General features: G+C 28.9%; 192 protein-coding genes and 3 tRNA genes (2 of these 195 only partly in view). 100 read left to right on the top strand and 95 right to left on the bottom strand.

Annotated elements, in window-relative coordinates; translation table 11 throughout:
• Nucleotides 1-256 carry the end of a LysE family translocator gene (locus tag GOY08_RS07985; protein WP_158998372.1) on the top strand. Its footprint begins 347 nt before the window's first position, so the window shows 256 of its 603 coding nt (coding positions 348-603); its start codon lies beyond the left edge, outside the window; it ends in the stop codon at nucleotides 254-256.
• 203 nt (nucleotides 257-459) lie between these two features.
• Here GOY08_RS07985 and GOY08_RS07990 read toward each other — a convergent pair whose 3' ends face one another.
• The gene (locus GOY08_RS07990) at nucleotides 460-4,122 is read right to left on the bottom strand and encodes a TcdA/TcdB pore-forming domain-containing protein (protein ID WP_158998373.1); all 3,663 of its coding nucleotides are present in this window, start codon (nucleotides 4,120-4,122) and stop codon (nucleotides 460-462) included.
• 36 nt (nucleotides 4,123-4,158) lie between these two features.
• Nucleotides 4,159-5,400: a hypothetical protein gene (locus GOY08_RS07995; protein WP_158998374.1), complete on the bottom strand. Its 1,242-nt coding sequence runs from the start codon at nucleotides 5,398-5,400 to the stop codon at nucleotides 4,159-4,161.
• 391 nt (nucleotides 5,401-5,791) lie between these two features.
• Here GOY08_RS07995 and GOY08_RS08000 point away from each other — a divergent pair, with 391 nt between their 5' ends.
• Nucleotides 5,792-6,430 carry a lipocalin family protein gene (locus GOY08_RS08000; protein WP_158998375.1) on the top strand — a complete coding sequence of 213 codons (639 nt, stop codon included), beginning with the start codon at nucleotides 5,792-5,794 and terminating at the stop codon, nucleotides 6,428-6,430.
• 190 nt (nucleotides 6,431-6,620) lie between these two features.
• Complete coding sequence (locus GOY08_RS08005; protein ID WP_158998376.1) at nucleotides 6,621-7,547, top strand: class I SAM-dependent methyltransferase; 927 nt, start codon at nucleotides 6,621-6,623, stop codon at nucleotides 7,545-7,547.
• A gap of 47 nt (nucleotides 7,548-7,594) precedes the next feature.
• On the opposite strand, the gene GOY08_RS08010 is transcribed toward GOY08_RS08005, so the two are convergent.
• From GOY08_RS08010 to GOY08_RS08045, 8 genes are all read right to left on the bottom strand, one after another.
• Nucleotides 7,595-8,323, bottom strand: coding sequence for an alpha/beta fold hydrolase (locus tag GOY08_RS08010; protein ID WP_158998377.1), 729 nt, complete (start codon nucleotides 8,321-8,323; stop codon nucleotides 7,595-7,597).
• A gap of 145 nt (nucleotides 8,324-8,468) precedes the next feature.
• Complete coding sequence (locus tag GOY08_RS08015) at nucleotides 8,469-8,819, bottom strand: hypothetical protein (RefSeq protein ID WP_158998378.1); 351 nt, start codon at nucleotides 8,817-8,819, stop codon at nucleotides 8,469-8,471.
• 169 nt (nucleotides 8,820-8,988) lie between these two features.
• A complete protein-coding gene (locus GOY08_RS08020; protein WP_158998379.1) occupies nucleotides 8,989-9,831 on the bottom strand; it encodes an F-box protein in 843 nt (280 codons plus the stop codon).
• A 531-nt stretch (nucleotides 9,832-10,362) separates the two neighbouring features.
• A complete protein-coding gene (locus GOY08_RS08025) occupies nucleotides 10,363-11,139 on the bottom strand; it encodes a GNAT family N-acetyltransferase (RefSeq protein WP_158998380.1) in 777 nt (258 codons plus the stop codon).
• A 254-nt stretch (nucleotides 11,140-11,393) separates the two neighbouring features.
• The gene (locus tag GOY08_RS08030; protein ID WP_158998381.1) at nucleotides 11,394-11,531 is read right to left on the bottom strand and encodes a hypothetical protein; all 138 of its coding nucleotides are present in this window, start codon (nucleotides 11,529-11,531) and stop codon (nucleotides 11,394-11,396) included.
• 255 nt (nucleotides 11,532-11,786) lie between these two features.
• Entirely contained in the window at nucleotides 11,787-12,089 is a 303-nt protein-coding gene (locus GOY08_RS08035; RefSeq protein ID WP_158998382.1) for a hypothetical protein, read from the bottom strand.
• A gap of 128 nt (nucleotides 12,090-12,217) precedes the next feature.
• A complete protein-coding gene (locus GOY08_RS08040; protein ID WP_158998383.1) occupies nucleotides 12,218-14,431 on the bottom strand; it encodes a hypothetical protein in 2,214 nt (737 codons plus the stop codon).
• A gap of 119 nt (nucleotides 14,432-14,550) precedes the next feature.
• On the bottom strand, nucleotides 14,551-15,816 hold the full coding sequence (locus GOY08_RS08045) for an OmpP1/FadL family transporter (protein WP_158998384.1): 1,266 nt from the start codon (nucleotides 15,814-15,816) through the stop codon (nucleotides 14,551-14,553).
• 500 nt (nucleotides 15,817-16,316) lie between these two features.
• Here GOY08_RS08045 and GOY08_RS08050 point away from each other — a divergent pair, with 500 nt between their 5' ends.
• Together GOY08_RS08050 and GOY08_RS08055 are read left to right on the top strand one after the other, a co-directional pair.
• A complete protein-coding gene (locus GOY08_RS08050; RefSeq protein WP_158998385.1) occupies nucleotides 16,317-16,604 on the top strand; it encodes a metallophosphoesterase family protein in 288 nt (95 codons plus the stop codon).
• 564 nt (nucleotides 16,605-17,168) lie between these two features.
• Nucleotides 17,169-17,636: a hypothetical protein gene (locus GOY08_RS08055; protein ID WP_158998386.1), complete on the top strand. Its 468-nt coding sequence runs from the start codon at nucleotides 17,169-17,171 to the stop codon at nucleotides 17,634-17,636.
• Nucleotides 17,637-17,676: 40 nt separating this feature from the next.
• Here GOY08_RS08055 and GOY08_RS08060 read toward each other — a convergent pair whose 3' ends face one another.
• The 3 genes from GOY08_RS08060 to torT all read right to left on the bottom strand — a co-directional run bounded on the left by GOY08_RS08060 (nucleotide 17,677) and on the right by torT (nucleotide 21,865).
• Complete coding sequence (locus GOY08_RS08060) at nucleotides 17,677-19,761, bottom strand: phosphocholine-specific phospholipase C (RefSeq protein WP_158998387.1); 2,085 nt, start codon at nucleotides 19,759-19,761, stop codon at nucleotides 17,677-17,679.
• A gap of 233 nt (nucleotides 19,762-19,994) precedes the next feature.
• Nucleotides 19,995-20,615, bottom strand: a complete 621-nt coding sequence (locus GOY08_RS08065) for a YceI family protein (protein ID WP_158998388.1) — start codon at nucleotides 20,613-20,615, stop codon at nucleotides 19,995-19,997.
• Between the two features lie 197 nt (nucleotides 20,616-20,812).
• Nucleotides 20,813-21,865, bottom strand: a complete 1,053-nt coding sequence (gene torT / locus GOY08_RS08070; RefSeq protein ID WP_158998389.1) for a TMAO reductase system periplasmic protein TorT — start codon at nucleotides 21,863-21,865, stop codon at nucleotides 20,813-20,815.
• Between the two features lie 242 nt (nucleotides 21,866-22,107).
• Here torT and GOY08_RS08075 point away from each other — a divergent pair, with 242 nt between their 5' ends.
• Nucleotides 22,108-23,352 carry a neprosin family prolyl endopeptidase gene (locus GOY08_RS08075; RefSeq protein WP_158998390.1) on the top strand — a complete coding sequence of 415 codons (1,245 nt, stop codon included), beginning with the start codon at nucleotides 22,108-22,110 and terminating at the stop codon, nucleotides 23,350-23,352.
• A 289-nt stretch (nucleotides 23,353-23,641) separates the two neighbouring features.
• The gene (locus GOY08_RS08080) at nucleotides 23,642-29,317 is read left to right on the top strand and encodes a TcdA/TcdB catalytic glycosyltransferase domain-containing protein (protein ID WP_158998391.1); all 5,676 of its coding nucleotides are present in this window, start codon (nucleotides 23,642-23,644) and stop codon (nucleotides 29,315-29,317) included.
• On the opposite strand, the gene GOY08_RS08085 is transcribed toward GOY08_RS08080, so the two are convergent.
• Nucleotides 29,310-30,215 carry a DMT family transporter gene (locus tag GOY08_RS08085; RefSeq protein WP_158998392.1) on the bottom strand — a complete coding sequence of 302 codons (906 nt, stop codon included), beginning with the start codon at nucleotides 30,213-30,215 and terminating at the stop codon, nucleotides 29,310-29,312. The genes GOY08_RS08080 and GOY08_RS08085 overlap by 8 nt on opposite strands.
• Nucleotides 30,216-30,353: 138 nt before the next feature.
• Entirely contained in the window at nucleotides 30,354-32,297 is a 1,944-nt protein-coding gene (locus tag GOY08_RS08090) for a DUF6311 domain-containing protein (protein WP_158998393.1), read from the bottom strand.
• 914 nt (nucleotides 32,298-33,211) lie between these two features.
• Here GOY08_RS08090 and GOY08_RS08095 point away from each other — a divergent pair.
• Together GOY08_RS08095 and GOY08_RS08100 are read left to right on the top strand one after the other, a co-directional pair.
• Nucleotides 33,212-37,465 (top strand): calcium-binding protein, encoded by a 4,254-nt coding sequence (locus GOY08_RS08095; RefSeq protein ID WP_158998394.1) that lies wholly within the window; start codon nucleotides 33,212-33,214, stop codon nucleotides 37,463-37,465.
• 27 nt (nucleotides 37,466-37,492) lie between these two features.
• Entirely contained in the window at nucleotides 37,493-39,040 is a 1,548-nt protein-coding gene (locus GOY08_RS08100; RefSeq protein ID WP_158998395.1) for a deaminase domain-containing protein, read from the top strand.
• A 7-nt stretch (nucleotides 39,041-39,047) separates the two neighbouring features.
• Here GOY08_RS08100 and GOY08_RS08105 read toward each other — a convergent pair whose 3' ends face one another.
• The gene (locus GOY08_RS08105) at nucleotides 39,048-40,280 is read right to left on the bottom strand and encodes an MFS transporter (RefSeq protein WP_158998396.1); all 1,233 of its coding nucleotides are present in this window, start codon (nucleotides 40,278-40,280) and stop codon (nucleotides 39,048-39,050) included.
• Nucleotides 40,281-40,750: 470 nt separating this feature from the next.
• On the opposite strand from GOY08_RS08105, the gene GOY08_RS08110 reads away from it, so the two are divergent.
• Complete coding sequence (locus tag GOY08_RS08110) at nucleotides 40,751-42,556, top strand: pentapeptide repeat-containing protein (protein WP_158998397.1); 1,806 nt, start codon at nucleotides 40,751-40,753, stop codon at nucleotides 42,554-42,556.
• A gap of 10 nt (nucleotides 42,557-42,566) precedes the next feature.
• On the opposite strand, the gene GOY08_RS08115 is transcribed toward GOY08_RS08110, so the two are convergent.
• Nucleotides 42,567-43,448: a DMT family transporter gene (locus GOY08_RS08115; protein ID WP_158998398.1), complete on the bottom strand. Its 882-nt coding sequence runs from the start codon at nucleotides 43,446-43,448 to the stop codon at nucleotides 42,567-42,569.
• 139 nt (nucleotides 43,449-43,587) lie between these two features.
• On the opposite strand from GOY08_RS08115, the gene GOY08_RS08120 reads away from it, so the two are divergent.
• Complete coding sequence (locus GOY08_RS08120; RefSeq protein WP_158998399.1) at nucleotides 43,588-43,941, top strand: hypothetical protein; 354 nt, start codon at nucleotides 43,588-43,590, stop codon at nucleotides 43,939-43,941.
• A 16-nt stretch (nucleotides 43,942-43,957) separates the two neighbouring features.
• Here the strand turns inward: GOY08_RS08120 and GOY08_RS08125 are convergent, their stop codons facing one another.
• A complete protein-coding gene (locus GOY08_RS08125) occupies nucleotides 43,958-45,250 on the bottom strand; it encodes an MFS transporter (RefSeq protein ID WP_158998400.1) in 1,293 nt (430 codons plus the stop codon).
• A 418-nt stretch (nucleotides 45,251-45,668) separates the two neighbouring features.
• Between GOY08_RS08125 and GOY08_RS08130 the strand changes: the two genes are divergently transcribed.
• Nucleotides 45,669-46,898, top strand: a complete 1,230-nt coding sequence (locus GOY08_RS08130; RefSeq protein WP_158998401.1) for a hypothetical protein — start codon at nucleotides 45,669-45,671, stop codon at nucleotides 46,896-46,898.
• A 6-nt stretch (nucleotides 46,899-46,904) separates the two neighbouring features.
• Here GOY08_RS08130 and GOY08_RS08135 read toward each other — a convergent pair whose 3' ends face one another.
• Together GOY08_RS08135 and GOY08_RS08140 are read right to left on the bottom strand one after the other, a co-directional pair.
• Nucleotides 46,905-47,312, bottom strand: coding sequence for a VOC family protein (locus tag GOY08_RS08135; protein ID WP_158998402.1), 408 nt, complete (start codon nucleotides 47,310-47,312; stop codon nucleotides 46,905-46,907).
• 14 nt (nucleotides 47,313-47,326) lie between these two features.
• Nucleotides 47,327-48,364, bottom strand: coding sequence for a tetratricopeptide repeat protein (locus GOY08_RS08140; RefSeq protein ID WP_158998403.1), 1,038 nt, complete (start codon nucleotides 48,362-48,364; stop codon nucleotides 47,327-47,329).
• A 265-nt stretch (nucleotides 48,365-48,629) separates the two neighbouring features.
• Between GOY08_RS08140 and GOY08_RS08145 the strand changes: the two genes are divergently transcribed.
• Entirely contained in the window at nucleotides 48,630-51,179 is a 2,550-nt protein-coding gene (locus GOY08_RS08145) for a penicillin-binding protein 1A (protein ID WP_158998404.1), read from the top strand.
• On the opposite strand, the gene GOY08_RS08150 is transcribed toward GOY08_RS08145, so the two are convergent.
• Nucleotides 51,176-51,997, bottom strand: coding sequence for an inositol monophosphatase family protein (locus tag GOY08_RS08150; RefSeq protein ID WP_158998405.1), 822 nt, complete (start codon nucleotides 51,995-51,997; stop codon nucleotides 51,176-51,178). The two genes, GOY08_RS08145 and GOY08_RS08150, sit on opposite strands and share 4 nt — an antisense overlap.
• Before the next feature lie 143 nt (nucleotides 51,998-52,140).
• Here GOY08_RS08150 and GOY08_RS08155 point away from each other — a divergent pair, with 143 nt between their 5' ends.
• Nucleotides 52,141-53,730, top strand: a complete 1,590-nt coding sequence (locus GOY08_RS08155) for an HD domain-containing protein (RefSeq protein WP_158998406.1) — start codon at nucleotides 52,141-52,143, stop codon at nucleotides 53,728-53,730.
• On the opposite strand, the gene GOY08_RS08160 is transcribed toward GOY08_RS08155, so the two are convergent.
• Together GOY08_RS08160 and fba are read right to left on the bottom strand one after the other, a co-directional pair.
• On the bottom strand, nucleotides 53,714-54,313 hold the full coding sequence (locus GOY08_RS08160) for an NUDIX hydrolase (RefSeq protein WP_158998407.1): 600 nt from the start codon (nucleotides 54,311-54,313) through the stop codon (nucleotides 53,714-53,716). The genes GOY08_RS08155 and GOY08_RS08160 overlap by 17 nt on opposite strands.
• Complete coding sequence (gene fba, locus GOY08_RS08165; protein ID WP_158998408.1) at nucleotides 54,306-55,343, bottom strand: class II fructose-bisphosphate aldolase; 1,038 nt, start codon at nucleotides 55,341-55,343, stop codon at nucleotides 54,306-54,308. Before fba ends, GOY08_RS08160 begins: the two co-directional genes overlap by 8 nt.
• 252 nt (nucleotides 55,344-55,595) lie before the next feature.
• Here fba and GOY08_RS08170 point away from each other — a divergent pair, with 252 nt between their 5' ends.
• On the top strand, nucleotides 55,596-56,714 hold the full coding sequence (locus tag GOY08_RS08170; RefSeq protein WP_158998409.1) for a glycosyltransferase family 9 protein: 1,119 nt from the start codon (nucleotides 55,596-55,598) through the stop codon (nucleotides 56,712-56,714).
• Nucleotides 56,715-56,726: 12 nt separating this feature from the next.
• On the opposite strand, the gene GOY08_RS08175 is transcribed toward GOY08_RS08170, so the two are convergent.
• The 4 genes from GOY08_RS08175 to groES all read right to left on the bottom strand — a co-directional run bounded on the left by GOY08_RS08175 (nucleotide 56,727) and on the right by groES (nucleotide 62,089).
• A complete protein-coding gene (locus GOY08_RS08175) occupies nucleotides 56,727-58,370 on the bottom strand; it encodes a hypothetical protein (RefSeq protein WP_158998410.1) in 1,644 nt (547 codons plus the stop codon).
• Nucleotides 58,371-58,690: 320 nt separating this feature from the next.
• On the bottom strand, nucleotides 58,691-59,980 hold the full coding sequence (locus tag GOY08_RS08180) for an NCS2 family permease (RefSeq protein WP_158998411.1): 1,290 nt from the start codon (nucleotides 59,978-59,980) through the stop codon (nucleotides 58,691-58,693).
• 95 nt (nucleotides 59,981-60,075) lie between these two features.
• The gene (gene groL, locus GOY08_RS08185; protein WP_158998412.1) at nucleotides 60,076-61,749 is read right to left on the bottom strand and encodes a chaperonin GroEL; all 1,674 of its coding nucleotides are present in this window, start codon (nucleotides 61,747-61,749) and stop codon (nucleotides 60,076-60,078) included.
• 43 nt (nucleotides 61,750-61,792) lie between these two features.
• Entirely contained in the window at nucleotides 61,793-62,089 is a 297-nt protein-coding gene (gene groES, locus GOY08_RS08190) for a co-chaperone GroES (protein ID WP_158998413.1), read from the bottom strand.
• A gap of 140 nt (nucleotides 62,090-62,229) precedes the next feature.
• On the opposite strand from groES, the gene rfbA reads away from it, so the two are divergent.
• The 5 genes from rfbA to rfbB all read left to right on the top strand — a co-directional run bounded on the left by rfbA (nucleotide 62,230) and on the right by rfbB (nucleotide 65,855).
• Entirely contained in the window at nucleotides 62,230-63,111 is an 882-nt protein-coding gene (rfbA, locus tag GOY08_RS08195) for a glucose-1-phosphate thymidylyltransferase RfbA (RefSeq protein ID WP_158998414.1), read from the top strand.
• A gap of 79 nt (nucleotides 63,112-63,190) precedes the next feature.
• Entirely contained in the window at nucleotides 63,191-63,394 is a 204-nt protein-coding gene (locus tag GOY08_RS08200; protein WP_158998415.1) for a hypothetical protein, read from the top strand.
• Nucleotides 63,395-63,541: 147 nt separating this feature from the next.
• Nucleotides 63,542-63,955, top strand: coding sequence for a hypothetical protein (locus GOY08_RS08205; protein ID WP_407947662.1), 414 nt, complete (start codon nucleotides 63,542-63,544; stop codon nucleotides 63,953-63,955).
• A 24-nt stretch (nucleotides 63,956-63,979) separates the two neighbouring features.
• Nucleotides 63,980-64,747, top strand: coding sequence for a substrate-binding periplasmic protein (locus GOY08_RS08210; RefSeq protein WP_158998416.1), 768 nt, complete (start codon nucleotides 63,980-63,982; stop codon nucleotides 64,745-64,747).
• Nucleotides 64,748-64,844: 97 nt separating this feature from the next.
• Complete coding sequence (gene rfbB, locus GOY08_RS08215) at nucleotides 64,845-65,855, top strand: dTDP-glucose 4,6-dehydratase (RefSeq protein WP_202914042.1); 1,011 nt, start codon at nucleotides 64,845-64,847, stop codon at nucleotides 65,853-65,855.
• Here rfbB and GOY08_RS08220 read toward each other — a convergent pair.
• Complete coding sequence (locus GOY08_RS08220) at nucleotides 65,834-66,556, bottom strand: ubiquinone/menaquinone biosynthesis methyltransferase (RefSeq protein ID WP_158998417.1); 723 nt, start codon at nucleotides 66,554-66,556, stop codon at nucleotides 65,834-65,836. The genes rfbB and GOY08_RS08220 overlap by 22 nt on opposite strands.
• An 18-nt stretch (nucleotides 66,557-66,574) precedes the next feature.
• Nucleotides 66,575-66,651, bottom strand: a tRNA-Val gene (locus GOY08_RS08225).
• 148 nt (nucleotides 66,652-66,799) lie between these two features.
• Here GOY08_RS08225 and GOY08_RS08230 point away from each other — a divergent pair.
• A complete protein-coding gene (locus GOY08_RS08230; RefSeq protein ID WP_158998418.1) occupies nucleotides 66,800-67,288 on the top strand; it encodes a glutathione peroxidase in 489 nt (162 codons plus the stop codon).
• A gap of 3 nt (nucleotides 67,289-67,291) precedes the next feature.
• Here the strand turns inward: GOY08_RS08230 and GOY08_RS08235 are convergent.
• A tRNA-Ile gene (locus tag GOY08_RS08235) sits at nucleotides 67,292-67,368 on the bottom strand.
• Nucleotides 67,369-67,502: 134 nt separating this feature from the next.
• Between GOY08_RS08235 and dapA the strand changes: the two genes are divergently transcribed.
• The 5 genes from dapA to GOY08_RS08260 all read left to right on the top strand — a co-directional run bounded on the left by dapA (nucleotide 67,503) and on the right by GOY08_RS08260 (nucleotide 72,064).
• Nucleotides 67,503-68,450 carry a 4-hydroxy-tetrahydrodipicolinate synthase gene (dapA, locus tag GOY08_RS08240; RefSeq protein ID WP_158998419.1) on the top strand — a complete coding sequence of 316 codons (948 nt, stop codon included), beginning with the start codon at nucleotides 67,503-67,505 and terminating at the stop codon, nucleotides 68,448-68,450.
• Nucleotides 68,451-68,458: 8 nt separating this feature from the next.
• Nucleotides 68,459-69,370: an adenylate kinase family protein gene (locus GOY08_RS08245; protein WP_158998420.1), complete on the top strand. Its 912-nt coding sequence runs from the start codon at nucleotides 68,459-68,461 to the stop codon at nucleotides 69,368-69,370.
• Between the two features lie 271 nt (nucleotides 69,371-69,641).
• Complete coding sequence (locus GOY08_RS08250; RefSeq protein WP_158998421.1) at nucleotides 69,642-71,045, top strand: methyltransferase domain-containing protein; 1,404 nt, start codon at nucleotides 69,642-69,644, stop codon at nucleotides 71,043-71,045.
• 1 nt (nucleotide 71,046) lies between these two features.
• The gene (locus GOY08_RS08255; RefSeq protein WP_158998422.1) at nucleotides 71,047-71,748 is read left to right on the top strand and encodes an AzlC family ABC transporter permease; all 702 of its coding nucleotides are present in this window, start codon (nucleotides 71,047-71,049) and stop codon (nucleotides 71,746-71,748) included.
• Nucleotides 71,735-72,064 (top strand): AzlD domain-containing protein, encoded by a 330-nt coding sequence (locus GOY08_RS08260; RefSeq protein WP_158998423.1) that lies wholly within the window; start codon nucleotides 71,735-71,737, stop codon nucleotides 72,062-72,064. The genes GOY08_RS08255 and GOY08_RS08260 overlap by 14 nt, the downstream gene beginning before the upstream one ends.
• On the opposite strand, the gene GOY08_RS08265 is transcribed toward GOY08_RS08260, so the two are convergent.
• From GOY08_RS08265 to GOY08_RS08285, 5 genes are all read right to left on the bottom strand, one after another.
• A complete protein-coding gene (locus tag GOY08_RS08265) occupies nucleotides 72,065-73,480 on the bottom strand; it encodes an efflux transporter outer membrane subunit (protein WP_158998424.1) in 1,416 nt (471 codons plus the stop codon).
• On the bottom strand, nucleotides 73,458-76,532 hold the full coding sequence (locus GOY08_RS08270; RefSeq protein WP_158998425.1) for an efflux RND transporter permease subunit: 3,075 nt from the start codon (nucleotides 76,530-76,532) through the stop codon (nucleotides 73,458-73,460). Before GOY08_RS08270 ends, GOY08_RS08265 begins: the two co-directional genes overlap by 23 nt.
• Nucleotides 76,529-79,651: an efflux RND transporter permease subunit gene (locus GOY08_RS08275; RefSeq protein ID WP_158998426.1), complete on the bottom strand. Its 3,123-nt coding sequence runs from the start codon at nucleotides 79,649-79,651 to the stop codon at nucleotides 76,529-76,531. Before GOY08_RS08275 ends, GOY08_RS08270 begins: the two co-directional genes overlap by 4 nt.
• Nucleotides 79,648-80,832 (bottom strand): efflux RND transporter periplasmic adaptor subunit, encoded by a 1,185-nt coding sequence (locus tag GOY08_RS08280; protein WP_158998427.1) that lies wholly within the window; start codon nucleotides 80,830-80,832, stop codon nucleotides 79,648-79,650. The genes GOY08_RS08275 and GOY08_RS08280 overlap by 4 nt, the downstream gene beginning before the upstream one ends.
• Nucleotides 80,833-80,934: 102 nt before the next feature.
• The gene (locus GOY08_RS08285; protein ID WP_158998428.1) at nucleotides 80,935-81,291 is read right to left on the bottom strand and encodes a hypothetical protein; all 357 of its coding nucleotides are present in this window, start codon (nucleotides 81,289-81,291) and stop codon (nucleotides 80,935-80,937) included.
• On the opposite strand from GOY08_RS08285, the gene GOY08_RS08290 reads away from it, so the two are divergent.
• The 4 genes from GOY08_RS08290 to GOY08_RS08305 all read left to right on the top strand — a co-directional run bounded on the left by GOY08_RS08290 (nucleotide 81,292) and on the right by GOY08_RS08305 (nucleotide 84,463).
• Complete coding sequence (locus tag GOY08_RS08290) at nucleotides 81,292-82,515, top strand: hypothetical protein (RefSeq protein ID WP_158998429.1); 1,224 nt, start codon at nucleotides 81,292-81,294, stop codon at nucleotides 82,513-82,515.
• Nucleotides 82,516-82,598: 83 nt separating this feature from the next.
• Nucleotides 82,599-83,120: a flagellar assembly protein FliW gene (fliW, locus tag GOY08_RS08295; protein ID WP_158998430.1), complete on the top strand. Its 522-nt coding sequence runs from the start codon at nucleotides 82,599-82,601 to the stop codon at nucleotides 83,118-83,120.
• Between the two features lie 294 nt (nucleotides 83,121-83,414).
• Entirely contained in the window at nucleotides 83,415-83,903 is a 489-nt protein-coding gene (gene msrA / locus GOY08_RS08300; RefSeq protein WP_158998431.1) for a peptide-methionine (S)-S-oxide reductase MsrA, read from the top strand.
• A 185-nt stretch (nucleotides 83,904-84,088) separates the two neighbouring features.
• A complete protein-coding gene (locus GOY08_RS08305) occupies nucleotides 84,089-84,463 on the top strand; it encodes a hypothetical protein (protein WP_158998432.1) in 375 nt (124 codons plus the stop codon).
• A gap of 47 nt (nucleotides 84,464-84,510) precedes the next feature.
• Here the strand turns inward: GOY08_RS08305 and GOY08_RS08310 are convergent, their stop codons facing one another.
• The 5 genes from GOY08_RS08310 to recD2 form a co-directional block, all read right to left on the bottom strand.
• Nucleotides 84,511-85,920: a TolC family protein gene (locus tag GOY08_RS08310; RefSeq protein ID WP_158998433.1), complete on the bottom strand. Its 1,410-nt coding sequence runs from the start codon at nucleotides 85,918-85,920 to the stop codon at nucleotides 84,511-84,513.
• Nucleotides 85,921-85,933: 13 nt separating this feature from the next.
• Complete coding sequence (locus tag GOY08_RS08315) at nucleotides 85,934-87,037, bottom strand: efflux RND transporter periplasmic adaptor subunit (protein ID WP_158998434.1); 1,104 nt, start codon at nucleotides 87,035-87,037, stop codon at nucleotides 85,934-85,936.
• A complete protein-coding gene (locus GOY08_RS08320; protein ID WP_158998435.1) occupies nucleotides 87,034-90,249 on the bottom strand; it encodes an efflux RND transporter permease subunit in 3,216 nt (1,071 codons plus the stop codon). Before GOY08_RS08320 ends, GOY08_RS08315 begins: the two co-directional genes overlap by 4 nt.
• 95 nt (nucleotides 90,250-90,344) lie before the next feature.
• Nucleotides 90,345-90,911, bottom strand: coding sequence for a flavodoxin family protein (locus GOY08_RS08325; RefSeq protein ID WP_158998436.1), 567 nt, complete (start codon nucleotides 90,909-90,911; stop codon nucleotides 90,345-90,347).
• A gap of 91 nt (nucleotides 90,912-91,002) precedes the next feature.
• Complete coding sequence (gene recD2 / locus GOY08_RS08330) at nucleotides 91,003-93,312, bottom strand: SF1B family DNA helicase RecD2 (RefSeq protein ID WP_158998437.1); 2,310 nt, start codon at nucleotides 93,310-93,312, stop codon at nucleotides 91,003-91,005.
• 112 nt (nucleotides 93,313-93,424) lie between these two features.
• Here recD2 and GOY08_RS08335 point away from each other — a divergent pair.
• A tRNA-Pro gene (locus GOY08_RS08335) sits at nucleotides 93,425-93,499 on the top strand.
• A 9-nt stretch (nucleotides 93,500-93,508) separates the two neighbouring features.
• Here the strand turns inward: GOY08_RS08335 and GOY08_RS08340 are convergent.
• From GOY08_RS08340 to GOY08_RS08350, 3 genes are all read right to left on the bottom strand, one after another.
• The gene (locus tag GOY08_RS08340; protein ID WP_158998438.1) at nucleotides 93,509-96,520 is read right to left on the bottom strand and encodes an amino acid adenylation domain-containing protein; all 3,012 of its coding nucleotides are present in this window, start codon (nucleotides 96,518-96,520) and stop codon (nucleotides 93,509-93,511) included.
• Between the two features lie 352 nt (nucleotides 96,521-96,872).
• Nucleotides 96,873-98,315, bottom strand: coding sequence for a neutral/alkaline non-lysosomal ceramidase N-terminal domain-containing protein (locus tag GOY08_RS08345; RefSeq protein WP_158998439.1), 1,443 nt, complete (start codon nucleotides 98,313-98,315; stop codon nucleotides 96,873-96,875).
• Between the two features lie 20 nt (nucleotides 98,316-98,335).
• Nucleotides 98,336-99,181, bottom strand: a complete 846-nt coding sequence (locus GOY08_RS08350; protein ID WP_158998440.1) for a hypothetical protein — start codon at nucleotides 99,179-99,181, stop codon at nucleotides 98,336-98,338.
• Nucleotides 99,182-99,242: 61 nt separating this feature from the next.
• Here GOY08_RS08350 and rpsF point away from each other — a divergent pair, with 61 nt between their 5' ends.
• The 4 genes from rpsF (at nucleotide 99,243) to GOY08_RS08370 (ending at nucleotide 102,485) form a co-directional block, all read left to right on the top strand.
• Nucleotides 99,243-99,659: a 30S ribosomal protein S6 gene (gene rpsF, locus GOY08_RS08355; RefSeq protein WP_158998441.1), complete on the top strand. Its 417-nt coding sequence runs from the start codon at nucleotides 99,243-99,245 to the stop codon at nucleotides 99,657-99,659.
• Nucleotides 99,660-99,708: 49 nt separating this feature from the next.
• A complete protein-coding gene (locus GOY08_RS08360; protein ID WP_158998442.1) occupies nucleotides 99,709-101,067 on the top strand; it encodes a hypothetical protein in 1,359 nt (452 codons plus the stop codon).
• A 54-nt stretch (nucleotides 101,068-101,121) separates the two neighbouring features.
• Nucleotides 101,122-101,568, top strand: coding sequence for a 50S ribosomal protein L9 (gene rplI, locus GOY08_RS08365; RefSeq protein WP_158998443.1), 447 nt, complete (start codon nucleotides 101,122-101,124; stop codon nucleotides 101,566-101,568).
• Nucleotides 101,569-101,666: 98 nt separating this feature from the next.
• A complete protein-coding gene (locus GOY08_RS08370) occupies nucleotides 101,667-102,485 on the top strand; it encodes a tetratricopeptide repeat protein (protein ID WP_158998444.1) in 819 nt (272 codons plus the stop codon).
• Here GOY08_RS08370 and GOY08_RS08375 read toward each other — a convergent pair whose 3' ends face one another.
• Together GOY08_RS08375 and lnt are read right to left on the bottom strand one after the other, a co-directional pair.
• A complete protein-coding gene (locus tag GOY08_RS08375) occupies nucleotides 102,486-103,769 on the bottom strand; it encodes an AAA family ATPase (protein WP_158998445.1) in 1,284 nt (427 codons plus the stop codon).
• Nucleotides 103,753-105,459: an apolipoprotein N-acyltransferase gene (lnt, locus tag GOY08_RS08380; RefSeq protein ID WP_158998446.1), complete on the bottom strand. Its 1,707-nt coding sequence runs from the start codon at nucleotides 105,457-105,459 to the stop codon at nucleotides 103,753-103,755. Before lnt ends, GOY08_RS08375 begins: the two co-directional genes overlap by 17 nt.
• A gap of 95 nt (nucleotides 105,460-105,554) precedes the next feature.
• Here lnt and GOY08_RS08385 point away from each other — a divergent pair, with 95 nt between their 5' ends.
• From GOY08_RS08385 to ftsY, 5 genes are read left to right on the top strand one after another with little or no spacing between them, the layout of a single operon-like run.
• On the top strand, nucleotides 105,555-106,805 hold the full coding sequence (locus tag GOY08_RS08385; RefSeq protein ID WP_158998447.1) for a DUF1573 domain-containing protein: 1,251 nt from the start codon (nucleotides 105,555-105,557) through the stop codon (nucleotides 106,803-106,805).
• Nucleotides 106,802-106,939, top strand: a complete 138-nt coding sequence (locus tag GOY08_RS08390) for a hypothetical protein (protein WP_158998448.1) — start codon at nucleotides 106,802-106,804, stop codon at nucleotides 106,937-106,939. The genes GOY08_RS08385 and GOY08_RS08390 overlap by 4 nt, the downstream gene beginning before the upstream one ends.
• Nucleotides 106,940-106,951: 12 nt before the next feature.
• Entirely contained in the window at nucleotides 106,952-107,617 is a 666-nt protein-coding gene (locus GOY08_RS08395; protein ID WP_158998449.1) for a hypothetical protein, read from the top strand.
• Nucleotides 107,614-108,009, top strand: coding sequence for a VOC family protein (locus GOY08_RS08400; protein ID WP_158998450.1), 396 nt, complete (start codon nucleotides 107,614-107,616; stop codon nucleotides 108,007-108,009). The genes GOY08_RS08395 and GOY08_RS08400 overlap by 4 nt, the downstream gene beginning before the upstream one ends.
• Nucleotides 108,010-108,014: 5 nt before the next feature.
• Nucleotides 108,015-109,250 (top strand): signal recognition particle-docking protein FtsY, encoded by a 1,236-nt coding sequence (gene ftsY / locus GOY08_RS08405; RefSeq protein WP_158998451.1) that lies wholly within the window; start codon nucleotides 108,015-108,017, stop codon nucleotides 109,248-109,250.
• Nucleotides 109,251-109,411: 161 nt separating this feature from the next.
• On the opposite strand, the gene GOY08_RS08410 is transcribed toward ftsY, so the two are convergent.
• Both GOY08_RS08410 and GOY08_RS08415 read right to left on the bottom strand, forming a co-directional pair.
• Nucleotides 109,412-109,927, bottom strand: a complete 516-nt coding sequence (locus GOY08_RS08410; protein ID WP_158998452.1) for a ribonuclease domain-containing protein — start codon at nucleotides 109,925-109,927, stop codon at nucleotides 109,412-109,414.
• Nucleotides 109,917-113,522: a TcdA/TcdB pore-forming domain-containing protein gene (locus GOY08_RS08415; protein ID WP_158998453.1), complete on the bottom strand. Its 3,606-nt coding sequence runs from the start codon at nucleotides 113,520-113,522 to the stop codon at nucleotides 109,917-109,919. Before GOY08_RS08415 ends, GOY08_RS08410 begins: the two co-directional genes overlap by 11 nt.
• A gap of 810 nt (nucleotides 113,523-114,332) precedes the next feature.
• Here GOY08_RS08415 and GOY08_RS08420 point away from each other — a divergent pair.
• The 4 genes from GOY08_RS08420 (at nucleotide 114,333) to GOY08_RS08435 (ending at nucleotide 118,437) form a co-directional block, all read left to right on the top strand.
• On the top strand, nucleotides 114,333-114,587 hold the full coding sequence (locus GOY08_RS08420) for a hypothetical protein (protein ID WP_158998454.1): 255 nt from the start codon (nucleotides 114,333-114,335) through the stop codon (nucleotides 114,585-114,587).
• Between the two features lie 95 nt (nucleotides 114,588-114,682).
• Complete coding sequence (aroA, locus tag GOY08_RS08425) at nucleotides 114,683-116,065, top strand: 3-phosphoshikimate 1-carboxyvinyltransferase (protein ID WP_158998455.1); 1,383 nt, start codon at nucleotides 114,683-114,685, stop codon at nucleotides 116,063-116,065.
• A gap of 4 nt (nucleotides 116,066-116,069) precedes the next feature.
• Nucleotides 116,070-117,170, top strand: a complete 1,101-nt coding sequence (gene aroC, locus GOY08_RS08430; RefSeq protein WP_158998456.1) for a chorismate synthase — start codon at nucleotides 116,070-116,072, stop codon at nucleotides 117,168-117,170.
• A 13-nt stretch (nucleotides 117,171-117,183) separates the two neighbouring features.
• A complete protein-coding gene (locus GOY08_RS08435) occupies nucleotides 117,184-118,437 on the top strand; it encodes a 3-dehydroquinate synthase family protein (RefSeq protein ID WP_158998457.1) in 1,254 nt (417 codons plus the stop codon).
• 32 nt (nucleotides 118,438-118,469) lie between these two features.
• Here the strand turns inward: GOY08_RS08435 and GOY08_RS08440 are convergent, their stop codons facing one another.
• Entirely contained in the window at nucleotides 118,470-119,618 is a 1,149-nt protein-coding gene (locus tag GOY08_RS08440; protein WP_158998458.1) for a 3,4-dihydroxy-2-butanone-4-phosphate synthase, read from the bottom strand.
• 153 nt (nucleotides 119,619-119,771) lie between these two features.
• Here GOY08_RS08440 and GOY08_RS08445 point away from each other — a divergent pair, with 153 nt between their 5' ends.
• The 4 genes from GOY08_RS08445 (at nucleotide 119,772) to GOY08_RS08460 (ending at nucleotide 121,853) form a co-directional block, all read left to right on the top strand.
• Nucleotides 119,772-120,515: a TerC family protein gene (locus GOY08_RS08445; protein ID WP_158998459.1), complete on the top strand. Its 744-nt coding sequence runs from the start codon at nucleotides 119,772-119,774 to the stop codon at nucleotides 120,513-120,515.
• A 66-nt stretch (nucleotides 120,516-120,581) separates the two neighbouring features.
• Nucleotides 120,582-120,866: a SemiSWEET transporter gene (locus tag GOY08_RS08450; RefSeq protein WP_158998460.1), complete on the top strand. Its 285-nt coding sequence runs from the start codon at nucleotides 120,582-120,584 to the stop codon at nucleotides 120,864-120,866.
• A gap of 31 nt (nucleotides 120,867-120,897) precedes the next feature.
• The gene (locus tag GOY08_RS08455) at nucleotides 120,898-121,695 is read left to right on the top strand and encodes an SDR family NAD(P)-dependent oxidoreductase (RefSeq protein WP_158998461.1); all 798 of its coding nucleotides are present in this window, start codon (nucleotides 120,898-120,900) and stop codon (nucleotides 121,693-121,695) included.
• Between the two features lie 14 nt (nucleotides 121,696-121,709).
• A complete protein-coding gene (locus tag GOY08_RS08460; protein ID WP_158998462.1) occupies nucleotides 121,710-121,853 on the top strand; it encodes a hypothetical protein in 144 nt (47 codons plus the stop codon).
• A gap of 360 nt (nucleotides 121,854-122,213) precedes the next feature.
• On the opposite strand, the gene trmFO is transcribed toward GOY08_RS08460, so the two are convergent.
• Nucleotides 122,214-123,719 (bottom strand): methylenetetrahydrofolate--tRNA-(uracil(54)-C(5))-methyltransferase (FADH(2)-oxidizing) TrmFO, encoded by a 1,506-nt coding sequence (trmFO, locus tag GOY08_RS08465; RefSeq protein ID WP_158998463.1) that lies wholly within the window; start codon nucleotides 123,717-123,719, stop codon nucleotides 122,214-122,216.
• Between the two features lie 170 nt (nucleotides 123,720-123,889).
• On the opposite strand from trmFO, the gene rfaD reads away from it, so the two are divergent.
• The 8 genes from rfaD (at nucleotide 123,890) to GOY08_RS08505 (ending at nucleotide 132,689) form a co-directional block, all read left to right on the top strand.
• Entirely contained in the window at nucleotides 123,890-124,975 is a 1,086-nt protein-coding gene (gene rfaD / locus GOY08_RS08470) for an ADP-glyceromanno-heptose 6-epimerase (protein WP_158998464.1), read from the top strand.
• A gap of 82 nt (nucleotides 124,976-125,057) precedes the next feature.
• Nucleotides 125,058-127,142, top strand: a complete 2,085-nt coding sequence (locus tag GOY08_RS08475; RefSeq protein ID WP_158998465.1) for a heterodisulfide reductase-related iron-sulfur binding cluster — start codon at nucleotides 125,058-125,060, stop codon at nucleotides 127,140-127,142.
• Nucleotides 127,143-127,250: 108 nt separating this feature from the next.
• Complete coding sequence (locus GOY08_RS08480) at nucleotides 127,251-127,481, top strand: twin-arginine translocase TatA/TatE family subunit (RefSeq protein WP_158998466.1); 231 nt, start codon at nucleotides 127,251-127,253, stop codon at nucleotides 127,479-127,481.
• 3 nt (nucleotides 127,482-127,484) lie between these two features.
• On the top strand, nucleotides 127,485-128,450 hold the full coding sequence (locus GOY08_RS08485) for an ArsA family ATPase (RefSeq protein WP_158998467.1): 966 nt from the start codon (nucleotides 127,485-127,487) through the stop codon (nucleotides 128,448-128,450).
• A 25-nt stretch (nucleotides 128,451-128,475) separates the two neighbouring features.
• Nucleotides 128,476-129,579, top strand: a complete 1,104-nt coding sequence (locus GOY08_RS08490; RefSeq protein WP_158998468.1) for an ArsA family ATPase — start codon at nucleotides 128,476-128,478, stop codon at nucleotides 129,577-129,579.
• A 1-nt stretch (nucleotide 129,580) separates the two neighbouring features.
• The gene (locus GOY08_RS08495; protein WP_158998469.1) at nucleotides 129,581-130,363 is read left to right on the top strand and encodes an MlaE family ABC transporter permease; all 783 of its coding nucleotides are present in this window, start codon (nucleotides 129,581-129,583) and stop codon (nucleotides 130,361-130,363) included.
• A 12-nt stretch (nucleotides 130,364-130,375) separates the two neighbouring features.
• The gene (locus GOY08_RS08500) at nucleotides 130,376-131,146 is read left to right on the top strand and encodes an ABC transporter ATP-binding protein (protein ID WP_202914043.1); all 771 of its coding nucleotides are present in this window, start codon (nucleotides 130,376-130,378) and stop codon (nucleotides 131,144-131,146) included.
• A gap of 46 nt (nucleotides 131,147-131,192) precedes the next feature.
• Nucleotides 131,193-132,689, top strand: coding sequence for an MlaD family protein (locus GOY08_RS08505; protein WP_158998470.1), 1,497 nt, complete (start codon nucleotides 131,193-131,195; stop codon nucleotides 132,687-132,689).
• An 82-nt stretch (nucleotides 132,690-132,771) separates the two neighbouring features.
• On the opposite strand, the gene GOY08_RS08510 is transcribed toward GOY08_RS08505, so the two are convergent.
• From GOY08_RS08510 to GOY08_RS08540, 7 genes are all read right to left on the bottom strand, one after another.
• Complete coding sequence (locus GOY08_RS08510) at nucleotides 132,772-134,655, bottom strand: leukocidin family pore-forming toxin (protein ID WP_158998471.1); 1,884 nt, start codon at nucleotides 134,653-134,655, stop codon at nucleotides 132,772-132,774.
• A gap of 421 nt (nucleotides 134,656-135,076) precedes the next feature.
• Nucleotides 135,077-136,156: a DsbA family protein gene (locus tag GOY08_RS08515; RefSeq protein WP_158998472.1), complete on the bottom strand. Its 1,080-nt coding sequence runs from the start codon at nucleotides 136,154-136,156 to the stop codon at nucleotides 135,077-135,079.
• 124 nt (nucleotides 136,157-136,280) lie between these two features.
• Entirely contained in the window at nucleotides 136,281-136,898 is a 618-nt protein-coding gene (gene udk, locus GOY08_RS08520) for a uridine kinase (RefSeq protein WP_158998473.1), read from the bottom strand.
• Between the two features lie 19 nt (nucleotides 136,899-136,917).
• Nucleotides 136,918-137,571 (bottom strand): uracil phosphoribosyltransferase, encoded by a 654-nt coding sequence (upp, locus tag GOY08_RS08525; protein ID WP_158998474.1) that lies wholly within the window; start codon nucleotides 137,569-137,571, stop codon nucleotides 136,918-136,920.
• A gap of 90 nt (nucleotides 137,572-137,661) precedes the next feature.
• The gene (locus tag GOY08_RS08530) at nucleotides 137,662-138,213 is read right to left on the bottom strand and encodes a hypothetical protein (protein ID WP_158998475.1); all 552 of its coding nucleotides are present in this window, start codon (nucleotides 138,211-138,213) and stop codon (nucleotides 137,662-137,664) included.
• Nucleotides 138,214-138,329: 116 nt separating this feature from the next.
• Nucleotides 138,330-139,469: a dTDP-4-amino-4,6-dideoxygalactose transaminase gene (gene rffA / locus GOY08_RS08535; RefSeq protein WP_158998476.1), complete on the bottom strand. Its 1,140-nt coding sequence runs from the start codon at nucleotides 139,467-139,469 to the stop codon at nucleotides 138,330-138,332.
• Nucleotides 139,450-140,634, bottom strand: coding sequence for a glycosyltransferase family 4 protein (locus tag GOY08_RS08540; protein ID WP_158998477.1), 1,185 nt, complete (start codon nucleotides 140,632-140,634; stop codon nucleotides 139,450-139,452). Before GOY08_RS08540 ends, rffA begins: the two co-directional genes overlap by 20 nt.
• 188 nt (nucleotides 140,635-140,822) lie before the next feature.
• On the opposite strand from GOY08_RS08540, the gene fliD reads away from it, so the two are divergent.
• Together fliD and fliS are read left to right on the top strand one after the other, a co-directional pair.
• Complete coding sequence (gene fliD / locus GOY08_RS08545; RefSeq protein ID WP_158998478.1) at nucleotides 140,823-142,172, top strand: flagellar filament capping protein FliD; 1,350 nt, start codon at nucleotides 140,823-140,825, stop codon at nucleotides 142,170-142,172.
• 44 nt (nucleotides 142,173-142,216) lie between these two features.
• Nucleotides 142,217-142,783: a flagellar export chaperone FliS gene (gene fliS, locus GOY08_RS08550; RefSeq protein ID WP_158998479.1), complete on the top strand. Its 567-nt coding sequence runs from the start codon at nucleotides 142,217-142,219 to the stop codon at nucleotides 142,781-142,783.
• Nucleotides 142,784-142,867: 84 nt separating this feature from the next.
• Here the strand turns inward: fliS and GOY08_RS08555 are convergent, their stop codons facing one another.
• On the bottom strand, nucleotides 142,868-143,620 hold the full coding sequence (locus GOY08_RS08555) for a response regulator (protein WP_158998480.1): 753 nt from the start codon (nucleotides 143,618-143,620) through the stop codon (nucleotides 142,868-142,870).
• Nucleotides 143,621-143,705: 85 nt separating this feature from the next.
• On the opposite strand from GOY08_RS08555, the gene GOY08_RS08560 reads away from it, so the two are divergent.
• From GOY08_RS08560 to GOY08_RS08570, 3 genes are all read left to right on the top strand, one after another.
• Nucleotides 143,706-144,578 (top strand): HAD-IA family hydrolase, encoded by an 873-nt coding sequence (locus GOY08_RS08560; RefSeq protein WP_158998481.1) that lies wholly within the window; start codon nucleotides 143,706-143,708, stop codon nucleotides 144,576-144,578.
• Nucleotides 144,575-145,465, top strand: a complete 891-nt coding sequence (murI, locus tag GOY08_RS08565) for a glutamate racemase (protein WP_158998482.1) — start codon at nucleotides 144,575-144,577, stop codon at nucleotides 145,463-145,465. The genes GOY08_RS08560 and murI overlap by 4 nt, the downstream gene beginning before the upstream one ends.
• A gap of 167 nt (nucleotides 145,466-145,632) precedes the next feature.
• Nucleotides 145,633-147,237, top strand: a complete 1,605-nt coding sequence (locus GOY08_RS08570; protein WP_158998483.1) for an ABC-F family ATP-binding cassette domain-containing protein — start codon at nucleotides 145,633-145,635, stop codon at nucleotides 147,235-147,237.
• 8 nt (nucleotides 147,238-147,245) lie between these two features.
• On the opposite strand, the gene GOY08_RS08575 is transcribed toward GOY08_RS08570, so the two are convergent.
• Entirely contained in the window at nucleotides 147,246-148,181 is a 936-nt protein-coding gene (locus GOY08_RS08575; RefSeq protein ID WP_158998484.1) for a DUF1338 domain-containing protein, read from the bottom strand.
• A 120-nt stretch (nucleotides 148,182-148,301) separates the two neighbouring features.
• Here GOY08_RS08575 and GOY08_RS08580 point away from each other — a divergent pair, with 120 nt between their 5' ends.
• Nucleotides 148,302-149,291: a pyridoxal phosphate-dependent aminotransferase gene (locus GOY08_RS08580; RefSeq protein WP_158998485.1), complete on the top strand. Its 990-nt coding sequence runs from the start codon at nucleotides 148,302-148,304 to the stop codon at nucleotides 149,289-149,291.
• 212 nt (nucleotides 149,292-149,503) lie between these two features.
• Here GOY08_RS08580 and GOY08_RS08585 read toward each other — a convergent pair whose 3' ends face one another.
• The 3 genes from GOY08_RS08585 to GOY08_RS08595 all read right to left on the bottom strand — a co-directional run bounded on the left by GOY08_RS08585 (nucleotide 149,504) and on the right by GOY08_RS08595 (nucleotide 152,552).
• Nucleotides 149,504-150,856 (bottom strand): anaerobic C4-dicarboxylate transporter, encoded by a 1,353-nt coding sequence (locus tag GOY08_RS08585; RefSeq protein WP_158998486.1) that lies wholly within the window; start codon nucleotides 150,854-150,856, stop codon nucleotides 149,504-149,506.
• A 158-nt stretch (nucleotides 150,857-151,014) separates the two neighbouring features.
• Nucleotides 151,015-151,698: a hypothetical protein gene (locus GOY08_RS08590; protein ID WP_158998487.1), complete on the bottom strand. Its 684-nt coding sequence runs from the start codon at nucleotides 151,696-151,698 to the stop codon at nucleotides 151,015-151,017.
• An 8-nt stretch (nucleotides 151,699-151,706) separates the two neighbouring features.
• The gene (locus GOY08_RS08595; protein WP_158998488.1) at nucleotides 151,707-152,552 is read right to left on the bottom strand and encodes a flagellin N-terminal helical domain-containing protein; all 846 of its coding nucleotides are present in this window, start codon (nucleotides 152,550-152,552) and stop codon (nucleotides 151,707-151,709) included.
• A gap of 240 nt (nucleotides 152,553-152,792) precedes the next feature.
• Between GOY08_RS08595 and GOY08_RS08600 the strand changes: the two genes are divergently transcribed.
• The 5 genes from GOY08_RS08600 (at nucleotide 152,793) to GOY08_RS08620 (ending at nucleotide 157,491) form a co-directional block, all read left to right on the top strand.
• Nucleotides 152,793-153,581, top strand: a complete 789-nt coding sequence (locus tag GOY08_RS08600; protein ID WP_158998489.1) for a hypothetical protein — start codon at nucleotides 152,793-152,795, stop codon at nucleotides 153,579-153,581.
• Between the two features lie 58 nt (nucleotides 153,582-153,639).
• Nucleotides 153,640-154,614, top strand: a complete 975-nt coding sequence (locus GOY08_RS08605; protein ID WP_158998490.1) for a hypothetical protein — start codon at nucleotides 153,640-153,642, stop codon at nucleotides 154,612-154,614.
• A 64-nt stretch (nucleotides 154,615-154,678) separates the two neighbouring features.
• Complete coding sequence (locus GOY08_RS08610; RefSeq protein ID WP_158998491.1) at nucleotides 154,679-156,049, top strand: methyltransferase domain-containing protein; 1,371 nt, start codon at nucleotides 154,679-154,681, stop codon at nucleotides 156,047-156,049.
• 19 nt (nucleotides 156,050-156,068) lie between these two features.
• On the top strand, nucleotides 156,069-156,734 hold the full coding sequence (locus tag GOY08_RS08615; RefSeq protein ID WP_158998492.1) for a M24 family metallopeptidase: 666 nt from the start codon (nucleotides 156,069-156,071) through the stop codon (nucleotides 156,732-156,734).
• Nucleotides 156,735-156,777: 43 nt separating this feature from the next.
• Nucleotides 156,778-157,491, top strand: a complete 714-nt coding sequence (locus GOY08_RS08620; RefSeq protein WP_158998493.1) for an SIMPL domain-containing protein — start codon at nucleotides 156,778-156,780, stop codon at nucleotides 157,489-157,491.
• A 61-nt stretch (nucleotides 157,492-157,552) separates the two neighbouring features.
• On the opposite strand, the gene GOY08_RS08625 is transcribed toward GOY08_RS08620, so the two are convergent.
• Nucleotides 157,553-157,918: a hypothetical protein gene (locus GOY08_RS08625; RefSeq protein ID WP_158998494.1), complete on the bottom strand. Its 366-nt coding sequence runs from the start codon at nucleotides 157,916-157,918 to the stop codon at nucleotides 157,553-157,555.
• A gap of 114 nt (nucleotides 157,919-158,032) precedes the next feature.
• Here GOY08_RS08625 and GOY08_RS08630 point away from each other — a divergent pair, with 114 nt between their 5' ends.
• Nucleotides 158,033-160,585 carry a CHASE domain-containing protein gene (locus GOY08_RS08630; protein ID WP_158998495.1) on the top strand — a complete coding sequence of 851 codons (2,553 nt, stop codon included), beginning with the start codon at nucleotides 158,033-158,035 and terminating at the stop codon, nucleotides 160,583-160,585.
• A gap of 168 nt (nucleotides 160,586-160,753) precedes the next feature.
• Entirely contained in the window at nucleotides 160,754-161,428 is a 675-nt protein-coding gene (locus tag GOY08_RS08635) for a lipoprotein (protein WP_158998496.1), read from the top strand.
• A gap of 1 nt (nucleotide 161,429) precedes the next feature.
• Here the strand turns inward: GOY08_RS08635 and GOY08_RS08640 are convergent, their stop codons facing one another.
• Genes GOY08_RS08640 through GOY08_RS08650 form a run of 3 tightly spaced genes read right to left on the bottom strand, consistent with a single transcriptional unit; the run spans nucleotide 161,430 to nucleotide 164,447 of the window.
• On the bottom strand, nucleotides 161,430-162,251 hold the full coding sequence (locus tag GOY08_RS08640; protein ID WP_158998497.1) for a ParA family protein: 822 nt from the start codon (nucleotides 162,249-162,251) through the stop codon (nucleotides 161,430-161,432).
• A gap of 9 nt (nucleotides 162,252-162,260) precedes the next feature.
• A complete protein-coding gene (locus GOY08_RS08645) occupies nucleotides 162,261-163,385 on the bottom strand; it encodes a lysophospholipid acyltransferase family protein (protein ID WP_158998498.1) in 1,125 nt (374 codons plus the stop codon).
• A gap of 12 nt (nucleotides 163,386-163,397) precedes the next feature.
• Nucleotides 163,398-164,447, bottom strand: a complete 1,050-nt coding sequence (locus GOY08_RS08650) for an NAD-dependent epimerase/dehydratase family protein (RefSeq protein ID WP_158998499.1) — start codon at nucleotides 164,445-164,447, stop codon at nucleotides 163,398-163,400.
• Nucleotides 164,448-164,550: 103 nt separating this feature from the next.
• Here GOY08_RS08650 and GOY08_RS08655 point away from each other — a divergent pair, with 103 nt between their 5' ends.
• The 5 genes from GOY08_RS08655 (at nucleotide 164,551) to GOY08_RS08675 (ending at nucleotide 168,944) form a co-directional block, all read left to right on the top strand.
• Nucleotides 164,551-165,738 (top strand): tRNA-dihydrouridine synthase family protein, encoded by a 1,188-nt coding sequence (locus GOY08_RS08655; protein WP_158998500.1) that lies wholly within the window; start codon nucleotides 164,551-164,553, stop codon nucleotides 165,736-165,738.
• Nucleotides 165,728-165,958, top strand: coding sequence for a hypothetical protein (locus GOY08_RS08660; RefSeq protein WP_158998501.1), 231 nt, complete (start codon nucleotides 165,728-165,730; stop codon nucleotides 165,956-165,958). The genes GOY08_RS08655 and GOY08_RS08660 overlap by 11 nt, the downstream gene beginning before the upstream one ends.
• A 256-nt stretch (nucleotides 165,959-166,214) precedes the next feature.
• On the top strand, nucleotides 166,215-166,742 hold the full coding sequence (locus GOY08_RS08665; protein ID WP_158998502.1) for an HNH endonuclease: 528 nt from the start codon (nucleotides 166,215-166,217) through the stop codon (nucleotides 166,740-166,742).
• 66 nt (nucleotides 166,743-166,808) lie between these two features.
• Complete coding sequence (locus GOY08_RS08670; RefSeq protein WP_158998503.1) at nucleotides 166,809-167,648, top strand: alpha/beta fold hydrolase; 840 nt, start codon at nucleotides 166,809-166,811, stop codon at nucleotides 167,646-167,648.
• Between the two features lie 141 nt (nucleotides 167,649-167,789).
• A complete protein-coding gene (locus GOY08_RS08675; protein WP_158998504.1) occupies nucleotides 167,790-168,944 on the top strand; it encodes a branched-chain amino acid transport system II carrier protein in 1,155 nt (384 codons plus the stop codon).
• Nucleotides 168,945-168,978: 34 nt separating this feature from the next.
• Here GOY08_RS08675 and GOY08_RS08680 read toward each other — a convergent pair whose 3' ends face one another.
• The 3 genes from GOY08_RS08680 to rpsL all read right to left on the bottom strand — a co-directional run bounded on the left by GOY08_RS08680 (nucleotide 168,979) and on the right by rpsL (nucleotide 170,927).
• A complete protein-coding gene (locus tag GOY08_RS08680) occupies nucleotides 168,979-169,752 on the bottom strand; it encodes a substrate-binding periplasmic protein (RefSeq protein ID WP_158998505.1) in 774 nt (257 codons plus the stop codon).
• Between the two features lie 131 nt (nucleotides 169,753-169,883).
• The gene (gene rpsG / locus GOY08_RS08685; RefSeq protein ID WP_158998506.1) at nucleotides 169,884-170,357 is read right to left on the bottom strand and encodes a 30S ribosomal protein S7; all 474 of its coding nucleotides are present in this window, start codon (nucleotides 170,355-170,357) and stop codon (nucleotides 169,884-169,886) included.
• Nucleotides 170,358-170,513: 156 nt separating this feature from the next.
• Entirely contained in the window at nucleotides 170,514-170,927 is a 414-nt protein-coding gene (gene rpsL, locus GOY08_RS08690) for a 30S ribosomal protein S12 (protein ID WP_148698002.1), read from the bottom strand.
• 400 nt (nucleotides 170,928-171,327) lie between these two features.
• On the opposite strand from rpsL, the gene GOY08_RS08695 reads away from it, so the two are divergent.
• The 4 genes from GOY08_RS08695 (at nucleotide 171,328) to GOY08_RS08710 (ending at nucleotide 177,613) form a co-directional block, all read left to right on the top strand.
• Nucleotides 171,328-173,760, top strand: coding sequence for a flagellar hook-length control protein FliK (locus GOY08_RS08695; protein WP_158998507.1), 2,433 nt, complete (start codon nucleotides 171,328-171,330; stop codon nucleotides 173,758-173,760).
• 42 nt (nucleotides 173,761-173,802) lie between these two features.
• Nucleotides 173,803-175,197, top strand: coding sequence for a flagellar hook assembly protein FlgD (locus tag GOY08_RS08700; RefSeq protein ID WP_158998508.1), 1,395 nt, complete (start codon nucleotides 173,803-173,805; stop codon nucleotides 175,195-175,197).
• A 35-nt stretch (nucleotides 175,198-175,232) separates the two neighbouring features.
• Nucleotides 175,233-176,609 carry a flagellar hook protein FlgE gene (locus GOY08_RS08705; protein WP_158998509.1) on the top strand — a complete coding sequence of 459 codons (1,377 nt, stop codon included), beginning with the start codon at nucleotides 175,233-175,235 and terminating at the stop codon, nucleotides 176,607-176,609.
• Nucleotides 176,610-176,737: 128 nt separating this feature from the next.
• Nucleotides 176,738-177,613, top strand: a complete 876-nt coding sequence (locus GOY08_RS08710) for a fatty acid desaturase family protein (protein ID WP_158998510.1) — start codon at nucleotides 176,738-176,740, stop codon at nucleotides 177,611-177,613.
• Here the strand turns inward: GOY08_RS08710 and GOY08_RS08715 are convergent.
• Nucleotides 177,610-177,951 (bottom strand): hypothetical protein, encoded by a 342-nt coding sequence (locus GOY08_RS08715; protein ID WP_158998511.1) that lies wholly within the window; start codon nucleotides 177,949-177,951, stop codon nucleotides 177,610-177,612. The two genes, GOY08_RS08710 and GOY08_RS08715, sit on opposite strands and share 4 nt — an antisense overlap.
• Before the next feature lie 70 nt (nucleotides 177,952-178,021).
• Here GOY08_RS08715 and GOY08_RS08720 point away from each other — a divergent pair, with 70 nt between their 5' ends.
• On the top strand, nucleotides 178,022-179,005 hold the full coding sequence (locus GOY08_RS08720; RefSeq protein WP_158998512.1) for an LpxL/LpxP family acyltransferase: 984 nt from the start codon (nucleotides 178,022-178,024) through the stop codon (nucleotides 179,003-179,005).
• Nucleotides 179,006-179,065: 60 nt separating this feature from the next.
• On the opposite strand, the gene GOY08_RS08725 is transcribed toward GOY08_RS08720, so the two are convergent.
• Nucleotides 179,066-179,389, bottom strand: a complete 324-nt coding sequence (locus tag GOY08_RS08725) for a hypothetical protein (RefSeq protein ID WP_158998513.1) — start codon at nucleotides 179,387-179,389, stop codon at nucleotides 179,066-179,068.
• A 298-nt stretch (nucleotides 179,390-179,687) separates the two neighbouring features.
• On the opposite strand from GOY08_RS08725, the gene GOY08_RS08730 reads away from it, so the two are divergent.
• From GOY08_RS08730 to GOY08_RS08745, 4 genes are all read left to right on the top strand, one after another.
• Nucleotides 179,688-181,397 (top strand): hypothetical protein, encoded by a 1,710-nt coding sequence (locus tag GOY08_RS08730; RefSeq protein ID WP_158998514.1) that lies wholly within the window; start codon nucleotides 179,688-179,690, stop codon nucleotides 181,395-181,397.
• Nucleotides 181,379-182,155 carry a deoxyribose-phosphate aldolase gene (gene deoC / locus GOY08_RS08735; RefSeq protein ID WP_158998515.1) on the top strand — a complete coding sequence of 259 codons (777 nt, stop codon included), beginning with the start codon at nucleotides 181,379-181,381 and terminating at the stop codon, nucleotides 182,153-182,155. The genes GOY08_RS08730 and deoC overlap by 19 nt, the downstream gene beginning before the upstream one ends.
• 15 nt (nucleotides 182,156-182,170) lie before the next feature.
• Nucleotides 182,171-183,439: a vitamin K epoxide reductase family protein gene (locus GOY08_RS08740; protein WP_158998516.1), complete on the top strand. Its 1,269-nt coding sequence runs from the start codon at nucleotides 182,171-182,173 to the stop codon at nucleotides 183,437-183,439.
• Nucleotides 183,440-183,979: 540 nt separating this feature from the next.
• Nucleotides 183,980-185,323, top strand: coding sequence for a coiled-coil domain-containing protein (locus tag GOY08_RS08745; protein ID WP_158998517.1), 1,344 nt, complete (start codon nucleotides 183,980-183,982; stop codon nucleotides 185,321-185,323).
• A 145-nt stretch (nucleotides 185,324-185,468) separates the two neighbouring features.
• Here the strand turns inward: GOY08_RS08745 and GOY08_RS08750 are convergent, their stop codons facing one another.
• The 3 genes from GOY08_RS08750 to GOY08_RS08760 form a co-directional block, all read right to left on the bottom strand.
• On the bottom strand, nucleotides 185,469-185,816 hold the full coding sequence (locus GOY08_RS08750) for a histidine triad nucleotide-binding protein (RefSeq protein ID WP_158998518.1): 348 nt from the start codon (nucleotides 185,814-185,816) through the stop codon (nucleotides 185,469-185,471).
• 71 nt (nucleotides 185,817-185,887) lie between these two features.
• Nucleotides 185,888-186,313: a hypothetical protein gene (locus GOY08_RS08755; protein ID WP_158998519.1), complete on the bottom strand. Its 426-nt coding sequence runs from the start codon at nucleotides 186,311-186,313 to the stop codon at nucleotides 185,888-185,890.
• Complete coding sequence (locus tag GOY08_RS08760) at nucleotides 186,314-187,084, bottom strand: substrate-binding periplasmic protein (RefSeq protein WP_158998520.1); 771 nt, start codon at nucleotides 187,082-187,084, stop codon at nucleotides 186,314-186,316.
• Nucleotides 187,085-187,232: 148 nt separating this feature from the next.
• Between GOY08_RS08760 and GOY08_RS08765 the strand changes: the two genes are divergently transcribed.
• The 4 genes from GOY08_RS08765 to GOY08_RS08780 are packed head-to-tail and all read left to right on the top strand — an operon-like array spanning nucleotide 187,233 to nucleotide 193,523.
• A complete protein-coding gene (locus GOY08_RS08765; RefSeq protein ID WP_158998521.1) occupies nucleotides 187,233-188,000 on the top strand; it encodes a DotU family type IV/VI secretion system protein in 768 nt (255 codons plus the stop codon).
• Nucleotides 187,997-192,085, top strand: a complete 4,089-nt coding sequence (locus tag GOY08_RS08770) for a type VI secretion protein IcmF/TssM N-terminal domain-containing protein (RefSeq protein ID WP_158998522.1) — start codon at nucleotides 187,997-187,999, stop codon at nucleotides 192,083-192,085. The genes GOY08_RS08765 and GOY08_RS08770 overlap by 4 nt, the downstream gene beginning before the upstream one ends.
• Nucleotides 192,076-193,128 carry a type VI secretion system protein TssA gene (locus GOY08_RS08775; protein WP_158998523.1) on the top strand — a complete coding sequence of 351 codons (1,053 nt, stop codon included), beginning with the start codon at nucleotides 192,076-192,078 and terminating at the stop codon, nucleotides 193,126-193,128. Before GOY08_RS08770 ends, GOY08_RS08775 begins: the two co-directional genes overlap by 10 nt.
• 11 nt (nucleotides 193,129-193,139) lie before the next feature.
• The gene (locus GOY08_RS08780) at nucleotides 193,140-193,523 is read left to right on the top strand and encodes a DUF4280 domain-containing protein (protein ID WP_158998524.1); all 384 of its coding nucleotides are present in this window, start codon (nucleotides 193,140-193,142) and stop codon (nucleotides 193,521-193,523) included.
• On the opposite strand, the gene GOY08_RS08785 is transcribed toward GOY08_RS08780, so the two are convergent.
• The 7 genes from GOY08_RS08785 to tssB form a co-directional block, all read right to left on the bottom strand.
• Nucleotides 193,511-194,221 carry a toxin-antitoxin system YwqK family antitoxin gene (locus tag GOY08_RS08785; RefSeq protein ID WP_158998525.1) on the bottom strand — a complete coding sequence of 237 codons (711 nt, stop codon included), beginning with the start codon at nucleotides 194,219-194,221 and terminating at the stop codon, nucleotides 193,511-193,513. The two genes, GOY08_RS08780 and GOY08_RS08785, sit on opposite strands and share 13 nt — an antisense overlap.
• An 18-nt stretch (nucleotides 194,222-194,239) precedes the next feature.
• Nucleotides 194,240-196,294, bottom strand: coding sequence for a type VI secretion system Vgr family protein (locus tag GOY08_RS08790; RefSeq protein ID WP_158998526.1), 2,055 nt, complete (start codon nucleotides 196,292-196,294; stop codon nucleotides 194,240-194,242).
• Complete coding sequence (locus tag GOY08_RS08795) at nucleotides 196,284-197,198, bottom strand: type VI secretion system baseplate subunit TssG (RefSeq protein ID WP_158998527.1); 915 nt, start codon at nucleotides 197,196-197,198, stop codon at nucleotides 196,284-196,286. Before GOY08_RS08795 ends, GOY08_RS08790 begins: the two co-directional genes overlap by 11 nt.
• Nucleotides 197,195-198,928 carry a type VI secretion system baseplate subunit TssF gene (locus GOY08_RS08800; RefSeq protein ID WP_158998528.1) on the bottom strand — a complete coding sequence of 578 codons (1,734 nt, stop codon included), beginning with the start codon at nucleotides 198,926-198,928 and terminating at the stop codon, nucleotides 197,195-197,197. Before GOY08_RS08800 ends, GOY08_RS08795 begins: the two co-directional genes overlap by 4 nt.
• A 92-nt stretch (nucleotides 198,929-199,020) precedes the next feature.
• Nucleotides 199,021-199,542: a type VI secretion system tube protein Hcp gene (locus GOY08_RS08805; RefSeq protein ID WP_158998529.1), complete on the bottom strand. Its 522-nt coding sequence runs from the start codon at nucleotides 199,540-199,542 to the stop codon at nucleotides 199,021-199,023.
• 29 nt (nucleotides 199,543-199,571) lie between these two features.
• A complete protein-coding gene (gene tssC, locus GOY08_RS08810; protein WP_158998530.1) occupies nucleotides 199,572-201,017 on the bottom strand; it encodes a type VI secretion system contractile sheath large subunit in 1,446 nt (481 codons plus the stop codon).
• A 12-nt stretch (nucleotides 201,018-201,029) separates the two neighbouring features.
• Entirely contained in the window at nucleotides 201,030-201,545 is a 516-nt protein-coding gene (tssB, locus tag GOY08_RS08815; protein WP_158998531.1) for a type VI secretion system contractile sheath small subunit, read from the bottom strand.
• Between the two features lie 190 nt (nucleotides 201,546-201,735).
• On the opposite strand from tssB, the gene tssK reads away from it, so the two are divergent.
• Together tssK and GOY08_RS08825 are read left to right on the top strand one after the other, a co-directional pair.
• Complete coding sequence (gene tssK, locus GOY08_RS08820; RefSeq protein ID WP_158998532.1) at nucleotides 201,736-203,040, top strand: type VI secretion system baseplate subunit TssK; 1,305 nt, start codon at nucleotides 201,736-201,738, stop codon at nucleotides 203,038-203,040.
• A 7-nt stretch (nucleotides 203,041-203,047) separates the two neighbouring features.
• Entirely contained in the window at nucleotides 203,048-203,479 is a 432-nt protein-coding gene (locus GOY08_RS08825; protein ID WP_158998533.1) for a GPW/gp25 family protein, read from the top strand.
• Between the two features lie 9 nt (nucleotides 203,480-203,488).
• On the opposite strand, the gene GOY08_RS08830 is transcribed toward GOY08_RS08825, so the two are convergent.
• The 4 genes from GOY08_RS08830 to GOY08_RS08845 all read right to left on the bottom strand — a co-directional run bounded on the left by GOY08_RS08830 (nucleotide 203,489) and on the right by GOY08_RS08845 (nucleotide 208,284).
• Nucleotides 203,489-205,546 carry an ankyrin repeat domain-containing protein gene (locus GOY08_RS08830; protein WP_158998534.1) on the bottom strand — a complete coding sequence of 686 codons (2,058 nt, stop codon included), beginning with the start codon at nucleotides 205,544-205,546 and terminating at the stop codon, nucleotides 203,489-203,491.
• 18 nt (nucleotides 205,547-205,564) lie between these two features.
• Complete coding sequence (locus GOY08_RS08835; RefSeq protein WP_158998535.1) at nucleotides 205,565-206,071, bottom strand: hypothetical protein; 507 nt, start codon at nucleotides 206,069-206,071, stop codon at nucleotides 205,565-205,567.
• 125 nt (nucleotides 206,072-206,196) lie between these two features.
• Nucleotides 206,197-206,607 carry a hypothetical protein gene (locus GOY08_RS08840; protein WP_158998536.1) on the bottom strand — a complete coding sequence of 137 codons (411 nt, stop codon included), beginning with the start codon at nucleotides 206,605-206,607 and terminating at the stop codon, nucleotides 206,197-206,199.
• Nucleotides 206,608-208,284, bottom strand: coding sequence for an ABC1 kinase family protein (locus tag GOY08_RS08845; protein WP_158998537.1), 1,677 nt, complete (start codon nucleotides 208,282-208,284; stop codon nucleotides 206,608-206,610).
• Nucleotides 208,285-208,433: 149 nt separating this feature from the next.
• Between GOY08_RS08845 and GOY08_RS08850 the strand changes: the two genes are divergently transcribed.
• On the top strand, nucleotides 208,434-208,736 hold the full coding sequence (locus tag GOY08_RS08850) for a rhodanese-like domain-containing protein (protein ID WP_158998538.1): 303 nt from the start codon (nucleotides 208,434-208,436) through the stop codon (nucleotides 208,734-208,736).
• On the opposite strand, the gene GOY08_RS08855 is transcribed toward GOY08_RS08850, so the two are convergent.
• Entirely contained in the window at nucleotides 208,728-209,093 is a 366-nt protein-coding gene (locus tag GOY08_RS08855) for a response regulator (RefSeq protein ID WP_158998539.1), read from the bottom strand. The two genes, GOY08_RS08850 and GOY08_RS08855, sit on opposite strands and share 9 nt — an antisense overlap.
• Nucleotides 209,094-209,281: 188 nt before the next feature.
• Between GOY08_RS08855 and GOY08_RS08860 the strand changes: the two genes are divergently transcribed.
• Nucleotides 209,282-210,820 (top strand): ATP-binding protein, encoded by a 1,539-nt coding sequence (locus tag GOY08_RS08860; RefSeq protein WP_158998540.1) that lies wholly within the window; start codon nucleotides 209,282-209,284, stop codon nucleotides 210,818-210,820.
• A 570-nt stretch (nucleotides 210,821-211,390) separates the two neighbouring features.
• Complete coding sequence (locus GOY08_RS08865) at nucleotides 211,391-212,692, top strand: GAF domain-containing protein (RefSeq protein WP_158998541.1); 1,302 nt, start codon at nucleotides 211,391-211,393, stop codon at nucleotides 212,690-212,692.
• Nucleotides 212,693-212,738: 46 nt separating this feature from the next.
• Here the strand turns inward: GOY08_RS08865 and secA are convergent, their stop codons facing one another.
• Nucleotides 212,739-215,264 carry a preprotein translocase subunit SecA gene (gene secA, locus GOY08_RS08870; protein WP_158998542.1) on the bottom strand — a complete coding sequence of 842 codons (2,526 nt, stop codon included), beginning with the start codon at nucleotides 215,262-215,264 and terminating at the stop codon, nucleotides 212,739-212,741.
• A gap of 183 nt (nucleotides 215,265-215,447) precedes the next feature.
• On the opposite strand from secA, the gene GOY08_RS08875 reads away from it, so the two are divergent.
• Nucleotides 215,448-215,816: a hypothetical protein gene (locus tag GOY08_RS08875; protein ID WP_158998543.1), complete on the top strand. Its 369-nt coding sequence runs from the start codon at nucleotides 215,448-215,450 to the stop codon at nucleotides 215,814-215,816.
• Between the two features lie 2 nt (nucleotides 215,817-215,818).
• Here GOY08_RS08875 and GOY08_RS08880 read toward each other — a convergent pair whose 3' ends face one another.
• Together GOY08_RS08880 and GOY08_RS08885 are read right to left on the bottom strand one after the other, a co-directional pair.
• The gene (locus GOY08_RS08880) at nucleotides 215,819-216,547 is read right to left on the bottom strand and encodes an ABC transporter ATP-binding protein (RefSeq protein ID WP_158998544.1); all 729 of its coding nucleotides are present in this window, start codon (nucleotides 216,545-216,547) and stop codon (nucleotides 215,819-215,821) included.
• Nucleotides 216,548-216,562: 15 nt separating this feature from the next.
• Complete coding sequence (locus GOY08_RS08885; RefSeq protein WP_158998545.1) at nucleotides 216,563-217,318, bottom strand: ABC transporter permease; 756 nt, start codon at nucleotides 217,316-217,318, stop codon at nucleotides 216,563-216,565.
• A 63-nt stretch (nucleotides 217,319-217,381) separates the two neighbouring features.
• Here GOY08_RS08885 and GOY08_RS08890 point away from each other — a divergent pair, with 63 nt between their 5' ends.
• The 3 genes from GOY08_RS08890 to GOY08_RS08900 are packed head-to-tail and all read left to right on the top strand — an operon-like array spanning nucleotide 217,382 to nucleotide 220,654.
• Nucleotides 217,382-218,761 (top strand): lytic transglycosylase domain-containing protein, encoded by a 1,380-nt coding sequence (locus GOY08_RS08890; RefSeq protein WP_158998546.1) that lies wholly within the window; start codon nucleotides 217,382-217,384, stop codon nucleotides 218,759-218,761.
• Complete coding sequence (locus GOY08_RS08895) at nucleotides 218,758-220,308, top strand: leucyl aminopeptidase family protein (protein ID WP_158998547.1); 1,551 nt, start codon at nucleotides 218,758-218,760, stop codon at nucleotides 220,306-220,308. The genes GOY08_RS08890 and GOY08_RS08895 overlap by 4 nt, the downstream gene beginning before the upstream one ends.
• 55 nt (nucleotides 220,309-220,363) lie before the next feature.
• A complete protein-coding gene (locus GOY08_RS08900) occupies nucleotides 220,364-220,654 on the top strand; it encodes a hypothetical protein (protein ID WP_158998548.1) in 291 nt (96 codons plus the stop codon).
• Nucleotides 220,655-221,050: 396 nt separating this feature from the next.
• Here GOY08_RS08900 and GOY08_RS08905 read toward each other — a convergent pair whose 3' ends face one another.
• Together GOY08_RS08905 and GOY08_RS08910 are read right to left on the bottom strand one after the other, a co-directional pair.
• The gene (locus tag GOY08_RS08905; RefSeq protein WP_158998549.1) at nucleotides 221,051-221,971 is read right to left on the bottom strand and encodes a tetratricopeptide repeat protein; all 921 of its coding nucleotides are present in this window, start codon (nucleotides 221,969-221,971) and stop codon (nucleotides 221,051-221,053) included.
• A 106-nt stretch (nucleotides 221,972-222,077) separates the two neighbouring features.
• Complete coding sequence (locus GOY08_RS08910) at nucleotides 222,078-223,049, bottom strand: polyprenyl synthetase family protein (protein ID WP_158998550.1); 972 nt, start codon at nucleotides 223,047-223,049, stop codon at nucleotides 222,078-222,080.
• Between the two features lie 162 nt (nucleotides 223,050-223,211).
• Here GOY08_RS08910 and rpmG point away from each other — a divergent pair, with 162 nt between their 5' ends.
• The gene (gene rpmG, locus GOY08_RS08915) at nucleotides 223,212-223,379 is read left to right on the top strand and encodes a 50S ribosomal protein L33 (RefSeq protein WP_158998551.1); all 168 of its coding nucleotides are present in this window, start codon (nucleotides 223,212-223,214) and stop codon (nucleotides 223,377-223,379) included.
• A 45-nt stretch (nucleotides 223,380-223,424) separates the two neighbouring features.
• Here rpmG and GOY08_RS08920 read toward each other — a convergent pair whose 3' ends face one another.
• Both GOY08_RS08920 and GOY08_RS08925 read right to left on the bottom strand, forming a co-directional pair.
• Nucleotides 223,425-224,210 carry a substrate-binding periplasmic protein gene (locus GOY08_RS08920; protein ID WP_158998552.1) on the bottom strand — a complete coding sequence of 262 codons (786 nt, stop codon included), beginning with the start codon at nucleotides 224,208-224,210 and terminating at the stop codon, nucleotides 223,425-223,427.
• A gap of 90 nt (nucleotides 224,211-224,300) precedes the next feature.
• Nucleotides 224,301-224,912 carry a TetR/AcrR family transcriptional regulator gene (locus GOY08_RS08925; RefSeq protein ID WP_158998553.1) on the bottom strand — a complete coding sequence of 204 codons (612 nt, stop codon included), beginning with the start codon at nucleotides 224,910-224,912 and terminating at the stop codon, nucleotides 224,301-224,303.
• Between the two features lie 98 nt (nucleotides 224,913-225,010).
• Here GOY08_RS08925 and GOY08_RS08930 point away from each other — a divergent pair, with 98 nt between their 5' ends.
• From GOY08_RS08930 to GOY08_RS08940, 3 genes are all read left to right on the top strand, one after another.
• Nucleotides 225,011-225,376 carry a nuclear transport factor 2 family protein gene (locus GOY08_RS08930; RefSeq protein ID WP_158998554.1) on the top strand — a complete coding sequence of 122 codons (366 nt, stop codon included), beginning with the start codon at nucleotides 225,011-225,013 and terminating at the stop codon, nucleotides 225,374-225,376.
• Between the two features lie 365 nt (nucleotides 225,377-225,741).
• Nucleotides 225,742-225,984 carry a hypothetical protein gene (locus GOY08_RS08935; RefSeq protein WP_158998555.1) on the top strand — a complete coding sequence of 81 codons (243 nt, stop codon included), beginning with the start codon at nucleotides 225,742-225,744 and terminating at the stop codon, nucleotides 225,982-225,984.
• Between the two features lie 21 nt (nucleotides 225,985-226,005).
• Entirely contained in the window at nucleotides 226,006-226,674 is a 669-nt protein-coding gene (locus GOY08_RS08940) for a hypothetical protein (protein ID WP_158998556.1), read from the top strand.
• An 8-nt stretch (nucleotides 226,675-226,682) separates the two neighbouring features.
• Here GOY08_RS08940 and GOY08_RS08945 read toward each other — a convergent pair whose 3' ends face one another.
• The 3 genes from GOY08_RS08945 to GOY08_RS08955 form a co-directional block, all read right to left on the bottom strand.
• Entirely contained in the window at nucleotides 226,683-227,786 is a 1,104-nt protein-coding gene (locus tag GOY08_RS08945; RefSeq protein WP_158998557.1) for a sensor histidine kinase, read from the bottom strand.
• Between the two features lie 33 nt (nucleotides 227,787-227,819).
• Nucleotides 227,820-230,309: an endopeptidase La gene (gene lon / locus GOY08_RS08950; RefSeq protein WP_158998558.1), complete on the bottom strand. Its 2,490-nt coding sequence runs from the start codon at nucleotides 230,307-230,309 to the stop codon at nucleotides 227,820-227,822.
• Between the two features lie 113 nt (nucleotides 230,310-230,422).
• On the bottom strand, nucleotides 230,423-230,686 hold the final stretch of the coding sequence (locus tag GOY08_RS08955; protein ID WP_158998559.1) for a pyridoxal-dependent decarboxylase. 1,419 nt of this gene lie beyond the right edge of the window; 264 of the gene's 1,683 nt are visible here — the last part of the coding sequence; the start codon falls outside the window, past its right edge; the stop codon is at nucleotides 230,423-230,425.

Consider the following 230,686-nt stretch of genomic DNA (forward strand, 5'->3'; position numbering starts at 1 on the left):
TTGTTTAACAAATCCAAAAATTTTATTTTTGTATGTTGCTTTATTGCCAAATTATATCGTTAATGAAAAAAATATTTTAATTCAAATTTTCACTTTATCTTTTATTCAAATTTCAGTTGTAGTTTTCTCTATGGTTACTTATTTATTGATAGCAAATAGAGCCTCAAAAATTTTATTAGCTAAAATAAAATATATTCGCTATTTTTCTGGAAGTGTAATGATTTTATTAGCATTATCATTGTTAGTAACAATTTAGTCCAATATACTTAATTCTGCGAAGTGGAATCAAAATTGAAAAAGCCTACTATTTAATAAAAATTATTTTAAATTAAACTATTTATTTATATAAATTATTTTTGATATAATAATGAAAAGCTATATTATCACTATAAATATTACAGGATATTAATAAGAGTCGAAATTGATCTTGAGATGATGCTGTAAAAAAAAAATGAACTTCTACAGCTTAACATAATAAAAATGATGTGCTCCATCTTTTGCAAAAATTTCTTGCATTGGAATTATATAATATCCATCAAATTTTTTACCATTTGCTTTATATAAAGTTAAATACTTATCAGTTTTTAAGGTATATTTAATATTTTTTAATTCGTTAGATGGCAGCATGTAAAATAAGTCACCAATATTTCCTTTTGCTACAATGTTGTAACTGCTATTAAGTTTGTCATACGTTAAGTCCTTTTTTAAGAAATAAATAGCATTTTCTTGACTTTTATTAAAGACAAATGCACCAAGTAATGAAGTTACATAATTTTTATCAAGTTTCTTTTCAATTCCATAACTTTTAGCATTAGAATTTTGTGTTCCTGAAATTGCTTTTAAAATAAAACCTTCTGAATCAATAAAGCGTACATCGCTTAGAAACTCACTATTCCTAGTAGATGAAGAATTCAATTGATTAGGGAGTTCACCAAAAGCAAGAAGTTTTTGATTTAAAGTAAATGGAATATTTAAACCAATCCAATCTCTGACTCCCCAATTTTCATATTCTGTTCCTTCAAATAAGTATTTGCCAGTTAGGAGATCAATTTGTTTAAAGGATGATTGTGAGTCATCTAATATTAAAGTTTTTTTAGTTTGTGAACTATAAGTTGAAATATAGTTTATATTGTTCCTATTTATGTCATTGCCAATTTTACAAAGTGTAGTTTTCAAGTTTTCAAGTACTGAGTTTGAAGTTTCGCTCAAATTTTGGCAACGTTCTTCTTCCATCTTATTCCCTGAATAATGTATATCATTAATTAATAGGGCAATTTTTTTAGCATTACTTATGTTTTTAAGTGAATCTGCACTGTCAGGTTCAAGAACCCAATCGTATTTAATTTCGGATACTAATTTAACTTCCCCTGATTGCAAACTAACTTTAAAATTGCTTGGATTTAAGTAATTTTTATTAATGCTAAAGTACTTATTTTTTTCTCTATCAAAAAAGTAGAATATATTTGGATTTTTTTGAGATTCACCTATTGGAATTTTACCATCTGAATATAAATAAAATTTCTTACTAGTTTTATCATATTTAGCATAATCTTTTTCATTTATGATTAAGCTTAAAATGTTTTCATTTGTATTAATAGAATTTAATAAATCAGAAACTTTTGTACTTACATTAGCTAATAAAAACTCTTTTTTTAACGCTAAGATATTTAATTGATTTGGACTAATTGATTTGTATATGTAGTTTTTGGAATGGAATAGTAAATTTTCTTTTGAATGAATTCTGCCAATAATATTGAAATCTTCAGAGTCAATTCCGCTATTTATGTAAGAACTTTCTTTTAAGTCATAAAAAGCAATTTCTTTACTACTTGTTGGATATTCTTTATAATTCTTTATTTTTATATATCTTAAATCATTTGGAATATTTTTTCTTACTTGATTTATAAAATTGTTCAAGAGAATTTTTGAATTAAAATCATTATAATCAAGATTAATTTTGACAGCAGTTAAATTATTTTGTCCATTTCCATATGCTAAGTAAGTAATCCCAAATTTGTCATGAAGATAAATTTTTGCAGGTTTCTTTTCAGGAAAAGAAATCTGGAAAATTTTTTCTTCTTTATTTAAATAAGAAAATGAGAGTTTTTTCTCACTTTCAAGAAATTCAGAATTTATGATGAAATGATCTAGATGAAAATGCCAAGTATCTTTTTCTTGTGCCTTTATATTATATTTTGAATCTCCGTTTAAGTGCAAATGAAATTCATTTTCCTTTTGTTCATTTTCATCAAGTACTTCAAAATTATATTTTATTTTATTTGTTGCTTGATCATGTACATGCGGAGTAACAAAATGAATTCCAGAATTATTTGAATTTAATTTTATTTTTATTTCTGTATCTTGATAGTCAAACTTTAAATCAGAAATTGCTTTATCACCTGCACCACGCATAGAGGTATATTCAAATATAAATTTTGCATTTCTTTGAATTTTTCGAGCGGCATTCATTTCAGCATCATATCGATATGTTATCCATGGAGCGTAAAAGTCATGGCTATAGGTAATAAGTTTTTGTGCTTGATTAGGTAAGATAATTTTTTGAATGTGATCTAATTTAAATTCTTTTTCTTTCGGTAGTTCTAGTGCTTCTCTAAATTTAACATAGTCTTTAGATGTTCTAATAAGTTCTGGATTTGGGGCAAAAGGATGGTAATAAATAGCATCAGGTTCATGTCTTGATATTGGATAAGAGATATGATCACCAAATGTAATTTTGTATTTACCTTGCTGTGTCAAATCAATTTCCTGGAATACAACATCGAGTTGCTCTTTCCTAAAACTATTATCATCTTTTTTTATGTATTTATTAGCAAATGATATGGTTTTTTTGCTAGAATTTGGTATAAATATATCAGAGTTCAAGACTCTATGATGATCTTCTTCATAGTATCTAAAGTAATTAGCATTATTCAATGCAACATCAATATTTTCGCCTGCTACTTGAGCGTAAGAGCTAAATCCAACTGCGAGGCCACCAAAAATTTCTCCAATCCCACTTAGAAAGATACCTGCAGTTGTTTCACCAAGAGCCATGCCACCTAAAATAAATGCACTAGATGTCGAGTCAAATCCAAATTGTGTTCTATATCTAGTTAAATCTGCATTTGTTTTAGAATGTGTTAATTCATAGTAATCGTATACAAGATTTAAAAAATTTAACCCTGTGTTTATTTTAGTTGTATAGTTTGAAAAAGTTCTGAATATATTAAAATTATTCAACCCATTGCTTCTTATTGTTTCTAAAATATGTGCAGTCTTTAACCCACTATCTGCAACATCTAAACTTAATTGTAACAAATTTGTATATACTTGTGCTTTAATAACTTTATTTAGAGTAGGATTAGGATCATTTCCACCCTGTCCTAAATTATTATTATTGAAGTAGTCAACAATATTTTTTAATAAAAAGGCATGCGATAAGCCAATTGACGGCTGAGAAACGTTAAAATGGTCTGTATGGTTTACTTTTCTGTGAAATTGATTTGAGTGATTTTCAATAAATTCCTTAAAACTTTTTATATTTGCAATATCATTATTGTTAATTCCTTTTATGTACTTTGCATCATTGTTTGTATTATGAATTTCAATGCTTTTTTCATTCTCATTTAAAGAATCAAGTAAGAAAAACTCTTCTTTACTTTTAATTAATTTTTTATATGTTTTTTCAAATAAGGAAGCTTGAAACTTTGCCTCTATTTCTATTTCTATCTTATAGCTTTCAATTTCATCTTGTAGAGTTTTTCTAAGATCTAATAAATGTTTATTTCCAGATAAATTTTTATATTTTCTGTTTAATTCATCTAAATTTCCTAATATTTTTTTAGATAAGTCATATTTTACAAAAATTTCATCTTCACTTAATGAATATAAGTAATTTAATTCAAAATTTAGTTTATACATTTCAGCATCTGATAATTGATTAAAAAAATTCTCTTTTTCAGAAAATAATCCTCCACAACTTCCATTTGTAGCAAAGCTACGTATCACTTCTTTTTTATCAGTATTTTCAATATTTTTATTTCTTTTTTCACAGCTTGCAATAAAAATAAAAGATAAAGTTAGCATTAATTTGCTTTTATTAAAAAATTCTTTTTCTAGCATTATTTTCCTCAATAATTAGTATTTTTAAATACATTTTTAATTATTATTTTTATAAATTTCCATCTGTAATTCTTTGTTTAAAGTATAAATTTCTAGCTTAATATTAGGTCTTAAAGCATCAAATAGAACATAAGCATTATTGCACGAAGGGCATGTCTCTAATGAAGTATAAATTTTTAATGTACCTCTTATGTCCTGATTTAAATCATATAATTTGAGTGATTTAAATTTTGCTAAATAATTTCTATGCTGATTAAACAAGTCATTTGTTTTTCTAGTTTGTTGCGTAGGCGAAGTAAGATCTAATAATTTTTCTAGTATTTTAGCCTCGGCATCAGAAAATCTAGTTTGATTTCCATTTTCAGCCTTTCCTTCATGTATATTTTTTACTTTGTTACTATTATGATATGCAAATTTATATGGCTCTAAAGTTTTATTAAATAAATTTATTAAAAAACTTAAATAACCTTCCATTTTTTTCTTGCTATCAATTTTCGAATTTTGATTATTTTCAACATTGGACTCTTTATTATATTCATCTACTTTTTTTACAAAATCGTTAAATTTTTCTTCAACAATATCATATTTTTCTTCAAATTTCTGTATTTTTTCATTTGAACCAAAAATATCTTCCTTGACTAAATTCGCTTTATTTTGATCAACTGGGTTAAAATATGATAATTTTCTTTCTTCTATGGGTTTTACATTTGCAAAATAAATCTTTTCATTTTCATTTTCTCGATTTGCAATCTTAAACTCGCCACTAATAGAGTAAATCTCATACTTTATGCTATTACTATCTTCTTCTATAAATTTGGCATAAGAAAAAACTTTTGGATCTTCTTTCTTTATAAAATCATTAAAACGTTTTCCATAATAAGTTTCAATTTCAGGATTTTTGTATAGAAGATTATGTAGAATTAAAGCCTCTTTTTTTTCAATTTTCTCAATTTCCTTATTTTTTTCAACTTCACTAATTTCCATACTATCATCATTTTTTTTATTTTTAATTCTTAATAATCTTGCATCATCTATTTGATTTGAAACTTTACTTCTTATTTTTGAAATCGCATTTTTAAAAACACTAAATACTTCATCAGGATTTTGTGAAGAGTCTTTCAACTTTAGGATATTATTTTCCTTTGATAATTTATGCTCTTTTATTGTTACATTTGTAATTGGGCAGGTATAAGTTGCATGCCCCTTTGAAAGTATAAAAGTTTGCGAGAAAATAATCAGAACATATAATTTCATGTGCTTATAAGTCTTTTTCTTCATATTAGCCTTTCATATTTGTAGAAAAAGTAAATAATTACTTAAAATATAACTTCTTTATTTTTGCCGATATTGAAATTTTAGTAATTATTATAGTAATTTAATATTTTCTAAGGACGAAAATATTAAGAATTACAAAAAACATAAAAATGAAATTTATTCAATTTATATATAATTTAAAATTAAATAAAATATATTTTTTATAATAGTAAATTTAATTAGGTAATATTTTTTTGAGATAAAAATTTTTTTTACATTTATGTACTAATGCAATTTAAAAATTTAATATAAACTTATAAAATAATTTCTGGTATACTTATTATTGATAGTGGTTATGCCACTGTATTCAAAGTTAAGCATTTAATTTTACGTTATAATTTACAAAAAAATGTATTTGGGTTATAAATATTTTATAAACCCTAATTATAAATATTTTATGAAAGATATCAAAATGAAAAAAATTTTAGTCTTATTATCAGGCATAGTATTTGGTTGTACTGCATTTGCAAATGAAAGCAACTCAATATCTCAATTTCCTACATGCAAGGTAGATGCCAATGGCTTAATGAGTTCTGGATGTAACCTCGATTTACAACGTTACTTAGGAAAATGGTTTGAACAAGCTCGTTTACCAACTTTCTTCCAAAAAGACTGTAATTCTTCAACAGCAGAATATTCGAAGAATGAGGATGGAAGTATCAAAGTTCTGAATACTTGTATTAAGAGTGATGGCAGCATTAAAGATATTGTGGGCAAAGCGAAAGTAGATCATAAAGACCCTAGTGGTAGAAGTTTGCTTGTGAGTTTTAATTGGGTCACAGATATAGTTAACTTTTTTAAAGGTGTAAATTACTATGTATATTTTATTGATGATGCTTATAAATATGCTGTAGTAGGTACACCTAAAAAAGATATGTTATGGATCTTGACACGTGATGAAAGAATAGAGCCAGAAACCTTGAAAAAACTTCTAGAGATTGCGGAAAAAAATGGATTTAATTTAGATAATTTAATCTATGACATTAGAAATTAAATAATTAAGTAATTAAATATTTTTTTATTTTTTGTTTTATGGGAAAAGTAAATTATAAATTTTATGAAATAAAAATGCAATTATAGATATAATTGCATTTTTATTTTTTTTGTTCTATAAAATATTTGTTGTTATTGGGATATATCATTCCTATTCTTTGTATTGATTAATAAAATAATATGGATTAATTATGAAAAATTACGAAATAAATAATATAGTTTCACATAAAATTTATCAAGGTGAAAATTTTGAAAAAACAAAAATAAAAATCATGCAAAGAATAAAAGAGAAAAAATTAGATACTACAACTGAACAGGAGTTAATTTTATTATTAGAGAAAATGTATAGTACTGAAATGGGACGTTTTATGATTGAGCATAGCGGTTTTAATGGTTATTGGACTGAATATGTTTGCTCATATCCTGATTTAAAAAAGCAAGGTTTCAAATTAACTGAGAATGAATTTGAGAAATATTTATTAGAAAATCTTCCTTTTTATTTAGCAACTCAAAGTCGATTCCAAATTTTTAAAACAGAAATTAAAAAAAGATTGTGCGATAATATTTCTATTGCATCTCTTCCTTGTGGTTTAATGACAGATATTTTACTACAAGATTTTAAAGGGATAAATAATTTTCAGTTGCATGGTATAGATTTAGATCAGTCAGCTTTAGATCAGGCAAAGGCAATTGCTTTGTCAAAAGGTCTTATTCACCATTGTACCTTTACTAGAGAAGATGGTTGGAAAATAGAGCATAAAAATCAATTTGATTTAGTGACAAGTAATGGATTTAATATATATGTTGATGATGAGGATAAAAACATAGCATTTTATAAAAAAATATATCAAGCTTTGACTGATAAGGGTGAACTCATTACAAGTACTATTGTTCCACCCCCAACTGAAGATCCTTATTCTTCCTGGGAATTGAAAAAAATAAATTTAGACGCATTAAAAATCCAAGCAATAGTCATGAATTATTTTACAGAGTTCAATAAAAATAATTTTAAATCTGCTGAAAAACTATGTATTATATTAAAGAAAGCGGGATTTAATAAATTTCAAGTAATTCCAGATAATTTGGGAATTTTCCCTACTATAATTGCGAAAAAATAGTTTCTATTTTAATTAACAAACATTTTATAATTTTTCTAAAATTTTATTTATATATTATCCAAAAAAGAATTTAAAGCATTTATAAATTCTTTTGGATTGTCCCAAGGTACACGATGCCCTGCATTTGGTATAATTTTAGCTAAAATATTATTGCTTAATTCTTGCATTTCAATGGCAATTTCTACAAATTTAGAATCCAGCTCTCCTGCAATCCAAAGAATAGGAATATTTAATAATTTAATTTCTTTCCTAAGATTTTCTTGATTTCCTAAAGAAAAATTTATCAACATTTCTTTAATTGCATGCTTATTAATAGTGTATTCTTCTCTACACAATGAATTCTGGAAATTTGCAAAAACAGTTTGTGAATTCCAGTCTTTTAAGACTTCATACCAGTCCTCATTTTGAAATCTAAGAGCCCAGGTTGTATCATTCTTAATTCGAGCTTCTTTCTCAGATTTATCTTTTAGACCTGGATTTGCTGAAATAATAATTGCTGCATCCCACAAATTACTACTCACTAATGAATGTAGAGCAAGTCTTCCACCTAGAGAGTATCCAACTAAAATATTTTTATTAGAATAATTTTGACTTACTAAAGACGAATGAAAAGCATCCAACCATGCTCTAAAATAAGTTTTACCGGCTTTTGAGTTTGGAAACATGTAATTTTCTATAGAGTGAAATATAAATGAGTGATTTCTCAAATCACTGCAAAAAATATTCCAATCGCTAGGGGTGCCTAAAAAGCCATGTAGAAAGTGGATATTGCTCATAATGTTCCAAAAAATATGATTAAAAACTAATTTTTAGCATCACATATCATTTAGTTAAGATAGTAGTTTATGGCTAAAATTATGAATTCAGTCAAGTTATCTTCTAACAAAGTTTATTTTATGAGTAAATCTTAAAATAAACTAATTAATTCATACCTAGCTGGTTTGCAAATTCAGTATTATCATAAAAAAGAAATTCTTCGTTCATAACACAATCCTTATTCCAGTGCAAAATAGTAACCATCTGCATTTTTACTTTTTTGGTACGACTATCAGAAGCAAAGACAAAAGACTTTTTTAATTCAGTTATGCGATCATTTAGGCCTTTTGTAATATGTCCATCAGGATAGTGGACAATGATATTATTTGAATGTTTTTTTAATTGATCCCATTTTTGGTTTGTATAAATATTAAAATCAAGCTCATTAAAAATTTCAATATGTTTTGAAATTTTATTTTTACCAATACAAGCGATATATTTTAAGAATGATGTCATCTATATAAGCGACCATATAAAAGAGATTATACATGGCAAATACAGCATATTCAAAAGAGTTTAGAGACAGAGTAAGAAAAAATAAAAATCAATGAAGTTGTAAGCCATAAAATTTTTTATGCATAAATATCCTATTTGAAATTAATCATTAATATCATTAGTAAATTTTTCAAAAAATAAACTTCTCTTCTTTTCCATTTTTAATAATAGTCATTTCTTCAAGTAGAGGAAAATATAAATTACTGGCATTTGTTTGCTTTATTAATTCATAAAAGCTTATTTCATCAAAATAAGTTCCTCCTGAAAAATAAAAATCTTCCAGATCATTTAAGACAATTGATTTTAAGTGGTGAAAATTAGAACTTAAAGCAAGATATAATTGATAAGAACTTTTTATTTCGGCTGTATATGGAGTATTTTTAATTAAATCAAAATGTATAAACGATATTTTTTTATTGTCTTGGTAATTGTTGAAATTATTTAATAATCTAAATATATTAGAGATATTTCCTTTTATATAAAATTTAGTGTCAATTTTCTTTACTTCAATACTATCAATTAGTATAGAGTAATTATGTTGATATTCACTAAATTTTAAATATTCTAAGCTAGGGAATAAAGTATATACTTCTTTAATAAATTCATTTATTTCAGTTTTTTTATTGAAATAAAAATCAATTGTTTCATTTAATTCGATAGTCATCCTTTTTATATTATGATTACTTTTCATTTTACCCTTAGTAAGAATACTGATCAATTTTTTTAAATTATCAATATTTCCAGATATTTTAATATTTTCTTTTTGATTTAAAAAATTTAAATAATTTATAACACTATTATATGATTCTTTATTAGTTTGTTTTAAATTATTAAGAGATTCTGGGTCGAGAAATTTAAAAATATTTTCTGTTACTTCCTGCGGTAAGGTATTTAATGTATTCTCAAAATCATTTGCAAAAGAATTTGTAAATGTTGTAATAAATATAAGTGACGGTAAAAATTTTTTTTTCATTTCATTTCCTTTTTTAATTAACTATGAGCTCTATTTTTTATTTATAGTATTGTTTTAGTTATTTTTGCATTTCATATAAATAATGGGATACTATATATAAATTAATTCAACTTTATGAAAGTAGTTTAAATTGAATATTTGTCAATTCTTTCCTTTTAATGAAAAAATTTTTAGTATTTAATTTAGAATATTAATTCTTGTTTATTATAAATTTTTTTTATTTAGATATAATTTAATAAATAAAGTTATTTTATATTAGTAATAAAAATTATTTATTCTTTCTTTATACTTTATAAATGTGTGATCAATATTACTAATCAATATAGATTAAATATAAATAAAATTAATTTTTATAATTTAATATATAACTAATAAAAATTATAAAAATTCCTAATATGATTTGTTTATAGCTATAAATAGTTTTTCTAAGTTTATAATATAATATAAAAATTAATTTGTTGTATCAATTACAGTTCAGTAAAACGCTAGGGTAAATGTGAACATCTAATCAAGTTTCTATTTTCATTTTTTCTATGCGTTATTAAATTCATAGCATTCATAGTTCCCAAGATTTTTAAAACCTAATTTTGTGTAAAGAGATACTGCTGCTACTGATGATGCTGTTAAGCAGACGTGTGATGAACCAAAATTTTTTGCAAAAGCCAATAAATATTGCATTAAAGAAAAAGCATAACCATTTTTTTGAAATTTTATCTTAGTCAATACATCAAAAATACCACAGAAATTATTATAGAAAAATAGTGAAGCTATGCAAGCAGGTTCATCATTGATCATCAAGCAAAAATAGTGAAAGGGTTGTGAATTTATATCTAATTCATTCGTTATATTTAAATAATATTCTCTAACAAAAGGATCATATTCCTCCAATACACTAATAAATTTTTGCATATCGTTTCTATTTTTTACTTCTATAATACTTAATGAGTTAGAATAATATCTACTTTTTTTTAAGTTATTAAGGTCAAAATACATTCCTACTTCATTGGCTTCTTTTTGAAATCCTAAATTATAAAGAATTTGATCAGGAATATGTGGAATTGTGTTCGGCCCTGTCCATAGTGCAAAAGGAAGTGGCTTAAAAATATTTATAATTTTTGCAAGTTCTTGTTCAACATTTTCTAATTTAATTTCTTTCAGCCAATCAATATTAAACATAGAAGTATTAAATGGTGATTTACAAATAAAATATTGTTCACAGTCAAATGTATAACAATCTTTTAGTTTGCTTGGGATAAAAAATATTTTATTTTTAATTACATTTTCCATTTTAGCATTTAATTTATTCATTTTATTTATCTCAAATTTAATTTCTAAGTTCAACGATGAAAAATTATGTATTTTCCAATTTTATTTAAATATAAACGCATATCTATCTTTTGATTTTCAAAGAATGTAAGGACTTAAACTTTGAAACTATTTATGAATTACTATTTTTTGTATAAATTGTCAATAAAATAAAAAATTATTAATTTCTCTTAATTAATTAGGTCTTAAAGTTTAAAATTTTTTTGGCAAATACAGTTGTTTCTTATTACATAATTTTAAAATACTTTAAGAGAAAAAGATTTATCAATTTCTAAAGTCTTTTCTTCACATAATGTATAGTTATTAGGAAGAATATTATTATTTAGATAATTAAAAATATTTTCTTTTACACATGTTCTATAAAAAAGTTCCATGCCCTGGTTCTTTGCTTGTTAATAATCTTTCAAGCGGAATTTGATTGAGTAAGTTTACAGCATTTTCCTTTGGAGTTCGAGCATTATTTTCAGAATTTAAATCAATGCTTGCTGATTTGGATTTATATTGTATTTTTTAATTTCATGTGAGCCAGTGCTAGAGCAAAATTGAGAATAATATTTTAATATAATGGTATTGCAAACAAATTTAAAAAACATCCTTAATTTTTAAAATAAATTTAATAAAATTTTTATTTAATCACATTTAAAAGTGTACTGATAGCGAATGATAGGTACAGTTTTGGCACTTGTTGAATTATTAAATTTATCACTTTCAACTGTGGTCTTTGTTCCTTCAGCCACCCGATTCATTTTGATTAAACTGGCTTGCTTCTTACAATATAAATTAGCTTCTTTTTGATATTCTTCTTTGGTATTCCATTCTTCACCCATAAATGTAACTGTGTTTTTTTCTTTATCAAAGCCAATAACTTTTATTGTTTGTAAATGAATGCAGCTTGTTATAAAAAAAATGCAAATAACTAATAGATATTTCATATTACTCTCCATTAAAAGAATATAGTTGAAAATTTAAAGATAGTAAAAACTTTAAATAAAGCAATATTGTATTATTTAATTCTACAATAGATTGATTACTTTATAAAGAAGGGACATTTATTTTAATTTTATGAAATAATCAAAAGATTTGTCTTTTTACCGGCATAAAACTCATGCAGCATGTCATCTTTAAAAGCATCTATTATCTGGTTTTTAATAGTGATGTTTAATGGTGTATTTTTAGTTTTACTAAGAAATCCCACTCGAATATTTTTTGCAATAAGTTGAGGATCTTCTGTATCTAGCATAAAAACATAACTGAAGTAAATAGGATCTTTTAATCTATTAAGTTTACTAGTTTCTTCACCAATTCTTTCGTATTGATCAATATAAAAAAGAATCATAAAATCGTAGTTATTTTTTGCAATTTTTTGGATATAAATATATTTTTTACTTAATCCTATTAAAATATTATGATTGATATTAAAGTGAGCAACTAGTAAATGCCCCAATCCAAAGAAATGTGTCTGATTGCAAACGCCCAGACAAAATTCAATGAATTTTGTATCTTGGCATTGAGTAGAATTGGCAAAGTGATTCTTTAATTCCTCAATAGTTGGAACTTTAGTGCTTGGTGTTGGAGTTTTTCCAATGCAATCAATGGTGTAATTTTGAATATATTTACTATCAGCTCTTCCAGAAAGGTATCTTTCATTATAGATAACTGCTTGACGATTCCAATCTGTAAGAGTGGTTTTCATATCAATATCAAAACTTTCAAAAAGCTTAAGAAAAAGTTCTGATTGTTTTGTGCTTAATTTAATATTTTGAAAGTATTTAGAAAAAGGAATTCTATGGTCTACTTTACAAACATTTCTGTAAACTTCTAGAAAAATAGAAGTAATTGTTTTTTGACTTAAAGAATCTTTTCTTTCATTTTTACTATTAAAAAAGTCTAAAACATAGTCAGATAATTTATCTGTTCCTAACCCAATCTCTAAGGTATTAAGTTGTTTATTAGCCAAATTATTGAATCTTGTTAAATAATTAATCAAGAAAAAGATAAAAAAGGATTTATTTTGAACTTGAAGATTACTTGATTTTATTTTAAAGATAAAATCAGAAAACTTGGAATAGAATAATGTAACAACAAAAATAATTCCATCTTCATCTGCTGATTGTGTTAAAATTTCATTGCAGTAGTTTAGAATAGATTTTTGTTCACTTGATAAAAAAAATGATTTTTGAGTTTGTATGAACTCCTTATAAGAATATGCAGATTGTTTTACAACTGTAAATAATGTTGCTGATATGAGTTCTTCTTTACCTATTAGAGTATTTTTATCTTTTAGGGGTAAAAATATTCTAAATGAACAGTAATTGTCTCCATTTTTTTTAAATATTTTTTCAAGTATGGTTTTAAATTTTGGGAGTTCTGTACATGATAATTCAGTTATCCCTCGGTTGGGATGATAAAAACAAAGCTGCATTTTTTTGAATTTATAATAAACAAATAAGCCATAGTTTAATTTCAAGTTATTTACTTCATGGATAAAATAAAAATAACACCCTTTCTTATCTGAATTATATTGTCGTAAATCTTTTTCTAATTCATTATAGAAAGAAAATTCTTTTTGAAAGTGGCAATAACTTGTTTGAATAACTATATTTTGATCCTGAAGCGAGCCGTATAATGAATGTGTAAAACGAAGTAAGTAAGCAGAAGCCCTATCTACACCTTCAAGTTCTGTTCCGTCATCCGATGAAAAAAAAGTATCTAATAATTCAAAACCATTTTTACTTTTTATGATTGCATCTAAATTTGTTAAATCATTCGTTTGTCCTAAGGTATCATAGCTTGAAAGCAAAGATTTTAAATCTGGTGTATATTTTCCTACAGTATTTTCACTGAACATTTGAAATCTTCTTTGTTCAAAAGAAAATTCTTCTCTCATTTCATCACTAATTTCAAGTTCTTGCCTTTCTAAGTCCGAGATATTATTTTTCATTTGTAATAGTTTTTGATGCATTTCTTTTGCAGGACGCATTAAATCTGAAGATATATAACTATTTTTTACTATAGTCGTATTGATCTCTTGTAAATTAACTAAATAATTTTGAAATTCCTTACAGTTATCTTCAAAGTAGGTTTTGAAAAAAGAAAGATCCCCTGTTTGATAAAAGTCTTCCTTTATAAATTTGAAGAATAATATAACAAATGAATAGCTAGGTGATTCAATCCAATTCATGAATTTATCTTGATCTAATTGATTATTTTTGCACATTGAGTTATTTCTAAACTCAGAGTTATCTAAATTTTTAATTTTTAGGTAGTTTGGCATTTTTTATAATAATCCTAGCATAATATATTTTAAATAATAATTTACACAAATAATTTATGTAAATTATTATTTAAAATATAAAATAAAAAAATATAATTCAAGGATATTTTATTTTTTCTTTAAAGAGAACTTGAAACACCAGCAAGTATAGCTACTGAGTACCAAGAAACACTAGGATATCTTCCTTGTGCAGCTAAATTAGTATTATAATATTGCGCAGAAGATGTTCTTTGATATACTGAAGTTAAACTGTAAGTTGTTTTGTTTTCATTTGTATAAGCTAATCCAGTAGATAATCCAATAAAATCTGCGTTGATAATTTGTTCAGATGCAAAACTAGAACCAGCGTAATTATTTGTAAATAACCCTAGGCGAATTGAAAATTGATCTAATATTTTGAATTCACTTCCTAAAGCATAATTAAAAACAGGTTTTAAACTGAGTTTATCAATTCTTGAACTTGTACCCGTAATATAACTTGTATCAAAAGAAAATATTATATTTTTTGTTACATTATATGCTATTCCTAAAGAAAAGCGAATTGGCATTATTTTAACAACTGTATTATTTGTATCACTAGATAATCTATCTGAATAAAGACCATTAAAAGTATATGCTCCTCCCGTATAAGGAGTGCCATCTGGATTGAGGACATATAAACTATCTAATGTCTGCTCCGAAGAATTTTGGAAAATTGGGAATTTAAAGTTAGCTGCAAAACCAATAGATAAATATTCAGTTAATTTATATAAAAGACCAAGATTAAGGTTTATTCCTCTAATATAGTAACTGCTAACATTAATATTATCATCTTCATAATATAAATTTGAATTATCTGCATAATTATATAATAAATTATTTGTATTAATTTCATTATGTTGAATATTAAAGACCCCTAGAGCAATTCCTGCACCTAGGTCTTCGCGAATTAATTTAGAAAGGGAGATTTGATAATTAGATTCATTTCCTGTTTCTCTGCTATTAACTATATATCTTTTAATAGAAATATTATTAATATAACTCGGTGAATTAAAATTAAGGCTAGTAATAATATTAGTATGATCGGGGACATAGATGGCTACTCCCCAAAAAAATTCTTCGTCAAATAAAGTAAATTTGTTCGTAAAACCAAAAAATCCACTAATAATGTCAGAGTTTTTTATTTCATATTGGTAGTCGGAAAATCCATAAATAGAATCTACTTTAATATCTTCAATAAAATAACCTACTGTTGATAAGCTAATTTCAGTATTTTTTGTAAATGCGACACCTCCTGGATTATAGTAAATTCCAGAAGGATCATTTGAAATTGCTGTATAAGCACCACCCATTCCAGCGGCTCTTTCTCCTATTAAAAATGAATTATGATGTTGCCAATCTGCCATTGAATAATTAAATTTAAAAATTAAGTATATAATAAATAATATTTTTTTCTTATTGACATTGAATTTATTGTAAGGAAAGAATTTGTTAAAAGTCATTATATTATTTCATAGTTTAAATTAATCATTTATTTTTATGATAGAGTTTATTTACCTAGCCATTTAGGTAGATTTTTTAGTGCTATAATTTTGACATTACTGAGTAACATAGTTTTTTTTAAAAAATACATTAATTTTATTTCTATTTTTGAGACAAGAATGATTATTAAAAATAAAAGCAGAAGAAAATTTATTAATTTTGCAAGTAAAATAAGGCTTGTCTACGCATCGGGATTATTTGGCAAAGAATTAATTGGAAATGGTATGAATGCAAATGCCCTAGAAGCAGATTTTTTCTTTTTACAATTATCAGATATTCATTTGGGATTCAAAGATAATAAAATAAATCCTTTTTCTGATAAGACATTTAAAAAAAGCTATAGATCAGGATTAACTTTATCACAATGGATAATGTTTCAGATCCAACCTCTTCTAGTGGGAAGGTACAAATTAAATGGATCAAAAATGAACTTAGTAAATTAAATCCAAAAGAACCACTTGTCGTGTTCACGCATAGACCTTTATTCGATTTAATTCCTGCTTGGGATTGGGCGACTAAAGATGGAAGTAAAGTAATTTCTTTGTTAGAAAAATTTGAAAATGTTCATGTATTTTATGGGTATATTAATCAAATAAATTACAAAAATGATGGTAAAATTAAACATCATGCTTCAAATTCTTTAATATTTTAATTGCCAGCGCCAGGTTCACTCACGAAAAAAATAAAGATTCCTTGGAATAGTAACAAACCATTTGAAAATCTTGGCTATAAAATAGGTAATGTTGGAGGAAAAGTAAAGCGATAGTAATTTAATATATTAATTGAAATTGGAGTTATTTTTGAAAAATAAAAAAAGGTTATATTGAAATTAAATAACTTCAATAAAGATAAAATTCAGATTTTAAAAATGTAGAAAAAGTTTCTTGTACAGTTGATGTAAAAAAAATTATGGATTATTTTATTCAGTTTTTAAAAATTAAAATAATTCTAAAATATAATAATGTAGCTAAAAAAAATAATCGAAATTATAATTTTTACTTTTAACTCATTTTTTAACTTAATAAAAGCAAGTCTACATTTTATCATAAAAATAAAAGTTCAATATTTTCCCCATTTCAGTTTTAAAATTTTCATATTTTATCGAATAATAATGAATAAATTATAAATGAAAAATATAGAAAAATTGTTTACAATAAGTAAAAAATAAATTAATAAATTTAAACAATAAATTAACTATAAATATGAGGTTATGCACATGCTAAAACTATTATCTCTTTCAACACTATTAATTTCTTCTTATTCATTTGCCGCTTCTATTATTCCTTATATTGGGCCAGTGTTAATAAAAACAACAAATTCAGGATTTGTAGCGCCTTTTTATAGTACTTCGACAAAATGTGAAATTTATAAAAACTCCATGTTTAACAATAAAGTAGTTATTACTACAACAGCTGGTAACATTCAAAATGAATATACAAAAGAAGTAAAGATAACAGGTGACTTAGAAAAAACCATAGCTGATTCCCAACGTGGTCCTTTTTTGCGTGAAATGGCACCAGTCGATGGACCAGGAGTTGTTTACTCAGCAAGAAAAGCAAATCCAAATGGTAGTTACGAAGAAGTGATATTATTAAATGATAATGGTGGAGATGGGACAAAGGTTACAAATAAATCTAATGAAGCAATTACTTTAAAAAACTTTATTGATATGAACTGCAAATAAGTCTTTTAAGAATATAAATATATTTTCTAATTAAGACAAGTTAACTCATCGCAGGATCGCTAATGCTTGGTAAACCATTTTCGATGTGGCCAGAAAATTGTCTAAGAAAGTAGTTATCATTGTTTACAGTAACAGAAAAATCATACCAATTATAACTAAACAAAAGGTCAATTCTTTTTTTAATAATATTTTGCGCTGGTACTTTTATAATGATTGGGTTATTCCCATAGGAATTGTCAATTATATAAAAAGTGCATGCTTTATTACCTGTATTTCTTAAAATGAATAGCAATTCATTTCCTAAATAGTTTAGATAAACTTCAGGGACTGAGAAATCTTTTTCTTCAACTTGTTTAATCAATCCTTTAAACTTCCTAAAAAAACCATTTGGCCCATGGATATTAAAGTCATATATTGAATTTGAGAAGTCTTTTTCATCCCAAGTATCAATTATTGATTTTGCAACTCCAAGAGTATAATTCTTAGGACTACACTTCTTCAGCATATTATATACAAAAAAACCAGCCGAATTTTTTCCTAAATTTGAAAATATAATGTTAATATTCATTTTCTTATAATCAATTTTGGCATTGACGAGTAATTTATAAGGTAGCGATCTTGCTGGACGCACTCCTTTTTCCTGAATTGGCAATTGCTGTTTTTTAGGAATACTCGGAGAATTAAGCTTTTTCATTTCATCTATTTTTTCAATTAAATTATTAGTATTTGGAATATTTTTGGGCCATGAAATGTCAGGTGTTTTAAAATTAAACATTGAAGTTAAATCTCCACACAAAGCTCTCCGCCAAGGTGAAATATTAGGTTCAAAAACATCAAATCTTTTTTCTAGAAACCTAATAATAGAAGTATGATCGAATACTTCTGAACAAACCCATCCACCTTTAGTCCATGGTGAAATAATAAGCAAAGGAACACGAATACCCAAGCCTAAGGGCTCACCATTATAAATTTCTCCTTTGTTAGTAATAGTACTTATTCCTGATCTAGAATTTATTGGTAATGTATAAGGAGGCATATGATCAAAAAATCCATCATTTTCATCATAATTAATTATAAAAGCAGTGCGCTCCCATGTTTCTTTATGATTTGCAAGAACTTCTAGCAGCCTCGATGTTAATGATTCACCATATCCAGGAGGCCAAATTGGATGTTCACAAAATCGTGTTGGTGCAACTATCCAAGAAACTTGTGGCAAAGTTCCATTTGCAATATCTGCGGCAAATGCATCAACTAAATATTGCGCATTAGAATTAGAAGCATTTTCAGAATTTGAGCCTTTAACCCATGTTCTTGCTTTATTATATAGTTCTGAGTTTTTATCTAGATTTCTAAAATTTTTGAAATAAGCAAGGGCATTATCTCCATAATTATCGTATTCTTGATATACTTTCCAAGAAATTCCTGCAGCTTGTAACCTTTCTGCGTATGTTGTCCATGTGTAACTTGCATATGGTACTTTATCTAAATCCATATTTGCAGTTTCATTTCCATCATCTTTATTATGTACAACATGTTCTCCTTCTGCATTTACTGATAATCCACTTGTTCCAGTAAATAAAAAAAGTCGATTGGGGTCTGTGGGACCAAATATTGAGGAGTAATAAGCATCGCCAATTGTAAATGCATCTGCGAGAGCGTAATAAAATGGGATATCAGTTCTAGAAAAATACCCCATTGTATATGGGCTTTTTTTCTCAATCCAACAATCATGCTGTTGCCATATTTTTTGCGATTCTTTCCAAGAGTGATCTAAATTGTCTAACCATTGTGAGTTTGTTTCTTTAGAATTGAATGCAAAAGGGAGAGTATGTGTTTGCTGATCGGCATTTGGTTGGTACCAGACAGGACATCCTGTGGGAAGTGTTATAGCTCGGGGGTCTCCAAAACCTCTAACCCCTCTTAAGGTACCAAAATAATGATCAAATGATCTGTTTTCTTGCATGAAAATAACAATATGTTCAACATCTTTAATTGTTCCAGTACGCTTTGGTACTGGAGAAGCTAATGCATTAAGAATGCTGTTAGGTAACAGGGATAAACCTGCCATGCTTACTGATGTTTGAGTTGTTAATTTAAGAAATTCACGTCTAGATTTTAAATTCATTTAAACTCCAAATTTAATTTTTAATTGTAAAAAACAAGAATATTGGTGAAGTTAATAACTTTTATAAAAGTATTAACTGCTTACACTTTTTTCTAAAATAAAGCAAAGTTATTTCTAAATAATATTCTTTTTATGCAACTATTTTTTGGTAGGCAAAATAAATTAAAAGGCCTTATATATTGAAAATTAACATAAAAATATTAAAAGTCTTTAAAAATTACTTTTATATAAGACTATTTTGCAGATGGGACTTCGATTGAGTCAAGATCAATTTGAATTTTTACATCATTACCTACAGCAGCTTCACCAGCAATTCCAGTCATACCACCACCATTCCATTTTATATCATAGTCCTGACGAACTATTTTTACTGAAGCAGAACCGCCAAGATGTTGCTTTTTATCTAAAGGGCTTAAACCAGGTCCTGCAATATCTGTAACATCAAGAACAACAGATTTTGTTACTCCATGAATTGTGAGATCTCCAGTTACTTTTAAGCCATTTTTTCCATTTATTTTTGCACTTTTTGAAACAAAAGTAATTTTTCCAAATTTTGCCACATCTAAAAAGTCTGCAGATTTTACATGTTCATCTCTTTTTTCATTGCCAGTGTCTATAGAACTAGCATCAATTTCAGCCTTTACTTTTGTGTTTTGTGGATTTTTCGCATCATATTCAATAGTACCTGAAAATTTCTTAAATTCACCTTTAACAGTATTAATGCCTAGATGACGTACACCGAATTCTACTTTTGTATGTACAGGATCCAATTCATACTTTGCTGCTAATGCATAGGACGAAAAAGGAAACAAAATAGAAGTTGATAGAACAGATAAAGTTAGTTTTAGGCGCATGGTATCTCCCTGTAAATATCATAAATGGTAAAATTTATTGAATTATATTATCATTAAAAAACTATTGTCAATTTTTTTTTAAATTGACCTATTAATATTTTTTTTATAGAAATCTTTTTTTAAAATTCTTAAATTTGAATTTTCAAGCAATATCAATTTAAAGAAATTTAATTATAATTCGTAAAAATTAGTTATTTTTACTTCAAATCTTTAATTTTATAGTGATAATCATCTGGAGGTAATATCATACTTTTATCTATTTGCATGATATTTGCTTTATCTATCATATTAGGAAAGGGACTAATCTGCATAAATTTTGCTTTATTGTCAATAATTTCTTTAACCAAATTAATCGAGATTCTTGCTTGAACTGTTGGAAAATCAGAAGCAGCTGCGAGGATATCATTCGAAATAATATGTTCATAAATACTTTCTGTCATATAAAAAGAAAGAACTTTAGTTTTTTTCTTATTAATTTTAAAATATTTTGCAGCAATATCTGCAGCTACAGCATTTCCTACTAAATAATTTGTATCAGGATTTTTTAGCAGAAAATTTCTCACTAAATCGGCCTGTGCTTCTTTATCAGTGGCACCAAAACCGGCATTGATAATATTTTTATGATATTCTTTTAATGTTTCCATAAATCCTTTATCTGCTTCAATCACCCATGTCGCATCTTTAGGACCAGGAAACCAAGCTATTTTTAACTTTTTTCTCGGTTTTGTTTTTAATTCAGCGAGTAAATACTTGGCTGTTATTGCCCCCATCTCATAAAAGCTGAGAGAAGCTCTAGCTGCTATATCATTAGAATCAACGCCGTTAATTAGATCAATAACTGGGATCTCTTCATTTTTTGCAAGGGTAATATCGTCATTCAATTTGGTAGAATTTATTGCAGATAAAATAATAACATCATACTTTTGATTAATACAATATTTAAATTGTTCTTTTTGTTTAGCTAAATTATCATATCCTCCAGCGTCAAAAATATCAGCTTCAATATTTAAATGAGATGACTCATCGGAAATGCCGTAGTTTACAGCCCACCAGTATTTATCTAGAACGTTAGGCAAAAGAACACAGATTTTCGTTTTGTCCTCTAAAGGTTCTTGTCTTTTATAAAATATAGTAGATATTTGATTTTTGTCGTTTGTTAATTTTAATGGAAAGTTATTTAACTCTAATGCTGAACTTTGTAAGTAATAGATTATAAATATAATAGATATAACTATTTTAACAATTTTCATATTGCTTCTTTTATAAAAATTAAACTTAATCATGCTCTAATGTATAATAAATTAAAAAAGTTTAATTTTTGTTCATATTGTCAAAAAATCAACTTTAAGTTAAATTGATTTAATTTATATTTTTAATAAATTTTCTTAAAACAAATTTTTGACTATAAAATTTGAAAAATTTCTTGGATAAATTCTTTGTCTTTGCTAGAAAGTCAAGGTTAATCGAATTTAAACAATTTTTAGGAAAATATATGCAAAAAAATATTAGAATATTTATTATTGTGTGGAACATTTTTTCATTTACCCCAATATTTGCTGATTCAATAGATTTTGAAGTGCTTGATAATCAAAATTCTATAGCAACAAGTATTGCAAACTATACTAATCAATTAACAGCTCAAAATGGGAGATCAAGTAAAGTAATTGAAAGGCAACAAAAAATTGTTAGTTACTATAATAGAGTGCATATATTAAAAACGTTTAAAAATAAAGACTTTACTGTAGATTGTATACCTTTTATTGAACAACCTTCATTAATTGATAATCCTGAATTAGGTCAAAAACTCTTAATCGAATTTAATAATATTAATTCAAGAAATTCTTTGCAGAAATCTGGTCATTTATTTGCTTTCAATGCAGCAGAGCAATGTCCGGAAAATAGTGTAGGGATAATCCGTCCTACAGATGTAATAGTGAACTCTGAAAGTAGTTTGAAAATAGCATTAACTGAAAATAATTTGCTTGAATTGAATTCTAATTCTGACAGTACAGCAGGATACTCTTGGCAAGTAGGTGTTACTCCAGAAAATAAAATTATTTATTTAAATCAAGATCACGGTGAAGCTTATTTCAAAGGGCCTCAGTCACAAGCTGTAGCTTCAGATAATCAAGACGATCATTCTTTAGATCAATTTTGGTTACTCTATACTGGAGAAAATAAAACTAGATACAGTGTTGAATTTGGTATTTTAGCTAGTAAATATTTTACAACTTTACCGGCAACTAGTATCTTTATTTATGCTAGTGTTGATAATTATTCCGATAAATCTTGCTATAATTTAGGTTGCTCAGGTTTTATTCAGTTTCCTTCAACACCTGTCTTGGGTGTTCCTTTGACAAATAAAGGAGCCGATTACATATTTAAAGTGAAACATGTTAAAAATAAGCAAGAGCAATCAGGATTTTATTTAACTTTAGAAGCAAAAGAACCAACTGTTTCTTTATTCAATAAGCATAGTGTTACACTTGGATTCTATCCAGAAAGTATTTATCCCAAAGGTATGTTACCAAATACTTTTAGTGCTGGGGCAGAAGTATATGCCACAGCTCCAGAAAATGGGACAGTTCTATATGGAAACTATGTTTGGCCAGTTGATGGCTATTATAGAAAAAAACAAATAGGTATGTTTTCACAGAACAAAAATATTTTCCCATTCTATTCAAGGCATGAATTAATACCTTTAGGTCTTGTTTGGAAATTTGGACAAAAAGAGTAATTATTAAAAATTATTAATATAGCATGAAATGATGCAACAAAAATGATACAAAAAAAATATAATTTAAAATTTTCAATATATTAATTTTATTTAAATGAAAATATCTATTAGCTCCAATACAAATAGCTTTTTGTAAATATACTTTTTAACAGATAAATATTTAAAAAAATAAATAAAATAATATTTTAATAAAATGTATTGACAAATTTTTTAAAAAACATAAACAAAGAAAATTATAGTTATAGTCTTTAAATACTTTAATGGTATTTCTTATTGCAAGGAAAAAAAATTGAAAAAAAAATTTAAATTGATAAATAAATTTTCGTTATTGACATTAATAAGTATTAGTATGAATAGTTGTGGAGGTGGTAAAGATAGTAATAAAACAATTAATGAATCAAAAACATTAACTTCAAATTATGCTCTCTATGAAAAAAACCAAAATCTAACTGTAAATGTATTTTCTAGTCTTTATCTCAATGGCTTAGATAGAATACTAAATGAGATGAATATTTCAGATTTAGAAAAAATAAAGGAAGTATTGAGTAAATTTTCTGAACCTGAAAGTATAGATAATGATGAAAAAAAGTATTCATTAATTTTAGAATTACTTAAAAAAATTCCAGAACCAAGATACATTGGAGAAAATAAAGAGTATTTAAAAAAATATGATGCATTACTAGATAATCTTGAAAAATATTACTTAAAAACAGCAAAACCTGTACCAAAGATTTTACATTTTGTATGGTTAGGTGGACCATTAGGTGAAGTTCAAAAAGATTATGTCAAAATTTGGGCTAAAATGAATCCAGACTATCAAGTAAAAATATGGTATGATTCAGAAAATTTATTCACGTTTGAAACTAATAAAAAAATCAAAGAATATCTTGATTATTCTTTGGTAGAATATAAAAATGATGACAAATATCAAAATATTTTTGCAGATAAATATATTGCCCTCCAAAATGATCTTTTTGAAAAATTAGTAAAATTGAGACAAAAAAAGCAAACAGCTAACTATGATTTAGAAAGATTGAATTATATTGAAAAAACACTTTATAAAAAAAATAAAACAAATACTGATTTAATACATGAAAGAAAAAATCAATTTAACTTAGATAGTCTTAAATTAAAACAAGAATTTCCAAATATAGAATTTGAAGATTTAAAAAATGTAAAAAGTAAATTGGAATTATTGGATATTTATGATCAAGAGTTACTATTAAGAGGAAATTTTGCTGCAGCAGGTGACAGTGTAAGAGTTGAATTACTTAGACAGTTTGGTGGATTATATTCTGATATAGATGTTTTACCTGCTATAAAACCGTTGAATAATTTTATTGAACATAATGATAAATTAAATGGAGATGAAAGTTTTTCTAAACGTTTTAGAAGTCTTTCTCTGGCATACTGTGAACAAATTTTTAACCATTTTAAATTTTTATCTCCAACTAGAAAAGTAGATCATAAATATAAAAATGGAGCTTTAAAATCTTTTGACTATGATGGTAATTTAACAACAGTTACAAAATCTAAGTTTAAGAGTACTTTCAGAAGTAATCTAAATAATATAAAAAATTTAAACAATGTTGAAGATGTTTTTGTAAAATTAGGCGATGTGCTTATTAGACCTGGTGAGTTTAAAGCTGCTGAAGATTCTAATAGTTTTATTGCTGCGCATGCAAAAGTAAGTAATAATGATTGGATAGAAGATATAAAAAATAATATTATTCGTAACTATGCAAAATTAAATTCATTTGAAGTAAATAATCCTAAAGAATTTTTCTCGTTTGATAAGGAATATATTAAAGTTACAGAAAAGAAAAAATATAAGCTACCATTAAAATTTTCCGAATCTGATGTTGATTACTTTATTCAAGGATATAGAAAAGACTCATTATTACCTGATTATAGAATAACTGTAAAAACTTCGGGACCTGGAGTTTTTTCACAAACACAAGAAAACTTGTTTCCAGAATTTCTTTCTGAAAAAGGAAATTTTTATAAAAATAGAGTTGTTGAAACTGTCACTGAATTTTCATTAAAAAATAATAAATTTACAAATGCAACTGAAGAAGATGTTAATTCTTCCTGGGCTACTAGAAGTAAGTCAAGAGATTTTGATACTTTTGGTTTAAGAAAAGTTATTTTACCTGTTTCAAATGATGAAAATATTTTAAATGCAGCTGAGCTAATTCATAAAAAGAAACTTGGTGAATTCAAAAAAACTTCATTAGTCAAACTAGATACTTTAGAACTAAATGATATTGATAATAAAGAATATGAAAAAGTAAATTTTTATCTTGTAGGTCATGCTGAAAAAGATAATGAGTCAGTGAAAATTGGTAATTTATCTGCAAAAGATTTGGCAGATAAATTACTTGATTTTACCGAGAAAAATAAAAATCAAGTAATAGATTATATTGATATTATAAGCTGTAACCCTGCGAACGATGCAAGTGATACAAAAAATTTAGTTACTTACACACAAGAATTAATGGAGAGTTTGCAAAAGTTAGGAATATCTATTGACATCATAAGTATTAGAAAAAGTACCATTAAAATTGATGAGCAAGGTAATGAACTTTCAAAAAGTAAGTTAGGTTTATATGAATATGCAAATGACAGTGATAAAATTTATGTAATAAGAAAAGGAAGTAATGACTATTTAACTATTAATACATCAAATATAGTTGACTTAATCGAACCAAATAATTTAAAAAAACTCAATCATTTTAATGGCGTTTTTAAAAATTTATTAAGTAAAAAAACTCAAGAATTAGGTGAATTTAATGATGTTTTAAATAAGATTAAAGATTATTATAATAGGGTGAATATTGAGCGAAGAGATTCTTCTAGTAGTGTTAAATTTAGTTTAAATAGTTCAGAATCTTCATTAAACTTTAATAGCAGTGATTCTGATGAAGACGCAAAAAATAACAGTAGTAAATCTTCTATATTAATTGATCAAGAAGATAACAAGCCATTTAAAAAACTTGCTAAATATTCATTTAAAGGTATTGATACATTAACTAGTGTAACAAATAAATATAATATTTTTATGACTCTTTTGAATACTCCGAGTACCTTAAAAAATATAACCTCATCATTTCAGCACGGAATGATATTAGATGGAATAAGAGAAAGTTCAAATTTTACAGTTAATAATGCTGATCTCGTTTTGGATTTAATAAAATTTTCAAAAGGAAATTCTTTCTGGTTACAGCATTCAAAAGCATTCAACAATATAAGCCGCACTCAGGTAGGATTAAATTTAGCTTCTGCTGGATTAGATGTATGGCAAGCAGTTGATTTATATAAAGCAGCAGGAAGTTCAAAAGATTATAATCAAAAAATTGATTATATTATTAATGGAAGTTTTACTACTGCGAGGGCAGCTAGTTCAATTGGAACAGCAATTTTATTGCCATTATCAGCAAAATCTGGTCCAATTGGGGCAGCAATTGGATATACAATTATGTTTTCCCAAGGAACTTATAATGCTGTAAGAACTTCACAGGAACTAAGAAGGCTCGGATTCAAAGAAGAAGATATCACAGTCAAATCAATGTTAAGTTTTTTTGGCCAATATGATAAAACGGAGGATCCTGCATATATCACCAGAATAGAAACGATTAAACTTAAAACTGAAATAATACCAAATATTTTGAGAGAAAAAAATAAGGAGTTTTTCTCCTCACTTGGAACAAAAAATGAAAGCATAAATTTCTTTTTTAAAAAATTTATTTATCCTGACTTAGATCTATATATTCCTTACACTTTTGAAGAAATAATTACCGGTTGTGGATATGGAGCTTGTGCATCAAATAAAAAATCGGGAAAAAGGCTTGATAGCGAAAGTCATTTATGTTTGTCAAATAATATATATGTGAATGGAAATCATGCGAGTAAAAATAATTTATTAGAAGGACATTACAATGCTGTTTATTTAAACAGAGATATACTTGAGAAAAAATTTGCAGGAATACCTGCTGCACCAACTGGAAATTATTATTCACATGGAAGTGTTCAATACTCAAATAACACCGTGCCTTGTCCAAGCCCCTCTTCAAGTAAACATATGCTTGAGCAAATCGCTGAATTATCAAGTGAAGAAGAAGCTAAATTAGCTACTATACCATTAAATAAACAGGCTAATTTATATTTACTTGGCTATGGTGATCAGGGTAAACATGGAAATATGATCCATACTATTATTGCTGATCAAAATAACAATAATTTATTTAATATTCATCCATCGACATATATGCTTCATTTAATTGGTGGAGAAAAAGATGACATTGTTGAGTTTTATGATCTATTAAAATCAGAGAAGCAAGATAAAGGGTTTATTGATGGAGGTTTAGGCATTGATACTATTAGTTTAGAGGGAATAAAGAACAAAGATGTCACTGTTTCTTTAAATAGTAAAAAATCTTCTTTAGGACTTCCAATTTTTAAAAATATTGAAAATGTAATGGGTAGTCATGGAAATGATAAAATTTTTGGAAATGAATTAAATAATTTTCTTTTTGGTAATAATGGCAATGATGAAATTGAAGGAGGTTCTGGTGATGATATTCTATTACCCGGTGAAGGGTATGATATTTTAGTTGGAGGAGAGGGCTCTGATCAGTATATTATAAATAAAAAAGATCTTAGTGAAAATAATCCTACATTTAAAATTATAAATAATTTTGATGCATCTAATGAACAAAAACATGATGTTCTAGTCACTGATATTAAAAATCTGGTAACTATAAAAAATTCAAATAATTTGGATATAGGATATTTTGAAAATAATAAATTTATTAAAATTGCAGCTTTAAATGACTACTTTCTGTCTGAACAATATAAGCATTTAATTATTAGAGATAGTGCCGGTAATCAGTATTTTGGTCAGAATGGCAACTTATATTCAGATTATTCTGATTATCATAAATTAGATACAATTATGTTTAAAGAAATTAGTAATATTGATTTATCAAAAGAAAATAAAGAAGTAAAACTTATTGATAATGTGCAAAATGCAATAGGAACAACTTTAGATAATGAAATAATAGGAAATCAATATGATAACTTATTAATTGGGAATGGAGGATATGATAAAATTTGGGGAAATCAAGGAAATGACTCTATTTCAATTGATATGAACTCTAATAGAAAAAATGTAGATTCGGAAGATTATCTTAATGAATCATTCCTAAACTTTTTTGGCTATTATTCAAAAGCCGAATTAGATGGAGGTGAAGGAAATGATAGCTATATCTTAAATTTCACACAAACTGATTCTATAGATAAAGAATTTTATGTTTCTATTAATAATTATGATAAAAATAAAAGTATTGATAATTTAATAATTAACAATTTTAATTTAGAGATTAAAAAAGTTATATTTTCAAAATTCTATTCAACAGATTTAGATTTTAATAATTCTTTAAAAATTGAACTTGAAGATATAAATTTAAAAAAATACTATGTATATATTAAAAAATATTTTGATTCAGAAGAAAATCAACACTTGCAAGTACAATTTGGAGATAAAATTGTATTATCTGTTAATGATATTAACAGTATAATAAATACTTTATCTGATAATAAAAATGAGTATGTTATTCATTTTGATAATGAATTAAATTTTGATGAAATGAAAGAAAATAATTATTACTTCATTGATAGTGAAAAAATACAGAACAATATTTATTCTATAAATTATTTTCTTTCTTTTAAAAAGAATAAGGTTAAAATGGCTAAATTTCAAGAAAATTTAATATTAAATTTTATAAATATAGATGAAAAAAGTAATTATTCAATACTATATTTAAAAGACTATTTTAAAAACAAAAATAAATTCCAAAATTTATCCATTGAAACTAATTCCAAAATTCTTTTCTCTGAGGTTGATTTTCAAAAATATGTATCAGAGCTTTTAAATGGAGAGATCCAAGAATTTGAAATTAAATAAAATTTTCAAGCAATTTTTTTAATTTAATATTTTCTTGATTTGAGTATTTCTTAGTAATTAGCATTAAACCTAAAACAATTAGGAACATTCCAGCTATTGATGCAATTGAAAAAATTCCTTTAAAGAAAATATAATCGAAAATACTAGTTAAAATAGGTACACAATAAAGTAAACTAGTTGTTTTTACTAATTTACCAGAATTTAATAGATTATAGTATAAAATAACAGCGAATACTGAAACAACTATTGAAATCCAGAAGATTGAAAATACTAACATTAAGTTATAGATAAAATATATAGGTTCAATAAATAAAGTAAGAAATCCTATAACTAAAAAACTTCCCAAGTAATGGATAAATAATTTAACGTATAAAGAAACATTTGAACTATATTTATTCTGAAAAATACTCCCAAAAGTTATTCCAATAAGAGATATTAATGCATAAAATATACCTAGGTAGTTTGTGCTGCCAATTATTAAATTACTTGCAACTGTAAAAATTAAGCCAATTGTTGATAAAATTATACCAATTTTTTGAGGAAAATTTGTTTTTTCAGAACTTATAAATAAAGTGAGAAGAGGTTGCATACCTAAAATAATTGCAATAAATCCCGGTGATGTTTTTTGCCCGAATGATAAAAAAATAAATCCAAGATACATTGTTTGGAGAAAAAAACCTGTTCCTAAGATTTGGAAAAAATCTTTCACTGAAATTTTTGTCGATATTTTATTAATTGTGAGAAATAGGCCAATAAAAATACTAGCTATTAAAAGCCGAATTGTCAAAAGAAGAAAAGGGGAACAGTATTTTAGTCCTACATTTGCAAAAAGATATCCACTCGACCACAGAAGAACAAAAGTAGCTGGGATAATGATATAGGTTATTTTTTTTAGCATTTTAGACTCATTAATTATAAATAAAATTTTTTATATCTGGATAAAAAGCCCCAAAGAAAAGTTATAAAATCAAAAGTAATTTAAATTTTTATAAAAATCAATGAATTGAAGAAACATAATTTATGATAATTGGATTTGCTAATTAACTTTTTTTACACAAACATGGTAGAATTGAGTTTCTTTACAAAAATTTTCAGCTGAATTCAAAGAACTTTCAAAAGTCTTTGAGTAAATTTTATCAAAATAGTATATATAGTTTTCTTTCAATTGGCTTTTTTCTAACTCTTTATAAATAATTTCAGAAAATTTAGTTTCTGCCTTTAAATCATTTCTTGCTAAATAACCAACATTTGTTTGACATCTTTTTTGTGCGCATAAATATTCTATAGTATGATAATTTTTCTCACTACCTGTTGGATAACCAATAATTATATTTCTTTTTGCATTAAGAAATGAATTTAATACTGAATATAATTCATGGTCGTAATTTGGTTTTGAGTCAAAAGAATAACTATTTTTTATAAGATAGTTTATGTCATAAATTTGGATAATCAAAAGGAGTGATAAAATAAATAGTTTTTTGATTTTGGAAAAATCAAGTTTTAAAAAACTGTATAACGACAAAATTGCCAATAAATAAGTTACTGGCCATAAAAATCTTCCATTAGATCGAAAAATTGATAAAATATTATAAATATCATTTGTAAGTGGAAGGCTAAATAACTTTTTTTCCCCAAATGAAATATGTGGGGATAAAGAAATTAAAATAGCGACCAAAATACTTAAAAGAAATCCTATATTTTTTTTAGATTTAAGAAAATAAAAGCTAAATTTATTTGTTATCAATAAAGATGAAAATAAAATAATTAAGCCAAATCCAAGATAATTAAAAGATTCATACTTAGATGTATTTATTGGAATAACTTTTAGAATATTTGAGAACTCTTCTGATGTCGGATTAAAAAATGATAAAATATTAGCTGAAAACGATCCGTATGCATAGTCAGCGGTACCATCTATATGAAAATATCCAATAATAAAAAATGACAAAAACACACTAGATATGGTAATTATAAAATGTTTTAAAGTATTTTTTATTTTTAAATTTGAATTGATAAATTCTTGGAATAGAAAGAAAGAATAAAAAATTGTTAGCAAAAAGCTAATATATGGATGGATCCATGCAGATATTATCAAAATGAATGAAAATAATTTTAATTTAAAATTTAAATTTAATTTTGCTATATATAAATATAATGAAATTAAAATTAGCCAATGACATTCTAAATTCATATGCAAATATCTATGTAAAAAAACTGGAAATAAATATATAAAAAGGGAAGAAATGATTGTTAATAATAAATTTCGATTAAAAACTCTAATAATTAGTAGTGACATCCATGCTTGCAGGAAATTACAAATAATTAGCCAAAATCCAAAATATTGATAACCTGAAGGTAAAATATATTTAAATATAAAAGCAAATAGGGGTAAAGAATCTGTATATCCAACGGAGGTACCCATTGGAAAATTCATTGTATAGTGAACTCCGAGAGGGAAAGTTAGCTGACTAGTTTGATATGTATACCATCCTAAATAATTTTGGATTAAATCTCCTGAATTCATCCAATTTACATTGCTAGGATCTAATATTCTAAATGAAAATTTTGCATTGAATACTAGAAAAGAAATAACAGTAATTATTAAAAATGAGATATAAAAATTCCTTTTATCACTCATATTATCGATATAATTAAAGGTTTTTATAAAATTATTTTTAAATGAATTAAAAAATTGAATGCTTAAAAATGAAATAGAGGATAATAATTTTTTGATATACGCTCTATATTTTAATAAGAAAAATAAAAAAATGCATAGGATAAATATTAAGATTGGTATACCATACAAACGTATATTTATGTGCATACATGCTGAGTTTGATAATTCATTAAGACAATATTTTTTAACCCATCTAATTTGTGAGAAATAACCTATTATAGTTATAGTAATGGAAAATAAAAAGAATAAAATGTTTCCTTTTTTCTTTTTAACTAGATAATCAAGCCAATTGTTGAAATTCATGCATAAACCCTCAAGATAAATACTTAAGAAGTGATCATATATATAAAATTTTAATTCGTAAATAGCTTTTTTATAATTTTTTTCAATTAGGTATAACATAAAAAAACTTTTTTATAATTAAATAATTCAAATTTGAATCATTATAATTACAACTTCAAATATTTTAAATAATAGATATATTTAAATGATAAAAGATAATATAAAAACTACTTTTAATTTGGCAATAATAGTTTAAGATATTTATTAAATATGCTTATAAAATTCTTAACTTTTCAAAGTAATTATTTAGTTTAATTTTTTATATCTTATTTTAAGATTAAGTCAGCGAAGATATTTATTATAATTATAATAATTTTTCGTAGTAAATAGGATATGGATGTTTTTTATAAACATCCCAGATATTGAAAAATTTATAAGAGTTGGAGATAAAGCTGAAATAAGTGCTAATGATTAAATTTTATATACAAGAAAATGCAATTCTAATCTAAAAGCACAATGACTAAAATTGAGAGAAAGTAAATTTTATTTTTTATAGTAATCCAGTTAAATATAAAACATAACTATTTATTGATAAATTAATAATTGTTAAAAAATAAAATTTATAATTCATAAAATATTATAAAATTTTAAAAATATCAATATATTATATAAAATTAATTTTTACTTTTTGTTAAGTGATTTAAAGTTTTGTACTTTTTTGTTTTAATACAATAGTAATACAAGTAAAAAAAAAATTAATTTATTTAATTATTTATTAATAAAATAATATTACATATTTTTTGGAAATAAATTTGATAAATTTTTAAAAATAAGTAAATTAAAAAACTTGTTTTTGTTAACTTGTATAAAAGAATAGATTTTCTTTTGTTTATATAAAAAATTTTAATTTATTATTAATAGGAACGAAAAAAAAGATGAAATTAGTAAGTATTAAAAATACATCCAAATTTTCTTTGCTACTATTTGCTGCAACAGCTATGTATGGTTGCAAGAAAAATGAAAATTCAAACGAGCAGCATGAATATAAAAATATTGCCATGGAAGCTGCAGCATGTGGTGTGGAAGTAGTTGAAATAGAAGAAGTTAAAAAACATTTGAGCTTAAAAGAAGATCAACTTGAATATGCAAAAAAATTAGGAAAAATTAATAAAGTTGCTTTTTCTGAATTGTACATACAATATCAGAGAATTAATGATATGATAGAATTTTTAAACAAAACAAAATTAAAAAATGGAACAAATGAATTTATAGATTCTAAGTTAGAATATTTTAATGATGAGAAGAATATAATATTAAAAGTAATTTCAGAAATGAAACGAAATGATACTTTAGTATCTATAGATACTAATCATCCAAATAAAAAACCAATTTTAAATACTTTCGATGCAAACAAAAAAACTATTCAAGTTATTGATACAGTAACTAAAAAAGTAGACATACACAAATTAAACGAGAATGATCTACAAAAATTGATTAACTATGATGACATTATAAATAAAAGTTTGACTAGTAAATTCTCCACTGGAAAATTAACAAAAGTTAAAAAATTTGCTTTTAAGGGTGTAGAAAAGTTTGCAAGTGGAGCCAATAAGTATAATGTTCTTATGAACTTTGTTACAATGCCAAATGCTTTAAGTAATATTAATACTTCGTTTCAAAATGGTAATTATAGCACAGGAATCAGAGACTCCCTGCATTTTTCAGCCAATAATGCAGATCTTTTTTTAGATTTATATAAAGCTAGTAAAGGCGCTGCTTATTGGAATGGTCATCAGAATACTTTTAAAAATATTACTAAACTTCAAATAGCTCTAAATTTAGCTTCTGCGGGATTTGAAGTCTACAATGCAGTAGAATTATTTAAAGCTGCAAGTTTAGAAACTGATCCTTATAAAAAACAAGATTATCTTGTCAATGCAAGTTTGAATACCGCAAGTGCTGTAACTTCTGTTGGAACTGCGCTATTACTCCCTTTATCAGCAAAAGCAGGACCAATAGGTGCTGCAGTCGGTTTTTCGATTATGTTTTCGCAAGGCACATATAATGCCGTTCGAACTGCAGATGAATTACGCCGATTAGGTTTTGCTGAAAATTATGCTGTACCAAGAGCTGTAGAAACATTTTTTGGGCTTTACCAAATTGAAAAAGATTTAAAAGTAAAAACAAAGAAGACAGCTTTACATATTCAAGACAGCTATATTCCAGAAATCATGAAAAAGAATAATGACTTATTTTTTGCTGATATACTTAAAAATAGTTATTCTAACTTATATTTTATAAATAAAATAATATACCCAAAAATAGATCTTTATGTTCCTTATACAAATTATAAATATATATATGATCATGATGAAATAAGTTCTTATACAACAACTACTGAGACAAGATTAATAAAAAATGAGGATCATATTTGCTTAACAAATAATTCTTATTTTGCAGAAAAATCTGATAGTTTAGAAAATTTACATAATATTTCTATCCAAAAATATTCAAGTAATTTAGAACTTAAATCTGCTTCAAAAGAAGTACCTACACCAGAACCAATACATAAAAAGTATTATTCTATGTCAGAATCTCATTCCAGTATCAATGCTTCTGTAAGAAAAGACTTATCTTTTTCATATCCAAATCCCACAGAACCTTGTCCTATTGTAAATAAAAATACGAATATGCTTTCAAAACAAGCTCAACTTTCAGCTGAGCAGAATAATTTATTAGCTAATATTCAAGAAAATAAAAAGGCTAATCTTTACTTAGTAGGATATGGTGATCAAGGTCGTCATGGTAATATGATTCACACCATAGTAGCAGAAAGAAATTCAATAAACTTATTTAATATCCATCCTGCAACTTACTTAGCGCATATTGAAGGTGGAGAGAAAGATGATATTTTTGAATTTTATGATGAAATACAGAATAAAATACAAGATAAAGGATATATTGATGGTAATAAGGGAATCGATACTGTAAATTTGCAAGCTTTTATTGGAAAAAGTACTACAATTAGTCTAGATCAAAATATAAAAGTAACTTCAAATTTACCTGAATTTAGAAATATAGAAAATATAGTTGGTTCTAATCAAAGTGACACAATTCATGGAAATAACCAAAACAATGTTTTCTTTGGAAATAATGGAGACGATAAACTATTTGGTTATGATGGAAATGATGTTCTTTATTCTGGTAAAGGTAAAGATTTTCTTGCTGGTGGATCAAAAAGTGATACCTATGTCATATTAAAAACTGATCTATATAATTCAGGTATTAGTAATTTATCTGAAAATTTAGATAAAATAGAAACAGGTTTAACAAAAATAGATACTGAAATAAAAAGAATAAATATAGCTAAAAATGAAATAAAATCTAAAATAAATGAAATTAAAAATTATAGAGAGTCATATTTTAGAAGTGCAAATTATTCGCCTGATATATATCTTCCAAGTATTAAATATTTTGATTATGTACATCTTGATTTCAATGAGGTAGCTAAAAACTTTAAAATAAATATAGATGATTTTAGAAAAAGTATAATAAATATAGAAGATAATATAAAAGATGGGAGAGTTTTTGGTGATTTGAATGAAATAAAACAAAAATTGAATTCATTTAATACTATTAATGCGGAATATGAAGCATTAATAAAGAATCTTGAATCAATTGTAAGGCTAGAAAATGAAAATGGACATTTTTGGGTGAGTGATAGAATAAACTCTTATGAAGTTGAATTAGCTAAATTAATCCAACAAGATAATTTTTCAAGTATTTTAGTTGATATACAAAAAAAATATACTTCATTTAAATCAGAAATTCAATCAATTAATGAAAACTATAAGAAAAATTTAGATGGAATAAAAGTAATTGATAATTATGATTCTTCTTTTAATAGTCAAACAGATTCGTTTGACGCAATCATGACTGATATAGATAATTTAATTGCAAAAAGAATTGATAATAATCTTATTCTTGGAATATATATTGACAATAAATTTATACCAGCAATTAAAGTTTCTAATTATTTTTCAGGTGAAAAATATCAGCATTTATTAATATCAGATATGAAAGGAAATATTTTAACTTCAAAATCTGGTAACTTATTTGATCAAATTACACTTAATGAAAATGAAAGTGAAAATAAAGACGAAATAAAAACAAAAATTGATACTTATAAAGTGAAACCTGAGAATAACAACGTTATTATGGCAGATATTAATTCCACTAATAATATTAAGAATGTTATTGGTACTGATAAATCGGATATTATTAAAGGTGATAGTAAAGATAATATTCTATATGGAGAAGGTGGTTTAGATAAAATTTACGGCAATCAAGGAGATGATACCATTGTCATAAATTTTGATTCAGGAAGTGATATAAATCAAAAATATACATTAATGAATAAACTATTCTTAGATGGAAATGTTCCAGAAATAAATTCATTTGTAAATGGTGGTGAAGGTCATGATACATACATATTTAATTTAAATAATACTTCAAAAGAAAACAGTATTTTCTTTTCAATAATAGAAAATGAAGATATTCAGAAAAAAATCGATAATTTAGTCATTAATGATAAAGAAAATAGTATTAAGAAAATAAAATTTTATAAATTTACTGATTTAAAATATAAAAAGAAGCATTTAAAGATAGAATTAATAGATAATAGTCTGAATAATAGTTATGTTATATTAGTAAAAAACTGGTTTGAAGAACAAAAAAATCAACATTTGCAAATCCAACTTGGTGAAAATTTTTCTCTTTCTGATGGGATATTAAATCAAATTACCAATATACTTAATGGTAAAGAGAAAGTAGATTTTACAGTTGATTTAGATTCTGATAAATCTGAGATTTATGTCAATACATATAATGTTATTAATTATGCTAGAATCTCTGATACGATAAAGTTTAATAGATTAAATAAAGAGAAAAGTGAATCATCTAAAGTAACTCTTAAATTTGGTAGAATAAATAATGATTTATATATTCACTTTTTAGAAGGTCGTATTAATTATTCATACATTTCAATAAAAGACTTTTTCTATTGGCGTGAAGTAGTTAGAGAAGAATTTCAAGTAAAAATTGATGATGAAATTGTGATGTCAAATGAGAAGTTTGATTTATTGACTGATGAACTAATGGATGGTGAAGTAACTCAAATTTTTAACTAAGATTTTTATAAATAGAAGAGGTTTTTAATGAAATTAATAAAATTAAAACAATTTGTTATAATTAGTTCATTCTTTTTTCACAATTTATCATTTGCTTCTGTTGCGGAATGCAAAAATCAAACAAATAGCTATATTCTAAATTTTAAAAAACACAAAGAAATAATTGTCGATACTAAAGATCAAAATTACTTAGTTTTCAAAGATGCACATGAATTTTTAAATAAAGTTATTTTAAAATATGAGCTATTTTCGTCAAATGATTTTTACTTAAATAAATATAACAATTATATTTCCAGAGCAGTATCTGCAGCAAATAGTGTGGAAATGTTAAAGAAAAATTTATCTAATCAAACAATACAATTTCCTGCTGATGCCAAGTTTAATACTTCAGCTCATGTGCTTATGGGAAAAGTATACGATAAGATTAGTCACAATTTAATAGATAAAATTAATTATTTAAAGCTAAATAGCGAAAAGTTTAAGCTATTATATGATCTTAGTATAGAAAAAGAAAATAAGCGAGTTAGTAAAGAAAAATTTGATGCTGCTCGTGTTACAGAAGAAAAAGGAAGTCCAAAGTTAGAAGCAATTAAAAAAGAAATGTCTCTTAAAGATGAAGCAATTAAAAATATCTTGCAAAATTTAAATAAATTAGAGAATAAAAAAATTTCAGATACTGACGAAGTTATTGACAATAATTTTACTTATACAATAAATAATGAAGAAATTTCCTATACCGATCTTCCAAAAATGACAGATTCCTCAAAAATAAATATGCTTTTAAATTCAATTGACAATGATTTAAAATTAATTCTATTTAAAAATATTACTAATAGTAAAGATTTGGACATTACCGATCGCACTAACTTCTTAAATGGAACAAAAACATTTTCTTATGCTGAATTTATTCCAAGTAGAGGAGATATAAAAAAGTATTATTCAATTAGCGGCTTAAATCTAAAATTTAAGGCGCCTACTTTAGAGCTAAGACAAAAGATTCAAAGTAAAATTTATTCCGATGAATATTCTAATAAAGATACATTGCATGAAAGAATTAATCTGATTGACAAAATTTTAAATGAAAAATTGATTCTTGTTAATCAGACGGATAAATATTTAATTCCTGCGCTAAATACTGAAAGAAGACATATAGGCTTAAAGAAAAATGAATTACAGTCATCAAATGATTTTCAATTGTTTAAAGAATTACCAATTAATAAAGGAAAGAATATTGATGATATCTTAGATGAATTTTATGATTTAAAGACGTTTGAAAATTTGGGAGAAAGTAGTTTAAAACAATTTAAAGAAAAAAGATTTCAATTTGATAAAAATGCTAGGATTTCAGATGCAGAGTATAAAATATTAAATCAATTTTTAGCAGAAACTCAAACTAATCCTAATATAGAAGGAAATCTGACTGTCTATACTTCAAAACCAGCATGTCATTCCTGCATCACAGGGTATGAATCTTTTCAGGAACAAAGACCTAAAATTGAGTTGAAAATTATAACTCTTACCGCTGATTTAGAAAAGGAATTAAAACTAAATTACTTGAAAGGATTGCCTCAATAAAATTAATTTAACTTTGTATTTTAGCTTCAATTTGTGGATTTTGATCAAAAATTTTCTTAACTATAAAAATGGAGCTAATAATTGTTACAGCTAAAAATCCTATTGCAAATCCTTTAGTGGCATAGTGTTGCAATAGAAACCCACCAAATAATGGACCTATTGCAGATCCCAAGTTAGTTAAGTCTAGCAAACCAAATGCAATTCCTTTATTTTTATCATCGGTCATTTCAGCTGTTAGAACACCTGAAACAGGATAAATCAATACTTCTGCAACAGATAAAAAGATAAAAAATGCAATAATAGATATTTTTGAAATTGGGGATATAAATAAACTTGCTCCTGCAAATATATTAATTAAAAAACCTACAAAATAAATTATTTTCTGTCGCATTTTTTTTGTTATTAAATAAATTAATGGTTGAATTAATATAACTAAAATTGCATTTAAACTTAACATCCAGGAAAAAAATATTGTGCCTTGTGTAATATTTTTCTCAATTATTAATGCTAAATTAGTGTTCATTTGAACATATAACATGGAAAAAATACCTGTACTTAAAAGTAAGTAAAAGAAAGGTTTATTCGAAATATGCAGTTTGAATGCTGTAAAAAAATTTTTGAATTTATCTTCTTTTATGCTAGTATCCATTTTTAAAGTTAAATGTTTAACAGATATAAGTAGAATAAAGAAATATATTAAGTAAGCAATTGCTGTAATTAAAAATGCACTTGAATTGGCTGCAATTCCTGCATATGCCCCAAGAAGGGGACCAACTGTAGCGCTTAAATTTATTGCAATATAACGCATATGCATAAATTTTATATTTTCTTCAGAATTTGAAGCTAGTTCAGTTAATATTACTCTTGAAATTGGAGTAAAAAATGCAGAAGAAAAACCATTTAGCAAATTCAGAAACGCAAATAATAAAAATTGAAAAAAAGTGTTTTGAATGAAGCTAGTTAAATAAAAACAAATAAAAATAAAGCCTGATGATAATACTGAAATTAACATTATGTTTCTTTTTTTAAAAATATCAGATAAATAACCGCCAATTAATCCACCAAAACAAACCGCTAGAGGCTGGATTCCAACAATAAATCCTATAGCTGTAAGTGAGAGATTGACTTTATTGTGTAAAAATAATGTCAAAAATGGCATGCTTAATATTGCAGCAGCCTTTGTCCAGAAAACGCCAAATAGAATAATGTATAACTGAATGTTTTTATTATTTTTTGACATCACTCATCTCATTCTTTTTTAAAATTTTTGTCCTAAAATTTTAGTTATCCCTTAATTTAGCATTTTTGTTTCAAGATTGATACAAAGTTAAAATCTGGAAGGAATATAACTAATTATAAATGTATAAAATTAAAGGTATTTTCTTTAATTAATTTTATTTTATAAATAACTATTAAACTTTTTACAAATTTTGTACTAGAACGTAAAAAAATGTAATAAAAATTTATTACCACTAAAATTAATGTTATTTAAAATTAATTTTACAATTTTGTTACTTTCTATTTTAAAACTTTAATTTAATTCTTTGATTATTTGTTATTATATTTATTCGATATTTGAAAAATAATTATGTTACATAAAATTAAAATTTCATTAAAAAAAAATTAAATTAATTTGAAATTAAAAAAAACTGATGCTAGTAGGATGCTATATATATTTATAAAGTTTCTCTTCACAATATTGGAGTATTTATGAGAAAATTGTTAGCTTTTTCACTTATTTCTGTTTCTTTAAATTCTTATGCCGTAATTATTGAAGATGTAACTAATAAGTATCCTTATGAAAAATATGGAAGTACTCAAGATTTTAATTCTGAGTTTATGAATACAACTGAAAATAGTGAATATATTCAATTACAAGAAAATGAAAAAATAGAAGTTATGAATTCTTTGAGATATTTTTTTTCAAATTATGAATTTGATAAGGTTTTGAATAAAATTATGAATGTATATTCAAATGATTCTAGAAAAATTGATTTAAATTTTATTATTAATGATAAAATAATAAGTAATTATCATAAGAAAGATTTGATCCATTATATTACTGAATTTAAAAAAAATGCATTTGATTACTTACAAGTTTTAGAAAAATATCAAAGCAAATTTTTGATTAATTATATTACTGAAGATATTTATGGAAATACTCCTCTTTTTAATGTTTGTAAAAATAATGATGTTGAATCAGCAAAATTTTTATTAGAATATAGTGAAGTAAAAAATAAGTTAAATAACCCTCTTAATCATTTAAAACATCCTCTTTATGAAGCAGAAAAATTTCAAGATAGAGTATTAGCTAAATTATTAATTAAAAATGGTGCGGTAAATAATTATCAAAGATATGGAACAAGTAATTTCAAGACTACAAAACAAAATATTCCAGTTGATGAAGTAAAGACTAACAGTGATGATGATTGCAAAAAAATCTATCAAATAGATAATTCTGGGCAACTTTATTTTACCCAAGATGCTCAAGAAAAATTATTTACTTCTGCTGAAAAAGGCGATTTGACAAAATTTAAAAATTATTTGTCGACCTTTTATAAAGCAATGGATTTAGTTCACACATCTTTTAAAGTATTTCAATTTTTACCACCTAATTTAGCATTTAACTATAAAAATTCTTCGACTTTATTTCACGTAGCATTTAATAATAATGATAAAAGTTTATTAAAAATATTGTTAAGTTATAAGGGGTTGTTTAATTTTGATTTTAATATAAAAGATAAAAATAATCTAAGTGTATATGAAAAAGTAAATAATAGCAATAATACATTACTAAAAAATGACTTTATGCAAACTTTTTATAGTAATGATTATAATTACTATAATTCAAACGCTAGTTCTTTTAATAATGAAATTTATACAAATAATTCTTCAAGCTATGGAGTTTATTCTGATAGCAATCCAAATCCTACAAATACATCAGGATATTCTAAGAAAAATTTAGAGAATTCTAGTTTTTCATTCAAAATATTTTATAAAGAAAAATTTGTGAAAGCAAAATTAAAAGGTACTAATTTTAAATCAGCAACTTTAATAGATACAGATTTTACAGGTGCAGACCTTACTGATGTAGATTTTACAGGGGCAGATCTTACACGTGCAAATTTATCAGGTGCTAATTTGAGCGGTGCTAATTTTACAAATGCTTATGTAAACAATACAGATTTTACAAAAGTTATTATCAGTAATAAAACAATACTTCCAGCAAGTGAAGGAATTCTCTTACGTGAGAAGGATATTGTATTTAATGATAATAAAGTCCATAAATTTGCTCCAGCAAGCCAGTTTTTTAATCTATCAAGTAATATAAATTATTCATTTATTGCTTCTCAATCAGATTTTGAGAAAGATTTAGAGAAATCTTTGAGTTCACAAAAGAAAAAAAGAGAGCAAGAATATTCTGGAAATAGAAATGCCCCAAGCACTTACGATACACCGGATTTAGAACAACTTAGGAATAATAGATTAAAATTTTATAACAAAGTTAAAAACTAATTAGATTTAATTAATTAATCTCTTTTTGTGATTCCATTTTTTGTTTTTTCATTGGTAAGTAGATTGCTAGAAAGCAAGAAAAAACTATTAATGATAAGCCACAAAATTGAGAAAAGTTAATTTTTTCCTGAATAAATATATAGGAAAAGATAACAGCAAAAATTGGTTCAGATAATGAAAGAATAGAAGTATTAAATGGGCCAATTTTTTCAATAGATTTAATTAGAAAAAATAAACAAATAAAAGTTCCTATAAAAGATAAAAGGCTAATATTAATTATAAAATTTAAATTAAAATTTAATTTAGGTGTATTAAAAAAAGTTAATAAGAAAGAATAAAAACTAGCACCAATAAGTTGAAAATATAGAACATTTAATTTACTTGTTGCCGAATTTTTTTTATTAAAATAAATGTATGTAGCATATAAAACACCGCAAGAAAGCGCATATAAAAAACCAATCATGGAATCAAATGTATATATCTTATTACTGCTAAGTAATATAAGACCAATTAAACTCAGTATAATAATAGATAAATTTGAATAAGAAAATTTAATTTCTCTACGAATGATACTAAAAATAAAAATGTAAATAGGAAAAATAAAAGCTAAAATAGTGGCTAGCCCTACTCCTATATAAGGAACAGCACTGATATAAAATACTGTAGTCAAAAAATAGAACAAGCCGCCAAAAAAAACTTCATATAGATTTTGACGTTTAAGCATATGCTGATAATTAATAAAAGGTATTAATATTATTAGAGTTAATAGAAAGCGAGAGATTAAAATCATAGAAAGTGAGTTATTGTCAGCCAATAGAGGTTTGACAAATATACCAACAACAGAAAATGCCATAGATGATAGTATAATATAAAATACCCCTAAAATATTCATTGGTTATCCTTTGTTGTTTTTTTATTTATATTAGTAGACTGGAAAGAAAAAAGGATCTTAATTACTAATAATAAATAGGTAAAATAAAGTCAATGAAAAATAAACCGAAGCTTTAATAACAATCATAAAGGAGAATTTAATGGTTACATTAAGTAAAGATAAAAGATATGTTGTAATTGTAAATGAGAAAAAGAAAAAAGGAAAAACGAATCTAAATTATTATAGAAATAGATTTATAGATAAAAATCTTAAGGTTTCTAATTATAGAGCGGATTTTCCAGTGGAGCTTCGGGAAGTTAGTAAAAATCCAGTAGGTCAAGTTTATGAATTAAATGAAACACAAAAATATAACTTATTGAATAATACTTTACATATTTATCCTGAATTTTCATTAAATTCTAAACCAATTGGAAAAATTGATAATTGTCAAGGAATTCTCTGCAATGATCTTCCAAATCTTTGCAAATGTCAAAAAAATAGAAAAGTAGCTTAAGTTTTGATTTAAACTGCTAACATTCATCTTTTTTATTTGCACTAATTAAATTTAGTAATAGTGCTATTAATGCTACACCAGTAATGTAAAATGCAGGCGAATATTTTAGTTTTGTGTTCTCAATTAAAGTGGTACAAATTAATGGAGTAAAACCACCAAAGATTCCAAATGCGAGATTATATGCAAAAGAACTTCCAGTATAGCGAATATGGGTTGGAAAAGACTTTGCTAACAATAAAATTCCTGAAGCTGTTGCAGCTGCATTTGCTATAGCAATAAATAAATAACCAGTATATATTGGGAAAATTGAGCTAGAATTAAATGTCAAAAAAACAGGAATATTAAAAATAATTATAAAAATGCATGATATTAAAAGAATAATTTTTGGATTTATGTAATCAATTAAAATTCCAAAAATGATAATTAAGAATGAATAAAGTAAAACTGAAAATGTATTAACTTTCAAAACATCTTGAATATTAAAGTTGAAATATAATACAAAATAGTTTGGTAAATAAAGAAAATATAAAGTTACAGATATAGCAATAAGCCATATTGTCGCAGTTGTTTGGAATAATTGTAATTTATATTCTTTTAAAACAACCTTTATTGGAAAATGATTAGTTTCTAATAACATTTGTTTAAAGATGGGAGTCTCATTTAAATATTTTCTTAAATATACACCTATTAAACCTAATATACCACCTAGTATAAAAGGAATTCTCCAGCCCCATCCAAATAGATCTTTTTCTGCTAAAAGTTTTGAACTTAAGTATCCTGCACTAGAGCCTAAAAAGATCCCAAAAATAATTCCTGCAAATAATAACCCAATTGCTAATCCGCGTTGTGCTTTTCTAGCATGCTCATAGATGAAAGTGATTGAACAAGGTATTTCGCCACCGATTGCTAATCCTTGGGTAAAACGACAAAGAAAAAGAAGAAATGTAGCCGATATTCCAATTTGTGAGTATGTAGGTAAAATTCCTATGATAAAAGTAGGTGCCGCCATAAGAAATACAGTAAGAGAAAAGGATTTTTTTCTTCCAGTTAAATCACCAAAGTGGCTAAATAAAAGTCCACCAGCTATACGAGCTAAGTAACCAGTAGCAAAAACAGAGTAGGTGAGTAATAAACTGGCATATGTAGATGAAAGATTAAAAAAAAGTTTTGAAATTATGGAAGAAAAGTAAATGTATACAACAAAGTCATAAAATTCTAAGGCACCGCCAAGCGAAGATATTGCAAAAAGTTTCATTTCTTTTTTAGTTAGTTTTTTTTCAATAATATTGGGAATTGCTTCTGAAATCATAATTACCTCATTATTTAATTATATAAATTATATAATCACAGTATATTAAATGTATTATTTTAGCAAGTTATAGATATCTCTTTATAGATAACCACAAATATATCTTTCCATTAATTTAAACTTTTTATTGTACTTAAAAATAAATAAATTTATTTTTTGCTTCTTTTCATGAATTTTTTAGATTTTTCCTTATGTCTTTTAATAATTTTATCCAAAATTAAATTGCAATAGAATACCAATTTTTATTTTATAAATATATTATATTTTAAAATTTATTATATTGACAATGAATAAATAAAAAATGTATATAGAAGCTGATATGAATTATTTTTAAAAACAGAATATCAAAATTATAAAATATTTATTTAAATTTATTAATATATTAATTAAATTTTATATTTATTTTTAGGAGCAAGAAATGAATTGTTTTATTTTTATTGAAATATCAAATAATTTTATGAATATTGCTTCACTTAATTATTTAAAGTCAAAGAATACAAAAATTATCTTACTTTGCAAAAGTATTTTGTTTTATAGCAGTGAAATTACAAAATTTTGTGATGAGATAATGGAAATTAATACAAATCAAATTAGCTCGCTCATCAGTGCATGTAACTTCATTGAAAAGAAAGATAAAATAGTAGGAATAATGACTTTAGATGATGATTTTTTAGTACAAACTGCTGAGCTGAAAGAATATTTTGGTCATAAATCAACAAGTAAAAAGTGCTTAGAGGCAATTACTAATCGTTTTAAAATGAGAAGTATGCTAAAAAAAATAAATCAAAGTTTTAATCCTAAGTTTTTCTTTGCAAAAACTCTTAATGAAGCTCTTTTGGCTACATCTGAGATTTCTTTTCCCTTTATAGTAAGACCTATTCAGAGAAGTAAATATATTTATTCTAAAAAAATAACATGTGTTAAAGATTTAAAAGAATATTTTTTGAATAATTACTCTAAAAACATTTATCATTCTTGGGAAAATTACTACCCTGGGTTACTTATTGAAGAAGAAATAATCGGTAACGAATATTCTGTACATTTTGTAAAATCAGAGCAGGGTACTATTATTTTAGCTGGGGTTTTCAAGAGAGAAAATGTTTTATTAGATGATGGAAGATTTCTAAATATTACAACTCAATTTCCTGCTGAATATGAAGAAAGCGATTTTTTATTTCAAAAATTGATACATATTTTACCAAAAATAGGATTTGATTTAGGATTAATTCAAATAGATTGTAAAATATGTAATAATGAAGTAAAAATATTAAATATAATTCCTACTATAAATCAAAGTATTGCAAACTACTATGTCATGCAAAAATCTATTGGAATCAATTTTTCTAAAATTAATATAGATTTAAACTTAGGTTTGCAAATAGAGTGGTATCCTTTAGATTTAAAAGAAATAGTTTTATATAATTCAGAAGGATATAATAACGAATTAGTTTATAATGATTTGTGCGAAAAATTTAAAAACAGAAAAGAAGTTGAAGTAATTAAAATACAGCGTGATGATTGCCCAGAGAACTACTTACTAACTCAACACTCTGATAGTCTTATGGTGGTTTCTAAATCTCGAGAATTATCAAAAGAAGTAATTAGATTAGTAAGAAGTTTCAAGAAAATTATGAAAAATGTAAGTTAACAATTCTTAGCTAAGTTCTCCAGAAGCAGGGCGCGGTTCTAATAGCTCAATTTTATAACCATCGGGATCAACCATAAAAGCAATATATCTTTTCCCACTTGGTGATTTTTTAGGTCCCCAACTTAAATCATGCCCAAACTTTTGAAGTTTCTTTTGAAATTCAAAAATATCAGTAACTTCAAATGCTAAGTGCCCATATGCTGTCCCAATTTCATATTGATCAACACCCCAGTTATAAGTAAGTTCTAAAGTTGGTCCATCTTTGTCATCATTAGGTGCTTGTAAAAAAGCTAAAGTAAATTCACCTTCTTTAAATTCATCTTTAGAGACAAGTCTGAAATTTAATACATTGCAATAAAATTCTAAAGATTTTTCTAAGTTTTTTACTCGCAACATAGTATGTAAATATTTCATAATTAGTCCTTTATTTAAAAGTTTGTTAATTTTGCTTTCAATAATTTGTTATTGATATTAGCAAGTCTTTCTTCAATTAAACTTCTTTCATGTTCAACAATCTCTCTAATTTCTTCTTTTTTAGAGAGATTGAGAGCTTTCTCATATATTTTTTTAGCATCTTCAATTTGCTCTAATTTTTCTTTCAGATAAGCAAGATAATAATAAGAAGCTACTAAAGACTCTTGATTACTTGTTTGTTCAAATATATTTATTGAACGCATAAGTTTTTTTTCACTTGTTTTTAAATCTTGCTTTTCAAAATAATAAACAGCTAGTTCATGTTCAAAAGTAGCTTCCCATTCATTTAAATTATGTTGAACTGCTTTAGATAGGCCTGTATTTAAGTATGAGACAAAATCATTTTCAAGATGTGCTTGTTCTGAAGATAGAGCAGCATTGTAATATGCTTCTAAAAGTTCATTTGTATCTGTTTCGTTTTCTAAATTGGCGATTACCTGTTTCCATAATTGAATTGAGTTTTTATGTTCGCCAATAATTCCATATGTTAAAGCTAAATGATGCTGCGTTTCAACTAGATGTTTTTTATTTTCCGCATTTAAATTGTTTTTATCAGCATGCAGTTTATTAGAAATAATTTCTAAAATAGGAACAGCTTTACCAAAGTTTTCATTTTCCAATTGTTGATTGACAAAATAAATGAGTTCTTCAACATTTTTAGATAAAAAATTGTCCATTTCTGTTGTTGTAAATTGATGGCGTTTATAATTCGCATGGTCATGTCCGCAGTTTGCATGGTCATGGTGGTGGTCATGTCCGCAGTTTGCATGGTCATGGTGGTGGTCATGTCCGCAGTTTGCATGGTCATGGTGGTGGTCATGTCCGCAGTTTGCATGGTCATGGTGGTGGTCATGTCCACAAATTGAATGATTGTTATGATCATTTTCATACTTGCAACATTTTTTAGAAGGATTGTGTTTACAGCTTTGGTCTTCATGAGAATGTTGTGAAGAGTCTTCTGGGTGATTTGAGTCGTTCTTTTGGCTGTTCATTCTAAGTTATCCTATTAATTATATTGAAAATTTACTAAAATTCCTACAAATACTGAAAATCTATTAGCAATTAATGAATTTTCACATTGAAACACTAGCACTTTTTAGCCCTGTTTGAGAACTAAAATAAGTGAAGAATTAAACCTGCAAAGGTATCTTTATAAAGAAATTTACTACTTCTTATTTTTTAGAAAAAAAATCCGAAACATGAGGGCTAGTTTGTGCGTTAAAATCTTTGTAGTTGAATAACACAAGGTTTAAAATTATGTTAAAGGATAAATTGGCGAAACTTTTGCCTCTTGTTAACTTTTTTATTAAATATTCTAAATTTATTATTCAACACTATAAGGTATTAATTATTCTAATTTTTGTTTTGTTAGCATCTTTTTCTTTTTATGAATTCAAAAAAATTAAAAGAACTCTTCCAAACTTAGAAAAGCTTTATAATTATGAACCTGCATTACCTACTGTAATTTATAGTCAAGATGGAGTAAAAATTGCTGAAATATTTGAAGAGCGTCGTTACCCAGTATTAATAAATGAAATTTCTCCATTTCTAAAAAATGCATTTATTGCTGCTGAGGATGCTGAATTTTATAATCATCATGGATTAGACTGGAAAGGCTTTTTAAGAGCACTACTCCATTTTGTTACCTTTTCTAATCAAAAACAAGGTGGAAGTACAATAACACAACAATTAGCAAAAAATGTTTTATTGACAAAAGAAAGAACGATAGTTAGAAAAATAAAAGATATTATAGTATCAAATGAGATAGAAAATTCTTTCTCTAAAGATAAAATTTTAGAGTTATATTTAAATACAATTTATTTAGGGAATGGTTCTTATGGTGTAGAAGCAGCTGCACAAAATTATTTTCGAAAAAACAATATGAAACTAACCTTAGGTGAAGCAGCTTTAATTGCAGGATTAACACCAGCACCATCAGCGTATGATCCAAATGATAATTTTCAAGCAGCAAAATTAAGGCAATCATATGTACTAGAAAGAATGTTTAAAACTGGAATGATTACCAAAAATCAATATGAAAGAGCTATAAATGAAAATTTGGTATATTATAGAGCTGAATCACCAAACAATAAAATAGCACCATATTTTGTTGAAGAAGTTAAAAAACAACTCACTAATAATTTAGAAATCGAAAATTTAGGAAAAAGTGGATTAACTGTTTATACAACATTGAATACAAAAGTTCAAAATGCAACTCAAATTGCAATTCAAAATTTTGCTGAAGCTTATCAAACTAGAAGAAGTTTTAAAGGTCCAATTAAGCAACATGGAACATCATTTAATCAACATCTAAAAGAATTTATCTCTTCAAAACCTAAAGAAAATGAAGAAGAACGGGCAATAGTAACTTTTATTAATGAAGAAATTCAAGCAGTAGGAATTGTTACTCAAAAAGGCGTCGGGGTCATTTTAGAAGAAGATATTATGTGGGCGCTAAATGCTGATATAAATAAAGAAACTGGAGATACAGATATTAATAATGTTTTGAAAGTTGGAGATGAAATTCATGTACAGAAATTAAATAAAAAAATGCAATCAAGAATTATTAATGATAAAAAATTTATGTTTACTTTGAATTCATTTTTACAATATTTTAATAATCCTTCAAAGGATAGTTTTGCAAGATATACATTAATAGACACAGTTGGAATTGAAGCAGCAGCTATGGTAATGGATTCTAAAACTGGTGAAGTTCTTGCTATGGTAGGTGGTGAACACTTTTTAGTAAGCCAATTTAATCGAGCTACTCAAGCAGAACGCCAAGTAGGAAGTAGTGTAAAACCTCTTTATTATTCTTACGCTATTGATTGTGGTTTTACTCCTGCTTCTAAAATAGATAGTCCAAAGATAGATTTGGACGGTTGGCAGCCTGAAAATTATGGTGGAAAAGAATCGGGTCGAACGACATTAATGCAATCTTTAGCTTTAAGTTACAATATACCAAGTATATTTCTTTATCATGTTATGGGTCCCTCTAAGGTTACTAAGCATTTAACTCGATTTGGTTTTAATTGGCCACTTTCTGATTTAAGTGTGGCATTAGGAGCAGGAACTGCTTCTTTACTTAAAATGGTCCAAGCATATTCCATTTTTCCAAATGCAGGTAAAATGACTTTAGCATATTACATTAATGAAGTAGTAGATAGAAATGGTGAAGTTATTTACTCTGCTAAAAATGAAAAAATATTCCCATTAAAAATTGAGCCTCAATTTCCAGAAGATGCTCCATTTCTTCCTGGAAAAACAATTGAAAAAGAAAATGAAGTGGAAAAATTACAAATGATTTCACCTCAGGCAGCATATGTTACTTTAGATCTTTTACGAACAGCGGTTCATATTGGAACAGGACAAGGTGTGTTAGGTTTGGGAAATTATGTAGGAGGAAAGACAGGTACAACAAATGCAAATACTGATGCATGGTTTTTAGGTATTGCCTCTCAGTTGGTTGGGGGAGTTTGGATTGGATATGATGATAATTCAAAGACACTAGGAACTGGTGGAACTGGTTCAGCAATGGCTGCACCTATTTGGAAAACAATGATGCAAGGCGCAATTAAAAATTACCCTTTAAAAAATTGGACAAGGCCAACTGGAATTCATGAAATAGCTATTGATAAAAATACAGGTGAACGTTCAACAGGTAGCGATGCAATTGGTGTATTTATTATAGATGGAACAGAAACAGGTGGAAGTTACTTTAAAGAAGCTCTGGATGATGGAAGCAATCCTATTAATAATCAACAAGAAATAAGTAATCAAAATTTGGATAAATCTAAGCATAATTAATTTTTATAATGTTTTTTGATTAAATGATAAATACTTGCGTGTAACTGAGTATTAGCAGCAATTATTCCTCGATCTTGCAAAGGACAAAAATCATTTGAGTGAAAATTAGTAACTTTTCCTCCAGCTTCAGTAATGAGTAATGCTCCAGCGGCTGTATCCCATGGAGCTAAAGGTGTTTCATAAAATCCTTGAAACATTCCTTTTGCAGTATGGGCAAGATCGAGTGCAGCTGCTCCATTTACTCTTAATCCTAGTGAAGAATTTTGTATTTCACCTATTGTATTTATTAACGGAGAGAGAGCGTCTCCTTTATTTGAACTAAATCCAGTGCAAATGCTTGCCATTTTTAATTCTTCCAGGAGTGAAATCTGCATTTTTTGTCCATTACAGAATGCTCCTTTTCCTTTTTCTGCGAAAAATACCGTTTTTGTAGTTGGATGATAAATTGTAGCTAATTGACATTGAAAGCGTTGATTTTTAATAAAACCAAATGCTATTGATATGCAATAATAAGGGTTTCCTTTTGAAAAATTGGTAGTACCATCTAAAGGATCGATAATCCATAAAGGATCAAAATCAGCTTTATTTTCACACTCTGTCATCCCAGATTCTTCTGCTAAAATACTATGAAAGGGAAAATTTTTCAGAATTTCGGCTTTAATTGCATTTTCTGAGTGGAGATCAGCTTCAGTAACAATTCCTTGATTATTGCCTTTTTCAATGATTTTTATCTGTTTTGTAAAATATTCTAGAGTAATTTCTCCTGCTTGTTGTGCAAGATGGGTTATAAAAGCTTTTGTGGGTAGAGGTGAGCTCATTATTTCTCCTGTAATTAAAATATGGTTTCTCTAATGAGATAACCGTGCTACCTTTTTCTAAAGGTAGCTTCTCTATCTGGTAATATATATTGCCTGTAAAAAGGAGTCGTCCTTTCATATTATAAAAATAAAAAGGTTTTAAAATGCATTGGTCAATATACACAATTTGTGGAGCGTCATTCATAGGTTTGACTTGTGGGTTCTTTCTAGCAAAAGCATTTGCCCGTCGCTCTTTAGGGAATATTACTGAAATTCCTGTAAAAGAAAATATGGAAGCTATTTTGAAAAGTGCCGAAGTACAACGAAAAATGATACTTGAAGAAGCATTAATTGCAACAAAAGAACAGTATCAGGCAGATGCTGAGCAATTAGAAAATGAACGCGAAATTTTGCTAGCACATCAAGAAATTTATGAGCAAGAATTGAATGAAAAACAATCTGAATTAGATAGATTAGCTAATGAGTTAGATAAAAAAGAAGAAACAATTGCAAAGAAAAAAAGTGAGGTAGAACATTCTTTAGAGAATATTAAACTTTTGGAAAAAAATAATATCGAAATTAGTCATAATTATCAATCCTTACTTGAAAATAAAGTAGGAAAGAATAAAAAAGATTTATTTCATGATTTATCTGAAGAGTTAGTTGCTGCTGAGAAATTGGGAATATCTAAATGGCTTATGGATAATTCTGAGTTTTTAAAAAATGAGTCACAAAGGCTAGCAAGGGAAACTCTAAACTCGGTTTACTTAAGATATCAACCAAATTTTATTTGGCCTAAATCTTCTTTTATTGTTCCAGTAAACTCCAAAGATATTCTTACAAAATATTTTCATGAAGAATCACCTATTGTACGCTCCCTCATAGGTGGTACTGAATCTTCAATAAGTGTTTTAAACTTTAATGAAGATATGCCTTCTGTCTTAAAAATTGCTGGCGGCTCTGGTGTTGATAAAGAAGTCATCCGCCTAACCTTAGAAGAAATTCTAAACAAAGATATATTTTCTGAAGATAAAATCCAAAATATTTTTGACCGGAATCGGAAAAATATTGATAGATATATTTTAAGAATTGGTGAAGACGCTATAAAAAGTCTTGGACTTGCTAACGATATGCATCCAGAAATTTTAAAATTAATAGGTTCTTTAAATTATAGAACCAGCCATCGTCAAAATCAGTACTTTCATTCCATAGAAGTTGCTAGATTGGCAGGAATGATCGCTGATGAAATTGGCGTTTCTAATTTACATGCTAAAAGGGCTGGAATTTTACATGATATTGGCAAAGCTTTAGACTATAAAATTGAAGGAAGCCATGCAGTAATAAGTGGAGACTATGCAATTCGCTATGGTGAAAAAGAAGACGTTGTAGATACAGTGTTAGCTCATCATGACGATAAAATAGTAGAAACACCATTTGCTTATATTTTAAAGGCTGCTGACGCACTATCTGGAGCAAGGCCTGGTGCTAGAGTGGATATGGAAGAAGGTTATCACAGAAGAATTGATGGTATTTCAGGAGTTGTAAACAGTTTCCAAGAACAAGGAGTGACTGGCTCTGCAATTATGCATGCTGGACGTGAAGTTCATGTGTTTGTTGATAATAATAAAGTGAAACAAACAGAAATAAATGGTTTAGCAGAGGGAATAGCTAAAAAACTTGAAGAAGAAGTAGAATTTCCTGGACAAATAAGAGTTACTGTTATTAGACGTACTGAAATTACGGAAGTGGCTTAGAAAACTTAGTAGTAAAATAAGGTTCAGCAAGTAAAATAGCTAAGGCCGATAAAGAGTGCTGTATTTGTCCTGAACGAACCATTTTCACAACATCCTGAAAATCAATAAAATGTAATTTAATATTTTCAAATGGATCATTATGATTGTTTGGTTCAGATAATGGCTGAACATCAAATGCAATAAAATACGTTACTTTATTGCTTTGTAATGCTGGATTGGGAAAAAATTTAGGTAACGAAAGAATTCTTTGACTTGTGAGTCCTGTTTCTTCTTCTAATTCTCGAAGAGCAGCAAGAGTGCTATCTTTTTCAGATCTTTCAACAGCACCACCAGGAACTTCGAGAGTAAAAGAATTTGTTCCAAAACGATGCTGCTCAACTAAAACAACCTGACCTGAAGCTGTAATAGGAACGATATTGACCCAATCAGCGCAATTAAATGTATAAACATTTAATTTATTTTTATGGTCTTTCGTGCTTGCAACCCTTGAATTCACTTCAAAAATACTGCATTGAAATACACTTTTTTCATCAGTTAGTTCAAATGGCTCTAGTATTAAGTCAGCTTGTTTGGAGTTAGACATAACGTTTTGCCATTGAATCTAATGGAATTGCTTTAATTTTTGAAGCTTGACCAGCTTGACCAAATTCAACCATTCTTTGCGCACAAACTTTTTTCATTGCATCACGTGCAGGAACCATATATTTTCTTAAATCAAATTCTGATGGGTTTGTGCTTAAAAGTTTGCGAATAGCTGCAGTCATCGCAAGTCTGTTATCAGTATCGACATTAATTTTCCGTACGCCATTTTTTATTCCTTCTTGAATTTCTTCAACAGGAACTCCCCAAGTTTCTTTCATTTCTCCACCATATTTCCGAAATTCAGCTTGTAAATCTTGAGGTACTGAACTCGATCCATGCATTACTAGGTGAGTATTTGGAAGACGTTTATGGATTTCACGAATTCTATCAATTGCTAAAGTTTTTCCGTCTGGTTTTTTTGTAAATTTATATGCACCATGACTTGTTCCAATTGCGATAGCTAAAGCATCAACTTTTGTTAATTCTACAAATTGTGCAGCTTCTTGTGGATCGGTTAAAAGTTGATCGTGACTTAAAGTTCCTTCAAATCCATGTCCGTCTTCTTTCTCACCTTTTCCAGTTTCAAGAGAACCTAAGCAACCTAATTCACCTTCTACAGATATTCCCATAGAATGGGCTATGCGCACAACATCAGCAGTGATTTTAACATTATATTCAAAATCTGATGGTGTTTTAGCATCTTCTTTTAAACTTCCGTCCATCATGACACTAGTAAAGCCGTTTCGGATTGCAGATAGACAAGTTTGTAAACTATTTCCATGATCTTGATGCATAACGACAGGAATATCTGGATATAATTCGACGGCTCCTAATATTAAATGTCTAAGAAAAACATCATTTGTATAAGAACGAGCACCACGGCTTGCTTGCAAAATGACAGGACTATTTGTTTCTTTTGCTGCTTCCATAATTGCTTGAATTTGTTCTAAATTATTAACATTAAATGCTGCTACACCATAACTATTTTCTGCCGCATGATCGAGTAATTGTCTTAAAGAAATGAGAGCCATTTGAGCCTCCTAATAGAGATAAGTCGAATCCAATTTCCTCATACACTATGTCTATCTGCCTTGCAAAGAGGAAGTTCTTTCTCTGAAAAACTATTAAGAGTATATAAAATCAAAATGTTTCAACGTTTTTTTAGATAAGTTCTAAATTTTAATAATTTACAAAATAAAAAAATGATTAAAATTTGCCTTGAAATTTAATTTTTTATATTATCATCTCAGCGATTACCTGGTTGAACATTAAGGGTATATGAATTGATAAACTTAAAATTGTATGAAATACCCGAATCTAAGCAGATTATAGTCTACCATACGGGAGCTTTAGGTGATCTACTGGTATCCACGGCAGCACTTTTCGAAGTAACAAATCTATTTCCAAGATCTAAAATTACTTTAATAGGTTGTAGTTTATGGAAAGAAATTATTTTGCCTTTAAATTGGCCGAATATTGATCAAATTATAGTAACAAATAAAAATTTCAATTTTTTTGACATTTGGAAGCCGTGTGAACAATTACTAAGTTGGAAGCAAGTAAAAACACAATATTCATTAAGAAAGATTTTGCTTAACTATTCTTTATCAATTGATTTTAGAACAGAAAGTTTAAGATTTGCTTATCAAACTTTTCTTGCAAAAATTCCTATTCGTATTGGTGCAAGTAAAAGTAAACTAGCTAAAATATTTTTTACGCATTTTACTTTAATAAAGAATAAATCAGAAATACATGAAAGAGACAGATATTTAAGAATATTATCTTCAATTAATGAAAATTATATTGAACAAAAAATTCTCTTTTGGGAAAAAAATGGATTGCCTTCTTTAAAATGGTTTCCAAAAAATCATTTACAAAAAAATGATAAAATAAAAAATATTTTAATTAATCCTACAGCAAGTATTAGAGAGAAAGCATGGTGTAGTTCTCGATTCAGAGAATTAGCTCTTAAATTAAAAGAAAATTCATTTAATGTAAAAATTATTGGCTCACCTAAAGAAACAAGTTGGTTGAAGGAAGTTGCTTTAGATGATTTTGAAATTATTCAACCTAATACTATAATTGATTTGATAGATGTCGTAAAACAATCGCATTTATTAATTACTAATACCAGTTCAATGCAATTTATTGCAGCTGGGACTTCTACTCCAACTCTAACTTTAATGGGCAGTGCTTCTCCGCAACGCTGGGGGTGTTTGGGGCAAGGCTCTTATAGCATAAAGACAGAATATAAGGATATAAAAATAAAAAAAATTTTTATTAGAAAAAAAGATATTGCTAAACAAAAAGAAGTTAGTGCTTATAATAATATTACTGTAAATTTAGTTCTTGAAAAAATTAATCAATTAACTAAAGAGCCTCTAAAAATAAAGACTCTTTAGCTTAATATTTTTTTATAAACTACTAGCAAATTCAGCTGTCTTAGGTGCTAAAACGTTTATTGAAGCTGAGTTTTTAGTTATTGATTCATTTAAATCATCAGTATTAGCTAATTGCCAACTTGGTGTTGTTCCTGCTGCTGTTCCTATTACATACAATTCAATCGTTTGTCCATTTTCTAATTTAAGTTTTCTAGCAATAGATCTATTTTTTGAATTTAAAACATCGTTAAAATGATTTTTTAGATCTTTTTCATCAATTTGTTGTTTTAAAATTGGTGAAATAATTGCAGAAACACTATTAGAATAACCAGAAGTCAAAATAACTTGATCAAATTCTAAAGTATTAGAATTATCATCAGTTAACAAGACTTTATTTTTTGCATAATCATAACTGATATTAGTTACATGGTAGTTGTAAGGATTCATTTTATATTTAATTTTATCATCAAATAAATTTTTGTAAAATGCTGATCTAAATGTTTTATATCTTGGTTTTATATTGGCATCATTTAGAAAAGTTGCTGATGTTGAATGCTTTTGTGCGTACCAATATAAATTGTTAATACTTTGATAAAAATCTTTAAATGATTCATATTCATAGGCTTTGTCTGGTGCAGCATTGTAAAGAAATTCTATTAAAACATTTGCCGCATCACCTGCACCAACGACAGCAATTTCTTTTCTAGTTTTAAGGATACTATAAACATTATTATAATAATGGGATTTCCAATTTTCATTAAATCTAATTAAATCATCAAAAGTTATGACAGCCGGTAAACACCTTGAGTAAGTATTATAACAATCTTTTGCTAATTTAATTTGTGAATTTTTAAAATTTTCATCTGAGAAATTTTCAAACTTTGGTGTTCCTAAACCATTTGAAACAATTATTTTTTTTGTAAAAATAGTTGCATTATTATCTAACTTAACTGAAAATAATTTATTATCTTGGTTATAACTGTATTCAGTAATTGCTGTATTTAGTAAAATATCAGAACCTGATGCAAAAGAGTTTATTACAATAGTTTGCCATAATTTGTTGGCAATGAAGAAGACGTCAGTTTTATTTCCAAAATCAGCTAATTGAACTGGGCTATTTGGCAAAATATTTGCAGATGAAGGAGCTGTTGGTCTGTTTTCTGGAGAGTTGATTAAGTAATCCGTGCTTTTGAAATGCTCAGATATTGCATTTGCAGAATCAATTACAAGTATTTTTGCATTTGGGTGTTTTAATTTATAATTTAAACTAAAAATTGAGGAATGGACTCCAGCACCAACGATGATAAGGTCGTAGTCTGCTTTATCTTTTTCTTTATTTTCAATAGTTTTGGTAAAAGATTTATTGTCTTTTATAAAACTATGAAAATCATAAGCTAATGATTTAAGACATGATTCTTTATTATAAGCTTTGGCTAAAATATTATGTATAAATTTTGTAATATTTGGATCAAATCTTGAGATTGAAAAACTATCGTCACTAAAACTTATTGAGCAATTAAGTTTTGAATTTAAATCTAATTTATAAACCCTATCTGGTGAAATTAACTTTAATTTTGAATTATTTTCATAATTTGTTTTATTATTTGAGCTATTTCTATTACAAGAAACACAAATAATAACACTTATAACAAAAAATATTATTGAATTTTTGATCATATATTATTAGCCTTTTTTAAATTACTTAAAAATAGAGTACAAAAACAAAAAATCTAAATATTGATTGCAATTAATGATGTCAATAAGGTTTTTTTTGTTACCTTTTAACGTATTGATAATATTGTTTAAAAAAATAGATTAAGCAACAATTGGTTTTAAAATTGTTAACAAGTATTTTTTAACGTATTGATATTATTTGTTTTATATTAAGTATTGCGTTTTAGGTGATATTTTTTTTATTTAAATAAAATAGTCTAGTGTTTTTAAGGGTAGTATTGCTTTAATTACAAAAATATCTATTGTTATTTTACAATTAAATTTTATTTAAATAAAGTACTGTGCTCACTAATTAATGCAAGTGAACAAATAATAGCTAAAATCCATAAAACTGGAGAAATTATTTTTACTTTTCCAACTAATATTTTAAGAATAACATAACTGACTATACCCCATAATACTCCTTGTGTAATAGAGAAAGTCAATGGCATAAGAATAATAGTTAAAAATACTGGTATAATATCATCAAGCTGAGTCGCATTAATGTTTTTTAATGTTTTACACATTAATATTCCAACTAGTATTAAAACTGGGGTTGTGGCATAGGCAGGGACTATTGTAATAATTGGGGCAAGAAATAAGCAGGGTAGAAAGCAAAATGCAGTTACTATTGAACTTAAACCCGTTTTTCCTCCAGCTTGGATACCTGCAGAACTTTCAATATAAACTGTAGCAGGTGCAGTACCAAATAAACTTGAAAATAAAGAAGCTATAGAATCTACAACCAAAGTTTCTTTTAATTTTTGAGGATTTCCTTTTTCATCAACAAATCCTGCACTTGTAGATAGGCCTATGATGGAAGAAATGGAATCAAATAAATTTGTCATAAAAATTGCTATAATTACTGGAATAAAGCTCCATTTAAGTGATCCAATAAGATCTAATTTGAAAAAGTGTGAATCAAAATCAGGTAATGCTAGCCATTCTTTTGGAAATTGAATTTCTTTTGTAAATATTGCTATTACTGTAACAACTAAAATAGATAATAAAAAAGCATAAGGCTTATTTTTATTAAATAAATAAAATGCAATAAGAAATCCAAATAAACCTAAGGCAATTGTAAAATTAATATCCGATAAAGTAACAAAAGTAGCCGGGTGTGCAATGATAAGTCCAAGATTTTTCAACCCTATAAATGCTAAAAATAGCCCAATGCCACAAGACATGGCGTGCTTCATATTATTTGGTAATGCTTCTACAATTTTTTGGCGAATTGGAAAAATTGAAACGATTATAAATAGAACACTAGACCAAAAAATAAGACCTAAAGCCGTAGGCCAAGGAATTTTTTCTCCAATTATCAAAGAATAGGCAATAAAAACATTTAATCCCATACCTGGTGCTAAAGCATAGGGCAGTTTAATATAAAGACCAGCTAACAAAGTCATTATAAAAGAAATTAATACAGTAGCGGTCAGAGAGCCTGCAACAGACATTCCTGTTCCGCTTGAGGACATAACTTGTGGATTGACAATAACGATGTATGACATGGTAAAAAAGGTAGTTAAACCAGCTATAACTTCCTTTGATAAATGCTTTTTTTTGGTATTCATGATAATTTCATCCTAAAAAAAAATTCTATACACTTTTTTTAGTGTATAGAATTTTGTTAAAGGGAAATCCTTTAAAAGGCAATAAAAGGTCAAAATTACATGTCGTAATCCATTCCGCCCATGCCACCCATTCCACCCATGCCACCCATTCCTGGCATGCCACCACCCATAGGTGAAACGGATTCTTTTTTCGGTTTTTCTGAAATCATTGCATTAGTTGTAAGCAATAAACTTGCAACTGAACTTGCATTTTGCAGAGCGCAACGAGTTACTTTAACAGGATCTATCACTCCAGCTTGAATAAGATCTTCATAATTATCTGTTAAAGCATTAAAACCATAGCTTATATTATTATTAGCTAATATTTTATCAACAACAACACTTGCTTCATGTCCACCGTTGCTAGCAATAATTCGTACTGGTTCTTCTAGTGCACGACGAACAAGTTCAACACCTGCTTGTTGTTCAGAGTTTTCTACTTTCAATTGTGCTAATTCAAGAGAAGATCTAGCTAAAGCAACTCCTCCACCGGCGACTATTCCTTCAGCTACTGCGGCACGAGTCGCATTCAGTGCATCTTCAATGCGGTCTTTCTTTTCTTTTAATTCAATTTCAGTAGCAGCTCCAAGGCGAATTACTGCTACTCCTCCAGCTAATTTAGCTAAACGCTCTTGAAGTTTTTCACGATCATAATCAGAAGTTGTTTTTTCGATTTGATTTCTAATTTCAGCTACTCTAGCCTTGATATTTGCCTCAGAGCCTCTACCGCCAGTAATGATTGTATTGTCTTTATCAACAACAACTTTATCTGCTTGGCCTAAGTCATCGATAGTTGTAGTTTCAAGTTTCATACCAATTTCTTCTGAAACAACAGTACCATTAGTTAAAATTGCAATATCATCAAGCATTGCTTTTCTGCGATCACCAAAACCTGGAGCTTTAACTGCACATACTTTAATTGTTCCAGATAATTTATTTAATACGAGAGTTGCTAAAGCTTCTCCTTCAACATCTTCGGCGATGATTAATAAGGGACGACCGCTGCGTGCAATGTTTTCAAGTAAAGGAACCATATCTTTCATTACAGAGATTTTTTTATCAAATAATAAAATGAATGGGTTTTCAAAAACAACTTCTAAACGTTCCTGATCTGTAACCATGTAAGGAGATAGATATCCACGGTCAAATTGCATACCTTCAACGACGTCAACATAGGTCTCAAGACCTTTTGCTTCTTCAACAGTAATTACACCGTCTTGACCTACTTTTTCCATAGCTTCAGCAATCATATTACCAATTGTTGAATCATTATTGGCTGAAATAGTTGCTACTTGTGCAATCTCTTTTGTACCATTAACTGGGCGAGCTACCTTTTTTAAATTATTAACTACAACTTCTACAGCTTTATCAATTCCACGCTTGAGCTCTACAGGTGCATGCCCTGCTGCAAGCATTTTAAAACCTTCGCGGTAAATAGCTTGTGCTAGAACAGTAGCTGTTGTCGTTCCATCACCAGAATCGTCATTAGTTTTGGAAGCAACTTCTTTAACCATTTGTGCTCCCATATTTTCAAAACGATCTTCAAGTTCAATTTCTTTTGCAACTGTAACGCCATCTTTAGTTATTAATGGAGCTCCATAGCTTTTTTCTATTAGCACGTTACGACCCTTTGGTCCTAATGTTACTTTAACAGCATTTGCTAAGGTATTTACACCAGATAAGATTTTCTTTTGTGCATTTTCATTGAAAGAAATCATTTTAACAGCCATAGAAATTTCCTTTTATTATTAAATTATTTATTGTAATTAATTGTTAAGCTTCAACAACAGCAAGAATTTCATCTTCTTTTATAAGAAGGTACTCTTCGCCTTCTATTTTAATTTCATTCCCGCTCCATTTACCAAATAATACCTTATCACCAACTTTTAATGCAGGTGATTGACGAGAACCATTCTCAAGAATTTTACCATTTCCAACAGCAATAACTTTTCCTTCGATTGGTTTTTCTTTTGCATTATCTGGAATGAGAATTCCTCCTGCTGTTTTTTGTTCCGCTTCAATACGCTTTAAAAGAATTCTATCATTAAGAGGACGAATGGACTTATTCATAAATATCTCCTATTTAAAGGTTTTGTATTTGCCCACAAGTGGCATTAGTTATAGGCTAAACAGCAACAGTGGAGTGTCAAGTGGCTAGAATTTTCAAATGATTTCCACCTGCCTTCTTAAATTTGTGTTAGAGGAAAGTTATGCAGAAAATGAAAGGTATTATTCTTGCTGGAGGGTCTGGCACTCGCTTATATCCTTCAACAAGCTGTCTAAGTAAGCAACTTCTACCTGTATATGATAAACCTATGATCTATTACCCCATTTCAACTCTTATGATGGGAGGGATAACAGAAATTCTTATTATCTCAACTCCAAGAGATCTTCCTGCTTTTCGTAATTTATTAGGAGATGGTTCGCAGTGGGGTATTCATTTAGAATATTTGGAACAAAAAAACCCTGATGGATTAGCTCAGGCTTTTATTATTGGGGAACGTTTTATTAATGGTCATAATGTTTGCTTAATATTAGGTGACAATATTTTTCATGGACAGGGCCTCATGACAACGATTGAGCAGTATCGTTTAGATCATCGTGGATGTAGAATATTTGGATATACAGTCAGAGATCCAGAAAGATACGGAGTGATAGAGTTGGATAAAAATGGCATTCCAATTTCTATAGAAGAAAAACCCCAAAAGCCAAAATCAAATGTAGCAATTACTGGTCTATATTTTTTTGATGAGAATGTTTCAAAATATGCAAAAGATTTAAAACCTTCTCTTCGAGGTGAATTAGAAATAACAGATTTAATTAATACCTATTTTACGAACGGAAATTTATTTGTAGAGGAATTAGGTAGAGGTGTTGCATGGTTAGATACTGGTACCCATCGTTCTTTACTCGATGCATCTTTATATTTTGCTGTTCTTGAAGACAGGCAAGGATTAAAAATTGCATGTCCTGAAGAAGTAGCTTGGAGAAAAGGTTTTATTAATTCACAACAATTTGAATTATTAGCCAATTCATTAAAGAAAAGTGGGTATGGAGAATACCTTTTAAAGCTTCTCAAGTATAGTCATTAATTTGTTCTGTCAAAGTAAAATTTTTTTGTTATTCTAAAAGTATTTTGAATTAAATTTATTTTTAATAATGAGGAATTTTTTGTATAAGGTAACCTTATTTTATTTTTGCTTTTTTACAAGTTCAATGTTTTCTCCCTTTTGTTACTCTGCAGATATTTCACTTCTGGCGGATGGAAGTTTTACTGGAGAGATTGAGTTAATTGGTGATAATCAGTTGGGTGGTCTGGGTGGTGAAATTGTCTCAAAGGCTTTAAAAGCAAAAAATATAACTTTTGATTTATAATGGCGGCCTTGGGCTAGAGCTTACAAAGAAGCATTAGACAATAAAAATAAAAAAACATTCATAATTCCTCTTACAAGAATTGTTGAAAGAGAAAATTTATTTGTTTGGTGCTCAAAAATATATGATGCTCATACTGTCTTTATTTCTATGAAAGGTGCAGCAAAAGTAAATACATTTAAGGAGGCTCAAAATTTAAGAATTGGTGTTATAGCTGGTTCTTCTTATCTTGCTATTTTAAAAAGACCTGAAAATGGATTACTAGAAGATAATATTGAAACGGTTGCATTTGATAGCAGAAATTTTAGTAAGTTAATTGGAAAAAGAATTGACGCTTGGTTTACTTTAGATATTGTAGGTATAACGACAATTAAAAACTCAATTGATGGCAAGATATTAACTGAAAAATCTTTTCAAATAGGAAAAGCAATTGCAAAGCAAGAAAAATATATTGGAACTACTATTGATACGCCAAAAGAATTAATAAATAAGGTGCATGATGCAATTGAATCCTTTAAAAAAACATCAGAATATACTAAAATTATTTCTAGAATACCCAACTAGCTAAATTTCTACAATGAGGTTATTATGCTTAAATTTACTCCTTATTTATTTTCTATTTTAATTATGTCTATACCTCCAAAACTAATTTATGCACAAGATATAAATATCTTAGCTGATGGAGACTTTGCTGGAGAAATAGATAAAATTACAGAAAATGAAGTTGGTGGTATTGGTGGAGAAATAGTTACAAAAGCTTTAAAAGCAGCAAATATATCTTATAAAATTTTGTGGCGTCCATGGAAAAGAGCTTTTAGTGAAGCACAAGAAAACTCGGATAAAAAAACTTTTATAATTCCCTTAACAAGAAATAAGGAGAGAGAAGAAAAATTTATTTGGGTATCAAAAATATATGAATCTAAAACAATATTTCTAACATTAAATGGGTCGAAAAATGTGGACTCAATGGCTGATGCTAAACAGGTAAAAGTTGGAGTTCTAGCTGGCTCTTCCTATGAAACAATATTATTAAACCCTGATAATGCATTAGATAAAGCAAAAATAGATGCTGTCCCTAATGATAATACAAATTTTAAGAAGTTAATTGGAAAAAAAATAGAAGCTTGGTTTACTCTAGATATTGTTGCTAATACTTTAATTAGTACCCAAGGAAAAAATGAAAAAATGGAGTTTAAAGACTTTAGAATAGGCAAACCAATTGCTATCCAAGAGAAATATATAGCTACAACTTCAGCAACTTCTACTGAATTGGTAAAAAAAGTTTCTAATGCTTTTGAAACTTTTAAGAAAACTTCTGCATATGCTGATATAATAAAGAAAATAAATAAAAAATAAAAAATTTGCTTTTATATGTAAATAATTTTATAAAAAATCCCATCAACCTATTAAAAATAGGCTTGTTTAGCATTATTTACTAAAAGTGAGTGAATTTATGTTTTCAATGAAAAATGTTCTAGTTACTGGAGCTGCAGGCTTTATAGGCTGTAACTTTGTTAGAAATTTATTAAATAATAATGATGAGATAAAGGTTATCAGTCTTGATAAATTAACATATGCAGGAAATTTAAAAAATTTAGAAAATTTGCCCAATATTCATAATCATTTATTTATACAAGGAGATATTTGTAATCAAGCACTAATTGAAAAACTAATAGAACAATATAAAATTAATTGTATCATACATTTTGCTGCTGAAAGTCATGTTGATCGTTCTATAACTGGACCGAGTGAATTTATTCAGACTAATATATTTGGTACTTTTTCGTTACTTGAAGCAGCGCGAAAAAAATGGCTTGATGAGTATAAGTGGGATAAAAATATTTGTAGGTTTCATCATATTTCTACTGATGAAGTTTTTGGTACTTTAAACGAATTAGATCCTCCGTTTAGTGAAACAACAGCCTATGCTCCTAATTCTCCCTATTCAGCATCAAAAGCTGGATCAGACCATTTAGTTAGAGCTTATTTTCACACTTATTCACTTCCTGTTACAACATCAAATTGTTCAAATAATTATGGTCCCTATCAGCATAAAGAAAAACTTATTCCAACAGTAATAAAGTCATGTTTAAGTAATAATTTTATACCTGTATATGGAGATGGAAGTAATATCAGAGATTGGCTTTATGTTTTAGATCATTGTTTAGCTATTGAGCAAATAATTAAAAATGGAAAAATAGGTGAAACCTACAATATAGGTGGAAAAAATGAAGTTAAAAACTTAAATTTAGTTTATAAAATATGTGATTTATTAAATGAAATTTTACCTCGTGATAAAGATTATAAAAAATTAGTTACCTTTGTTACTGATAGACCTGGTCATGATTGGCGTTATGCAATTAACAACGCAAAAATTCAGACAGAACTTAATTGGAATCCAGTGTATAATCTTGATCAAGGATTGAGAGAAACAATTCATTTTTATTTAAAACAAGGTTTTTGAGCTGAATAGAAAAAAACAATATTAGTTCCTAAATTTTTAAAACTCGCTTTCATAAATCCATATTCAAATAATTCAGCAACAAATTGACTGCCACTTGGAAAATGATCGATTGAAGTTTTATATAGCAAATGAGAAGATTTTAAATTTTTAATTTTTTTCCCAAAAATAGGTAACACATGCGCATAAGAATTATAAATTTTGCGAAATAATTTATAATCAGGTTTTCCGTTTTCAACAATAAGCAAGTGACCGCCCGGCTTTAAAACTCGATAAATTTCTCTTAGTGCTGCACTATAAGGTTTTAAAGAGCGCATGCCCCAACATATTGTAACAGTATGAAAAGTATCATCAGGAAAAGGTATTTTTAATGCTGTAGCTTTTTTTAACTGAATATTATTTTTATATAAAGATGCTTTTTTTTTAATTTTTTCTTCAGCAATTTCTAACATTGCTTCAGAAATATCAATACCTATTATTTCTAAGTCGGGTCTTTTTGGTGCTATTCCAAGAATAATATCCGCCGTCCCAGTTGCTAAGTCGAGAAGTTTTGAATTTTTAGGAGCCAATTTAATTGCCGAAGTGCAAAGAATTTTTTTGATAATACGATGAAGACCCAAAGTTAATGTGTCATTCGTGACATCATATATTTGTGCCAAAGAAGAATGTAAGCCTCTATAAATATTATAGTTATTAGAGTCCATAAAAAGGACACCTTTAGATGGTGCAATCGAGAAGACTCGAACTTCTGACCCCCACGATGTCAACGTGGTGCTCTAACCAACTGAGCTACGACTGCAGTGAAAATTCGTTTACCTAAGCAGGGTAACATTGTCAATAGGAAGTGTCTAGTTTCCTAATTTCATTCAAAGTTTAAAGATAGTAGACAGTTATTTTAATATTGTTAAGATATAATCCCTATTTGTCGTTAAAATTGAGGTGAAAAAATGACACAAGAGTCTATTTATGATTTTGAAGTTAAAGATATCGAAGGGAATACAAAGAAATTAATTGAGTTTAAGGGCAATGCCTTATTAGTAGTGAATACTGCAAGCAAGTGTGGATTCACTCCTCAGTATGAGGGGTTGGAAAAATTGTATCGTCATTACCAATCAAAAGGGCTTAAAATACTTGGATTTCCCTGTAACCAATTTGGTAGTCAAGAGCCTGGTAATGAACAAGAAATAAAAAATTTCTGCTCTTTAAATTATAATGTATCATTTCCAATGTTTGCAAAAGTAGAAGTAAATGGAGCAAATGCGCATCCTCTTTATAAATACTTAAAGAAAAATAGCAAAGGACTTCTTGGAACAGAATTTATAAAATGGAATTTTACAAAGTTTCTTATTGGGAAAAATGGAGAGGTCTTAAAAAGATATGCTCCAACAGATACGCCAGAGCAGATAGCTAAAGATATTGAAGAGCTTTTAAACTAATTGTGGTGGGCCGGGAGGGACTCGAACCCCCAGATCTTCTCGTTATGAGCGAGCCGCCGTAACCATTTAGCTACCGGCCCCACTTTTAGTATTTGAGTGGTTAGCAAATCCTAAAGCCGAGGTCAATAAGTTCATCGAAGATTTCTTGCGCACAGAAGGTAAGAAAGCTATTCTCTGCAGCGAATCTCAATCATTTTACTTGAAGGAGAACCTCTTGAGTCACTTACCTTTTTCTGGCGTTATGACGGCCATCATTACCCCGTTTTTATTAAATGGTGAAATAGATTTTAATTCTTTTGAAAAAATAATTTTAAAGCAAAAAAAATCTGGCATAAATGGAATTATCGTATTGGGAACTACAGGTGAAAATGTTACTTTATCTGATGATGAATCTGAAGCTTTGGTGCTAAAGGCTCTAGATTATCAAGAAAATTCTTTTCATATTTATGTTGGAACAGGTACAAATTATACAAAGTCCACCATAGAAAAAAGCATAAAATTTGCGAATATAAAAGGAAAAAATAATAGTAAACCAAATGGAATTATGCTTGTTACTCCTTATTATAATAAACCAAGCCAATCTTGTTTAATTAAACATTTTTCTGAAGTTTCTAAACTGGTTAAAGATACAGCAGTTTGTATATATAATGTACCAAGTAGAACAGGAATTACAATTCAACCAAGTACCCTAGCTAAAATAGTTGAAGAAAACTCAAATATTGTTGCTATAAAAGAGGCTGCAGGCAATTTAAACTCTATAGTAGAAATGAGAAATATATTAAATTTAAATAAAAAACATGATGTAAGAATCTTATCAGGAGATGATGCTACTTATGCCCCTGCATTATTGTGCGGTGCTGATGGAGTTATTTCTGTTACCTCGCACATCATTCCAAAAACACTTTTAAAAATTCGCGAATGTTTTTTTAATGGAAAAATTTTGGAGGCACAAAAGTTACATTTAGCTACATATTGTATAAATAATGGTATTTTTGCACTTCCAAATCCAATTGGAGTAAAGGGAATGCTAGCTTTTTTAGGTGAATGTCAAAATATTTTGCGAGCTCCACTTTATCCAGCCGAGCAACATGAAGATGAACTGTTAAGAGGAATTTTAAAACAATTGAAACAAAATAATATACCAGATGAAATTTTAATATAGGATAATCTATGAGTTTGAATCGTGTAGCTTATGAACTTGAATCGAAGATTAAAGTAGAACGTGTTTCGTTAAGAGGGCCTGGAGTTTTAATATTAACTGGACCTTCAAGTTGTGGAAAAGGTGAAGTTGCATCGGCGCTCTCTAAAGTTATGTCTATTCCACAAGATGCACATCTTTCAATGGGTGAAATATTAAGAAACACTTTTCAGAAAGCAAAGAATGATAAAAGTTATGCAAAGCTCCTAGCTGAAAATTATAAACTCTCAGCGGATTCGAATATTTTTGATTGTGTAGATACAACAGAAGATTTGACAAAAAAAGTTTTAAATTATTTACCCGAAATGCAAGTCTATTTTAAAAGACAAGATATGGATAAATTTACTAGTCAACTTGAATGGCTGGAGTTTTGTACAATGAACGGTTTATTGGTACCTAATCGTTGGACGCAAGACTTTATAGTTGCTCATATAGAACATAATCCAAGTTTTAAAGTAAATCCATTTATTCTTGATGGGTATCCAAGAACTGTGAAAGCTGCTCAACATTTAATTGCATTTCTTAGAAGATTTAATATTCCTGTAATTAAAGTCTTACATTTAAGTATTAGTAAACAAGAAATGTTATCTAGAGCAACTAAAAGAGGAAGGGCTGATGATGATGAAACTTCCTTATTAAGTCGTTATCAATTTTATATTGAAAATGTACATCCTAGTGTTGATTATCTTAAAACAGAATTAGGTTCAGATGTAATTGCTTTAGTAGATGCGCATCAGCCTGTTTATAAACAAATTGGTGAACAAAAAATATTTGATTTAGAAAAATCAATCTTAAATGTTGTTTCGTCATCTCTTAGAAGCTTGGGGGTATCTAGAATGACAGTTAAAGATTTACTAGACCAACTATCTAATAATGAAAAATAAGTTTAATTTGTTGTTGATACTTAAGAAAATCTTTTTTTAATCTTATTTTATTGGTAAGCAAAAAATATCATAATTTATAATTTGGTAATCTTTTACAATTTATTTTTTTTAAAATTTGATTAATATGAAATTCGATGCTATCCCGTAATTGATTTTCGTTCATTTTAAGAATGATTCATTTAAATAATAGCTATCATATTTATAATGTAAAAAGTGCAATGAAAAACTGAATTTTTAAATTTATTAATATTGAAATTAGAAGGATTTTTTAATGCATATTGATCTGCTTGAGGAAAATAAATTAATTATTGTAAATCTTGAGAATTGTGAATTTTTATTACAAACTTTAGAAAAAAAATGGATTGAAATTCAAAACGGACTTGAGTGTAGTTATATAATAATATTGAATACCAGTATAGAAAATAATGTTCTTTTAAATTCTGTAAAAAATTTTTTTAATCGCAATAAGTTTATTTGGAAAATTAATTATTTAGTAAATATAACAAACGAAAAGAAAATAGAAATTTATTCATTTCTAAATCACAATTTAAGTTATGTAAATAGATTATCTAGCGATATTGAAAAATATTTAAAGAATTTAAATCCATCATCTTATATTAAACAAACCTTAAATAGTGAACTTAACAGTATTAGAGAAAAAAAATTTAATGCTCCAAATTTTATTAAAAATGAAAATGAAAAACTATTTACATCTGTAGCTTCTAGTTCAGAAGAATGGAATCTTTTTGAAAATAAAATTGATGTAAATTCGTATAATTTTTTTGAAGCAGTACATCCTGCATATGCTTATCAAGTTTTAGCTATTTATAAATTTTTAATAAAAAATAACATCAGTACAAATTATTTTATAGATATAGGTTCTGGCCCTGGTACAGCTATTCAAATGTTGTTAGAGCTTTTAAATTCATATTCTCAAGTTGATCTTATAGAACCAAGCCCTACAGCATATACTTATTTAAGAGAAAGATTTAAAGATAACCATTTTGTTTATCCTTTTTTAAAAGGTTTTTTCGATTACTATCCTAGTAAGACTTTAAATTTAGCAATATCGATTGGTGCATCACACCACTTTAATACTTACTTTTTATTTCAACATGCAAATAAAATTTTAGAAAATGGAGGATTCCTCCTTATAGCGGATGAATTTATTTCTCCATTTAAGACTAAGATTGAAAGATATGAAAATATAATAAAACATCATCTTGGATATATTATTGATTTGTTAAAATTAGCTCCTCAAATAACTGAAATTCCGAATAATTGTACTGATGATGAGATTCAATTAATAAGATTATCTCATGACGTGTTTCCTAAAATTAACGTATTAGCATTAAGTGGAAAAATTTCAGATGCTGCAATTTTATGTAGAAAATTACTTTCGGAAATGAGCGAAATTTTAGAGAATAATTTTAATATTACGAATTCCTTTCTCGCTTATTATCGCTTGTCATTTTTAGAATTGCAGGCTTTAGTCGCTGGGTTAGACTATGAAGTTGAATGTAAAACAAGTGTAGAAAACTTAATTTCAATGGCTATAGAAAATGATTTTGAAGTCGTCCGCCACGAAAGACTTTATGCAACTTCTAAAGGAAGTTTTTATAATTCTGGTACCCATTTAATTTGTTTTAGGAAAAATCTTTTTAGGAATAATTAGTATGGAATATAAATTTCAAAAAAGTCCTGTTAAAGAAGCTTTTATAGACAGTATTCCTGCAATGACAGGTTATATTCCGATAGGGCTTTCTTTTGGAATTGTCTGTCAAAAATTAAGCTATCCTTGGTTTATAGCACCATTAATTAGTTTATTAATTTATGCAGGTGCTTCACAATTTATTTTAGTAAGTATGTTGATAGCAAATAATTCTTTTTGGAGTATTGTCTATTTAACAGCTATAGTTAATTTGCGACATGTATTTTATGGTTTTTCATTTTTAGATAAATTTAAAACAAATTTTTTAATAAAAACATATATGGTTTCTGCATTAACTGATGAATCATATGCTTTGCTTGCCAATAATCCTAAGGCTTATAATAATACTTATAGTTTTTATATTTCTTTTTTAAGCCATTTTTATTGGGTTTTTGGAACGTTATTAGGAGTATACTGTTATTCTCTTATTGGGCATTTTGATACAGAGTTTTTAGTTTATGCTTTAACAGCACTTTTTTTAATTATGGCATTAGATGGTCTTATTTCTTCTAAATACTATATGTCTGTTATTTTAGGTATCTTGTGTTATTTTATATCTTTTTTCTGTTTCAAGAAAAATTTGTTGATTGCAGTAGTGCTTTATTTTGTTTCTATGCTTATTTATGAATGTTATAAAATATATGGGAAAAAACATGTCATTAACTGAGTTGTTAATTTTAATATTTGTAATTGCTATAGTCACCTTTACTTTAAGAATTGTACCTTTCATTTTGCCTAAAAAAATTATTCAAAATGATTTTATGCTAAGTTTTGGAAAAAAACTTCCACCAGGAATTATGATTATTTTATTTTTATATTCAGCAGGTCTTTCAGAAGAACATATGCAAAGATCTTTTGTTATTTCTAGTTTTTTAGCTGCAATTCCAGTAACTCTTTATTTTGTATGGAAAAAAAATGCTATTATTTCTATTTTCATAGGAATTATGAGTTTCTATTTTTTTTATACTTATCTGAAAGTTTAATTATTTCTTTAAATCTTGCTTCCAACCTCCACCAAGGGATGCAATTAAATTAATTGAATTTAAAACTCTTTTATTGATTAAATCATTAAATGATTTTTTGCTATTTTGTAAATTTATCTTTGCATTTAGTAAATCACTACTATTTATAATTCCTTGTTCTAATTGTTCATTGCTTAAATTATATATTGTTTCAATTCTATTAAGAGAATTAAATTGATACAGTTCTTCACTTTTTAAATGATTGTATGCGCTTAAATTATCTTCAACATTTTGTAAAGCTTGTAAAACTGTTTGTTTGTATTGATTCACCAGAGATCTATAATTTGCCTCTGCAGCGTCTACTTTATCTTGTCTCGCACCAGCATCAAAAATTGTTTCAGCTAAACTTGCGCCTACTGACCAAATAAGAGCTGGAAGAGTAAATAAATTATTTATGTCATTACTTGAATAACCACCATTAGCTGATAAATTTAAACTTGGAAAATATGCCGCTTTTGCTATTCCTATTTGTGCATTTGCTTGTGCAACAAGACGCTCAGCTTGCGCTATATCAGGTCTTCTCTCTAATAATTCTGATGATAATATGATAGGCAAATTAGGAATTTGAATATTAGTGTCTTTAGCTTCTAAAGAAAATTCAGCAGGAGCTTTTCCAAGTAAAATTGCAATTGCATGCTCATATTGTTCGCGGATAATTAAATTATCCTCCGCATTCAATTTAGATAATTCATATTGAGATTCAATTTTTTGCACATCAACAGCACTAGCTATTCCTAATTCATTGCTTTTATGAATCATATCAAGTTGTTTTTTTGTACATTCAACAATTTCATTTAAAATACTTTGATTTTTATCGGCTGTTCTGAGTTGAAAGTAGTATTGCGCTAGGGATGAATGGATAGATAGTTTTATATTTTCAACTTGTGCCTGATTTGCTTGAAATGCTGCTTCATTAGCTTCCACAGATCTTCTAATACTTCCCCATAGATCAGGAATCCAGGTGGCGTTCAAATTTACTGAATAATTTGTGGTTTCAGTTGGATTTTGAGTATAGCTAGAACCTTGGCGTTGACGGGTAATACTAGTATTTGTGCCAATTGTTGGAAAGTAACCAGCTTTACTTTGTCCTAAAAGAGCTAGAGCTTGTTCCATTTGTGCAATACTTGCTAATATATTATGATTAGAAGTATCAATTTGTTCTTCCAATTCATTTAAAAAAGGGTCATTATAAACTTCCCACCATTTTCCTTTAAGTATATCATCTTTGGGGTCAGCTATTTTCCAACTACTGTTTCTTGTTTCCTTAAAAAACTCAGGCCTATCAGTCACAACTTTTTGATAATCAGGACCTACAGTACATTTAATAAAAAGGAAAAAAGACAGAAAAGTAATTTTAATAATTTGAATTAACTTCATAAACTTTTCCTTTTATTTTTCTTTTTTTTAGCCAAGCGGATATTTTTTCAAAATAAATAAAAACTATAGGAGTTGTATAAAGTGTAAGTAATTGACTGATAAGTAAACCACCGATAATTGATATTCCTAATGGTTTTCTAAATTCAGCTCCAACTCCATAGTCTAATGCTAATGGAACAGCTCCTAATAAAGCTGCTAGTGATGTCATCAATATTGGTCTTAGTCGCAGTAAAGCTGCTTCAAAGATCGCTTTATCAGCAGTGTAATTTTGATTTCTTTGCAGTGAAATTGCAAAATCTATCATCATAATAGCATTTTTTTTGACAATTCCAATTAGAAGAATTATTCCAACAAAAGCAATTAATGAAAGGTCAGTTTTGGTTAAAAATAAAGCGAGTAATGCCCCTAAACCAGCTGAAGGTAATGTAGAAATAATAGTAATTGGATGAATTAAATTCTCATACAGAATGCCTAAAACAATATACACTGTAAGAATAGCTGCTAAAATTAATGTTGGTTGATTTGCTAGTGTCGCTTGGAAAACTTTCGCCGTACCTTGGAATGAAGCGGAAAGATTAGACGGTAAATTCAATTCATTAACTCTTTCGTTAACTTTATTTACAGCGTCACCTAAGGGCGTTCCAGGGAGCAGATTAAATGATAATGTAATGGATGGAAATTGACTTTGATGACTTATAGAAAGAATTGCTTTTTTGGTAGTAAAGTTTGCTACAGCATTTAGTGGGATAATTTGATTTTGATTATTTTTTAAATAAAGAACATTGAGAAAATTTGGGGATATTGTAAATTTAGGATCTGTTTCTAAAATAACATGATATTGATTTAAGTCTTTATAAATTACTGAAACTTGTCTTTGCCCAAGAGAATTATACAGAGCATTATCAATTAATAATGGTGAGAGTCCTAGCTTTTTTGCAGTTTCATGTTCAATTGTAATATATGTTTCAATTCCTTTATCTTTTTGGTCACTATTTACATCAGCTATAGAAGGAATTTTACTAAGTTCTTGAATTAAATAATCACCCCACTTATTTAATTCTTTAATGTTTGCGGCTGAAATGGAAAACTGAAATTGTGCTCCCCCTTGTCTTCCGCCAATCATGATGTCTTGTGCTGCTAATAAAAAGACAGAGATAGCGGGTATCTTTTGTAACTTTTTTCTTAAGGCTCCAATAACTTCATCCGCCGTTAATTTGCGCATAGATTGTGGTTTTAAACTGATAAAAATATTTCCTGAATTTACTGAACCTCCACCAACAAATCCAACAACATGATCAATATTTTCATCTGACTTTATCAATTCAATAACTTCACCAAATTTTTTTTCCATGTTTTTAAAAGATGTATTTTGATCTGTGAGTGCAAAACCCATTATTCTTCCTGTATCTTGTTGAGGGAAAAATCCTTTTGGAATTTTAATATAAAAGTATACATTTAAAAGAACTATGCAAAATAAAATAATCAGCATTAATTTGCTATGTTTAATTGCCCATTGTAAAGATTTTGCATATGGCGAATTTGTAATGCTTTTTTTTTCTTTTGGTTGTTTCCTAGTTTTTAAAATTTTAGAACACATAGAGGGTGTAATAGTTAGGGAAACAAATAAAGAAACTAAAATTGCTATAGATAAAGTTACTGCAAATTCTCTAAATAGTCTCCCTACAATTCCTCCCATAAGTAAAATTGGGATAAATACAGCTATTAAAGAAATACTCATAGATAGTACTGTAAAACCAACTTCTTTTGCTCCAATAAGAGCGGATTTTACTGGAGATAAGCCTTTTTCAACATAACGAGAAATATTTTCAATGACTACTATTGCATCATCAACAACAAATCCTGTTGAAATTGTTAAAGCCATAATAGATAAATTATCCAAGCTAAAATTTAGTAAATACATTATTGCAAATGTTCCTAAAAGAGAAATAGGAACAACAATGCTTGGAATAATTGTTGTATAAATATTTTTTAAAAATAAAAAAACGACGCAAATTACTAACGCTATAGATATAATTAAGGTTTTTTCAATGTCGATTAAAGATGCCCGGATAGTTGAAGTTCTATCCATCATAATATTAAGTAGCATATCACTTGGTATATAAGAAGATAATTGTGGGATTAAATTTTTTATTCCATCAACTGTTTCAATTACGTTAGCTCCAGGCTCTTTAAATATAATTAATAATACAGCAGGCTTATTATCTGCTAAGCCTGTATTCTTTAAATCTTCTACTGAATCTTTAACCTCGGCGACATCTTTTAAAGTAACTGCATTACCATTTTTAAAGCTAATAATAAGTGGTTTATACTGTTCTGAAAAATGTAATTGATCATTAGTCGCAATTTGATAAGTATACAATGAATTTGAAATCTGTCCTTTAGGTGAATTTTGATTTGAATTTTGAATACTATACTTAATGTCTTCTAGCGTTAAGCCATAATTATTTAATAAAAAGGGATTAACTTCAACTCGAACACTTGGTAATGAACTGCCACCTATAGTAACCTGACCCACCCCTTTTGCTTGAGAAATTTTTTGTTGCAAAATATTTGATGCAATATCGTACATTTGTCCTTTTGTATGTGCTTTTGAAGTTAATGCAAGAATCATAATTGGGGCATCGGCTGGATTAACTTTGCGATATGTTGGGTGATTAGGCATTTCAGCAGGCAAAGATGGCAGCGCTTGATCTATAGCCGCCTGAACTTCATTTGCCGCCGCATTAATATCCCGGTTTAAATCAAACTGAATCACGATATTTGTTTTTCCTAATGAACTGCTCGAAGTCATTTCAGTAATTCCAGAAATACGTCCAATATAATGTTCTAATGGAGTTGCTACAGAAGTTGCCATGACGTCTGGGCTTGCGCCAGGTAAATTTGCTTGCACAGAAATTGTAGGAAATTCAATTTGTGGTAATTGGGAAACAGGTAATAAATTAAATGCTAAAATTCCTACTAAAATAATAAGAATTGCAATTAAGGATGTTGCTATTGGCCTATTTATAAATGGTGAGGATAAACTCTTCATTCATTCTCCTCACTCAAAATTAAATTTTGTTTTTCTTTAGGAACAGATATTTTCTTTTTAGAAAACAATTTTGAAAAAAATAGATATATAACTGGTGTTGTATACAGAGTAAGTAATTGACTTACAATAAGTCCACCGATAATAGATATACCTAAAGGTCGTCTTAATTCAGAACCCATGCCAGAGCCAAAGGCTAATGGTATAGCACTCAATAACGCTGCTAAAGTTGTCATTAATATTGGTCTAAAGCGAAGTAAACACGCATTATAAATAGCTTCTATTGGACTTTTATTCTCTTTCCGTTCCAGTTCAAGAGCAAAATCTATCATCATTATGGCATTTTTTTTCACAATTCCGATGAGGAGAATAATCCCTATGAGCGAAATAATATCAAAATTTTGTTTTGTTAATTGCAAAGAGAGTAATGCGCCCATTCCTGCTGATGGAAGAGTTGATATAATAGTTATTGGATGAATATAACTTTCATATAAAATACCCAATATAATATAGACTACTATGATTGCTGCAATAATTAAATAATTCTGATTTTTTAAAGAGTTTTGAAAGCTTTGTGTAGCTCCTTCGAATCTGGTTTCAATACTCCTAGGTAAGTTTATTTTTAATTTTGCTTGTTCAATATCATTTACAGCTTGTTGAAGAGAATGACCTGGAACTAAATTAAATGAAACGGTTGCTACCGGAAATTGTTCTTGCTTATTAATTACAAGTGGTTCGGTACTATAAGTTACTTTTGTGAATGCAGATAAAGGAATGCTTATATTATTATTAGATAAAATAAATATTTTATCTAATATATTAGTAGGATTTATATCTAATGAAGAATTTGCCTCTAAAATTACATGATATTGATTAGATTGCGTATATATTGTAGATATTTGTCTTTGTCCGAATGAATTATACAAAGTAGTATCAATCATATTAGTTGTTATTCCAAAACGAGTTGCAGAATTCCTATCTATTTCTAGTTTTAGTTGTAAGCCATTATTTTGTAAATCATGATTGATATCTTTTAAATTTTCAGAAACCTTTAATTCATTAACAAGCTTCTTTGTCCAAATATCAACTTCTGAAAGATATGGAGAAGATAAACTAAATTGATACTGAGTTTTACTAACTCTATTATCAATATTTATATCCTGAACTGCTTGCATATATAGTGAAATATCTTTTATATTTTTAACATTTTTTTGAATTCTTTCGATAATAGTATTTACTTTGTCTTTTCTATCTTCAATATCTTTTAATCGAATAAGTAATCTACCATTATTTACTGAATAATTACTACCATCAACTCCAATATTAGATGAAACATTTAAAACAGCTTCGTCTTTTAATATTTCATTAACAATTAGCTTTTGTTTGTCAAGCATACTTGTAAATGAAATACTTTCTGATGCTTCAGTAATCCCTTGAATTAGTGATATGTCTTGTTGCGGAAAAAAGTTTTTTGGAATAAAGTAATATTGTATTAATGTAGCAAAAAAAGTTAATATAAAAAGAAAAAGAACTGTTTTCTGATTTTTTAATATTATTTTTAAAGTTATTGAATAGTAAAATATCATTTTATCAATACTTAATCTTAGAGTTTTATTTATTTTATTTTCTACTTTTTTATGATTGTCATTTATGAAATAGCGACAAAGCATAGGAGTTAATGTAAGAGATATAAAAGCTGAAATTAAAATCGAAACTGCTAGAGTAATAGAAAATTCACGAAATAATCTTCCAATTATATCACCCATAAACAATAATGGTATTAATACTGCTATTAAAGAAATAGTTAATGATATAATTGTAAATCCAATTTGTGCAGATCCCTTTAATGCTGCATTTAGTTTAGACTCTCCAAGTTCTACATAACGCGAAATATTTTCTATCATAACAATAGCATCATCAACGACAAAGCCTGTAGCGATTGTAAGTGCCATTATTGTTAAATTATTTATACTAAAATTTAACATATACATTACTGAAAAAGTACCAATTAATGATAATGGAACACAAACACTTGGTATAAGAGTTGTTTTAAGATCATTTAAAAATATATAAATTATTAAAACAACAAGTGCTACTGCTAATAATAGTTCAAATTGAGCATCTGCAACTGAGTTTCTTATTGATTTTGTTCTATCATTTAATACCTCAATTTTAATATCTTTAGGAATATTAGCTTGTAAAATTGGAAGTAATTTTTCAATCCGATTAACAACGTCAATCACATTAGAAGTTGGTTGTTTTTGAATATTTAAAATAATTGCAGGAGTCAAATTTTTCCATGCTGCTAAGCGTATATTTTCAGATGAATTCTCTATGTTTGCTAAATCTTTTAAATATATTGGAGAGTTGTTTTTATAGGCTACAATTAAATTTTTATAGGAATTTACATTAAGCAATTGATCATTGGCGTTAATTGTAAATGAGACTCTATTACCATCAATACTTCCTTTTGCTAAATTAACATTTGAAGCATTAATCGCGGATCTAATGTCATCAATATTTAAGTTAAAAGATGCAACTGCAGAAGGATTAACCTGAATACGTATAGCAGGCTTTTGTCCTCCATTAATATTTACAAGTCCAACTCCTGGAATTTCTGATAATTTTGGTACATATCTAGTTTCTATGAGTTCGTGAATTTCTGGAAGAGTATATGTTTCAGAAGTAAAAGATAAGGTCATGATAGGTGTATCTGCTGGATTGACTTTATAGTAAATAGGTGGGCTGGGAATGTCTTGAGGTAATAAATTTGAGCTTGTATTAATAGCTGCTTGTACTTCTTGAACTGCAATATCTAAATTCATTGAAAGATCAAATTGTAATGTTATTAATGATAGTCCTTCACCGCTTGAAGAAGTCATTAATTTTAGTCCACTCATCTGTCCAAACTGTTTTTCAAGTGGTGCAGTAATTGAGGAGGTAACAACAATAGAGTTTGCACCAGGATAGAGGGTTTTTACTTGAATTGTTGGATAATCAACTTCAGGTAAAGCAGCGACAGGTAATAATTTATATGTTAAAATTCCCAATAAAAAAATTGCGCACATTATGAGGGTAGTTGCAATTGGTCGTTTTATGAATGGAGCTGAAATATTGATCATTGAAAAAGATCAGCTCCATCTGTAAGTTTGTCAAGTCCATCAGTTATGACAATATCACCCAGTTTTAGTCCTTCCTTAATTAATATATAGTCTTGATCCATGTCCCCAGAAACAATTTTTTTAAATTTAGCTTTATTTTTTTCTTTTAAATATACATAGTCACCATCTTTACCATGTTGAACAGCTGAAATAGGAATAATTAATGCATTTTTTTCAGTTTTTAATAAAAGTTTAATATTCACAAATTGGTTGGGATATAAAATTAGATTGGTATTTTCAAATTCCGCTCTGAGCTTTATCGTACCAGTAGTCGTATCAATTTGATTGTCAATAGTATTTAATTTTCCTTCTGCTAATAATTCTTTATTTTCTTTATCATAAGCTAAAACTTTTAAAGTATTTTTTTCAGTAAAATTTTCTGTTAATTTAGTAAGATACTCTTGTGATAAAGAAAATAAAACTGATATAGGTTGCATTTTGTTAATTATAACAAGACCACTTTGATCACTTATCTGTACATAGTTTCCTGGATTAACTAATCTTAATCCTGCTTTACCTGAAATTGGAGCAGAAATTTTACAATTATTTAAATTTACTTTCACTGCTTCTAGTTGTCCTTTATCAAATTCAACTATACCTTCATACTGTTTCACTAGAGATTTTTGAGTATCTAAAGTTTGTTTAGAAATACCGCCAATAGGAAACAAGTTTTTATAACGTTTGAGATCTTTTATGGCATTGTTGAAAAGTGCTAAGTCCCGATTCAGTTGTCCTTGGTACTGGATAAATTGCGCTTTATAAGTTCTATCATCAATCTCAGCAAGAATTTCCCCTTTTTTGACAAATTGTCCTTCTCTAAAATTTACTTTAGTTAATTCCCCATTAATTTGTGTTTTAACTACGACACTATCTAAAGCTGTTATAGTTCCTATTGCATTTATATAAATGGGTACATCTTTTTCTTTGATTTCTGCCGTTTGAACCATTACCATGTTTTTTGCACTTAATTTTTTATTTTGTTTCAAAGAGCTTATATTTTCAAAGTTTTTTTGTTGTCCATTTGTACTTAAAAAGTTTATTATAATAATCAATGCAGATAAAAAAATAATTATAAAAATAATTATAATAATAAAGCTACGAATATTTTTTTTTGGATTTTTTAAAATATCATACAAAATCATCAATTTTTCTCAAAATATTGGGAAATTTTTTCCTTAAGTATTGCGTTAACTATATGGAGTAACTTATTTTATGTTGATGAGGTTGTAAATAGGAAAAATATTCTAACTAGATTCTTTTGGAACAAATTCATCTTTAGTACTTTGAAGATCATCAATTCGTGCAATTATTTCATTTAAAAGTTTAGTTAAGTATCTTTTTCTTGCATGTAAATAAAATAGACATCTTCTGGAATTTTTCATTTCAAGATCTATTGATTTCGTCGATCTTTTCATAAAATTAACATTGCTTCCTTTACTGCTTAAATTTAGTAAAGTACGTTTTTTTGTCACAACTCTATTAAATGCCAAGCGTTCAACACTTGCAAGAAATGCATTACGTCTATTAATGAGTTCATGTAACGATTCAAGAGTAGATTCAATTTCTTTTTTCCTTTTGTTGAGGTCTTCTAAGATCGGCATATGTTAAAACTTCTTCTTATTATTAGTCGAATTGTCTTTCAAGTGTGTCGGAATTTAGTTGTTTTATCTTTAATTTGGCAAATTCAAAATTGGAACAATTCAAGAGCATATGCAATTCAGCAATTTGAGAAAAATGAAAATTTATTTGATTGGCAAATTCTGTACACCCTTGGATTTGGCAATGCTTTGTATATGAATGATCATCATCCCAATTTAATTCAATCAAGTTTAAGCTTTTTATTTTTTCCAATTCATGACTATAAAAATATAGAGGCCAAAGTAAAAGTTATGACTCAGTCCCCCACTCGAGAAGAAGATGGGTTCATTGAAATACCCTTGAGAGACTATGATTTTTCTCAAGTTAGCGAAATATGGCTAAAGTATCAAATTTTTAAACAACTACAATTTAAATTCGGGAAATTTCCTGATGAATTAGATGAGCTTACTCCTTTAAGTTGGCCTTATCAGTCTGTGTTTGCAAATATTGATCTCATTCAGACAAAACCTTTTTCAATAAAATTTTTAACTAGACATGATCTTCTTTCGGTTTATTCATATAAATCTAATAAGTCAACTTCTTCAGATATTGAAAGGACAAGAGTTGAGGGCAATTTAAATTATCAATATGATTTTGAAAATTTTCTTTTCTCTTTTAATTTCAGAACCTTCTATGATTATTTTGCAGATCCAGATTTTACATTAAGTTCATTAACTTTTGGTAGAGAGCAATATATTGATAATCCAGTAACAAATTATGATCAGCAATACAGATTGTTAACTTACTCTGCCAATCTCAGCCTTCAAAATAATTTTTTTGAAACTAATGTCACAGGAAAATATTGGAGTAATTTAATTTCATCAAATTATTCATTTGGGAAAATGTTTGGGATAGAGCAAAACTTTAAATTTGATCAGCTAAGTTTTCTTCTTGCTTTTTATAAATTTTTTGCGGAACAGAATTCTGTTCCTCCATCGGTAATATCAAGTAATTACTATCCGGGATTTCAAATTAGTTCTTTTCATACTGGTTTAAGCTATAAGTTTAATGAACAAATTAAAACTTGTATCGATTACAGATATGAGCAAGCAGATGTTTATGGTCAATCTAATATTCCGGGAATGAATCCTGGAAGTACTCCTAACATACCAAAATATAAAATATTTTTTGTTCTTGAATATTTAATTACAGCTAATACGCATAAAGATATTTTGACACGTCAATAAAAAAATCTAAACTTATTGCAGAATTTATTTTGCTCACTTAACCTAAATAATGAGAAGACTATAGAAATTTGAGGAGGGTGACCTTGAAAATAAATACCTCGCGTTTTGGAGAAGTAGAAATTAATGAAAAAGATGTTATCACCTTGCCTGAGGGTCTGATTGGTTTTCCAGAATTGAATCAGTTTGTATTACTCGATCATGATCAAGATTCCCCATTTAAATGGTTACAATCAGTTACTGATTCTGCAATGGCATTTATTGTAATAAGTCCTCTTTCCTTTCGTCCTGATTATATGGTTGAAGTTACAGAAGAAGAAGTAGCCTCGTTAAAGCTTTCTAATCCCAATGAAGCTGTTATTTCGGTTATTGTTACTATACCAATGGATCCTAAGAAAATGAGTGCTAACTTAAAAGCACCTTTAGTCTTTAATCTTAGTAACAGGTTAGGCAAGCAAGTTGTATTAAAAGATCCTCAATATCAAACAAAACATTTTATAATGGAAGAAATGAAACGCTTCTCTCAAAGAGAATCACAAAATGATCTTAAAAAAGCAATTCAACAGCAATTTGCTAACAAGCTAGATAATGAAACAATTACAAAGTAAGTCAAATAATATAACAGTATTTTAATTTTTCTTTTCTGTAAAGTTTAACCCCAAAATCGCAAAAATAAAATACTTAATCTTAAAAAGCTTGTAAACAATACTTTTCCAATTTTGATTGGAATTGATAGTTGTCCATCACTCTAGCAAAACATTAGCCTTATTCTTCTTCTACTTTATATACCACAGTATTTATAAACTTTTACCAAGCGATTATTTTTTAAGAAGTTAAAATTTGAAAATTAAATAAATTAACATAAAACTGCTTTAGCAGAAAATTTTTTTGAGGAGGGGTTAATGGAAACTGAATTAGCAACATTGGCAGGTGGATGTTTTTGGGGTGTCGAAGAGTTATTTTCAAAGTTAGAAGGAGTTGTAGCAACTAGAGTTGGATATACTGGTGGATTAATTGAAAATCCAACTTATGATCTTGTCAAGTTAGGAACATCCGGACATGCAGAAGCAGTCCAAATAGAATTTTTACCAGAAAAGATTTCTTTTGAAAAAATTTTGGAGTATTTTTTTAGACTACATGATCCAACAACTTTAAACCAACAAGGAAATGATAAAGGTACTCAATATAGATCTGCAATTTTTTATCACTCTGAATTACAGAAAAAAAATGCTGAGCATGTTAAAAAGAATGTCACTGATTCAAAAAAGTGGCAAAGACCTATTGTTACTGAAATTGTTCCTTTTGTTAAATTTTATTTAGCTGAAGAATTTCATCAACAATATCTCAAGAAAAACCCTAATGGATATAATTGTCATTACCTTAGAAAATAATTTTTATTGCAATAATTTTTTGTAATTATTTTTTAAAAAAATAAAAATAAAAATTATGTTTTCATCCAAAATTAAAAATAAAAATTAATTTAAAGTCAATGATTTGACTTTAATGACTATCTTTCTTTTCTGATTACTGCTAAAGTTAAATTAATATTAATTTACTTTAAATGAAAGGGAATTTTATGGTTGTTAAAAAAACTAGAAAGTCAACTGCAAAAAAAACTGGAGCAAAAAAAGCAACTCGCAAAAAGTCAACAAGAAAAACTGGAACTAAGAAAAAGAAGGTAGCTGGTAAAAAGACTACTAAGAGAAAAACTACAAAAAGAAAAACTGCAAAAAAGACTACTAAAAAAACAACTAAGAAGAAGACTACCGCAAAGAAAAAAACTGGTAAACGTGGTCGTCCAAAAAAGGCAGGAACTAAAACAGCTAAAAAACGCGGTCGTCCAAGTAAACTTGATAAATTAAAGAAAAAAACTAGAACTAGGAAATCAAAGAAGGCTTCTTCTGAATCATCAGAAGGTGGCAATCAAGAACCAGGTATGAATTTAAACTAATTGAATTTAAAAGTCCTTGCTTCAAAATTCATGTTAAGTAAGGACTTTTAATTTTGTAGTTCTCCAGTTACATATTTCAAGTTCCATTTTTGCATTAAAAAATTTATTAACGATTTTGATCTATTATATTCTGCCTGTTCAAGTGCGCTTTGTGATGTGATAAGATCAATAAAACTAGCAGAACCTACTTTATATCTACCACTCATTACTTGGTAAGCCTTTTTTGAAGCAAGTAAAACTCTAGCGGATGACTCTAAATCTTGTATTGCTAGCTTATAATTTCCATATTCGGATCTAACTTCACTAATTATCTTTTGTTGTTCATCATTCTCATCAATTTTGGTTTGTAAATATTTTATTTTGGCTTGATTTTCATTTCCATAGGTGGCCAGTTTATCAAAAATAGTCCAATTTAGATTAATCAAGAATTGGTATTTAATATTGCTTAAAAATTGATTCGGATATTGATCTTGAGATGAATAAGAAATATTATTACCATTTACGACTTGATTATTCACATAGGCAGCATTTGATGCGGCAGTTACTGTAAAATCAATTTTTGGATAATATGTGGATTTTGCATTTTCAATACCTAAAGCGGCAACATTTTTTAAAGCTTGAAGTGATTTCAAATCTGATCTTTTGCTTAATGCAATTGAAATTAGACTAATTTCTGAAATTTGATTTGTATCTTGTAAAACATCTTGGAACTTTACAGGGATAAATTTATAATTTTTTTGATAATCTAATCTTATTTTTTTTAGCAAAAAAATTTCATCATTCCGCATTTTATTTTTAAGAGTGTTTAAATTAGATTCAGCCAAGCTCGTTTGAGCTTGCTGCAAATAAAGATCTGCAATACTTTTAGCCCCTAAATTTGTCTGAGCGAGTAATAATTTTTCTCTAGTCTGATATTCCTGTAAATTTTGTGCAGCAATTTCTATCATATTGCTGTCAAGTGTAATTTGTAAGTAATTTTGGATAATATCAATTGCTATGATTTGTTTCGCTCTTTCAAGGGAAAATTTATCTGAATCTTTTTTTGCCAAAAATGTATTTAAAGCTGATATGTCAGCAAACCCATTAAATAAATTTAACGTACTGGAAATACTTAAATTGCCAAAAAAGCCAGATGTATTGACATAAGTTGGTGTAGTTGTTGTTAAATAATTATTTCCATAAGTATAATTATTTCCTATCTGTAAAGCCAAATTTGGTAAGAAGTTTCCATAACTTTTTAAAATATCATAACCAGTTAGTTCTAGTGTGTTCTTATCTCGGATAATATTAATACTATTTTGTAACCCTAGATTTATGCATTTCTCTAAAGTCAATTCAATAAAATTATTAGAGGGATTTGTTAAATACGATTCAAGCTCAATAGAAATAGCTGGAATCATTTTACAAAATGCTAAAAGAGAATAAAAAATTTTTTTACCTTGTTTTTCAAAGTTCAATTCAGCACCAGTTTTACTCTTGAGTTAATGGTTGCAAACTATTTCCTTCTTTTAAGTTTACAGGAGGACTAAAAACAAAAGATTCATTTTCATTAATTTCTCCAGTAAATAAAAAATTTTTACCATCATTGCTATTAATAATAATTTCTTTGAACTTTGCCTTATTTTTTTCGTTAATTGATACTACGTATTTTTTTTCATTTTGAATGACTAAACATTCCACTGGAAGTAAGTAATAGGTCTGTGTTTTAGTAAATATTATTACTTTAACAAAACTCCCTGAAAGTATACTCTTATCTAGATTTGAAATATCAATTTCAGCTAACATCATTTTCGTTTTGGGATCCAAATTATCTGTTACACGCGATATTAATCCTTCTACTTTTTTATTATTAACGGTCTCTATAATAACTTTTGTATTTTTTTTAACAAATGGGGCATTCAATTGATCTATAAAAACAGTAATTATTAATTTTTCAATATTTGATAAAGTTACAATTGGCAATGCTGTGTTTTGTGAGTTTTCTGCATTCTGAACTAAAGCACCAATGTCGGCATATCTTGCTGTTATTGTACCAGAAAATGGGGCTTTTATGATTTCATAATCTTTTAATATTTTTTGGGTATTTAATTGAGCTTTTGCTATTTCCGCATCAGAAACCGCTTGATCTTTTTCTTGTTCTGAAACCAGATTTTCTTTTCTTAATTCTAAAGCTCTCTTTGCTATCAAATTTTTATTTTTATAATTTGACAAAGCCCCTAAATAAGCTTCATCGATTACTGGAGATTCTATAGTAGCTAAAATTTTACCTTTTTCTACATGATCTCCTTTATCCACATATATTTTTTTTAAAAATCCGCTTATCTTAGCATAAATTGTCACGCTTTGGGATGGCTTTGTTTCCCCATTTAGAATAATTTCTTTTTCTGAATTTGATTTTTTTACTTTTATCGTTTTAACCTTTATTCCTTTTTCACTTTCAGTAATTTTTTCTATATTTGCAGCAAGTATTTTTTTACTTTTATTAGCAACTAAGAAAATGAATACCAATATTGTAATTAATAAAATGAATAGTAAAAAAGATTTGAATTTAAGCTCTTTATTGAATAAATTCATTTAATTAGTTTTTCCTTTCTTAATTCTTCATCAAGTAAATAACTTTTTGGCATATTTTTTCTTAAAAGTGAGTAAATTATGGGAACAACTATTAAAGTTACAGTCGTTGCAACTATTAATCCTCCAATTACAGCTCTTCCCAAGGGGGCGGTCTGTTCACCACCTTCTCCTATAGCAAGAGCCGCAGGTAACATTCCAATAATCATGGCAATAGCAGTCATTAGAACTGGACGTAGTCTTGTTTTTGCTGATTCAAGAGCGGCTTCTAAAGCATTAAATTTGTTTGAAACTCTAAGATCATTTGCATAACTTACTAAAAGAATTGAATTAGAAGAGGCAATACCAACAGCCATGGTAGCTCCCATAAAAGATTCAACATTTATCGTTGTTCCTGTTAAAAAAAGTATCCATAAAATCCCTGAAAGAGCACCTGGTACAGCTACCATAACAATAAATGGATCTAGCCAGGATTGAAATAATACAGCAATTAGTAAGTAAACAAGAATTATTGCTAATATAAGACCAATTCCTAAAGTAGAAAAAGCTTCTCGCATGACTTTTCCTTGCCCATTTATTGTTACTTTAACTCCTTTTGGCAGTTCGCCTAATTTTTTTATTTGATATTCAATATCCTTTATAATTGCTCCAAGATCTCTACCTTCAGGTGTTCCATAAATATCTAAAACTCTTTGCACGTTTAAATGTGAGTTTCCCGTCATTGTTTCTATTGTTTGGATTGTACTTAAATTTCTAAGAGGAATAGTTTGAGCTGTTTGTTGTGTTTGATTCAGTTGGTTCATGTATGTTGATGTTAAGTTGCTTTCTAATATATTACCGTTACTTGTAATTGGAATGTTTAATATATGATCTAAGTTGGAGATCTTCTCTAGTGGTGTTTTCACAATGACAGAATAATTAACATTATTATTAGGGTTTAAATAATATGATGGTGAGATCAATGAACTAGATGATAAGGCTATTAAAAGACTATTTGATATGTCTCTTTGACTAATTCCAACTTGAGCAGCCTTTATTCTATCAATATTAAAAAATAGTCCAGGGTAATTTAATACTTGTTTTAACGCAATATCTTCTAATCCTGGAATTAGTTTAAGATTAGTAAGTAATTTTTTTGCTATATCAATAGATTTACTTAAATCTTGAGCTTCTATTTGAATGTCGATTGGAGCACTTAAACCAAAATTTAAAACTTGATTTACAATATCTGCTGGTTGAAAAAATGCTTCTGACTCAGGAAAAGTATTTGCAAGCATTTTTCTAATTTTTTTCATATAGTATTGAATATTTTCATGTTCTTTTTGAAAAGAAATTAATATTTCTGCATCCATAGGACCAAAATTATCTGTTTGAACAAAAGCTAAATTAAAGCTAACAGGAATTCCTATCATTGAATTTATTGTCTGAATTTCATTTTTTGGTATAATTTCTCTTATTTTTGTTTCAATCACTCGAACCTGATTTTCTGTTTCTTCAATACGGGTTCCTGGTCTAGCTCTATAATGTAACTTTATAATTCCAGCGTCAGTTTGAGGAAAAAAGTCAGTACCTACAAAAAAAATTAATGATGATGACAGGATTAAAAAGATAAAGAAGTTTATTAAAACAAATTTCCTGTATTTTAGACAAATACTTAGTATTTCACCAAATTTATCTTGAAATAATAAAAATAATTTATTAAATTTTTCAGAAAAATTTAAATTTCCATGCTCTCTTTCATTTTTCAATAATATTTTTGCTAATAAAGGAACTAATGTTCTTGATAAAATGTATGAAGCTAGCATAGCTGAAACAACTGCAAGAGCTAAGGGAGCAAATAAATATTTTGCAGGTCCAGTAAGAAGAATAATAGGGAAAAAAACGATGCATATAACTAATGTTGCTGATAAAGCGGGTAGGGCTATCTGACGTGAACCTTCCATTATTGAATATATAAGAGGATTATTTTGGTTTCGTATACGGTGAATATTTTCAATAGCAACTGTAGCATCGTCAACTAACATTCCTATTGCTAAAGAAAGACCTCCCATAGTCATTATATTAATAGAATTTCCAGTGAGATAAAGAACAATAAGGGAACAAAAAATAGCAGTTGGAATAGAAGTACAAACAATAATGACACTTCTCCAACTTCCTAGAAAAACAAGTATAACTGTTGAAACGAGGATGGAAGAAATAACTGCTTCCAGTAAAACATTTTGAATAGCTGATTTTACAAAGAAAGACTGGTCAAAATCAAGCTGCATATTTAGTTCTGGAGGTGCTAAATTAGAAATTTCTGGTAGTTTACTTTTAATAGATTGAATGACATTTAGCGTTGAAGCTTGAGCTTTTTTTAAAATATTTAAATACGATGCTCTTGCTCCATTTATTCTTACTATATTTGTTTGTTCAGCAAATGAGTCAGAAACTTTTGCAATATTACCCAATGTAACGGCTGCACCATTGATTACTTTTATCGGTATGTCATTAAATTCTTTGACGTTGAGAGGGCTTGAGTTCATTAAAATATTATATTCATAATTATGTATTCGAGCATTTCCCGCCGGAACAATGATATTTGAAGCTTGTAAAGAATCTACAATATTTTGTGGAGAAAGTTTTTTTGCTTCTAAAAGTTCTGGTATCAGATCAATGTTTATTTGCCTTTGCTTCCCACCATATGGAGCAGGCAAAGAAATTCCTGGAATTGTATAAAGTTGAACCCGTAAAAAATTAGTTGCATAATCATAAATTTGTTCTTCTTTTAATTTGTCACTAAATAAAGTTAATTGCGCAACTGGCACATTAGAAGCATTAAATTTTAAAATAACTGGCGGAGTTATGCCAGGCGGCATTATGCGTGTTACAGTACCAGATACTGCCGAAATTTGTGAAATAGCTGATCCAATGTCAGTCCCTTCTTCAAAATATATCCGCTGAATTCCTAAGCCCTGAATTGAGGTTGATTCTAATTTTGAAATTCCATTGACAGTTGTTGTGTAAGCTCTTTCTGCTAAAAAAATGACTCTTTTTTCAACTTCATTTGGTGTTAATCCAGGGTAATTCCAAATAATATTAACAACTGGAATATCAATTACTGGAAAAATATCAACTAGCATTTTACTAATTGATATAAATCCTACAATAAAAGTAAGTATAACTCCTACAGCTATTGTGTAAGGACGTTTTAATGCTAATTCAATAATCCACATAGTAACCTTAAAAAAAAGCTATATGCAAATTTTAATAATTAAATTTTTTTTATTAAATAGGTATATTTTGCAGGAGATAAAAATAATTGAAGTAATTATGCCTTACTAAATTTATGAGTAATTTCTGCAATCCTTTTTCCATATAAATGAAGCGTTTTTAGATCGCTTTCAATCATGGCGTCTGCACCTTGATCTACATTAGCTTGTGCCATTGGTCCAATGGAGGAACCTAATCTATTTAAATCATTTACACTTGATTTACTTGAATTATTTCCTGGTAAAATTCCTAAAGATACCCAAATCATACCATGTTGAGCTGCAAAAACCATAAATTGTTCTAGAGTACTTAATTTATCTCCACTTTGGCTACCTGAAACAGTAAAACCTCCAGCAATTTTATCTTTCCAATCTTGTGTCATCCAAATTTTTGAACTTTTATCCATAAAATCTTTGAATGGGGCAGAAGCACTTCCCATGTAAGTTGGTGAACCAAAAATAATTGCACTAGAATTCTTTAAAATTTCCCAATTTGAATCAATATTTGCTACTGAAATTAAATGCGCTATTGTGTTTCCTACTGATTTAACGCCTTCTAAAACTGATTTAGCGGCTTTTTCTGTATGTCCATATCCTGAATGATATACAATAGAAACTTGAGACATATAACCTCCACAATTAATTTTGAAGTATCATAATAATATATTAAGGTTATTTGTCAAATTTAAGGTTATATAGAATTTTAAAGCCTTTATGTTAGGATTTAATTAAATTGTCTAAAAAAGTATATCTTTTAATTGCATTTTGGCTAGCAACAGCTTTTTTAATAGACCATTCCTCGCCCAAAATAATTATATATTTACTTGCTCTTGTTACTGCAGTATAAAGTAAATTTCTATCAAGCATACTATAATAAACCCCAAACATAGGGATAATACAAAGAGGAAACTCAGATCCTTGTGATTTATGCACAGTCATAGCGTAACAAAGTTGTAAATCATCAATATCGTCATCTTCATATGTTACTGTCTTATCACTAAATTCTATTATGACTTCAAGTTTATCTTTTGTTTTAATGATTGTTTTACAATAACCAAGGTCACCATTAAATACATCTAATTCATAGTTATTTTTTGTTTGAATGACCTTGTCACCTTCACGAAGTATTCCCCCAAAATTTAAAGAACATTCTTTTTTATTTTCATGGGGTGGATTGAGAAAGTTTTGCATTACTTTATTTATATTTTCTTGACCTACTTCTGTTTTTCGCATTGGCACTAATATTTGAACATTTTTTACAGGATCAAGATTATAAATATTAGGTATCGTATCGGATAAAAAAGTTTGTAAAAGATCAAAAAAAGTCTGAGTTGAACAAGGAATAAATGCAATTGGCTCAGCAGACGCAAAAACTGGTGAATAGCTTACAAATTTAAAGTTTGGCTTATTCCCAGAGATGATTTCTCTAGCTGCTAATGGAATTGGGCTTTCAGAACTTTGGCGAAATATTTTTGTTAAACGTGCTATTGGAACTTTGTTAGATTTAATAATATCTCTTAAGCAATTTCCAGCACCAACACTAGGTAATTGATCTACATCACCAACTAAAATTAATCTCCTATTAGGGCCGAGTGAAGAAAGTAACGAATGAAATAAATCAAGGCTAAGCATTGAGCTTTCATCGATAATGACAACATTAAAATTGTCTAGTGCGTTTGTATTTCCTTCAAGTTCTTCAATTATATTTACTTGTTCCTCTTTTTTTCTGCCTAGCCCAAGTAATTTGTGTAAGGTACTTGCGTGCTCTCCGATGGAATGAGTCATTCTTTTTGCTGCAAGACCTGTTGGGGCACATAAGGCCACTTTTCGATTTAAAGCTCTTTGAATTCCATATATTGCTTTTAGAACAAAAGTTTTTCCACATCCAGGTCCACCTGTAAGAACCATTATGCGAGAATCTAGACTCATTCTTACTGCTGTTTGTTGCTCATCAGAAAGTTTATCCCATGGTAAATTAGGGAATAATTCATCAATTTTTTTCTCACCAGAATCTAATTCTTTTAAAATTTGTTGCTCTTTGTATTCAGTAGAAATACTTTTAGTAAGTAAACTAGAGATAAATCCAGCGACTTCGTCTTCCATTTTTATTACCTCAGGTAAATAAAATAGGACTTCATTTTGAATATTATTAAATACTGTTGTATCGCGAATGATAAAACTTTCATTTTTTATTTCACGATTTTTTTTAAATATTTGCCTTAAATGATCTAAAACAAATTCACGAGAAAAAACAGGATTCAATTTCACTCCAAGTATATCTCTGGCTTTATCTATCAAGAGATCTCTGGGTAAACAACAGTGACCGTCATCCTGAGCGACTTCTAATGTATAGACAAATGCTGCTTCCATTCGAAAGGGAGATGTTGGTGGAACTCCTAATTTTTCAGCAATTGCATCTGCTCTCTTAAAGCCTACTTGTCTAAAATCAGCTATTAAGCGATAAGGATTTTCTTTTAAATTATTTAAAGAAAGTGCACCGTATTTCTCATAAATTCTTTCTGCAAATTTTGGCGGAATATTATGTTCATGAAGAAATATCATAACACTTCGATAAACTTCATCGGTGATCATAGAAGTAATCACATTTTCAGCTGTTTTTTTTCTTTTTGAGCCGAAAAAAGTATATATTTTTTCTTTGTCTTCCTTACAAATTTGTACTAAAGTTTCAATATCTTTAATGTTTAAGGCTTCAACAAGCTTTAGAGCGGTTGTTTCTCCCACTCCTTTAACGTTATTTGCCAGATAAGGGGCGATTCCTTTGGCCTCTGAAGGTCTTGCCGCTTCTGAGTAGATAGCGACAAAAGATTCTCCATACTTTGGGTTGTTTTCCCAGTTCCCTATAAGCCTATATTTCTGTCTAGAATCAGCTTTTTGGGAAAGGAAAATCTTTCCAGAGGCTCTAAATCGCTTAGCGGTTTGTGGATCAATGAAATCAGCTACCCTAAAATCCCCCCTATCGTTTTCAAAGATAATTTTTGCTAGGACCCCTACAACTTCTTGCGACACTATAACCTCATGATTTTACTTATTTTTAAAAAAAATAAGGGCATTCTTAAAAAAATCAGAATCTGAGCTTGCACTTAATTTTTTTCTGTGGCAAGTATCGTTTCACTGAGTTCGGGGGTTAGCGCAGTGGTAGCGCATCTGTCTTGGGAGCAGAGGGTCGCGAGTTCGAATCCCGCACCCCCGACCATTTTTAATCTCAGCTATCTTTCATTATCTTATCTGCAATTTTTTCGACTGTTCTAAGTTTATAAATCAAAGAAATATCTACATTGTAAGTCTTATGCATTTTTGCAATTAGCTGAATAGCTTTGATTGAGTTACCACCTAATGAAAAAAAGTCATCTGTTGTATTTATATTCTGGATTTGCAGTATTTCTTTAAAATAGTTACTAATTTTTTCCTCATATTCGTTTTTTGGAGGCAAAAACTCTTTTTGTACAGTTAAAGAATCGGTTGGTATCTTTAATGCTTTTATGTCGGTTTTTCCATTATAATTTAACGGTATTTTTTCTATTTGAATTATAATTTTAGGTAACATATATTCTGGCAATTGAAGCCTTAGAAATTGTTTTAAATCATCAATGATTATTTTATCTTTGGCTTCTATGTATGCGCATAAATATTTATGTCCAGTGGTATCGTCGTAAGCAACAACTGCTGCATTTAAGATGGTATTGAAAGATAATAACTGCTTTTCAATTTCTGAGAGTTCTATTCTGTATCCAGATATTTTGACTTGTGAATCCATCCTACCTGATATTAATATGTTGTTGTCAATTAACTTTTTTCCAATATCACCAGTTCTATAAAGTCTTTCATTAGTTACATCTTTGTCTTGATAAAATGGATTTGATATAAATTTTTCATTAGTCAGATCTGTTCTGTTTATATATCCTTTAGCTAGAGCTCTGCCACCAATATATATCTCTCCAGGCATTTCATATAGGCAAGGATTTAACTCTTTATCTAAGATGTATACTTCCACATTTTCTATAGGTTTTCCAATAGGTATATTTTCTTCATACTTTTCAACATTGTAAGTAGTAACAAATACTGTTGCTTCAGTAGGTCCATAGGCATTGACTAAATTGTATTTATTTTTTTTAAATGCTTTTAATTTTTCTCCTCCAGTTACTAAAGTTTTTAAAGAAAAATTTTCTAATTCCATAAATATTTCAGCTATTTTTGTTGTTAAAAATGCAAATGTAATATTATTTTTGTGAAAAAATTCATTTAGTTTATTGACATTATAGCGAGTTTTATCAGGAACAAAATATAGAGTGCACCCATTTAGTAGAGAAATAAAAATTTCAATGACAGAAGCATCAAAGCTAAAAGATGAATACTTTGAAATATTGTCATTTTCTGTAATATTAAATTGATTTTTACAGTTCTCCATTAAATTTAATAAACTTTCTTGATTAACTAACACACCTTTAGGATAACCTGTTGAACCTGAGGTATAAATAACATAAGTTGGTTGATTAGTTATATTCTTATTACTATTTAAATTAAAATTATCTTCTATCGAATATATTTTATCATCTTCTAAGTCATAAAAATCTTTTTTAGAAGAAAGAAAATTTGAATATTTTTTTAAGCTTAAAATAGTTGTTACATTGCTGTCATTTAAAATATATTCAATTCTATCTTTGGGAGTATCTGGGGATATTGGCAAGTAAGTATTTCCTGATTTTAAAACACCTAAAATACCAACTAACATTTCTATTTTATTATCAATCAAAATAGCGACTGTCTTCTTAGTAATATTTTTCTGTTTGAGGAAATTTCCTAGTTTATCAGATTTTTCATTTAAAACTTTATATGTTATTTTATTATTATTCTCAACGGCAGCGTACTTATTAGGAAATTTTTCTACTACACTTTTAAATAAATCGGAAATATTATTCTGCATATTAATACTTAATTTTGATGTGTTTCTTTTTAATAGATTTTCTCTTTCTTCTTCAAAAAGTATATCAATATATTGGAATTTTTTTTCAGGATTAATGATTAATTTTTTTACAAAATTTGTAAATCTTTTAGATAAACTACAAGCTATATTTTTGGGTAGAATGTTTTCAAAGCACTCGGAAAGAAAGTGCAAAGTTTCTTCAGTTTTAACATACCGCATTCCTAAACTTGAATTAGCCATTTGTGGAAAAGTCGTTCCATCTAAAGAAAAATTTAGTAATTGTAAATTTCTAAGTTTTGCAAAGCCTGAATATGCAAAATGACTTAATTTACTGTCATTTTTGTCAAAAATATCAACAGGGCTAATGTGGTGAAGTTTTTTCAAAAAAGGTAGTTGATTTTTTACACCTTTGATAACATTTTCTATATTTGTATTCTTATTATAAACAAAAGGAAAATAGATATTATTTAGCATACATCCAGAAACTTCTTTGTTATTTCTAATATTTACTGGATAATTCGTTATACAATAATCTTTATTTAATAGTTTTGTTTCAAAAATACACCAGCATACTAAAAGGAAGTTAAATAAACTAATTTCTGATTTTTCTGTAAATTTTTTTAATTCTATAAACTCTAATTGGTTTAAAGAAAATTTAGAAGTGTATACTTCTGCATTATCTTTTATAAGTATTTTTTCATTTTTTGATGAAATTTCACCCAATAAATTAGAATATCTTACAATATCTTTTTCTTTTAAATTAGATTCATTTTTATTTAAAATTAAAAATGAATTCATATGTGATTCTGTGCTTTCTTCTGTAATATTTCCTTCATTATATAAGCAGCTTAGGTCTGTAATGAATTTATCTAAAGATGTACCATCAATTATTGAATGGTGTATGTTAAATACTATTTCAAAATTATTATCGTATTTTTTCTTTATAAATCCTACTTTAATCAATGATTCATTGTGAAGATCATGTTTTATATTTTTTATTTTAGATACCAAAGATTTAAAATCTTTTTCACTATTTGCTTCTATTTCATAAAAAGTTGGAGTTAAATAGTCATGAATATAGTATTTTACTTCATTATTTTTAAATCCAAAATTTGCTCTTAATGCTGGTCTCAATTCTATAAGTTTTAATATACATGATTTTAATTTTTCAACCGATATTCCATTTGGTAAGCTATAAGAAAAACAAACGTTGTAGTTTGTATTGTTTTCATCAATTTTCCAAGAATAGTAATAAGGTAATAAAATTTTAGGAGCAACGATTTCTCTTTTCATTGCAATACTCCTTTTTATTAATATATAAAATTAATAAAGTTTATATTAAAGATATTTTAATTTATATAACGATAAAACCTTCGTAACAAATTATTTCAAATAAAGCAAATAAATAATAAATTTTTTTAAAGTTTTCAATTTTTATAAAAAAAATAATTTTATAAAAATTTTTAAAAATACTCATTAAATTTTATATAAAAATATGTTTTTTTGCTTAGATAAGAATTCCAAAATTTAAAATGATCTTTTTTTTCTTCAGAAAAATTTATGATCCAAATTATTTTTGGAGTTATTTTAAAGAATTAAAAATCTTTTTTGCCAAATTCGCAACTTATTAAATATGTTAAACTATTTATAGGCCAAATTGTTTAAGTGAATCTTTAAAACCATTTACAATACTTGCAGATGTATCTGGGCCATGAATAGTTGAACAAGTATCAATGTTTTTTATGGCATAATTGCTGCTGGTCATTAGATAACCAACATAATCATTAGCGGTTGATAAAACTACTATCGTGGAAATATTTGGAAAATTTGCTGCAAGCATTGATTGAAGAAGTTGTTTAGTATCAAATAATGGTTCACCTGGAAATAAAAAGAAGTATGTTGATCCTAATGAAAACCAGGAAATTTTTGTAATGTTATTTGTAATATCTGTTGATTTTATAGAAATAATATCTGAGAAATATTTTTCAGGTATTATTCCAAAGCTTATTCCACATCCTGTATAATTAATTTGAAATCCAGGTAAAGTAATAAATAATGTTCCAAAGTTTAAGCTTAGACTATTAGTGTTATTAGATATATTTGAGATTGTTTCGGTTACAAAAGTATCAGTGAATTTCTTTTTATCTGTCATACTATCTATTGCATCTATTGTAGCATTTCCAACTACAGAGTTAAAAAAAGCACAATTTGAAGAGTGAGTTAAATTTTGTAATGATTCTTCCAGATAACCAACAAAATCAGCGCTTAGAGTGATATCTGCAGCTCCATACCAAGTTGGATGTCCACTAAATACTTTTATACAAGCTAGTGAATTAGAATTTAAATCTTTTAAATTTAAAAAATATGTTGATCTATCAACCTGCATACCTGGAAATCTGGTAAAATTATATCCCGATGCAGTGTAGTTAGCATTATCATAAGATTGGATTGTACCCATATTACTGATAGCATCATTTAATCCAGAAAATATCTTTGATTTTACTAGATCATAAACTTTTGGATTAAATCTATCACAGACTGCTGCAGCCCAAAAAGGATTTTCAGTCAATCCTGCTGGTCCTGCGTGAGTGTGTGTTGCTATAAATTGCACATTCGCGTGACTTAAATTCAAAGATGGAAAATTGTTTTGTAATTCTTTTATTATTTTTAAATTAAAGTCACTAGGAATAGCTATAATATCTAAATTAATTAATAAATAATACAATTCTTGAGAATTATTATTTCCTTTGAAAAGAATTACTTTTATTCTAGGTGGGTGGTCAACATTTTGAAAAGGTTTACAAAAAGTTGTGCTGTCACCAATGTTGATTAAATCAGGAGGAATTAATCTACGTAAAGGTGAGCCAAATCCTGATAAACTCACAGGAAAATTTGGGTAAATATTTTTTGCACTCATTCCTACCTGCAAATTTGATGCAAGAGAACCCATTCCACCAATAGAACCATTAGGAAAAAAAAGACTATTTACATTATTAGAAGAATTAAAGGGAGGTTTATTAATTTCTATCTGACAAGATGTAATAAAATATAATATAAATATAAAAATTCCTAATCTAAAAATTTGCATTTTTATTCCAAAAAATAATTTTAAAAATCTATTCCAAGGTAGGCATCGGGAAGTGGTCCTGAAATCCTAATTCCATCAAAAGTCAAATTCCAATAGGCAATTCCTGCCCCAATTATGAGATGAGAAAAAAATTCTTTTCTAAGTGATAAGCCAAGAGCTTTGTATTCAACTGCTGCTGTGTTTCTGGCTCCTCCAACTTGTCTCCATTCCAAAGGGAAACTTTGGAGATAATAAAACTCTAGTGAAAGAGTTGTATGTTTTGAAGGTGTTGTATCGAAGTAATTGTGAATCAATCCTATTTTATAATTTGAATCAAAAACACTTCCCCAAATCTGATATAGCTGTTTACTAGATAACTGGTAGGATGAATCTGTTAATTCATTATCCCAAAATTTGTAGTTAAATTTAAAGAAAAAGAGCCAGTCTTTATTTTCAGTATTTAGGTTATAATTATACGCAAATCCTACTCCCAATGCCACGCCTTTTTTATTTACTTCTTTACTGTAATTTGTCTCTGGACTTAGACTAAATGAAACTGTGTTTTCAGGATTTATTTTAGTTGAGCAGCTTAATCCGATTTGAATAACTGCATACAAGAGAGGGATTTGATTGAATTCAAATAAGCAGGGGACAAAATGAAGGTTGACCAAACTTTCTGTAATACCAAGACGGGTAAAGTTTGAATCATCTGTATTATCAGCTAGTTGTAAGTCTTCATGGGGAAATAAAGTGATAATTCGTTTGTCAGCGTACCCATTAATAGGAATTATTACGAAAATTATGAGGAAAACCTTAAAACAATGCGCCTTTTTTAAATTAGACTTGAAAAAATTGTGAAATAAAGTTAGGGGACATACTTCGACCAAACTCCTTGCTCCTCATATTTGGGGCTCAAGTTTAAGTTGCACGATCCATAAGGAGAATTCTATGCGTGAATACGAAGCAATGATTATTGCAAAGGCTGACTTACCTGAAGCTGAACTTTCCAAAATGGTCTCTAAATGGGAGACTATCATTGGAGCAGATGGCGGACAAGTCGTCAAAAAAGAGACTTGGGGCGTTCGCCGTCTCGCTTATCCAATTAATAAACAAACCCGTGGTAACTATTTTGTATATGATGTTGCTACAAACCAAGCTAACATTCATGAATTAGAGCGTATTCTAAAGCTAGAAGAAAATGTTTTACGTTCTATGGTTATCAAGCTTGCTGATAGCGTAAATGTTGAAGCTCGTCGTCTTGAATTACAAAAACAAGCAGAAGCGGCTGCTCAACGTGCGGCTGAAGCGGCGCGTGAAAAAGCAGAAGCAGAATCACTTGGTGCACGTAGAGGACAAGAAGACTAATTTCTTGTTTTTACTGAATTTATTTTAGGTTAAAAAAAGAGGAATTATTTTGAAGCCAAATAAAAATGAGTCACAAAATCAAAATAGCCCTAAAACAGGAGTAAATTCTTCAAAAAAATTTACTCCTACGCTGCTATTTTCAGGCTTTTTTATTGCTATAAGTTTCATTATTAATCTGTTTCCTCTTGCTGTTTTTAATGTGGCACAAATTTCAGCTATCCTTGGGAAAAGAATGGCTATAGTGCTCATGATTGCCGTAGCTTTCGTCCTAATTCTTCTTGGAAGTGCTTTTGCTCCGCCAATTGTATTGACCGGTGCTCTTGTTCTTTTTGCAATTCCGTTTTTTATTTCTGCTGTTATGATTAGAGAGAAAAATAAACATTGGATTTATGCAGCTGTCATTATGTTTTTACCAATGATTTTATTATTTTATTCTACTATTTTTATGGTTAATAAAAATGAATTTGAGAAGCAGTTGGCTGATAATATTGCAATTGTTCAAAAAGATAAAACAGTTTCAAACCAAGAAAAACTCAAACCAAATATTAGTTCATCTGAAAATCTAAGTAATTCCAGAAATATAGATGTCAAAAGCGTCTATGAAAATATAGAAAAAGTGAAACCTGGATTTATGAAGATTGTAAACGACTTTTTAAATTATAATTCTTGGCAAAGAATTTTGTTTTTCGTCTTTGGGGCAGGTTCTCTGACATTTCTTATTTTCTTACTCATTTCTTTCGCAAATGTTGTTTTTGTCGACTTTGGCTTTGAACAAATTGAGAGATTAAGATCTATAGTAAATTATATTATTAAAAACTCTACAACCTTTACATCGCAGCTATTAAATAGTCTTTTAGCAATGCCAATGGTCAATACTGGTCGTACAGCTACACCAATTTTGATAGAGAAGCATAAAGGACAAAATTTAGAAGAAAGCGAAAAAAGACATTCAGGTATTTTATCTTATTTTTGGAAACCTTTAAAACCTAAAAATGTAATCTATTGGCAGGGATACGCTTTTACTTTTCAAGGACAAAGTTCTTGGAATTTAAGAGAGTTTACTTTGCCATTCCCGTTAGTCATAGCTTCCATTGCGGGTTTAGCCTCCATCGGACTTAGCTTTACTAATTTTGAATCAATGCTTAAAGTTCTAGAACATTCTCCCTATGCACCATTAATAGCAGGAATTAGCTTATTTTCTTTTGTTCTGCTTACAATTGTTGCTTTACAAGGAATGTTTACTCTGTATAAAAGATTAACAACTGTAGCTCTATTTCCCATAGTGCTTATTTTTGCTTTAATTGCGTATAAGCATATTGGAACATATGAAATTATTGGCTTTTTTGGAGTCATTGGGTTACTTGATTATGTGTATGATTGGCGTGGAATTAAAAGGAAACAAATTTAATTTCCGTTATTCGAATAAACTTTTTATTGATATTATGAAAGAAGGATATAAATTATGCTCGTACTTTTACAAGCAAATGTACCAAATTTAGGTCATATCGGGGACCTTGTTAAGGTAAAAGCTGGTTATGCTAGAAACTATCTTTTTCCTCGTGAGTTAGCAGTTTTAGCTGATGAAAGAAACAAGAAATTATTAGATCACCAACGCAGACAAGCTGATGCTAAAAAACAAAAAGATTTAGCAAGTGCTAAAGAGCTCGCTGCAACTATTAGTGCTCTTTCTTTAACCATTCAAAAACCAGTTGGTGAAGAAGACAAAATTTTTGGTACTGTGACTACTCAAGAACTAGCTGATGCGTTCCGTGCAGCTGGACATGAAGTAGATCGCCGCATGATTTCAATTTTAGATGAAATCAAACTAGTTGGTGTTTACAAAGGTGTTGTAAAACTTCACCCTGAGGTTTCAGCTCAATTTAATATTTGGGTTGTTGCACAAAACTAATTTTATTAGCTAAAAGCCCATTTTAAAAGTAAGGGAACTCCCTTACTTTTTTTTTGACTCATTTTAAGTTTTTTATTTTTAAGACGATGGTCTTGATTATGAAACATTTGAAAGACGCTAAATTACTAATAGAAGAGGGCGATTCAGCAGGGGCGATGGCAGTTCTAGAGAATTTGCTTTCTCTATCTCCTAGAAATACTGAAGCAATAAGAATGAAAGCTTTTATCCTAGATGCTTGGGGAAGATTTGATGAATCTTTATCCCTTTTGCATACTTTGGGTAAATTGTCTTCCTCAGATGAAGAGCCTTATGCTGAGTTAGATAAAAGAATAGATGAGGACAGGGAGTCATTAATATATAGCCGATTGACTCCTGAGGGGAGATGGTACTTTCAATTTTCTCCTTTGCAAATGCTCATCTCATTAATAGGTTTAATGGGTTGTTTCTTATTTTTAATCACTAGCCCTACTTTTTTTGAGCATTCAAAGTCATCTATTCCTCCTGGATTGCTTTTTTCATTTTTTACCTTAGTTGTTATTCCTTGGTTTTTGTTACTTTTAATTAATATGCATGGAATTAAAAAAATTTTAGTGGGGTTAACTGGAATTCAAGTTTTTTATGGAATGAAAAAAATTGAATATAGTTGGGAACAAATGGGACATGTTGTGATAGAATATGATCCTAATTTAAAAGAAGATTATTTACACATGATAGTATATTCACGTTCAACACGAGAACCTCTCTTTAATTTTGATATTTCAAAAACAAAAAGCGTAGTTCGGGCAAGAAGACATTTTGTTCGATTAATACTTAGTTACATTGATACTGTAAGTTATGTTCCCAGAGGGAAAGCAACAAATAAAGAAGAAAATAATTCTGAGGATATCAATAATAATAAAAATGATTCTGCTGCATAATTATTTTTTCTTCCAAAGGTCTGATAGTCTACTCTTTAAGCGACTTTCTACCCCGTTATCAGTTGGAAGATAAGCTGGTTTTTTTTCTGTTCTTTTTAAATCCACAATAGAATCTGGTAGATAATTAAAAGAAACAAAAGAATTTTCAAAATCATGAGGATATTTATATTTACTTTTACCTTTTAGAGTCAATTCAACAGGTGGTTGAATTGACATTCCATTTTCTTCTGCTGTTTGGCGCCAATTTCTTACATTTTCAATGGCTTTGTAGGATCTGTTACTTTTAAAAGTACTAGCTAAATAAGTAACACATTGTGCAAGTGGAATTCTGCCTTCAGGCATTCCTACAGCCTCAATAGCTTTATATGCGCTTAAAGCTAAAGTTAACGCTTGTGGATCAGCATTCCCAACATCTTCACTAGCAAAAATAATACACCTTCTAGCTATAAATAAAGGATCTTCACCTTTATCTAAAGAGGTTATTGCATAAAATAACGCAGCATCAGGGTCGCTTCCTCGCATACTTTTAATCATAGCACTGATATAGTCATAGTGATTTTTTGATGTAAATGATTTTAAAGTATTAGCAAAAACTTCGGTTTCTTCTTCAACTGAATTACAATGACATATATTTTCTAGTAAATTTAAAGAAAATCTTAAGTCTCCGCCACTCATTTTTGCAATTTTTTCAAAGCAATCTTTTTTTAAATATTCAATATAATTTGTTTTTTTGTTTTGAAAAATATTTGATTTATTTATTGTTAAATAATTTAACCCTTGCTCTAAAGCAAGAAGAATATCCTCTTCTTGGAGTGGTCCATTATAAATACATCTTACTCTACTTAAAAAAGGAGCACTTAATTCAGTTGTAGGAGATTCTGTTGTTGCTCCAATAAGCCATGCTTCAGAATATTCTAATATAGGTAATAAAGCATCTTGCTGGGTTCTTGATAATCTATGAATTTCATCAATAAATAAAATTGGTGGTGTGTTGCAATTTTGAATAGCTGCACGAATTTCTTTTACGCCATCTCTAACTCCTGAGAGCATGATAAACGGAATATCACAAGTTTCCCCAAGCAATCTTGCTAAAGTTGTTTTTCCTGAACCTGGGGGTCCCCACAAAATGAGGTGGAACTTGCGATTTAATCTCCATTGAGCTAAATCTCTTTCCCATATTTTTTTAGCTGATCCAACAAGTAAATGGATAGAATTTTTTGTTGGACGCAATTTCTCTGCTAAAAGTAAGGATTCATTTTTTTCTATTTTATCTTCGATAATCATTAGAATTATTTTTCATTGAAAAAAGAAACCAAATAGTAGAAATAATTCCTAATATTATTAGTGGCCAATTACCTAATAAAGAAAAAACTGTTACTTCTTTTGATAAAGGAACATCTACATATCCAGTTGCTTGTGTTAGTAATTTAGTAGGTTTCATAATTTCTCGCCCAAATTGATCAAATGCCAGAGTAGGCCCAGTATTTGAAACCATTACTAAGCTTCTAGAGTTCTCAATACTCCTAAATTTATTTAAAATACTGAATTCTAGTCCAGCATTACTATCTACCATCCAAACAAAATTTGCCTGGTTTACAAATAAGCTTGCTTTACCTTTACTGGCTTGTAACCTTGGCAATTGTTGGTTGATAGAATCAAAACAAATTAGTGGTGCGACAAAATCATTTTCATTATAAGCTAGACCATCAAAGTTTGTACCAATTTCAAGTTTACTAGCATTTTCAAAAATTTTCCGATATTGCTCTCCTAAAGAAGGAAAATAATCTTCAAAAGGGAAACTTTCTCCAAAAGGCATTGGTACCCATTTTTCAAAATCTTTACTTTTTGATCCATCTGGGCGAATTAAAAAAGAAGCAGACCAAACAGGAGCTTTTTCAATTCCCATAATTTTGATTTTTTCAACATCCCATTTCGTTGCTTGAACAAGAATGGGAACTTGATTTTTAGCAGTAAATTGTTTGGTCAAATTGATTTCTCTTTGATCCAGTAAATAAAAGCTTTGAGTAGCACTTTCTGGCCATACTAGTAAGTCTGGTTTTTTTCCATCGGCTTGAAGTGATTTTTGTATGGCTTCCTCACTCATCTCAAGCAATCTTGTAATATTCTGTTTTTGTGCATCTATAGCTGGAAGGGGAAGTGATGCAATAGAATTAAAGGTGAAATTGGGTTGGACAAATGCAATTCTAGAAGTTTTTGTTTTACCTTCAGCGTGTTCAGCATCATAAATTCGATAAAAACCATATGAATAAATAAGACCCCACAGAGCGGAGTTTATCAGTATGGCAGATATAAGAAGATTTTTATTTTTTAAAATATTTGATAAGCCAATAGCTAGAGATAGATTTGTAAATAAAATAAAAAATGAAACAACATTGAAACCAAAAATATTAGCCAATTGGCTAATATATATTTCTGAATGCATTAAACTTCCAAATGTCCAATTAAAGAAACGAGGAGCGATTATTTCTAACAAAACTATCATCATTGCTATTGCAAGTGTAGGAAGTTTTTTAGTTGGATGTCGTGTTGATATCCATGTTTTAAAAATTAAAGGTGAAAAAATAAAAGGAAAATACAACGCTGTAAAGATACTTATTCCAATATATAATGGATAAGCGGTTGTTGCTTTAAAAGAACTGAAGAAAATGATTGGCTTAGAGATCCAAAAAAAAGCACAAAGTTGTAGAATAAAACCAAATAACCAAAAACAAAAAAAAGCTTTCACTGATCTTTGAAAAGGTGAACATGCAATTGAGTGTTGTTTTAAATGCGATGAAACCTGTTGAGTTCTTGATAAATTTTCAGTTACTAAGAAAAGCGGAATAAGAGAAAAAGGTAAGATAATTCCAAGTCCTATAGTTGGGAAATGGTGTCCTGGGAACCCCATTGAAACTAAGATACCGCTTAAAATAACGCCGAGATACTTTAGAATGCTTGATTTAATGTTAATCATGGACTTATTATGACCTATAAGATTTGGAATTAAACGGAAAAAAGTTTATACCAACTGCGGCATTGATGATAACATGGGGCATTGGAGATCTCAATATGAGCCATTTGCGACTTTTAGTAGTTTTTTTCTTTTTATCGTTCACTTTTTTTCACTCCATATTGAGCTTTGCGCAAAACCCACCTGATATCAATTTGCAAGGTCAAATTCCAAGAGTTGAATTTGATTATACTCGTTTTGATTTTGGTGAAATTTATCGTGGGCAGAGAATAACTCACATATTTAAATTTCAAAATACCGGCAATGGAGTTCTTGTTTTTAGCAATATTCACGCCGCTTGTGGTTGTATTAATACAAAAATTTATGGTGATGACGGTAAAACGTTAAAAAATTTATTTAAGCCAAATGAAAGTGGTGTAGTTAGTGTTGAATTTAATTCACAAGACTTTTCTGGGAGTATTATTAGAACTATAACCTTAGAAACAAATATGGGTTCATCCTCACCTACTGTTACCTTAACGTTAACTGCAAATATTCTTCAAGAAATTACTTCCAATCCTGCATTGTTATATATTGGAAAAATTACTGGTGAAAATAAAAAATCTTATTCCATAACAATAAATCTTTTGGCGAGGGCTAAAACACCTAATAAATATGAAGTAAAAGATTATCTGTTAAAAGAAATTGCAAACTCAAAAGTAGCAGATTCAAACAGAGACAGTATCCTTTCTAATTCTGATCTCCTCCGTATAATAGCTGTGGAATCTTCTGTACCTTATATAAAAACAAAACTAGTTCCCACTGTGACAGGGCAACCTCCTCAAATAATTGTGGAATTTGATGAAAAAAATATTCCAATCGGAACAATTAATGCTAAACTAAAAATTTGGAATAATTCAACATTTTACAAAAACTTTGAAATACCTGTTATTGGTGAATCAGTTGGACATGTGCAAATGTCAGCAAAATATGTTGAGTTTGGAGTAGTAAATTCACAAAAACCTTCTGAAAGAGTAATTAGTTTTAAATCTACAGATAGAAATTTTGCAATCACAGGAGTTAAAGTTGATTTAAAAAAGTTACCTGAATTAAAAAATATAAAAGAAACAGAATTATTTGATGTTCGTAAGGATAAATCGCTACATAATCAAGCAGCTTCAGATGGGATTGTATCGTCATATGTTGTAAAATTTAAACTTAGCTTCCCAAAAAAAATGGCAAGTCTAAGTAGTGATTCTTCTGTTCCACCTGGAGTGAATGTTTCTGGTTTTTTTGTTGTAAAAACAAATGATCCCGATTACAAAGAAATTACTGTGCCATTTTTTGGTGTTTTGAGGAAAGAACCATGATAAATCAAGAAGTCAAAATCCATCACGCATCTCAACTTTCTTTGGCAGCAATAGAAATTGGAGTCATATTAGGAATACTTTTTTGCGTTGTAGGCCTCTTCATGGTTATATATTCTGCAAAGTTTTATAGGTAAAAGGGGTTAATCGTGGGGTTATTTAGTAAATTATTTTCTTCTTCAAATAAGTCATATGATAAATACGGAGATGTATTAAAAAAAATATTAACCACAAAAGAACAACGTTTAGAAGCCATAGAAGCATTAGAAGGTTTAACTGCCGAACAAGCTGTTCCTCAACTTTTAAAACGTTTTGAAATTTCAGTGGATTCAGGTTTGCAAGACACCAAAGAAAAAGAACAATGTATGAAATTGATTGTAGCTTATGGTGATCAGTCTAAATCCTTTATCGAAAATGTTTTGACAAAAGAACGTAAAATCTCATGGCCAATTAAAATAGCCGAAAAAATATATCCAGAGACAGAATATATAAATTTATTATTAAGTAACTTATCGGCAAATATAGCTGAATTTGACGAAGCAACTATTGAAAGAAATGAAGAAATTCTTTTAGCCTTAAAAGATGTTAAAGAAGCAAATGATTTAATTGTCAGTAAAGTTATGGAGTTTTTATCAAGTAGAGATGACAACTTAAGAATGGCTGCATTAGAATGTCTTGAAGAACAGGCTAGAAGTAATAAAAAAGCAAAAGAAATTATTTTAAATTTGGCTAAAAGCCCAATGAGTGATGATAATTCAAGATTTTTAGGAGTAGTAAATTCTATTATTCAAAATCATCGTTGGAATGAAACATGAGTCAATGGATTGATAATATAGGGCATTTAGCTATAATTATTGATGATCTTGAGAAAGGAAAATGGTTTTTTGGAGAGGTACTTCAGACTCCATATTTTATGTTTCGTGATACTCAAATTATGATTCCCTTATCAAATTCAATCCTGGTTGCTAAACTTGAAAAAGATGCAGTTGATAAGACTCGTCAAGTAGGAGCATTAGAAAAACAAGTACTTGATCATTATGGTTTTCAAACTCAATCTGCCGAAAAAGTAGATTTATTTCATGCACATTTAAAAAAATTTGCAATAGAAATTGTACGTGCGCCATACGATAGATCTGATGGTAGGGCTTTTTATTTTCGCGATCCTTTTGGTAATTTAGTAGAATATTTTTGGTTTAATAGGAATTAAATAATATGAATGAATGGACTAACAATCAGTTAATAATTGTTGGAGGAATTACTTTTCTAATAATTTCAATCCTGGTTATTTCAGGCTTTGTTCGTTATAATAAAAGACAAAAAGAAAAATCTTCACTTCTGCAATCAAAAGATTCTATACGTGATTCATTAATAGCTTTAACAGAAGAAAAAACAAAAGATAAAGAGGGTGTTTCTGTATCTGCAACACCTAAAAAAATCGGTATTCCTAAAGATGTTCCGAAAGAAGTATCAACAAAAGAGTCTTTGCCAACACATAATTGGTTTGAGCGTTTAAAAGGCGGTCTTAGAAAAACTCATACACAAATTGTTACAAATTTAGATGAATTTTTTCTTTCTAAAAAAGATAAAGCAACTAGAGCTGAAATTCATGAGACTTTATTTGAACTTTTAGTGCAAGCGGATGTTGGAGTTAAAACTTCTGAATATCTTGTTGATAGAGTTAAAAGTAGACTAACTCCTGAAGCCTATTTAGATCCTAAAATTTTTAAAAGTATTTTGCGGGAAGAAATTTTTGCAATTCTAACTGCAACAAAAGAAAATCCAAAAGGGGTTCTAGAGTCGCCATTGCAAAGTTTAGCAGACAAAAAGCTTCCGCACGTTGTGTTGATGGTGGGAGTAAATGGTGTTGGAAAAACTACTACTACAGGTAAATTAGCCTTCAAATCACATTTAAAAGGTCAAAAGGTGGTCATTGGTGCAGCAGATACCTTTCGTGCTGCCGCAGTAGAGCAATTAGCTGTTTGGGCGCAACGTTCTAATGCAGAAATGATCCGTTTAAAAGAGGGAACAGATCCTGCTTCTGTAGCTTATGAAACGGTTAAAAAGGCGTCTGAAAATGGTTCAAGTGTGTGTTTGATTGATACTGCTGGAAGATTGCAAAATAGACAAGATCTTATGCAAGAATTAGCAAAAATAAGTCGGGTTATTGCAAAAGAAAATCCGGAAGCACCCCATGAAGTTTTACTCGTGTTAGATGCAACTACAGGCCAAAATGCGTTGCAACAAGCCAGAATTTTTCAAGAAGTTGTTAATATAACAGGGTTAGTCTTAACTAAACTTGATGGAACAGCAAAGGGTGGAATTGCTATTGCCATTGCCGCTGAATTAAAAGTACCAATCCGTTACGTTGGAGTTGGTGAGGCCGTTGAAGATCTTGAGGTGTTTGAAGCTCACGAGTTTGTCAACGCTCTATTTAGTGAAGAGCATTGAAATTTAGTTTATTTCTTTTTTGAATAGTCCTAGACTCTTTAATTACTAAATTGAAAATTTCAAAAATTAAACCGGATCTACGTTTTATTTTTCGTATAATTTTTCTTCTTAAATTTTCTAAATATATTTCAATTATAAAATGAACTTTTCAAAGATTAACCTCAATGCTGAATGAAAATATAACCGTTGGTCCAGTTACTTTGAATGCGGACAAAAGAGTTATAATGATCTGCAGTATAAAAACTTTCGCCAGTATATGAATTATAAACAACCCGGTGAGAACCTCTGTTTATGCCTTGATAGTAAGGGACAATGTCGTGTTCAATATAAAACTCTCTTTGCACCATATTCCCTTGCCACCACGTATGTTCCGTATTTAAGTTAGGAAGAGTCCCTTCTCTATTGTGCCAAGGCTTGGTTGAATAATAATGGATCCCCCCATTATAAGAAACATAGTCGGTGCCATTGCGTGTCCAGTACCTAACGTGAGCATAATTGTTTTGGCGGGCATGATGAATTTCATTTAAAACATGATAAACATTTAAATGAATATTATTTAAATTAGCTGAATAATGAACTTGTTCTTCTTGGTTGTAATTACAATGCATAGCCTGTGTTTGCAGGCAAACAAAAAAACTTATAAAATAAATAAAAATAATTTTTAAATTACTCAACATAACCCACTCCTTTTATATTTTCTATATCAATAAAGTTGAAATTGTTTTGTAAAAACTTCAAAAGAAAAAATTCGGTTTTATTAAAATTACCATCATTACTTAAATTAAAGCTGCTTTCATTTTCACTTTGCAAAAACGTTTCATTTTGCAAGTACTTTAATGTTACTAAATTTTCATTTGTATCTTTTTCAATACTAAAATTATTAAATTCAAGATAATTATTGCTTATATAAAAGGGCTTGTCATAAATAACATCATAGAAATATGTATTTTGATTTCTTATATTATTATTATAAATAGGTAATTTATTTTTAGTATAAATAAATATCTTATTTTCAAGTAAATCTAGTTTTGCTTTTTGATTATTTGTTAGTAAATATAAAGTATCTTTTTTATTTTTTTCATTATTTAATACTTCTCTTAAATTTTTACCCGCATATTTTTTTAGCCAATTTTGATTATATGCTATAATATAAGCATTAAAATTATCGCTAATTTTATAAATAATACCTTTTTTAGAAAGGATAAACGGTTCGTTTAAATACATTTTTACATCATCTATAATATCATTATCGGGCAAAGTAATTCTGTTAAATTGATAGAATTTACCATTTTCATATTTTATAGTTGCCAAATCAGAAGTAGTTTTATTTTTATCAAATACAAAGAAAGATGCAGAGTTTTTATTTTCTTTTCTATACCCAACAAGGCGAGAAACTGTTCTTTCGGTTTTTAAAGGGAGTAAATATGTGTTTTGGATATCATTAAAATACCACCCAGTAATAATTCCAGAACCTTTAAAATATCTATAACCGGCAAACATAGATATAAAATAAGGAAAATCTCTATAAGTCAATGTAACAACATCGCTTATTGCAAACTCTTTAGCATGTTCTGAAATATAATTAATATCTGAATATTTTTGATGTATTTCAACTAAAAATATACCATCTTCTCGAATTTCAAAAAAGGAATGCTTATAATTTGAAGTTTCAGCTACAACATTATCACCATTTTTATATATTTCTTTTACATTTTTTAAAATATAGTTTTTATTATTCTTATCTTTATATGAAAGTATTTTTTCTTTTTCATTATAAAATATAATATTTCCATTTAGCTCATGATAAATATGGACATTATTAAGATCTTTATATTTATCTGCATTGTCTATATGAATAACCTCTTTATTGCTTAAATTGTAGAAAACCGGTGCTTTTAGATTTTTAATCATTCTAGCTTGAGGATGATTCTTTATTTTTAAATACTTAAAATTTGTTTCAATATTATTTTTGTAAGTTAGTTCAATAAATTCATTTAAATTTTGTAATGTATTATGGTGGATAGCGTCTATTTCTTTTACCACATCAATTTCAGGTTTAGGATGGAAGGGAAGGAAGTGATTTAAATAACTATCAATCAGATATATTTTACCTAATTTATCTTGAATATATAATTTATTGGGTAACTCTTTCGGAAATACTATTTCTATATCGTTAATTCTAATAATATTATTATTTATTCTATTTAACTTTATCTCAGTTTCATCAACACCAAAAAACCAGTTTTCTATACCATTTGATTCAATGTTGTACTTAGCACCAGAGGTAATGTGTAAAAAATGATTTCCTTCTTGCTCAACTTTAAAATGATAATTCAAATAATTCTTAAATTCATGGGGCAATTCAGGGGTTATAAATTTCTTACTGCGATCTCCTAAAGTAATATATACATCGGTTTTTTGATATTCATGTTCTAATTCGGCAATAGCGTAGTCGCCTAGACCTCGTATTCCATTATAAAATTCAAATAAAAATCCTCCATTTTGTTGCAACTTATAAGCACTCATTATTTCTTTGTCAGTTCTATAAGTGATAAAAGGAGTCATTTGATACTTATATTTTATGTAAGATTTAGGCTGAATAGGTAAGATAATTTTAGTATTTTCTTGAATTTTTATGTCTGCTGAATTTAGTTTTTGGGAGATAAAATTTTCTTCTGAAGTATTTCTCGGAATAAAAGAATTTTTAACTGCAATAGCATTTTCTTTATCTAATAAGACTACTGGATTTTCATTAAAAGCAGAAATATATAAAGTTGTTCCATCAAAATAAGGTTTAGTATCTAAATATTTTTGTGTTTCCGCATAGCTTTTTACATTTGCTGTCGGATACAGGAAGTGACTATCAAATTTAATTTTTATTAAATTATTTTGGCTTAGATCAATGCTTTGAATTACAATATTTAAGTGTTCTGGTCTTTCTGTCACTTTAAAATTTTTATGTGCAAGAGAAAGTACACTATTATTAGTATTTGGTACAAAGACTTTGCCATCTGCTAGCAAGTAATGGTTATTCTCATAGTCATAAAAATAATCCGCCATTTTTAAAGCTTGTTTTGTTTTGTCATCAACAACATTTGCATAAGCATCAATTCCATAGCTTAAACCAAATATAGGAACAGCTAAATAAGATGCAAAAGCACTTGCTGTTTCTCCAGCTATGTAAGCAACACCCTCACCAAGTAATCCTAAACTAGCGGCAGCTAAATCGACAGCGAGGCGTTTTTCTGAATCTACTTTTTCTTCAATTGTTTTTGCGTTTGCTATCTCAATTAGGTCAAATATAAAATTTGCTGTATTTAAACCTATTGATAATTTACTTCCAATTTTAGCAATATTTTTTTCTATTTTAATTACATTTTTTAAGTTAAACTGAAAATTATTTTTAATTTCTGATATTAATAAAAGTTCTTTTGCAGTGTCTGTAACAACATCATTCACTAGCTGGGTAATATTAACATAAATATGAGCTTTTAGTATTTTTTGAAATGGAGTATCATTTTTATTAATACTATAGCTCAAATTTTTTTCTGAAAAATACTCAATCATAAAAGCTATCATATAAGCATGCGACAAGCCAAAACTAGAATTAGAAAAATACTCTTTATTATTTTGTTGAGACTCAAACGCAATATTTTTGTTATGATAGTCTAAATGATCTTTAAATCTTTTTATATTATGGAAATCTTCCTCAGAATTAATCATAATTAATTTCTTAGATTTACTAAATTCATCAATAAATTCTATAGACTTATTATCTGAATTTATTGAAAACAAGACAGGGTTAAGTTGTTTATTATTATTTATTTTGCTGATAGCATTTTTAAAATTCATTGAATAATATTCAGCTTTATATTTCAATTCTTCCCTTATATTTTTTAATTCACTAGTAAAATCTTTCTTTAATTTTGCTATATTTTCACTGCCATTATCAATTTGATTTAAAAATGTCATAATGTCAGAAATAATATTATGCTTTTCATGTATGTCATCTTTTTCAAGTAATTTGAGACTTGCTAATCTTCTTTTGTATTTTTCATAATTTTCTTTTGAAGTCAGAGGTTCAATAAGTTCGCTAGAATTATCAATATTCGTATTAAAATATATGCAAGGATTTGAAGCACTAAATTCTTGTGCTAGTTTAGATTTAGTATCTTCAGAAAAGCTAGAATTTTTTTTACAACCTAAAAAAGCAGATGAAACTATTAAAATTAACGGTGTGTATTTTAATTCTTTTAAAAGATGGAGTCGCATTTAAATCACCTTTTTCTTAAAAAAATACATAATATTCAAAATATATTAATTAATATTATATATTTTTATTTTATTTTTATTATCTAAAATTAAATTTAGACGATTTTTTGAATAAACATAAAATTTTAAATAATCAAGTTAATATCTAAAAAATATTTATCTATTTTGTTATTTTAAATTTACGAGCCATAACCTTCTTGAAATTAATTTTAATTAAGTATTTTTATGGTGTTAACAAAAGAATTGTTATAATGGATTTTTAGTACACCACAAAATTTTTTTATTGATAAAAAAGACAAGTTTTCTTGCTAAAGATAAATGTCAGATTCAAAATAAATGTACATTTTTAATAATATATTTATCCTCTGTTTTAATTTAAAACTATTTTTAACTAACCTATTTTACTTTTATTAAAAATTAAAAATGACGATTTCTATTTAACAACGTATTAAATAGAGTTTTGGTATCTTTTTTCCTCTAGCAAATATTGAAGCCAATAAATTTATTTAAGGAGCCTTGGTTTATCTAGGCCAATATTTAGCATTTATTAGTAAGAATTAGTTCTGCAGGCAAAACATTTGGATTTATTGGTTTAAGAACTGGCTGGGTAAGTGCACCTGCTAATATTACTAAGCATATTAGAATTGTTCATTAAGCAACTGTTTTTTGTATTAGTCCTATATCCAATTTGGACGTGCTGAAATTCTAGCTCAGACTGATTGGTTAACTTTTTATTACAGTCCAAAAAGAAAAATATATTAGCAAAAGAGAGATTTTTTATCTTCAGTCTCTCAAAAATCTGGATATTTAGTGAATAAAAATGAAGGCACTTTTTTGCTAACAGCAAATTATGTGAATTTAGGTAAGGATATTTCTGATATTATGCATACAAAATATACAAAACAATTGCTAATTGCAAAAAAAATAGCTACAATTCCATTATCAGCATTTTATCTTCAATCCTCAAGGAAATTTTATTGGGTTAGATTTGCTTTTTGTAAAAAGAAGAAACTCTTAAAGAAGCTAGTAAATTATTATGAATCTATTTGTTTGATTTCTAAATAATAAAATGCGATATTCTGGCATTGCCTGATTGATTAAGATTATCTTGAATATGAAGGCCTTAATTTCAACTGAAACCTGAAATACTATGAAATATTATGCAGATAAATAAATTTTTTTTCGAACTAAATCATGCTGAAGATGTACAAGCAATTAAAATTACAACAAGAGTAATTACTTCGGATGTTAAAGAGATTTGGATACCAGGTTCTAAAAGTTTTACGAATAGAGCTATTGTATTAGCAGGGCTATGTGCAAAACCGGTAAATTTATATGGTTTTTTATTCTCAGAAGATTCTTATTGGGGGCTAGAGTCTCTAAAAAGGCTCGGCTATAGGGTACATATTGATTATGAATTAAAAAAAGTTCTTCTTTTCCCTCCAAATAATAGAACTTTGGAAAATGTTGAGTTGTTTTTTGGCAAAGCTGGTACTTTAGCACGCTTTTTTCCAGCTGTAATACTAAATTGGCAAAATACCTTTCCCACTTTTTCCTGTTTAAAAGCGCGAATAAGTGGTGAGCCACAATTGATGCGCCGCCCTTTATCTGCTCTTGTGCATGCATTAAAAGAACTACACGCAAAAATAGATCCAAATCAAATGCCTTTTACAATAGAATCTTCACAACTAGAAGGGCATTGTAAAATTAGTGGGAAAGTATCAGGCCAATTTTTAAGTGGATTGTTATTAAGTGCTGTAGGTGCGAAAAAAAATATTAGTATTGAGCGGATAGATAGTTTAGTACAACCAGATTATGTAAGAATGACCTTACAAGCTTTAACTAAATTTGGTGGAAGCGTAGAACATGATAATGATTTAAATCAATTCATATTTCAACCAGTTAGAAATTTAGGAATTGAAGATTATGTTATCGAAGCCGATGCATCTACCTGTTGTTATTTTCTAGCGTTAGCATTTTTGCATAATTTTAATTTAAAAGTGTTGAATTTAGGATCATTAACTTTACAACCTGATTTTAAATTTATTTATCTTTTACAAGAAATGGGCGCAAATATACAAATATCTTCTAATGAAATATGTGTTTATAAAAGTGAATATTCATTAAAACCAAAAGGAAATTTCCGATTTGATTTCTCCCAATATAGTGATCAGGCATTAACTATGGGGGCATTAGCATTATTTGCAGATGCGCCTATTGAAATATTTGGAGTATCACATATCCGCCATCATGAAAGTGATAGAATTTCTTGTTTCGTAAAAAATATGAATACTTTGGGATTAAAAATAGAAGAAAAAACGGATGGATTTATTGTTTACCCAATAGTTAAAAATTATGCCGAAGTTTTTGGTGAATTTGAGACTTGGGAAGACCATCGTTTTGCAATGACTGGATTTTTAATTGCTTCAAAATTAAATAAAGTAACAATTAAAAATCCTAAATGTGTTGAAAAAACTGCACCACAATTTTTTAATCAAGTGCAAGAATTGGGTTTTCAAATTGAAGTAATTAAGGAAAATTAATAAAATGTCTAGTCAATTTGGTACGCTTTTTCGCGTTTCTACTTTTGGTGAGTCGCATGGGGTTGGAGTTGGTTGTGTTATTGATGGATGTCCGCCTGGAATTTCTTTGGATCAATTAACTATTCAATCTTTTTTAAATAGACGTAGACCAGGACAAAATGAATTTACAACTCCAAGAGGGGAGCTGGATATTTGTGAGATACTATCCGGCGTAGAAAACGGAGTTACTTTAGGAACGCCTATTGCTATTCTTGTGCGCAATCAGGATAAAAAAAGTAATGACTATAATGATATTAATCAAATGTTCCGTCCTGGACATGCTGATTACACAACTTTTAAAAAATATGGTCTTATTCCTACCAGTGGTGGTGGTCGTGCTAGCGCGCGTGAAACAATAGGACGCGTTGCGGCAGCAGCCATAGCAAAAGCTTATGTGCAAAATTTTATTCCTAATATTGACATAATAGGTTGGGTTGACAGAATTTATAATATTCAAGCAAAGGTTGATGAAGAAACTATTTCTTTTCAAGAAATAGAGGCAAGTATGATTCGCTGCCCTGATGAACAAGCTGAGAGTAAAATGAAAGAAAAAATTTTACAAGCCAAGGCTGAGGGTGATTCTTTAGGAGGTGTTATTCGATGTGTTGCAAAAAATATTCCAGCAGGATTAGGTGAACCTGTTTTTGATAAATTAGAAGCTGATTTAGCAAAAGCAATGTTAAGTTTACCTGCTGTAAGATATTTTGAAGTCGGAGATGGAATTGCTTCTACTTTTGCATTGGGTAGTGAAAACAATGATCCTTTTATAATAAATAATAATGGTGACATTGTCACAGAAACAAATAAATCTGGTGGAATTCAGGGCGGTATTTCAAATGGAATGCCTATTGTTATTAGTGTTGGATTTAAACCTGTATCAACAATTTTCAAAGAACAAAAAACAGTTACAAAAGATCTAAAAGAATCAAAATTAAAAGTAAAATCAGGCAGACATGATCCTTGTGTGTTACCTAGGGCTGTTCCTTTAGTTGAAGCAATGTTTTGGTTAGTTATTGCAGATCACATATTGCGTCAAATTTCTTTGAATCCAAAATTTTTAAATTAATAGAAAGAATTCTATGAAACATATTCTATCTGATAACTATTCAGATATTTTGATTATCTTAAATGAGTTTTTTCAGAGTGGGCTATCAAGGAAATCAAAACCAAAATATAATGTAAAATATAAGAAAGAATTATTTGATTTTGTTTGTAAAATTTATAAAAGAGGTTTTATTTCTCAAAAGAATGATTTAAATTTTACTAAATCTATTCCAATACCGACAATTATTAATGAATTTGAGTTAATGAAAGTATTAAATTCTTTTAATAAAGAAACAGTTTATTTTTTCGTTGATAGAAACTTATATGAAAAACAGAAAAATATATCTTATTATTTAAAGGACAAAAATTATCTTCTTTATTCACCGGATGAAACTACTAAAAGTCTTGAAACAGTTAAGAGTTGGATAGAAATTTTACCCCATAGTACAGAGTTATTATTTGTAATGGGTGGTGGAATTATTTTAGATATGGTTGGTTTTGTTGCAGGATTATTAAATATTAAAGTAAATTATTTATCAACCACATTACTTGCCTCAGTTGATGCTGGAATTGGCGGAAAAACAGGCGTTAATTTTTATCCCTATGGAAAAAATCAAGTAGGATTATTTAATGAAGCAGAAAAAATTTTTTGTAACCCAGAGTATTTTCAAACACTAACATTTGAAAATATAATTTGTGGTTTAGTTGAAGCTATTAAACAATCTTGGATTTTTGGTGAGTTTGCAAATGACTATGAAGCTATTCAAAAAATATATCAGAAGCAAAATACAAATGCGGAATTTTTGTTTCTAGTTAACAAAAATATAAGATATAAAGCATATGTTGTTAATTTAGATTTACATGAGACTAAAGATATCAGATCTTCCTTAAATTTTGGGCATACATTAGCGCATATTTTAGAAGCTTTAGGTGAGGAAACATACTTGCAAACTCTCCCGCATGGGATTGCTGTTGCGCATGGATTATATTTCTTAGTAGAGTTTAATTTTATATCTATTTCTTCTAAACATGAAAAAATGTTTGATATTATTCAAGACATTATTAGGTTTTATCCTATAAAAATAGTTAAAGATATATCTTTAGAAAAAATTGAAAGTTATTTAATGCAGGATAAAAAAAATGAAGATAATAAGTTATGTCAGCTTAGTTTACCTAAATATGGACATTTTAGCTTAAGTAAAGATAGTATTAATTCTGATTCAATAACTCAAGAGTATTATATAAAAGATATAACAAGTATTATTTTTAAATATATTCATAAAAACTAGTTAATAATATAAATGAATAAAACTTATATTTATTAATTTAATTTAAAATTTGAATGAATAATATTACTTAAAAAATATTTGTCTTCAGGAACTAGGTAAGGAGTATTATCAATTAATTGTTTTATATTTAGATTGAATGTTACGGATATAAACTGCATTGTTCTTAAAATGCTTAAACATCTTTTAACTGAATTTTTTGTTTTACTTAAGCCTTCTTTTGCGCTCATGTCACAAAAAGCAGAAAAATCAAAAGGAACTTTTTCAAAACAATTTCCCGGGCTAAAAATAAAAATAGCAGCGTCACAATTTTTTAAATCAACAGAATTATTCCAGGTATTAGCAATATTTGATATGCTAAAATGAATTTTTTCTGGGTCTAATTGCTCATTATAAATACAGAGAAAAGTTGGTAAGGTAAGTTCTTTTTCATGATTTGGTTGAAGTTCAAATATGGAAAGAGGTTTTTCGCGTCCTTCAGGTGCGATAAAGTCTGAAATAGCATTGAAAAATTTATTTATTGGAGGCTGAAAGAAAATTTTAGCCCATAGAATGTCAACAGTTGTAATATATGGCAAATCTTTAAAAACGCTGTAGTTATGATTAAAATCTGAAAATAATTTTGGATTAATCGCATTGCCATTTTCATCTAATACTTCACACATTGCAGCAACACATGGTAGTTTTACAAAATTACACAGTTCTAATAATGCTTCAGTGTGTCCAGCGCGTGCTAACAATCCGCCCTGCATTGCACGCAAAGGAAAAACATGACCCGGACTAACAAAATCGGTGATAGTTACATTTGAATTAGCCATTAACTCAATTGTATAAGAACGATCTTTAGCAGAAATTCCACTAGTTATTCCTGATTTTGCATCGACTGACAAAGTAAAGTTAGTATGAGAAATGCCTCCTGGGATTTGGGGTGCAGAATATATTCCTAGCTTATTTGCAATTTCATGACTAACAGATACGCATAATAAGCCTTTTGCATGGGTTATAGCGAAGTTGACATTTTCTGGTGTTGCTCCACATGCGTGAAAAACCAAATCTGCTTCGTTCTCCCGGCGTCCGTCATCCCCAACAAGAATAAGCCCGCCATTTTTAAATATTGCTAGAGCCTTTTGTATTTTTTCCACTAAGGTAGTAAGAGCATATAGATATTGTTCACTATAGTTCACAGATGCAAGGCTCCAAGTAGTTGATATTTTTAGCTATTATATAAAAGATGAAAAAAGAATCACAACTGATTTTTTCTCAACTCTTCAATAGCATAAAAATGTAGTTAAAGCATTAATTGTTGCGAATTGTTTCATTTTTGAAAGGATTTTGAATTGATTGATTTAAATCTCAACCATTTATTCATTGTTTTTCAATTAATTATTTTAGAAGGGTTATTAAGCTTTGATAATGCTCTTGCCCTAGCTGCTTTAGTTAAAAAGAAGTTAAAAGAACCAGAACAACAAAAGAAAGCGTTACTTTTAGGAATTTGGGGTGCCTATCTTTTTAGAATTGGTATTATTTTTATTGGCGTTTGGTTAATGAAGTATGAATGGGTAAAAGCAATTGCAGGTTTATATTTGCTTTATTTATCTTGCCATGAGCTTTTTTTTCATAAAGAAACAACTCATGAAATATCCACTTCTAATAATATTGAAAAAATTGTAATTCCTAAATCAATAAACACAAGTGTTAAACATTTCATTTTAGTTGTTGTTCAGGTTGAAATAATGGATATTATGTTTTCAATAGACTCTATTGCTGTTGCTTTAGCAATATCTGACGTAAAATGGGTTTTAATTTCAGGGGCTTTATTGGGAGTTTTATTGATGCGTATAGCTGCCCAATTTTTTATTAAACTGATAGAAAAATTTCCCATTTTAGAAAAAACAGCTTTTGTTTTGGTTGGAATAGCTGGTATTAATGTTATCTTAAAAATTAAGGATTTAAATTTAGGATTTTCTTATTTAACCATAGATAAACCAATTCCAGAAAACATTTTTCTTTTATTAATGGTGTTTATTTTATTAGGGTCATTATTTTTTAATAAAACTTATGTGAAAAAAAATCATAAATAAATTTTATTGAGTAAAAAATTTACTTTTTCAGATATGATAGAATAAATAAATTTAAAAGGATTTATTATGCTATTATATAAACATTTAATTATTGGATATATTGCTGCATTTTTAACTACTTCGGCATTTTTGCCACAAGCTATAAAAACATTGAAATCAAAAGACACTCGTGGAATTTCACTGGTTATGTATTCCATGTTTTGTACAGGTGTGTTTTTATGGTTGTTATATGGAATTATGATTAATGATTTGATTATTATATTAGCGAATTTTACTACTTTTATTTTTTCATTTTCAATTTTGTTAATTTGTTTCCTTAACTTGAAAAATAAAGATAAAAGGATTAAATAAAATTGTTACTTTGAAATTGAAAGGAAAAAAAATGGATTTAAAATTACAATCAAAAAAAGCTTTGATAACAGGCTCTACTTCTGGAATTGGCTTCGCAATAGCGCAATCCTTACTTCAGGAAGGTGTTTCTATTATTATAAATGGTAGAACAGAAGATAGGGTCAAGGTAGCTATTGAAAAATTGAATAAACAAAATATTCATAAGCAAAACATTATTGGAATAGCTGCTGATGTTGGAACGCAAAAAGGTTGCGAAAAATTGATAGAGGAAGTTAATCAGGTTGATATATTGATTAATAATTTTGGAGTCTACGCAGCTCGTGAATTTGAAGAAATTAGTGATGACAATTGGATGGAAATATTCAATCAAAATGTTATGTCGGGAATAAGACTGAGTAGATACTATTTAAAACAAATGAAAAAAAAGGATTGGGGTAGAATAGTTTTTATATCAAGCGAATCAGGAATTCATATCCCTACTGAAATGATACATTATGGCGTAACAAAGACGGCGCAAATTGCATTAGCTAGAGGTTTGGCTGAAACTACTTTAGGGACAGGTGTAACAGTAAATTCAATATTGCCAGGTCCCACATGGTCTGAAGGTGTAGAAAAGTTTGTCAGTGATTTAGCTGTGCAAAACAATTTATCAAATAAAGAAATGGAAAAGAAATTTTTTAAAGAGTATCGCTCCTCTTCACTCATTCAAAGATTTGCTTCTGTTGATGAAGTAGCTAGTTTCGTTACTTATATTTGCAGTCCCCTTTCTTCAGCCACAAATGGAGCTGCCTTAAGAGTTGAAGGTGGATTATTACGTGGAATTGTTTAAAATTAGGAATTAAAATGTTTATAATGAATACTTTATTGAGAACTATTTTAGTTCTTTCCATTTTTCCTAGTAGCTATGCATTTTCATTACAAAAGACTAAATTATATTGTGTAACGGATTTAAAAAATTTTGAAGTCATCATTTCTGATGAAAATTAAGTTGAAGTTGCTGGAGATTTTATTAATGTCTATGAAAATCTCCGTGGTTTAGTTAGTGAAACTACTTATTTTAAATTAACGCCTAAACATTCTTTGAAATTATTTGAATTTATTTCTGTATGTCCTGCTTAAAAATTTGCAAGTTATTAGAAAATATAAAAATAAGTATGAAGATTTCATTATAGTTTGAAATCTAAATGGAATTTCATTTTCTAATTTTAATATGAGAGATAATTATCATACGCCAACTTTAGGTATGCGTATTACTTTTACAAGTAGAATTATAAATCAAGGTGCTCATGGTATTTATGCGCCAAATATTTTTAAACTGTTTTTTAATCCTCTAATCTCAGAAAAAATTTAATTAAATTCTTTATTCCACCAATCATTAAATAATTCTTCTGAACGAGAAGCAAGCATTTCTCTTTTTGTTGACTTATCTATTTTCTTCATTTTTAAAACTTTTTCAGAATTATTACTATACTTTTCAATGTCATCTTTGGATAATTCATTAAATAATCCCCAGTGAATATTCATCGGTGTAAACTTTTTTGGTTCAGAGTATATACAAAAGCGAGCTAAACAACCTAAAGATGTATTTGCAGGTGGTAGGGATAAAGTTTTTTGCTTTGTTAATTTAAAGCCAATTAAATGGCCAATAAAACATCCCATAGCAGTACTTTCAAGATAGCCTTCAACACCCATAATTTGTCCTGCTAAATATATTTTATTATTTTCTTTCAATGAAAAATCTTCATTTAATACACTTGGAGAAACAAGGTAAGTATTTCTATGCATGCTTCCTAGGCGAAAAAATTCAACATTTTCAAGTCCAGGTATGGTGGAAAATATTTCTTTTTGAGCTTTCCATGTGAGGCGGGTTTGAAATCCAACCATATTCCAAGCATTATCGCCTAAACTTTCTTTGCGTAATTGAACAACTGCATATGGCATTTTGCCGGTTTTGGGATTGATAAGTCCTTTAGGTTTCATCGGGCCAAATGAAAGAGTACGTGGCCCACTTTCTGCTAAAACTTCAATTGGTTGGCAGCCATTAAAATACTTTGGTTCTTCAAAATTTTTATGGGGGACTTTTTCTCCAAGTAAGACTTTTTCAACAAAAGCAAAATATTCTTCTTTGTTAAACGGTAGATTTAAGTAATCACCATCCTCATCTGCATTAGAAATATCTGGCAATCCGGTTAATTTTTCATACACTAGCGTTGCATTAGAAATATCTGGGAATTCAGCTAATATTTCTTTGTTTTGAACTAGTTTTTTTTCATATAAACTAGTTTTTGATTGTCTATTTGCATAAAAAGCAACATCATAATTAATACTATCTCCATCCAAAATAGGAGCAATAGCATCATAAAAGTATAGTTGATCACTTTTTGTTAATTTTCTTAAGCTTTCAGCAAGAGCATCATCAGTTAAAGGACCTGTGGCAATCACAATTGCATTAAAATCTTTGAAAAGGTTAATTTCATCTACAGATTCAACAACTTTTTCAATAATTTCAATATTTTTATGGTTTCTTAACTTTTGCGTAATTTCTGATGAAAAAAGTTCTCGATCTACTGCTAGAGTTTCTCCTGCTGGCACTTCTGCATTTCTGGCCGCTGGAAGAATAAGACTCCCTAATTTTTCTAACTCAGCTTTTAAAGTTCCAGCAGGATTTAAACGGCTTTTAGATTTTAAACTGTTTGAACACACTAATTCAGCAAATAAATGTGGAGATATTTGTGCTGGGGTTGTTTTTCTCGTCTTCATTTCATATAAAGTGACAGATAATTGATAGTGTTCAGCTAAAATCCATGCACATTCACTACCTGCTAATCCAGCGCCAATAACTGCAACATTCATAGAACTATCCTTTTTAAGATTCTGAAAAAACAAAATTTTATAAATTTGGGTCTTAACGATGCCTAAATTTATGCTAAGAGTTTATATTGCAAAGTATGCTGTTTGTTTCAATACATTCTTTTGTTGATTTTAATGGCATTTGTTAAATATGAAAGAAAGAAGGATTAAGTATGCCGCTTTTTGTTGTGACAGGAGCTCATGGGTTTATTGGGACAAATATTGTGGAAAAAATCCTGGCTATGGATCCTACTGATTTGGGATTTCCTCAACATGCACCTATAAAATTTTCTAATTTTGTCGAACAAGGGCCCCAGGATTTAGGGTGCTCAGTCATTGCAAGTGATCTTTCCACTAGTATTAACAGGGATACTGCCAAGCGATTTTTAGGCTCAGCTCGCTACCAATATGTAGACTATAGAGATCTCATTTCTCATCTTGAAAAACTACCGCAAAAACCTGATGTAGTTATTCACAATGGAGCTTGTTCTTCTACAACAGAAACCGATGTAAATGTTTTTGCAGAGTTAAATTTAAACTATTCAATAGCACTATGGACATTTTGTGCTAAGCACTCTATTCCTTTTATATATGCCTCTAGTGCAGCAACTTATGGTGATGGATCCTTAGGGTTTTCAGATAAAAAAGAAGATTGTGAAAAATATACACCACTTAATTTATACGGAAAATCAAAACTAGATTTTGATATCTGGACTTTAAAACAAACCAATACTCCACCTTCATGGTTTGGTCTACGTTATTTTAATGTTTTTGGTCAATTTGAATCCCATAAAGGTGGTCAAGCAAGCATGGTTTATCATGGATACCAACAGGCTACTCGTACCGGTAAAATAAAGCTTTTTGAAAGTAACACTGCTAAGTATAAAAATGGAGAACAACTCAGAGATTTTGTATATATAGATGATATCGTTCAAGTGACTGTTCAACTCATAAAATTATCATTAGCAAGAATGCATCAACAATCTAGCATTATTCTGCCCGAAAATGGATTATTTTTAAATATAGGACGTGGGATAACTGAATCTTGGAATAGTTTGGCAGAGCAAGTTTTTTCAGCTCTTTCTCTCCCTGTCAATATCGAATATATTCCCATGCCTCCTAACATTATAAATCAATATCAAAATTATACTTGTGCAGATCTTTCTACATTGCGCTCAATAGGTATTCAACATGAATTTACATCTTTAAGTGCAGGAGTTAGAAAATATATTCAAAAGCATTTGATGCGCGGTCAATAGAATTTGTAAAATTCAATTTTTTTTATTATATTTCTATGGTTGTACTCAGTTTAAATAACTAAACAAAATGAAGGTTTTTTGCATGGACGCTCAACAACTGACACGCCAAATATATTGGTCACCTTCTGGTGGATTAAATGAAATTTTGCATATGACAACATATCTTTGGTTGTTCATTGCTACTGTTATTTTTGCTTATGGTGTCTGGAAGCATATTGTTCTTTGGAGAGCTGGAAAACCTGAAGTTTGTTTTGATAAGCCTGTGGAAAGAACTATTATTTTTTTCCGGAATGTTATTGCGCAAGCAAAAGTTTTGCGTTCGCGTAGACAAAGAGATCCTAAGCCTAAATCTATTTATGCCGCCTGGATGCATGGACTCATTTTTTATGGTTTTTTTGCTTTAGTTTTCTGTACAACTATTGTTGCTTTAAAAGACTATAACATCACGGATCTTTATCATGGATGGTTCTATGCGTTTGTTAAAGTTACAGGACAAATTGGCGGTGTTTCGTTAGCTATAGGTCTTTTAATGGGTATATTTAGAAGATCAAATAAAGAATATAAATTTAGTCATAGTCTTGGTTATACCTTGCTTTATTCTTTCCTTTTTTTATTAGTTATTCAAGGATTTTTGTTACAAGGATTTAGATTAGCTTTCGATCAACATGCCCCTGACACGCAATGGGCTTTTGTTGGTTATTTATTTAGTCTTTTCTATCCAAAAAATATGGACTCTAATAATGCCAATATGATTTATACTTCATTGTGGTATTTTCATATGGTAACAACTATGGCTTTTATAGCAACAGTCCCATATACAAGAGCATTGCATATTGTAACAGCTTCTTTAAATTTATATACACAAAGATTAACTCCTTCAGTAATGCTTGCAAAAATGGATTTTGAAAATGCAGAAGCAGAATATTTTGGTGCAAGAGATATTCGTGATTTCTCATGGAAAGACTTATTAAGTTTTGATAGCTGTACTGAATGTAGAAGATGTACAGATATTTGTCCTGCTAATGCAGTATTAAAGCCATTAGATCCTAGGGAAATAATTTTAAAAATGAAGAACAGTATGACTGTTGAAGCTTTATTTCCAAAACAAGGTGAAGAAGAAAAGCATTTTCTATTTGAAAATGGTGTAATAACACACAACGAAATTTGGGCATGCACTAATTGCGGTGGGTGTGTGAATGAATGTCCTGTCGGAATAGATCAACTTCGTACAATTATGCAGTTAAGACGGTACCAAACTTTATCTTTAGGTGAAATTCCTGCTTCAGCTGGCAAAGCAATAGAAAATATAAAACAATATAGTAATCCTTGGGGACTTGCATCGGCAGATCGTTTTAAATGGGCCGACGGACTAGATCTACCAATTATTACAGGAGATTCTCCAGAAGTAGAGTATCTGTATTATGTTGGTTGTGCAGGCGCTTATGATCTAGGGAATCAAAAGGTAGCAAAAGCTGTTGTCTCCATTTTAAAATATTGTGGAGTAAATTTTGCAGTCATGGGCAAAGCAGAAAAATGCAATGGTGAACCTGTTAAACGTTTAGGTGATGAATATTCTTTTGCAGAAATTGCTAATAGTAATGTTGAACAACTAAATAAATTAAAATTTAAAAAAATTGTCACCCACTGTCCACATTGCTTCAATACTTTAAAAAATGATTATCAAGAATATGGTGGAAATTATGAAGTTTATCATCATACACAATTATTATCAGAACTTCATAAAGCAAATAAATTGTCGTTACCTACAGAAGTTAACAAAACAGTTACTTTTCATGATCCTTGTTTTCTCGGAAGACATAATGGTGAATATGAAGCACCTCGCAAAATATTAGAAGCAGTTGCTGGTTTGCGTTTAGCTGAAATGGAAGCCAGCAGAGAAACTTCTAGTTGTTGTGGAATGGGTGGCGGTAACATGTGGTATGAAAGTGAAGGCGGTGGAAAGATTGTTGAACGAAGATTAGAACATGTCGCGCAAACTGGAGCTAAAACTTTAGTCACAGGCTGTTCATTTTGTATGATTAATTTTAAAAGTGCTTTTCAAAATATAGAAAAAACAAAAGACTTAGAAATTATGGATATAGCGGAAGCTGTGATGTTGGCTATGCCTAGTGACGTGAAAAATACAGGTAGTTCTAGGTTGAATTGATATTTGACATATCTTTGTGCTAAGGTTATCCCAAGGGAAATCGAGGTGGGAGGCTTTTCTAGTCTCTGGTTTACCTAACAATTTCTTCTGCTCTTAGGAGGGTGGTCTATGCACACCTTTAGTTTTGGTGAATTGGCACTCATTTTTGGGATTGTAATTGTATTATTTGGTGGAAAAAGAATTGCTTCAGTAGGTAAGGCTCTTGGAGAAGGAATTTCTAATTTTAAAAAAGGATTAAATGGTTCCTCTACTGATGATAAACAAATTTCTCCGCCGCAAAACTCGCAACATGCAAATCAGGTTGTAGATGTTGAGCACAAAGAAGTTCCAAAAGTCTAATGCATGACGCTTTTAAATGAATTAAAGCAAAAGCTAATATTTGTTGTTGGAAAAGGTGGGGTAGGAAGAACCACTGTTTCTGCATCCATAGCATATCATTATGCGCAACAAGGTGAAAAAGTTTTGCTAGTCCAATGGGCGTTAAAAGATGCCATTTCTCAACTGTATTCCATTCCAGCTTGCTCTCATAAAGAATCATTTACGCCTCATGGCTATAAAACTATGAATTTTTCAGCAGCCGAAGCAATAAAAGAATACTTTGTTGAGCATTTGAAAATGAAGCTTATTTATAATGTTGTCATTGAAAATAAACATGTTCAGAGACTTATTCATGCTGCGCCTGGTGTACAAGAGTTATTTTTTCTTGGTCGTCTTTTTTGGCTAGTAGAGCTTGCTGAAAAAGAAAAAGGTTATTCGTACGATAAAGTTATTGTAGATTCTCCAGCAACAGGTCATGGCTTATCATTATTTGGCATTGCGCCAGCTGTCGCAAATTTAGGAATGACAGGGCCTCTTGCTTATGAATGTGAAAGAGTAAATAGACTTTTATTAGATGAAGAAAAAACGGGTGTCTTAGTTGTTACTTTACCTGAAGAGTTACCAATCGAAGAAAGTATAGAAACTATCCCGAAAATTACAAGTCAATTGCTCAGACCACCATTAGCATTAATAGTAAATCAATCAGTTAATATTGAGAAATTCCCAACTTTTAATTTTTCTGAAGATGATATTTGGTTTAAAAGTTTGCTAGAAAAATTAAAGACTGATTACGCACAAAATGAATTAAAACTAATTTTATCTATACTGCACAAAAGAACTCATAGTGAAAATAAATTAACAAGCTGGGCAAAAAATCAAAAGGATAAAAAAAATAATTCACTGCCAGTAGTTTCTTTACCTGACCTAAATATTATTAATCAATCTAATTCACATCCTCAAATGCTTGAATTATTATCTTCTTACTTTTAAAAATTGAACTCCTCAAGAGGTTTCTATGGGAAAATCTTTTCCAAGATTGCATGTATTTTTAGGAGCTGGTGGAGTTGGAAAAACGACGTTATCTGCCTCTTTTGCTATATCTATGGCTCAAGCAGGGAAAAATGTCGGACTCATAAGTATAGATCCTGCAAAAAGATTGCAAACAGCTCTAGGTACAACGTCTATTACTGAAGAGGGGACTATCATTCCGCTTGAAAATTCAAAAGGACAATTGCGAGCTTCTGTTTTGCATATAGGTGATAGTTTAATGCGCTGGGTAGAAGAAAAAGGATTGTCACAAGAAAAAAAAGATAATTTATTAAAAAACCCCTATTTTTCTGCACTTTCAAATAAAATGGCTACCGCTATTGATACACTAGCTGCAATTCGTGTCGCAGAATGGCTTGAGCAATATCCTGACACTGAAGAACTAGTTATAGATACAGCACCAGGTATTCATGCAATAGATTTTATTGCTAAGCCTGAGAAAGTTTCATTATTTTTAGACAGTAAAATTATTGATTGGGTAAAATGGTTTGTCGGAAGTGCAAATGAAAAACAAAGTTTTGTTGCTAGAGCCTTCAAATCAGGGGCAAAAAAAATTATTGATGGTTTAGCTTTGGTAGGAGGTCGTAACTTTATTGTTAATTTTGGAGAATTTTTAATTTTATTAGATGAAGTTTTTGTTACAGCTTTGGAAAGAATTAAAATAGCGCAAAAGTGGTTAAATACACCTTCTACTCAAATTTTTATTGTTACTGCAATTAGAGAAGATGCAATTTTTATTGCAAAAGAAATTCAAAGAATTTTGGTTAATTTAGGAATAAAGCCTAAATATGCCATTATTAATAAAACATTTCCCGAACATTTAAGAATCGATACTAATCTTCTTCAATTTATTCAAGGTCATTCATTTATTGAAGAAAAAGAAAAATTATTTGCTAACTATTTGAAAAGTTATTTAGACACACAAGCTAAAATATCTAAGGAACTTTCATTTGCAAAAATATCCATCGTTGAAATTCCAATCGCCTCTGGATTAGACGGTGAACAAGAATTACGATTTTCAGATTTGTCATCTCTTGGAGATATTATTCAGCAAAAAACAGGAAGTATTTAAGATGAAATATATTACGTTAGTTCCTTTTGTAATTGGTGATGTTTTAATAAAACTTTTGGCTGGCTTGGGTCGCTTTTTATTGTTTTTTAAAGAAGTATTTGTTTGGTTTTTTAAGCCACCTTTTAGATTTAGTCTTTTAATTAAGCAGTTAGAATTTGTAGGAAATAAAAGTGCAACCATTATCTTAATTTCAGCATTTTTTGTAGGAGGCGTATTAGGTCTGCAATTGGGAGTTATTTTTAGATTGTTTAGTGCTGAGGGTTTAATGGGAGCTGCAACTGGAAAATCTCTAGCGCTTGAATTAGGTCCGGTGATGTGTGGTTTTATTGTCATTGGGCGTGCAGGTGCAGCTATGGCGGCTGAAATTGCGACAATGCGTGTGAATGAGCAAATTGATGCTATGGAGGCAATGGGTGTAAATCCAATAAGTTATTTAGTAATTCCAAGAGTTCTTGCCAGTACAATTATGATGCCAATACTTGCAGCTATTTTTTTATTTGTGGGTGTGATTGGTTGTTATGCAGTTGCTGTTATCTTTTATAAAGTTGATACGATGACTTTTATGCAACAATTAAAATGGATAGTTTATTGGAGCGATGTGATAAAAGGTTTAATTAAAGCGACGGCTTTTGGATTTATTTTTTCAACGATTGCATGTTATAAGGGTTTTAAAGCCAAAGGTGGTGCTAAAGGAGTTGGTGAGGCAACTACAAGCGCAGTTGTTGCTAGTTTGTTGTCAATCTTAGTGGGTGATTTTTTTATAACTATTTTTCAAATAAGGTAAATCATTTATATTATGTCAAGTCAAAGTATTGTTTCACTTGTTGAAGTAAAAAAATCATTTGGCAATAATCATGTATTAAATGGTTTAAATATAGATATCCCACGAAATAAAATTTCATTCATAATAGGGCGAAGTGGGGAAGGAAAATCTGTTACTTTAAAAAATATCATAGGTCTTTTAAAACCAGATTCCGGTTCTATTTTTATTAATGGCGAGAATATGGTAAGTGCTTCTAATGAAAAATGGGACGTAGTTAGAAGTAAGATTGGAATTCTTTTTCAGGACGGTGCATTATTTGATAGTTTGACTATTTTTGAAAATGTATCTTTTCCTTTACAAAATCATCGAAAACTTAGTCAGTCAGAAATGGAAAATGAAGTAGCTCAACTGCTTGCAACAGTAGGTTTACCTGGTATACAAGATAAATTTCCACCAGAATTATCAATTGGTGAAAGAAAAAGAGTAGGACTTGCACGTGCTTTGGCATTAAAACCAGAGTTGTTACTTTATGATGAACCTACAACAAGTATGGATCCTTTGGTTTCAGACTTAATTGATAATTTGATAATAAACACACAAAAAAATTTGGACGGTATCACATCTGTTGTGGTAAGTCATGACATCACGTCTGTGATGAACGTCGCAGAGTATGTTTTTCTTTTGCATAAAGGAAAAATATACTTTCATGGAACTCCAAATGATTTTGCTTCAAGTCATGACGAACTTGTTAGACAATTTTTAACTGGCGGCAGAAATGGACCATTAGAAGTTCCAATAGCTTAATTTAATATATATATGCGGAATCTAGAAATTAAGGATTAGTTTTACAATGGCACTGTCCTCTGAAGTTAAAGTTGGTTTGTTTACAATATTAGGTGCTTCAATCCTCACTACTACTGCTGTGGTTTTAGGTGGAAATCCGTTTGCATCAAAAAAACAACATTTTTATACCGTTATAAGTAACGTTAGAGGTGTGGCAGAGCGTACTCAAGTGCGTGCCTCGGGTGTCCAAGTTGGTGAAGTTACTTCAGTAGAAATTTTGCAAGATGGAGCAAAGATAAATTTTAGTGTTGATGGCAATTTAAAAATACCAAAAGGGTCTTTTCTTGAAATTAAATCAAGGGGTATTTTAGGTGATGTTTTTATTGAAATTGTCAGGAACCAAGCAGGTGTCGGATATATGGCTTCTGGTGAATTTATGCCTAGAAATCCAGAATCCAATGATATTGAAGCATTAATGACAAATTTAAATAATATTGCACGTGATATTAAAAAAATTACTGGTTCTTTATCTAACGTCTTAGGTACTAAAGAAGGTGAAATGTCTGTTAAAAATATTCTTGATAATATTGAAGGAGTTTCAGCTGACTTACGTGATATTACTTCGTCACAAAAAACAAATATAAAAGAGGCCATTAAAGGAATTCGTGATAGCGCTGTAAGAATAGCAAATTTAATAGAGCGAAATGATTCTAAAGTAGATCAAATTATTTCTGATTTAAAAACATTTAGCTCTGAATTAAGAAATATATCTACACCTGAAAATCGTGAAAAAATTGAAAATATTATTGCAAATGTTGATGAAGCTACAGCCTCAATAAAAAGAATGGCTGCAAAAATTGAAAAAGGTGAGGGTACAATTGGGCAGTTGATTGCAAAAGATGAAACAGCTGATGAAGTAAAAGCCACATTAAAAAGTATTCAAGATGTTGTAAAACCTATCTCACAATTGAAACTCACTATGATGGATAGGGCTGAATTTAGAGTTGCGAATGCTCAAACAGGCGATAAATTTACTAATGAATTTGATTTAATGTTTTCCACAAGACCTGATAGATATTACCTATTAGGTATTACAAATGTTTCTTACGGTAGGCAAGTTGATACTACAACTGCAACTACAACAACAAATGGAAATACGACAACCACAACAACACAAAAAAATACCAATGAAAATGTTTCAAATTTACGGTACAATTTACAAATTTCTCAAAGAATTGGTTTTATGGGGCTGCGTGTTGGTATGTTTGCTAGTTCTGGCGGATTTGCAACTGACTTTTTTGCATTTAAAGATCGCTTAGTTGGTACTGTAGAATTTTCACAATTTGGTGGTAGCCCTACACCTTCGGATACTCAATATGGAAGCAAAGGGGCATTTAATATTAAGGCCTTTACAAACGTATTCATTACGCCAAATATTTTTCTTACCGCTGGTGTAGATGGTTTAGTTTTATATGATAAACCATTTCCATTTGTTGGTGCTGGTCTATCTATTACGGATGAAGATATAAAAGGACTATTAGGCGTGGCTGCTTTAGCAAAGTAGAAATTTAACCTTATTTTTAAATATTTTAATAAAAAAAGACGAGGAGATTATTTTATCTCTTCGTCCCTTTGTCAAACTTTAATTAAAGCTTGGCATCATAAGCTTTAAATTTTGGTGTTGACTTACCTGGAACTTTTAGCACAAGATTGCCATTTTCATTAGTATCAAGAACTCTTTGTTCAGGATCTTCTACAGATTTAATATAGCCTTCTTTTGTAAATTCCCAAATTTGGTTATTTTTTACAACTTTGTCTTCGCTATTTGCAAAGCAAGGCTCTGCCACAGCAACATCTTCACCAAATCTGTGGACAAGTGCTAAACATAAATTATTCTGACCTGTTCTAGATTTAAATTGTTTTAACTCTATGTCATATCCCCATATTTGTTCATATGAGGAATCACAGTCTGCTAATGAAACATTTTTGTTAGAACTGTCAACAGCTAAGCATTTTGTTGCATAAAGACTATTCGTTCTTTGCAATCTTATGTTTTCTTCAGAAGCAAAAAAAGGAGAATTCCAGTTTACAGATACAACTATTGGTTTTACAAAAATTTCTCCTGTACCAACTTCTAAACTATAAGATTTTTTAACAACAAGTTGTGAAACGTTGCCAAACACCACTGCAGTTTGTGCTCTTGTGCTGATTTCAAAAGTAGAAATTCCTTTGTTCTCCTTTGAAGTTTGGTAAGTAACCCAAAATGCTGGTTGAAAGGATTTATGGCTGATAGCAGAAAACATATTTATATTTGAAGCCCATCTAGTATTCCAAGGAGCTGTACTAAAGTCACAATTTTGGGAGTCGTAATTTGTCAAATAAGTACATATTTTTTCTGGAATTTTTGCATCCCAAATCCACATTGCTTTATTTGCATTACTATTACTTTCAACAGTATATTCATGAGTTTCAAAGTGCATTGTTCTTGAACTCGTTCTTAAAATATTTGCACTTAGCTCGGCTCCAGCGGTTGCCTCAACTTCACCTAGACTAATAAGACCTGTTGCTGGAGAAACTGCTGGTTTGAATTCAGCTTTACCACCTAATTTTAAGCCTCCAGACAATCCAAAATTATAGCCCCTAGTTACAGTGGATGTTATTTTTGGATTTATATTTGTTGGAAAAGTGTCTGCAATATGAACATGATTTTCTTTTGGCTTTTCATCATTCAAGTCAGAATTTATTTCAAAGATGTATTTGCCAGCTACAGTTGAAATTTTATCACCATATTTTGATTTTTCTTGATAAATATTATCAGCTATATGCCATCCAGGACCGCCTCCTTCAGTAGGAGATATACTGAAAGTAATGAATTTTCCTTCGGAGGTCTTTATTTTTTGTTTTGGATCTTCTTTTGATACAAATTCACCTGAACGAGAACCGGACATATCTACTTTAAAGTGCAATTTTACATTTGCTTTTTTGTCACAATAGTCAATTAATTGCGAGTCATTTTTGCTAAATTTAGGCATAAAGCAAGATAATTTATCTTCAAAAATAGTGACAGTTACTGAAGATTTATCGAGATTTAGGTTATTTTCTTCTTGGTTAGATTTATTTTCTGAATTTAATTCAGCATAAATCATTTTTCCTACTTCTTTTTCTGTTTCTTTACTATTGCTTCTTGTAGCAACAATGCTTAGGTTATTTTCTTTATTTTTATATAAGTATATATCAGTTTCTTTATCATTTTTTTGAACTTCATCAACAGAAATTGGAGAAACTTTATACATGAGTTCTTGAAGTTCAGTTGAATGATTTATTCCTTCTAACTTTACAACACTATTATTTTTATTAATTTCATTCGAAATATTGAAATTTTTATTATAGTTTTTATCATTCACAGTAACAAAATTTGAGCCATCAAATTTATCTGAGTTTGATTTTTTTGAACCTTCATTACAACTAACTGCAACTAAGGAAAGCAGACTAGTGTATAAATACTTCAGATTATGACTATTTAATTGCATGATCTCTCCCTACTCAAGATGAACTAACCGATTAAAAATTGAAAGCAAATATTATGCCAATTTTATTTTCTTAATTTAAATTATTTCAGAAAGGATAAGTCTTAATTAATTTTGGATTAAAATTGAATTAATGTTTTTTATAGAAAAATGCATAAAAAATAAATTATTTTTCTTTGTTTTTATAAATTATTTTTATTCTTTAAAAAGATAAAGTTATATATCGCTACATGCTGTTAATATAACGTGTATAATTTATTTTCAGGTAAAGATTAATGCTTATAATTTAAGGATAAATTATGTATATATTATATACACTACTGTTTGGTTTTTATACACTTCTAGTAATTCCTTTAATTTAATAAAAAAAAAGTTCTTTTTAAATAAAAAGAACTTGTTAGTTTTTATAAAAAGAAAGGCTGAATTATTTTGCGCTTAATTTAGCATCAATTTCTTTCTTTAGACCAGCAACGCTTAAGTTACCTTCAAATTTTTCACCGTTAATGAAAATGGAAGGAGTACCACTCACACCTATACTATTTCCTTCCTCCATTTGCGCCATTACTGCTTGACTGATGGTTTTATCTTTGTCTTCTAGGCAGGCTTTAAAATCAGCAATATTTAATTTGAGTTCGGTAGCTAACTTTTGGTAGGTATCAGTTGAAAGTTTTTCAGTTGAACCTTTAACATACAACAATTTATGCATGTCCCAGTATTTGTTTTGATTTGCTGCGCATTTTGCTGCAATTGCAGCAGGTAAAGCCTCTGGGTGAATTTGCATTAATGGGAAGTCTTTATAAATATATTGCACTTTATCTTTATAATCTGCCATTACTTTTTCTAAAGTTTCGTGCGCTCTAACACAGTATGGGCACTGATAGTCAGCAAATTCAACAATAGTTACTTTTGGATTTTTCAAATTAGAGTTATATTTATAACCTGTTGTGTCATTTATAGTAACAACTATTTCTTGTGGCTTTTCTATACCAGTAACCTTGATTTTGCCTTTTTCTTGAGCTTCGGCTATCAGTTCTTGCTCAGCTTTTGCCTGTTCCATTCTAGTAAGATACTGTTTTACTAGGCTAGAGCGCTTATCTTCTGGTATTTGTAATAACTGAGGGTTATTAGCATTGTCAGCAAGAAACTTTTTAACGACCTCATCTCCGACAAGAGCTTTTTTTGAATAGTAATCTTCTTTTGCTGCATCTAAGGAAGCTAATTTATTTTGATTTTTATAGTCATCAAACCAAGCATCTAAATAGTGCTTTTCTAAGATAGCTTGAGCGGTTTCATACACTTTTTTTTGTGCATTGATGAGCTCAGTTTTTTCAGAAGTTGAAAGATCTTTAAATTTTATTGTTTTAGAGTTAAAAGAGCCTAATACGTCATCATTACTTTTTGATTTTTGTGATTGGCATCCAATAAAAGCTAAGGTTGTCAAAGTTAAAGTTGTTGCTATTTTATATTTATTCTTATTTAGCAAATTTTTAATAGAAAAATTCATTTTTCCCCCAGAGAAAAGTTTAAGGTCATCGAAATATACACTGAATGTTGAATTTTCAAAACAATAACATTAGAAAGAAGAGTATAATTTGAAAAAATGTTCTTATATATGGACTTTTTATGGATTAATTTTTAAAATTTTCAACTAATTCAGGTAATAAATAGTGATTTACGGTATCATTATCGTAGGCGATATATGAGGCAAACTCTTTTGAAGGTTGGACAAATTGATCATGCATAGGCTTAACAAATGAATGATATTGAATTTTTACACCTTCAGGGCTTCTCCCTCTTTCTTCAACATCTCGTTTCAAACGTCTTTGAAATCTAACATCTTCAGCAATATCAATGAAAATAGAAATATCAAAGAGTGGTCTTAATACTTCTTGGGATAAGATTAAAATTCCATCCACTATTAAAAACGGACTTGGAATGATTTTAACTGTTTCAGATTTTCTAGTATGGGTTACAAAGTCGTAGATTGGCATTTCAATAGCGTTACCATTAGCTAATAATTCTATATGGTTTGCCATTAAATTAAAATCTATAGAATTTGGATGATCAAAATTAACACTGCCATCTCCAGTAAATTTTTTGCTATGATCAAAATAGTAACTATCTTGACTTATTATTTGGCAATGATCTGAACCAAATAAACTTAATAGTTTACGTGCTGCGGTGGTTTTTCCTGAACCACTTCCTCCTGTAATCGCTATAACAGTAGAAGATTTTTTATTTTTCAAATGAATACCCTAATTAAAATTAAATTGTGCCGTAGATACGATCTCCTGCATCTCCTAACCCAGGTAAGATGTATCCTTTTTCATCTAAACCACGCTCGACAGATAAGCAATATATAGAGACATCAGGATGTGTGTCTTGGAGCAATTCGAGACCTCCAGGTGAAGCAAGCAAGCAGTGAAAACGAATTTCATTTACCCCATATTGTTTTAATCTATTAATAGCTGCAACAACAGTAGAGCCCGTGGCAAGTAAGGGATCAAGTAAGAAAATTTTGTTATTTTCTATGTCATTTGGTAGCCTAAAATAATATTCAACAGTATTATTTAGAAATTTATCTCTATAAATTCCTATATGGCCTACTTTTGAGTGAGGAAACATTTGCATAAATCCATCGAGCATTCCCATTCCTGCGCGCATAACCGCGACTATTGTTACATCTTCACAGATAAAAGGGCTTTCAATCCTTTCAAAGGGTGTTTCAATAATGTGATTTTTAACTTTTAAATCTCGTGAGCTCTCATAAGCCATAAGCCGACTCATTTCACTTAATAAACGCCTAAAGTCGCTAGAGTTTGTTTCTTTTTTTCTGAGTGAAGAAAGAGAGTGACTTAAAATAGGATGATTTAGAATGTGAATATTTTTGTGCTCATTTTTTGCTATGTTTTTAACCATTTTTTATGTCCTGAATATTTAGAATTTAACTTTTAAATTAGCACTATAGCAAACAGAAAAAAAGTGTTTCTACAAAATTTTAAATTTTTATTATTTTATAGATAAAAAAGAGTTATTATTGTCGGATAAATAAAATTCCAATAAATTATTTGGAATAATTTTAGCACTAAACCAATAAATTTTTGTTCCGCTTTGATAAATAACATTATCTTCAGGCAAAATATATTCTTCATTTTCTTGTACTGAAATTTTATATTTTTTTATAGGAGAATATATTTGTGGAATGAATTCAATATTATTAACATGTATTTTTTCTATTGTAATTGAACAGGAAGTGTTGGGATATATTTTAAAAGAATGGTCGTTACCATTCGAGATAAACTGCCTATTATATGTTTTTTTTCCATTACAAAAAACATTTCCTTCAATCATAAAATTTGTTATAGGCTCTTGTACACCAGAATTAATTTGATAAATTTGATTCACAATTAACATTCTTTGTGAGTCTTTTTCAGGATAATAGGGATATCTATCAGCTGAATAGTATTGTGGCATTTGTTGGTTTGGAGAGTATCGACAAGAGTTACTAACTAAACCCAATGTTAAAAACATAAAATTTAAAGATAAAAGCCTACTACTCATTTGTATCCTTATTCAACTATTTAATATGATATCGGAGATTTTTTAAATTGAAAAAGAAAAATTTTATAAAAATAAAAAAATAACATTATAATATAGCAATATTATAATGTTAAGAATTATGCAATTTCATGTGACCAGGCTATGATTTCACTAACGACAGTTTCATAATCTTTTTGTTCCATATCAGGATATAACGGGAGTCGTAACAACCTAGAATGAAATTTCTCAGTGATTTCAAGGTCATTAGGTTTATTACCCAACTCAATTCCTAAAGGAGCTGAATGCAGAGGAATGTAGTGAAAGGTAGCACCAATTCCCTTACTTCTTAAATGTGACATTAATGAATTTCTTTGTTCAGGAGAATTCAAAACAATAAAAAATAAATGATAATTAGTTTCCGAATAGTTTGGAAGAAAGGGGAGTGTTAATATGTTTTTTTCTTCTAATATTTTAAGGTTATCATAATAATAATGATGAATGATTCCTCTTTTTTCATTTAATTCAAACATAACATCAACTTCAGCAGATAAAATAGCTGCCAAGGGTTCAGCTAAAATATAACTTGAGCCTTTTGCAACCCAAGTATATTTATCAACCTGTCCTTTTAAAAATTGTGCGCGATTGGTTCCTTTTTCTCTTATTATCATTGCTTTTTCTGCTAAAGAATCGTCATTTGTTAAAAAAGCACCACCTTCACCGCAAATAACATTTTTAGTGTCATGAAAGCTAAGACATCCCATATCACCAATAGTACCTAAAAATTTATGGTCCCATTTTGCACCAATAGCGTGAGCAGCATCTTCAATAATTTTGATATTTTTCGGGCGACATATTTCTAATAGTTTTTCCATATCACATGCAACTCCTGCATAGTGAACGGGAATTATAGCAATGGTCTTAGGTGTAATTTTTTTCAAAACATCATTGATATCAATATTAAAAGTTTTAGGATCAATTTCACAAAATACCGGTTTTAATCCAGCAACAAGAATAGCATTGGCCGTTGAAGTAAATGTAAATGAGGGAAGAATAACTTCATCACCTTCTTTTCCATTTAATAACAACATACTCATTTCTAAAGCATGGGTGCATGATGAGGTTAATAAAACATGCTTTATCTTTAAGATATTCTTTAGTTTTTCTTCAGTAGAGTGACAAAAACTGCCATCGCCTGATAGTTTCCCAGAAGCAAAGACTTGATTTATATTTTCAAATACTTTTTTAGGAATATGTGCCTTAGATAGAGGTATGTGCATTTTTATTCTCCAGACATGAACGGTATAAATTTAAAAGTTCATTAATTTTCTTGTTCCAATTATGCTCAGTATAAACCCATTTTTTTGCATTTTCTCCATGTTCTAATATTTTTTCTGGAGAATTAACATAATCGGCAATTGCATTCGCAATTGCATGTGAATTTTTGGGTTCAACTAAAATTCCTCTTACATTGTTAAGTACTTGCTCAGGAGTGCCTCCTGAATTTGTACCAATGACAGGAAGACCCATTGCCATAGCATCTAATACAGATAATGAATAGGTTTCTTTGTAAGTTGCCAAAACAAATAAATCACTTGCATTTAAATAAGGAACAAAATTGGCTTGAAAGGGTACCAAGTGGATTCTTCCCTGAATTTCAGGGGTGGTGATATAATTCTGCAGCCATTCGTATAATTGTTTTGCTTGCGGTTCATAAACTTTATTCCCAGCAGAGTCTATATGATCAAGAGTGGGTTCACCCATTATAATAAAATGTACTTTTTTTCTTGTTTCAACAGGCATAAGTAAAAATGCTTCTGCAAATTCTTTCACACCTTTTCCTGGATCAATGCGACACATGGTAATAATAACCTTTTCATCACTTTGAATGTTAAATTTATTACGAATATTGTCTCTTTGTGATTGATTTTTTTGATAAATAGAAAGATCTCTACCATATCTAAGTAAGTAAACTTGTTCTTTAGAAATGGGATAATTTAATTTTATTCTTTCGTTTAAAATCATAGATGAAGAGGTAATTGCATGAATTCTGCTATAAATAAATTTATGTATAATGTCCTTTTTTGAGGGGGCGCTCATATAAAGGCTAAAGATATGCTTTTTATTAGATAATCCTAGCAATGCTAAACTTGAAAGCCAAACATCTTGACGTGTATGGGAGTGGATAATTTGATAATCTTCTTCCAAAGCTATTTTTCTTAATTTTCTTATATCTTTTAAACTAATGCGCGCTTGCTTAAATCCTGATATTGTTTTTATCCCTAATTTTTGAGCTTCTATTTCTATCTTGCTTCCTGGTAGGCAATAAAGACATGTTTTTATTCCTTGTTCAATCAATTTTTGAATTAATAGAACAGTATAAAGTTCAAGTCCACCAAAAGCTTGCGAGGTATTGACATGAATGATTTGGGGTGCATTTCGCATTCAATTTTCCAATATAAAAATATCCTATTAAAAAGCAATAAACTTGCTTAACCGGAAAATTTTATACTATAAATTCTTCCATTAAGGAATCAAATATCTACCTGAATAAAGAACTGGCAGAGAGGGAAAAATTCTTTCCTATGTCATTTATGTTTTTTGCCATATTCATAATATGGGGAGTTTAATTTATGGCAGGAATTCGAGTAAATACGGGTTCAGGTATTGATCCTAAAATGGTTGATCAGTTAATAGAAATTGAACATGAACCTATTAAAAAAGTTGAAGCCAGAAAAAAAGAAATCAATGATGAACATAAATTATTTAATGATTTAAAAGGTTTGGTTAGTACTCTAGGGACTAATTTAAATGGATTAAGAACTCGACAAGACTTCTATAAATTAAAACTAACAAGTTCTCACCCTGATATTATTGAAGGCACTGTAGATAATAATGCTCCAATTGGAACATATGAATTGGAAGTTAGACATTTAGCTCGGACGCATAAATTACTTACTCAATCATTTGCTGATAAAGACACTACTCCAGTTGGATTTGGGTATATGACAATTGAAAATGAAGATGGAGAGTCTTTTGATGTGGATATTGATCCAGATAGATCAACATTAAATGATGTTGCTGTGCAAATTAACTCTTTAAATAAGGGTGTAAAGGCTATTGTAATTAATACCAAAGAAGGGATTGAAGATAGTGATGAAGAAAATTACAGACTGATTGTCATTTCAGAAAAATCTGGTAAAGAAGCCAAAGTAACTATTGATCCAGATACGACCTATCTTGAATTTAAGGAACAAGTGACTGGTCGAAATTTAGAGATGTTGTTTGAAGATGTCAAAGTCTATAACGAAACAAATAAAGTAACTGAACTTTTTCCAGGTATGGTTTTAGATGTAAAAAGAGCGGAACCAGGAACAAAAGTGAATATAAAGATTGATTATGATGTTGATAAAACGATGGAAAATATTAAAAAATTTGTTGAATCATATAACAAAGTAAATGAATTTATTGATAAACAATTTCAAGTTGATCCTAATACGAATAAAGCAGGCGTACTTTCAAAAGATAATAGTTTAAGAACCTTGAGAAGAGCTTTGCAAGGATCAATGCAATTTAGTGTGAATGGAGGAAAATACCAAACATTAGCTGACATAGGAATTTCTACCGACCCAAAAACTGGCAATTTAAAATATGACGAATCTAAAGCTAAACAATCCTTATCCGAAGATTATGTCGGAGTTTCTAAGTTGTTCATCACATCTGATGAATCTACAGGTATTGGTCCAAGACTCTCTGATGCTGTTCGAAATGTCCAGAGTCAACAAAGTGGGGTTATCCCATCAAAAGAGCGAGAATATAAAAGAATTCTTGAAAACTTTGACAAAGACATTGCTGTTAAAACAAGACAAGCTCAACAAAGAGAAGAAGGACTAAGAAGACAATTCGCTTATGTAGAACAACTTATCAGTGGAATGAATGCACAAGGTAAAGTATTGCAACAAAAACTAGATGGTATGGGATAGTTGCATAATTTACTAAAGACATAATTTTCAAGGATGGTTTTTCAATGAATGTGAAAGCATTTAAAGCGTATCAGTCTACTAATGTAACAACTGCAAAACCAGAAAAAGTTCTTTTAATGTTATATGAAGGTTGTATAAAGTTTTTGCGCATAGCGAAAGTTAGAATGCAGGAGAAAAAAATAGCAGAAAAAGGTAAAAATTTAAGTAAAGCTATTGCAATTATAGCTGAATTAATTAATACATTAGATCATGAAGTAGGAGGACAACTTTCTGCTGATTTAGAAAATTTATATATGTTTATTATGGATAAATTAATTGAAGCAAATATTAACAATAAAGTTGAAGATATTGAAGTAGCTGAAAAATTATTAAATACTCTATATGAAGCTTGGAGGGATGTCGTTAATAATCCTAGACCAGATGGGGTTCCAAGCCCAACTCTACAACCAGATTTGTATGAAACATATTTAAAATCAATCAAAAATCAACAATCAATTGAAGAAGCTAATAATAAAAATCTAAAAAATGAAAAATCAAGTGCAGCTGCTGTAAATCTTTCAGCTGAAGTAAAACCTGCTACAGGTAGTATGAATACTTTAAGTAAAAAATAGATTAAATAAAGAGAATTAAATATTTATTTTAAAGTAATTATTATCTCTTTTCTTTATATGCTATTTTGTTACTTAATTTATTACTTATAAGTAATAATGAGATGATTTCATTTCTATACTATTACTTAGTACAAACTTATTTATTTTTTCTTTAGTATTTTTAGTTATTTCTGTGAATTTAATTCCAAACCCTTCATCAGTAAATCTTACAACACTTCCTTTTGCATTAAGTAAATCATCTGATTTTGGTAGTAAAAATTCAAACTCTAATTCCATACCTAATATTGGATTTATTTGATTTGACTGATCAATAACATGTAATCCATCTGCAGATATATCTATAACAAAGGTTTCAAAGTATTTATTTTCTTTTTTTACTTTAAATGGAATGTTACATTTCACTCTTATACTTTTTCTAAATTCAATTTTGCTTAATTTTTTTAACTCTTCAATAAGTTTTCTTTTAGGACTGGGTTTTAATAAAAATAAGTCGGCATTATTTTGAAAAATATCGTCTTTATACTCTTCACTATTAACCACACTAGTAACAACAAAACGAACTTTAGGATTTAGACTAATTTTTTTGGCTTGCACAATTTTTTTAAGCGCTTGGCCTTTTTGAAATAAATAATCAAGCATAACAATATCTATCTTTTCATCAGCAATCATTTTGATTATTTCTTCAATAGATTTAGCATGTTTAACATCAAATCCAGCCTGCGATAGAACTAATCCTTCCATGCTTGCTGAAAGCGCATGTTCTTCTCCAATTACAACAGTAAGTTTTGGATTTGGATTTTTACTTTTGATAGTTCTGATGCTTTTTAATTTATTCATTTTCTCTTATCCAAAATGGTTGCAAAGTCGCTTAGAATTCAACTATGTTTATCGGGTGTCATCGAAGACCCTTGAGGAGAGATAAATGTTTTGGCCAGAAATACAGATTGCTGATTTACATGAATTACAGGTCATTTTTTCTGGAGAAAAGTATAAAGAATGTTTTAAAAATAAAACATATTCAGGGTTTGTATTTTTTGATATTGGAAGTGTTTTACTTGACTTGGATTGGGATATTTACATCAATTCATTTGAAGGTCTATTACCTCCAACGGCTGTAAAGGATTGCAAACAAATCTATCGTGTTTTGAAAAAAGAAGCCGTCCTTCATAAGTGGTGTTGTGGTAAAATGGGGGCTTTTGAATATGCAAAATCTTTCATCCATGTTCTGCTCAAAACTGCTAAAATGCCACAGCTTGAAAATCAGATTTCAATTCAAGATATAAAAAAAGCAGATAGTTACGTTGTTGGAGCGCCAAGGCAGTCCGTGTTAGAATTGGCTAAAAAATTGCGTGAACTAAACTTTGGTATTGGAGTTTTAAGCAATGCAACAACTTGGCATGAAGTTGTTATTGAGAAAAAAATTCCTTTGCGAGAGCTATTTGATGTTATTATTTTTAGTCAAGATGTTGGTTTTGAAAAACCAGACCAAGAAATATACAAAATAGCGTTTTCTGAAGCGCAGGCATTTATTGCCAAAAAATATCGCCAAAAATTAGATGTGGAAGATACATATTTTATAGATGATACCCCTGCAAATGTTAGAGCTGCAATTGATTTTGGTTGGAATGCTAGTTTGGTAAATTTGTTAAATGAAAATATAATGTCGATGATTGAAAGTAACAAAGTTTCTGACTTGGAATTAAAAATGTTAAGTACACAAAGGGAAAATTTATTTTTTGGTGAGTCAGTTGCTGGAAGAATTAAAAATATTTTTAGAAATATAATTAGCTTATGACTAAAATAAACATCCTTCCAAATATTGCATTTTTTGACTCTAGTCAGGGCGGTTTGACCGTATGGGAAAATGTTTTAAAACGGTTTCCAAATTTAAATACCCAGTATTTAGGTGATAATGCACGTTGTCCTTATGGTAACAAAAGTCAAGAAACTATTACCCGTTATGCTTCCGAAGCTACACTTTATTTAGCAAGTCGTAACGCATTATTACTTATTATAGCATGTGGTACAGCTTCTAGTGTTGCGGCAAAAGAATTACAGCATTTATTTAAATTACCTATTATAGGAATTGTTGAAGGATTTTGTAAATTTGTTGCATCATTATTACAAGATAAAACGCGTACTGTTGCAGTTCTTGGAACAAAATTTACTGTACGAAGCAATCGTTTTAATGAAGAATTAGGAGCTAATGGAGTTGAAAAAGTTTGGGCTAGAGCTTGCCCATTATTTGTTCCTTTAGTGGAGGAAGGAATTTCCCAAGGCCCTATGGTCGATGCTGCATGCGATATGTATTTGTGGGATATACCTGAAGATACAAAAGTTGTAATGCTGGCTTGTACTCATTATCCAAGATTAACTTTACCAATAGCAGAGTCTTTAGAACGAAGATTAGGAAAAACTGTTATTTATAAATCAATTGATGGTGATTGGGTTTTAAAATTAGGTTCCAAAGAACAAAATGATCCTATTTATTTAGTTGAATCTTCTTTGCCTATAGTAAATTTTGTTGAACAATTTATTGTTTCTAATCAATATGAGAACATATTAAATCATGGAGAGAAGCAGGTCTTGTGTACTGATTCTCCAGAGCAATTTGAAAGTATTGCACGTTTTTTTACTTCCATCCCGTTACCTAAAGTAGAAGCTGTGGAAATTCAAACTTAGTAAATTTTCCTTTTTTTAAATTCCTTGCCATTTTATTTAACATCTGATAATCAAAATCTGTTTGTTCATTTTTCTTAAGTGAGTGCCATGAATCCAGCATCTAACTAATTATCAATAATAAAATCAAATACTTAGACAATTAAATATCTACTGGAGACCAAAAATTTATGACTTCTCCTATATCAGTGAGTGATGTTGGGTATTCTTTACCTGATGGTACTTTATTATTTAAAAACTTTAATTTTTCTATACAAAAAGGAGAAAAAGTAGGACTTGTTGGGAAAAATGGAGTTGGAAAAACAACTTTATTACGTTTATTAACAGGAGAAATTGCAACAACGCAAGGTGATATCAAAATAAAAGGTAAAACTACATATTTTCCGCAAAATTTAAATGACTTTGCAAATAAGTCGTTAGCAGAAATTCTTGGTGTAAAAGAAAAATTAACTTCTCTCCAAAATGTTTTTGCAGGACTGGCTACTGAGACAGACTTTCAGATTATAGATCAAAGCTGGGATTTAGAAAGAGAAATTAAGCTTTCTTTTCAAAAGGTAAATTTGTTTCCTTATCAATTAAATAGATTAGGTAATACATTAAGTGGTGGAGAGCTTATTCGACTCCTGTTTGGAAAATTAGTATTAGATAATTCAGATATTTTATTATTAGATGAACCAACAAATAATTTAGACTGCAGTGCAAAAAAAGAATTAATGAGTGGGATTATCCAATCTAATTTTACTGTTTTAATTTCTAGCCATGATATTGAAATATTAAATAGTATGGATAGAATATTTGAGATATCAAATTTAGGGTTAAAAGTTTATGGAGGGAATTATAATTTTTACTTTGAGCAACAACAAATTGAAGATAAAGCTAATACAAGTATTTTAGATAACGCAAAACAAAATTTAAAAAAAACTCAAATTATTTCAAATGAGATATCTAAAAAAATAGCCCATAAATCTGCCACAGGAAAACAAAAAGCATTAAATGAAGGAATGTCTGTATTAGAGTTACAATATAAAAAATCTAAATCAGAAAAAACTTCAGCAAATCTGGGAGATATTCATCGGAAAAAATTAATTGATGCTGAAAATAAAGTAAAACTATTACAGGAAAATATCCGTGAAAAGAAATCAATTCAAATAGATTTAGAAAATACAAAAATTCCATCATTAAAAGAAGTTATTATTTGTAAAGATTTGAACTTTCATTATCCAAATTCTAAACGTTTTCTTTGGGAAAATAATTTAAATTTTTCTTTAATAGGGAATAAAAGAGTATCAATTTTAGGAAATAATGGTAGCGGAAAATCTACTTTGATAAAAATTATTTTAGGTGAATTATTGCCTCAAATAGGTACTGTTAAACTAGGGACAAAAAAGATTGCTTGCCTAGATCAAACTTGTTCTTTTCTAGAGAAGAAAAGTACCATTTTAGAAAATTTACAAAAACATGCTTTGCCTAATAGAAAATTACATGAAATAAGAATTATTGCAGGAAGATTTCTATTTTATGGAGATGATGTATTTAAAAAAATCGAGTATTTAAGTGGGGGAGAGAGAATGCGAGTAGCATTAGCATGTTTATTTTTGCAAGAAAATACCCCTGATCTTTTAATTTTAGATGAACCTACTAATAATTTAGATATCTATTCTATTGAGATATTATTATCAGGTTTAAAATCTTTTTCAGGCGCTATGTTGGTTGTTTCGCACGATAAAAATTTTTTGGAAGAACTAAATATTACGAATCATATTTCACTTTTCTAAGAATATCTTTAACCAGTCCGTTTATTAGTAGATTCAAATATTTTATCGGCGTTATCTGTGACAAAACCTTGATAATAACTTTCCCAAATTTCATCATGTTTCTTTCCAGGTAGCGGATGTCGAAAAGCAAATTCAACAAAAGCATAAGGAATTTTGTAAAATCCATCTTGAAAACGAACCACATTTTCTTCTGCCAAAGTTGCACTTTGTTCTAATCTTACTGCTTTGGAACCTTTAATAATACTACCGCCTGATTTGTTCATTTCAATTTTTAATTTTTTTTGGATGTAGTCATTAAATTGTTGGAGATTTTTAAAAGTTTCCATTATGTGCACGCTAACTGTAAAATGGTTGGGTGTATTACCAAATACCAGTGTCCAGGCGGCATATTCACTTTCTATCCTGAGTAATTCATAATCTTGATATCTGGGAACGCGCCACATAGCACCTGAGCCCAAAAATAAAGCAATCTCATTGGCAAATTGAGTTATTTTTTTATTATCCGCTTTTAACTGACTAAGCTGGATTTTTAATTTTTCAATGGGTGAATCTGTTACGTCATTTGTATATTTAAGGACACATTCTTTAAATGGTTTTGAAAAGGAATCTAAAATAAGTTCACTAATAAAAACTTTAGGAAACACTTTAGAACTATGGGCATTATTTTTAACAGGGGGATTCATCGAAATAGCTTTAAGTTTTTTTTCAGGAAAATCATAGTTTCCTGAATGCGTATATCCTAGCATTTCGAAAATACCGGCTATGACTTTTAAATTGCAATTTTTTCCTGGTAATGTTCTGAATGCGATATGATCTTCACTCCAGGTATCTCCTTTTTTTCGAATAGCCTGCTCAATTATTTTAACTTGACCTACCTTTGATTTATAGATACTCCATAATTGTTTGATCACTTTTTCTGTTATTGTACTTTGAACTTTCAGCATAATTCTTAGCCTTTATGGATTTAGAATGAATGTATCAAAAAAGTTATATTTGAAACTTAACTGAAGAAAATTTAATTTTCTAGTTTAATTGTGTTTTTTTACTACAGAAGGAAGAGAAATTTGTCACTCATTCATCTAGACAGAAATGAATACTTTTTTCAGCATCATCCAAAAATTATTGAAATTTTTTCTAATTTTAACATTTTAGATATATCTTGTTATGCTTCTTTGCAGGAACAAGACTATTTGCTTAAAGAAATTGCTAATAATTCTAATTTAACAAATCTAGAGCAAATTACATTATTTCATGGAGCTGAAGACGCTCTGATAAAAATATTGACTTGGCTGAGAAAAGATCATCAAACAATTATCATGGAAGATTTTTCTTGGAACAATTATGAGTTTATCATTAATAGTTTAGGCTATCAAAAAATTAAAATTCCAAATTCCTTTACTCATAAAGATATAGAAGTTAATCAACATATTTTTATTGAAGAATTAAAAAATCTATCTAAAGCAGTGGTTTTATTAACCATCCCGAATAATCCTACCGGTTATCATGCTTCAATTGAAAATTTGTTAGAATTAATTGCAAGTTTTCCTCAACATATTTTTATTCTTGATCTTGTTTATTCAGATCTTTTTTCTAAGCAATATCAATCATTTTATAACTTATATAATGTTATTTCTATTGGGAGCTTTTCAAAACTTTTTGGTATGCCTGGCTTAAGGGTGGGTTATGCAATAGGAACTGTACCGCATGCATTTAAACTCAAATTAGGGATTCAGCGACATAATGTAAGAGCTTGTTTAAATGCATTAGAAATTAAAGAATGGTATTTAAGCAATAGAAAGGAGATGTTAACTTATGCGGAAAAGTTTGCTCAAAAATCTTTTAAATACTTAAATATTTTTCATTCTTCTGCTCCGTTTATTTTGATAGAAATTTTGGAAAATAAAATAAATCAAAATATATTTCATGAAGCTGAGCAGTTATCTGGAGTTAAGCCAAAATATTTTCAGCATAATGGAAAATCCTATTTACGTTTTGGTTTAGGACCAACTGAAATTTATGAAAAAATTGAAATTTATCTTGATTGCTTTAAATGAAGCTTAATATTTTATTTGACTATATTGTAATTTAAATTAAATTACAGAACTTGTTAAATTATTTTCAATTTTGAAAGATTATTTTATGAGTATCTGTTCTTTTTTTTGTCACTTTTATGTTTTAAGAGAAATGCAAAAAGGGAAAATAAACTTTAACTTTCAAAATACACCTTTTGAAAAGTTTTTTGAAAGTTATTTTCCATAAAGAAACTTTATGGAAATGCTAGTTGAGCTAGAAAATATCCTAAAAAGCAACTAGTACCAACACCAATTAAACCTGGTACTATAAAACTATGATTAATAATGAATTTTCCAATATGAGTAGTTCCTGAACGATCAAAGCCAATACATGCTAAGTCACTAGGGTATGTTGGTAAAATAAAGTAACCATATGCAGCTGGAAGAAATGCGACAATAATTTTAGGATCAACTCCCAGACTTATACCCATAGGTGCAATAGATGCGATTGCCGCTGCCTGACTGTTTACTAATTTAGAAACCAAAAATAATGCAATTGCATAAGTCCAAGGTTTAGTTGCTACAACACTTTCTAAAAATTGTTTTAAGAGAGCAAAATGGGATTCAAAAAATGTGTCTGCCATCCAAGCAACTCCAAAAACACTAATAATTGCTGTCATACCAGCTTTAAAAATAGCGCCGTTTGGGATATCTCTGGGTACAACTTTACAAATCATTAAAATAAGTGCACCAGCAACAAGCATTAGTATTTGAATTAATAAATTCATAGATAAAGGAATACTTTTTCCATGATCCATAACATGCGGACGAAAGTTTTCAAATGCTCCAAAAAATACCACAACAGCAGTTGTTAAAAGAAAGATAAATGTTGCAATATAAGCTTCTTTAGGTAATTTTTCATTTAATAAAGTACTTTCAGAATCGCCATAGATATATTTTTTTGTTTCAGGATCTTTTAATTTTTCTTGAAATTCAGGGTCATCTTTTAAATCTTTCCCCCGCCGGAGGCTCCAAAGACCAGCCATTAAAACACCTACAAAGGATGCAGGAATAGCTACCTTCAAAATATCAATCATGCTGATATATTTTCCAACACCATGAGATGAAGCAAGAATTGATACTAAAGAAACAACAGCAACCGACATTGGTGAAGCACATATCCCAATTTGAGATGCTACAGAAGCGACAGCCATTGGTCTTTCAGGACGAATATTTTTCTTTATTGCAATATCATAAATAATTGGAAACATTGTATAAACAACATGCCCTGTTCCACAAAGGACAGTGAGTGTCCAGGTAGTTAGTGGTGCAAGAATGGTAATGTAGTTTGGTTTTTTTCTTAATAATTTTTCAGCATAACGCATCATAACTTGCAAGCCCTTAGCGCTTTGCAAGACTGAAGCACAAGAAATAACTGCCATAATAGTTAAAATAACACCAACAGGAGGAGAGCCTGGTTTTAAACCAAACATAAAAGTCAAAATTAGTAAACCAATTCCGCTAATAACACCCAATCCCATACCACCGTATCTTGTACCAAGAAGAAGGCAGCCTAAAATTACAAGAAACTCTAATACAATAAGCATTTGGCTTAACTCCAAATATAAAATAACTAAGGATGAGAAGTCTTTCTCACCAATTTTATTCTATAATTAAAATTAGTTTTGCGCAAAAAAAGATATTGTCATTATTTAAATACTTTAATTGATATTAATCATTTATTTTTATTATTTAAATTAATTATTTAAAATAAAAATGGATCATTTTTAGGTGTATCAACAATTAATTCAGCTTTTTCACCATACACAGTTTTTCTAACAATATTTCTTTCATCTGTTGTCGTAAACTTACTTTCCATTGTGCTCCAAAAATCTTTTTCAATTTCACCTGATAATTTTTGCTGAGAAATTTCTTGAGAACGATTGCTGAATTCTTGAAAACATTTAATAATATTTTCTAAACTTTGTCTTACACTGTCTTGAAATTGTAAAGCCATGATTACTGGAGCAATCATATTTGCAAGTTCTTTATCTGATTCAGAAAGTTTTTCTAATTGCTTTGATAAATTTGTTGTTTTACTTCCTAGTTCTTTATATCTATCACTATTTCCAATTGATTTAGCTTTATCTATATCACCAGCCGCAGCGCTTTCAAAAATTTCATTTGCCATATTATTAGCTTCTGCAGCAATTTTTTCAACTTCAGAATGTTCATCTGTTCCTTCTTGATACATACTTGTTATCAGACTTTTTACTGTTTTTGCTTGGTCTGAAGAAAGAGAAGATACAGATTGAATTTTATTCCCTATTTCAAGAGCAGCTTGTTCCGTTTTTGTCACAACATTTTTTAAAATAGTATCTGTAATTTTAACGAGATCTTTTACGATAGAAACATAATTCTCATGGGAGATTTTAAAATTATCAGTCATAGTTTATTTTATCTTCCTTCTAAAAGTTGTAATGCCATTTTTGAAGTAGTATTTGCTTGTTGTAATACACTTGTACCGGATTGAAGTAAAATTTGATTACGAGTTAATTCTGAACTTTCATCAGCTATATCAACGTCTTTAATACGACTGTTGGCAGCACTTAAATTTTCTACAGTGGTGCCTATATTATTAATTGTAGAACCTAGTCTATTTTGGAGAGCTCCTAAATCAGCACGAATAGCACTTACATAATCAATAGCGCCTTCAATGGCAGTTAATGAATGCTGTGCTCCAGCCTTTGTATCTAGGGCAAGCTCAGATACACCTAATCTATTTGTTTTTACATCTGCTTTGAAAGAATTATATTCTAGACGATCAACCCCGAGTATATTGTCTCCACCAGTATTGATCTGGATTTCAAGAATACCACCTGTTCCATCAAGTAATTGCGTACCATTAAATTCAGTTGCATAAGCAATTCTGTCAATTTCGTCTTTTAAAGCTTGGTATTCAATATCAAGATAAACTCTTTCTTTTGGGCCAATCGTATCAGAGGCTGCTTGGACACCAAGTTCACGCATACGGATCAGCATATTTTGAATTTCATTCATTCCACCTTCGGCAGTTTGAATCAGACTAATTCCATCGTTTGCATTTCGTTGAGCTTGTTGTAATCCTCTAATTTTTGAGCGTAACTTTTCACTAATGGCTAATCCAGCGGCATCATCAGCAGCTTTGTTAATTCGGTAACCAGACGCCAATCGTTCCAAACTTTGATCAAGCATTTTGCGCGTGTTACGCATATGCCGTTGATTCGTTATCGATGTGACGTTGGTCATTATCCTGTAGCCCATTGCGGTCTCCATTCAAAAAACGAGATTTGGATTCTTAAAGAATTACATTGGTAAAATGGGTCTCTTTTTTACGCTATCAAATAATGCTTAATTTGGAAGCGATTTGTGTCAATTCCGTTGTAGGTATTAAAAGCATTGTTTGTTTTTCTTAATTATTAGGAATGTATTTTTTTTGTGTTACAATTCAAGAAGGTAACTTCATTCAATATTTGTTTTAGATTTTTAAAAAGGACAGAAAACATGATTAATATTGAAAATAATCGTTTTCCACATAGCGCAGAACTTTTTAAGTTTTGTAAAGAGGTTTTGAATATCAGAAAAAATACTACAGAAAAAATAACTGACCAAGATGTTGGAGCCTTGCTAGGTTTTGATCCTGCTGATTGTACACATTGGAAGTATGGTCGAAAAAATATAAAATCTATTCAAAACTTAAATCAATTGGCGAAAGCATTAGAAATTGATCCTCGCAACTTAATTGATATTTCACTCGGAAAAAATGTCTTGCTTGATGCACTAATAGAATACCAAGGATATGGAGATTTTAATTGCCTAAAAGAGGACAGAGATTTGCTTATCAGTGAAGCTAATAGCGTCATAGAGAATGCAAATGTAAAAGCGTTGCCTATTTTTGTACAAGAATTTGGAAATACTTTATCTCATATTGAATTTAAAACACAAGAAAATCAAAAAGATTTTGTTTTAACTAAAGAAGAAAATGGAAAAATACAAATTTCTTGGCCAAAAGGAGAAAAAATGGGGACTGCTCTTCGTTTTTATTTGGCAAAAGAACTTGCGCAAGTCCTTTTACAAAAGGAGTCTTTGAAAAATCAATTGTCAAATCCTAAAAATCCAAGTTTAGGAAACACTCTGGCTATTTTCTTGCTTATGCCGTCGTATTTGCTACAAATTGCTTTTAGCCAATGTGATCCAGCAAGAGATACGGTTGAACAGTTGATGGCTTTGTTTTGGATGAGTCGTACTTTGATCAACATTCGGTTAAAAGATTTTCTGATGTATAGAAATTAATAGCCTAAAAAGCTGTATTTAGGGCTTGAGTTTCTAACCAACTCATGGAAACCAATTTATGGATTTTGTTACAATAACTGCTTTTTTATTTTCAGGCATTTCACTTTTAGTATGTGCATGGCTTATTCTTTCAAAACAAAAACTAACTTTAAGTAACAAACAGTTACAGAGTAAAATTGTTGTCTTGGAAAATAGTATATTATCACAAGGAGAAAAAAAAGTTTTCTTATCGCCTGAAAGAAAAGAAAAAACTTCCTCGCAAAAATTACAAAATGAAAATAATATTAATCAACAAGTATCCCAAGAACTATTGCAATTAAGAAAAGAAAATTCTAAATTAAAAGATGATATTAAAAAAGCAAAAGAAGAAATTAAAGTAAAAGAAAAAGCCTTAAAAGAAGAGGAAATAGCTAGTAAAAATAGACTATTTTCATTAACAGAAGAAAATAGTCGTTTCATTACTCAATTAAAAGAATTAGACTTTCAATTAAAAGAGGCATTAAATAATCAAAGAAATAATGTCCCATTAGTTGATTTTGAAAAAAAGATGTTAGAAATTTCTCAGTTCAAAGAAGAAAATACGTCTTTAAAAAACAAACTTAATGAAATAGAAAAACAGAAGAAAACTCAACAAGCTAAAATTAATTCTTTACAAGAAAAATTAAAATTAGCTGAGAGCGATTTATCACAATGGCTTGAAGCTGCTAAAACAAATGATGGAAAGCCCTTAGATCCTTCTTTCATTATAAAATGGCATGACAGGGCAATCACTGCTCGGAAAATGTACAAACTTATGCGCCAAATGCGAGAGTTGTCAGATGCGAAGGTGAATTCTTATCAAGAAGGAATTTCTTCTGTTTCGCAATGGGTTTTAAAGCAAAAAAATATACCTACCCCTTCAGTTTCCTCTGGCGAAGTTCTGGCAGATAGGCTATTAGCTGAAGCTTGGAATGCAATAATGCCTGAGAGTGTGAAGGTGATTAGCGGTATAGAAATTAAGGATTCTTCTGCACAAGCAAGCTCACCTAGCTAATAAGTTATTATTATTCATTTCTTTTTGTATAGTTGTTTGAAAATTTTAATATGGTGTGTTGATAATGAATGAATTCAATCCTAAGCGTAATTTTTCTCGTTCTTTCGAGAGAGGGCAAAAAAAATCTGATTCTAGTTTCCAGAAAAAAGGAAAAACCTCTTCCTTGACATGGAAGCCTGCAAGAACTCAACCACTGAATATCAGAATGATGACTACAAAAGAGGGAGTTTCTGAAAGAGTTCTTCATGAACAACCTTGTAAAATAATTGAAAAGTGCAATTATTGTCCTAATCTTGATTTACCATATAAAACGCAATTACTGCAAAAAACGAATGATTTAAAGCAAAAAATTCATTCAGAAAATTCTTTATTACAAAAAATAATAATTAAAGATTGCGTTGCCTCAGAAGATCGCTTTGGTTATAGACATCAAATAAAGCTTATAGTATCTGAACATTTTAGCAGTGATCCTGTTTCGCCAAAACGTTGGATTGATGTTGGTTTGTATAATCAGTCTATAAATTCAGTTGTAGATATTGGCCGCTGTCCTGTGCAAACTTCACTTACAAATGATATTGCTGCTTTTTTTAGAACTGGAATACGTCTGCATAATTTATCAATATATACACCAAAAAACAGATCAGGATTAATACATAGTATAGTTGTTAGAACAACTCATTCTACTAGACAAGCACAAGTTATTATCAACATAACAAAAGATGAGAGTCAAATATTAAAACCTTTAGCGCGCGAATTAGCAGAAAAAATAATGAATATTCAAGGAGTTTTCGTCCAAATTATACAACCAATGCATGGGGAAGATAATGCTAATTTTAAAGTTACAAAATTAGTAGGACAGGATGAAATAGAAGAGCAATATAGTGAAGTAAATATAAAATATTCATCATCAACTTACTTGCCTCCTAATCCAAGAATGTATAATAAAATATTCAACAGAATAATAGAATTATCAGATCTATCTGGTAGAGAGACTGTTCTAGAATTAAATTGTGGAGCAGGGGAGCTTTCTTGTTTATTTGCTTCATCTGCAAGAAATGTAATTGCTATTGATTCATCTGAAACCGCATTACAAGATGCAAACAAAAATGCACGTTTAAATTCTATTAAAAATATAGGGTTTTATCATGGTAAAATATCTGATAAATTAGATGAATTAATTGCTGCAAAAATATTAACAACTTGTGATGTAATTGTATTAAATTCAAGAGAAGAAAGATTAAACTTTTTTTCATTAAAAAAGATTGTAGATTTAGAACCTAAAACTATACTTTGCTTAGCTTCAATTGCAAATGACATTGTTAAAATAGGCAAAGAAGTTGATGAAGTTGGTTATAAAATTGTTTTTATAGAGCCTTATGATACTTTTCCAGGAACAGATAAAGTTTTATCTTTATGTGTAATTCAAAAAAAATAAATATCATTTAGAGTTTAATATGTCTAAAGAACTTATTGAAAAAATATCTCCAGAAGCAATTGAGCCTATGATGACTCGAACGCGCGATAAAACATGGCAAGCAATTAATAAAATAGCCTCTTTGATAAAACCCGGTATGAGTGAAAAAGAAGCTATTAAAATGGCAAACCAATATTTAGCCCAGCAGGGAGTTAAAAAGTTTTGGCATCAAACGCATATTCGCTTTGGTTGCAATACAATTTATAGTTTTAATGATCCCTATCTTGAAAATAGTGTTCTTAAGATAGATGATATTTTTTTTATTGATATTGGGCCCATTTGGGAAAATATTGAAGGAGATTGTGGTAAAACATTCATAGTTGGTGATGTTACAGATGAGCAAAAAAAAATAACTCAAGATGTAAAAAATATTTTTGATAAAGTTCAAGATTTTTGGCGGTTACAGAAAGTAACAGGAAAAGAACTTCATGACTATGCTCAAAAAATAGTAATAGAAGCTGATTATCTATTAAATCCAGCATATGTGAAGGGGCATAGATTATCAGAGTTTTCTCATAAACTTTATACAAGTGAAAAACTTTTTGATTTAGATTTCAATCCAGCTGGTGAACGCTGGGTACTTGAAATTCATATATGTAGTAAAGATTTAAAATTTGGTGCTTTTTATGAAGATATTCTCCACTAATTATTTTTATAGTGTTCTGGTATCTTAACAAATAGGAGAAAAAATGTTTCGTTCTTTAGTTTCCTCTCTTTCAATTGGATTAGGTATATTAATTTCTGGTATTTTATTAAGTCTTTCTATAAGTAATTTTAAAAATTTTGATAGATATGTTGAAGTAAAAGGTCTGGATGAAAAGATTGTTAAAGCAGACTTTGGTACTTGGAATATCCAATTTTCTGTATCTAATGATGACTTAAAAAAAATATATACAGAAACAACTAATGCGCAAAATAAAATTAAAGATTTTTTAATTGCGCAAGGATTTAAACAAGAAGAAATAAAAATAGAAACTGTTAATTTGAATGATAATAAAGCAAATTTATATGGTAATAATGCGCAAAATGTGCCACATTATACTGCTCAATCTGGAATAAATGTTGCAACTAAAAATGTTGATTTACTAGAAAAGTCAGGGCAAAATATTACAGCATTAATTGAAACTGGTATTTTGATAAATAGAAACTTTATCCAATATTCTTTTAAAGACTTGCTCTCTGTCAAACCAGAAATGCTCCGTAATGCCACTGCAAATGCAAGAGAAGCTGCTGAAATATTTGCTAAAAACTCTAATAGTAGTGTTGGAAAAATTCGCCAAGCTACGCAAGGAAGTTTTAGTATAAGCGCAGCTACTGCAAATAATAATGAAACATATGGTGGAGAATCTGAAATTATGAAAAAAATTAGGGTTGTAACGTCTGTTGAATTTTTTATAAATTAATTTTTTATACTAAACAAGTGTGTTTAGGTTTGTTTTTTAAATAACAGAAATAAAAAATATTCTATTTATCTTTAATACTTAGAGAATTATTACTTTTAGTAAAAATAAATCCTCCAAGGGTAAAGCATTCTTTTTCACTATTCTTATTTATCCAAGCAAGAAAACCGTTTTTGGCGCTACAATTAGACATACCTGAACAATCAATCTTAGTGCTTTTAGGATACTTATTCTTATAATTTTGATTTGCAAGTTTGATTTGTTCTTCATTTACGCTACAACCATTTGTACCTTTGCAGCTATTTATTCCAAAGCATTCCACATGTGAGTCTCCTTTTTTAGGGGGAGCTGCATTTGCATTGATTAAAGTGGCATTTGTTGAAATTGCAAGGATTGCAGAATTTATAATCATTTTTTTTGTTATTTCCATTTAAGTCTCCTTTTTTAATATTATATGCCAAGTAGCAATTTCAAAATGTCAAAAAGTAAACATGAATACTAATGCATAATTAATTAATATTAAGATGTGTAACTAGGAGGTAGCATGAATAAATTAAAAAAAATTAAATACACTTCTTTAGCAATTCTTAGTTGCATTGTTACTATAATATTACTTGGAGCTTGGAAATATACAATAAGTGTATCAGAAAGTGTCTTTCAAACTGATACTATAAGAATTAAGCAAAGTTTTAATCAAGGTATAAAAGCAATGGAAGATGTGTCCACTGCATTTTATGCTTTTTCATATCTTGATCAAAATATGAATCAATTTAAATTTGGTAATTTTTCATCTGAAATAATGAAGAAAAATTTATTTTTAATATATGTAAATTATTATGATTATGTGCAAAAAAATAAGAGAGAAGATTTTGAAAAAAAAATAAAAAGAATGGAGATAGGAAATAAAATTTTAGAAGGTGGAGAAGATGAAAATTCAAAATTAAAATCTTCAGAAATTCATGAATTTTATTTGCCAATTCTTTTTGTAAATTCAAATGCAGTTAAATCTACATATTTTGGATGGGATATTTATTCTGATAAAACAAAAAAGGATACCCTTGATTATGTAATTAAAAATAAAACAATTCAAGCATCTAAAACTTTTCTTCTTGAAAATGGAAATGTTGCAGTTGAATTATTTATTCCTATATATTCAAATGAAAATAAAAATGAATTACGGGGCATAATTGGGGTAACTGCTGATTTAACACAATTACTAGGTGATGAGCAATGGAGCAAAGAAGTTGAAATTACCCTTACAACAATATTGAGTGGAGAAAAGATTGAAAAAGATATTTTTAGAAGAATTGATAAAGATGTTCAAAATAAGTGGGTTTTATCTACATTATATAATGAATATTATGTAGATAAATTTGGGCAAAAATTTGGATTAAAGTTTTATAGATTTTTGACTTTAGATAGAATTAATTTTGGTATTATTCTTATTACTCTAGTAGGATGTGTGATATTATACTTATTAGCAGTTTATTTAATAATAACGTACCAAAAATTAGAAGTAAGTAATTATAAATTGGAAGATGCTAATCAATTTCTTGAGGAACGAGTTAAAGAAAGAACAAAAGAGCTTGCCTTAGCACATTCAGAGATAAAAGAAATTCTAGATAATCTTGAAGACGGTGTTTTAACTGTGTCTCCAGATTTGATTGTTGGAAGAACTTATTCTCCTGCGGCATTAAAAATTTTAGAATTGGACGATTTATATCAAAAAGATATAAAAGATGTATTGTTTTCTCAACTTGATAAACATAATGAAGAAAGCTCAAGACATTTATTTACTCTGGGGGTTCTTAAATATGCGGATGATTTTCAATGGAGTTTATCTTCTAGCGATTTGTTAAAGTTGGTTAGTATTAAAGTTAAAGGAAAAACTAAAACTTTGTCTTTAAAATATTCTCCTATTTTTTTTAATGATCAAATTCAAAAAATTATTTTTGTCATATCTGATATTACAGAAATATTAGCTTTACGGGCTTCATTAGCGGCGAAAGATGAAGAGAATTCTTTAAAAGAAACAATTTTGAAGGAAAATATTTATTCAAAACAAGAAAATTTAGTAACTTTTTATAAAGAAAACGATCCTAGAGTTGAATCTCTAACGAGTTATTCTGCTTTAATTAAAGAAAATGAAGCATCTATTATGCTTCGAGATCTGCATACTTTAAAAGGCTCTGCTAGAAGTGTTGGATTAAAGCTTTTGGCAAAAAAAGTTCATATATTAGAAGATATTTTGGAACCTATAAGAATATCACTAATTAATAAAGATAAAAATGAATTTACAATAAATACTCAAGAATTAGTAAACATAGATTTATTGTATAAAAATTACAGAGAAATATATAAAGATTTATATGAAAAGAATATTGGAAATAACGTAGAGAAAAATGCTTTAGAGTTATTGGAAAAACTTCTACATAATAAAGCTAACGTACAGGAAAATATATTAGGTTGGCTGGAAGATTTTAGAAAGAAAAACTTTTTTAGTCTTAAAAATTTATTTTTTTCATTTAATGATACTTTACATGAAATTGCTGGAAATTTAGGAAAAAAAATTTATCTGAAAATTCCGGATTGGGATTTATATTTAGCTTCTAAAATTAGTATTCCACTTTCCGAAGCATTTACTCATTCTTTACGGAATGCATTGGATCATGGGATAGAAGAATGTAGTTCTAGATTAGAAAAAAGTAAAAATGAGATTGGTACATTAGAGTTGAGTTTTATAGAAAATAATGATTTCTTCATTTTGCAAGTAATTGATGATGGGAGAGGTGTAAATACAAAAAAGGTATATGAACTGGCTTTTGAGAAAAAATTGATAATAAAGCCTTTTGAACAATGTAGTGAAGAAGAAGTTATTGATTTATTGTTTGCACCTGGTTTTTCAACTAAAGAAGAGATTTCTGAGCTAAGTGGACGGGGAATTGGTTTAGATGCTGTAAGGAGTTCTTGTGGAAAATTTAATATAAAATGCAGAATAATTTCTACGAAAGATGTGGGCTCACGATTTGAGCTTCAAATTCCTAAAGAATACGTGATGTATTCCATTAATCAAGGGTTTAAATTATTGACATATTAGGATTTAATATATTGATAATATAGGATAATTTTAATTATTAAATTAAAATTAATAATATCTTCATCATTTTGTAAAGAAAATTTTTGTAAAATATTGCGAAAAGTAGATTATTTCTACTATTTTGAAAACTAAATTTTTGTTATTTAATTTGAATTAGAGGCATTAATAATGCTAATACTTAATCATATGAAGAATAAAATATATTTTTTAATCACACTACTAGCCATTTTTGTAATTTCGGGATGCGGTAAAAAAATTCATTTTTCTTCTAAATCAGGGGAGCCAACCCAAAGCGAGTCCTCCTTAAATGTTAAGCAATACAATGGTTTTCTAAATAACTTAACTGAACAAGATTGTTCGCAAACAATTTATTCAAACGAATGTTTAATTGTACGAAAAAATGCTGAAAACTATAATTCGCAAGATTTTTTTACAACTAATATTGGTGCTGAAGTTAAAGATGGTCCTGTTGCTTTTATGCTCCCAGTTCAACCATTTGCTGTGGGCCCAAAAAGCATGTTTCTTGACCAAAATGAAATATTTCATGAAAAAATAGGGACAGAACTAAAAGTTAAGCTATTGAAGAAAAATGATGTAGTATTTTATGACGTATTTTTATTTGCACAAAGATATTTAGGATATGGTTTTAATTCCTCTATAAATAATTTTGCAACATTTTATAATGAAAACCAAGCAGCACTTTATATTTCATTTGATAAAGAAAAGAACAAATCTTTATCTGTTGGAACTTATTTTGGTGAATTTGAGGTTATGGCCCTAGCTGCTAAAGATGATAAATTTTCGAAGAAAATAAAAGTGAAAGTTTTATTAGAAATAAATTAATTTAAATATTTGCATTTAATTCGTATTGCTTCTTTTTCTCATTATTAGTATTAATTCCTTCTATATTTCTAAAGATATTTATAAATGCTTGACTGACTAAATGATCTTGGTGTCCAAGAACAATAGGCTTGACTTCAGAATGTGATTCTCTAACTTTAATACTTGTTGGAATAAAAGGTTCAATAATATCAAATCCCACTTTTCTAAGATCATGCAGAATACCTGCGGAATGTTTTGTTCCTTTTTGAAATTGATTCACAATCATTCCTCGGATTAATAAATTAGGATTATGATCTTGTTTCACTTCTTCAATAGTATTTTTAATTTCATGCGCTGCTTTAATACTGAATGCATCGCAATCAATTGGAATAATAATTTCTGTTGCAGCAATTAAACAAGCCAAACTAAAAAAGTCATTAGCAGGAGGAGGATCAATATATACGTGGTCGTATGTATTATTTTTTAATCCATCTTTTAATTTCATTATTTTATGTTTATTTTCAAGTTTTGTTCTCAGTTCTTCTAATTCTCTATTACAAGCAATAAGATGGAGATTTGGAATATTTGTTTTATGAAGGATATAATCAAATAGGGACTGTCTAAAAATATTAATATGTAAGCAGCTTTCATAGTAGTCAGCAAGTGTTTTTTCTGGTTGATTATTATGCCCCAAAATATAACTAGTAGCGTTACCTTGTGGGTCAGAATCTATGAGTAAGGTTCTTTTTCCATTCATAGCTGCGCATGCAGCTAAATTCACTGCTATAGTTGTTTTACCCACACCGCCTTTTTGATTATATATAACTCTAATCTTTTGTGACATAAAATCCCCTTATCCAAACCAGATACTCCGCCTGTTTTTTAATTTATCAACTATTGTATCTTGAATTTGTTCCTTTACCATTTTACTCATTTTATAAACTAAAACACGATCCTTTTCCGAACCAGGGCCAAAATTTTTGAAATCAATTGGAGGTAAAATATGTATACTCCACTTACTAGGTAACGGAATTAGACCCAACGGCCCCAACCATGGGAAAGTCCATGTAATTGGCGTATATGGAACTCCAATCATGCGTGAAAATACTGTTTCACGGGCTAACATTGGGTGAATTTCTTCAGGTCCGATAAATGCAACTGGCACTAAAGGAGCTCGGGTTCTCAAGCATAAGCGAATAAATCCACCACGTCCAAAACGTGCAAGATGATACTTATCTCGATATAATTTTCCTAATCCTTTTACGCCTTCTGGAAAGACAACTACAGGATGATTATTTTCTAATAATTGTTGTGCATTTTCTTGGCTGGCTCTTACTCCTCCAAATCTATTCATTAAAGAACCAAGAAAAGGAAAATGAAATAGAAAATCTTCAACCATAAATCTTAATTCACGATGCATATGATGCTCTTTTTGAATGGCTACTTTTAACATGGTTGCATCGTATGGAAGACCACCAGAATGATTTCCTACTAATAAAGCAGGACCTTCAGCGGGAATATTAGAGATTCCATATGTTTCTACACGCCAATATTGCAAATAAAAGAAATCAAGAAGCGGCCGTAAAAATTGATCAAAAATAGGATCATAACCAAAGGAATCTACTTCTTCACTTCTTAAACTTAAAGATAATTCATGATATTTTTTTCTAAGATTGAAAGGATTTAAACCTTTTACTAAATCATCTTTAGGTTTTTCACTGTTACCTTGGTCGTCGTGGATTGTTAATATTTTTTCTATTTCATGTCTAAATTCTTGCATTTTACCAAGGACATTATAAAGTTCTTCTTTTGTTGCAAATTTTTCTTGATTATTATTAAATTTACTTTGTAGATCTCTTTCAATTCTATTAAATTGATCAACAAATAATTTTCTTATATTAAAAATTTGATTTGAAAAATGATGCAAATTTTCATTTGAATTTTGTTGTTGATGCTTTTCGTTAAGATTCATAGCCATATTTTATTATCCTTAAAAAATTTGTTGAAAGCCTTGCGAAGTAGCATAAGCAACATCTTCACCTAATGAAGAAGAGGGCATAGAAAATCCTATTTTTCTTAAACGATTTGCTTCAATCATTGACTTTAATGCCTGCCTGCTGGAGTATTTTGGAATAAATCCTAATTGATCGGTAGCTTTTTTCCCATCTGCAACACAAATATATTGGAAAAATGGGACAATTTCTGCTGGAAGTTCCCAAATTCGCGAAGCATAGCCTGCTGCAAAAAAAGAGCGACACATAGGAGAAATAAAAGGTACAGGAATTTTACCAGACATATGCACGCCTGTGCTTAATGGTAGAACTCCTCTTCCAACAATATTAAAAACTCCTGAAATATTTGCAGATAAAGCTGCTAATTGAGCTCTTACTGCATCATCTTCATGAATAAATTGTACAAGAGGATCGTACCCTAAAACTTTTGGAATGATTCCAGCAAAAAAATAACGCGCGCGAATATTTGTTGAATTTGGTCCTAATATTGGGGCAAATCTTAATATTGTAACAGCGCAATCTGGATAATTATGAATAAAGTCTTGAATTTGATTTTCAACATCTACTCGAGTTCTGACAAAATGAGGACCTTGAGATATTAGTGAGTAATCTTCATGAATAAAATTGGGATTTTTTGGATGAGCTCCGTAAACAAAAGTAGCTCCATGCACAACAAGTTTCTTTATTTTTGCTTCAGCCATTGCATTTAATACGTGAAATGTTCCAATAGACTCTACTTCATGATGATATGATTTTCTTCTTGTTGGTCCAGAAAAAAGAGCACCATGTATAAAAGCAGTTACTTTATTTTCAATTAAAACAGCAGCGATATTTTCACTTGCCTCATCTTTGGTTAAATCAACTCTATGAAATATAAATTTTGTTGAAGTTACAGTAGGAGGTTTTATATCAAAAATATGAATTTCTTTTATACTTGCTAATGAAGCCAAACGCTTTAACACCAAACCTGTTAAAAAGCTAGATGCACCGGTTAAACCAATTCTTTCATGAGACTGTAAATTTTCCATACGTTTATGCCTGTTTCTTTCTTGTTGAAGCCAAATCTAAATTAAAATATACAAACTCTCGGGCAGCACTTCAGGCTGGAAAGTTAGCAAAAAAGGAAAACATGTGCCTAACCTATTAACAAATTCGACCTACAGAAATATCCAAATTGGACTTGCTCCTATGGAAGGTGTGACTTGCTTAGCGACTAGACTATGGTTTTCAGTAGTTTCTCGCCCAGCGTTTGCAATGACGCCTTTTTTGCGTGTCACTAAAGATTACCCTTGGAAACGTGTACCTTCAACGTATGCAGCAGAAATTTTTGACCTAAAAGGAATTCTTCCCTATTCCCTTCTTCCACAATTGATGGGAAATTCGCCTGAAGATTTAGAAAAAATTGCGTTGCCATTGCTACAAGCTACAAGTTTTGTTGATATTAATTGTGGTTGTCCATCTCCAAAAGTGGTTGGCAGTAATGCTGGTAGTAGTTTATTACAAAGCCCTGAAATATTTGATAAATTTATAAAAGATTTAGAAGCTAGATTGGGAGCAAATTGCTTTAGCATAAAAATGCGGTCGGGTTTTCATCAACATTCAGAATTTCCTCAATTACTAGAAGTCATTGCTGCAAGGAAACTGGCACAATTGACTTTGCATGCAAGAACACGTGCAGAAAAATATACTTCTCATTCGCGGTGGGAGCTAGTTGCTTTAGCTGCAAAAGTTTGTCCTTTTCCTGTTGTTGGTTCAGGAGATGTGTTGGATTTTTCTTCATTCCAAAATTTTCATCAACAATGTCATGAGGTTAAAAAGATTATTATTGGGCGAGGAGCTTTGCGAAATCCTTGGATATTTCAAGAATTAAATTTAGGTCAAAAGGTTGATATTTCCTTTGGAATATTAAGTTTTGCTCTGGCATCTTATGGAATTATGCAAGATTTTATCCAGAAGGAACCTGAAAAATTTCTTTTAGCAGCAAAAAATGGATTGTTTTCAGAAACTTGCTTCAATAATTATTCTGCATGGGAGCAATTTTATGCGAAACTTGCGTATGCATATTATGGTTCTTTTATTTATCCTCAAGACATCGTGCTTGATAGACAAAGTTTTGCTAAGATTAAAATGATTTGGAATTCACTTCGCAGTGGTTTAGGATCTTCTTTTTTACAGCCTGAATTGTTAAGAACAGTTTCTTTTTCCGAATTCTATCAGCAATTAAATAAGCTTTTTCAGTCAGGGGAAGAAAACATTTCGCTAAGTCATTGGCCTGAATTTGATTGGATGTATTCTGGAGAAAAAAAAGATGGAAAATGATAAAAATTTATCCTGCCAGACAGAAATTAATAAAACAACTTTCTTGATGGAAGCTGGCGATGAGACAAAACAATTGTGGGAAATTTATAACAAAAAAAAACAGAAAAAAGACAAGAAAAAAGCTATTTTCTTAAGCATTGTCTTTTTTTTCTTAATCCTTTTGGTATTTGCTGGACTTTATATCATTTTATCTACAACTGATCCTACGCATAGTAAATAATTTTGACCTTAAACACTATTGATTTGTTAATTATCGACCGATAAGATATTTGTTAGAACAGAAAAACATAATGAGACTTTTTGTCATCAATTTATAAAAAAAATTGATTGGGAAGTGGCGCGCCTGATGAATTTATCAGTAACCAGGAAGTATTATGGGCAGTTTTGAAAGAAAAGTGCTTGTTCTTGATTCAAGGTACGAACCGGTAAAGATTGTAACTATGGAGCTCGGATTTGTTTTGCTTTATGCAGGGCGTGTGACCTCTATCATCGATTCAGAGAGATTAATTCAGGGCGTTGCTAAAACCTGGAAGGTACCATGGATAGTACGATTAAATGGGTGCCGTCCGAGGACTAAACGTCTTAATGGGCCTCGTTTTTCTAGACAAAATGTATATTTAAGAGATGGTTTTCGTTGTCAATATTGTTTGAGTCAAGGTGGAGCTTCAACACTCACTCTAGATCATCTTCTTCCGTCTGCAAAAGGGGGAAAAACTACTTGGGACAATATTGTTACTGCTTGTAAAACCTGCAATATGAAAAAAGGTTCTAAGACTATTGAAGAGCTTGGAATTAAGTTACAGCGACCACCTTCAAAGCCACAGTTGCATCCTACGGCTTTGTTCCCCTTGCGTTATGGAATAACTTCGAAAAATGCTCCACAGTCTTGGTTACCTTATTTGGATTTATCCGTAGCGGATAGAATATTAGCACTAGGATTTGATGCCTCACCATTGTTTGTTAATTCTTCCTACCAAAACGAACTCAATCTCATTCAAGTTTAGGATTTCAGAAGGAATTCATGTAGTCTTTTGTGACAAGGATCCTGTTAGATCTCTGAGGAGAGTCACATGAGCACCATGATTGATCGTTATATTCTTATTAATGGATATAAAACGAGGTATTGGAAAATTGGTGAAGCCAAATCAATTTTATTACTTTTACACGGTTTTGCCTTTTCAATAGAAATTTGGGAACATAATATCTCAGAATTATCAAAATATTATACTGTAATTGCGCTAGATTTATTGGGGTTTGGTTTAACTGACAAACCTAAAAAAAGACAAAAAGTAGAGATATATCCTCAATTTGTTTATGATTTTTTAAATGCATTAGGTGTTGATCAGACCCATTTAGTGGGACACTCTATGGGCGGTTTGATTGCTACTCGCTTTAGCGAATTATTTCCTGAAAAAGTTCTTTCTCTAACTTTAATTTCTAGTGCTGGTTTTTCTAGAAAAATACCAATTCATTTTAGAATATTCTCTTTGCCTTTTGTTGGCGAGTTCTTTATTAAGCCAAATAAACGTGGTCTTTTTAGTGCGTTAAGAAGAAATGTCTATCATCAAAATTTAGATTTAAGTACTCTTGCAAATAAATTGTACACATACTCGCTGCATCCAGAAATGGGCAAAACCCTTTTAAATGTTTGTCGAGCAGCTATCAATATTTTTGGCTTTAAACGTAGGGTGGTTCGAAGTATTACAAAAGATGTGGGAAAAATTAGAGCACCTGTTTTAATAATTTGGGGAAAAAATGATATTATTATTTATGTTAGCCATGCAATAAAAGCACATAAATTAATTAAAAATTCACAGTTGTCTATTTTTGATGCCTGTGGTCATTTGCCACAATTTGAATATCCAAAAAAATTTAATGATTTATTGCTAAATTTTATAAGTAACAAATAACTAAAATTAAATATTTAAAATTATTAAATAATTTATTGATTTATAAAAAGTTCATTATATTATTTGTTGACTTTTATCCTTTAAAAAGGTTTTATCATCTTCTGTTTTGATTAGTCGTCCAATCTAAGGAGCTCACATTTTATGTTAAATCAGGGGACCGCCACCGTTCCGACTTGGAAGGTATTTATAGCTGGTTTTGCCGCTTTTGCTATGTTTTTCGGCTCAGGAAATCTAGTATTTCCTTTAAAAATGGGTAGTGACACACAATCCAATTGGATTTTTTCTGCTGTGGGCTTATCTATTACCGGCGTCGTGGTCCCTTTACTTGGTTTAGTCGCTTTAACTTTTTTAAAAGGATCGCAAGATGCTTTTTTTAGATGGTTTGGCAAAAAAGGAGCTTGGATATTACCTTTTCTTATTCTCTTACTGATAGGTCCTTTTGGCGTTGTTCCTCGCTGTATTACAGTTGGATATGGCGCATGGCAATCTTTTGCACCTAGCACTCCATTATGGCTTTTTGCTTTAAGCTGTATTGGTGTAATTTTGCTAGCTACCATTAGCGATCGGAAAATTGTTGATATTATTGGAAAATACTTCACTCCATTTAAATTAGGTGCGCTAGCTTTAGTGATTGGCGGCTCTTTATATTTTGCAGTAACTTCAACTGATGTTTTAATAACAACAAGTCAAACTACTCCTTTAAATGCATTTAAAGCTGGTTTTTTTGAAGGTTATAATACGATGGACTTAATGGCCGCTATTTTCTTTGGTGTGAGTTTAGTTTATTACTTTAAACCAGAAAACAGCGATAAAATTCCTTATAAATCGACTTTGCTGGCTATGTCTCTGGGAATGTTTCTTTTGATGTTAGTTTACATAGCGCTTGTTTATTTAGGGGCTGCTTATTCTAGTCAAGTTTCGCATTTGCCAGGCCCACAAATTTTACCAAATATTGCTCGAATAGCTCTTGGAGAAGCATCGGATTATTTAATTTCTTTTACATTAGTTGTTTCTTGTTTAACAACTGCGGTAGCTCTCACTTCTGTTTCAGTAGACTTTTTGAAAAATAAAATAAAACCATTAAATGGAAGAAGAACAACCACTCTGTTAATTTGTTTAGCCGTTACTTATGTTATAGCATTAACAGATTTTACAGGTATTATGGCTTTTATGGCGCCAATATTAGAATTCTTTTATCCAGTGATTATAGTTCTTGCAATTGTTAATATCATTGTAAGTTTAGTGAAAAATTATAAACAAAATAGTAGAGAGAAAAATCAAAAAGAAGCCGCATAAATTTGTTGAGTTGGAGATTGTCATTATCTCCAACTTAAAACCATTTTAAAATTCCGTATTTTTTAATTATCCTTTCCATTTCTCCACTTTTAATCATTTCTTTTACGGTTTTATTTATTTGCAATATTCTTTCTGTTGATTCTTTTTTATTTGGAGCAAATCCAAAATAGAGATCAGTCGAATTTCCACAACCAATTGTTTTTAATTGTACAGTAATATCTTGATTTTGTTTTAGGAAGTATTTCACTACAACAGGGTCTTCTACAAAGGCATCAATTTCCTGATGTGTTAATTTATTTATAAACTTTTCTAAGACTATATCACCAAAAGATTCATTAATTTTATTTTCATTTTCTTTATTTTTGGCAATATATTCATCAAGTTCTTTATAGTAAGAGTAGTCCTTAGCTATCCCTAATTTTATTTTTTCTAAAGATTTTAAATCAACAAATTTAATATTTTTCTTTTCTAAAGTAAAAAAACAATTTCTACTTTTTCCGATTTGAATAGACAATGGAAAATCAGGAGCATCTTCTTTTGCTGCTGCAATAATAAGATCATACGTACCGCTTCTTGTTTCAGTTATTGCTCTTGCCCAGTTCATTGTTTCATATTTTATATTTTCTTTTCCAAATGCTTTTTGTAATATTTCAACAAGATATCCTGGATTTTCATCGCCTGGTTTACAATTATATGGACACCAAAGATCAGCTCTTGCGTATATATTTCCAAAATTCTTATTCTCTTCAGCAAAGCTAAGTTGGGATAAAAGTAATATAATAAAAAAACATATATTTTTTAATCGCATGCAGTTCTCCCATTTTTCTGATTAAGCAATTATATTTTAAAGGAATTTACTTAAATAAAAAAGGCTCACAGAAATTTGTGAGCCTTTTTTGCCAAAAATGATTTAAAAACAAACTGACGCAGAATTTAAAATTAGAAACGATAGTGAGCGAAAGCTTTGTTTGCTTCTGCCATTTTGTGAACATCTTCACGTTTCTTGATAGCAGCACCACGACGGTTAGCAGCATCTACGATTTCAGCAGCTAATTTGTCGCGCATGGATTTTTCATTTCTCAAACGAGAATAGGAAATAAGCCAACGAAGTGCAAGAGCTTGTCTGCGTTCTGGACGTACTTCTACAGGAATTTGGTAGTTAGAACCACCAACACGGCGAGTTCTTACTTCAACTTGAGGTTTAAGATTTTCAAGAGCGCGTTTGAACACTGCAATTGCTTCTTCGCCTTGAGTTTTTTGGCTTACAATTTCAATTGCACCGTAAAAAATTTTTTCTGCAGCACTTTTTTTTCCATCTTCCATCATACAGTTGATGAATTTTGTTACTAAAATATCGCCAAACACTGGATCTGGTAATACTTCACGTTTTATAGGGCGACGTCTACGTGCCATAGTTTAGATTCCTTTTAAATAAGAGAAACTTCAAAGTTTCGAAAACCTTTACTCAAAAACTTGCAATTCATTTTACAAAGCTTCTGTCCACTAAGTTTGCCATATTTCAGGCAGGGAGTAGGGGATCTCTCCTTGTTAAGTAATAGAATTACTTAATTATTTTTTACCTTTTTTAGCTGGTTCTGCAGCTGCAGCACCACCTTTAGGACGTTTTGCGCCGTAAAGAGAACGAGATTGACGACGTTTCGCAACACCGGTGGTGTCAAGAGCTCCGCGTACAATATGGTAACGAACACCAGGTAAGTCTTTTACACGACCACCACGCACAAGAACAACAGAGTGTTCTTGAAGGTTATGACCTTCTCCAGGAATATACGAAATAACTTCGATGCCTGTAGTTAAGCGTACTTTTGCAACTTTACGAATCGCAGAGTTCGGCTTTTTAGGCGTAGTAGTATAAACGCGTGTACAAACGCCACGACGTTGTGGGCACTCTTTAAGTGCAGGAGATTTGCTGCGGTAAGGGTTTGGCTTACGGCCGCTTGCAACAAGCTGGTTAATGGTTGGCATACGAAACCTTTCCTAGTATGTAGCCGTTTGTTCTTAAAAAGCCTCTTTATTTGGCGTAAAGTGGGCTTACATCATTGCCTTTGGCAAGTGGGAGACAATAAAAAAGCTTGGTGTCAAAGTCAATCCTTTTTTTTCTTAGGAATCCTAGCAGCTATGGGAAAAGAAGCTAGGAATTAAAATTATAGGAAAAATCTTAAATCTAATTAACTATATGAAATTATTGATTAAAAATCTAAACTCACTTTTGCTGGGGTTCTTTTTGCCGAAAAAAGGTCTGACATTTCTTGTGTTTCTTACCTAAGCCACAACTTTTTTAAACGGCAAGTTCGGGACTAAAGTTTTTAGTATTTCTTAGTTAGTTTAAAAAGAAGATAAAGATTTTAAAATGAGGGAATAGGATATGATCCAAAACACTCCCAAAACAACTCAGCTAATTTCTTTTGGGGCAACAAACAGTCCGAAAAATGAAATAGATGAAAATAATTTTAATGTAACAAAGTATGATTCAGGAAAAAGCTCAAAAGAAACAAATAAATTTACAAAGGAAATTAATAAATTTAATAATAAAGATACACTTCCAGCTGATCGTGAAAAAGAAACTCCATTTCAAAAATTACTAAGCAATAAAAAAATTGAAAATGATACGGAATTTAATTCTATAGAACAACCAAATAATAAAGAAAATAGGAAAAATAATTCTACTAAAGACTTAGATTCTAGTTATTTGTTTAATTCCTTCATAAATTTACCAACAATTATGCAAAATAATTATAAACAAGACTCTTTCAATCTCAATCAAAAAGTTGAAAATTTTTCAGATAGTCAAGAAATAATTCCAATTTTTACAGAAGTAAACAAACAATTAAACCCTGAATTTAACTTTAAAAATACAGGATTTAAAGATTTAGCTTTAAATAAAATACCATATTCTGATTATTTTGACATAAAACTGAATAATCTAAATCAAAACAATTCTCAATTTAGTCTTATTGGTGATGATCAAAGAGTAAAGAATGGATTAATTGAAAATAATTTTAATTTGCAAGATTTTGTTATCTTTAAAGATATAGAACCAAAAAATGTCTCGAATTTAGAAAATAAGCAAATTTTTAAAAGTAATAATGAAAATTTAATTAGCTTTGATTTAAACTCAATTTTTCCAATAAATAATTTAAAAGAAATAGAGAAAAGTTCTCCAATGAATGTGTTTTTTAGTAATAATAAACAATTCAATCCAATGGATATTAAAATAGAATTTACTAATAATTTAGAAAAATTAGAAAACGAAAAATTACCAATTGAATTTAATCCCAAAATTCAAATTAAAGAACAGTATAAAAATGATCTTATTAAACTTGATAATGGGATTGAACTTCTTCCTTTTAAAAATGATAAAAAAGATATTGTTGAAGGTTTTTTTATTTTAAAAAATGATAATAATAATGAAAAATTAGATGAAAATATTGAGAAAAATTTTTTAGGAACTATTTTGACTAAAAATAGCGAGAAAAACTCATTTTTAATAGATGGAAATAAAATTGAATTTATTAATAGTGCTAATTTCTTAGATAACAAAACAATTGATTTTAAAAATAGTAATAATGAAAATTTTTCTTTGCCAATTTTTATAAAAAATATATCTAATATTGCAAAAAATGAAAATTCTAATGAAATATTTCCTGTTATTACACAAAAAAACTTTCTTCCAGATAGTATGAAGAAATTAGGAAAAATTGATTCTTTTGATCCTGGAAATGACAACACTTTGTATTTGGATATGACCAATACTAATAAAGATATATCTAATCTAGAAGTTCAAGATAGATTTAAATATAATCCTATAAAAGTTGGAAAATTGGATAATACTGACAAACTTGAAAATATTAATAAATTTAATTTATTACCAACTAAGAGCGAGGAGATTAAGAAAATTGAGGTTCCTTTAAGCTTGGTAGGAAATCAAAAAATATTTGAAGAAAGTTTTGAGAAAAAAAATGATTTAAAAATGAATAAATTTGAAGATATTAACCTTCTAATTGATAAACAAAAAATACCATTAATTAATAAATTTGATAAACAAGAATCAGCTTTCCAATTTTCAGATTTTGAACAAAATACTACTGATTCAAAGCAAAATAAAGAAATTATAAAACCAGATGATAAACCAATAATCTTTGAAAAAACATTATCATCTCAAGTTAATGTTCCAATTATTGTTTCAGATAAAAATAATTCTGATTTTTCTAATCCACTCATATCTTCTGCAACAAGAAGGGCAATAGATCTTTCCAATCAATTGCAAGCTAAAGGTGGAGGAATTGCAAAAGTACAAATTCAAGATGATAAACTAGGTACAATTGAATTAAATATACAAATGAAAAAAGATAATAGTGTTTCAATGGAGATTAAAGCGTCTGATAGTAACTTAAAAACTGTTTTAGAGAATAATTCAGATACGCTTAAAAAAACTCTAGATAGTCAAAATATTTCTTTAACCGACTTTAAAGTAACTACTTTAGAGGCAAAGAGTATACACAATACTTTTGGAGCAATGAATAGCCAAAACTTTTCGCAGCAACAAGGAAGTAACCATAAACAACAAGAATTTTCATTTCAACAGAATTTAAATCAAAATTCTTTTTCTGGTAATTCTTCAAATTCATTTATGAATAATAATGGAAATAATTATTCTGCTTATTTAGGAGATGAATTTAAAAATTTGAAAGTAAATAATATAGGAAATAATAAGTTGAATAATTTTCAAAATATGGAAAAAAATTCCATAACAAATATACAACGTGGTGCAAATGGTTCTATAAAAGTTATTGTTTAAATATTGTAAATATTAAATAAGTCAATGTAAATGGAGAGAGTTATGTATATCGGAGAATCTAGAGGAGTCGCTAAAATACCAGAAAAAGCACCTGAGCCACCTAAGTCTGTTGGTCTAAAAATGGAAAAAGGTGATGATGCTCCAAACTTTGAAAATATGATATATGAATCAAATCTTGCCAGACAAGCTGAAATTGAAAAAGAAAAAAATGAGGCTGGTGGTGATTTCCGCTTGGGTGAGACAAAGAATGATCGTGAATTTAGAAAACAACTAGAAAAAGTAACTGGTAAGAAACAAGATCTAGCCAAAAATAAGCTTGAAAGAGATGACTATTTAAATTTACTAGTTACCCAATTAAAGTATCAAGATCCAAGTAAGCCAATGGAACATTATGAAATGGCGTCACAAATGGCGCAATTTAATACTGTTGAGCAATTGATGGGTGTAAATAAAGTTCTTACTGAAATGAAAAAAATGCAAAACGATGCAAAAGCTGAAAAGCTTTCTCAGTATCTAGGGAAAGATATAGAAATACAAGGTAATAGCATTAAATTATCAGGTGATGGTAAGGCAAATTTAGCAAAATTTGAACTACCGGCTGGCGCATCAAATGTGATTGCTGAAATCAGAGATGAACATTCAAAAGTTGTAAAAAGTATTCCTATGGGAGCATTACAACCTGGAGTAAATAAAATAAATTGGGATGGAACAAATGATAAAGGTGTTAAACAACCAAATGGAATTTATACTTTTAATATTTTAGCATCTTCCGAAGATGGAAAACCAATGACAGCAAAAACATCATATATTGCTAAAGTAGAAGGTATTACAGATATTCTATCTGGAGGAAAGTTGGATACCGATGTCGGTATAGCTGATCCAGCAAAAATAATTGCTATTCGTAATCCTGAACCAACGACAGCTCCTGTTCAGACTAAGCCACAAAAAAACCAATTGATTTCTAATGCACAATTAAAAGAACCTGGAAAGAATTCACAAGAAATAAATGAACATCCAGGACAAATAAATGCTGCTTTAAAACCAGATGATGATAAATTTGATGCTTCCGCAAGTAAAAACATTGATGAGTTCAAAGCAAATCATTTAAATTCTTTAACTCAAGGTAACGAAAATAAAGTTTTTGAGAGCGATTTTGCGGGATCAAAAAATAAAGCTTTTGAAAATGATAATGGAATTGGAAAAAATAAAGCGGTGCCAGCAAAAACGAATCCCAATGATGTTTTTTCTGAACCAAAATTAAATTTAACTGAATATAAAAATCAAAATAAAGTTACGGAGTCAAAAGAAGCTTCAACACGCACTGGTAATGTTTCAAGTCCTCCAAAACAAAGAGCAGTTGAAAATTATCAAGAACCTAAAGCAGCCCCGAAATATGGAGGTGCACCCACAGTCAATGGGATAAACGGAAGAACTTAGGACTTTAAGATTATAATTTTTGAAGGAATGCTGATATGCCTATTAATTATGCCTTATTTAGTGCGGTTTCCGGCTTAGGGACAAATGCCGATGGAATGTCTGTTGTTGCGAATAATATTGCAAACGCGAATACAAAATCTTTTAAAACAGATAGAGCAGAATTCGAGGACATGCTTGCTGTTACTTTAAATGAAAGGTCGCAATTAGGTCGCGGTGCGAGACTAAGAAATATTACAACTTTATATAACCAAGGTGCCATTACGAATACAGGACAAATCACAGACTTGAGCGTTCAGGGAGATGGTTTTTTTGTGATTAAAAGTGATGTAGCTGAAGTAAAAGAATCAAATGGACTATTTTACACCAGACAAGGAAGCTTTCGCTTTGATAAAGATGGAAAATTAACAGATCCAACTGGTGCTCGTGTCCAAGGTTACATGCCTGATCCTGATAGTAACAATAGACTTTCTGTTAAAATGACCGACTTGCAAATTATTACTAATATTATTCCTCCAAAACCAACTAATATTGTAAATATAGTTACAAATTTGGATGTAAGAGAACGACCTCCTGTAGACGATTTTGACCTATCACGTCCTGCTGATACTTCAAATTTTGCAAGTGCAGTCACAATTTTTGATAATTTTGGCTATGGGCGTCAAGCGGTTATTTATTATACAAGGACAACAGACCCTACTAAGAATGAATGGCACTGGTATGCAACAGTGGATGGACAGGAGGTGTCTCTTGATCCTCCACGGAATGAAAAAGGAAAGGTTTTGCCTGCTGTTATTGCAGAAGGTGTCGTTGAATTTGATGAAGATGGGAAGCCTATTTTAAACTTTAAAAACAAAGCTGGAACGCCAATTCAAATAGACTATATCAATAAAACAGATGCTTTTGATGTCCAATTTGTAAATGGAGCAAGACCACAAAAACTCCAATTCAATTTTGGTCCAACGATTGATGAAGATGGTATTGTTGGGACTCAAGGTTCAACAAGTTTAGCAGCTAAATCTGGTGTGGCATTCCACTCACAAGATGGTTATGAAGCAGGATATTTAAAAACTCTGAAAATAGATTTGGATGGCATTATAAGAGGAACTTACACAAATGGTTTGGAAAGAAGACTAGGGGCTGTGGCTCTAGCTGTTTTTCAAAATACTCATGGTTTGCAAAAAATCGGGCGTAACAATTATATTTCAACACCGAAGGCAGGCGAAGCACGTATTGGTCTTCCACAAACTCTCTCAAGAGGAAGTATCTATTCAGCAAGTTTGGAAGAATCTAACGTTGATTTGGCACAACAATTTGTGGATATGATTCTTACTCAAAGAGGATTCCAAGCCAACTCAAAAGCAGTTACGACGACGGATACAATGCTTGAAGAAGTGATTAATTTGAAAAGATAATTTTAATTTAATGTAAAAAAATGCGAAGATATAATTGCATTTTCAAGAAAAATTGATAAATGTGGTGCGTTGATATAAATTCTATAGTAATGATCAATATAGAGTTTATTTTTTAATGCAGAAAGTTTATGATTAATAAAGAACATTCTATCCAAAATACTAAAAAAAAATCAGCATGTATTAATTTATATTGGGGATTAGGCATTATTTTTTTTCATATTGCAATTCTATTTATTCCTATTTTAATTTGTTATTACGTGCAATTCAAAAATAATTTTATTTTTCTTATTTTTTCAATTGTTTTTATCTTATTAAATGGAACTAGAATGCGAGCTCTAGGAAATATTATTCATGAGTGTAGTCATTTTAATTATGTTACCTCAAGGAAACAGAACTATTATATAGGGAAAATATTATCTTTACTAGAGTTTTCTTGTTTTGATAGTTATTTAAAAGATCATCACTCACATCATAAATATTTGGGAGATTTAAGGCTCGATAAAGATTTTATATCTAGGCAGGTTATTGGAATTTGTGGTAAAAATAAGTTTTCAGGGATAACTCTTTTTAAGATTGTATTTTCCCCTTTTAATTGGTTTATTCTGATTAAGTCATCCTTTGTTTTAAATTATAAGGATAAGAAAAATATTGTAGTTCACTGTGTAATGCTAATAACTCTACTTTTTTTATTCATGGTTTTTGGAATAAATTTAATATTTCTTTTTCTTATACTCCCTTATTTTACATCTTATCAAATGTGTAAAATATTATCTGATTATTTAGATCATGGCGGTCTTTATTATCAAAATGAAAAAGAGCATAAAACTAGAAACCACATTTTTTCTATTCCATTTTTAAATACTATTTTATTTCCTAGAAATGATTGTTATCATTTAGTGCATCATCTTTATCCAACTTTACCAACAACTTATTTACCACAAATGCATCAAAAATTACTTACAACAAATCAAGAATATGCTAAAAGAAGACACAATATTATTTAAGGCCAAAGTAAATATTGGCTCCCAAATGGATCTCTTCCTTCTCTAATATAGTGCAAGGCTGATTTTTCTTTTAAATCGACATCATCATAAGATAAAAAAGTATAATCTCCATTTGCTTTTTCAATTGTTAAAGTATTTGGTTGTCTTGGATTTATGGCTTTGATATCGACTTTATCGCCTTTATCCCAGTCGTCACCTTTTTTGCGAATAATGGAGACTTCATCTCCTTCTTCCAATTCATGTAATTTTGGTGGAGGTACGCGACGGATTGTTTCTTTTACCCCATCCTTATAATATTCGACATTGTAAGGTGTTCGATCATATACTGGTAAAACCACTGATCTCTCCCTTAATAGGCAAAAAATGCTTAGTTTGGTGATCGGAAAATTTTATGTAAGGCTTAAATTTATGAAAAAAATTAAATATATCATCCTTTTATTGCTAAACATTTTATTTCTGCCTCTCTATATTTTTTTTGGGTTAATCAGTTTTCTACTTTCATTTTTACCTATTTTTCCAACGCAAACAGCAAAACAAAATCTGAAGCAACAGCTTAATATTACAGGGATAAAAACTAACATTTTAATAACGCAAGTTTATTTAAATTACTTATATTATTTTGTTGAAGCTTTTTTCTTTCAAAAACTAAATTTAAATATTTGTGAGTTTAGTGATGATTTTATTTATCCTGTTTTTTATGCAGAACTTCAGGAAAAATATCCTGCATTACGAGAAAAAGGAATTGTATATATATTATCGCATATGGCTAATGTTGAAATGTATTCATTGCCAGTTATTGAAGAAGTAATGAAAGGAAAACATAATAAAGTTTATGCTTTAGCACAACCTGCAAAACTAAAATGGGTAAATAAATTATTGAGTTGGTACCGTGTACGACCTGGTATGGGGGTTGTAATGACAGACAAATCTCTTTTTGCCCAAATGGAACGACTGATTCAATCTGGGCAGGCTTCATTTTGTATGTTGGTTGATCAAAAACCTAAAAATGGCGGACTTTTTATTAAATTTTTTAATGACTATGCTGCTTTTCCTACATCGGGTTTAAGAATGTGCATGAATCAAGGGATGGTGATTGCCTATGCCGCTGCTTATAGAGTTATTCCAGGGGTTGTAAAGCTAAAAATGCAAAGCGGTAAAAACCCGCATTTAAAGAAAAATATTCTAGAAAATTATCAACAAATTTATACGAGAGATGAAGATTTAGTCCCTGCCAAATTATTTGATGCTGAAAATATTAAACAAAGAGAAGCTCAAACCGCTTTAGAAATGGCACACTTTACAAAGTGGATTGAAGAGCAAATAAGGGAACACCCTAATCAATGGTGTTGGGATTATAGGAAATGGTCAAGAAAACCTAGAGCACAAGAATGAAAAAAACTTCTTGGTTTTTTATTTCAAGAAGTTCAAGATTTCTGTATGGTTGTTGCTAAATTAAATTATTTCTCTACCTGCTATAGTACCAGCTGTGCGACTAGAACAGCCACAAGTTCTATTTCCAGCAGATTCAAACATAGAGCCGCAAGTAAGACAGCGGCGTACGCGTACATGTATTGGAGACAGTCCAGCTAAGCGTCTAGCTATGTTTTTTTGCTCGATGTCCTTTATAACGCTTGGAGGAAGTGTTTTGACTCTTTGCCCGTTCTCATATCTTTCCCCGTTGGCAAGATCGGATGTTTGGCTAGGTTGGTGTTCTTTAGTGATAGAGCACTCTTGTCCATTAGCTAAGGTGATAGAGCGTTGGCGAAGTAAAAACATAGTGACCTCATTTTATATAAATTGGAATATTTATAAGATATGTATTGTCTAGGCGAATAATGCCTGAAAACAGAAAGCTAAATGACTTCGAGAGAAATTTCTTTGATACGGATCAATATTGACTATGATTTATGATACTTTTTGTAAAAAAATTAAAAAATACATATCCTTACAATTTTTCACAATACTTATCTTATTTGCTTTTTCCTCGTGCAGATCAACGAATGAAGCAGAAGTTCGGTTTTTTGACCAAAACACGAATCCTTATGTTCCTTTGATAGATAAAAACAGTCTCATAATGGATAGTTACATTGATATTAACCCATTCCAAGAAGAAGGGCTTGCATGGGCCCCATTTATTCTTCCAAATGAGAACTGGCTTTCAGTTTTGCCTTCAGATTCCTTAGTTGGTTATTGGAATGGTGCTAATAATCCTATTTTACCACCTGAGCCTGGGAACTGTAGGATTGTGGATGATACTGAAATTTCTAATTTGCCTAAAGGAGAACTTAAAAGAGTTCAATTTGAATCAGATAATTTATTTCCGCATCATGATTTTAAAAAACTATTTTTCTTAATGAGCTCAGAAAGTAAGAAACCATTTGCAATTGTAAAAATGAATGCCGAAGGGAAAGCAAGCTGCTTTATTGCGTTGAAAAAGTATGTAATTTCAACAGGCTATGGGGATTTGCGGAGAGAATTTCAAGTTGATAGTGAAACAACAAATGTGAAAGTTCCTTTTTTTGATAGCAGTTATGTAAAAATAATTCCAAAGGGTATTAATGGTATAAAAAATGGTGATATTCTTAGGCTGGGTAGAACTCTCTCAGAAGAAAATTTAAAAAAAATTGAAGAAAATTTTCAATCTGGCAGTATGTTAATTCCTTCAAGAATAGCAAAAGATCTTTTTGTTGTTGGTAATATTCAAACGAAAAGAATGAATGTCGATGAATATCAAAAGACTTCAATATTAATTGGTGAAAAACCTTTTGAATTGCAATTAGAGCCTGCTTTATATACTTTTGCAGTTTTAAGAAAAAATAAATTAGTTTGCTTAAAATCAATTGAATTATCTGATAATGAAATCTTTGAATTAAATTGTGAAGGTGAGGATAAATATTTTCTTGATTCTGAACAAGATAACAATAGTTATATTTTTGATAACTCAATTTTTCCTATCCAAATGATGGAGTCTAATGTTTTTTTGAATTGGTTATTTGCAGGCAGTAAAATTTTATTAGCAAACTTTTATAATGTTAATTTAGATTTTGAAATAAAAAATGATTCTGAACAAGAAGTTAATAAAAAATTAAACTTTATTGCCCAAAATTATGATAAAAAGTACGTATCATTTTCTAACAATTTTTTTATTAATCAATTGAACTCAATGAACGAAATGAATCGTTTTGATTTTAACAAAATTTATATAGGCGTTTCAGGTAAAATGCTTTCTCCAAATGTTTCTTTTTTACGCAATGATAGTCAAAATTTACCTTTTCTAGGCATTCCGTTAGGAGGAACTGGTGAGAAAAATTTAGCGCATAATGCTGTTCCTTTTTCAGCATTTACAAAAATTAATAGATTAATTTATAAACCTGAATTTTTAAAATTTTCAAATATTCAAGCAAGCAATGGTGCCACTTTTAGTATTTTTGAACCTCTTACTCTTTTAGATAATGATAGTATGTTTTCTAGTTATGTTCAACAAAAATTTAGATTGCGTATACTCATTCCGGAATGGAATTCTACAAATGTGGTTGAAATGTATGTAAATGGAAAATTACGCAGAAGATGGGTTTTAGATAGGGGAGATCTCTCAAAACCATTTTCGGCCGGCTTTGAAGAAAATATTATGGAAACAAAAGCATTTACAGTAAGATGGCTTGCTTGGGGAGATGAATATTTACCAGATTTTCTGGTTGGTACTCATAATTCAATCCCTTTTGCCATAACTCGAGATTTTTGTGTTGATTATAGTGGAGATGGAATATGTCACGTGGAGCAGTAAAAATGATTAACTTTGTTCATCCTGAATTAGAGCAAGATTTTTATTGGCAAAAAAAAATATCTACTTCTTTCGATTCGCAGTATTTTGCTAATTTAATTGATTCAACACTTTTAAAGCCCTCAACTACCATAAATGAGATAGATAAGTTATGTGAAGATGCGCTTTTAGCTAAATTTCGTTCAGTTTGTGTGCCTCCTTGTTATACAAAAGATGCCAAGCTAAAATTAAGAAATTCAGAAGTAAAAGTTTGCACTGTTTTGGGTTTTCCCCTTGGCTATACTTCTACTGTTGCCAAAGTAGAAGAAATGAAAAGTGTAATGGCTTATGTGGATGAATTTGATTTTGTACAAAATATTACCTTCGTTAAAAATAGTGATTTTCGATCTTTAGAAAATGAATATTTATTAATAGTTCAAAGTGCGAAAGATAAATTAGTTAAAGTTATTTTAGAAACGGCATTATTGTCAGCCGAAGAAATCTATAACTGTACTTTATTAGCAGCAAAATGCGGCATTCATGTTATAAAAACTTCAACTGGCTTTTCCTCAAGAGGTGCAAGCCTACAAGATATCGAAGTTATCAAAAATGCGTTAAATGCATATCAACAAGAAACTGGAAATGTAGTAGGTATAAAGGCGAGTGGTGGTATTCGTTCCGTAGATGATGCCTATGCTTTTGTTCAAGCAGGAGTTACACGATTGGGTACAAGTGGTGGCAATGACATCATTAAAGGGAAGCTAAATAATTCTAATTACTAATTGAAAAGGCAGCTTATGCAATCAACTGACCAAGAAAATGTTTTTGTATCAAAACTAAATATAACTTCAATAATTTTAAGCCTGATAGGTTTTTCTGTTTCTTTATATTCTTTAATAGTTCATTTGCAGGTTACTTTAAAAAGCAGTGGAAAACAGCTCTGTGATTTTAATTCAACTGTGAGTTGTTCAGCAGTTATTGGAAGTTCTTATGGAGAGATAGCTTCGATACCTTTGGGTGCTTATGGAATGACCTTTTTTGCCATTCTGTTTTCAGCTGCTATTTTGCCAAAATTTACTCAGGTAACAAAAAAATGGTTAGCACAACTTGAATTAATGTTGGCAGGTTTAGGTTTTCTTAGCGTTATTTGTTTAGCTTATATTTCTTATTTTAAGTTACAGCTTGTATGTCCCGCATGTTCGATTGTGCATATAACTGTTTTATTATATTCAGCAATCAAAGTTTATGAATATCTCAAAGTAAAAAATACACCAATTGGTCCTAAAAACGATGCTTTTATTAGATTTATGGCTGTTTCTTTATGTTTAGGACTTCCTCCTTTAGCGATTGGTCTTCTTGCTCCCATTATTGCTCCCTATTTTTCTAGCTCTGATAAAACACCTCCAACGTCAAATGTAACAAATACTCAAGCAAGCAATATAAATCCAAGCAGCGTTGAGCAAATTAACAATTTAATGAGTTTTAATAAAACAAATTTTGTAGGCAATGGAGAGGATTATCGTAGAGGAAGTGATTCTGCTAAAGTGGTTGTGCAAGTTTTCTCTGATTTTGGTTGTCCACATTGTCGTATTGCAACTGAAGGTATGACCAAAGCTCAAGATGCTTTTGGACTAGAAAAAGTAGTCATAGTTTATAAGTTTTTTCCTTTTAGTAACAAGTGTAATCCACATATTTCACATGAAGGAGTTTATCCATATAGCTGTACTCTCGCTGAAGCTGCGCGTTGCGTAGGACAACAGGGAAAATTTTGGGAATTTAAAACTTGGGCATTTGAGGGGCAAACATGGAATAATGCTCAAAGAGCCGAAAACTTTTCGCTTGATGGCTTAAAGAAACATGTTGGAGAAATGGGTTTGAATATAAATGCATTTGAACAATGTATGAATTCGCATGTTGAAGTCCAAAAGTTAAAAGACGATGCAGGAATTGCAAATAAATTAGGTATTGAAGGGACTCCTTTAATTTACATCAATGGGCAACAATATAATGGAGAGCATAGCGCTGAAGCTTTTATGCAAGCATTCAGTCAAGCATACGGAAAATAAATTTAAATGCTATCTTCATGGAGAAAAAATCAGATAAAAGTGAAACTGTTAATAATTTTAATTGCTATTCTTTTTCATTTTTTTCTTATTATCGGGGTTTTGTTATTTAATAGCTTTCATTTACCAAATTTTAAAAGTTATAAACAATTATTGAATCCTCCATTAAAAGTAACTATTATAGAAAAAAAGACTTCAGAACATCAATAACTCCTGCTATTGAAGATAAAAAAGATTCTTACCTTCTGCAATAAACAAATTGGCAAAATTCACCAATGTGAAAATAAAATGATCTGAATTTTTCCTAGTGCATTAGTACTTTTATTTAAAAAATTAATTCAAAGATAATCCAATATAAAAAATTTTTCTAATCATACAGAATAAGTTGAATGAGTAAAAAAAGTTGACATTTATTGTTTTGTTGTTTTAAGTAAAAAAAATGAAAAAAGTTATGGTAATCATCATTTTTTAGATATTACTTTAAATAATTTTCAAATAACTGTAATTCGCTCCATTAATAAGCTGTTTCTTAGGAGAAAAAAAATGCTTGGAAAAAATATATTAGTTGCAACTTTGAGTTTAACATCTATAGCTTTATATAGCTGTGGCGGAAAAAATAATAAAACTGCTGCTGAGGCGAAAAAAAATTCTGAAACCAAGAAAATAAATACTAATTTTGTACTGCGTACTGGGCAAAATTGGCAACTAAGTGAAAAAATAACGATCGAAGGTAAGGTTAAATGCGCTTCAGAAAAATCAGATAAACCAGAGCGTATACTTAAAATAAGTAGTGCAGACCCTACACTTGTTGTTATTGCAGATGATATTTGTAATATTACAATCAATAAAATTATTGACTCTAGTAATGCTGCAGCTTCTGTTGAATGGGTAGCTGAAGCAGGTAAAGAATTAGAACTAGTATTAAATACAAATAAGGCTATAAATTTTTCAGATAAATTTGGAGAATTTAAGAACAGTTCAAATACAATGTACTTAAATGCTAAAAAAGAAGAAAATGGTGCTTTAAACTTCTTCTTTAAAGATGACAATAAAGTAATTTCTCCAACAGTTGCAAACAGTATTGTAGATACAATAGACAATACAGCATTGACTAAAAAATTACTTTGGTCTGAAATAAGCAATGGCGCTAAAGGCTTAGGGGATGGTTATACAGTAGAGTATAGTTATGTCGGTCATCGAGAATTAGGAAATAATGAATATAAAAAAGTTGATGGTTTTAAATTAAAGATTAATGGATTGCAGCAAGGCGTTTTTTGTGCAATTGGAAAAACAAGCGATACAATTACCCTAGCTGATCTTAAAGCTCATTTTGTGACTCCAAACCCATTGCTTAAAAATTGTCCTACAAACTTTACAGAATTTGTTAATGAAGCTTATACAATGTACACCTTAATTTCATTAACTTCTAACCAAATGAATACTTATAAATTTGATCAAGTTTCTCTTCCAACTAAAAATACACAAGCAGATCTCAATAATGAAAGAGCTAAATTAAAAGAAATAGGTAAGACTAACAGTATAGAAATTATTAAAAACGAAATAAGTGCAAAAATTATAGCTCTAGATTTAGATAAACTTAAGTCTGATTATGGAATTGAAAAGAATAAAATTCTTTCAACAGAAACTGAAGCTATTGCTAAACTTGATAAAATAGATAGTGATTTAGAGGCAGAAATGGCTAAATCAGTTGTCAATTATAATCAAATATTAAAATTATTAAATGATTTTATTTCTGATACTAATCCTAATGCATTGTCTAAAACTACTCGCAGCTCTTTAACTACAGCACAAATTCAAGAAGCAAATTTCAAAATTTTAGAATCTGTTAAGTTGCAGAAAATTGAAGATATTTTTGCAAATTTATAAGATAAATGTTTAGAATATAAAACCCTTCAGCAGCATAATTTTCTAGAAAATTATGCTGCCTTTAGTTTTTGAATTAATTATTTTTCAGGTATTTTGAATATGATCAATTGAAAAATAAGTTTTTCAATAAAATATCATTATTTTTCTACCCTGGAGGCCAAGCTAAACTGCGACCACCCATGACATGGCAATGGAGATAGTAAACAGTTTGTCCGCCGTGTTCACCGTTATTCATAATTAGTCTATAACCCGACTTATCTATACCTGTTAATTCTGCTACTTTTTTAGCTGCATAGAGCACCCGGCCCATTTGTTCAATATCTGATTCATTTGAGGTTGCAACATTAACAATTTTTCTTTTTGGTATTACTAATACATGTACAGGTGCCTGGGGAGCAATATCATGAAATGCTAAAGTATATTCATCTTCATAAACTGGTTTGCAAGGAATCTCTCCGGCGAGTATTTTTTCAAAAATCGTTTTTTCAGTCATATGTACCTCATAGTTAAAGCTTTGCTTTGACATACACTGAAGACAGTAACAAAGATTTTAAAAAACATAAATTATTGATTTAGCAAAAAAGAAGATTCTTTTAATTTCAAACGAATAGAACTATAATCTGATAAGATAATTCTGTTTTCATTTGAATTGAGGTAATTAGCATACAAAATCGTAATTAAAGGAGTTTTCATTGGTTTAAAGTCAGAAACAGCAAAATGTTGACCTGGTACTATTTCATAAGATAAGACTTGGATTAAATTATTCACAGCATAATCATTAATAAACTGTTCTTTCTTTAAAAACCAATTAGCAGCTGACATTTTCTTAAATTCATCAATAACTTTATCATCATAAATAAAAATAACATCAACTGGTATTGCAGAATAACTATTTGCATTTATATCTATATAAGCTTCTAAATTCATTTTTGGTGTAGTACAAGAAAGAAAAAAAATGACTAGTGTAGAAATATTAGCAATTTTTTTCATTTAATTATTCCTGATATTGTATTTATTTAAAATATTTTTATAAGCATAAGTGTTTTTAATTTTTTTTAAAACATAATTAAACTCATAAAATCTTTCTTTGTTTATTGAACTAATTTTAGAAAAATAAGCATTTCTGGATAGTTTTTCATATAATTGAGTAGTTCTGCGTTCTATACGATTTAGCTCTGGGAATTTGTTTTTATATTTATCTATAACATATTCACAAGTTATTTGATCACAAAGAAAATAGTCTATTTCATTAAAATATACTTTAAGAAGTGCATTTAAGTAATTATTGTTTCCAGATATTGAGACGAGATGATAATTTTTATTTTTTTTTAGATTTGTATCTGAATAGCCAGAAGGAATTCCTATAGTTATATTTTTCAAAAAACTTTGCGTATAATCAAATTTTTTTCTAAAAAAAACAAGATTCATTTGAAAAATAGAATCACTAGATAATAAATTAGAGCTATCGTTTTTATTAATGTTATTATGTAATAATATAGAATAATATCCGACCTTAGTTTTTTGAATTGCATCATTACAATCTGTGATATAAAAATTATAATTTATATTCATATATCTAAAAATTAAAGCTAAAAGTTCTACTTCTGAACCTTTGAATTTGTTATCTTCATAAAAAAAATAAGGTGGGCTGTGGCATGAAACTATTTTTACAATGGTTAAATCTTCTGCAAAACAAAAATTTATTTTGCAAAATACAAGTATTAAAAAATAAGTAATATTTATTATATTATTAAACTTCATATTATTCCTTAATTTACATAATATTAATATAAATTTCTTTAGTATGATAAAGAAAGAAATATCAATTATCTAACACCAGGCAAATTTTACTCAGTAAATTTTTCAAATGAATGAGATTATTAGATAATGTAATAAATTAGGATATAATATGAGTATATCGGTACTTCAAACTAAAAATATTCAATTTTTTGAAAAATTTTGCTTTGATTTGACATTATTTGAGAAAACAATTGATTTGAAATTAGAGATTATAAAAGAAAGATCAATTACTGAATTAAAAGATTTTTATTCTGAGATAAAGGAAATTTGGAATGAAATTTATAAAAATATTGTACTTTTTGTTACAAATAATACATCCTATGAAAGAATAAATAATAAGATATATTTAGAGTTTCAATATGCAATGATAGCTCTTAGTGATGAATTTTTTTTGAAAAAAAATAATGAAATTTCAGATTACTGGAAAGATAACACTCTTGAATATACATTTTATGGAACTAGATCTTCTGGGTCAGTTATTTTTGATAAAATTGAAAAAATTATTAAAGAAAATGACACATTAAATTCAGATCTAGCATACGTTTACTTGCTTTTACTTGGCTTGGGTTTTAAAGGAAAATTTCATATTACAAAAGAAGAAGATAAAATTAAATTTTATCAAAAAGAACTTTTCAAAATTTTGAATAGTAAATTAAATATTACAGAAGAAAAAGAATTAGTCTTAAATAATTCATTAAGTATTCCAAAAGAAATTAAAGAACTATTTTTACCTGACATAAAAAAATGGTATTTTTACATATTGATAACGATTTTTTTATATTTATTAATTTCAAGTTTACTTTGGTTCTTTATAACAAATAAAAGTAGTGAAAAAATTGAAAAGTATAATCAAATTTTAAATGAGTTAGTTAAATGATTTTAAATTTAAACAAACTTCTAGCTACAAATTCAATACTTTTCTTTCTAGTTTATTTTTCTTTTATTTTTATTGTTTTTATTTCTGCTTTTTTGGTTTTTTATTGGTTGTTTTTAAAAAATAAAAAAATGAAAAAAATTAAATTAAAAAAAAGTAAAAAAATTTCATTTCCTAAGAAGATGTCTTTTTCTAATGCTTTTAAATTTTTTAAAAAAGATGCATTTTTTTTATATTTAAAATCCTCTATTTCTGATCTTAAAAAATTGAACAATCAAAAATTTAATCCAAACTTTATAGTAAGTTTTGGAATCTATAAAGATGAAAAACGAGATATCTTTAAGAATCCTAATTTAATATTTAATAGTGAAGAAAAATTTGAATCTCTTCTTGAAGTTAAGACATATAATGAAAATATTTTGATTGATATAGATCAGCAAAGTCTATTTTTCAAGTATGGAGCAGTAAATTATAAAAAAAGTATAAAAAAAATTATTAGTACAATTGCAAAATTTAGGTATTTAAAGCCGATATCGTCAATAATTTTAAAAATACCAATAACTGAAATAGCCGATATATATTTTGAAAGTCAAACAATTAAAAAAGAAAAAATTAAAATTTTAGCATTAAATTATCAGAATATACTAAACTACATTCAAAATTTATCTGGCTTGAAAATTCCTGTTTATTTATTTGTAACTGAATTGGAAGAAATTTATGGCTTTAATCAATTTACTTCCCAATTAAGTGAAGATGTTAAAAATCAAATTTTTGGATGGTCAAATCCCTATGATTTAGAAGCTATATTTAAAGAGAATTTTTTTGACGAAGCTATAAATAGCATACTAGAGAAAATTAAACAATTTAATATTGAAAAACAAATTTGTGATGGAGAAAATATATATAATAAAGACACTATTAATTTTCCACTTGAACTTGAATTATATTTAATTGAATTGAAGGAATTCATCAATATTATATTCAATAATAAATCTTTCAATCATAGCTATACTTTGCGTGGAATTTACTTAACAGGATTTGAAGCTGAAGGATTAAGAGTTCCTATTAAGTCAAAAAATAATTCATTATACTTTAGTAACTTTAAAGCTCCAAATGAATTTATTAACTTTGGTAAAAGTTTATTTATTAAAGACGTTTTTTTTAGGAAGGTATTACCAGAAATAAAGTTGAGTTCGCCTACATTTAATTACTTTTTGAGTGCTCAGCGTTATGCTTTATATCCAAAAATAATTCTGCCTTTTCTAATTATAACTTTTTCTTTCAGTACTTATTTCTTTGCAAAAAAAACAAAAAATTATGTTGATATGGTTGATAAAAATATATATTATTTGACTTCATATATTGATAAAAATTATGAACAAAATAAAATTAAATTAAAAGACAAAGAAATAAGTATAAAAAATATTGTATATGTTTATGATATGTATAATCCAATTTTTGAAAATGATATAAAAAGTATCTTTTATCCAATTAGTTATTTATCTAGATATACAGAAAATATAGAGTATCTTTATAATAATTTATTAATATTTTATGTAATAAAACCAATAAGATATTCATTGCTAGATAAAAATAGTAAACTTATTACAAATAATTTAGTAGGTTATTCAGATAATTTAGAACTAGAAATAAACATAAATGAATTAAAAGATCTTTACGCTTTTTCTGAATTAAGTTGGAAGAATGAAAACTACATTGATCTTTTTAATAAACTTAATGAAAAAGTTAACGTTGTTGATTCAACAAAATTATTAAATTATTTGCTTGATGCTGATTTAAGTGATTTATTTGATAAATATAATATAAACTTTAAAGTTAATAAAGATCAAAACCAAGAAAATATAGATTTGCGGTTAATTAAAAATGCTTTTAGTAAAAAGTTTTTAGATTTGCTTACTTCTGCAAAACAAGGAATTGAAGGAGATTCTTCACTTTTTCAAATTTCTAATTCAGTTGTAGAAAAAATAGATAATATTGATAAAGATTTAACAATAAATATTGCGCAAAAAAAATTCAATGATTTATATGAATTACTAAATAAGTTAATTGATAATTCTTTTGTTTCAACAAAACAAGGTAATTTTAAAATACCAACAAATTTATTAAATCCAATTGAGAGAATTAAAATTATCTTGCAGAAATCTATTTTACTAAGTGATGAAAACTCTTTGCAGATATTTGAAAACAAAATAAAAGAGGCAGTTTCTTTAAGAAATAGCAAGTCTTTATCATTTAATTCGCAAGTACTAGGAGCTCTATTTCTGGCGCAAAAAACAGATAAAGGGAAAAATGATAGTGAAATCATTATTTCGCCACAAATTCCTGAATTACTGGCTACTTTAGATAAATTTAAAGAAAAAAATTTTATGATGAATTCAATTGGAATAAAACTTCCTGAAAATATTCAATATCAAGAAAAGTATAAGTGGTCTGAAAGTGATTTAGAATATTTAGAGTCATTGCTTATAGAATATGATAAATTTCTAAGTAATGAAACTAAGACTATCAATCCGAAATTTATCACGCTCTTAACAAAATACGCTGCTCAAAGTATTTCCTTTGAGATGTTATTGAAAGTAAAACATACTGATGATATATCCTTTGAGTCAGAAAATAAGAAAATAAGTAAAGAAAAAATACTTGGTTTTAATCAAAATATAAAACGAAATACTTACATTCTGAGTAAATTGAAAGAAATTGGGGCTATTAATCTATTAAAGTCTATAGAAAATTCATTTAATACAGATATTTCACTTTTTTTATCATATATTCATGAAGATTTTAATAATAGAGGTTTTTTTAGTCCAAAAAATGCAAATTTTAAATGGTGGAATGGTATTGAAAACTTAGCATTTCAAGCATACATGGTTAATGATATCAAAGAATTAAATGAATATATTGAATTGCAAAAAAATGAAATCATTAAAATAAAAAATGATTATGTTCAAAATTTACTACAATTATCAGATTTTATAGGAAGTGATTTTTCCCAAAATGATTTAAAAAATATTGTTTTCTGGAAAAATAATATTGCAGCACTAGATTTAAAAAGTAAGGATAGCAGTTTTTTAACTTTACAAGATTTTATTGTCAATACTATGCCAAAAATTAATACTTTAAATTGCAATGAAATTATTGAAAAATATAATAATAATTCTAGTATTTATGATTTCTTTTTTGAGAAACAGAAAAATATTCTTGTTCTTTTAAAAAATCAGTGTAATGAACTTATAGAGAATTTTTATAAAAATGAATATGATAAACTTGCATTATTTTTTAATAAAGAAATTTCTGGGAAATTCCCATTTTCTTTAAATCTTCCAGTAAATTCAAGTGACGAACTAGATATTGATAAATTTAGCAGACTTTATTCAATGTATAATTCTTTTAGAGATTTAGAAAAATATAAGGTTTTAATTTCTGATAAAAATAAATGGAAAGACACTTTTGAATTTTTAAGTAAGTTAGATAACATCTTTAAAATTATACAATTTGATCCAGTTAAATCAGAAGCAGATCAATTAAAATTAAACTTTTTAGTAGATTTAAAAATATCAAAAAATTATGAAGAAAATACTGAAAGTATTGTTGAAAGAGAATTTGATTTTGGAAATAAACAGATATCTACTACGAATAGAATAAAGAAAATATCTTGGGAATATCTTGATCCTACAACAATTTCCTTAAGATGGGCGAAAGATTTTCCCGTATATCCAAATTTACAAAATGAAAAGAAAAAGAATTTATATGAAATAGATAATATTGATAAAAAAGTTGTTATTCAATTTAACAATAAATGGTCTATTTTTGCTCTGCAAAGAAAATATTCCAATCAATTTAACTCAGATTTTTCATCTCGTTTTTTGAAATTTAATGTTCCAGTAAAAAAGATTAAAAATTTAAAAAACATGGATGATATAGAGACAAATTTAGCTAAAATTGTAATGAAAATTAGTGTGGAAAATTTAGATAAACAATATATACCAATTCCACCTTTTCCAACAGAAGCTCCTTACCCCAATAATTTTTCTTATTCTAAAAATGAAGGAAATAATGTATGGAAATAAATCTTTTAAATATCTCGCAGCTTTTAGAACCGATAAGTAAAAATTTTCCATGTGGCGAAGATGTTATGTATGATGAAAGTTTTTTGCAAATTAAAAGAGATAGACAACAACCAGAAAATGAAAATTTAGGAGTTTGGGTTTTATCAGATAGTAAGGAAACTAATTGGAATAGAATTGAATATTTGTGCTTAGATTTGTTAAAGAATAAAACAAAAGATCTGATGGTTTGTTGTTATTTATTAGAGTCAAGATTAAAACAATATGGTATTTTAGGTTTAGCTAATTCATGTGAGCTTTTATTATCTATAAGTACTAAATATTGGGAAAACGTTTTTCCCCAATTGCAAGAAGAAAGTGATTCTAGAAAATCTCCATATCTTTGGCTAGATGAAAAATTGCCATATTTATTAAAAATACTTCCTTTATTTCAAATCAAAAATTCAAACAAATTTATCTTTTTTAAAGATATAGAATTATTTATGGGAAAAAAAGAGACTTCTGACTCTTTGCAAATATTACTTCAACAGGATGATTTTGAAATTCTCCTAGTAATACAAGATGAATTGCAAGAATTGGAAAAGAACCTAAAAAAATTAAAAGAATTTTTATTTTCTGAAAAAATAATTGAGGAAAACATATTTGGAAAAATTTTTGAAGTTACCCAATATATAAAAAAATTTGTTTCATCACAATTAAAAGTAACAAAAAGTGGGGAGGCAAAAAATGATAATTTACAAGATAGTAAATTTCATAATTTTGAAAAAGAAATTTATTATGAAAAAGTTGAAAATTCTGGATTAAATAGGAATGATATTTATAATAATTTAAGAAAGTACGCTGATATGCTTCTTGAATTAGAGCCACACAGTCCTGTTCCTTTGATTGTATTACGTGCACTAAAATGGCAAAACAGATCTTTTCTTGAGATTGTATTTGAAGTTCTTAAAATATCGAGTGATCAAAATAGTCTTTTCGCATTGTTTGAAGATTCTCAAAAACAAGAAAGGTTTTCAAGTCACGAAGATGAAAATCAATATGATTAAGGAGTATGAAAATGCCATGTCCACTTTCATGTACAGCGGGTCAAATCCAATGTAGTTTTGGAATGATTCCAGCTGTTTTTAATGCTTTGCCTGATTCTATGGTATTTATGCCAACACCTGCAGGAAAAATTATGGATAATATACCTATGGTTAATATCCCGCCATTTGGGATGTGCCAGTCTCCAGCCAATCCCATGGTTGTTGCTTTAACTGCAGCGGCTCTAGGGGTTTTTACTCCAGCACCTTGTATACCAGCTATTTCAGCTCCATGGCTGACAACTTCACCAACAGTTCTAATGGGTGGAAAACCAGCTTTAGATATAAATTCAAAAGGAATATGTATGTGGGGTGGAATGATATCTTTTTTAAATCCAGGACAAACTCAAGTTTTATAGCTCAATATTTTTGTGAGAAATTTATTCATAAATGATAATTTGAAACTTGGTAATTTTGAACTTGAGATTTCATTTCCTTCTGAATCAAAATTCTTTTGATATATTATTTTTCCATTTTGATATGCTTTACATTCAGTTAAAGTTCCTGCAAGAGAGTAAAATTTAGAAAATCCATTTAAAGTTCCATCTATATACTCTTGCTCTAACATTTTATTTTGATTTGGATAGAATGTAGTAACAGTTCCTGAAAGTTTTCCTTTTCGATAGAATTCTTGTTTAATTAATGTATTTGTTGTTTCATTAAAATACTTGCTCTCACCTTCAAGTAAATTATTAAAATATGTAGACGATTGAATTAAATTTCCATTGCTAGAATATACTTCATATTTACCATTTAAAGTGCCATTTATATAAAGCATACAAATATTTTTTATTCCTTGAGAGTAAACAATGAATGGGCCATTTAGTTTATTAGATAAAAATTCCATTTCATAGAGTGTATTGCCAAATTCATCCCAAATTGTTGTCTTTCCTTGTAGTAACCCATTCAAGTAGTAAGAAATTTGTTTTTCTTTACCATTCATGTGATAGAGTTTAAAGTCGCCATTCAATCCGAAATTATTTTTATGACAAATACTTTTTAAATTACCATTATCATAGTATTCTTTAATTTCCTGCAAACTATCATTTGAATTCATGGAGTCTCCATTAAACAATTAATTTAGTTTAGTGATAGCACCTTTAATTTCTAAAGGTCCAGACGCTTCTATTTTTCCAATGGCACCTTTCATTTCAAAAGATAAATTACTTTCAATACCTACAGTTGGCCCTTTAATATTTGTTGCTGTACCTCCTGAGATTTTTAGATTAGCAGTAGCTGTTAATTGAGTATCCATTTTAGATGTGGTTTTTATATTATTTCCTTCGATTGATACATTATTTTTGGCAGAATTTTTTATACTGTCCTTTGCATTTACTGAAATATTTTCAGCATTAATTTCAATATTTTTATCCGCATTTAATGTTATATTTTCTTTTGATTTTAATGTTATGTTCTTATCGGTTTCAATGATCAATTCTCCTTTTTCTATAGTGATTGAATAATTTCCTTCTTTTAGTGTTACTTTTCTATTACCTTTATTTATATTAAAGGTATAGTCACCTTCTTCTAGTTCTACTATTGAATTTTTTTGAATTTTAAAATTTGAGTCATTAGCAACCAGTATTTCAAGATCCTTTGAGGTGGACAAGGTTATTTTTTCTTCATCTTTTTTGTCATCAAAAATAAATTCATGCCCCTTTTCCCCATCAGGTATTGAGCAAGTTTTTATTCCAGATTTTGTGTAACCTTCTGAATTTTCTTTTCCTTCAAAAGGTGAAGCATTTGATCCATTATAAAGACAACCCAGAATAATAGGCTGGTCAGGATCGCCATTGATAAAACCAACAACAACTTCTTGCCCAACTCTAGGTATAAACCAAGCTCCCATGGAACTATTTTCTCCACTTCTGCCACCAAAAAATTGTGAAACACGAATATCATTTGAGCTTTCTTGATTAAACTCATGATCTTGATCCCAGTAAAATTGTACTCTAATTGTTCCAGATTTATTAACATAAACATTCTCATTTTTATTTCCTACAACAATTGCTAACTGTATTCCATGAACAATTGGTTTTTTAAACTTTAAATTAGGAGCAAATTTTTTTTCTGCTGGAAAAAAACAAATATTATATAATAGTCTCGATTTTTCGATAGTAAAAGATCTTTTAAATATAACATATTCACCATCATATTCTGGATAGTCTTTTGATTTAATCTTTATTTTTGTTCCAATATCAATTGGTCTTCGTATATAACTTTCAAAATTAGTGGAATCGTAGTTTTTTTCTAAAAACAGTGTTGTTAAGTATTTTTCAACATCAGAAATACTTTGAAAGTTTTCACCATAAGTAGAGAATAAATTTTGATCCTCATTTTTTTGCTGCTTTGTTAATTTTGTCTTTGGAATTTTATAATTATAAGCATTTACTAATATTGAGTTGATTATCTGTCTTTCTCTGCTTAATGGAGGAAATATCTCAGTAAACTTATCTTTTGCTGAGAATTGATAGACAACATTAAAAGGAATTTTGGTCTCATCTTTAAATTGTGTATAATTATCAGAAATTATAAATTCACAAGTCTGTTTATTGGTGTCATAAAGATAAAAGTAGAATATTCTATTTTGCTCTAATAATCTTGAAATAAAATCTAAATTTGATTCTTCATATTGAGTTATGTATTCTAATTTTTTATAAATTGATTTATCAGAAATATTTAATTTATATTCTGAATAATTATTCTCTTTTAATATTTCTTCAACTATTTCAATACAAGATTTGTTTTGAAATATTTTTCTTCTTCTACCTTCATTTAATTTGTAGAAACTTGGTTTTATATTGAAGGTATAAATTTTTTCTTTTTTATTTTTAATTTCATTATTTTCTGAAAAGAAATTATAAATATATCCCGTGTAATTAATTACTCTTTTTTCTTTTGGATAATCTGTAATTTTGTCTGGAATTTCTATATAAATAATGACCTTTTTATTAAGGACGCTTTGATTAATTTCATTATTTGTATCTATAATACTTATTAATAAATCATCAATTTCAGATATTTTTTGGATAAATTGCAGATTATTAATTATGTATTTGTTTTTTACCGTCTCTATCTGTATTTCAGAATAAACTTCTATTAAAAGTTTTTCAGTGATATTAATATTCATCTTCTCTCATCCTAAATACTTTCAATTTTATTTTATTACCCTTTGAATGTGTATTATTTAAATATGTATTAATTCCAAGGTTGTTTTTTTCTTTTTTAAGTATCAATGGCTTATTACTGTTAAAAATTAAATATAAATCATATCCAATTTTTTTGTTTGTATAAACGTTAATTAAATTTATTATTTTATTGCTAGTAATAAGTTTTATAGCTTCTTCAATTTTATCTTCTTTATCTAAATGAAAAATAATATCTATTTTTCTAGATGGAATTATTTTACACTCTCCTAGATAAGAGTTTTCTCCTAATCTAGTAGAAGAAAGTAATTTTGCTTGTAATTGAATTGGAATTTCATAAAATTTACCTTTATTATTTTCAATACTAACTTGTAATGTTGTCAGATTTTCAAGTATTATTTTCAAAGATGTATTTGATTGAAAATCATTATTGATAAGAGAAATAAATTTAAAATAGTTTGAGTTATTTGAAGCTCTTAAATTAAGACTATGAAAGATCTCAAAATAAAGTTCTCTATTTTGAAGAATAAATCTATTTCTAATGATTTCTAAATATTGGTGAAATATCTTATTAAAAAAAATATTAAAAAACTCTTTAAAAGAATTATTTTTACTATAATTGGCAATTTCTAGTAAATAATCAGGTAATATTCCTTTCATTCCGAGAAAATTATTTGCATTTACTTTGATATATAAATTATTTTCATTTGATATAGATATTTCATGGATTGTATTTAGTGTATTTGAGAATGAATAATTAATTAGATATGTTAAGTTGTTGTTTTGTATCTTGAAGTTCTTGCTTAAGTAATTTATTAGAGGAATTAACTCATATTTAGTGGAAATTGTTTTTAATAATTCTTTTTGCTTTTTTGATATTTTACTCATAATGTGGTTTTTCTGTAATATTGTTCTATTTTATTTTCTTTTTTTATGATTATTGTAGCTTCATTATTTATTGGTAAATAAGATTTAATAATAAAAAGTAAAAATTCTCCAAATATACAATAACTTTCTAACTTGGAATTATCATTGTCTAAAGTAAAATTAAATTCAAATGAATCAACCATGCCATCAAGCATTCGTCTTGTTTTGTTAATCAATTTTTTATTTATAGTCACTTTTTTTATACTGTTGAAAAATGCATTTATTTCTTGATAATTTTCGGGTGTATTTAGATTGTATAAATCAATTATTTTTTTTAATTTTTTTAGGAAAAATGTTTCATCAAAAAGTGGAAGACTGTTGGTTTGGTATAGGTTTAATAAGCTCCATTGAAGATTATTATTTGTATTTATTCCAATAAAAGAACTACTATTTTTCAAGGCATAAATTTTCTTTACAGGGCATGCAAAGTCTGTTTCAAATAAGTCATTTTCGAATATTTGCTCTGCATATTTTCCATTAGTTACAAATAAATTACAAAATACCGGAATATTATTATTGCTGTTGTTAATTGGTTGTATAAAATTGAATAGTAATTGAGATGGATTTAATAAATCTCGTTTAATTTCATAAAAAGTAGTGCACATTATTTCGTTTGGTAGATATGAACTAATTGGGAGAATTTCTTCATTTTCTTTATTTGCATAGTAAACATTATTTACAGCGAATATAGTTTCAAAATTTTTCAAACTATAGTTTGAGTAAACAAAATATTGAGTTTTCTTTTCATCAAAAATTAATGGTTCACTCGTTTTTCTATACAAATTTATAATTGGTACTGTATTAAAAAGAATATAATTTTTCTTTAATGAAAATTCTCTTTCTTGGTTTTTTTCGTAGGATAAAATAATTTCAAATTCTCCAGTAATGTTTTTTAATTCTTCATGATATATTTCAATATAGTAAAGTTTTTCTTTGAAAGAAAAGAAATCGCGTATTATTTTAACCGCATCGTGAAAATTTTTATAATATTCAGTATTATTAGTATATTCTTTAAATGCAGGGAGTATAATGTTATTTGCAGGGACTCTAAATTTAATATTTCTTTTCTTATCTTTTAAGAAAATTTCTGTTTTATTATTAAATAAAAGATCTAAAAAATGTGCACGTGAATATTTTGGAGCATTTAAATAGAATTTTAAACTATTAATATTTATAGCTTTTTGTCTTCCTCGCATTGGAATAATTGATATGCTTAAATTTATTTTTTTGCTATTTTCCAAATCCTTTTCATTTGTAATAGTTTTAATTTCTAGAGGTAGAAGTGTAATTTCTGTTTCTGTCATAAATTTGCAAAATTCGCTACCAAATTTTCGATAAAAAATAGTGTTTTTTGGTATATTTACACCATTTGTTAAGGTACTAATCTGTGTTTCATCTAATTCAAATTTTAATATGTTTTGCGCAGGAATAGGCTTATTTCCTGAATGATGCAGATTATCTAAAATATTTGCTGTTATCGGATAAGTACTATTATCTATTTGTTTTTGTAATTTACTCGTGAGGATAGCAAATGATTCAAGCATAAGTTGGATATGAGGGTCATCGCTTCCATTTAATGAAAATCTTAGTTTTGAAGCTATATCAGGAAATAGTTTAGAGTAATTTTGAATTTTTTCATACAAATACATTAATTCGTTTTCTATGTATTCATTTTCAGTTTGTTCAAGCATAATACCAACCTAAGAATGTTTACTTATATTTTATTTTATTTATTTAAAAGAGGAAATTTTTTGGTAGGAATAAATTACCTAATGCAATGAAATTATACACCAGCACTACCAACAGGTGGATCTGTACACTTGATCAAAAAGGAATCTAGATTACCTCCGTGTTTACCTTGGTCTGAAATTTCAGCTTCGGTCATTTTGCCATTTGTAAAATGTAAAATGAATGTTCCATGCCGCATTCCTGATTCATAGCCATGAATTTTTACATTTTCTAATTCTAGTTCAAGTTTAAAGCTGTAAGCATCATTTAATTTACAAATTTTTGAAACTTTAACTTTTGTATAATGGTCATAATTTCCACCTACGCATTTGATAAAATCATTGTGAATCTTTTTTCTTGATGCTCCATCATCTAGCTTTAAGGTAATTTCAATTGGTCCAACCATAGCTTCAGGATCAGGTTTAGAAGGCGAACTTTGTTTTTCATCAGAAATAGGTTTGCTAAATTCAAGTATTTCTACAGAATCTTCATAATTTTTTCCTTGGAAATCACCTTTTATTGGCAAAGTTCCGCCTTCAAAATGAACAACATAGTAGTCTCGATCATAAAACTTCATAACAGTCTCCTAAAAATTGTTAAAACTTCTTACCCAGCAGCTGGAGGAGGAAGTTCAGAAACAAAACGAATTGAAACAGTAAGCTCATTCAATTGATAATGTGGTCTAAGGAAACAAACTGAGCGGTAGCAACCAGGTTTTCCTGGAATTTCATACACATCAATTCTAGCTTCGCGTAACGGGTAAGATGCTTTGACGCTCTGTGAAGCGAAATCATTTAATAAAACATAGTGAGATATCCAATTGTTGAGAAAAATAGAAATTTCACCAAGACTTGTAAAAGAACCTATTTTATCGCGCATTATAACTTTCAAGTAATGTGCAAATCTGGATGCAGCTAGAATATAAGGAAGTTGGAGGGCAATATTGGCATTTGCTGTAGCAACAGGATCTTCATATTCTTTTACTTTTGCGACAGTTTGTCCGCCAAAGAAAACAGATTGATTTGAATTTTTTCTATAGCACAAAGCAATAAAGCCCAAATCACTTAATTCTTTTTCTCTTCTATCTGTAATAATAATTTCTGTTGGGCATTTTATTTCTTTATCACCTGCAGGTGAGATATAAGTATAAACAGGTAAATTATCTACTAATCCGCCTCCTTCTACCCCACGAATTGCAGCACACCAACTATATTTTGTGAATGCACTTGTGATTCTGTTACCTAATACATATGCAGGATTTCCCCATAAGTATTTTGTATGATCTGATCCATTCATACTTTCTTCAAAATTAAACTCATCAACTTCTAAATATCCTTTTCCATAAGGTAACCGTTGCATTACTCTTGGTAGTGTCAAAGTTACATATTTAGAGTCTTCATTATTGCGAAAAGAATTCCATGATAGAAATCCAGATGTTTCAAATAAACTTACCAAATCTCTTGGATTAGGCATTTCTGTAAAACAATCCATTTCAAATAGATTTGGGTTACATGAACTAATAAATGGAGCATGCGCTGCAGCAGCAACATGTGATATTCCTTCGAGCAGGGCAATATCTTTTGGAGATTTGCTAAAATAATAATCACCTATTAATAAAGAAAAAGGATCTCCACCAAATGTACCATATTCTTCTTCATAAACTTTTTTGAAAAGCGCGCTTTGATCAAAGTCTAAGGCTTTTTCAATGTCTTTCAGTAACTCATTTTTATCTGCTGATAATAACTTAAGCTTTAAAGTTTTACCTGTTTCAGTATTACAAACAAATTTATGTAATCCTAACCAAGAAGCTTCTAGTTTTTGGAATTCAGGATGATGTAGTATCTCATTGACTTGATCAGTTAAAATTTGATCTATTTCTGCAATTCTTCTTTGTAATGGAATAATTAAATTTTCACAATCAACAATTTCGCCAAACTTTCCATTTACAACTTCATCAGCGAATGCTGAAACAATATATTTGGCATAATCAAGCTGACTTTCGTCTTTAATCATTCGTGAATTTTGTACTAATTCAATACATGCTGTTGACATTATAATTTCCTTTTAATTTTTTGTTTCTGGTGGGGTTTCTTTAGATTCAATGAGTGACTTTGCTTTATTTGAATCTTTTGCTGCTTCAAGTAATAACAAATGCAACTTGTCATTAGTGTCAACTTTGCTAATTAAATCTAAAAGACTTTTTCTTTTATCCAAAAGCTCATTTAAACAATCTACATTTTTTACTAAATTTCCTGGTTTAAAATCATCAATCGACTCAAATTTTAAATTGAATTCTCTTTTTTCACCTTCAGTACCTTTTAATTTATTTGCTACAGAAAGAGTTAATGCGGGTGAAATTTTAGACATGACTAAATCGAAGTTTGCTTTTTCAATATCTACAAATTTTCTTTCTTTAAGTGTATTAGTTGGAGTGCTATGTCCTTGTAAATCAGCGATAACCCCAACTACTAATGGGAGCTCTTTTTTTTCACGAGCATCACCTATTTCTAAATCATAGGTGATTTGTACTCGTGGTCTTCTAATTCGGGATATTTTATGCTGTGTACTTTCTGAAGCCATATTATTCTCCATTTAATAGTTTTTAAATTGCCCCAGACCATTTTAACAATGAAGAAATATTACATACAGGGAAAAATATTCATTATTTATGTCAAAATGTAGAATGAATAAATTACCTAGTGACAAAAATAATTTTGTTATAATAATATTTATTCAGTAAATATTACATCTTTAAGAAGTAGGAAATGAAATGAATTTTCATCAAGTACCTGAAATGATTCAGTGGCATGAGGGAATGCCTTTGTTACCACATCACTTTCAGCAATTAAATCTTCGATACGAGTCATTGGTTAATAATTATTTTAGTTTTTTAGATATAAATAAATATGGAATTATTAAACTTGAAATTGATCAAATTGAATTAATTAGAAATGTTTATAGTATTAATTATGTTGAAGCTATTATGCAAGATGGTTTGTATGTCAAATCAGGGAAAAGCGAAAAAGAAAAATTAACATTTAATTTACCTGATCCTTCATCTGATAAACAAAAAATCAGCCTGTTTTTATGTGTACCAAAATTGTCTGAAAAAAACTATGTTTTAGGCCATTATCCAAGGTATTTATCTTCAACAATTCATCAAGTTGAAGATCTAAATACCTTATCTGACCCAATACAAATTTCAAGTTTGACACCAAATCTTTTTATAGCTTCAGAGAACGAATTAAATCCACAATTAAATAAAATTAAACTTTGTGATTTATTGGTTCTAAATGGTACATGGCAATTTAAAGATTACATTCCAGCACAAATTTTCCTTGAAAAATCTTCATATTTGTATAAAAAATGTCTTGATATTACGCAAAAAACAAGAATAAAAGCAAATATTATTTCGGATAATTTGAATAACATTGAAAACAAATATAGTCAAATTAATGAAAGTTTTTTATTTTTAATATCACTAAATCAAATACTTCCACTATTTGAGTTTTATTTGTCTTGTGAAAGAGTAACACCTTTTCAGTTATATGAACTTCTTTTAAAACTGCTTGGTGCATTAAGCCAATTAAATGATAATTTTATTGCACAATCTCCAATTACTTATGACCATCAAAATTTACTATATACCTTTGAAAAAAACTTTGAACTAATAAATCAGCTGTTAGAAAAAAGTATTAGCGATAAATACCATTCTATTTCTTTTCAAGAAATTGGTTATAAATATGTACTTGATATTCCATATTCTAAATTAAATTCAGTAATTTATATTGGAATTAAAAAGTCAATAGGAGATAGTGAAAGTAATATAACAGATTGGCTCTCAAATGCAATTATTTGTGATGAAAGTAAATTAGATATTTTCATAAGAAATAGAGTTCTTGGTTACAAAAGAAATAAAATGGAGAAAGTACAAAATATTGTCCCAGCAAGGGGAGTTACTATATTTGAGTTAGTTTTAGACAACTTTACAAATGAAAATTTTAAGCTTTGTATTTTTAATGATAATAAAAATATTTTAAAACCTGAAGAAATTTTCTTTTACCAAAAAAAGTAGAAGTGCTATGGGTCAAGTAATAGAAGCTCTTTTTTTTGAAAAATTTTATCCCAGTCATATGGAAGAAAAAGGCGATGAAATTTGGAAAATAACAAAGCGAAAGAACAATTTGCTTAATTCTATTGTTTCTAACATTTATTATATTTTGAATACAAAATCATGTTTAACTGTTGAAGAATTTTTAGAAAAAAAGTTAACTGTATTAGATTTTGGAATACCTGATTTATCTCAATATATATCAGCATATTTTGTGGATACAAAAACAATATCTGAATGTATTATTCATGCTCTAAAGTATTATGAAAAAAGAATTGAGAGTGTTCAAATTAATGTTAAAGATGAACAATTTAAAAAAGTGATTTATATTTTAGGGAAAGTAAAAGATTTAGATGGAGTAAATGAAATTCTAGCATTTAAAGCTATTGCAGGAAATGCTTAAGGTTTAGGACTATAGAATTTTTGCAATTTCTAAATAACCTTTTTCTATCGCAATTTCTTTGGGTGTTTTATTATCTGAATTTTTTATATTTTTATTAATATTTTTTATTTTTAAAATGCTTTTTACAACATCAATATCTTTATTAAGTACTGCATAATGGAGTGGCGTGTTACCATCAACAAAACATGAATCATTTGGATTCAAATTTTGTAGAGGCAATAATTTTTTTAGAATGGCCCTTTCCATAGCTTCGGTAAAAGGCCTTTCCCTGGTTAAATATGTTAAAATATTGAAACTTTGTTCATCTCTGGTATTGACGTTTACTTTATTTGAAGCTAATAGAGCTGTAATACAATCAATTTTTTTATCTTTTACAGCCATAAAAAGTGCTGAGTTATGATTAGGAGTCTCTATATTCGCATCGATATTTGGGTGAGTTAAAAGAAGTTTTATCATTTTTGGATCATCTTCTGTAACTGCTCTATGCAAAGAAGTATAACCTAAATATGTTTTATTGACTTCTAATTTTGGGTGGGTAAGCAAAAGTTCTACAAATTTATATTTTCCTTCACCAGAGGCTATATATAAAGGAAAACTTTGATTTAAACTTTGTTCATTAGGATTGGTTTTTTGATGAAATAATATTTTTTTAAAGCATTCAATATTATTTCTACTTATTGCATAATGTAGGGGAGTCATTTCAGAAAAAATTTTATTAGGATCAAAATTTGCATAAGCTAAAATAATATCTAGCGCTTCTAAATTATTAAAATATATACAATATCCTAAAGGTGATAAAGATGATTTATCTAGGGAGTAAACATCAATATTGCCTTTTTTTAATACTATTTTCAAAATTTCATTTTTTTTGTTCGCTATTGCTGCATGGATTGCATATTCTTTTGAATTTACAGTCAATGGAATATTAGGATTTAAATAGTTAAATTTATTTAAAAACTTTAAAATTGATATTTGATTTTGCAAAACAGCTAAATGATAAAGAGTATAGCCATCTGGAAAAATATAGTTTAAATTGATATTTAAACGAAGTTTATCTAATAGGTATTCAAAAGCTTTCAAATTTCCTAGACGTACGCAACCATTAAGTAAAAAAGGAAGTTCATCAATATTTGTATAAATAATATTTAACTCAAAGATATTTTTATCTTCAAATTCATAATTATCTTTTTGCTGAGATTTAAAAGTAAAAAGTTGAAAAGAAATAGGTTCAGTGTCTTTTATGCTTTTTAAAAAATCACTTTTATTAAATAGATTATTATAGACGAGTGAAGAGATTTTTTTTAGAAAAGTAAGATAATCATTATTTTTACATTTTTCAATATAATTTTTTCCAAGTAAGCTATAGTAAATATGATCAAGATTAAAAAAAACATTTAACTGACCATTGTTTATATTAGGATCAAAAAAAGTTAGTTTTATTTTGGTATTTAATGAACTTTTATCTAATTCAGCGAAAAGAGCCATTGCATGATTAATTGCGTTTATATATATGCATAAATAATTATTAAGAAAAAGTCGATCAATAATATTAGCAATAAAAAAATCTAATTTATCAATATAAGTAACGCCTATGTTACTAAAATATAAATAATTATTTATATCTTTGAAAAGTGCTTTGATTGTTTCAATAAATATAACTTCATTTTTATTCAAATTTTCATCAGGATAGTGTAAAAAACTTTGAATAGAAGAAATATTATTATAAAACCATTCAATATTAAAATCTAAAGCTAAACCGCAAAACATGATATTTTTATCAATATTATTTTGTTCTAGAGCTTTGCTTAAATTTGGCATTGCTTCTTTTTTTCGTTTTAAGTCGCGAGAAAATTTTGAGTAGTATAGTTTATTATTTTTTGGAGACTTATTGTTTTGAAACCAAAAGTTTTCCATGCAAATTAACCAAAGACATGAAATTCCAGCGCATAATCCTGCATAGTCTTTAGGTATTTTATCAAATTTTCTTAAATGTTCTAATGTATTGAGCGAAAGTAAATTATTTTTATTTTGTAAATCATTTTCAATATAACTTTTATAACCAGGCATTTTTAACTCAAGTTGATTTTAAGTAAAGATAAAAATAACTATCAATAAAATAAGAAAAACTCCTGCAAACCAAAAAATTCCCATAGGTTTTTTTACTTCATAAGGATCTTCCTCTTCTAAGGTAACTAATTTGTTATTTTTAAATTTATCTAAGAGGGAAGTTGATTTATGTTCTTTTTCATCTTTCATATTACTTTTGGGAGTATCTATAGCATGCAAATCTTTTTTTTCATCACCATGAGAATCCATAGCATGCGAATCTTTTTTTTCATCACCATGAGAATCTATAGCATGTGAATCTTTTTTTTCATCACCATGCGAATCTTTTTGTTTTTTAGCTTCACTTTCTGCTGTATTTTTCTGCGAATGTGAATTTAGTTTCTCTTCACTTTTTTTTGCGGACTCTTCCTTTTGTTTCATCGGGGCGGACTTTTTTGTTTCAGCCTTTGGCTCATAAACTTCTTCACCATTTTCTTTATGGACATTGGCATGCGTGTCAGCAAAAGATATTTTTGAAATCAGCATAAAAAACAATATGCATGAAAACTGTCTAAGTTTTATTATCCTATACTGCAAGGCGAAAGCCTCCCAAGAAAAAAATTTTGCTTGTAGGAATCTAAATTCTATGAATCTTTCTTATTGTATCTTGTTTAATGAGACTTTTGTTGGACTTGATTCCAAATTTGACGGACGAGTTTAAACCAACTTTCTGAGTTTGCTGGAGATATTCCTTTAATGCTGAAAAACTTTAAAATTGGTAAGCCTCCAAATTTTGGTCCTTGCTTTGGAACCATGTCTGTAAATAGGTAGACAGGGCCATTAATATTATGGCGTTTAAAAAGTTTTTCTGGGCCATAAATTCTTAGTTCTACTCGCAGCAGACCTTTAGGTTTATCTACTACCTGTTCAAAAAAACTTTCTATCTCATCTGACTGTTCTTCGGAGTTTGTTTGTAAACACAAAGCAAGTTCATTTTCCCCGTAGTCATGGATCATGCTTTCAAATCCATACGAGAAACTTCCATAACAAAACCATATGTCAACACAAAACCCAGGTAACATTTACTTAAATCTTCCTGAACGAATAATTCCAATAATAAGCCACAAACCAAGAATCACAGCAGTACCAAATCCAATCAGACCAAAGGTAGCTAAGAAGTCATAGAGTTTACCTTGTTTTCCATAAGTAGCAATACTACTTCCTAGAACTATAGATCCTAAAAGTATAGCAAGACTTAATCTATTTGATGCTCTATCTAATTCTCTAGTTAGAAATATAATATCTTCTGATTTAAACTGAAAGGATAGAGAACCGGCTTGCAACTTTTTTGCAAGGATTCTAAGGGTAATTGGAAGATCTTTTAAAAATGCACTGGAATCATGCAAAGCTAGCCCTAAATTTCTTTCTAGCCATTGTTTGTCAAATTGCAAAAATGAGTTTTTTTCATAATACTCATTTGCAAATTCAATGAATTGAAATTTTGGTTGAACACTTCGCGCAAAACTTTCTAAAGCAATTAAAGCTCGAAAAAAAAGAATTAAGTCTCTCTCAAGTGGTACATTTTTGCTAGCAGCAACTCTTGCTATGCGCATTAAAGTTTTACCTAATTGCAATTCGTGGAGAGGGACAGAAATAATATTATCTAAAATTTCAATAATTTCTGATTCTAATTGGCTGCTTATGGAGAGATCTTCCTTCTCTGTAAGTTCTATAAATAATCTAGCGCAAGTTTCTATGTCATGTTTTGCTAATGAATAAAACATAAATGCTAAAGTATTTCTTAAGCTTTGCTTTAAACGAACAGTTAATCCAAAATCAATGATACCTAATTTTCCATCTTGCATTTGAATTAAATTACCAGGATGCAGATCTCCATGAAAAATACCATATTGGAATGTCATATCTAAAAAAGTTTCAACACCAATTTTAATTAATTCATCAGGATTTTTTAGTGAGTTTGTATCTGTTAATTTAATCCCAAAAACTTCAGACATGCATAAAATTTTGGGAGTACAAAAGGTATAATAAATTATTGGAATATGAATTTTTAAGTTTTCTTTGAATAAATGCCGCATTCGTTCAGTATTTGCAGCTTCTTTTGTGTAGTCGAGTTCATTAAATAAAGACCTTCTTAGTTCAGAAACAATTACTGTAGGTTTTAAGATTTTTAATTCAGGAAAGGCTGTTTCCAAAAGTGAAGCTATAGTCATTAAAATAGCAAGATCATTTGTTATAATAGATTCAACTTCTGGGCGTTGGATCTTAAAAACAACATGCGAACCATTTTTTAAGATTGCCCTGTGTACTTGACCAATACTTGCAGAACCAATTGGTTCAAAATCAAAAGATTCAATTTCACTCATTAGCTTTTCTGAAAGCTCGGTAGCCAATATTTTTTCAACTGTTTCTTTAGGAATTGGTTTTACATTGTCACAAAGTCTTTTAAATTCTTCAATATAACTTTTTGGTAATAAATCTTCTCTAGCAGATAAGAGTTGGGCGAGTTTTATAAATGTGGGGCCCAATTCTTCAAATGCTAATGCTAATCTTTTGGCTCTTGTATAGTTTTGATTAAGATTAGAGGGTGATGAATTTGGTTCTTGTGAAATATTTTGTTGTAAAAGATCACTTAGTTCAGTGCGTTGAATTTCTCTTTTAAATCCGTAACGTGCCAGAATATTTACAATATGGGTCAACCTTCCCACATTTCTGATTTTTTGTAAAATACTTGATGGCATGGAAATATTACCTTTACTCGAATAGATTAAGGGTAGAAATATCTTTCTACCACTTCTTATGAGTATAATCGTCTCATGTCTGTTGCAAAATAGATGGAAGAAATGATTTCCCCCTCTTTTGTTTTCAACATCTTGAATGGGAGTTTAGAATGAAATTAACCTGTAAAGAATTTATGACCTTATATAAAAAAGCAGACCCTTCTAAGAGAATGCTGCTTGATGTGAGGGAACCAGATGAATGTGCATCTGGAGTCTTAGAAGGCAGTATAAATATTCCTGTGGGAGAATTAGAAAGTCGCTTTTCTGAAATTCCGGTTGAAAAAGAAATATTTATATATTGCAAAGCAGGAGGAAGGGCTGAAAGAGCTGAAATGTATTTAAACCATCGAGGGGTTAAAGAAACAAGAGTAGCCTCGCAGGGGGGCTATGAGGACTTAAAGTCCTTAATTTAAAGCTTTCTTTACAGCAGCAACTAATTTATCAGGAACAAAAGGTTTGACAAACCATGCCATGACCCCAATTTCTTTTCCAAGTTGTGCGTCGTCCTGGTTTGTGTCTTTGGTTAAAATAAAAATGGGTACGTTTTGTGTTTTAGGGTCTGCTTTTAGTGCTTTTGCAAGTTCAAATCCACCCATTATTGGCATATTTAAGGCAGAAATGACAAGATCTACAGGCTGACTTTTAGCTATTGAAAGTGCAACTGATCCATTGTCTGCTTCTAAGACAGTAAATCCTGATTTTGATAGAGCATATTTTGCAACATTTCTAATTGTTTTCACATCATCAACTATCAGAATAGTCTTAGCCATATGTTTTCCTTAGTAAAATTTACAGCTTACTAGTTTTCGGATTATTTTTTAAATTCTTTATTCTTAAACAAGTATTAGTTTTCATGATTAGAAAATTATTAATTTTGTTCAGTTTTTTATTTTACATAAAAATCTTTTTTTAATTTGTTAAAAAGTGAAGGAGGTTATATTATAAAGGATATTAAATTATGGCAAAAACGCGAGCTTGTTTACTTATAGGTGTTGAAGTTATAACAGTTGAAATTGAAACTTTTATTGGAAATGGTTTTTCTGGATTAAATATATTGGGGTTAAATTCTGAAGCATCAAGGAATATGCGAGAAAGAGTTCGATCTGCTCTGGAATCAATTGGTGTATTAATTCCTGCAAAAAGAGTTGTTGTAAACATTACTCCTAGTGAAAAAATAAAAGAATCGAGAACTCCTTTATCGCAGTTAGACTTTGCAGTAGCGGCCTCTATTCTATTTAGTTTATATGCAGATAAATTAAAAATAAATTATAACTTAAATGAATATTTTGCGGGAGAATTAACACTTTCGGGAGAAATTAAAGATCTAGAAAATATTTTAATTTATAAAGCTTTGTTACTCAATAAAAATGAACAATTAAGAATTAATTTATCTAGCAAGAATAAAGAAATTCAAATAAATAAAAATTTTATTTTCTATTTTAACTGTTTACAAGATTGGTGGGAGTTTGTGTGCGGAAAAAAACAATTAGAAAATAATCTTTCTAATTTTAAACCAATACTCTCTGCATCTAGTGATATTAAAAAAAATTCTGACAATAGTAATTTTTTTCAGGAAATAAAAAATATTATAATAAATTTATCTACAAATCCTAAAGCATTGGTAGGAGTTTTAGTTTCTGCTATGGGAAAACATCATATTTTGTTTGCGGGAGAACCAGGCATTGGTAAAACATATACTTTGCAAAAAATAGAAAAATTATTACCTCCATTATCAGCTATTGAAGAATTTGAAATTCAAATGATTTACTCAAAAGATAATACTTTACTTAGGCCATTTAGAAATCCCCATCATTCTGTTTCATCTGCGGCTTTAATTGGCGGAAGTTCATTAAAACCAGGAGAAGTTTCGTTGGCGCACCACGGAATTCTTTTTTTAGATGAATTGTCAGAGTTTTCAGCCCAAAGTTTGGAGTCTTTACGAGAACCTTTGGATTCTAAGTATGTATGTCTTTCAAGGGCAAATGGACACATAAGGTATCCTGCAAATTTTTTGCTATGTGCGACCACTAATCCTTGTAGCTGTGGCTATTTGTTTTCAACTTTAAAAGCTTGTCGATGCCATCCAAAAGAAACAAGGAAATACTTACAAAAATTAAGTGGTCCTTTATTGGATCGTTTTTGTTTACAAATCTGGTTAGAGCCATCAAGTTCTAGAAAAGTCCTAGATTGTTTTGAAAAAGAAATTATATCTTTTAATAATCTATATAAACTAGATAAATTTGTTGAAAATTATGGAAGAAAAATATTACAAGAAAATTCTTATTTAAATGATAATTTTTCTAATCATATAAAAGAAATTTTGAATTCAAATATGATATTCAAAAATTTATCATTAAGAGGGCAAGAAAAAGTTAGAGCTTTAGCTTATACATTTCATTTAGTATTCAATGAGATAGAAATTAATTCAAAATTCATTGAAACTATTTTAAATTATAGAATTTTAGAAAAAATGTTTTTACAAAAAAATTTATTTTAACAAATTTTTTAGATATTGAATTAAAAATTAATAAAAAATATATATTTATCTTTTCTAGCACACCAAAAAAGCTATAAATTACAATTGTCTAAATATTATCATAATTTCGCTAGAAAATTTTTCTTGTCATATTATTCTATTATAAAATATTTTAAAATCCTTTAATATCTAAAAAATTTAACTTTGCAGAAAAATAATTTTTATACGTGCAAAAATTTCTTTTTCATGTAAGCATTCAAGCGAGGTTAATTGAAAATATAATTTTAAAAAGTCTTTCATTTGTGGATAATTTTCTATTTTGTAAAAAAAATAAAAATAATAAGTTATATACAATTTTTATTCCATTTCTTCTTAGCTTTTCAAGTTTTTTATATTTAATATATAGAAAAATTTACAAAAATTTATTGCGGATTTTTAATTTTTTTGTTAATCTAATCTTAATAATGTCTGCTTTATATGAAGGCATTTTTGTTTTAATTTTTCCTTTAATAAAAATTTGATAAGTAAATAATATTTTATTCTTTATTTCAAGAATTTAAAATTATTTTATTCTACTTTAAGGATATTAGGATGCTTCATGGGAAAAAAAAATCCTTTTGTTATAACTCTCTCTCTCTTTTACAAGAACAGGAAAGAATTGAGTCCTTAAAAAGTTATTTTATTTTAGATAGTTTGTCGGATAGTAATTTTGATGAAATTGCTTATTTGGCAGTAAAATCATTTAAATGTGCTTATTCTATGATTAACTTTATTGATAAAGATAGAATTTGGTCTAAATCTATTGTCGGGAATTTTCCTGTTGAATATGAAAAATCTTTTTCTTTTTGCCAATATGCTATTCATTCGGAAGATTATTTTGTTATCCATAATACTTTGATTGATAAAAGGGTGGCACAAAATCCTTATGTAATACAAAATCCATTTATTCGATTTTATGCGGCAGTACCACTACTTTCTTATGATGGACATTGTGTTGGTACTTTAGCAATTTTTGATAACAAAGAAAACGATTTTAGTGAAGGACAATTTCAATATCTTAAGTATTTAGCTTCTCGTGTTATGAATTTAATGGAATTAAGAAGAAAAAAAGTTCTATTAGCAAAAGAATCCCGTGCTGTTAAATTACAATTTCCAAAAAGCAAAATTGGGAGAGAAGCTTTAATTAGGCATCAAACAAGTAGTATACAAAGTAATGCAATATGTAATTTTGGTGAAAGCAGTTTTAGCGCTTTCGATAAACATTCATTTATTGGAAGTGATTCTAATTCTTTAAATCAGTTTTACTCTAAAGAAAATTATAATCCAACACCCTCAATTAATTTAATTTCTGTTTTTCCCAAGAAAAAGAAGGAGCAAAATGAATTTATAAATAATTCTAAGGAACAAGAGTTTTCAGAAAACCAAGTTCAATTAACAAGCGTTATAAAGTATTTACAAAAAATCTATCGGAAGAAAATTAAACAATTACAATTTCAGTTAGAATTTATCTCACATGTGAGTAGTCATTTGACTTTAGAAACAAATTCGGCATTGTTTTATGAGCTGTTTATTTCACTAATTAATTATGCTATTGAAAGTTTTGAAGTATCAAAATATAAATGGATTTTATTTGAATTTAAAGAAAATGAAAGCGAATTAGAAATTCATTTTTCATATGCAAATTGTACATTTAATTTCTTATCTAATTATGAGAATAATAATTATTTTCAAGAAGCAAATGCTACCTTATTGAGTAGCCGGGAAGAAAAAGTAGTTTCTAATTTAGAAAACATTATTAATATGCTTAATGGCCATTGTTATCTTGATAGAAACTTGGTTAATTCAAAATTGACAATTTATATTGGAAAAAACAATCGAAGTTTACTAAATTAAGGGAAGTAAACTTCGATTGTTTCATAAATTAACTACATTTGTTACTCTATGGATTAGAGTACATTGCTCTTTTTCGTTCTAAAGCTTCTTGCTCTTCCAGTTTATTTTCAAAAGCTTCTTCTGGATCTTCATGTTCAGCATGTGCATTTTTTAACTCAGCTTCTGCTTTTCTTTCAGCTTCTGCTTTTGCTTCTGCTATAAATTTTTCAGCTAAATTTGGTTGTATTCGGTAAATCATTTGTAAAGAATCTTGCTTTACTGCTGCAATTAATCTGATAAATAATTCAAAAGCTTCATTTTTGTATTCTTGTAATGGATCTTTTTGCGCATAGCCTCTAAGACCAATACCATCTTTTAGATGATCAATATTTAATAAATGATCTTTCCACCATGAATCTATTGTTTGTAACATTACCCAACGCTCAATGTCACGCATTTGATCTGCACCAAAAAGCTTTTCTTTATCGTTATATTCTTGTTCTAGCTTTTTAGTAATGAGTTCATAAAATTCTTCACGTGTCAGCTCAGGTTTTGCTCTTTCGTCAGGATTAAATGGAATAGCTTTATTGAAGTTACGAAACAATACTCTTTCTAAATTGCGATAATCTATTGTCACCATTTCTCCAGGTAATCCACTTGGAGGTGAAAAATCATCACAAATAGTGCGTGCAAATTTTTGTATAGGTTCGCCTGCTAAAATATCTTTTACGTTTTCTTTCCGTAAAATTCTCATACGAGCTGAATAAATTGCTTTTCTTTGTTGATTTAAAACATCGTCATATTGTAAAAGCTGTTTTCGAATATCATAGTTAAAACCTTCAACTCTTTTTTGAACTTTCCCAATTACGTTAGTCAATCGCGGATCATGGATAGCTTCATCACCAACAAATCTTTCCATAATAAATTGATTAGCTTTATTATTAAATCGACGCATGAGTTCGTCTTCCCAAGATAAGAAAAACTTACTCGCCCCAGGATCTCCTTGGCGTCCTGAACGTCCGCGCAGCTGATTATCAATTCTCCGGCTTTCATGCCTTTCTGTTCCAATGACGTAAAGGCCTCCTAATTCAGGAACCCCAGTTCCTAAAATAATATCAGTACCTCTACCTGCCATGTTAGTTGATAATGTAACCCGACCCTTTTGTCCTGCCTCAGCAATAATTTTTGCTTCTTGCTCATGATGTTTAGCATTTAAAACTTGATGAGGTATGTTTTTCTTTTTTAATAATTCAGAGAGCAATTCGCTTTTTTCTATACTTACCGTACCAACAAGAACAGGTTGTCCTTTTTTATGAATTGCTTCAATTTCATCAGCAACTGCATTGAATTTTGTAGCTTGCTTTAAGTATAAAACGTCGTCGTGATCTTTTCTAATCATAGGTCTATTGGTTGGAATGACTACCACACTTAATTTGTAAATACTATGAAATTCAACCGCTTCAGTATCAGCTGTTCCTGTCATACCTGATAATTTGTCATACATTCTGAAGTAATTTTGTAAAGTAACTTGTGCAAGAGTTTGATTTTCTGGTTGTATCTGAACGTTTTCTTTGGCTTCTAATGCTTGATGAAGTCCATCAGAAAATCTTCTGCCATGCATAAGTCTTCCAGTAAATTCATCAACAATAATGATTTGACCATTTTGAACGATATAATGATCATCTTTTCTAAATAAGACATGGGCTCTTAAAGCATTATTACAAGCATGGACAAGTTCATTATTTTCTGGGTCAAAAAGATTTTCAACATTTAATCGTTTTTCAACTTTTGAAATTCCTGCTTCAGTTAAAGCGCAAGCTCGAGATTTTTCATCTACAGTATAATCAATTTCTTTTCTTAAACCTCTGATTGCATTATTAGCAGTAATGTATTTATCTGAAGTTGTATCTGAAGGACCGCTAATAATTAAAGGAGTTCTTGCCTCATCAATTAATATTGAATCAACTTCATCAACTATAGCAAAGTGATGACCTCTTTGAACGAAATCATCCAGGCTAACCTTCATATTGTCTCTTAAATAGTCAAAACCCAACTCATTATTTGTGGCATATGTTACATCACAGCGATAGGCTTCTTGACGTTCTTGATCGCTCATGCCGTTTAAAATGCATCCTGTTGTTAATCCTAAAAATCCATATAGTCTTCCCATTTCTTGGGATTGAGTCGATGCAAGATATTCATTTACCGTAACAACATGAACACCTTTACCAGTGAGAGCATTTAAATAAACAGGAGCTGTTGCTGTTAACGTTTTTCCTTCTCCTGTTCGCATTTCTGCTATTTTTCCTTGATGTAAAACGCTTCCACCAATTAATTGGACATCGAAATGCCTTTTTCCTAAGGATCTTTTACTTGCCTCACGGACAACAGCAAATGCTTCAGGAAGAAGAGAATCTAGGGTCTCACCTTTTTGATATCGCCCCTTAAACTCAGCTGTTTTAGCTTTTAATTCCGCGTCAGTTAAAGCTTGCATCGTCGCTTCGAGCATATTTATTTTTGTAAGAATAGGCGCAATTTTACGTAATTCTCGATCGTTTTTCGTTCCAAAGAGTGATTTGAGAATATTTAACATGACTTAAAGTTTATCCTTTCAAACAAAATAAAAAGCTTAAAACCACCAGCCTTTTAACATACAATCTGCTTGTGTGCCAATTTTAGGGACAGGTTATCCCTTCTTTCCTCTTATTTCATAACCTAACCTTCCGACAAGCTTTAAGGACTGAAAGCTCATTGAAGTTTAGTGGAAGGAATTAAAATGTCTAATACATCTCAAGACATATTTGAAGAATTCAATGATGAAAACCTTGAGGGTTATGCGATGGATTTAGAATCTGCAAGTATGTTAGCTGATGATGCAACAGCAAATGCTGGCTTAAATAAACAAATTGAGCAAATCCTTGATAGTATTACAAGGGTAGGCGGAGAAGTTTGTAAATTAAGAGCAGAAATGGATAGCTTGCTTGATCAAAATGGTATGCTTATGGATTCTTTTCATAAACTAAAAGATGTTTTAAGTGAAAAAGGATTTTTAGATATAGATGATTTTCAATTAGCTTGTGATGTATTTGATGAATCAAATTTAAAAAATATTAACAGCCAATTTATCAAAAAAGTATCCCACTAAATCTATATAAAATTAACTATCTCTCTTTCATATTCAGATAAATATTCATTGTTACTTTTAATATTATTAAATGATTTTTTTATTACTGCAGGTTTATCACCAATTACATGAATATCTTTTGATAAGCATATTGCTTCTCGCACATCATGAGTTACCATAATAGCATATTTATTGGTTTCTTGTACTTTTTGAAAAAGCCATTGTTGCAAAAAATATTTAGAATGAGCATCAAGTGAAGCGAAAGGTTCATCAAGTAAAATGGCATCAGAATTCATAACTAACGCTCTAGCAAACGAGATACGTTGTGCCATACCTAGTGATATTTCGCTAGGATACTTATTAGCATGTTGATCAAGTTGTACTATTTTTAAAGCATTAAAGGCAATTTCTTTTTTAGATTTTTTTTCTTTTTCAATTTGTAAATCAGTAACTACAAAAGAAATATTATCTAAAATATTCTTCCAAGGTAGCAAGTGAGGAATTTGAGGAACCATGGTAAATAAATTTTGATCTTCTCCCCATTTTTCTAATTTAAACTCTTGCCTTTCTGTTTTAATAAATCCAGAAGCGCCAATTTCCATTCCCATTAAAATGCGTAAAAAAGTTGATTTACCAGAACCTGAAGCACCTAAAATTGACGTAATTTCCCCTTTCATTAAGGTTAAGTTTATTTTTTTAATAACAGGTTCTTTTTTTTGATATGTATAATCTTCGACATTAATTTCAAGCATAAAATTTTCCTATCGTTATTTCTTAGGTGAGTTCCAAAATATAATTTTTTCACTTGTTATTGAAACAATTTTTGTACTTAATAAACTAATAAAAATTATAATAAGAACAACTGCTATAACTTTATCTGTTCTGAATGTTGCTTGAGCTCTTAACAAGTATATTCCTAACCCCTCTTCACTTCCCATTAACTCAGCTAAAACTGTTGAACCAAAAGAATAACTAACACTAATTTTTAAGGCACTAAAAAACCCAGGAAGAGAATTTGGGAAATAAATATGAAAAAATGCTTTTAAAGGTTTGATTTTTAACATTTTAGTAAATAAAAAATATTCTTTATGTGAATTTAATAAGTCATTTTGCAAGACTATCGCAATAGGAAAGGAACAAGTAAGTACCACCAAAACAATTTTAGGAGCCATCCCTAGACCTAACCAAATCATCAGTAATGGGATAAAAACTAGATAAGGAACGCTTTGAGAAATTGTTAAGAAAGGTGACAAAAATGCTCTTAATTTGGCAAATTTGTATGATATTACCGCTAAAAAAACTCCTATAATTACTGAAAGAAAGACTCCAATAAGCCATTCAATTGTTGTCACTTTAGTATTCTGTAACAGAATTTCCCAGTCTGCTAAAAATACTTCTGTCACTTTAGATGGTAAAGGTATAATATATTCTGGTATCTTAGCTTTTTGTAACGTTAATTCAGCTATAAAAGTTAAAAACATTACAAAAAAAACTGGAAAAATTAATTTAGATATGCGAGACATATCACTGCCTTTCAATCATTCTAAGCGCAAAGCTGTTAATTGCTTTCTGCCAGAGGATTTTTTATGTTTCTTAAAAGTTTAAAATTAACAAGAGCTTCTTTCCTGACAACAATTGTAGTTGCTTTGCATTCTTCTACAGTTTTTAGCCTTGATCTAAAGGTTGATTTACCTCAAAACGCAGGGAAAGAACCCGTTCTATATTACAATCCAATAGTTGATCAACAGCCTAACGCTGGAACAGGTAATAAACCAGTTGCCTCGGAAAAAATTGGCAAAAATAAGAAAAAAGATAATAAAAACGTTAAAAATTCTGAGCTTATTTCAGATGCTCAAGATGAGATTTTGGATGATTCTAATAATATACCCCCACCACCAGAAAATTTAGTTCAAAACAAGAAAAAAAATCAACAAAATTCTAATTTTGAAAAAAATGATGGTGCTAAATCCGCAAAAAAAACAAGACAAATGCGGGATGAGAGCGTGTATAATAATGAAGAAGAAGAAATTGTCGAAACGACTCAAAATCGAAATGTGAAGGATCCTTTTCCAGCTTTAGCGTGTATAGCAGATAATGTTGCTTTTTGGGAAAAAGTTTACACTGAGATAGATGTTAATGAAGCTTTTTTACATGATAAAAATGATTTGGGGATCATTTACAGCTCTTTTTCGTTGTCTCCGAGTAAAGCGATACGAAATAAACAAATTGAAGCCGAAAGAAAGAAATATACTAGTATTTTAAATAGTTTATCAACAAAGCTCAAATCTTCTGCCAAAAAATGGAATGCAGATGAAAAACGGGTTGCAGCCTTGTTTAAGCCTGGCACATTAACAACTCAAAATGTTTTAGCAGCAATTGATAATTTAAGGGTTCAAACAGGATTAAAGTCTCAGTTTGATGCAGGAGTTCAACGAAGCATAAACTATTTACCTACTGTCTACCCTATTGTAAAAAATAGTGGATTACCTATAGATATCGTTTTTCTGCCTCACGTTGAGAGTAGTTATAATTCCAAAGCGGGGTCTAAAGTAGGTGCTATGGGACTTTGGCAGATTATGCCAAATACTATGAAGTTATTGGAAGGAAAAAATGCAGTTGCAAAAAGAACTGATCCTAAAATTTCTACTCGGGCTGCTATGAAACTCTTGAAAAGTGATTTTGATAAAATTCAAAATTGGCCACTTACGTTAACTGCTTATAATCATGGCGTTAATGGGATGTTGCGAGCTATTGATGAGACAGGTTCAAGAGATCTTTGCAAAGTAATAGACCATTATAGTTCTCCATCTTTCCGATTTGCTTCAAGTAATTTTTATGCTCAGTTTCTTGCGGCAAGAAAAGTTGCTATGAAAAAATATGCTGTAATAGCAAAAAAGAAATCGGGTGGTTCAAGCCTTGTTTTGCGAAAAACAATTTTAAGTAATAAAGGTGGAAGTATAAAATGAAAACTCTCTCACAATGGTTGTTAAGTTCTCCTTTCAATATTAATCTTCAAAGTAATGAAGACCTTAAGTTAGGAGTCCGACAGCCAAAGGGAGTTCTTGTTAAACTTTTAACCGAAGAATATTTTACTGAAAATAGATCGCATTATGATTTTTCTTATCGAATTTATGGTGATTTGAAATCAAAAACTCTTTATCCACTGAATGATTCTGGTAAAGAGTTTTTCTTTATTTTCCCCAAAGAATTTCCTAAATCTTTGGGCTTTGATATGCCGGGAAAATCACATTATTTATGTTACTTAGGCTCTTTACTTTCTGTTTCTTTATTAAATCTTATAAATAAAAATCCTGAAATAAAAAATTTTTTGTTAGAATTTGAAACTAATTTTATAGATAGTTTTTCTTCATTAAAGCATGAATTTTTTGTTGGGTTTTTGCAAAAATCAATTTCAAATAAATTAAATAAAAACTTTTCTCAAGAAGAAAAAATCTCAATAAATGTGAGTGATATTAATTTTTCTCAAATGGATATTATAAGAAGTATATCGATTCATGATTCAATGTGTTACACACGTTCGTTTGTAAATATGCCGCCAAATATTTTAAATCCACAGTCATATGAAGAATTTCTTGAAATTATAATAGATAATGAAAAAAAATGTTTAGAAGAAAAAGCTGAAATTCATATGGAAGTACTTTCTTATGAAGCTTTAAAGGAACAAGGTTGTGGATTGATTTGTGCTGTGGGGCAAGGAAGTTTAGTTAAACCACGCTTGATTAAATTGACCTATCAACCAAAACATATTGTAAGAAAATTACCTAAAATATCTTTAATAGGAAAAGGAATTACGTTTGATAGTGGAGGCTATGATATCAAACCTTCCTCGGGCATGAGAATCATGAAGAAAGATATGGGTGGTTCAGCAGCAGCATTAGGAATCTATTTAGCCTGTGTGAAATTAGAATTACCTGTAAATTTAACTTGCTGGCTACCTCTAGCAGAAAATATGATATCCGGTAATGCAATGCGACCTGGTGATGTCTATCGGGCAAAAAATGGGTTACAAATTGAAATTGATAATACTGATGCCGAGGGACGTTTGGTATTAGCCGATGCGATGACCTTTGCTATTCAAGATAATCCTGACTGGTTGATAGACTTAGCAACTTTAACAGGAGCTGCAAGAGTTTCACTAGGAACCATGGTAGATTCCTTATTTGGTAATCATAAGTTCACAACTGATCTGCTTTATAGGACAGGGATAGAAACTGGCGATTGGGTATGGAACATCCCTTTACCAGCAGATTATGAAAGTTATTTAGATTCGAATATTTCTGATTTAGCTAATAGTGGAAGTTCTGGTTTTGCAGGATCCATTACAGCGGCTTTATTTTTACAAAAATTTGTAGGAAATACACAATGGAATCATATAGATACTTATATGTGGTGTGATAAACCAACATTTCTTTGGTCAGAGGGGTCTGGAGCAACAGCTAAGTGCGTCAGGTTAGTGACTAAGGCAATTGAAGAGTATATTTCTAATCTTTAAAAATGCTTTATAATTAAGCTATTGTGAACATTTTTAAGAAGAAGGAGACGGGATTATGCCTGAGCAGACCCCTGAAGCTATTGTTAATATGGTTAGCCTTCATCTTCGCGAATTAATCCATGATATTAATAATGCCCTTTTTGTCACTAAAGGCTTTTTAGAAGAATTGAATGAAGATACACAGAACAAAAGATATATGGATCCAAAGTTTGATCATGAAAACTTTCAGGACATGGTTTCAACTATCAATCGAAATATTGAAAAAATAGATACTAATTTAATAAAATTAAGAAAATTTGCTAAAGAAGATATTTTTGATAAAACAGGACTTCCAAAGCCTTCTTAAAAAATGGGTATCTAGACAAAATCTAGCCGCCGTGCTGTCCGGTGCTCGGCGGCTTGTCGTCCCTCTGAGGAGGGAAAGTGATAGGAAATTTTTGAATGGATAATGCTAAAGGCAAGAGTTCAAAAGGAAAGGATATTTTGTTTAAGGAAGGTCAAAAATAATACCCGAACGACATTACTTTTGGGTTACCCTTTTAGGTGTCCTAGCCTGATTTGTAGCATGCCTTATCTCTTACTGCAACACAAAAATAACATCTTTTTCCATTTTATCAGAATGAAATCATTTGATTTTCCAAAAATCACATAATTACAAACAATTACAGATTCGTTTCGTGATTTGTGTCAAAACAAAATATATTTAATGATATTAATAACTTTTGCTATCCATAACATTGCCTTATTTTGCATCTCGCATTCGTAATAGGCCATCTCTAGCGTTTTGTGCATCGATACTTTGCGGTGAAAGTGTAATAACTTCTTGATAAATTAAAGCAGCTTTAGATTTGCTATTTAATTTTTCATAGGTCTGTCCTTCAAGAAGTTTGGCATGCGTAAGTTCAGGAGAATTTGGAAACTTAATATAATATGTTCTTAATTCATTTAGTACATTATTATATTCCCCTAGACGCAGCCAAGCTTCACTAGACAGTAAATAAGAGTGACCTTTATCATCAAAATTAGGATAATTTTTTTTCAATTTATTGAGTTCTAAAATTGCTTCACCATATTGAGCTTGTCTTAGTTTAATTTCTGCTTCAGCTATCAATTGATTTGGACCAGTAGGATCTGTTAAGTTAGTTTCTTTCATTTGCATAGCAGATACGTTAGGTATTATCGGACTTTCTTTTTTTTCAGTGTACATATCTCTACCTTCGTTTAAATCAGGTAGCATACTTAGTCCATTATTTGCTGGTGACTGCTTTTCACCTGAACCTTGATCTTCAAATATTCCGGAGCGAATTCCCCGTTTAATAATTTCAATTTCTTTTTTATTTGTTGCTAATTGTTCTGTTAAACTACTAACATCATTTTTTAAAATAGATATAATTTTCTTTGAAACATTATTGTCTTGAGTCAAATCATTAATTAAGTAATTCAATTTTTTTACTTGATTTTCTAAGTCTACGATGCGGAATTCATGATTTTTTCCTGATGATTCTAAAACATCTAACTTTGAATTATTTGCCAGTCGATTTGCTTCTGTGCTATCTGAATTTTCTGATAATAATTTATCTTCATTATAATCATTCATTCTACTAATGCAAGAAATTGTTGATAAAGAAACAAAAACAAGAAATACAAGAAAGTTCTTAGCCATAAGGATTGTCCTAATAGTTTCAAAAATAAATTTTACTAATTAATAATAATAAAATTTGTCGACTATCAGGATGAATATTTTGCCTTAGATAATAATTTCTATCTAATTAATATTTTCTTACTAGTAATTGTTCTAATTGATAAAAGAGTAAATTTTTATAAGTTTCATTTTCGCTTGAGGCGGGAAAATTTGCGAAAACACTTTCTAATAAATGATAAGCTTTCTCTGTAAATTCAGAGGCCAAATTTTGTGCTTTTTCTAAACCTAATATTGATACAGAAGTTGTTTTGTTTTGAGCTTGGTCTTTTCCAGCTGTTTTTCCTAAACTTTGGCTTGAGCCTGTTGTATCTAAAATGTCATCTATAATTTGAAAAGCAATCCCTACAAATTCTCCAGCTTGTCTTAATTTACCTTTATTTAAAATAAAATGTTCATGAATTACATCAGTTTTTAGAACGTTTAAGCCGCAAATATATCCAAATACAAAAGCACAACCCAACAACTTACCTGTCTTGTTTTTATGAATTAATTCTATTTGTTCCCAAATAAGATCATGCTTACCGGTTAAACTGATATCTAACCACTGCCCCGTAATCATTCCATTTGCCCCTGAACAAAGACTTAACTCTTGAATAAGGCTTTTTAAATATTCTGTTAATTTACATTTTGTATGCGCAAGGTGGAAAAATGCATCTGTTAACAAAGCATCCCCAACAAGCAGGCCTTTGGCTTCACCATAAACTTTATGAGTGGTTGGTTTTCCTCTCCGTAGATCATCATTATCCATACAGGGGAGGTCATCGTGCACAAGTGAATAAGTATGAACCATTTCTAAGGCTAAAGCGGCATTTCTAGCATTTTGAATAGCCCTTTCTCCTCCAATACTTCCTGCGCAAAGTAGAGTGAGTAAAGGACGGATTCTTTTGCCGCCAGCTATTAAAGGATATTGAAAAGCCTCAGCGATTTCAGAAAATTCTTGTAGACATATCTTTTCTTGTGCAAAGGCTAGTTTTGATTCAAGAATATCATTTTCTATTATTTTTATAATATTTTCAATATGTTGTATAGAATCTGTCATTTGTCCACTTATCCTTTCAGATGCTGAAAACAACCTATAAAATCTTTTGCTGTACCATAAGCTGACAGAAACTGCTTGCAAAATTCTAATTTTATTTGTACGTTTTGCGCCACTGCGTTTTTATATGCGTGTGCACAGATATTGAAACTAGGAGTTAACTAAATGCGTGATATCATTAAATTAATTTGTAGTGGTGATGGCAAGATTGCATGTTCTGGGAACAATCTTTATTCTACTACTAAAAATAAAAAAGCTTCCACTAAAAAGCTTGAGCTTAGAAAATATTGCAAGTATTGCCGCAAGCATACTATCCATAAGGAAAGCAAATAAGCTTTTTCTTTGTAAGAAGGCCGCATTTTTAGGAATGCGGCTTTTTTAATTTGCAAATAAGTTTGAATACTTATTAAGTAGTATTTGGTATTGTTCTGTCTTTTTAAATATTTGCATTCCCTTAGCAAATGCCTGGCTTTTTAGTAGTGCTTTTTCTTGGTCTTCTTTAGAAAAATCAAGTTTTTTAGTAAAAGCAAGATAGACAGGAATTTTGTAGATCTCTGGTTTAAGTTGGATAATATCTTTACTATAGCCTAGTCTTTTTAAATTTTGATGAAAACTAGTGACTTCCCCAAAAAATAAATTCATTCTTCCATTCACAAGCTTTATTGCACTGGCTTCTTCGTTTGCACTCCATTCAAATTGAAACGGAGCTTTAATAATTTCATCTTTATAATGATAGTTTTTTATTAACCCTAAAGAATTATATTTTTTTGCAAGTTTAAGAATATCACCTGTGAAACGGAATTTTTTTAATTTATTTTTTGTAATGAAAAATGCATAAGTAGTTTCACTGAGAATAGAATTTTTATTAAAATAAGCATAACTTTCTCTTTCATCATTTATTGAGATATATGTAATGGCATCGCACTTCCCTTTTTTTACTTGCTCTTGGGCTCTTCCCCAAGGATAGTTTTCAAAATTACAATTCCAATCCAAATTTTTGCAGACAGCGTTGATGAGTTCAATATGAAACCCTGTAAGTTTGCCGTTTTCATGATATTCGTTTGGAATATAATCGATTTCACTGCGAGCTATAGTAATGTTTTCATTGGCATAAGCCTTAAAATAGAAACAAACGAGAATAAAATTGAATAAATTTCTTATCATTAGAATATCCAAACTTAGAGTTTCTGTTATTTAAGAACATGATAGCAAATTTTATGAACAAAAGGAATGAACTCAATTTTATTTTAAATATCACTTTTGAAATATTTTAACTAATAATTGTTTTAGAAATATTTCAAAATCTTCTGGTTTCCACTGTCTTTCAACAACTAATGAGTGATAAAAATTTCTACTAGTTAATGCCCAAAAAATATCACGAGCTGTTTTGAGATCGATTTGCTTACAACTTTCAGAGTCCTGTAAAAATAATTTTACTGTTTCTTCTTGTCTTGAATATCTTCTTTCTTCTAATTCTTTTTGTAATTGATTTAATTCTCCGGAAATTCCTGTTAAACCATGTAAAGTATTTATTAATTCTTTTTCAGCGGAGTAGACTTGTTTTGTCATTTTAGCTGCATGTGCTAATTTTTCGGTTAATGTTATAGACGATTTGGTTTCTATAACCATTTGTGAAAACTCTTCCGCTTCTGTAGCTGAATCCAGTAGTGATTTCAAAATACCAGTTTTAGATTTAAAAAGTGCATAAATGGTAGGCGTTGAGACTCCTGCGGCTAAGGCAATTTGCTGAAGTGTTATTTCAGAATAATTAAATGAAATTAATAAATTTTTTGTAGCTTGCAGAATTCTACTTTTTGTATTGAGGGCTTGTTGTTTTCTATTCTGCCCTTTATATGTGCGTTTCATGGAAATCTCCTTGACTTGTGAATTAGATGAAACTATATTTAATATAGCATACTATATTAAATATAGTTTCATCTAATTCAATCATTTATGAGGAAAAAATGAATAAAAGCAACTTAGAAATAGCAAAGCAATATTATGCATATATTGTGGATAAAAATATCAATAAATTAAGTAGCTTATTACATGAAGAGGTTGAATTTGTCGGACCTATGAGTTCTATTAAAAAGAAAGAAAACGTTTTACAGGCAATTGAAGGTTACGCTCAAATTGTGCAAAATATTGAAATTATAGAATGCTTTACGAATGGTGAGAAAGTAATGTTAACTTATTTGTTAACTTTTCAAAAGATGACTTCCCGTGCAGCCGTACAACTTAATTTTAAAAATCGTTTGATAGAAAAGCTTGAACTTTACTATGATCCTACTCCCTTTATAAATTTTCGAGATAGAATTTTTAGAAATTAAGTAAACAGAAAGATTTATTAAAAATTTAAAGAAAAAAATTAGAAATATTTGGAGATTACATCCTCATAAAGTAATTATAAATCAAAATATTGAAAAATAAAAAATTAATTGTATAAAAATTAATTTCTAAAGATATAAAATTTATTGTTAATTTTTATAGAGAAAGATATCCAAATAAAATAATAATATACTAAAATTACTTTTTAAGTATTGCTTATTGCATTTATTTATAAAAACTTAAAATAAAAATATTTAATTAAAAATTTGACTAAAAAAAATAAAAATATATTAAAATTTTGTTACTTTTTTGATTCTAATTGATTTTCTGTTTACTAATTATTTGACAAAAAATACATGGAGAATATATGAAAAATAGATATATTAATTTGAGTGTATTACTAGGTTGTACCGCTTTTTCTTCAAATTTAGTGGCAAGTGAGATTTATCTGGCATGCGATAAAAATGATGCATTAGTTGTTTATGATAAAACAAACAATGTAGCTAAATATCAAATTAATAATAAATTTTTAATCAGTGAAGTAAAAAGATTTTTACCAAATTTAACACAAAATCAAAAGGATATATTAAAAGAAAATAATACTATTTAGTTTTTGATTGATAATACAATTATGAATGGTAATTATACAAATTTTAATACATCATATTTCTCTCAAGTAACAGAATTAAAGCAAAAAGATACAAATAGAAGCTTCTTGTTTCTTTCTTCTAGGATAAAAAATGGACTTATATTAGAGGTTCATGAATATAACCCAAGTAATTTTTCAATTTCTGCACCTATTACAACAGCGCCTCTTGTGCAATGGAATTTTAAAAAATGTGAGAAAAAAAATACTATAAATTCAGATTATGATCCATTTAATTTTAGTAGCCAAAAAAAGAATCAAAAAAATAATTCGATAGCAAATATTAGACCTACTAATTTATCGGATGTTTCAAAGAAATTATTTGATAGAAGAGTGGCATATTTGAAAGATAAAAATATTGCAGGAATTTTATCTGACTATAGTGATGATGCTCAAGTAATTATCAACGGAAAAGTAATTACAGGAAAAAGTAATATAGAACAAGTGTTTATAAAACTAGCTGCAGCTTCTGCTGCAATAGAAGGATATAATATTAATAAATTTTTGATTTCGGATCAAATTATTTATTTAACATGGAATGTTAAAGTAAATGGGGTAAATTATGATATTGGAAGTGATACTTTTGTAGTTATTAATGGAAAAATTAAATATCAAGTAATTACTGCCGACGAAAAATTATTTAAAAATTTATAAAATTTTATTCACATTTTCTTGGGAAATTTTAATGTAAAAGTTGTGCCTTCATTTATTACGGATTTTACTTTTATTTCCCCTCCATGTTGCTTAACTAAGGAATAGGTTATTGATAATCCCAGCCCAGTTCCTTCACCAATAGGTTTTGTTGTAAAAAAAGGATCAAAAATTTTATCAATATTTTCTGGTTTTATTCCTGAGCCAGTATCTTCAATTGTAATAAAAATATTTTTTTGATCTTCATATTTTGTAAACGTAATCACACCACCGTTTTTCATTGCGTGAATAGCATTTGTAATTAAATTTAAATATATTTGTCCAATTTGCCCTGAATTTCCTAATATTACACCTTCAGAATTTTCTATTTCCCAAACAGTTTGAATATGTTTTTGTTGTAAAAATCCTTTAGCTAGTTTTAAAGTTTTTTCTAATTCTAGAACTAAATTAACATCTGTAAAATGTTCAGTTTTTCCATCTTGGCGGGCAAAACTCAATAAGTTTTCAACAATCTCTTTACATTTTTTAGCACCAATTTCAATTTGTTCTAAATCTTCTTTATGTCTATTGTTCGAATCTATTTCACTGAGTAAAATTTGAGTAAAAGCAAGTACTCCTGCAAGAGGGCTATTTAATTCATGGGCAATACCGCCAGCTAATTTTCCAATGGCGGCTAATTTGTCAGCATGTGCTAAACTTTTTTGTAACTGTTTTTGCAAAGTAACATTTCTATAATGAATAACATATCTACCTTCTTTATGTTCAGGAGTTTTTTCCATAACATGTGCACGAACTGTGAATGTTTCATTTGGAAACAAATGATCTGTTGTCCATTCTATGTCAGGTTTATTAACTTTTGCTTCATTAAGTAAACAGTCGTTGCATGGCTCTTGTTTATTAGCAAAAGCCGAAAAACATTTTTTATTAATTAACGTATTATATGTTGCCTCAGGATTGTATTTTTTTGCAATTTGTAAATAAGCTTTATTAATTCTAAGAATATTATAATGATCATCGATAAACACCAGTGGATCAGCTATGGTGTCGATCATTGCTAGCCACTGATGCTTTAAATCTTCTAAATCTAAATCCTCTAAGTCATTATTTTTTTTCATAAGCTCCGCTCTGATGGACTTTGAAAAATAACTTTAATGATGCAGAGGAGTAGAGCTACCTTTGTTCGCTACTGCGGCTATACCAATTTGGGCATTTTTTAACTTAGTTTCAAGAGCATCATTTGATTCCCAAGCTATTGCATGCAAAAGAACTGTGTCCATATGGTCGACTGGAATAATTTCCAAGTCCTGTAAAATATTTTTAGGAATTTCAAGTAAATCTCGCTCATTTTCTTTAGGAATAATTACTTTTTTAATTCCACCTCTGTGCGCAGCTAATAATTTTTCTTTTAATCCACCGATAGGAAGAACTCTTCCCCGAAGAGTTATTTCACCAGTCATAGCAACTTCACGATTGAATGGTTTTTTGGTCAATGCGCTTACAAGAGCAGTTGCCATAGTTATTCCTGCACTTGGACCATCTTTTGGAATAGCACCTTCAGGAAAATGCACATGGATATCAATTTTAGAATAGAATTCATCTTCTAATCCTAAAAATGCACCTCTAGATCTCACATAAGTAAACGCCGCTTGTGCTGATTCTTGCATGACATCACCAAGTTTACCAGTAATTTTTAAGTTACCTTTTCCTATCATCACAGCTACTTCTGTTACTAAAAGATCACCACCAACCTCGGTGTAGGCAAGACCTTGGCCAACACCTATCTCATTTCTTGACTCTTTTTCACCTATGCTATGTTTTCTAGGGCCAAGATATTTTTGAACTAACGCACCATCAATGAAAGGTCCCTTTAAACCTTCCAAGGAAACAGCTTTTACAGCAGCTTCTGTTTCTTTAGTTTCTTTTGCTTTATTTGATTTTTTATTTATAGTTTTTAGTAAATCACGGGCAATTTTTCGACAAATACTAGAGATTTCTCGTTCTAAATTTCTTACACCTGCTTCTCTTGTATAATAGCGAACAAGTTCTTCCAAAGCAGAATTTTCAAATTTTAGTTCTGATTTTTCTAGTCCATTTGCTTTAATAGACTTTAAGACTAGATGTTGCTGAGCAATATTTATTTTTTCTTGTTCCGTATATCCACTTAAATGAATGATTTCCATTCTATCGAGCAAAGGTTTTGGTACGCCATTTAAACTATTAGCAGTAGCAATAAATAAAATTTGTGAAAGATCATAGTCTAAATCTAAATAGTGATCATTGAAAGCATGATTTTGTTCGGGATCAAGAACTTCAAGCATTGCACTTGAAGGATCTCCACGAAAATCAGAGCTCATTTTGTCAATTTCATCTAATAAGACAACAGGATTCCCACTACCAGATTTTTTAATTGCATTTAATATTTTTCCTGGCATAGCTCCTATATAAGTTCTACGATGTCCTCTTATTTCAGCTTCATCTCGAACTCCACCTAATGCTATGCGAGAAAAGTTACGGCCTGTTGAACGGGCGATACTTTTTGCTAAACTCGTTTTTCCTACGCCTGGAGGGCCAACTAAACATAAAATTGGACCTTTTATTTTATCAGATAAACTAGTTACTGCTAGGTATTCCAAAATTCTTTCTTTTACTTTCTCTAACCCAAAATGATCTTCATTTAAAACTTCTTCAGCAAAAATTTGATCTTTAATTGTAGGTGCATAATCTGCCCAAGGCAAAGATAACACTGTATCAATATAATTTCTTACAACGGTTGCTTCAGCACTCATTGGACTCATACTACGCAGTTTCTTTACTTCTTTTTTAAGTTTTTCTTTTGCCTCTTCACTCAATTTTTTTGTCTTAATTTTACTTTCAATTTCAGCAATTTCGGTTCTAATGTCATCTGAATTGCCTAATTCTTTTTGGATAGCATTCATTTGTTCATTTAAGTAATATTCTTTTTGAGTTTTTTCCATTTGCCGTTTAACACGTGCTCTGATTTTCTTTTCAACTCTTAAAATTTCAATTTCTGACTGAATAATACTAAATATTTCTTCTAATCTTTTAGCTGGATCAATAGTTTCTAGAATTCTTTGCTTATCTGCAAGTTTTAAATTAGCGAGTTGCACAACTAAGGTGTCAGCCAAACGACTTTCATCTTCAATGCTTGAAATAGAAAATACCATTTCTGGTGGGACTTTTTTATTTAACTTCACATAAGTATCAAAAGCTTGTTTAACAGTTCTGACAAGAGCTTCATTTTCAGCAGAGCGCCCATTTGGTTCTTGTACTTCGGTTATTTCAACAACAAGCATTTCATTTGCTTCTACATATTTGGAAATACGTCCACGCTTTTTTCCTTCAACTAAAATTTTAACTGTGCCATCAGGTAGGCGAAGAAGTTGAAGAATTTGAGCAATTGTTCCAAATTCATAAATTTCTTCGGGAAGAGGGTCATTTGATTTTGGTTTCTTCTGTGCGGCAAGGAATATTTCTCTATTTCTAGCCATAGCATCGTCCAAAGCTTTGATGCTTTTTTCACGACCAACAAACAAAGGAACGACTGTATGTGGAAAAACCAGCAACTCCCTGAGGGGCAAAAGTGGTAATGTTCGGCTTGTCGTTTTTTTATCAGCCATAGAGAGTTACTCCTTTGCGGTCATGTTAAATTTAAACCCATCCCTTACATTTTAAGACATTTGTGAGGATTCGCAACACCATTTCCATTTAACTATTTAAGAGTTAAATATGATTAAATAAAATCCTTTATTTCGGGAACCCTTTTTAAAAAACCTTTCCATTTTTTTTGTAAGTACTCATTACCAAGAAACTCCTGTTCCTTTACAATGTCGGTTAAAATTTTTTTATTTGTGAGAGGGTTAAAAGGGATAGCTCTTAGGACGACAATTTCTTGGCTTGGATAAACTGTTTCTAATATAGTGCGTGATACAAAACTCTTGCCTGACTGTCTTTGTTTTTTTTGGATATAAATATTTAAATCATTTAGAAATGAGTT

It is taken from the genome of Pigmentibacter ruber, from assembly GCF_009792895.1.
Taxonomy (GTDB): domain Bacteria; phylum Bdellovibrionota_B; class Oligoflexia; order Silvanigrellales; family Silvanigrellaceae; genus Silvanigrella; species Silvanigrella rubra.

Bases quoted from the DNA above. Each gene is read 5' to 3' on its own strand.
- GOY08_RS08075 (WP_158998390.1), top strand. From the start codon at position 22,108: ATGCAAAAAAATATTAGAATATTTATTATTGTGTGGAACATTTTTTCA.
- GOY08_RS08630 (WP_158998495.1), top strand. From the start codon at position 158,033: ATGAATAAATTAAAAAAAATTAAATACACTTCTTTAGCAATTCTTAGT.
- rfbB (WP_202914042.1), top strand. From the start codon at position 64,845: ATGTTTTCAATGAAAAATGTTCTAGTTACTGGAGCTGCAGGCTTTATA.
- GOY08_RS08900 (WP_158998548.1), top strand. From the start codon at position 220,364: ATGCCTGAGCAGACCCCTGAAGCTATTGTTAATATGGTTAGCCTTCAT.
- GOY08_RS08720 (WP_158998512.1), top strand. From the start codon at position 178,022: ATGAAAAAAATTAAATATATCATCCTTTTATTGCTAAACATTTTATTT.
- GOY08_RS08245 (WP_158998420.1), top strand. From the start codon at position 68,459: ATGAGTTTGAATCGTGTAGCTTATGAACTTGAATCGAAGATTAAAGTA.
- GOY08_RS08460 (WP_158998462.1), top strand. From the start codon at position 121,710: ATGTTTATAATGAATACTTTATTGAGAACTATTTTAGTTCTTTCCATT.
- trmFO (WP_158998463.1), bottom strand. From the start codon at position 123,719: ATGAATGTTGCAGTTATTGGCGCTGGATTAGCAGGTAGTGAATGTGCA.
- lnt (WP_158998446.1), bottom strand. From the start codon at position 105,459: ATGATTAACATTAAATCAAGCATTCTAAAGTATCTCGGCGTTATTTTA.
- GOY08_RS08615 (WP_158998492.1), top strand. From the start codon at position 156,069: ATGTCTAAAGAACTTATTGAAAAAATATCTCCAGAAGCAATTGAGCCT.
- GOY08_RS08025 (WP_158998380.1), bottom strand. From the start codon at position 11,139: ATGAATAAATTAAATGCTAAAATGGAAAATGTAATTAAAAATAAAATA.
- GOY08_RS08925 (WP_158998553.1), bottom strand. From the start codon at position 224,912: ATGAAACGCACATATAAAGGGCAGAATAGAAAACAACAAGCCCTCAAT.
- GOY08_RS08390 (WP_158998448.1), top strand. From the start codon at position 106,802: ATGATAAATCAAGAAGTCAAAATCCATCACGCATCTCAACTTTCTTTG.
- secA (WP_158998542.1), bottom strand. From the start codon at position 215,264: ATGTTAAATATTCTCAAATCACTCTTTGGAACGAAAAACGATCGAGAA.
- fliS (WP_158998479.1), top strand. From the start codon at position 142,217: ATGAATGTGAAAGCATTTAAAGCGTATCAGTCTACTAATGTAACAACT.
- GOY08_RS08605 (WP_158998490.1), top strand. From the start codon at position 153,640: ATGGATTTTGTTACAATAACTGCTTTTTTATTTTCAGGCATTTCACTT.
- GOY08_RS08155 (WP_158998406.1), top strand. From the start codon at position 52,141: ATGCATTGGTCAATATACACAATTTGTGGAGCGTCATTCATAGGTTTG.
- ftsY (WP_158998451.1), top strand. From the start codon at position 108,015: ATGAATGAATGGACTAACAATCAGTTAATAATTGTTGGAGGAATTACT.
- GOY08_RS08210 (WP_158998416.1), top strand. From the start codon at position 63,980: ATGCTTAAATTTACTCCTTATTTATTTTCTATTTTAATTATGTCTATA.
- GOY08_RS08095 (WP_158998394.1), top strand. From the start codon at position 33,212: ATGAAATTAGTAAGTATTAAAAATACATCCAAATTTTCTTTGCTACTA.
- GOY08_RS08530 (WP_158998475.1), bottom strand. From the start codon at position 138,213: ATGAGTAGTAGGCTTTTATCTTTAAATTTTATGTTTTTAACATTGGGT.
- GOY08_RS08835 (WP_158998535.1), bottom strand. From the start codon at position 206,071: ATGCTGATTTCAAAAATATCTTTTGCTGACACGCATGCCAATGTCCAT.
- GOY08_RS08705 (WP_158998509.1), top strand. From the start codon at position 175,233: ATGCCTATTAATTATGCCTTATTTAGTGCGGTTTCCGGCTTAGGGACA.
- GOY08_RS08065 (WP_158998388.1), bottom strand. From the start codon at position 20,615: ATGCGCCTAAAACTAACTTTATCTGTTCTATCAACTTCTATTTTGTTT.
- GOY08_RS08100 (WP_158998395.1), top strand. From the start codon at position 37,493: ATGAAATTAATAAAATTAAAACAATTTGTTATAATTAGTTCATTCTTT.
- GOY08_RS08560 (WP_158998481.1), top strand. From the start codon at position 143,706: ATGTTTTGGCCAGAAATACAGATTGCTGATTTACATGAATTACAGGTC.
- GOY08_RS08730 (WP_158998514.1), top strand. From the start codon at position 179,688: ATGGATAGTTACATTGATATTAACCCATTCCAAGAAGAAGGGCTTGCA.
- GOY08_RS08760 (WP_158998520.1), bottom strand. From the start codon at position 187,084: ATGAAGTTTAATAATATAATAAATATTACTTATTTTTTAATACTTGTA.
- GOY08_RS08785 (WP_158998525.1), bottom strand. From the start codon at position 194,221: ATGAATTCAAATGATAGTTTGCAGGAAATTAAAGAATACTATGATAAT.
- GOY08_RS08610 (WP_158998491.1), top strand. From the start codon at position 154,679: ATGAATGAATTCAATCCTAAGCGTAATTTTTCTCGTTCTTTCGAGAGA.
- GOY08_RS08045 (WP_158998384.1), bottom strand. From the start codon at position 15,816: ATGGCAGATTGGCAACATCATAATTCATTTTTAATAGGAGAAAGAGCC.
- GOY08_RS08795 (WP_158998527.1), bottom strand. From the start codon at position 197,198: ATGAGTAAAATATCAAAAAAGCAAAAAGAATTATTAAAAACAATTTCC.
- GOY08_RS08770 (WP_158998522.1), top strand. From the start codon at position 187,997: ATGATTTTAAATTTAAACAAACTTCTAGCTACAAATTCAATACTTTTC.
- GOY08_RS08180 (WP_158998411.1), bottom strand. From the start codon at position 59,980: ATGAATACCAAAAAAAAGCATTTATCAAAGGAAGTTATAGCTGGTTTA.
- GOY08_RS08145 (WP_158998404.1), top strand. From the start codon at position 48,630: ATGTTAAAGGATAAATTGGCGAAACTTTTGCCTCTTGTTAACTTTTTT.
- GOY08_RS08625 (WP_158998494.1), bottom strand. From the start codon at position 157,918: ATGGAAATAACAAAAAAAATGATTATAAATTCTGCAATCCTTGCAATT.
- GOY08_RS08270 (WP_158998425.1), bottom strand. From the start codon at position 76,532: ATGAAGAGTTTATCCTCACCATTTATAAATAGGCCAATAGCAACATCC.
- rpmG (WP_158998551.1), top strand. From the start codon at position 223,212: ATGCGTGATATCATTAAATTAATTTGTAGTGGTGATGGCAAGATTGCA.
- GOY08_RS08010 (WP_158998377.1), bottom strand. From the start codon at position 8,323: ATGAGCAATATCCACTTTCTACATGGCTTTTTAGGCACCCCTAGCGAT.
- GOY08_RS08850 (WP_158998538.1), top strand. From the start codon at position 208,434: ATGAAATTAACCTGTAAAGAATTTATGACCTTATATAAAAAAGCAGAC.
- GOY08_RS08260 (WP_158998423.1), top strand. From the start codon at position 71,735: ATGTCATTAACTGAGTTGTTAATTTTAATATTTGTAATTGCTATAGTC.
- GOY08_RS08220 (WP_158998417.1), bottom strand. From the start codon at position 66,556: ATGGACTCTAATAACTATAATATTTATAGAGGCTTACATTCTTCTTTG.
- GOY08_RS08935 (WP_158998555.1), top strand. From the start codon at position 225,742: ATGAAAAATAGATATATTAATTTGAGTGTATTACTAGGTTGTACCGCT.
- msrA (WP_158998431.1), top strand. From the start codon at position 83,415: ATGGAAACTGAATTAGCAACATTGGCAGGTGGATGTTTTTGGGGTGTC.
- GOY08_RS08205 (WP_407947662.1), top strand. From the start codon at position 63,542: ATGAAAGGTGCAGCAAAAGTAAATACATTTAAGGAGGCTCAAAATTTA.
- GOY08_RS08585 (WP_158998486.1), bottom strand. From the start codon at position 150,856: ATGCTTATTGTATTAGAGTTTCTTGTAATTTTAGGCTGCCTTCTTCTT.
- GOY08_RS08035 (WP_158998382.1), bottom strand. From the start codon at position 12,089: ATGAAATATCTATTAGTTATTTGCATTTTTTTTATAACAAGCTGCATT.
- GOY08_RS08930 (WP_158998554.1), top strand. From the start codon at position 225,011: ATGAATAAAAGCAACTTAGAAATAGCAAAGCAATATTATGCATATATT.
- GOY08_RS08790 (WP_158998526.1), bottom strand. From the start codon at position 196,294: ATGAATATTAATATCACTGAAAAACTTTTAATAGAAGTTTATTCTGAA.
- rpsL (WP_148698002.1), bottom strand. From the start codon at position 170,927: ATGCCAACCATTAACCAGCTTGTTGCAAGCGGCCGTAAGCCAAACCCT.
- GOY08_RS08750 (WP_158998518.1), bottom strand. From the start codon at position 185,816: ATGACTGAAAAAACGATTTTTGAAAAAATACTCGCCGGAGAGATTCCT.
- GOY08_RS08410 (WP_158998452.1), bottom strand. From the start codon at position 109,927: ATGTTGAGTAATTTAAAAATTATTTTTATTTATTTTATAAGTTTTTTT.
- GOY08_RS08775 (WP_158998523.1), top strand. From the start codon at position 192,076: ATGGAAATAAATCTTTTAAATATCTCGCAGCTTTTAGAACCGATAAGT.
- deoC (WP_158998515.1), top strand. From the start codon at position 181,379: ATGTCACGTGGAGCAGTAAAAATGATTAACTTTGTTCATCCTGAATTA.
- GOY08_RS08765 (WP_158998521.1), top strand. From the start codon at position 187,233: ATGAGTATATCGGTACTTCAAACTAAAAATATTCAATTTTTTGAAAAA.
- GOY08_RS08250 (WP_158998421.1), top strand. From the start codon at position 69,642: ATGCATATTGATCTGCTTGAGGAAAATAAATTAATTATTGTAAATCTT.
- GOY08_RS08120 (WP_158998399.1), top strand. From the start codon at position 43,588: ATGGTTACATTAAGTAAAGATAAAAGATATGTTGTAATTGTAAATGAG.
- GOY08_RS08590 (WP_158998487.1), bottom strand. From the start codon at position 151,698: ATGACTGATAATTTTAAAATCTCCCATGAGAATTATGTTTCTATCGTA.
- GOY08_RS08570 (WP_158998483.1), top strand. From the start codon at position 145,633: ATGACTTCTCCTATATCAGTGAGTGATGTTGGGTATTCTTTACCTGAT.
- GOY08_RS08130 (WP_158998401.1), top strand. From the start codon at position 45,669: ATGAATTGTTTTATTTTTATTGAAATATCAAATAATTTTATGAATATT.
- GOY08_RS08920 (WP_158998552.1), bottom strand. From the start codon at position 224,210: ATGATAAGAAATTTATTCAATTTTATTCTCGTTTGTTTCTATTTTAAG.
- GOY08_RS08305 (WP_158998432.1), top strand. From the start codon at position 84,089: ATGGTTGTTAAAAAAACTAGAAAGTCAACTGCAAAAAAAACTGGAGCA.
- GOY08_RS08805 (WP_158998529.1), bottom strand. From the start codon at position 199,542: ATGAAGTTTTATGATCGAGACTACTATGTTGTTCATTTTGAAGGCGGA.
- GOY08_RS08855 (WP_158998539.1), bottom strand. From the start codon at position 209,093: ATGGCTAAGACTATTCTGATAGTTGATGATGTGAAAACAATTAGAAAT.
- GOY08_RS08285 (WP_158998428.1), bottom strand. From the start codon at position 81,291: ATGCCGATCTTAGAAGACCTCAACAAAAGGAAAAAAGAAATTGAATCT.
- GOY08_RS08675 (WP_158998504.1), top strand. From the start codon at position 167,790: ATGTTAAATCAGGGGACCGCCACCGTTCCGACTTGGAAGGTATTTATA.
- GOY08_RS08875 (WP_158998543.1), top strand. From the start codon at position 215,448: ATGTCTAATACATCTCAAGACATATTTGAAGAATTCAATGATGAAAAC.
- GOY08_RS08755 (WP_158998519.1), bottom strand. From the start codon at position 186,313: ATGAAAAAAATTGCTAATATTTCTACACTAGTCATTTTTTTTCTTTCT.
- GOY08_RS08940 (WP_158998556.1), top strand. From the start codon at position 226,006: ATGAATGGTAATTATACAAATTTTAATACATCATATTTCTCTCAAGTA.
- GOY08_RS08645 (WP_158998498.1), bottom strand. From the start codon at position 163,385: ATGGCTATGAATCTTAACGAAAAGCATCAACAACAAAATTCAAATGAA.
- GOY08_RS08415 (WP_158998453.1), bottom strand. From the start codon at position 113,522: ATGCGACTCCATCTTTTAAAAGAATTAAAATACACACCGTTAATTTTA.
- GOY08_RS08160 (WP_158998407.1), bottom strand. From the start codon at position 54,313: ATGTCTAACTCCAAACAAGCTGACTTAATACTAGAGCCATTTGAACTA.
- GOY08_RS08895 (WP_158998547.1), top strand. From the start codon at position 218,758: ATGAAAACTCTCTCACAATGGTTGTTAAGTTCTCCTTTCAATATTAAT.
- GOY08_RS08910 (WP_158998550.1), bottom strand. From the start codon at position 223,049: ATGACAGATTCTATACAACATATTGAAAATATTATAAAAATAATAGAA.
- GOY08_RS08090 (WP_158998393.1), bottom strand. From the start codon at position 32,297: ATGAATTTCAACAATTGGCTTGATTATCTAGTTAAAAAGAAAAAAGGA.
- GOY08_RS08375 (WP_158998445.1), bottom strand. From the start codon at position 103,769: ATGATTATCGAAGATAAAATAGAAAAAAATGAATCCTTACTTTTAGCA.
- rfbA (WP_158998414.1), top strand. From the start codon at position 62,230: ATGCAGAAAATGAAAGGTATTATTCTTGCTGGAGGGTCTGGCACTCGC.
- GOY08_RS08695 (WP_158998507.1), top strand. From the start codon at position 171,328: ATGATCCAAAACACTCCCAAAACAACTCAGCTAATTTCTTTTGGGGCA.
- GOY08_RS08740 (WP_158998516.1), top strand. From the start codon at position 182,171: ATGCAATCAACTGACCAAGAAAATGTTTTTGTATCAAAACTAAATATA.
- GOY08_RS08485 (WP_158998467.1), top strand. From the start codon at position 127,485: ATGACGCTTTTAAATGAATTAAAGCAAAAGCTAATATTTGTTGTTGGA.
- GOY08_RS08110 (WP_158998397.1), top strand. From the start codon at position 40,751: ATGAGAAAATTGTTAGCTTTTTCACTTATTTCTGTTTCTTTAAATTCT.
- GOY08_RS08650 (WP_158998499.1), bottom strand. From the start codon at position 164,447: ATGGAAAATTTACAGTCTCATGAAAGAATTGGTTTAACCGGTGCATCT.
- GOY08_RS08255 (WP_158998422.1), top strand. From the start codon at position 71,047: ATGGAATATAAATTTCAAAAAAGTCCTGTTAAAGAAGCTTTTATAGAC.
- GOY08_RS08315 (WP_158998434.1), bottom strand. From the start codon at position 87,037: ATGAATTTATTCAATAAAGAGCTTAAATTCAAATCTTTTTTACTATTC.
- GOY08_RS08175 (WP_158998410.1), bottom strand. From the start codon at position 58,370: ATGATCAAAAATTCAATAATATTTTTTGTTATAAGTGTTATTATTTGT.
- fba (WP_158998408.1), bottom strand. From the start codon at position 55,343: ATGGCTCTCATTTCTTTAAGACAATTACTCGATCATGCGGCAGAAAAT.
- rpsG (WP_158998506.1), bottom strand. From the start codon at position 170,357: ATGGCACGTAGACGTCGCCCTATAAAACGTGAAGTATTACCAGATCCA.
- GOY08_RS08140 (WP_158998403.1), bottom strand. From the start codon at position 48,364: ATGAACAGCCAAAAGAACGACTCAAATCACCCAGAAGACTCTTCACAA.
- GOY08_RS08020 (WP_158998379.1), bottom strand. From the start codon at position 9,831: ATGAAAAAAAAATTTTTACCGTCACTTATATTTATTACAACATTTACA.
- GOY08_RS08860 (WP_158998540.1), top strand. From the start codon at position 209,282: ATGGCAAAAACGCGAGCTTGTTTACTTATAGGTGTTGAAGTTATAACA.
- GOY08_RS08845 (WP_158998537.1), bottom strand. From the start codon at position 208,284: ATGCCATCAAGTATTTTACAAAAAATCAGAAATGTGGGAAGGTTGACC.
- GOY08_RS08490 (WP_158998468.1), top strand. From the start codon at position 128,476: ATGGGAAAATCTTTTCCAAGATTGCATGTATTTTTAGGAGCTGGTGGA.
- GOY08_RS08050 (WP_158998385.1), top strand. From the start codon at position 16,317: ATGGATAATGTTTCAGATCCAACCTCTTCTAGTGGGAAGGTACAAATT.
- GOY08_RS08320 (WP_158998435.1), bottom strand. From the start codon at position 90,249: ATGTGGATTATTGAATTAGCATTAAAACGTCCTTACACAATAGCTGTA.
- GOY08_RS08275 (WP_158998426.1), bottom strand. From the start codon at position 79,651: ATGATCAATATTTCAGCTCCATTCATAAAACGACCAATTGCAACTACC.
- GOY08_RS08780 (WP_158998524.1), top strand. From the start codon at position 193,140: ATGCCATGTCCACTTTCATGTACAGCGGGTCAAATCCAATGTAGTTTT.
- GOY08_RS08905 (WP_158998549.1), bottom strand. From the start codon at position 221,971: ATGGCTAAGAACTTTCTTGTATTTCTTGTTTTTGTTTCTTTATCAACA.
- GOY08_RS08340 (WP_158998438.1), bottom strand. From the start codon at position 96,520: ATGAAAAGAGAAATCGTTGCTCCTAAAATTTTATTACCTTATTACTAT.
- GOY08_RS08890 (WP_158998546.1), top strand. From the start codon at position 217,382: ATGTTTCTTAAAAGTTTAAAATTAACAAGAGCTTCTTTCCTGACAACA.
- GOY08_RS08105 (WP_158998396.1), bottom strand. From the start codon at position 40,280: ATGTCAAAAAATAATAAAAACATTCAGTTATACATTATTCTATTTGGC.
- GOY08_RS08500 (WP_202914043.1), top strand. From the start codon at position 130,376: ATGTCAAGTCAAAGTATTGTTTCACTTGTTGAAGTAAAAAAATCATTT.
- GOY08_RS08680 (WP_158998505.1), bottom strand. From the start codon at position 169,752: ATGCGATTAAAAAATATATGTTTTTTTATTATATTACTTTTATCCCAA.
- GOY08_RS08125 (WP_158998400.1), bottom strand. From the start codon at position 45,250: ATGATTTCAGAAGCAATTCCCAATATTATTGAAAAAAAACTAACTAAA.
- GOY08_RS08030 (WP_158998381.1), bottom strand. From the start codon at position 11,531: ATGGAACTTTTTTATAGAACATGTGTAAAAGAAAATATTTTTAATTAT.
- GOY08_RS08660 (WP_158998501.1), top strand. From the start codon at position 165,728: ATGGAAAATGATAAAAATTTATCCTGCCAGACAGAAATTAATAAAACA.
- torT (WP_158998389.1), bottom strand. From the start codon at position 21,865: ATGAAAATTGTTAAAATAGTTATATCTATTATATTTATAATCTATTAC.
- GOY08_RS08345 (WP_158998439.1), bottom strand. From the start codon at position 98,315: ATGCAAATTTTTAGATTAGGAATTTTTATATTTATATTATATTTTATT.
- GOY08_RS08480 (WP_158998466.1), top strand. From the start codon at position 127,251: ATGCACACCTTTAGTTTTGGTGAATTGGCACTCATTTTTGGGATTGTA.
- tssC (WP_158998530.1), bottom strand. From the start codon at position 201,017: ATGTCAACAGCATGTATTGAATTAGTACAAAATTCACGAATGATTAAA.
- GOY08_RS08400 (WP_158998450.1), top strand. From the start codon at position 107,614: ATGAGTCAATGGATTGATAATATAGGGCATTTAGCTATAATTATTGAT.
- GOY08_RS08290 (WP_158998429.1), top strand. From the start codon at position 81,292: ATGTTAAAACTTCTTCTTATTATTAGTCGAATTGTCTTTCAAGTGTGT.
- GOY08_RS08595 (WP_158998488.1), bottom strand. From the start codon at position 152,552: ATGGGCTACAGGATAATGACCAACGTCACATCGATAACGAATCAACGG.
- GOY08_RS08830 (WP_158998534.1), bottom strand. From the start codon at position 205,546: ATGCCTGGTTATAAAAGTTATATTGAAAATGATTTACAAAATAAAAAT.
- GOY08_RS08555 (WP_158998480.1), bottom strand. From the start codon at position 143,620: ATGAATAAATTAAAAAGCATCAGAACTATCAAAAGTAAAAATCCAAAT.
- tssK (WP_158998532.1), top strand. From the start codon at position 201,736: ATGAATTTTCATCAAGTACCTGAAATGATTCAGTGGCATGAGGGAATG.
- GOY08_RS08635 (WP_158998496.1), top strand. From the start codon at position 160,754: ATGCTAATACTTAATCATATGAAGAATAAAATATATTTTTTAATCACA.
- GOY08_RS08710 (WP_158998510.1), top strand. From the start codon at position 176,738: ATGATTAATAAAGAACATTCTATCCAAAATACTAAAAAAAAATCAGCA.
- GOY08_RS08135 (WP_158998402.1), bottom strand. From the start codon at position 47,312: ATGAAATATTTACATACTATGTTGCGAGTAAAAAACTTAGAAAAATCT.
- rpsF (WP_158998441.1), top strand. From the start codon at position 99,243: ATGCGTGAATACGAAGCAATGATTATTGCAAAGGCTGACTTACCTGAA.
- GOY08_RS08700 (WP_158998508.1), top strand. From the start codon at position 173,803: ATGTATATCGGAGAATCTAGAGGAGTCGCTAAAATACCAGAAAAAGCA.
- GOY08_RS08885 (WP_158998545.1), bottom strand. From the start codon at position 217,318: ATGTCTCGCATATCTAAATTAATTTTTCCAGTTTTTTTTGTAATGTTT.
- GOY08_RS08515 (WP_158998472.1), bottom strand. From the start codon at position 136,156: ATGAATTTTTCTATTAAAAATTTGCTAAATAAGAATAAATATAAAATA.
- GOY08_RS08015 (WP_158998378.1), bottom strand. From the start codon at position 8,819: ATGACATCATTCTTAAAATATATCGCTTGTATTGGTAAAAATAAAATT.
- GOY08_RS08840 (WP_158998536.1), bottom strand. From the start codon at position 206,607: ATGTTACCTGGGTTTTGTGTTGACATATGGTTTTGTTATGGAAGTTTC.
- GOY08_RS08040 (WP_158998383.1), bottom strand. From the start codon at position 14,431: ATGCCAAACTACCTAAAAATTAAAAATTTAGATAACTCTGAGTTTAGA.
- GOY08_RS08230 (WP_158998418.1), top strand. From the start codon at position 66,800: ATGACACAAGAGTCTATTTATGATTTTGAAGTTAAAGATATCGAAGGG.
- GOY08_RS08055 (WP_158998386.1), top strand. From the start codon at position 17,169: ATGCTAAAACTATTATCTCTTTCAACACTATTAATTTCTTCTTATTCA.
- upp (WP_158998474.1), bottom strand. From the start codon at position 137,571: ATGGTTAAAAACATAGCAAAAAATGAGCACAAAAATATTCACATTCTA.
- GOY08_RS08600 (WP_158998489.1), top strand. From the start codon at position 152,793: ATGATTAATATTGAAAATAATCGTTTTCCACATAGCGCAGAACTTTTT.
- GOY08_RS08435 (WP_158998457.1), top strand. From the start codon at position 117,184: ATGAAACATATTCTATCTGATAACTATTCAGATATTTTGATTATCTTA.
- GOY08_RS08725 (WP_158998513.1), bottom strand. From the start codon at position 179,389: ATGTTTTTACTTCGCCAACGCTCTATCACCTTAGCTAATGGACAAGAG.
- GOY08_RS08265 (WP_158998424.1), bottom strand. From the start codon at position 73,480: ATGAAGTTAATTCAAATTATTAAAATTACTTTTCTGTCTTTTTTCCTT.
- rplI (WP_158998443.1), top strand. From the start codon at position 101,122: ATGCTCGTACTTTTACAAGCAAATGTACCAAATTTAGGTCATATCGGG.
- GOY08_RS08150 (WP_158998405.1), bottom strand. From the start codon at position 51,997: ATGAGCTCACCTCTACCCACAAAAGCTTTTATAACCCATCTTGCACAA.
- groES (WP_158998413.1), bottom strand. From the start codon at position 62,089: ATGAATAAGTCCATTCGTCCTCTTAATGATAGAATTCTTTTAAAGCGT.
- rfaD (WP_158998464.1), top strand. From the start codon at position 123,890: ATGCCGCTTTTTGTTGTGACAGGAGCTCATGGGTTTATTGGGACAAAT.
- GOY08_RS08280 (WP_158998427.1), bottom strand. From the start codon at position 80,832: ATGATTTTGTATGATATTTTAAAAAATCCAAAAAAAAATATTCGTAGC.
- GOY08_RS07990 (WP_158998373.1), bottom strand. From the start codon at position 4,122: ATGCTAGAAAAAGAATTTTTTAATAAAAGCAAATTAATGCTAACTTTA.
- fliD (WP_158998478.1), top strand. From the start codon at position 140,823: ATGGCAGGAATTCGAGTAAATACGGGTTCAGGTATTGATCCTAAAATG.
- GOY08_RS08495 (WP_158998469.1), top strand. From the start codon at position 129,581: ATGAAATATATTACGTTAGTTCCTTTTGTAATTGGTGATGTTTTAATA.
- GOY08_RS08385 (WP_158998447.1), top strand. From the start codon at position 105,555: ATGAGCCATTTGCGACTTTTAGTAGTTTTTTTCTTTTTATCGTTCACT.
- rffA (WP_158998476.1), bottom strand. From the start codon at position 139,469: ATGCACATACCTCTATCTAAGGCACATATTCCTAAAAAAGTATTTGAA.
- tssB (WP_158998531.1), bottom strand. From the start codon at position 201,545: ATGGCTTCAGAAAGTACACAGCATAAAATATCCCGAATTAGAAGACCA.
- GOY08_RS08945 (WP_158998557.1), bottom strand. From the start codon at position 227,786: ATGAAAAAAAATAATGACTTAGAGGATTTAGATTTAGAAGATTTAAAG.
- GOY08_RS08670 (WP_158998503.1), top strand. From the start codon at position 166,809: ATGAGCACCATGATTGATCGTTATATTCTTATTAATGGATATAAAACG.
- GOY08_RS08745 (WP_158998517.1), top strand. From the start codon at position 183,980: ATGCTTGGAAAAAATATATTAGTTGCAACTTTGAGTTTAACATCTATA.
- GOY08_RS08865 (WP_158998541.1), top strand. From the start codon at position 211,391: ATGCTTCATGGGAAAAAAAAATCCTTTTGTTATAACTCTCTCTCTCTT.
- GOY08_RS08060 (WP_158998387.1), bottom strand. From the start codon at position 19,761: ATGAATTTAAAATCTAGACGTGAATTTCTTAAATTAACAACTCAAACA.
- aroC (WP_158998456.1), top strand. From the start codon at position 116,070: ATGTCTAGTCAATTTGGTACGCTTTTTCGCGTTTCTACTTTTGGTGAG.
- GOY08_RS08325 (WP_158998436.1), bottom strand. From the start codon at position 90,911: ATGTCTCAAGTTTCTATTGTATATCATTCAGGATATGGACATACAGAA.
- GOY08_RS08455 (WP_158998461.1), top strand. From the start codon at position 120,898: ATGGATTTAAAATTACAATCAAAAAAAGCTTTGATAACAGGCTCTACT.
- GOY08_RS08085 (WP_158998392.1), bottom strand. From the start codon at position 30,215: ATGCTAAAAAAAATAACCTATATCATTATCCCAGCTACTTTTGTTCTT.
- GOY08_RS08005 (WP_158998376.1), top strand. From the start codon at position 6,621: ATGAAAAATTACGAAATAAATAATATAGTTTCACATAAAATTTATCAA.
- lon (WP_158998558.1), bottom strand. From the start codon at position 230,309: ATGGCTGATAAAAAAACGACAAGCCGAACATTACCACTTTTGCCCCTC.
- groL (WP_158998412.1), bottom strand. From the start codon at position 61,749: ATGGCTGTTAAAATGATTTCTTTCAATGAAAATGCACAAAAGAAAATC.
- GOY08_RS08370 (WP_158998444.1), top strand. From the start codon at position 101,667: ATGAAACATTTGAAAGACGCTAAATTACTAATAGAAGAGGGCGATTCA.
- GOY08_RS08800 (WP_158998528.1), bottom strand. From the start codon at position 198,928: ATGCTTGAACAAACTGAAAATGAATACATAGAAAACGAATTAATGTAT.
- GOY08_RS08825 (WP_158998533.1), top strand. From the start codon at position 203,048: ATGGGTCAAGTAATAGAAGCTCTTTTTTTTGAAAAATTTTATCCCAGT.
- GOY08_RS08620 (WP_158998493.1), top strand. From the start codon at position 156,778: ATGTTTCGTTCTTTAGTTTCCTCTCTTTCAATTGGATTAGGTATATTA.
- GOY08_RS08510 (WP_158998471.1), bottom strand. From the start codon at position 134,655: ATGCAATTAAATAGTCATAATCTGAAGTATTTATACACTAGTCTGCTT.
- GOY08_RS08575 (WP_158998484.1), bottom strand. From the start codon at position 148,181: ATGCTGAAAGTTCAAAGTACAATAACAGAAAAAGTGATCAAACAATTA.
- GOY08_RS08540 (WP_158998477.1), bottom strand. From the start codon at position 140,634: ATGCGAAATGCACCCCAAATCATTCATGTCAATACCTCGCAAGCTTTT.
- GOY08_RS08880 (WP_158998544.1), bottom strand. From the start codon at position 216,547: ATGCTTGAAATTAATGTCGAAGATTATACATATCAAAAAAAAGAACCT.
- GOY08_RS08450 (WP_158998460.1), top strand. From the start codon at position 120,582: ATGCTATTATATAAACATTTAATTATTGGATATATTGCTGCATTTTTA.
- murI (WP_158998482.1), top strand. From the start codon at position 144,575: ATGACTAAAATAAACATCCTTCCAAATATTGCATTTTTTGACTCTAGT.
- GOY08_RS08505 (WP_158998470.1), top strand. From the start codon at position 131,193: ATGGCACTGTCCTCTGAAGTTAAAGTTGGTTTGTTTACAATATTAGGT.
- GOY08_RS08115 (WP_158998398.1), bottom strand. From the start codon at position 43,448: ATGAATATTTTAGGGGTATTTTATATTATACTATCATCTATGGCATTT.
- GOY08_RS07995 (WP_158998374.1), bottom strand. From the start codon at position 5,400: ATGAAGAAAAAGACTTATAAGCACATGAAATTATATGTTCTGATTATT.
- aroA (WP_158998455.1), top strand. From the start codon at position 114,683: ATGCAGATAAATAAATTTTTTTTCGAACTAAATCATGCTGAAGATGTA.
- GOY08_RS08640 (WP_158998497.1), bottom strand. From the start codon at position 162,251: ATGTCACAAAAGATTAGAGTTATATATAATCAAAAAGGCGGTGTGGGT.
- GOY08_RS08475 (WP_158998465.1), top strand. From the start codon at position 125,058: ATGGACGCTCAACAACTGACACGCCAAATATATTGGTCACCTTCTGGT.